This window comes from Streptomyces sp. DT190 (genome assembly GCF_049846985.1).
Lineage (GTDB): Bacteria > Actinomycetota > Actinomycetes > Streptomycetales > Streptomycetaceae > Streptomyces.
On the sequence record NZ_JBNCNM010000006.1, the window covers coordinates 168,606 to 344,737 of the forward strand.

At 72.2% G+C, this 176,132-nt stretch carries 151 protein-coding genes, 2 tRNA genes, 1 rRNA gene and 1 riboswitch (1 of these 155 only partly in view); of the genes, 91 read left to right on the forward strand and 63 right to left on the reverse strand.

Annotated features, from left to right (window positions below; genetic code table 11):
- Positions 1 to 202, forward strand: partial view of a hypothetical protein gene (locus ACPXCS_RS13810; protein ID WP_425946917.1) — the 3' portion only. The gene continues 2 nt to the left of window position 1, outside the view; only the last 202 of its 204 coding nucleotides appear in the window; the start codon is cut by the window's left edge — 1 of its three bases falls inside, at position 1; its stop codon occupies positions 200 to 202.
- A gap of 96 nt (positions 203 to 298) precedes the next feature.
- Here the strand turns inward: ACPXCS_RS13810 and ACPXCS_RS13815 are convergent, their stop codons facing one another.
- A complete protein-coding gene (locus ACPXCS_RS13815; RefSeq protein ID WP_425946916.1) occupies positions 299 to 3,529 on the reverse strand; it encodes a S41 family peptidase in 3,231 nt (1,076 codons plus the stop codon).
- Positions 3,530 to 3,696: 167 nt separating this feature from the next.
- Between ACPXCS_RS13815 and ACPXCS_RS13820 the strand changes: the two genes are divergently transcribed.
- Together ACPXCS_RS13820 and ACPXCS_RS13825 are read left to right on the forward strand one after the other, a co-directional pair.
- Positions 3,697 to 4,299 carry a TetR/AcrR family transcriptional regulator gene (locus ACPXCS_RS13820; protein WP_425946915.1) on the forward strand — a complete coding sequence of 201 codons (603 nt, stop codon included), beginning with the start codon at positions 3,697 to 3,699 and terminating at the stop codon, positions 4,297 to 4,299.
- Positions 4,300 to 4,397: 98 nt separating this feature from the next.
- Positions 4,398 to 6,605 (forward strand): MMPL family transporter, encoded by a 2,208-nt coding sequence (locus ACPXCS_RS13825; protein ID WP_425946914.1) that lies wholly within the window; start codon positions 4,398 to 4,400, stop codon positions 6,603 to 6,605.
- Between the two features lie 87 nt (positions 6,606 to 6,692).
- Here ACPXCS_RS13825 and ACPXCS_RS13830 read toward each other — a convergent pair whose 3' ends face one another.
- Positions 6,693 to 7,832, reverse strand: a complete 1,140-nt coding sequence (locus ACPXCS_RS13830; RefSeq protein WP_425946913.1) for a glutathione-independent formaldehyde dehydrogenase — start codon at positions 7,830 to 7,832, stop codon at positions 6,693 to 6,695.
- Between the two features lie 89 nt (positions 7,833 to 7,921).
- Here ACPXCS_RS13830 and ACPXCS_RS13835 point away from each other — a divergent pair, with 89 nt between their 5' ends.
- From ACPXCS_RS13835 to ACPXCS_RS13850, 4 genes are all read left to right on the forward strand, one after another.
- Positions 7,922 to 8,107, forward strand: coding sequence for a hypothetical protein (locus ACPXCS_RS13835; RefSeq protein WP_425946912.1), 186 nt, complete (start codon positions 7,922 to 7,924; stop codon positions 8,105 to 8,107).
- 43 nt (positions 8,108 to 8,150) lie between these two features.
- Positions 8,151 to 8,666, forward strand: a complete 516-nt coding sequence (locus ACPXCS_RS13840) for a YbaK/EbsC family protein (protein ID WP_425946911.1) — start codon at positions 8,151 to 8,153, stop codon at positions 8,664 to 8,666.
- Complete coding sequence (locus ACPXCS_RS13845; RefSeq protein WP_425946910.1) at positions 8,663 to 9,508, forward strand: EamA family transporter; 846 nt, start codon at positions 8,663 to 8,665, stop codon at positions 9,506 to 9,508. Before ACPXCS_RS13840 ends, ACPXCS_RS13845 begins: the two co-directional genes overlap by 4 nt.
- Before the next feature lie 72 nt (positions 9,509 to 9,580).
- The gene (locus ACPXCS_RS13850; RefSeq protein WP_425946909.1) at positions 9,581 to 9,856 is read left to right on the forward strand and encodes a DUF1876 domain-containing protein; all 276 of its coding nucleotides are present in this window, start codon (positions 9,581 to 9,583) and stop codon (positions 9,854 to 9,856) included.
- An 18-nt stretch (positions 9,857 to 9,874) separates the two neighbouring features.
- Here ACPXCS_RS13850 and ACPXCS_RS13855 read toward each other — a convergent pair whose 3' ends face one another.
- The 6 genes from ACPXCS_RS13855 to ACPXCS_RS13880 form a co-directional block, all read right to left on the reverse strand.
- Positions 9,875 to 11,047, reverse strand: coding sequence for a serine hydrolase domain-containing protein (locus tag ACPXCS_RS13855; protein ID WP_425946908.1), 1,173 nt, complete (start codon positions 11,045 to 11,047; stop codon positions 9,875 to 9,877).
- A gap of 37 nt (positions 11,048 to 11,084) precedes the next feature.
- Complete coding sequence (locus tag ACPXCS_RS13860) at positions 11,085 to 11,540, reverse strand: organic hydroperoxide resistance protein (RefSeq protein WP_425946907.1); 456 nt, start codon at positions 11,538 to 11,540, stop codon at positions 11,085 to 11,087.
- 115 nt (positions 11,541 to 11,655) lie between these two features.
- The gene (locus ACPXCS_RS13865; RefSeq protein WP_425946906.1) at positions 11,656 to 12,117 is read right to left on the reverse strand and encodes a MarR family winged helix-turn-helix transcriptional regulator; all 462 of its coding nucleotides are present in this window, start codon (positions 12,115 to 12,117) and stop codon (positions 11,656 to 11,658) included.
- A gap of 10 nt (positions 12,118 to 12,127) precedes the next feature.
- A complete protein-coding gene (locus ACPXCS_RS13870; protein ID WP_425946905.1) occupies positions 12,128 to 12,895 on the reverse strand; it encodes an energy-coupling factor ABC transporter ATP-binding protein in 768 nt (255 codons plus the stop codon).
- Complete coding sequence (gene cbiQ, locus ACPXCS_RS13875) at positions 12,883 to 13,644, reverse strand: cobalt ECF transporter T component CbiQ (protein WP_425946904.1); 762 nt, start codon at positions 13,642 to 13,644, stop codon at positions 12,883 to 12,885. The genes ACPXCS_RS13870 and cbiQ overlap by 13 nt, the downstream gene beginning before the upstream one ends.
- A 1-nt stretch (position 13,645) precedes the next feature.
- Positions 13,646 to 14,725 (reverse strand): energy-coupling factor ABC transporter permease, encoded by a 1,080-nt coding sequence (locus ACPXCS_RS13880; RefSeq protein ID WP_425946903.1) that lies wholly within the window; start codon positions 14,723 to 14,725, stop codon positions 13,646 to 13,648.
- Between the two features lie 170 nt (positions 14,726 to 14,895).
- Here ACPXCS_RS13880 and ACPXCS_RS13885 point away from each other — a divergent pair, with 170 nt between their 5' ends.
- Entirely contained in the window at positions 14,896 to 15,261 is a 366-nt protein-coding gene (locus tag ACPXCS_RS13885; protein WP_425946902.1) for an SsgA family sporulation/cell division regulator, read from the forward strand.
- A gap of 9 nt (positions 15,262 to 15,270) precedes the next feature.
- Here ACPXCS_RS13885 and ACPXCS_RS13890 read toward each other — a convergent pair whose 3' ends face one another.
- Both ACPXCS_RS13890 and ACPXCS_RS13895 read right to left on the reverse strand, forming a co-directional pair.
- Positions 15,271 to 16,941, reverse strand: coding sequence for a penicillin-binding transpeptidase domain-containing protein (locus tag ACPXCS_RS13890; RefSeq protein ID WP_425946901.1), 1,671 nt, complete (start codon positions 16,939 to 16,941; stop codon positions 15,271 to 15,273).
- A gap of 96 nt (positions 16,942 to 17,037) precedes the next feature.
- Complete coding sequence (locus ACPXCS_RS13895) at positions 17,038 to 18,669, reverse strand: penicillin-binding transpeptidase domain-containing protein (RefSeq protein ID WP_425946900.1); 1,632 nt, start codon at positions 18,667 to 18,669, stop codon at positions 17,038 to 17,040.
- A gap of 349 nt (positions 18,670 to 19,018) precedes the next feature.
- Between ACPXCS_RS13895 and ACPXCS_RS13900 the strand changes: the two genes are divergently transcribed.
- The gene (locus tag ACPXCS_RS13900) at positions 19,019 to 19,765 is read left to right on the forward strand and encodes a dienelactone hydrolase family protein (RefSeq protein WP_425946899.1); all 747 of its coding nucleotides are present in this window, start codon (positions 19,019 to 19,021) and stop codon (positions 19,763 to 19,765) included.
- On the opposite strand, the gene ACPXCS_RS13905 is transcribed toward ACPXCS_RS13900, so the two are convergent.
- On the reverse strand, positions 19,762 to 21,510 hold the full coding sequence (locus ACPXCS_RS13905) for a dolichyl-phosphate-mannose--protein mannosyltransferase (protein WP_425946898.1): 1,749 nt from the start codon (positions 21,508 to 21,510) through the stop codon (positions 19,762 to 19,764). The two genes, ACPXCS_RS13900 and ACPXCS_RS13905, sit on opposite strands and share 4 nt — an antisense overlap.
- Before the next feature lie 133 nt (positions 21,511 to 21,643).
- On the opposite strand from ACPXCS_RS13905, the gene rsmI reads away from it, so the two are divergent.
- The 11 genes from rsmI (at position 21,644) to ACPXCS_RS13960 (ending at position 34,440) form a co-directional block, all read left to right on the forward strand.
- On the forward strand, positions 21,644 to 22,489 hold the full coding sequence (rsmI, locus tag ACPXCS_RS13910) for a 16S rRNA (cytidine(1402)-2'-O)-methyltransferase (RefSeq protein ID WP_425946897.1): 846 nt from the start codon (positions 21,644 to 21,646) through the stop codon (positions 22,487 to 22,489).
- Between the two features lie 196 nt (positions 22,490 to 22,685).
- Positions 22,686 to 23,102, forward strand: coding sequence for a hypothetical protein (locus ACPXCS_RS13915; RefSeq protein ID WP_425946896.1), 417 nt, complete (start codon positions 22,686 to 22,688; stop codon positions 23,100 to 23,102).
- A 99-nt stretch (positions 23,103 to 23,201) separates the two neighbouring features.
- A complete protein-coding gene (locus tag ACPXCS_RS13920; protein WP_425946895.1) occupies positions 23,202 to 24,083 on the forward strand; it encodes a TatD family hydrolase in 882 nt (293 codons plus the stop codon).
- A 151-nt stretch (positions 24,084 to 24,234) separates the two neighbouring features.
- Positions 24,235 to 25,734, forward strand: a complete 1,500-nt coding sequence (locus ACPXCS_RS13925; RefSeq protein WP_425946894.1) for a ubiquitin-like domain-containing protein — start codon at positions 24,235 to 24,237, stop codon at positions 25,732 to 25,734.
- 32 nt (positions 25,735 to 25,766) lie between these two features.
- Positions 25,767 to 26,654, forward strand: coding sequence for a 16S rRNA (adenine(1518)-N(6)/adenine(1519)-N(6))-dimethyltransferase RsmA (rsmA, locus tag ACPXCS_RS13930; RefSeq protein WP_425946893.1), 888 nt, complete (start codon positions 25,767 to 25,769; stop codon positions 26,652 to 26,654).
- Positions 26,651 to 27,550: a 4-(cytidine 5'-diphospho)-2-C-methyl-D-erythritol kinase gene (locus tag ACPXCS_RS13935; RefSeq protein ID WP_425946892.1), complete on the forward strand. Its 900-nt coding sequence runs from the start codon at positions 26,651 to 26,653 to the stop codon at positions 27,548 to 27,550. Before rsmA ends, ACPXCS_RS13935 begins: the two co-directional genes overlap by 4 nt.
- A gap of 4 nt (positions 27,551 to 27,554) precedes the next feature.
- Positions 27,555 to 27,695, forward strand: a complete 141-nt coding sequence (locus tag ACPXCS_RS13940) for a hypothetical protein (RefSeq protein ID WP_425946891.1) — start codon at positions 27,555 to 27,557, stop codon at positions 27,693 to 27,695.
- A 71-nt stretch (positions 27,696 to 27,766) separates the two neighbouring features.
- A complete protein-coding gene (locus ACPXCS_RS13945; RefSeq protein ID WP_425946890.1) occupies positions 27,767 to 29,578 on the forward strand; it encodes an ABC-F family ATP-binding cassette domain-containing protein in 1,812 nt (603 codons plus the stop codon).
- Positions 29,579 to 29,768: 190 nt separating this feature from the next.
- Entirely contained in the window at positions 29,769 to 31,523 is a 1,755-nt protein-coding gene (locus tag ACPXCS_RS13950; RefSeq protein WP_425946889.1) for a PQQ-binding-like beta-propeller repeat protein, read from the forward strand.
- Positions 31,524 to 31,581: 58 nt separating this feature from the next.
- The gene (locus ACPXCS_RS13955) at positions 31,582 to 33,522 is read left to right on the forward strand and encodes a PQQ-binding-like beta-propeller repeat protein (protein ID WP_425946888.1); all 1,941 of its coding nucleotides are present in this window, start codon (positions 31,582 to 31,584) and stop codon (positions 33,520 to 33,522) included.
- A gap of 237 nt (positions 33,523 to 33,759) precedes the next feature.
- Entirely contained in the window at positions 33,760 to 34,440 is a 681-nt protein-coding gene (locus ACPXCS_RS13960; protein WP_383329930.1) for a helix-turn-helix transcriptional regulator, read from the forward strand.
- A gap of 276 nt (positions 34,441 to 34,716) precedes the next feature.
- On the opposite strand, the gene ACPXCS_RS13965 is transcribed toward ACPXCS_RS13960, so the two are convergent.
- Complete coding sequence (locus tag ACPXCS_RS13965; protein ID WP_425946887.1) at positions 34,717 to 35,034, reverse strand: hypothetical protein; 318 nt, start codon at positions 35,032 to 35,034, stop codon at positions 34,717 to 34,719.
- Positions 35,035 to 35,054: 20 nt separating this feature from the next.
- Positions 35,055 to 36,734 carry a sodium:solute symporter family protein gene (locus ACPXCS_RS13970; protein WP_425946886.1) on the reverse strand — a complete coding sequence of 560 codons (1,680 nt, stop codon included), beginning with the start codon at positions 36,732 to 36,734 and terminating at the stop codon, positions 35,055 to 35,057.
- 164 nt (positions 36,735 to 36,898) lie between these two features.
- Here ACPXCS_RS13970 and galT point away from each other — a divergent pair, with 164 nt between their 5' ends.
- From galT to galK, 3 genes are read left to right on the forward strand one after another with little or no spacing between them, the layout of a single operon-like run.
- Complete coding sequence (gene galT / locus ACPXCS_RS13975) at positions 36,899 to 37,960, forward strand: galactose-1-phosphate uridylyltransferase (RefSeq protein ID WP_425946885.1); 1,062 nt, start codon at positions 36,899 to 36,901, stop codon at positions 37,958 to 37,960.
- The gene (gene galE, locus ACPXCS_RS13980) at positions 37,957 to 38,919 is read left to right on the forward strand and encodes a UDP-glucose 4-epimerase GalE (protein WP_425946884.1); all 963 of its coding nucleotides are present in this window, start codon (positions 37,957 to 37,959) and stop codon (positions 38,917 to 38,919) included. Before galT ends, galE begins: the two co-directional genes overlap by 4 nt.
- Before the next feature lie 27 nt (positions 38,920 to 38,946).
- On the forward strand, positions 38,947 to 40,110 hold the full coding sequence (gene galK, locus ACPXCS_RS13985; RefSeq protein WP_425946883.1) for a galactokinase: 1,164 nt from the start codon (positions 38,947 to 38,949) through the stop codon (positions 40,108 to 40,110).
- Between the two features lie 46 nt (positions 40,111 to 40,156).
- Here galK and ACPXCS_RS13990 read toward each other — a convergent pair whose 3' ends face one another.
- From ACPXCS_RS13990 to ACPXCS_RS14000, 3 genes are all read right to left on the reverse strand, one after another.
- Entirely contained in the window at positions 40,157 to 41,182 is a 1,026-nt protein-coding gene (locus ACPXCS_RS13990) for a hypothetical protein (protein WP_425946882.1), read from the reverse strand.
- On the reverse strand, positions 41,170 to 41,826 hold the full coding sequence (locus ACPXCS_RS13995; RefSeq protein WP_425946881.1) for a hypothetical protein: 657 nt from the start codon (positions 41,824 to 41,826) through the stop codon (positions 41,170 to 41,172). The genes ACPXCS_RS13990 and ACPXCS_RS13995 overlap by 13 nt, the downstream gene beginning before the upstream one ends.
- An 81-nt stretch (positions 41,827 to 41,907) precedes the next feature.
- Positions 41,908 to 42,366 (reverse strand): GNAT family N-acetyltransferase, encoded by a 459-nt coding sequence (locus ACPXCS_RS14000; protein WP_425946880.1) that lies wholly within the window; start codon positions 42,364 to 42,366, stop codon positions 41,908 to 41,910.
- A gap of 300 nt (positions 42,367 to 42,666) precedes the next feature.
- On the opposite strand from ACPXCS_RS14000, the gene ACPXCS_RS14005 reads away from it, so the two are divergent.
- A complete protein-coding gene (locus ACPXCS_RS14005) occupies positions 42,667 to 43,434 on the forward strand; it encodes a LuxR C-terminal-related transcriptional regulator (RefSeq protein WP_425946879.1) in 768 nt (255 codons plus the stop codon).
- On the opposite strand, the gene tamR is transcribed toward ACPXCS_RS14005, so the two are convergent.
- Positions 43,393 to 43,890, reverse strand: coding sequence for a MarR family transcriptional regulator TamR (gene tamR / locus ACPXCS_RS14010; RefSeq protein ID WP_309093749.1), 498 nt, complete (start codon positions 43,888 to 43,890; stop codon positions 43,393 to 43,395). The two genes, ACPXCS_RS14005 and tamR, sit on opposite strands and share 42 nt — an antisense overlap.
- Positions 43,891 to 44,033: 143 nt before the next feature.
- On the opposite strand from tamR, the gene ACPXCS_RS14015 reads away from it, so the two are divergent.
- Positions 44,034 to 44,855 (forward strand): trans-aconitate 2-methyltransferase, encoded by an 822-nt coding sequence (locus ACPXCS_RS14015; RefSeq protein ID WP_425946878.1) that lies wholly within the window; start codon positions 44,034 to 44,036, stop codon positions 44,853 to 44,855.
- 242 nt (positions 44,856 to 45,097) lie between these two features.
- Here the strand turns inward: ACPXCS_RS14015 and ACPXCS_RS14020 are convergent, their stop codons facing one another.
- Together ACPXCS_RS14020 and ACPXCS_RS14025 are read right to left on the reverse strand one after the other, a co-directional pair.
- Positions 45,098 to 45,775 carry a TetR family transcriptional regulator gene (locus tag ACPXCS_RS14020; protein ID WP_425946877.1) on the reverse strand — a complete coding sequence of 226 codons (678 nt, stop codon included), beginning with the start codon at positions 45,773 to 45,775 and terminating at the stop codon, positions 45,098 to 45,100.
- Positions 45,772 to 46,791, reverse strand: coding sequence for an acyl-CoA desaturase (locus ACPXCS_RS14025; protein ID WP_425946876.1), 1,020 nt, complete (start codon positions 46,789 to 46,791; stop codon positions 45,772 to 45,774). The genes ACPXCS_RS14020 and ACPXCS_RS14025 overlap by 4 nt, the downstream gene beginning before the upstream one ends.
- Positions 46,792 to 47,085: 294 nt before the next feature.
- On the opposite strand from ACPXCS_RS14025, the gene ppc reads away from it, so the two are divergent.
- A complete protein-coding gene (ppc, locus tag ACPXCS_RS14030; RefSeq protein WP_425946875.1) occupies positions 47,086 to 49,818 on the forward strand; it encodes a phosphoenolpyruvate carboxylase in 2,733 nt (910 codons plus the stop codon).
- A gap of 70 nt (positions 49,819 to 49,888) precedes the next feature.
- Here the strand turns inward: ppc and ACPXCS_RS14035 are convergent, their stop codons facing one another.
- The 8 genes from ACPXCS_RS14035 to ACPXCS_RS14070 all read right to left on the reverse strand — a co-directional run bounded on the left by ACPXCS_RS14035 (position 49,889) and on the right by ACPXCS_RS14070 (position 56,356).
- Positions 49,889 to 50,584: an LPXTG cell wall anchor domain-containing protein gene (locus ACPXCS_RS14035; RefSeq protein ID WP_425946874.1), complete on the reverse strand. Its 696-nt coding sequence runs from the start codon at positions 50,582 to 50,584 to the stop codon at positions 49,889 to 49,891.
- A 136-nt stretch (positions 50,585 to 50,720) separates the two neighbouring features.
- Positions 50,721 to 51,212: a hypothetical protein gene (locus tag ACPXCS_RS14040; protein ID WP_425946873.1), complete on the reverse strand. Its 492-nt coding sequence runs from the start codon at positions 51,210 to 51,212 to the stop codon at positions 50,721 to 50,723.
- Positions 51,213 to 51,266: 54 nt separating this feature from the next.
- Positions 51,267 to 51,869 carry an aminoacyl-tRNA hydrolase gene (pth, locus tag ACPXCS_RS14045; RefSeq protein WP_425946872.1) on the reverse strand — a complete coding sequence of 201 codons (603 nt, stop codon included), beginning with the start codon at positions 51,867 to 51,869 and terminating at the stop codon, positions 51,267 to 51,269.
- A 69-nt stretch (positions 51,870 to 51,938) separates the two neighbouring features.
- Positions 51,939 to 52,529 (reverse strand): 50S ribosomal protein L25/general stress protein Ctc, encoded by a 591-nt coding sequence (locus ACPXCS_RS14050; protein ID WP_425946871.1) that lies wholly within the window; start codon positions 52,527 to 52,529, stop codon positions 51,939 to 51,941.
- Between the two features lie 183 nt (positions 52,530 to 52,712).
- On the reverse strand, positions 52,713 to 53,693 hold the full coding sequence (locus tag ACPXCS_RS14055; protein ID WP_094053509.1) for a ribose-phosphate diphosphokinase: 981 nt from the start codon (positions 53,691 to 53,693) through the stop codon (positions 52,713 to 52,715).
- 135 nt (positions 53,694 to 53,828) lie between these two features.
- Positions 53,829 to 55,277, reverse strand: coding sequence for a bifunctional UDP-N-acetylglucosamine diphosphorylase/glucosamine-1-phosphate N-acetyltransferase GlmU (gene glmU, locus ACPXCS_RS14060; RefSeq protein WP_425946870.1), 1,449 nt, complete (start codon positions 55,275 to 55,277; stop codon positions 53,829 to 53,831).
- 122 nt (positions 55,278 to 55,399) lie between these two features.
- Positions 55,400 to 55,471, reverse strand: a tRNA-Gln gene (locus tag ACPXCS_RS14065).
- A 12-nt stretch (positions 55,472 to 55,483) separates the two neighbouring features.
- On the reverse strand, positions 55,484 to 56,356 hold the full coding sequence (locus ACPXCS_RS14070; protein ID WP_425946869.1) for a hypothetical protein: 873 nt from the start codon (positions 56,354 to 56,356) through the stop codon (positions 55,484 to 55,486).
- Positions 56,357 to 56,523: 167 nt separating this feature from the next.
- Here ACPXCS_RS14070 and ACPXCS_RS14075 point away from each other — a divergent pair, with 167 nt between their 5' ends.
- Positions 56,524 to 57,825, forward strand: coding sequence for a sensor histidine kinase (locus ACPXCS_RS14075; RefSeq protein WP_425946868.1), 1,302 nt, complete (start codon positions 56,524 to 56,526; stop codon positions 57,823 to 57,825).
- A 24-nt stretch (positions 57,826 to 57,849) separates the two neighbouring features.
- Here ACPXCS_RS14075 and ACPXCS_RS14080 read toward each other — a convergent pair whose 3' ends face one another.
- Together ACPXCS_RS14080 and ACPXCS_RS14085 are read right to left on the reverse strand one after the other, a co-directional pair.
- Complete coding sequence (locus ACPXCS_RS14080) at positions 57,850 to 58,344, reverse strand: SUKH-3 domain-containing protein (protein WP_425946867.1); 495 nt, start codon at positions 58,342 to 58,344, stop codon at positions 57,850 to 57,852.
- A 96-nt stretch (positions 58,345 to 58,440) separates the two neighbouring features.
- Complete coding sequence (locus tag ACPXCS_RS14085) at positions 58,441 to 59,028, reverse strand: YwqJ-related putative deaminase (RefSeq protein ID WP_425946866.1); 588 nt, start codon at positions 59,026 to 59,028, stop codon at positions 58,441 to 58,443.
- Positions 59,029 to 59,412: 384 nt separating this feature from the next.
- Between ACPXCS_RS14085 and ACPXCS_RS14090 the strand changes: the two genes are divergently transcribed.
- From ACPXCS_RS14090 to ACPXCS_RS14105, 4 genes are all read left to right on the forward strand, one after another.
- Positions 59,413 to 60,417, forward strand: coding sequence for an SMI1/KNR4 family protein (locus tag ACPXCS_RS14090; protein WP_425946865.1), 1,005 nt, complete (start codon positions 59,413 to 59,415; stop codon positions 60,415 to 60,417).
- An 8-nt stretch (positions 60,418 to 60,425) separates the two neighbouring features.
- On the forward strand, positions 60,426 to 63,302 hold the full coding sequence (locus tag ACPXCS_RS14095; protein WP_425946864.1) for an SUKH-4 family immunity protein: 2,877 nt from the start codon (positions 60,426 to 60,428) through the stop codon (positions 63,300 to 63,302).
- A gap of 200 nt (positions 63,303 to 63,502) precedes the next feature.
- Positions 63,503 to 63,964 (forward strand): carboxymuconolactone decarboxylase family protein, encoded by a 462-nt coding sequence (locus ACPXCS_RS14100; RefSeq protein ID WP_425946863.1) that lies wholly within the window; start codon positions 63,503 to 63,505, stop codon positions 63,962 to 63,964.
- Between the two features lie 148 nt (positions 63,965 to 64,112).
- Positions 64,113 to 64,997, forward strand: a complete 885-nt coding sequence (locus ACPXCS_RS14105; RefSeq protein WP_425946862.1) for a cellulose-binding protein — start codon at positions 64,113 to 64,115, stop codon at positions 64,995 to 64,997.
- 79 nt (positions 64,998 to 65,076) lie between these two features.
- Here the strand turns inward: ACPXCS_RS14105 and ACPXCS_RS14110 are convergent, their stop codons facing one another.
- The 4 genes from ACPXCS_RS14110 to ACPXCS_RS14125 all read right to left on the reverse strand — a co-directional run bounded on the left by ACPXCS_RS14110 (position 65,077) and on the right by ACPXCS_RS14125 (position 69,319).
- Positions 65,077 to 66,690 (reverse strand): cation acetate symporter, encoded by a 1,614-nt coding sequence (locus ACPXCS_RS14110; protein WP_425946861.1) that lies wholly within the window; start codon positions 66,688 to 66,690, stop codon positions 65,077 to 65,079.
- The gene (locus tag ACPXCS_RS14115) at positions 66,687 to 67,121 is read right to left on the reverse strand and encodes a DUF485 domain-containing protein (RefSeq protein WP_425946860.1); all 435 of its coding nucleotides are present in this window, start codon (positions 67,119 to 67,121) and stop codon (positions 66,687 to 66,689) included. Before ACPXCS_RS14115 ends, ACPXCS_RS14110 begins: the two co-directional genes overlap by 4 nt.
- Positions 67,122 to 67,283: 162 nt before the next feature.
- Complete coding sequence (locus ACPXCS_RS14120; protein WP_425946859.1) at positions 67,284 to 67,805, reverse strand: GNAT family N-acetyltransferase; 522 nt, start codon at positions 67,803 to 67,805, stop codon at positions 67,284 to 67,286.
- 20 nt (positions 67,806 to 67,825) lie between these two features.
- Entirely contained in the window at positions 67,826 to 69,319 is a 1,494-nt protein-coding gene (locus ACPXCS_RS14125; protein WP_425946858.1) for an MFS transporter, read from the reverse strand.
- Positions 69,320 to 69,792: 473 nt separating this feature from the next.
- Here ACPXCS_RS14125 and ACPXCS_RS14130 point away from each other — a divergent pair, with 473 nt between their 5' ends.
- From ACPXCS_RS14130 to ACPXCS_RS14155, 6 genes are all read left to right on the forward strand, one after another.
- On the forward strand, positions 69,793 to 70,581 hold the full coding sequence (locus ACPXCS_RS14130) for an ABC transporter ATP-binding protein (protein ID WP_425946857.1): 789 nt from the start codon (positions 69,793 to 69,795) through the stop codon (positions 70,579 to 70,581).
- Positions 70,578 to 73,157: an ABC transporter permease gene (locus ACPXCS_RS14135; protein WP_425946856.1), complete on the forward strand. Its 2,580-nt coding sequence runs from the start codon at positions 70,578 to 70,580 to the stop codon at positions 73,155 to 73,157. The genes ACPXCS_RS14130 and ACPXCS_RS14135 overlap by 4 nt, the downstream gene beginning before the upstream one ends.
- A gap of 273 nt (positions 73,158 to 73,430) precedes the next feature.
- Positions 73,431 to 76,964 (forward strand): transcription-repair coupling factor, encoded by a 3,534-nt coding sequence (gene mfd, locus ACPXCS_RS14140; protein ID WP_425946855.1) that lies wholly within the window; start codon positions 73,431 to 73,433, stop codon positions 76,962 to 76,964.
- Positions 76,965 to 77,180: 216 nt separating this feature from the next.
- Complete coding sequence (locus ACPXCS_RS14145; RefSeq protein ID WP_425946854.1) at positions 77,181 to 77,957, forward strand: HNH endonuclease family protein; 777 nt, start codon at positions 77,181 to 77,183, stop codon at positions 77,955 to 77,957.
- Between the two features lie 128 nt (positions 77,958 to 78,085).
- On the forward strand, positions 78,086 to 78,790 hold the full coding sequence (locus tag ACPXCS_RS14150; RefSeq protein ID WP_425946853.1) for a DNA alkylation repair protein: 705 nt from the start codon (positions 78,086 to 78,088) through the stop codon (positions 78,788 to 78,790).
- A 72-nt stretch (positions 78,791 to 78,862) separates the two neighbouring features.
- Positions 78,863 to 79,606: an N-acetyltransferase gene (locus ACPXCS_RS14155; RefSeq protein ID WP_425946852.1), complete on the forward strand. Its 744-nt coding sequence runs from the start codon at positions 78,863 to 78,865 to the stop codon at positions 79,604 to 79,606.
- Positions 79,607 to 79,778: 172 nt separating this feature from the next.
- Here ACPXCS_RS14155 and ACPXCS_RS14160 read toward each other — a convergent pair whose 3' ends face one another.
- On the reverse strand, positions 79,779 to 80,000 hold the full coding sequence (locus tag ACPXCS_RS14160; RefSeq protein ID WP_425946851.1) for a hypothetical protein: 222 nt from the start codon (positions 79,998 to 80,000) through the stop codon (positions 79,779 to 79,781).
- A gap of 288 nt (positions 80,001 to 80,288) precedes the next feature.
- Here ACPXCS_RS14160 and ACPXCS_RS14165 point away from each other — a divergent pair, with 288 nt between their 5' ends.
- The 13 genes from ACPXCS_RS14165 to ACPXCS_RS14225 all read left to right on the forward strand — a co-directional run bounded on the left by ACPXCS_RS14165 (position 80,289) and on the right by ACPXCS_RS14225 (position 94,499).
- A complete protein-coding gene (locus ACPXCS_RS14165) occupies positions 80,289 to 80,468 on the forward strand; it encodes a hypothetical protein (protein ID WP_425946850.1) in 180 nt (59 codons plus the stop codon).
- Positions 80,469 to 80,506: 38 nt separating this feature from the next.
- Positions 80,507 to 82,006, forward strand: coding sequence for a protein kinase domain-containing protein (locus ACPXCS_RS14170; RefSeq protein WP_425947100.1), 1,500 nt, complete (start codon positions 80,507 to 80,509; stop codon positions 82,004 to 82,006).
- A gap of 142 nt (positions 82,007 to 82,148) precedes the next feature.
- Entirely contained in the window at positions 82,149 to 82,793 is a 645-nt protein-coding gene (locus ACPXCS_RS14175) for a SurA N-terminal domain-containing protein (protein WP_425946849.1), read from the forward strand.
- Positions 82,794 to 82,943: 150 nt separating this feature from the next.
- A complete protein-coding gene (locus tag ACPXCS_RS14180; RefSeq protein ID WP_425946848.1) occupies positions 82,944 to 83,951 on the forward strand; it encodes a nucleoside triphosphate pyrophosphohydrolase in 1,008 nt (335 codons plus the stop codon).
- 46 nt (positions 83,952 to 83,997) lie between these two features.
- A complete protein-coding gene (locus ACPXCS_RS14185; RefSeq protein WP_425946847.1) occupies positions 83,998 to 85,284 on the forward strand; it encodes a cytochrome P450 family protein in 1,287 nt (428 codons plus the stop codon).
- A gap of 144 nt (positions 85,285 to 85,428) precedes the next feature.
- On the forward strand, positions 85,429 to 86,436 hold the full coding sequence (locus ACPXCS_RS14190; RefSeq protein ID WP_425946846.1) for a transglycosylase family protein: 1,008 nt from the start codon (positions 85,429 to 85,431) through the stop codon (positions 86,434 to 86,436).
- A 228-nt stretch (positions 86,437 to 86,664) separates the two neighbouring features.
- A riboswitch (cyclic di-AMP (ydaO/yuaA leader) is annotated at positions 86,665 to 86,831 on the forward strand.
- A 4-nt stretch (positions 86,832 to 86,835) separates the two neighbouring features.
- On the forward strand, positions 86,836 to 87,534 hold the full coding sequence (locus ACPXCS_RS14195; RefSeq protein WP_425946845.1) for a transglycosylase family protein: 699 nt from the start codon (positions 86,836 to 86,838) through the stop codon (positions 87,532 to 87,534).
- A gap of 252 nt (positions 87,535 to 87,786) precedes the next feature.
- Complete coding sequence (eno, locus tag ACPXCS_RS14200) at positions 87,787 to 89,067, forward strand: phosphopyruvate hydratase (protein WP_365092744.1); 1,281 nt, start codon at positions 87,787 to 87,789, stop codon at positions 89,065 to 89,067.
- A 110-nt stretch (positions 89,068 to 89,177) separates the two neighbouring features.
- Complete coding sequence (locus ACPXCS_RS14205; RefSeq protein ID WP_425946844.1) at positions 89,178 to 89,654, forward strand: FtsB family cell division protein; 477 nt, start codon at positions 89,178 to 89,180, stop codon at positions 89,652 to 89,654.
- A 55-nt stretch (positions 89,655 to 89,709) separates the two neighbouring features.
- The gene (locus ACPXCS_RS14210; RefSeq protein WP_425946843.1) at positions 89,710 to 90,240 is read left to right on the forward strand and encodes a DUF501 domain-containing protein; all 531 of its coding nucleotides are present in this window, start codon (positions 89,710 to 89,712) and stop codon (positions 90,238 to 90,240) included.
- Positions 90,237 to 91,178 carry an exopolyphosphatase gene (locus ACPXCS_RS14215; protein WP_425946842.1) on the forward strand — a complete coding sequence of 314 codons (942 nt, stop codon included), beginning with the start codon at positions 90,237 to 90,239 and terminating at the stop codon, positions 91,176 to 91,178. The genes ACPXCS_RS14210 and ACPXCS_RS14215 overlap by 4 nt, the downstream gene beginning before the upstream one ends.
- A gap of 421 nt (positions 91,179 to 91,599) precedes the next feature.
- Positions 91,600 to 92,988 carry an NAD(P)/FAD-dependent oxidoreductase gene (locus tag ACPXCS_RS14220; RefSeq protein WP_425946841.1) on the forward strand — a complete coding sequence of 463 codons (1,389 nt, stop codon included), beginning with the start codon at positions 91,600 to 91,602 and terminating at the stop codon, positions 92,986 to 92,988.
- A gap of 203 nt (positions 92,989 to 93,191) precedes the next feature.
- Entirely contained in the window at positions 93,192 to 94,499 is a 1,308-nt protein-coding gene (locus tag ACPXCS_RS14225) for a class I SAM-dependent methyltransferase (protein ID WP_425946840.1), read from the forward strand.
- A gap of 72 nt (positions 94,500 to 94,571) precedes the next feature.
- On the opposite strand, the gene ACPXCS_RS14230 is transcribed toward ACPXCS_RS14225, so the two are convergent.
- Positions 94,572 to 97,106, reverse strand: coding sequence for an ABC transporter permease (locus ACPXCS_RS14230; protein ID WP_425946839.1), 2,535 nt, complete (start codon positions 97,104 to 97,106; stop codon positions 94,572 to 94,574).
- Positions 97,107 to 97,143: 37 nt separating this feature from the next.
- On the reverse strand, positions 97,144 to 97,914 hold the full coding sequence (locus tag ACPXCS_RS14235; RefSeq protein WP_425946838.1) for an ABC transporter ATP-binding protein: 771 nt from the start codon (positions 97,912 to 97,914) through the stop codon (positions 97,144 to 97,146).
- Positions 97,915 to 98,330: 416 nt separating this feature from the next.
- On the opposite strand from ACPXCS_RS14235, the gene ACPXCS_RS14240 reads away from it, so the two are divergent.
- From ACPXCS_RS14240 to ACPXCS_RS14250, 3 genes are all read left to right on the forward strand, one after another.
- Positions 98,331 to 98,414 (forward strand) — tRNA-Leu (locus ACPXCS_RS14240).
- 157 nt (positions 98,415 to 98,571) lie between these two features.
- A complete protein-coding gene (locus ACPXCS_RS14245; protein WP_425946837.1) occupies positions 98,572 to 99,747 on the forward strand; it encodes a 4-hydroxybenzoate 3-monooxygenase in 1,176 nt (391 codons plus the stop codon).
- 156 nt (positions 99,748 to 99,903) lie between these two features.
- Complete coding sequence (locus ACPXCS_RS14250; protein ID WP_425946836.1) at positions 99,904 to 100,815, forward strand: Bax inhibitor-1/YccA family protein; 912 nt, start codon at positions 99,904 to 99,906, stop codon at positions 100,813 to 100,815.
- Between the two features lie 84 nt (positions 100,816 to 100,899).
- Here ACPXCS_RS14250 and ACPXCS_RS14255 read toward each other — a convergent pair whose 3' ends face one another.
- Entirely contained in the window at positions 100,900 to 101,130 is a 231-nt protein-coding gene (locus tag ACPXCS_RS14255) for a DUF4287 domain-containing protein (RefSeq protein ID WP_059424410.1), read from the reverse strand.
- 101 nt (positions 101,131 to 101,231) lie between these two features.
- Here ACPXCS_RS14255 and ACPXCS_RS14260 point away from each other — a divergent pair, with 101 nt between their 5' ends.
- A complete protein-coding gene (locus ACPXCS_RS14260; protein WP_425946835.1) occupies positions 101,232 to 101,537 on the forward strand; it encodes a hypothetical protein in 306 nt (101 codons plus the stop codon).
- Positions 101,538 to 101,591: 54 nt separating this feature from the next.
- Here the strand turns inward: ACPXCS_RS14260 and ACPXCS_RS14265 are convergent, their stop codons facing one another.
- From ACPXCS_RS14265 to ACPXCS_RS14275, 3 genes are all read right to left on the reverse strand, one after another.
- Positions 101,592 to 102,389, reverse strand: coding sequence for a hypothetical protein (locus tag ACPXCS_RS14265; RefSeq protein WP_425946834.1), 798 nt, complete (start codon positions 102,387 to 102,389; stop codon positions 101,592 to 101,594).
- Between the two features lie 273 nt (positions 102,390 to 102,662).
- Positions 102,663 to 103,880: an acetyl-CoA C-acetyltransferase gene (locus ACPXCS_RS14270; RefSeq protein WP_425946833.1), complete on the reverse strand. Its 1,218-nt coding sequence runs from the start codon at positions 103,878 to 103,880 to the stop codon at positions 102,663 to 102,665.
- A 140-nt stretch (positions 103,881 to 104,020) separates the two neighbouring features.
- Positions 104,021 to 105,049 (reverse strand): SGNH/GDSL hydrolase family protein, encoded by a 1,029-nt coding sequence (locus ACPXCS_RS14275; RefSeq protein WP_425946832.1) that lies wholly within the window; start codon positions 105,047 to 105,049, stop codon positions 104,021 to 104,023.
- Between the two features lie 158 nt (positions 105,050 to 105,207).
- Between ACPXCS_RS14275 and ACPXCS_RS14280 the strand changes: the two genes are divergently transcribed.
- Positions 105,208 to 106,596, forward strand: coding sequence for a cystathionine beta-synthase (locus tag ACPXCS_RS14280; protein ID WP_425946831.1), 1,389 nt, complete (start codon positions 105,208 to 105,210; stop codon positions 106,594 to 106,596).
- Positions 106,597 to 106,988: 392 nt separating this feature from the next.
- Here ACPXCS_RS14280 and ACPXCS_RS14285 read toward each other — a convergent pair whose 3' ends face one another.
- Positions 106,989 to 107,846, reverse strand: a complete 858-nt coding sequence (locus ACPXCS_RS14285) for a helix-turn-helix transcriptional regulator (RefSeq protein WP_425946830.1) — start codon at positions 107,844 to 107,846, stop codon at positions 106,989 to 106,991.
- 144 nt (positions 107,847 to 107,990) lie between these two features.
- Between ACPXCS_RS14285 and ACPXCS_RS14290 the strand changes: the two genes are divergently transcribed.
- On the forward strand, positions 107,991 to 108,752 hold the full coding sequence (locus tag ACPXCS_RS14290; RefSeq protein ID WP_425946829.1) for an SDR family oxidoreductase: 762 nt from the start codon (positions 107,991 to 107,993) through the stop codon (positions 108,750 to 108,752).
- A gap of 16 nt (positions 108,753 to 108,768) precedes the next feature.
- On the opposite strand, the gene ACPXCS_RS14295 is transcribed toward ACPXCS_RS14290, so the two are convergent.
- A complete protein-coding gene (locus ACPXCS_RS14295) occupies positions 108,769 to 109,191 on the reverse strand; it encodes a hypothetical protein (RefSeq protein WP_425947098.1) in 423 nt (140 codons plus the stop codon).
- 153 nt (positions 109,192 to 109,344) lie between these two features.
- On the opposite strand from ACPXCS_RS14295, the gene ACPXCS_RS14300 reads away from it, so the two are divergent.
- Both ACPXCS_RS14300 and ACPXCS_RS14305 read left to right on the forward strand, forming a co-directional pair.
- The gene (locus ACPXCS_RS14300) at positions 109,345 to 110,187 is read left to right on the forward strand and encodes a MurR/RpiR family transcriptional regulator (RefSeq protein WP_425946828.1); all 843 of its coding nucleotides are present in this window, start codon (positions 109,345 to 109,347) and stop codon (positions 110,185 to 110,187) included.
- 105 nt (positions 110,188 to 110,292) lie between these two features.
- Entirely contained in the window at positions 110,293 to 110,904 is a 612-nt protein-coding gene (locus ACPXCS_RS14305; RefSeq protein WP_425946827.1) for a hypothetical protein, read from the forward strand.
- Between the two features lie 374 nt (positions 110,905 to 111,278).
- On the opposite strand, the gene ACPXCS_RS14310 is transcribed toward ACPXCS_RS14305, so the two are convergent.
- Positions 111,279 to 112,631 carry a diaminopimelate decarboxylase gene (locus ACPXCS_RS14310; RefSeq protein ID WP_425946826.1) on the reverse strand — a complete coding sequence of 451 codons (1,353 nt, stop codon included), beginning with the start codon at positions 112,629 to 112,631 and terminating at the stop codon, positions 111,279 to 111,281.
- 127 nt (positions 112,632 to 112,758) lie between these two features.
- Between ACPXCS_RS14310 and hutU the strand changes: the two genes are divergently transcribed.
- From hutU to hutI, 4 genes are read left to right on the forward strand one after another with little or no spacing between them, the layout of a single operon-like run.
- Positions 112,759 to 114,423, forward strand: coding sequence for a urocanate hydratase (gene hutU / locus ACPXCS_RS14315; RefSeq protein ID WP_425946825.1), 1,665 nt, complete (start codon positions 112,759 to 112,761; stop codon positions 114,421 to 114,423).
- Positions 114,420 to 115,643, forward strand: coding sequence for an allantoate amidohydrolase (locus ACPXCS_RS14320; RefSeq protein WP_425946824.1), 1,224 nt, complete (start codon positions 114,420 to 114,422; stop codon positions 115,641 to 115,643). Before hutU ends, ACPXCS_RS14320 begins: the two co-directional genes overlap by 4 nt.
- The gene (locus ACPXCS_RS14325) at positions 115,640 to 116,989 is read left to right on the forward strand and encodes a formimidoylglutamate deiminase (protein ID WP_425946823.1); all 1,350 of its coding nucleotides are present in this window, start codon (positions 115,640 to 115,642) and stop codon (positions 116,987 to 116,989) included. The genes ACPXCS_RS14320 and ACPXCS_RS14325 overlap by 4 nt, the downstream gene beginning before the upstream one ends.
- Positions 116,986 to 118,281 carry an imidazolonepropionase gene (gene hutI, locus ACPXCS_RS14330; protein WP_425946822.1) on the forward strand — a complete coding sequence of 432 codons (1,296 nt, stop codon included), beginning with the start codon at positions 116,986 to 116,988 and terminating at the stop codon, positions 118,279 to 118,281. Before ACPXCS_RS14325 ends, hutI begins: the two co-directional genes overlap by 4 nt.
- Positions 118,282 to 118,381: 100 nt before the next feature.
- On the opposite strand, the gene ACPXCS_RS14335 is transcribed toward hutI, so the two are convergent.
- The gene (locus ACPXCS_RS14335) at positions 118,382 to 119,308 is read right to left on the reverse strand and encodes an RNA polymerase sigma factor SigF (RefSeq protein ID WP_425946821.1); all 927 of its coding nucleotides are present in this window, start codon (positions 119,306 to 119,308) and stop codon (positions 118,382 to 118,384) included.
- A gap of 237 nt (positions 119,309 to 119,545) precedes the next feature.
- Here ACPXCS_RS14335 and ACPXCS_RS14340 point away from each other — a divergent pair, with 237 nt between their 5' ends.
- Together ACPXCS_RS14340 and ACPXCS_RS14345 are read left to right on the forward strand one after the other, a co-directional pair.
- A complete protein-coding gene (locus ACPXCS_RS14340; protein ID WP_425946820.1) occupies positions 119,546 to 119,923 on the forward strand; it encodes an STAS domain-containing protein in 378 nt (125 codons plus the stop codon).
- A gap of 243 nt (positions 119,924 to 120,166) precedes the next feature.
- Positions 120,167 to 120,721, forward strand: coding sequence for an ATP-binding protein (locus ACPXCS_RS14345; protein ID WP_425946819.1), 555 nt, complete (start codon positions 120,167 to 120,169; stop codon positions 120,719 to 120,721).
- A gap of 384 nt (positions 120,722 to 121,105) precedes the next feature.
- On the opposite strand, the gene ACPXCS_RS14350 is transcribed toward ACPXCS_RS14345, so the two are convergent.
- A complete protein-coding gene (locus ACPXCS_RS14350) occupies positions 121,106 to 122,644 on the reverse strand; it encodes a peptide MFS transporter (RefSeq protein ID WP_425946818.1) in 1,539 nt (512 codons plus the stop codon).
- A 515-nt stretch (positions 122,645 to 123,159) separates the two neighbouring features.
- Between ACPXCS_RS14350 and ACPXCS_RS14355 the strand changes: the two genes are divergently transcribed.
- Together ACPXCS_RS14355 and ACPXCS_RS14360 are read left to right on the forward strand one after the other, a co-directional pair.
- Positions 123,160 to 123,837 carry a response regulator transcription factor gene (locus ACPXCS_RS14355; RefSeq protein WP_150481273.1) on the forward strand — a complete coding sequence of 226 codons (678 nt, stop codon included), beginning with the start codon at positions 123,160 to 123,162 and terminating at the stop codon, positions 123,835 to 123,837.
- 43 nt (positions 123,838 to 123,880) lie between these two features.
- A complete protein-coding gene (locus tag ACPXCS_RS14360) occupies positions 123,881 to 125,158 on the forward strand; it encodes an ATP-binding protein (protein ID WP_425946817.1) in 1,278 nt (425 codons plus the stop codon).
- A gap of 30 nt (positions 125,159 to 125,188) precedes the next feature.
- On the opposite strand, the gene ACPXCS_RS14365 is transcribed toward ACPXCS_RS14360, so the two are convergent.
- Complete coding sequence (locus ACPXCS_RS14365) at positions 125,189 to 125,683, reverse strand: GtrA family protein (protein WP_425946816.1); 495 nt, start codon at positions 125,681 to 125,683, stop codon at positions 125,189 to 125,191.
- A gap of 162 nt (positions 125,684 to 125,845) precedes the next feature.
- On the opposite strand from ACPXCS_RS14365, the gene ACPXCS_RS14370 reads away from it, so the two are divergent.
- The 4 genes from ACPXCS_RS14370 (at position 125,846) to ACPXCS_RS14385 (ending at position 130,040) form a co-directional block, all read left to right on the forward strand.
- A complete protein-coding gene (locus ACPXCS_RS14370) occupies positions 125,846 to 126,985 on the forward strand; it encodes a 5-(carboxyamino)imidazole ribonucleotide synthase (RefSeq protein ID WP_425946815.1) in 1,140 nt (379 codons plus the stop codon).
- A complete protein-coding gene (gene purE, locus ACPXCS_RS14375; RefSeq protein ID WP_425946814.1) occupies positions 126,982 to 127,509 on the forward strand; it encodes a 5-(carboxyamino)imidazole ribonucleotide mutase in 528 nt (175 codons plus the stop codon). The genes ACPXCS_RS14370 and purE overlap by 4 nt, the downstream gene beginning before the upstream one ends.
- Positions 127,510 to 127,514: 5 nt before the next feature.
- Positions 127,515 to 128,702, forward strand: coding sequence for a dipeptidase (locus ACPXCS_RS14380; protein ID WP_425946813.1), 1,188 nt, complete (start codon positions 127,515 to 127,517; stop codon positions 128,700 to 128,702).
- Positions 128,703 to 128,906: 204 nt separating this feature from the next.
- On the forward strand, positions 128,907 to 130,040 hold the full coding sequence (locus tag ACPXCS_RS14385) for a dipeptidase (protein ID WP_425946812.1): 1,134 nt from the start codon (positions 128,907 to 128,909) through the stop codon (positions 130,038 to 130,040).
- A 52-nt stretch (positions 130,041 to 130,092) separates the two neighbouring features.
- Here the strand turns inward: ACPXCS_RS14385 and ACPXCS_RS14390 are convergent, their stop codons facing one another.
- On the reverse strand, positions 130,093 to 130,485 hold the full coding sequence (locus ACPXCS_RS14390) for a VOC family protein (protein WP_425946811.1): 393 nt from the start codon (positions 130,483 to 130,485) through the stop codon (positions 130,093 to 130,095).
- Between the two features lie 14 nt (positions 130,486 to 130,499).
- Complete coding sequence (locus tag ACPXCS_RS14395) at positions 130,500 to 130,871, reverse strand: VOC family protein (RefSeq protein WP_425946810.1); 372 nt, start codon at positions 130,869 to 130,871, stop codon at positions 130,500 to 130,502.
- Between the two features lie 117 nt (positions 130,872 to 130,988).
- Here ACPXCS_RS14395 and ACPXCS_RS14400 point away from each other — a divergent pair, with 117 nt between their 5' ends.
- Positions 130,989 to 131,498 carry a CGNR zinc finger domain-containing protein gene (locus tag ACPXCS_RS14400; RefSeq protein ID WP_425946809.1) on the forward strand — a complete coding sequence of 170 codons (510 nt, stop codon included), beginning with the start codon at positions 130,989 to 130,991 and terminating at the stop codon, positions 131,496 to 131,498.
- Positions 131,499 to 131,604: 106 nt separating this feature from the next.
- Here the strand turns inward: ACPXCS_RS14400 and ACPXCS_RS14405 are convergent, their stop codons facing one another.
- A complete protein-coding gene (locus ACPXCS_RS14405) occupies positions 131,605 to 132,948 on the reverse strand; it encodes a UDP-glucose dehydrogenase family protein (protein WP_425946808.1) in 1,344 nt (447 codons plus the stop codon).
- A 187-nt stretch (positions 132,949 to 133,135) separates the two neighbouring features.
- Between ACPXCS_RS14405 and ACPXCS_RS14410 the strand changes: the two genes are divergently transcribed.
- On the forward strand, positions 133,136 to 134,293 hold the full coding sequence (locus ACPXCS_RS14410) for an acyl-CoA dehydrogenase family protein (RefSeq protein WP_425946807.1): 1,158 nt from the start codon (positions 133,136 to 133,138) through the stop codon (positions 134,291 to 134,293).
- Between the two features lie 66 nt (positions 134,294 to 134,359).
- Here ACPXCS_RS14410 and ACPXCS_RS14415 read toward each other — a convergent pair whose 3' ends face one another.
- Positions 134,360 to 135,559 carry a phospholipase D-like domain-containing protein gene (locus ACPXCS_RS14415; protein WP_425946806.1) on the reverse strand — a complete coding sequence of 400 codons (1,200 nt, stop codon included), beginning with the start codon at positions 135,557 to 135,559 and terminating at the stop codon, positions 134,360 to 134,362.
- A gap of 223 nt (positions 135,560 to 135,782) precedes the next feature.
- Between ACPXCS_RS14415 and ACPXCS_RS14420 the strand changes: the two genes are divergently transcribed.
- Positions 135,783 to 136,148 (forward strand): four-helix bundle copper-binding protein, encoded by a 366-nt coding sequence (locus ACPXCS_RS14420; protein WP_425946805.1) that lies wholly within the window; start codon positions 135,783 to 135,785, stop codon positions 136,146 to 136,148.
- Positions 136,149 to 136,215: 67 nt separating this feature from the next.
- Here the strand turns inward: ACPXCS_RS14420 and ACPXCS_RS14425 are convergent, their stop codons facing one another.
- On the reverse strand, positions 136,216 to 137,496 hold the full coding sequence (locus tag ACPXCS_RS14425; RefSeq protein ID WP_425946804.1) for an LCP family protein: 1,281 nt from the start codon (positions 137,494 to 137,496) through the stop codon (positions 136,216 to 136,218).
- A gap of 118 nt (positions 137,497 to 137,614) precedes the next feature.
- Between ACPXCS_RS14425 and ACPXCS_RS14430 the strand changes: the two genes are divergently transcribed.
- Positions 137,615 to 138,172 (forward strand): acyl-CoA thioesterase, encoded by a 558-nt coding sequence (locus ACPXCS_RS14430; RefSeq protein WP_425946803.1) that lies wholly within the window; start codon positions 137,615 to 137,617, stop codon positions 138,170 to 138,172.
- 10 nt (positions 138,173 to 138,182) lie between these two features.
- Here ACPXCS_RS14430 and ACPXCS_RS14435 read toward each other — a convergent pair whose 3' ends face one another.
- Positions 138,183 to 139,667 carry an LCP family protein gene (locus tag ACPXCS_RS14435; protein WP_425946802.1) on the reverse strand — a complete coding sequence of 495 codons (1,485 nt, stop codon included), beginning with the start codon at positions 139,665 to 139,667 and terminating at the stop codon, positions 138,183 to 138,185.
- A 127-nt stretch (positions 139,668 to 139,794) separates the two neighbouring features.
- On the opposite strand from ACPXCS_RS14435, the gene ACPXCS_RS14440 reads away from it, so the two are divergent.
- Positions 139,795 to 140,832: a glycosyltransferase family 2 protein gene (locus tag ACPXCS_RS14440; RefSeq protein ID WP_425946801.1), complete on the forward strand. Its 1,038-nt coding sequence runs from the start codon at positions 139,795 to 139,797 to the stop codon at positions 140,830 to 140,832.
- A 63-nt stretch (positions 140,833 to 140,895) separates the two neighbouring features.
- Here the strand turns inward: ACPXCS_RS14440 and ACPXCS_RS14445 are convergent, their stop codons facing one another.
- The 5 genes from ACPXCS_RS14445 to ACPXCS_RS14465 form a co-directional block, all read right to left on the reverse strand.
- Positions 140,896 to 142,545, reverse strand: coding sequence for an LCP family protein (locus tag ACPXCS_RS14445; RefSeq protein ID WP_425946800.1), 1,650 nt, complete (start codon positions 142,543 to 142,545; stop codon positions 140,896 to 140,898).
- 222 nt (positions 142,546 to 142,767) lie between these two features.
- Positions 142,768 to 144,522, reverse strand: coding sequence for an LCP family protein (locus ACPXCS_RS14450; protein WP_425946799.1), 1,755 nt, complete (start codon positions 144,520 to 144,522; stop codon positions 142,768 to 142,770).
- 232 nt (positions 144,523 to 144,754) lie between these two features.
- Positions 144,755 to 146,518, reverse strand: a complete 1,764-nt coding sequence (locus ACPXCS_RS14455) for an LCP family protein (protein ID WP_425946798.1) — start codon at positions 146,516 to 146,518, stop codon at positions 144,755 to 144,757.
- A gap of 239 nt (positions 146,519 to 146,757) precedes the next feature.
- The gene (locus ACPXCS_RS14460) at positions 146,758 to 147,972 is read right to left on the reverse strand and encodes an LCP family protein (RefSeq protein WP_425946797.1); all 1,215 of its coding nucleotides are present in this window, start codon (positions 147,970 to 147,972) and stop codon (positions 146,758 to 146,760) included.
- A 154-nt stretch (positions 147,973 to 148,126) separates the two neighbouring features.
- Positions 148,127 to 148,882, reverse strand: a complete 756-nt coding sequence (locus ACPXCS_RS14465; protein ID WP_425946796.1) for a TIGR03089 family protein — start codon at positions 148,880 to 148,882, stop codon at positions 148,127 to 148,129.
- Positions 148,883 to 149,030: 148 nt separating this feature from the next.
- On the opposite strand from ACPXCS_RS14465, the gene ACPXCS_RS14470 reads away from it, so the two are divergent.
- Positions 149,031 to 150,494 carry an N-acetylmuramoyl-L-alanine amidase gene (locus ACPXCS_RS14470; protein ID WP_425946795.1) on the forward strand — a complete coding sequence of 488 codons (1,464 nt, stop codon included), beginning with the start codon at positions 149,031 to 149,033 and terminating at the stop codon, positions 150,492 to 150,494.
- Positions 150,495 to 150,639: 145 nt separating this feature from the next.
- Positions 150,640 to 151,722, forward strand: coding sequence for a sugar phosphate nucleotidyltransferase (locus ACPXCS_RS14475; protein ID WP_425946794.1), 1,083 nt, complete (start codon positions 150,640 to 150,642; stop codon positions 151,720 to 151,722).
- 585 nt (positions 151,723 to 152,307) lie between these two features.
- Here ACPXCS_RS14475 and ACPXCS_RS14480 read toward each other — a convergent pair.
- The 4 genes from ACPXCS_RS14480 to ACPXCS_RS14495 form a co-directional block, all read right to left on the reverse strand.
- Complete coding sequence (locus ACPXCS_RS14480) at positions 152,308 to 153,309, reverse strand: DNA-3-methyladenine glycosylase family protein (protein ID WP_425946793.1); 1,002 nt, start codon at positions 153,307 to 153,309, stop codon at positions 152,308 to 152,310.
- 75 nt (positions 153,310 to 153,384) lie between these two features.
- The gene (locus ACPXCS_RS14485) at positions 153,385 to 154,701 is read right to left on the reverse strand and encodes a coenzyme F420-0:L-glutamate ligase (protein ID WP_425946792.1); all 1,317 of its coding nucleotides are present in this window, start codon (positions 154,699 to 154,701) and stop codon (positions 153,385 to 153,387) included.
- Positions 154,698 to 155,657 (reverse strand): 2-phospho-L-lactate transferase, encoded by a 960-nt coding sequence (gene cofD / locus ACPXCS_RS14490; RefSeq protein WP_425946791.1) that lies wholly within the window; start codon positions 155,655 to 155,657, stop codon positions 154,698 to 154,700. The genes ACPXCS_RS14485 and cofD overlap by 4 nt, the downstream gene beginning before the upstream one ends.
- Before the next feature lie 121 nt (positions 155,658 to 155,778).
- A complete protein-coding gene (locus ACPXCS_RS14495; RefSeq protein WP_425946790.1) occupies positions 155,779 to 156,285 on the reverse strand; it encodes a cysteine dioxygenase in 507 nt (168 codons plus the stop codon).
- 659 nt (positions 156,286 to 156,944) lie between these two features.
- Here ACPXCS_RS14495 and ACPXCS_RS14500 point away from each other — a divergent pair.
- The 3 genes from ACPXCS_RS14500 (at position 156,945) to ACPXCS_RS14510 (ending at position 162,564) form a co-directional block, all read left to right on the forward strand.
- A complete protein-coding gene (locus tag ACPXCS_RS14500; RefSeq protein ID WP_425946789.1) occupies positions 156,945 to 157,208 on the forward strand; it encodes a WhiB family transcriptional regulator in 264 nt (87 codons plus the stop codon).
- A gap of 161 nt (positions 157,209 to 157,369) precedes the next feature.
- Positions 157,370 to 161,041 (forward strand): glycosyltransferase, encoded by a 3,672-nt coding sequence (locus ACPXCS_RS14505; protein ID WP_425946788.1) that lies wholly within the window; start codon positions 157,370 to 157,372, stop codon positions 161,039 to 161,041.
- Positions 161,038 to 162,564, forward strand: coding sequence for a DUF5719 family protein (locus ACPXCS_RS14510; protein WP_425946787.1), 1,527 nt, complete (start codon positions 161,038 to 161,040; stop codon positions 162,562 to 162,564). Before ACPXCS_RS14505 ends, ACPXCS_RS14510 begins: the two co-directional genes overlap by 4 nt.
- Before the next feature lie 15 nt (positions 162,565 to 162,579).
- On the opposite strand, the gene ACPXCS_RS14515 is transcribed toward ACPXCS_RS14510, so the two are convergent.
- The gene (locus ACPXCS_RS14515) at positions 162,580 to 163,035 is read right to left on the reverse strand and encodes a metallopeptidase family protein (protein WP_078885356.1); all 456 of its coding nucleotides are present in this window, start codon (positions 163,033 to 163,035) and stop codon (positions 162,580 to 162,582) included.
- 294 nt (positions 163,036 to 163,329) lie between these two features.
- Between ACPXCS_RS14515 and ACPXCS_RS14520 the strand changes: the two genes are divergently transcribed.
- The 9 genes from ACPXCS_RS14520 to ACPXCS_RS14560 all read left to right on the forward strand — a co-directional run bounded on the left by ACPXCS_RS14520 (position 163,330) and on the right by ACPXCS_RS14560 (position 173,291).
- Positions 163,330 to 163,752 carry a DUF3499 domain-containing protein gene (locus ACPXCS_RS14520; RefSeq protein ID WP_010034669.1) on the forward strand — a complete coding sequence of 141 codons (423 nt, stop codon included), beginning with the start codon at positions 163,330 to 163,332 and terminating at the stop codon, positions 163,750 to 163,752.
- A gap of 119 nt (positions 163,753 to 163,871) precedes the next feature.
- The gene (locus tag ACPXCS_RS14525; protein WP_425947096.1) at positions 163,872 to 165,488 is read left to right on the forward strand and encodes an L-lactate permease; all 1,617 of its coding nucleotides are present in this window, start codon (positions 163,872 to 163,874) and stop codon (positions 165,486 to 165,488) included.
- 104 nt (positions 165,489 to 165,592) lie between these two features.
- Positions 165,593 to 166,957, forward strand: coding sequence for a phosphomannomutase/phosphoglucomutase (locus tag ACPXCS_RS14530; protein ID WP_425946786.1), 1,365 nt, complete (start codon positions 165,593 to 165,595; stop codon positions 166,955 to 166,957).
- A gap of 69 nt (positions 166,958 to 167,026) precedes the next feature.
- Positions 167,027 to 167,197 carry a Trm112 family protein gene (locus ACPXCS_RS14535; protein ID WP_425946785.1) on the forward strand — a complete coding sequence of 57 codons (171 nt, stop codon included), beginning with the start codon at positions 167,027 to 167,029 and terminating at the stop codon, positions 167,195 to 167,197.
- A gap of 104 nt (positions 167,198 to 167,301) precedes the next feature.
- Positions 167,302 to 168,429, forward strand: a complete 1,128-nt coding sequence (locus tag ACPXCS_RS14540) for an SIS domain-containing protein (RefSeq protein ID WP_425946784.1) — start codon at positions 167,302 to 167,304, stop codon at positions 168,427 to 168,429.
- Positions 168,430 to 168,484: 55 nt separating this feature from the next.
- Positions 168,485 to 169,636: a mannose-6-phosphate isomerase, class I gene (gene manA / locus ACPXCS_RS14545; RefSeq protein WP_425946783.1), complete on the forward strand. Its 1,152-nt coding sequence runs from the start codon at positions 168,485 to 168,487 to the stop codon at positions 169,634 to 169,636.
- 152 nt (positions 169,637 to 169,788) lie between these two features.
- A complete protein-coding gene (locus tag ACPXCS_RS14550; protein ID WP_425946782.1) occupies positions 169,789 to 170,763 on the forward strand; it encodes a cation diffusion facilitator family transporter in 975 nt (324 codons plus the stop codon).
- 323 nt (positions 170,764 to 171,086) lie between these two features.
- A complete protein-coding gene (gene ahcY / locus ACPXCS_RS14555; RefSeq protein WP_425946781.1) occupies positions 171,087 to 172,544 on the forward strand; it encodes an adenosylhomocysteinase in 1,458 nt (485 codons plus the stop codon).
- A 135-nt stretch (positions 172,545 to 172,679) separates the two neighbouring features.
- Positions 172,680 to 173,291 (forward strand): hypothetical protein, encoded by a 612-nt coding sequence (locus tag ACPXCS_RS14560; protein WP_425946780.1) that lies wholly within the window; start codon positions 172,680 to 172,682, stop codon positions 173,289 to 173,291.
- 31 nt (positions 173,292 to 173,322) lie between these two features.
- Here ACPXCS_RS14560 and ACPXCS_RS14565 read toward each other — a convergent pair whose 3' ends face one another.
- On the reverse strand, positions 173,323 to 174,336 hold the full coding sequence (locus ACPXCS_RS14565; protein WP_425946779.1) for an RDD family protein: 1,014 nt from the start codon (positions 174,334 to 174,336) through the stop codon (positions 173,323 to 173,325).
- Positions 174,337 to 174,465: 129 nt separating this feature from the next.
- Between ACPXCS_RS14565 and ACPXCS_RS14570 the strand changes: the two genes are divergently transcribed.
- Entirely contained in the window at positions 174,466 to 175,473 is a 1,008-nt protein-coding gene (locus ACPXCS_RS14570) for a stage II sporulation protein M (RefSeq protein ID WP_425946778.1), read from the forward strand.
- Between the two features lie 585 nt (positions 175,474 to 176,058).
- Positions 176,059 to 176,132: ribosomal RNA gene (locus tag ACPXCS_RS14575) — 16S ribosomal RNA — on the forward strand; the annotation flags it as partial.

A 176,132-nucleotide genomic window follows, 5' to 3' on the forward strand; every position in this document is an offset into this window, starting at 1 on the left:
GGGTATGAAGGACCAGTTCCAGGAGAAGTCCGAGCAGTGGCAGAACCAGGCCCGTCAGAAGGCGGACCAGGCTCGCGAGCAGATGCAGGGCCGCGGCCGCCGGCGCGAGGAGGACATGGACCCCTCGCAGCCGCAGCGCGACCGTGAGCGGGAGCGGGAGCGCGAGCAGGAGGACCGCTTCGACCAGGACTACGAAGCCTGACGTCGCGCGCTGAACGGACAGGGGCGCCCCCGTGCGGGGCGCCCCTCTCCCCTGTGTGCCTGCGGGGTCTGTCCGGGGGCCGGTCGCCCCCGCGCGTCACGTCCTCGGCGGCAGCTTCGGGCGGGAGCGGTCCGGTACGTCGCTGTAGGTCGGCGGCGTGGCGGGCGGGGCGGTCTCCAGCAGCCCGAGCGCCAGCTCCACCGCGTCGGTCAGCTGCGCGTGCCGCCCCTCGGCCCAGTCCAGCGGGGTGCGCAGGACGTCGATGTCCGGCTCGACGCCCTTGTTCTCCACGGACCAGCCGTAGGCGTCGAACCAGGCGGCGTTCATCGGCACCGTGATCACCGTGCCGTCGCCCAGCTCGTGCCGGCCGGTCATGCCGACCACACCGCCCCAGGTCCGCTGCCCCACCACGGGCCCCAGCTTCAGCAGTTTGAACGCGGCGGTGATCATGTCGCCGTCGGAGGAGGTCGCCTCGTCGGCCAGGGCCACCACCGGGCCCCGCGGAGCGTTCGAGGTGTACGAGACGGGCTGCGCGTCCCGGGTCAGGTCCCAGCCGAGGATCGTGCGGCTCAGCGTCTCGATGACCAGCTCGCTGATGTGCCCGCCGGCGTTGCCGCGCACGTCGACGATGAGCGCGGGCCGGGAGACCTCCATGCGCAGGTCGCGGTTGAACTGCGCCCAGCCGGAGCCGCCCATGTCCGGGATGTGCAGATAGCCGCAGCGGCCTCCGCTCAACTCCCGGACCACCGCCCGGCGTTTGGCCACCCAGTCCTGGTAGCGCAGCGGCCGCTCGTCGACCAGCGGGACGACGGCGACCCGCCGGGGCGGACCCGTGCCCTCGGCGGGGGAGAAGGTCAGCTCGACCGTCGTGCCGCCCGCGCCGGCCAGCAGCGGGTAGGGGCCCGCGCCGGGATCCACCGGGCGGCCGTCGACGTGGGTGAGGACCGCGCCCTCGCGGATGCCCGTGCCGGCCAGCGGGGAGCGGGCCTTGGAGTCGGAGGAGTCGCCGGGCAGGATCCGCCGGACCGTCCAGCCGCCGTCCCTGCGGACGAGGTTGGCGCCCAGCAGGCCCTGGCGGCGTTGGTAGTGCGGCGGGCCCTCGTTGCGCCGGGCGGCCGTGACGTAGGCGTGGGAGGTGCCCAGTTCGCCGAGCACCTCGCGCAGCAGGTCGGCGAACTCGTCGGGGGAGGCGACCCGTTCGACCAGGGGGCGGTACTGCTCCAGGACCCCGTCCCAGTCGATGCCGCACATGCCCGGGTCCCAGAAGTGGGCCCGGATCAGCCGCCCGGCCTCGTCGTACGCCTGCCGCCACTGAGCCGCCGGGTCGACCGTGTGCAGGATGCGGCGGGCGTCGATCCACACCGTGGAGTCGGAGTCGCCCGGCTCGCCCGCCGGGACGGCGCGCAGTTCGCCCTCGTCGACGATCACCAGCCGGCTGCCGTCGCCGCTGACCGCGAACCAGTCGAGGTGCTGGGCGAGTTCGGACTTCTTCGCCTTGGTGATGCCGAAGTGCTCCAGGGTCGGCCGGCCGCTGGTGTCGTCCGGGCTGGCGAACGTCTCGCCGAGCGCGCCCGAGATCGGCCAGCGCAGCCACACCAGCCCGCCGCCCGCCACCGGGTGCAGCGCCGAGTACTTGGAGGCGGCCACCGGGAACGGCGTCACCCGGCTCTCCAGGCCCTCGGCCTCCACGGTGACCGCCCCGCTCTCCCCGTTGTCGTCGTCCTCCACCGGGTCCAGGCCCCCGGCGGCCGGGCGGCCCTCGGGGTTCACCGCGAACGGGGAGGGCGTCGCCGAGGACAGCGGCACCAGATACGGGCGGCAGCCCAGCGGGAAGGACAGGTCGCCGGTGTGCACGTCGTAGACCGGGTCGAAGCCGCGCCAGGACAGGAAGGCCAGGTAGCGGCCGTCGCGCGTGAAGACCGGGTTCTCGTCCTCGAAGCGGCCGTTGGTGACGTCCACGACGAACCGGTCCTTGATGCGGGCCAGCTTGATCTGGCGCAGCGTCCGCCCGATGCCCGGGTGCGACCAGGTCAGCCACGCCCCGTCCGGGGAGAACGCGAGGTCGCGCACGGGGCCGTTGACCGACCGGATCAGCTCGGTGACCTCGCCGCCGGAGTCCTCGGCGACGTCGACCAGCAGCAGCCGTCCGTCGTGCGAGGCGATCGCCAGCCGCTCGCCCTCGGGGTCGGAGACCAGCTCGCGCACCCGGCCGAGCGCGCCCGCCGACAGCCGCCGGGGGGTGCGGTCGCCGCTCGCCCGGGGCAGGAAGGCGATCTCGATCGCGTCCTCGCCCTCCGCGTCCGTCACGTAGGCCACGCGTCCGCTCGCGCCGAGCATCTCCGGCAGGCGCACCCGCACGCCCGGGGTGTCGGTGAGGGTGCGCGCGGGACCGTCCCGGTGCGTGAGCCAGTACAGGCTGCCGCGCACGACGACCACGCTGGCCCGGCCGGTCTCGTCGACCGAGATCCCGTCGACGTGCTGGGCGGCCGCGACCTGGTACGGACGCCGCCCGGCGCGCGGCCCGTCCAGCCGTACCTCCAGCCGGCGCGGCGCGGAGTCCGCGGCCAGGTCCTCCACCAGCCACAGGTCGCCCGCGCACTGGTAGACCACCCTGGTCCCGTCGCTGGCGGCGTGCCGGGCGTAGAAGGCGTCGTGGTCGGTGTGGCGGCGCAGGCCGGAGCCGTCGTGGGCGCAGGAGTAGAGGTTGCCGACGCCCTCGTGGTCGGAGAGGAAGGCGATCCGGTCGCCGACGAACATCGGGGAGTGCAGATGGCCGCCGAGGCCTTCCAGGAGCCGTTCGCCGTGCAGCCACAGCCGGCCCGTGGCCCCGCCCCGGTAGCGCTTCCAGGCGGCCGGTTCGTGCGGGGGCGTGCCGGTGAGGAGCAGGGTCCTGCGCTCTCCGTCCAGGTCGGCCACCTGGATGTCGGAGACCGGCCCCCAGGGCAGCTTGCGGCCCGGGTCGCCGTCGGGGGAGAGCTTGTAGGCCCAGGTGAAGTAGGAGAACGGCTCGCCGTGCGAGGTGACGGCCAGGATCTCGCCGTCCGGGGTCCAGCCGCAGACCCGGGTGTCGGTGCTGCCCCAGTGGCTCACCTGCCGGGCCGGGCCGCCGTCCACCGGGACCAGGTGGACCTCCGGCACCAGGCTGCGCCAGCTCGTGCAGGCGAGGTGGCGGCCGTCGGGCGAGAAGCGGGGGTGGCCCACCTTGGTGCGGTCGACGGTGAGCCGCCAGGCGCGGCCCGGGCCGTCGAGCGGCGCGAGCCAGAGGTCGTCCTCGGCGACGAAGCACAGCAGGTCGTCACGGAGATGCGGCAGACGCAGATAGGTCACGTGACCATGCTTTGCCCGGCCGCGAACCACAGCAAGTCGTGCCGAAGAAGCCACCGTGACCCAGCACACGTACGAAACGGTTTCGTTTCTATCGGGGGTGCGGTACCTTCGTGGTGTACGAAACCGTGTCGTTCCAAGCGGGAATCCGCAGCAGGAAGGTGAGTCAGATGGCCGAGGCCGCCACCGCGCGTCGCAGCCGGATCACCCCCGAGCGCGAGGCCGAACTGTACACGGCCGTGCTCGACCTGCTGCGCGAAGTCGGCTACGACGCCCTCACCATGGACGCCGTGGCCGCCCGCACCCGGTCCAGCAAGGCCACGCTCTACCGCCAGTGGGGCGGCAAGCCCGAGCTGGTGGCCAAGGCGATCCGGCACAACAAGCCGGGCAGCATCGCCGACGTCGACACGGGAACCCTGCGCGGTGACCTGCACGCCCTCACCGCACGTGAGGACGACTGCGCCATGCAGCAGAACGCCGCGCTGATGCGGGGCCTGTTCATGGCGGTGCACGGCAACCCGGAGCTCCTCCAGGCGTTCAAGGAACTGCTCATCGAGCCCGAGATGGAGGAGTTCCGCCGGGTGGTGCAACGGGCCGTCGACCGCGGCGAGGTCCAGGCCGGCCGACCGGCGCTGGACTACATCGTGCACATGCTCGTCGGCGCCTTCGCCACACGCACGCTGATCGACGATCAGCCGCCCACCCAGGCGTTCCTCACCTCGTACATCGACGCCGTGGTCCTCCCCGCCCTCGGCGTCCCCACCACCGGCTAGTCCCCCCAGCTGCCCTCCACCTGACGTCACCGCTCACGTCGTCGGGCTGATCCCCCCTGCCCTGAAGACCCTCACGACCTGACCGGGAGTACGCCCTCGTGGCCACTTTCCTCTACAAGATCGGCCGGCTCTCGTTCCGGCGGCGGCACTTCGTCGCCCTGATATGGGTGGCCCTGCTGACCCTCGCCGGGGTCGGCGCGGCCAGCGCCCCCACCGCGGGCAACAGCTCGTTCTCCATCCCCGGCACCGAGGCCCAGAAGGCCTTCGACCTGCTGGAACAACGCTTCCCCGGCACGAGCGCCGACGGGGCCACCGCACGCGTGGTCTTCAAGGCGCCGAGCGGCGAGAAGATGACCGACCCGGGCAACAAGGCGACCGTGCGCGACACCGTCAAGGAGCTGGCCGACGGCTCCGAGGTCGCCCGCGTCACCGACCCCTACCAGGCGAAGGCCGTCAGCAAGGACGGCACGATCGCCTACGCGCAGGTGTCGTACAAGGTCTCCGGCATGGAGCTCGACGACGCCTCCAAGGACGCCCTGGAGGACTCCGCGCAGGACGCCCGGGAGGCCGGGCTGACCGTCGAGATCGGCGGTGACGCGCTGCAGGCGGTGCCGCACACCGGCTCCAGCGAGATCATCGGCATCGCGGTCGCCGCGGTCGTCCTCGTCATCACCTTCGGCTCGCTGGTCGCGGCCGGGCTGCCGCTGCTGACGGCGCTGATCGGCGTCGGCATCGGCGTCTCCACCATCACCGCCCTGGCGAGCGCGCTGGACCTGGGCTCGACCACCTCCACCCTCGCGATGATGATCGGCCTCGCGGTCGGCATCGACTACGCGCTGTTCATCGTCTCCCGCTACCGCGCCGAGCTGGCCGAGGGCCGCGAGCGCGAGGAGGCCGCCGGCCGGGCCGTGGGCACCGCGGGCTCCGCCGTGGTCTTCGCCGGCCTGACCGTGGTGATCGCCCTGGTGGGCCTGTCCGTCGTCAACATCCCGATGCTGACGAAGATGGGCGTCGCGGCCGCGGGCACCGTGGCCATCGCGGTGCTGATCGCCCTCACCATGATCCCGGCCCTCCTCGGCTACGCCGGCCGCCGGGTCAAGCCCGCGGGCGAGAAGGGCGGGCGCTCCGGCCGGGCCGGGACGCAGGACGCGCCGGCCAGGCCCAACCTGGGCAGCCGCTGGGCGAGCTTCGTGGTGCGCCGCCCGCTCGCGGTGCTGCTGCTCGGCGTCGTCGGCCTCGGCGCGGCCGCCGTCCCGGCCACCGGCCTGGAACTGGGCCTGCCCGACGACGGCTCCCAGCCCACCTCCACCACCCAGCGCCGCGCCTACGACCTGCTGTCCGAGGGCTTCGGACCGGGCTTCAACGGCCCGCTGATGGTCGTGGTCGACGCCAAGGACAGCGCCGACCCGAAGGCGGCCTTCACCGCGGTCGGCGACGAGATCAAGGGCCTGAAGGACGTCGTCACGGTGACGCCGCCCGCGCCCAACAAGGCCGGTGACACCGCCACCATCACCGTCGTCCCCGGCTCCAAGCCGTCCTCGGTCACCACCGAGAACCTGGTGCACGGCATCCGGGACGCGGGCGCCTCGGTCACGGCCGACACCGACGCGAACGTCCTGGTCACCGGCAGCACGGCCATGAACATCGACGTCAGCCAGAAGCTCAACGACGCGCTCGTGCCCTACCTGGTCCTGGTCGTCGGCCTGGCCTTCCTGCTCCTGATCGTGGTCTTCCGCTCGATCCTGGTCCCGCTGAAGGCGGCCCTCGGCTTCCTGCTGTCGGTGATGGCGGCGCTCGGCGCGGTCGTCGCGGTCTTCCAGTGGGGCTGGCTGTCGGGCCTCATGGGCGTCGAGCAGACCGGGCCGGTCATGTCGATGATGCCGATCTTCATGGTCGGCGTGGTCTTCGGACTGGCCATGGACTACGAGGTGTTCCTCGTGACCCGGATGCGGGAGGCCTACGTGCACGGCGAGAAGCCGGCCCAGGCCGTGGTGACCGGCTTCCGGCACGGCGCGCGGGTCGTCAGCGCCGCCGCCGTCATCATGATCGCCGTCTTCGCCGGGTTCATCGGCTCCTCCGAGTCGATGGTGAAGATGATCGGCTTCGGCCTCGCCATCGCGGTCTTCTTCGACGCGTTCGTCGTCCGCATGGCGATCGTCCCGGCCGTCCTGGCCCTCCTCGGCCGCAAGGCCTGGTGGCTGCCCAGGTGGCTCGACCGCGTCCTGCCGAACGTGGACGTCGAGGGCGAGGGCCTGCGCTCCGCCTCCGAGCGCGGCGACGGCGACCGGGAACTGGTCCGCGCCTGACACGGCCCCGAAGAACCGGCCGGTGAGGACTCCGTGGGGACGGGGACCCTCACCGGCCTCCTTTTCGCTCCGCTCCGTCCGCCGCACTCAGCCGTGCGGATGGAGCACGACCTTGGTGTAGCCCTCGATCCGCTTGTCGAACTTCTCGTACGCCGACGGCGCCTGGTCCAGGGGCAGTTCGTGCGAGACGACGAAGCTCGGGGTCGCACGGCCCTCGATGATCATGTCCCGCAGCTGCCGGTTGTACCGCTTGACGTTGCACTGGCCGGTGCCCATGCGCAGGCCCTTCTCGAAGAGGCGCCCGACGGAGACCATGAGCATGCCCTTCCTGGCCTGGTCGTCCGGCCCGCCCGGGTCGCTCGGGACGTACAGGCCGGGCACACCGAGCGCACCCGTCGGCCGGACCGTCTCCACGAGGGAGTTGAGCACGATCGCCGGTTCCTCGCGATCCTCGCCCTGGGCCTGCGCCTGGTAGCCGACGGCGTCGACGCCCTTGTCGGTGCCCTGGCCGTCGGTGTGCTCCTTGATCTGCTCCGCCGGGTTGCCCTGGGTGAAGTCGATCGGCACGGCGCCGATCTCCTCCGCCTTCTGCAGACGCTCCGCCACCCGGTCGACCACGAACACCTTGCTCGCGCCGCGCAGCATCGCGGAGTAGGCGGCCATGAGCCCGACCGGACCGCCGCCGTACACGGCGACGCTCTCACCGGGACGCACGTCGGCCAGTTCGTTGCCGTGGTAGCCGGTCGGGAAGATGTCGGCGAGCAGGACGAAGTCGGTCTCCTGCTCGGTGCCCTCCGGGAGTTTCAGGCAGTTGAAGTCGGCGTACGGGACGCGCACGTACTCCGCCTGCCCTCCCGTGTAGGGCCCCATCGCGACATAGCCGTAGGCGCCGCCGGCGAAGCCCGGGTTCACGGTCAGGCAGAAGCCCGTGAACCCCGCCGTGCAGTTCTTGCAGAAGCCGCAGGCCACGTTGAACGGCATGACCACCCGGTCGCCGCGGCTGAGCGAGGTGACTCCCTCTCCTGTCTCCTCGACGACGCCGAGGTTCTCGTGACCGAACACGATCCCCGGCTCAGCGGCGGTACGGCCCTCGTACATGTGCAGGTCGGAGCCGCATATCGCGGTCGACGTGACCCGGACGATCACGTCGTTGGGGTGCTGTATCCGTGGATCCTCCACTTGCTCTATCGCTACCTCGAAGGGGCCCTTGTACACGACAGCCCTCATCACAAGCACCTCCATCTGTGCCGTGGCTCATATACCAGGCTGGTGCATGATGAGACGATTTGCACCAAGAGGAGAAAGGATTTATGGCCTTGTCACGACGTATCGGCACACTGCTCGTAGCGGTCTCCGGCCTGTCCGGTCAGACCTACCCCGTGGGCACCCGCGTGGCCATCCGCGGCACCGGAGGCTCCGTCGACGGTTTCGTCGACGGCGACTGGCTGCCCCTGTCGTGGTGGGAGTTCGCGGACGTCCCCGTGGAGGACGGCGCCGCCTGAAACCGGCTCGCGTGCCCCCTGCACGCACCGCTAGCGTGCCCGCATGACGACGACAGCCGCCACTGACGCCGACAGCTCCGGAGCGCACCCCCGGTTCGTCGAGGCCCTGCGGGGCCTCGGACTCGACGAGGTCGAGGGGCGGGTGAGGCGCTTCCCCGAGGCCACCCGCACCGCAGCCGAGGCCGCCGCCGCGCTCGGCTGCGAACTGAGCCAGATCTGCAAGTCCCTGATCTTCGCGGCGGACGGGGTCCCCGTGCTCGTCCTCATGGACGGGGCCTCCCGCGTGGACGTCGAGCGCGTGCGCGAGGAGCTCGGGGCGCGGAAGGTCACCCGGGCCGGGGCCGAGGTCGTGCGGGAGACCACCGGGTACGCCATCGGCGGCGTGCCGCCCTTCGGGCACCGCACCAGGACCCGCGTCCTCGCCGACCGCTCGCTGCTCGCCCACGACGTCGTCTGGGCCGCCGCCGGGACGCCCCACACCGTCTTCCCGATGGCGCCGCGGGACCTCGTCGCCCACGCCGGCGGCACCCTCGTGGACGTGCGCGAGCGCACGGCGTGACACCGCTGGTCACCGCCGCCGTCCTGCTCGCCGCCGTGACCCACGCCGGCTGGAACGCCCTCGCCCACCGGATCACCGACAAGCTCGCCGGCTTCGCGCTGATCTCGGGCGGCGGACTGCTGATCGGGCTGGCCCTCGCACCGTTCGCCGCGTTCCCGGCGGCCGCGGCCTGGCCCTACCTGCTGGGCTCGGCCGCCCTCCACATCGCCTACTACGCGCTGCTGATGAAGTCCTTCCGGCTGGGGGACTTCGGCCAGGCGTACCCCATCGCGCGCGGCACCGCGCCCCTGGTCGTGACCGTGCTCGCCGCCCTGCTGGCCGACGAGGTGCCCGACGGCTGGGCCGCCGCCGGCATCGCGGTGTCCTGCGCGGGGCTGACCGGCGTCGCCCTGTGGGGGCTGCGCGGGCACCGGCCCGACTGGGCGGCGATCGGGGCGGCCCTGGCGACCGGGCTGACGATAGCGGCGTACACCGTCGTCGACGGGCTGGGTGTGCGCGCCTCCGGGTCCTCCCTCGGGTACATCGCCTGGCTGATGGCGCTCCAGGGGGCGGTGCTGCCGGCGTACGCCCTGTGGCGGTGGCGCGGGCGGACCGTGGCGGTGCTGCGGCCCTTCGCCGCGCTCGGACTGCTCGGGGCGGCGCTGTCCGTCGCGGCCTACGCGCTCGTGCTGTGGGCCCAGACCCGGGCCGCGCTGGCGCCGGTGGCGGCCCTGCGCGAGTCGTCCATCATCGTGGGCGCGGCGATCGGGGCCGTGTTCTTCAAGGAGCGCTTCGGGGCGCCGAGGATCGCGGCGGCGGGCCTGCTCGTCGTCGGGATCGGGCTGATGCTGCACGCCGGGTAGACCCGGGCGGGACGGGTGCGACCGGCGGGGGACAGGCGCACCCTGGAACTACACGTTCCGGAGGTGATCCGCATGATGCACACGACGACGGGATGGCACGTCGAGCTGGAGTTCATGGAGGACGACCAGCACACGCGCGCGGCCGCGATGGTCCGCCTGCCCGACGGCTCCGAGGTCCGGGCGCACGGACACGCCAGCCGGCACCGGTCCGACGCGAATCAGCCCCGGGTCGGGGAGGAGATCGCCGGGGCCCGGGCGCTCAACGAACTCGCCATGCAGCTGCTGAGCAAGGCGCACGAGGAGATCGACCAGGCGTCCGGGCGGACCTCCCACCCGATCCACGTCTAGCGGCAGGGGTGTGGCGGCTCAGGAGGCCTGCCGGCCCAGTACGTCCCGCACCGCCCGCACCAGCCCCTGCGCCCGCGGGTCCGCCGTCACCGTCTTGCGGAAGCCGTTGGTGACGTAGCCGAAGGCGATCCCCGTCTCCGGGTCGGCGAAGCCGAGGGCACCGCCGCGGCCCGGGTGCCCGAAGGAGCCCGGTGCGAGGAAGGGGGAGGCGGTGCCGTGCAGCATGTAGCCGAGGCCGAAGCGGGTGCCGACCACCAGGACCCGGTCGGGGCCCGCCGACTCCTCGGCCCGGGCCAGCTCCACCGTCTCCGGCGTGAACAGGCGGCCGGCACCGGCGGTGTCGCCGATCAGCGCCGCGTAGAAGCGGGCCAGCCCGTCCGCCGTCGCGACGGCGTTGGTCGCGGGCAGGGCCGCCGCGAGGTAGGAGAGGTCGTTCTGCTCCGGGAACGGGGTGATGGCCGCGAAGGCGCGGCGGGTGAGGGAGTCCGGGTCCCGGTAGGCCTCGGTGACCGAGCGCTTGGGGCGGGCGCGCAGCCCGCCGGCCGGCTCGGGGCCCTCGACGCGGCCCACCCGGCCGACCCGCCCCGTCTGCGTCTCCGGCAGCCCGAGCCAGAGGTCGAGCCCCAGCGGGCCGGTGATCTGCGCGGCGAGCCACTCGCCCGTGCCCTGCCCGGTGACGCGCCGCACCAGCTCGTCGACCAGCCAGCCGCACGTCAGCGCGTGGTAGCCGTGGTCGGTGCCCGGCTCCCAGACCGGGGCCTGCGCGGCGACGGCCTCCGGGCCCCGCAGCGGGTCGAGGGCCTCCTCGGGGGTGAGGGGCCGGTCCAGGACGGGCAGGCCGGCCCGGTGGTTCAGCACGTGCCGGACCAGCACGCCCTCCTTGCCCCGCGCCTTGAACTCGGGCCAGTAGTGCCCCACGGGCGCGTCCAGGTCGAGCAGCCCGCGCTGGTGCAGCAGCAGCAGGACGGCCGCCGCGACGCCCTTCGTCGCCGAGCGCACCACCTGGGCGGTGCCCCGCTCCCAGGGGGCCGTGCCGTCGACGTCCTTGGTGCCGGCCCACAGGTCGACGACGGGACGCCCGTCCCGGAGGACGGCGACGGCCGCGCCCCGCTCCCCGAGGGACTCGAAGTTCCGCACGAACGCCGCCCTGACCGGCTCGAAGCCCTCGGCCACTGTGCCGTGCACGTCCACGTCCGTACTCCTCCTCGTTTCGCCGGTCGGCTCCCCTTCACCCAAGCAGGATGGTCACGTCGATGTTCCCGCGGGTCGCGTTCGAGTACGGGCAGACCTCGTGGGCCGCGTCGACCAGCCGGGTCGCGAGGTCGGGGTCGACGACCGGCAGGGAGACGCTGAGAGCGACCGCGAGGCCGTAGCCGCGCTGCTTGTTGGGGCCGATGCCGACCTTCGCGGAAACCGTGGAGCCGGTGAGGTCGTAGCCCTCGCGGTTGCCGACCAGGATCAGGGCGTTGTGGAAGCAGGAGCTGTAGCCGGCCGCGAAGAGCTGTTCGGGGTTGGTGCCGTGGCCGTCGCCGCCGAGCTGCGGGGGCATCGCGACCTTGAGGTCGAGCTGTCCGTCCTGGCTGGTGACGTAGCCCTCGCGGCCGCCATGGGCGGTGGCCTCGGCGACGTACACGATCTTCGTGGGCCGGGTGTCTTCGGCGGCGGCAGCGGTGGCTTCGGTCATGGTGGGCCTTCCCCAGGAACAGATGCGCGCAAGTACATCGTGCACAAGGTACTGACCAGTAACGTGCGGCCGCTCTCAGGGGGGCGGCAACCGGAGGTAACACCGGAAGCCGGGCTCAGCGGGCCCGGTCCGCCGCCGCGTCCGCCCGCTCCGCCAGCAGACCCAGCTCCGTGCGCAGCCGCGCGACCTGGTCCGCGTCCAGGCCCGTCGCCGCGAGCAGTGCCCCCGGCACCCGCGCCGCGCGCTCCCGCAGCTCCTCCCCGCGCCCGGTCGGTGCCACGCGCACCGACCGCTCGTCCCGCGCGGACCGCTCACGCCGCACCAGACCCGCCGACTCCAGCCGCTTCAGCAGCGGCGAGACGGTGCCGTAGTCGAGGCGCAGGGCCGCGGCCAGTTCCTTGACCGAGGTCTCGCCGCGCTCCCAGAGCACGAGCAGCACCAGGTACTGGGGATAGGTCAGGCCGAGGTCGTCGAGGAGCGGACGGTAGGCGGCCGTCACCGCGCGCTGGGCGGCGTACAGCGCGAAGCACAGCTGCTGGTCCAGCAGCAGCGATCCGTCGCTCTCCTCGTTCGTCACGCGCCCATTGTCACGGACGGGCGGGCGCGGCCGGCACGGAACGCGGATCGAAACCGAACGGCAGCTCCAGGCGGTGGGCCCGCATCAGCTCCTCGTCCGAGAGCAGCTCGCCGGTCGGCCCGTCGGCCGCGATCACCCCGTCGCTGAGGATCAGTGAGCGCGAGCACAGCTCCAGGGCGTAGGGGAGGTCGTGCGTGACCATCAGCACGGTCACGTCCAGGGAGCGCAGGATGTCGGCCAGTTCGCGGCGGGAGGCGGGGTCGAGGTTGGAGGAGGGCTCGTCCAGGACGAGGATCTCCGGCTCCATCGCCAGCACGGTCGCGACGGCCACCCGGCGGCGCTGCCCGAAGGACAGGTGGTGCGGCGGCCGGTCCTTGAACCGGGCCATGCCGACCCGCTCCAGCGCCCGGTCCACACGCTGCTCCAGCTCCGGGCCCTTCAGCCCGGCCGCCGCCGGCCCGAACGCCACGTCCTCGCGCACCGTCGGCATGAACAGCTGGTCGTCCGGGTCCTGGAAGACGATGCCGACCCGGCGCCTGACCTCGGCCATGTTTCGCTTGTCCACGGGCAGCCCGGCCACCCTCACCGTGCCGGCGCCGCCGGTCAGGATGCCGTTCAGGTGCAGCACCAGGGTCGTCTTGCCGGCGCCGTTCGGCCCGAGCAGCGCGACCCGCTCGCCGCGCGCGATCGAGAAGTCGACCCCGAAGAGGGCCTGGTGCCCGTCGGGGTAGGCGAAGGCGAGGCCCGAGACCTCGAGAGAAGCAGTCACAGGGTCCATCCCAGCAGACAGACGGCGAGGGCCGCGCCCGGGAGGGCCAGTGCGTACGACCACTGCGCGCGCGACGCGGTCACCTCGTCGATGACGGGCATGGCACCGGCGTACCCGCGGCTGATCATGGCCAGGTGCACGCGCTCGCCGCGCTCGTAGGAACGGATGAACAGCGCGCCCGCCGACTTGGCGAGCACGCCCCAGTGCCGCACGCCCCCGGCCTCGAAGCCGCGCGACTCCCGGGCGATCCGCATGCGCCGCATCTCGTCGGTGACGACGTCGCCGTAGCGGATCATGAAGGAGGCGATCTGCACGAGGAGCGGCGGGAACCTGAGCCGCTGCAGGCCGAGCAGCAGTTCGCGCAGTTCGGTGGTGGCGGCCAGCAGGACGGAGGCGGCGACGCCGAGCGTGCCCTTGGCGAGCACGTTCCAGGCGCCCCACAGGCCGTTCACGCTCAGGGACAGCCCGAGCACCTCGACCCGTTCGCCCTCCGCCACGAACGGCATCAGCACCGCGAACGCCACGAAGGGCACCTCGATCAGCAGCCGCCTGAGCAGGAAGGCGGCGGGCACGCGCGCGGCGTACGCGACGACCCCCAGCAGGACGGCGTAGAGCCCGAACGCCCACATCGCCTCGCGCGGGGTCGACACCACGACGACCACGAAGGCGAAGACGGCGGCGAGCTTGGTGTGCGGGGGCAGGCCGTGCACGGGCGAGTGCCCGTGCCGGTAGAGCCTGTGCGCGTGCCCGGCGCCCATGTCAGACGCTCTCCCCGGCGGGCTGCTCCGCGGCGGGCTGCTCCACGGCGGTGGGCGAGGCGTCGGCCGTGCGGCGGCGGCGCACCGCCCAGAACACGCCCGTGCCCGCGACCACCGTCACGCCCACGCCGATGACCCCGGCCAGTCCTCCGGACAGGCGCGCGTCGTCGACGTCCTTGACGCCGTAGTCGGCGAGGGGGGAGTCCGAGACGGCGTGCTCCTCGGCTTTCTTGTCGATGCCGTGGTCGGCGGCGACCTTCTCCAGGCCGTCCGGGTCGGCGGAGGCGTAGAAGCTGACGAACCCGGCGAGGACCAGCGAGGCGACCAGGCCGGTGATCCACAGCGTGCGCCGGGAGGTGCGGGCCGCGACCGGCGCGGGCTCGGTGCCGGGTACGTCGACGAGTTCGCCGTTCACCCGCAGCTTCAGCTTCTGCTCCAGCCCCCGCGCCCCGTGCACGAGGTCCGGCCGTACGGCGATGACGGCACCCACCGTCAGCGAGGTGATCACGGCCTCGCCGATGCCGATGAGGACGTGCACGCCGACCATGGCGGTGGCGACCTTGCCGATCGAGACGTCGGTGGTGCCGCCGACGGCGTACATCAAGGTGAAGGCCAGGGCGGCGGCCGGCACGGACACCAGGGCGGCGACGAAGGAGGCGGCGGTGACCGAGCGGCGGGTGCGGGGCAGCACCTTCACCAGGCCGCGGAAGAGGGCGTAGGCCACCACCACGGTGACGATCCCCATGTTGGTGATGTTGACGCCGAGCGCGGTCAGACCGCCGTCCGCGAAGAGGATGCCCTGCATGAGCAGCACGACGGAGACGCACAGGATGCCCGTGTAGGGCCCGACGAGGATCGCGGCCAGCGCACCGCCGAGCAGATGGCCGCTGGTCCCCGCCGCGACGGGGAAGTTCAGCATCTGCACCGCGAAGATGAACGCCGCGACGAGGCCGGCCAGCGGTGCCGTGCGCTCGTCGAGTTCACGCCGTGCGCCGCGCAGGCTCACGGCGACGGCGCCCGCGGCGATCACACCGGTGGCCGCGGAGGTGGGGGCGTTGATGAATCCGTCAGGTACATGCACCGTTCGATGATGTGGCTAGATGCGAACGATATGCAAGAGCGTGTTCCTCGTTTTATCTCATCTGTGATATATGCAGCCCCAGGGGGCGCAATCCGGAAAATATGCGACATTGGAGAAGGGGGTGGACGCATTTTCTCTCCGGAGACGACGCACCGTGAAGGGACTGTCCGATGTCCGTAGTCGAGCAGTACGTGCGAGCCCACATCGTCACGGACGCGGCGGTCCCGTTGAGCGACGAACTGGAGTCGATTCCGGTCACCTTGCGCTACGACCCCGACCACGACCCGCGCCGCGTGCGGGTCGGGCTGCCCGGGGCCGGAGGGCGGGAGTGGACCGTCGACCGCCGGCTGCTGGAGGAAGGGCTGCGGGCCCCCGCGGGCAGCGGCGAGGTGCGGGTGTGGCCGTGCGGCCGGGTGCAGGCCGTCGTGGAGTTCCACTCCGCGCAGGGCGTGTCGGTCGTGCAGTTCGAGCGGCAGGCGCTGCTGCGGTTCCTGCGGCGCACCTACACGGCCGCCGCGGAACCCGTGACGCACTGACCTCCGCGCTCAGCCGCCCGCCTTCAGCAGGGCCGCCACCATCGGGCCTGCCGTGGAGCCGCCGTGCCCGCCCTGCTGGACCACACCGGCCGCCGCCAGGTCGCCCCGGTAGGCCGTGAACCAGCCGTTCGGCTTCTTCTGCCCGTCGACCTCGGCGGACCCGGTCTTCGCGCCGACGTCGCCACCGACCCCGGCCATCGCCTCGGCCGCCGTGCCGGCCGCCGCCGTGTAGGCCATCAGCTCGCGCAGCTGGGACAGGGTCCCCGCGGACATGGTGCGCGAGGCCTTCGCCAGCGCGCGCCCGTCCACGTCCGGGGAGACCAGGTAGGGCTGGCGGAAGGTGCCGGCCTTCACCGTCGCCGACACGGACGCCATGTTCAGCGGGTTCATCCGGACCCCGCCCTGCCCGATCAGCGAGGCGCCCATCTGGGCCGCCGACTGCACCGGCACCGCGCCGTCGAAGGACGGCACCCCGATCGCCCAGTTGTTCAGCCCCAGGCCGAACACCTGCTGGGCCTGCTTGGTCAGGTCGTCGTCCTTCAGCTTGGGCGCCTGGCTGATGAAGGCCGTGTTGCAGGAGCGGGCGAAGCTCGCCTTGAACGTGCCGTCCTTGATCTCGAACTTGTCGTCGTTCTGGAACTTCCAGTGCCCGTACGTGAAGTACTTCGGGCACGGGTGCTTCTTGTCCGCCGAGGCCAGGCCCTTCTCGATCAGCAGCGACGAGGTGACGACCTTCATCGTGGAGCCGGGGGCCAGGGAGCCCTGGAAGGCGGTGTTGAAGCCGGGGGAGGCGTTGGCGGCGGCCAGGATCTCGCCGGTCGACACCCGCACCACGGCCACCGACGACCGCGCCTTCTTCGCGACCTGCTTCTCGGCGGCGGCCTGGAGCGCCGGGTCCAGCGTGGTCCTCACCGTGCCCGGCGTGCCCTCGCTGAGCTCCAGCAGCGTCTTGTCGGACAGGTCCTGCGCCTTGGCGGCCTTCCCGCGCACCACCCGCAGCTCGATACCGGCCTTGCCCCCGGCCTTCTTGCCGTACTTCTCGCGCAGGCCGTCCAGGATCGGCCCGATGGAGGCGTACTTGTCCTTGGTCAGCTCGCCGCCGTCCCGGTCGAGCGCCTTGACCGGGGGCGTGCCCGCCTCGCCGGTGACCAGCGTGTCCCCGTCCCTGAGGTCCGGGTGGACCACCGCTGCGTGCCAGTCGACCAGGGGCTTTCCGTCGCTCGCGCGGCGGACGACGGTGAGCGCGCCGGTGTAGGCCAGCGGTTTCTCGGTCCCCTTGTGGGCCACCGTGCCCTTGACCGAGAACGGCACCTTGTCACCGGTGCGCGCGCCCGGGGTGAGCGTGACGTCCTTGACGCGGGCGTCCTTGGCGTAGCCGGTGAGCAGGGCCCGGGCCGCGGCCGGGTCGTCGGTGGCCGCCGCGGCCTGCGGGAGCCTGCCGGACTGCCAGGCGGTGAGGAAGGCGCGGGCGGTGGTGGTGACCTCGGCCGCCGACAGCGGCCCGGTCTTCACCTCGGGCTTGCCGTCGGAGGACGCGCGGGTCCCGTCGTCGGCCGCGGCACCGCCCGCGTACAGCGCGTAGGCTCCGGCCCCGGCACCCACGACGACCACGGCGATCATCCCGCCGATCACGGCGGGTCTCGTCTTCCGTCGCTCGGCGACGCGCCTTCTGTTGCCCACTGCTGTTCTTTCCTCCGCGAATCCCCAGGGTCCCCGTTGCCCTCAGCCGTCCCAACGACGGCCACCACCCTAGAGTCCCGTCCGGCACAGGTGAGATCAGCCACCCGTTCGTAGCACGGCTGCGACAATCGGCCCGGCCGCGTCGCCGCCGTGCCCGCCCTCCTCGGTCATGGCCGCCGCCGCGAGGTCGCCGCGGAAGCCGGTGAACCAGCTGTTGGACTTCGCGTTGCCGTCGACCTCGGCCGATCCCGTCTTGGCGCCGATGTCGCCGCCGAGCCCGCGCATGGCCTCCTGCGCGGTGCCCTGGGTCGCGGTCAGCCGCATCATCTGCCTCAGCTGGGCGGCGGTACCCGCCTTCAGGCCGCGCGCCTGCGCCAGTTGCCGGCCGTCCAGCTCGGGCGTGACGAGGTAGGGCTGGCGGAAGGTGCCGGTGATGGCGGTGGCGGTCACCGAGGCCATGTTCAGCGGGCTCATCTGGACCTGCCCCTGCCCGATGGCACCGGCCGCCCGGTCCGGGCCGCCGACCGCCGGGACACTGCCGTCGAAGGAGGCGATGCCGGTCTTCCAGTCGTCCCGCCCCAGCCCGAACCGCTGCTCGGCCTCCTCGGCCAGCGAGGCGTCGGTGAGCGGCTTCTCGTCGATGAGCTTGATGAAGGCGGTGTTGCAGGACCGCATGAAGCTGTCGGCGAGCGTGGCGCTCCCGTCGGGCTTCATCCCGGTGAGGTTCTTGAACGTCTGGCTCTGCCACACGGCGGTGTCGGGGCAGGGGGCCGGGCCGTCCATCGAGGTCACACCGTTGTCGATGAGCATGGCGGCGGTGACGATCTTCATCGTCGAGCCGGGGGCCGCCTGGCCCTGGAAGGCCGCGTTGAAGGCGTCCGTGCGGTGGTTGGCGACGGCCAGGACCTCACCGGTGCTGGGCTTGACCGCCACCACCGAGGACTGGGCGAACCGCTTGACCGCCTGCTCGGCCGCCGCCTGGGCGCTCGGGCTGATCGTGGTGGTGAGCTTGCCCGGCTTGCCCTCGGCGAGGGTGAGCAGCGGGGTGTCGGGAGCGTCCCCGGCGGTGTGCCGGACGACCAGTTCGACGCCGGGGGTGCCGCCGGCCTGCTCGCCGTACTTGTCGCGCAGGGTGTCCAGGACCGGGCCGAGGGAGGGGTACTTCTCCTTCGTCAGCTCGGAGCCGTCCCGGCCCACGGCCCGGATGGGCGGGGCGGCCGACTGCTCGGTGACGAGGGTGTCGTCCTTCCTCAGCTCGGGGTGCACGACGGACGGCTGCCAGTCGACCAGGGCCCGCCCGGTGGTGACGCCGCGCACGACGGTCAGCCGGCTGCGGTAGCTCAAGGGCTTGGACTTCCCGTCGTAGGCCACCTTCGCCCTCACCGTGAACGGCACGGTGGTGCCCCGGGTCGCACCCGGCGTGATCTTCACGTCCCGGATGTGCGCCTCGTCCCCGAAGGCGGTCAGCAGCTGCTCGGCGGCCGCGTCGTTGTCGGTGTACGACGCCGCCGTCGCGGCCGCGCCCTGCTCCCAGGCCGCGAAGAACCCGGCGGTCGTCTTCTCGACCTCGTCCTTCCCGGGCGGCCCCGACTTCCTCTCCGCCGCCACCCCGCTGCCGCCCCCGTCACCGCTCAGCGCGCTCACGATGTTGTAGGTGCCGTAGCCGGCCCCGCCCAGCATCACCGCGAACACGCCGCCTATGACGGCGGCCTTGACCCCCTTGCCCATTGGGCCGTCCCCTCCCCGTGGAGCCTCACGCGCTCGATTGAACGCGTTCAGAAAGCTCGGTGCGTGAGCACTCTATGCGCACGGGGTGACACAGGGCGCGCCTGTTTCGATTTTTGACCGAACAACGCTTCTGACCCCGGGCATCCGATGCACGCGCTGCTGGGCGGCCTCGTCGACCTCACGGTGATGCTCTGGCGCGAGAACGCCCTGCCCGGCGGCGTCCGGTGTGCCTGACAGGCTCTGAGCTGAACCGCTGGCGGGGTGGATCCGGGACACGCCAGAGATCTGCCTTCTGCCAGCGGCAGAACACCGGCCCGACCGGGCTCGGCGATCACTACTGTCCAGGCTCATGACGACAGTCACAACGCGCACGATCGAATACGCGGCCGACGGCCTGACGATGATCGGGCACCTCGCGCTCCCGGCCGGTGTCGACCGCCGGCCCGCGGTCCTGGTCGGGCCCGAGGGGGTGGGGCTCAGCGACGTCGAGCGCCGCCGGGCCGATGCGCTCGCCGAGCTGGGATACGTGGCGCTGGCCTTCGACCTCCACGGCGGGCGCTATGTGGGCGACCCAGAGGAGATGCTGGCCCGTTGCATGCCGCTGCTCGCCGACCCCGACCGGATGCGAGGCATCGGCCACGCGGCGCTCGACGTGCTCCGCGCCGAGCCGCGGACCGACCCGGACCGGATCGCCGCCGTCGGCTACGGCACCGGGGGCGCCATCGCGCTGGAGCTCGGGCGCGACGGCGTCGATCTGCGCGCGATCGCGACAGTCAACGGACTGACCACGGGCCGGCCGGGCGAGACGGCGCGCATTCACTGCCCGGTGTGGGCCGGGGTCGGGTCGGAAGACCCGATCATGCCGCCCGCGCAACGGGACGCGTTCACTGCCGAGATGCAGGCTGCGGGCGTCGACTGGCGCCTCGTGGTCTACGGCGGCGCCTTGCACGCCTTCCATCACCCACCGGTCGACCACATCGTGCTTCCCGGGGTCGGTCATCACCCTCAGCACGCGCAGCGGGCCTGGCGGGACGTCGTCGACCTGCTCGCCGAGTGCCTGCCCGTAACGGATTTCGTGGTGTGTCCGCCCAGCTAGACCCAGGTGTCCAGCCACATCCGCGACCGCCAGTCGTCGATCGGCACGGCCTGGCCCGTGTACAGGGGCCAGAAGTAGATGAAGTTCCAGGTGATCAGCAGGACCAGGACGCCCGCCGCCGTGGCGCCCGCGACGCGGCGGGTGTCCGTGGAGCGGGGCGGGCCGATGATCGCGCCGAGGAGCATCGCCACCGCCAGGCACAGGAACGGCAGGAACACGACGGCGTAGAAGAAGAAGATCGTGCGCTCCTGGTACATGAACCAGGGCAGGTAACCGGCCGCGATGCCGCAGGCGATGGCGCCCGCGCGCCAGTCGCGGCGGAAGAACCAGCGCCACAGCACGTACAGCACCGCGAAGCAGGCCACCCACCACAGCAGGGGCGTGCCGAGGGCCAGGACCTCGCGGGCGCACTTCTCGCCGGCGTCGGCGGGGCAGCCGTCCTTGCCGGGCGCCGGGGACTCGTAGAAGTACGACACCGGGCGGCCCAGGACCAGCCAGCTCCACGGGTTGGACTGGTAGGTGTGCGGCGAGGACAGCCCGACGTGGAACTCGTACACCTGGGTCTCGTAGTGCCACAGGCTGCGCAGCCAGTCGGGCAGGAACGTCCAGCTGCCGCCCTTGCCGTCGGTCGCGGCCCAGTTGCGGTAGTAGCCGCCCGAGCCGTTCGTCGCGGAGAGGATCCAGCCGGTCCAGGAGGCGAGGTAGGTGACCAGGGCGACCGGCACCGTGGCGAGGAAGGCCAGGCCCGTGTCACGGCGCAGGACCGCGGTGTACGGGTGGCGCGCACCGGCGACCCGGCGCGAACCGACGTCCCACACCACCGCCATCAGGCAGAACGCCGCCAGGATGTACAGGCCGTTCCACTTCGTGCCGATGGCCAGGCCCAGCATCAGGCCCGCCGCCCAGCGCCAGGGGCGCCAGCCGAGGCGGGCCGTCTCCGCCGCGTACCGGTCGGGGCGGACCCGGCCGTCGGGGTCCACGGGGAGCGCGGCGGCGAGTCTCTCCCGGGCCTTGTCCCGGTCCACCAGCAGACAGCCGAACGCGGCCAGCACGAAGAACATCAGCACGCCGTCGAGCAGTGCCGTGCGGCTCATCACGAAGTGCAGGCCGTCCAGCGCCATCAGCGCGCCCGCCAGGCACCCCAGGAACGTGGAGCGGAACAGCCGCCGGCCGATCCGGCACAGCAACAGCACCGACAGCGTCCCGAGCAGGGCCGTCATGAACCGCCAGCCGAACGGGTCGAACCCGAACATCAGCTCGCCCAGCCCGATGACGTACTTGCCCACCGGCGGGTGCACCACGTACGCCGCGTCGGTGGGGAGCTTCACGTTCCCGCCCGACGACAGGACCAGGTCATTGGCGTTCTTGGCCCAGTTGACCTCGAAGCCGCGGTGGACGAGCGCCCAGGCGTCCTTGGCGTAGTACGTCTCGTCGAATATCACCGCCCTGGGGCTGCCCAGGTTCCAGAACCGCAGCACCCCCGCCAGCAGCGTCACGAGCAGCGGGCCGAGCCAGCCCGACCAGCGCACCAGCCGCCCCGCCAGGGTGTGCGGGACGCCGAGCGCCGCCCACAGGCGCGGCGAGGGCTCGGTGTACGGCGGCACCAGACGGTCACGGACGTCACGGGCGTCGCTTCTGGGCTGCCCCTGGTAGCCGAAGCGGCGCAGCCGCTGCTGCCAGGACGGCCGCTGCTCGTGCGGCGCCTGTCCCTGCCGGGTGTCCGTGGAGGACGCGGTACTGGTCACCGCGCCATCGTAGGGAACCGTTCTGTGTGAGTCCCGTGCATGGCCGGTATGCGTCCGCATCCTCCGCCCCTGGGAGGAGTGCACACCCGGCACCCCGGCGGTCCGCACCCGGTGCCCCTGGGAGGATGGGGGCGTGACCGGAACCCTCGTACTCGCAGGCACCCCCATCGGCGACATCGCGGACGCGCCGCCCCGGCTCGCCGAGGAACTGACCGGGGCCGACGTGATCGCCGCCGAGGACACGCGGCGGCTGCGCCGGCTGACCCAGGCGCTGGGCGTCACGCCCCGGGGCCGGGTGGTGTCGTACTTCGAGGGCAACGAGGCCGCCCGGACGCCGGAGCTGGTCGAGGAGCTGGTGGGCGGCGCGCGGGTGCTGCTCGTCACGGACGCGGGGATGCCGTCCGTGTCCGACCCGGGCTACCGGCTGGTGGCGGCCGCGGTCGAGCGGGACGTGCGGGTGACCGCCGTGCCCGGGCCGTCCGCGGTGCTCACCGCGCTCGCGCTGTCGGGCCTGCCCGTCGACCGGTTCTGCTTCGAGGGGTTCCTGCCGCGCAAGGCCGGGGAGCGGCTCGGACGGCTGCGGGAGGTGGCCGGGGAGCGGCGGACGCTCGTCTACTTCGAGGCGCCCCACCGGCTGGACGACACCCTGGCCGCGATGGCCGAGGTGTTCGGGGCGCAGCGGCGGGCCGCGGTGTGCCGGGAGCTGACCAAGACGTACGAGGAGGTGCGGCGCGGCGGGCTCGGCGAGCTGGCGGCCTGGGCCGCCGAGGGCGTACGCGGCGAGATCACCGTCGTGGTCGAGGGGGCGCCGGAGAAGGGGGCCGAGGACGTCGGGCCCGAGGAACTGGTGCGGCGGGTGCGGGTGCGCGAGGAGGCGGGGGAGCGGCGCAAGGAGGCCATCGCCGCGGTCGCCGTGGAGGCCGGGGTGCCCAAGCGGGTGGTCTTCGACGCCGTGGTCGCCGCGAAGAACTCCGGCTGAGCCCCCCCCTCCTGAGCAGGGCGCTCGTCGTTCGAGCGCGCGCCCCATGGGCGGGCAAAAGCGCCGGGGGTCTGAGGCAAGAGACGCCCAAAACGGGGCCAACAGTCGACAGGTCTGCTGCCTTCGCTCCCGCCGGGGAGTCCACTGGGACACGGGGGCGGAACCGCCCTCACGCCTCAGCGGACCAGGAGCTGGCATGAGTGAGATCGCAGGGCGGACCGGGCTCCGCGCCGGTGCGACCGCCGTCGTCAACGAGTCCTATTCCTTCGCCTGCATGCGGTGCGGGCACGGGTGGGAGCAGTCGTACGAGATAGAGCACCACACGGACGGCGCGGGCCACGAGTTCGTCCTCTACGTCGCGGACGGCAAGGTGGTGCCCTCCCCGCTGAGCAGGCCCGCGTGCCACAACTGCGACGGGCACGTGGTGCGGATCATGCGGCCCGGGCGGGTGGCGTCGGCGCGTGACGCGGCGCACCGGACCGACCGCGTGCCGCCGCCCGCCGGACCCGTGGCGGCGCCCGCCCCGGACGCCGGGGGAGCGGCCGAGGGGCACGAGCGGCACCACTGGCACCTGTCCGACCTGCTGCACCCCTTCCAGCGCAAGGCGAGCTGACCCGTCCGGCTCCCCTTGTCGACGCCCTCCCCGCTCCTCCCCCCTGCCGGGGAGGGCGTCGCCCTTTTCGCGGAGTCGTCCTTTCGTAGGATCGGGGGCATGCCTGCGAACGACTCCGACAAGCACGCCGCGCCCCCGCTGCCCGACCCCCTGCGGGTGCCGGTCGCCGACTCCCACACCCACCTGGACATGCAGTCCGGCACGGTCGAGGAGGCGCTGGCCAAGGCCGCGTCGGTCGGGGTGACGACGGTCGTGCAGGTCGGCTGCGACCTGAAGGGCTCCCGCTGGGCGGCCGAGACGGCGGCGGCGTACGACGCCGTCCACGCGACGGTCGCCCTGCACCCCAACGAGGCACCCCGGATCGTCCACGGCGACCCCGACGGGTGGTCCCGGCAGGGCGCCCGCGCGCCGGGCGGACAGGCCGCCCTGGACGACGCGCTCGCCGAGATCGACCGGCTGGCCGGGCTGGAGCAGGTCAAGGGCGTCGGGGAGACCGGCCTCGACTACTTCCGCACCGGGCCCGAGGGCAAGGACGCCCAGGAGCGGTCCTTCCGCGCCCACATCGAGATCGCCAAGCGGCACGGCAAGGCCCTGGTCATCCACGACCGCGAGGCCCACGCCGACGTCCTGCGCGTGCTGAAGGAGGAGGGCGCCCCCGAGCGGACCGTCTTCCACTGCTACTCCGGCGACGCCGAGATGGCCGAGATCTGCGCGGGCGCGGGCTACTTCATGTCCTTCGCCGGCAACGTCACCTTCAAGAACGCCCGTAACCTGCGGGACGCGGTGGCGGTCGCCCCGCTGGAGCTGCTCCTGGTCGAGACCGACGCGCCCTTCCTCACCCCGGCGCCCTACCGCGGACGGCCCAACGCCCCCTACCTCGTGCCGATCACCGTGCGGGCCATGGCCGAGGTGCGCGGCATCGACGAGGGCACCCTGGCGGCGGCGCTCGGCGCGAACACGGCACGCGCGTTCGGCTACTGACCCCCCGCACCAACCCCACGCGACCCCCGCACCACCCGGCCGTACGACTGTGCGTAGTCGCGTCGCTTTGGAGAGTGACGACCGCTCCGCTAGGTTCTGGGGGCCCGATCAGGGCCCTTTCGGACCCCCTCCGTCCCTGGAGCGTGTCGGCGTGAGCAACTCCCGGTACGAGACGTACGAGACCTACGAGACGTACAAGACCTACGAGACGTACGAGACGTATGGCCCGGCCTGCGCGGATACCGTGTACGGCGGTTTCGGCGCGCCGCCCGCCGATCTGCACACCGCCGACACGCTCGGCTACGGGACACCCGGGACGCCGGGCGTCCACGAGGACACCTACCGGCCCGCCTACGAGACGCGGCCCGCCTACGGGACACCGCCCCTGCCCGGGCTGCCCCGGCAGGGCGCCCACGCCCCGGGCGGGCGGGCGGCTGCCGCGTTCGGCGAGGAGCCGGAGCCCGGCCCGGGCGGGCGCGCCGCCGCACGCGCCGCGGCGCGCGCCGGTTCGCACCGCCGGTCCGCACGCCGGCGGAAGGCCCGCTCCCCCGAGCGCGCGGACAGCTCCGTGCGGCGGCTGCTCCCGCAGGCCCTGGTCGTCGCCTTCCTCGCCGGCGGCACCACGGCCTTCGTCGCCGAGGACAAGGCCGTCGAGCTGAGCGTCGACGGCAGGACGCGCACCCTGCACACCTTCGCCGACGACGTCACCGAGCTGCTCGCCGAGGAGGGCGTCGAGCTCGGCGCCCACGACGTGGTGGCGCCCGGCCCCGGCGCGGAACTCACCAGCGGCGACGAGATCGCCGTCCGGTACGCCCGCCCCGTGCGGCTCACCCTCGACGGGCACCGGCGCCAGGTGTGGACCACCGCCCGCACGGTGGAGGGAGCGCTCCGGCAGCTGGGGGTGCGGCAGGAGGGCGCGTACGTGTCCACCCCGCGCTCGCGGCGCATCGGGCGGGAGGGACTCGCGCTGGACGTGCGCACCGAGCGCACGGTCACGGTCATGGCCGACGGCCGCGCCCGCACCGTCCGCACCAACGCCGCGACCGTCCGGGAGGCCGTCGAGGAGGCCGGCATCACCCTGCGCGGCCAGGACACCACGTCCGTCCCACAGGGGAGCTTCCCGCGTGACGGGCAGACCGTCACGGTGCTGCGGATCACCGGTGGCAGGGAGGTCCGCGAGGAGCTGATCCCCTTCCAGGTGCGGCGGACGGAGGACCCGGAGCTGTTCCGGGGCACGGAGGTCGTGGAGCGCGCGGGCGAGCCGGGCCTGCGCCGGATCACCTACTCCCTGCGCACGGTCAACGGCGTCCGGCAGAAGCCGCGCCGGATCAGGACCGAGGTGGTGCGCGAGCCCCGCCCGCAGGTGGTCAAGGTCGGCACCAGACCGCGCCCCGCGTCCGTGCAGGGCGCCGACCACCTCGACTGGCAGGGCCTCGCCGCCTGCGAGTCCGGCGGGCGCCCCGACGCGGTCGACCCCTCCGGCACCTACGGCGGCCTGTACCAGTTCGACACCCGGACCTGGCAGGCGCTCGGCGGCAGCGGCCGCCCCCAGGACGCCCCCGCGGCGGAACAGACCTACCGGGCCAAGAAGCTGTACGTGAGACGCGGAGCCAGCCCCTGGCCGCACTGCGGGGGCCGGCTGCGCGGCTAGGGGGGCGCGAAACCCTGCGTACCCTTGTCCCCGTGACCAGCCCCGCCCCCGACGCACTCCTCGGCCCCGCCGACGTCCGCGAACTCGCGGCAGCCCTCGGCGTACGCCCCACCAAGCAGCGCGGACAGAACTTCGTGATCGACGCGAACACCGTCCGCCGTATCGTCCGCACCGCGCAGGTCCGGCCCGAGGACGTCGTCGTCGAGGTCGGCCCGGGACTCGGGTCCCTCACCCTCGCGCTGCTGGAGGTCGCCGACCGGGTCACCGCCGTGGAGATCGACGACGTCCTGGCCGGTGCGCTGCCGGCGACCGTCGCGGCCCGCATGCCCGAGCGCGCCGACCGGTTCGCGCTGGTCCACTCCGACGCCATGCACGTCGCCGAGCTGCCGGGCCCCGCCCCGACCGCGCTGGTCGCCAACCTCCCGTACAACGTGGCCGTCCCGGTCCTGCTGCACATGCTCGACACCTTCCCGAGCATCGAGCGCACCCTCGTCATGGTCCAGGCCGAGGTCGCCGACCGCCTCGCCGCGGCCCCCGGCTCGAAGGTGTACGGCGTCCCCTCGGTCAAGGCCAACTGGTACGCCGAGGTCAAGCGCGCCGGAGCCATCGGCCGCACCGTCTTCTGGCCGGCGCCCAACGTGGACAGCGGCCTGGTCTCCCTGGTCCGCCGGGCCGAGCCGATCGACACGACCGCCTCGAAGGCCGAGGTGTTCGCCGTGGTCGACGCGGCCTTCGCGCAGCGCCGCAAGACGCTGCGGGCCGCCCTCGCCGGCTGGGCCGGTTCCGCGGCCGCCGCCGAGGAGGCCCTCGTCGCCGCCGGCGTCTCGCCGCAGGCCCGGGGCGAGTCCCTGACCGTCGAGGAGTTCGCGCGTATCGCCGAGCACAAGGCGAACCGGCAGCAGCAGAAGGAGACAGCGTGAGCGTCACGGTCCGCGTCCCGGCCAAGGTCAACGTCCAGCTGGCGGTCGGCGCCGCCCGCCCCGACGGCTTCCACGACCTGGCCAACGTCTTCCTCGCGGTCGGCCTCTACGACGAGATCACCGTCACCCCGGCCGACGAACTGCGCGTCACCTGCGAGGGCCCCGACGCCGGCCAGGTCCCCCTGGACCGTACGAACCTGGCGGCGCGCGCGGCGCTCGCGCTGGCCGAGCGCTACGGCCGCAGCCCCGCCGTGCACCTGCACATCGTCAAGGACATCCCCGTCGCCGGCGGCATGGCCGGAGGCAGCGCGGACGGCGCCGGCGCGCTGGTCGCCTGCGACGCGCTCTGGGGCACCGGCGCCTCCCGCGAGGAACTCCTCGACATCTGCGCCGAACTGGGCAGCGACGTGCCGTTCAGCCTGGTCGGCGGGGCGGCCCTCGGCGTCGGACGGGGTGAGCGGCTGACGCCCCTGGAGGTCGGCGGCGTCTTCCACTGGGTGTTCGCCATGGCGGAGCGCGGACTGTCCACCCCGGCCGTCTTCCGGGAGTTCGACCGGCTGGGCGAGGGCACGGACATCCCCGAGCCCGTCGCCTCGCCGGAACTCCTCGCCGCCCTCGCCAAGGGCGACGCGGACGCACTCGCCGCGGCCGTGACCAACGACCTGCAGCCCGCCGCCCTGTCCCTCTTCCCGGAACTCGCCGGCACCCTGGCCACCGGCCGTGCCGCGGGCGCCCTCGCGGCCCTGGTCTCGGGCTCCGGCCCGACCACGGCGTTCCTCGTCCGCGACCCCGAGTCCGCGGCGGCGGTGGCGCAGGCGCTGGTCGCCTCCGGCACGTGCCGCACCGTGCGGACGGCGTCGGGCCCGGCGCCCGGGGCGACGGTGGCCGGGCGTTAATCACGTGCCGGCCCACCGCGACGACCCGCGCTGCGTGGCGGCCGAGCACCGGATCGGCCCCCTCGGCCCGGAGCTGCCGTTCGACCCCGCGCTGCCGGACGTGTGGCGGTACCGGCGCCGCCGGGAGGATGCCGCCCTCCGCTGAACACCCCGGCCGGAGCACCCCCCGGCCCGACTACCCTGGAGGGTCGATCCATCCCCCTCGTCAGGAGCGAAATGGCCGTCAACCTGGTCAATGTCGAGAACGTCAGCAAGGTGTACGGCACCCGTGCCCTGCTCGACGGTGTTTCCCTCGGCGTCTCCGAAGGGGACCGCATCGGCGTCGTCGGCCGCAACGGCGACGGCAAGACCACGCTGATCCGGATGCTCGCCCGGCTGGAGGACGCCGACACCGGGCGCGTCACGCACTCCGGCGGCCTGCGGATCGGCGTGCTCACCCAGCACGACTCGCTCGACCCCGAGGCCACCGTCCGCCACGAGGTCATCGGCGACCTGGCCGACCACGAGTGGGCCGGCGTCGCCAAGATCAGGGACGTGCTGACCGGCCTGTTCGGCGGGCTGGACCTGCCGGGGTTCCCCAAGGGCCTGGACACCGTCATCGGCCCGCTGTCCGGCGGTGAGCGCCGCCGCATCGCCCTCGCCAAGCTCCTCATCGAGGAGCAGGACCTGCTCGTCCTGGACGAGCCCACCAACCACCTCGACGTCGAGGGCATCGCCTGGCTCGCCCGGCACCTGCAGAACCGCCGCTCGGCCCTGGTGTGCGTGACCCACGACCGCTGGTTCCTCGACCAGGTCTGCACGCGCATGTGGGACGTCCAGCGCGGCTCCGTCTACGAGTACGAGGGCGGCTACTCCGACTACGTCTTCGCCCGGGCCGAGCGCGAGCGCATCGCCGCCACCGAGGAGGTCAAGCGGCAGAACCTGGTCCGCAAGGAGCTGGCCTGGCTGCGCCGCGGGGCACCGGCCCGGACGTCCAAGCCGCGTTTCCGCGTCGAGGCCGCCAACGAACTCATCAAGGACGTGCCCCCGCCCCGGGACAGCAGCGAGCTGATGCGCTTCGCGTCCTCGCGGCTCGGCAAGACCGTGTTCGACCTGGAGGACATCACCGTCCAGGCGGGCCCCAAGGTCCTGCTCCAGCACGTCACCTGGCAGCTCGGCCCCGGCGACCGGATCGGACTGGTCGGCGTCAACGGCGCGGGCAAGACGTCCCTGCTGCGGGCCATGGCCCAGGCGGCCCGCACCGACGGCGAGGCCCAGCCCGCGGGCGGTCGCGTCCGCGTCGGCAAGACGGTCAAGCTCGCGTACCTCTCCCAGGAGGTCGCCGAACTCGACCCGGCCACGCGGGTGCTGGAGGCCGTGCAGCAGGTGCGCGAGCGCGTCGACCTCGGCAAGGGCCGGGAGATGACCGCCGGGCAGCTGTGCGAGACGTTCGGCTTCACCAAGGAGAAGCAGTGGACGCCGGTCGGCGACCTCTCCGGCGGTGAGCGCCGCAGGCTCCAGCTGCTGCGCCTGCTCATGGACGAGCCCAACGTCCTCTTCCTCGACGAGCCCACCAACGACCTCGACATCGAGACCCTGACCCAGCTGGAGGACGTCCTCGACGGCTGGCCAGGCTCGATGATCGTCATCTCCCACGACCGGTTCTTCATCGAGCGCACCACCGACCGGGTGTTCGCGCTGCTCGGCGACGGCGCCCTGCGGATGCTGCCGCGCGGCATCGACGAGTACCTGGAGCGGCGCCTGCGCATGGAGGAGGCCGCGGCCGCCTCGGCCCCCGCCGCCGCGCCCCAGCAGTCCGCGGGCCCGGAGAGGAGCGCCGCCGACCAGCGCGCCGCCAAGAAGGAGCTGCAGAAGATCGAGCGGCAGCTCGACAAGGTCTCCGAGCGGGAGTCCAAGCTGCACGCCCAGATCGCCGAGAACGCCACGGACTTCGCGAAGGTGGCCGAACTGGACGCGGAGCTGCGCGGGTTGGCCGGTCAGCGCGAGGAGCTGGAGATGCGCTGGCTGGAACTCGCCGAGGACGCGTGAAGGGTGCGTGAAGGCGCATAACGACGGCGTCACGGGCCGGTCCTCCCTTGGGAACAGGGGACGGCACGGCCCGCTCCGCTGTCGGAAGGGGGTGATAGAAAGAGCCGTCTTGGAACTTTGTGAAGCGACTCTGAGCCCATCGCGTACCTCAGGGCGTGGCTAGAAATCAGTGAAACGGGGGGAGCGACTGATGACTCAGCCGCCCAGTCAGCCGCCGCACGGCGGCTTCGGAGCACCGCAGGACCCGCCGCCGCAGGGCGGTGGCTTCGGGGCGCCGACCCCGCCGCCACCCCAGGGCCCGCCGCAGCCCGGCTACGGCTACCCGCAGCAGCCCCCGCAGCAGCCCGGCCCCTACGGCCAGCCCGGACCGTACGCCGCCGGCCCCTACGGCCAGCCGCAGCAGGGCCCGTACGGCCAGCCGCAGCAGCCCGGCCCGTACGGCCAGCCCGGCTACGGCTACCCGTCCCAGCCCCCGTTCCCGGGTGGGCCCGGCACCCCGCCCGGCGGCGGCTCCCGCAACCCCTTCAAGGGCAAGCCGGCGATGATCATCGGTGCGGCGGTCGCCGCGCTGCTCGTCGTCGGCGGCACCGTCTGGGCGGTCACCGGCAGCGACAGCGGCAAGGGCCGCAAGAAGCCCGTCGCCCAGCAGAGCGACGATCCCAAGGGCGACGCCTCCGTCCCGGTCAACCCCGGTGACGGCGACGGCGACGGCGGCGAGGACCCGGAGAACCTCAACGAGGGCCGCCAGGCCGGCGAGGCCAAGGTCCTCTGGTACAAGGAGGCGCCCGACGCGCCCGGTTCCGGCGCCGACGCCCCCGGCATGTGGATCACCGACAAGACGGCGGTGAAGGCGGCGTACAAGCAGCTCCTCGCCTTCGACGTCGGTGACGGCAAGCCCACCTGGGACGTCATCACCTTCCCGCAGAAGATCTGCGCGACGACTCCGCAGAAGACGGCCGACGACAAGATCGTCGTCGCCTACATGAGCGGCAGCAGCGACCGCGCCAAGTGCAACCAGCTGCAGGAGATCGACCTCAACACCGGCGAGAAGGGCTGGACGGAGAAGGTCGCCGAGGGCGCCCTGTTCGACTCCACGCTCTCCGTCGAGCTGTCCATCACCGGCACGACGCTGATGGTGGGCCGCTCCCAGTCCGGCACGGCCTACGACGTCACCGACGGCGACAAGCTCTTCGACAAGAAGCGCTACGGCGACTCCTGCTTCCCGACCGCGTTCGCCGGCGGCGAGAAGCTGATCGCCGTCTCCTCCTGCGGCGCGGGCAGCGCCAAGGAGCACGACGAGGTGCAGGAGCTCGACCCGAAGACCGGCAAGGTCCGCTGGACCCAGCCCTTCGACAAGGGCTGGCGGGTCGCGCGCACCTACTCGGTGAGCCCGCTGGTCGTCTACAGCACCAACGAGGACAAGAAGGCCTGGAACATCTCCACCTTCACCTCCGGCGGCAAGTTCCGCTCCCAGGTCGGCTTCGACGAGGACTTCGCCCCCGAGTGCGGCTGGGCCATCCTGGAGCGCGACCTCCAGGGCTGCCAGGGCGTCGCCGTCGAGGGCGACACGCTCTACCTGCCGACCGAGGCGACCACCGGCGCGAACGAGATCGTCGCGGTCAACCTGGCCGACGGCAAGGAGAAGTGGCGGGTGAAGTCCCCCGCCGACGAATCGATGCTGCCGATGAAGGTCGAGGGCGGCAAGCTCATCGCCTATGTGCAGCCGTCGTACGACGCGGGCGGCCAGGTCGTCGCCATCCCGACCGGCTCCGGCAGCCACAAGCCGGCCACGCTGCTGCAGAACCCGCAGGGCGCGGCGGACATCGAGGACGGTTTCTTCTCGAAGGACATCGACTGGGTCGACGGGCGCTTCTACATCTCGACGACCCGGCTGAGCGGCAACGACGACACGAAGGAGAAGTTGATGCTCGCCTACGGCAAGTGATCCTTCCCCTCCCCGAACGCCCGTCGCCGTCCGTCCCCTTCCCCGAGGTGCCCACACCATGACCCAGCCGCCGCCGCCCCAGCAGCCCCCGCAGGGGGGCGGGTTCGGACCGCCGCAGGACCAGCCGCAGCCCCCGCAGACCCCGCCGCCGGCCGGCGGGCCCGACCTCGGCAAGGCGCCCGAGCCGGGCTACGGCTACCCCCAGGCCCCGCAGCCGCCGCAGCCCGCGCAGCCGCCGCAGCCCGCGCAGGCCCCCCAGCCCCCGCAGACGCCTCCGCCGGCCGCCCCGCCGACGCCGCCCCAGCCGCAGCCGGGCTACGGCTATCCGCAGGGCGCACCGCAGCCGGCCCAGCCCCCGCAGGCCCCGGCCGGTTACGGCTACCCCGGTCAGCAGCCGGGTCCGTACGGGCAGCCGCCGACGGCGCCCTACGGGCAGCCCGGGTACGGACAGCCCGGGTACGGGCAGCAGCCGGGCTACGGGCAGCAGCCCGGGTACGGCTACCCGCAGGCCACCGTGCCGCTCCAGCCGCAGTCCGGACAGCCGGGCGGCGGCGGCAAGTTCAACGCCCAGGTGGCCATCATCGTCGCCGCGGTCGTCGCGATCGCCCTGATCATCGGCGGCGGCGTCTGGTACTCCTCGTCCAAGGACGACGGCAAGAAGGACGACACGGCCAGCTCCGGCGGCGGCACCGGCGGCACGACCGAGGGCAAGGGCGGCTCCGGCTCCGGCTCCGGCGGCAAGGAGAAGGTCCCGTCCGACCCCGGCGCCAAGGTCCTCTTCCAGGTCCCGATGCCCGAGGTGAAGAACGACAGCACCGTCGTCGTCTCCGGCTCGTGGCTCACCGACAAGGCGTACGTCAAGAGCGGCATCGCCGAACTCGTCGGCTACGACCGCACCGAGGGCGGCAAGCTCTGGTCGGTCCCGCTGGAGGGCCCGGTCTGCCAGGCCAGCCGGCACGTCACCGACGACAACCTGACGGCGATCCTCTACCAGCCCGCGATGCCGACCAAGGCCGAGCCCTCGCACGGGTGCAGCCAGATCGCCCTGATCGACCTCGACGCCGGCAAAAAGCTGTGGACGAAGACGGTCAAGGCCGGTGGCGACCCGATCAACTTCGACAACGTCACCATCAGCGGCAAGACCATCGCCGTCGGCAGCACCAGCGGCGGCGCCGCCTACGACGTCTCCGGCAAGCTGCTGTGGAGCCCGAAGCCGAGCGACTCCTGCTACGACGCCGGCTACGGCGGCGGCGAGAAGCTGGTCGCGGTGCGCAAGTGCGGCTCGTACGAGCAGCGGCAGCTGCACATCCAGACCATCGACCCGAAGTCCGGGAAGGTGATCTCGGAGTACAAGATGGCCGAGGGCATCGAGTACGCGAGCGTCGTGTCGACCAACCCGCTCCTGGTGGCCGCCGACGTCGGCGACTCCGCGGGCGACGGCAGCGGCATCTCCGACTTCTTCTCCATCGACAACAAGACCGGCAAGCTGCGCACCCGCATCTCCGCGCCGGGCGAGCAGTTCGCGGCCCGCTGCGAGGGCATCACCCGCATCGAGTACTGCAACCAGCTGGCCGTCGGCAACGACCGGCTCTACCTGCCGACCGAGGAGCACGACGGCACCGGCAAGTACAGCCAGACCAACGAGATCGTCGCCTTCGACCTCGCCACCGGCAAGCAGACCGGGCAGCGGGCCGACGCCGGTGACGGCTACACGCTCTCGCCGCTGCGCATGGACGGCGGCAACGTCATCGCCTACAAGCGCCCGCCGTACGACAAGGGCGGGCAGATCGTGAGCATCGACGGGGGCAGCTTCAAGCAGGCGACCCTGCTGGAGAACCCGGCCACGGACCAGGTGCGGGACGTGGAGACCAGCATGTCGCCGGACTACTCCGAGTTCCTCTACGGCGACGGGCAGCTGTACATGTCCAAGGTGTACGCGAGCAAGCGGTCCGTCGGGCGGGACAAGGAGTACCTCGCGGTCGGCTTCGGTACGAGCTGATCGCCCGGTGACCGGTTCTTGATCGACTGATGGCCGGTGCGGCCCCGTCCCTGTTCAGGGGCGGGGCCGTTCGCGTTTGGCTCAGTCAACCTCGAATGAGAGGAATTTCGGCGATCCGGGGCGATTCTCACGGGTAGGGGAAGCGCAACGTCGAACAAGCGTGTAGCTTCCGGGGGCATGAAGGCGGGGGAGCCGGGGGGCTTCCATGGGGGGACTGGGTGACTGGGGGGTTGCTCGATGGGAGTGCGGCTCATGGTGGTCGACGACCACCGACTGCTGGCGGAGGCGCTGGCCTCGGCGCTGAAGCTGCGGGGGCACCGGGTGCTGGCCGCGGCGGCGCCCGCCGCGGGGGCGGCGGAGCTGGTGATCACGCGGGCGCCCGAGGTGTGCCTGCTGGGCACGGCCACGCCGGCGGAGCCGGGGATCTTCGACCCGGTGGTGAAGATCAAGCGGGAGCGGCCGCAGGTGGCGGTGCTGGTGCTGGGCCCGGTGCCGAGCCCGCGCGGCATCGCGGCGGCGTTCGCGGCGGGGGCCTCCGGGTACGTCCGGCACGACGAGCGCATAGAGGGTGTCGAGCGCGCGATCATGAAGGCGCGGGCGGGGGAGGCGGCGGTGGCGCCGCAACTGCTGCAGGGGGCGTTCAGCGAGCTGCTCAACCCGGCGGCGCAGCCGGACGACGAGGGGCAGCGGCTGCTGTCCATGCTCACGCCGAGGGAGGTCGAGGTGCTGGTCCGTGTCGCGGACGGTGAGGACACGCGGCTGATCGCGGCGGGCATGGGCATCGCACCGTCCACGGCCCGGACGCACGTCCAGCGCGTCCTGATGAAACTGGGCGTCGGCTCCCGCCTGGAGGCAGCGGCCCTGGCGGCCCGGACGGGGTTGCTGGACCGGGCGGGGCCGGTGCGGCGGGAGCCGTGAGCGTCAGCTGCGCGCCCTTCGCCTGCGCGCCGGGTGTGGGTCGGGGCCGCGCCGGGGGGTGTCCGTCCTCGGAATGGCGCCGATGGGGTTGCGTGCCGACTCGCTGTTCGTTGACGCGCCAACCGCTGCGGGCGGACACCCCCCGGCACGGCCCCTTGCGCCGTCCGGCGACCCCCGCTGCGGGCATGCGTGCCGCTGGGGGCGGCACGGGTGGGCGCAGCGGGACCTCGTGGCGCCGAGTTGCGCACCCACCCGGCTCCGGCAGCCACGCGGGGGTTATTCCACCCGCTCGTCACCCTCCGGCTCGACCGCCGGCGGCGGCGGAGCCACCGGCCTCAGCTTCAGCCACACCAGGAAGAACAAGCCCAGCGCCAGCATGCCCAGGCCGGTCCACAGGTTGATGTTCACCCCCTCGGCCTTGTCGATGTCGGCGTCGGACGCCGTCAGCCCCGCGATCGTGACGATCACGCCGTAGACCACGAACAGCCCACCGATGATCCGCCGGATGTCGAACAGCCGCGCGGCGGTCGCCGACTTGCCCTGCAGCTCGGTGACTTCCCGCTGCACGTCCTTCTCGGAGTAGAACTCGGACATGTTCTGTCAGCCTCCCTGGATCAGAACGAGAACGGGATGTAGCAGGCGGCGGCCAGGATGACCGCGCCCCAGCCGAGCAGCGCCGGCTTGCGGTACCAGGCCTCGTCCCCGGGTGCCGGAGGCTCCGCCATACCGGGCGACGTCGTGCCGTAGACCAGTCCCTGGAGCTCCTCCGCCGGCTTCGGCGCGGTGAAGAGCGACACGGCCACCATGACGACCGCGCCCGCGACGAATCCCGCGATCGCCGAGACGAAGTTGGCGCCCTGGTCGGAGGGGATGTCGATGATGTCCTGCTTGTAGAGGACGAAGTAGTTGACCATCGCGGCGGTGGTGCCCGCGAGCAGGCCCCAGAAGCCCGACTTCACCGACGCCCGCTTCCAGAACATGCCGATGATGAAGACGACGAACATCGGCACGTTGAAGAAGGAGAACAGCGTCTGGAGGTAGCTCATGATGTTCGAGAAGGACGACGCCAGGAACGCCGTGCCGATCGAGGCCAGGACACCGATCGCGGTGATGATCCGGCCGAAGCGCACGTAGTACTCGTCCTCCCGGTCCCTGACCACGTACTTGGCCCAGATGTCGGTCGTGAACACGGTGTTGAAGGACGACACGTTGGCCGCCATGCCCGCCATGAACGCCGCGAGGAGACCGGTGACGGCGATGCCGAGCACGCCGTTGGGCAGCAGCTGCTCCATCAGGTAGGGGATCGCGTCGTTGTACTGCAGGTCGGACTCCGGTGTACCGATCTTCGGCACCAGGACCGCGGCGACCAGGCCCGGGATCATCACGAGGAACACGATGAAGATCTTCGGGAACGCGGCGATCAGGGGCGTGCGCTGGGCCGCCGAGAGGTTCTTGGCGGACAGGGCGCGCTGCACCTCGGCGAAGTTCGTCGTCCAGTAGCCGAAGGAGAGCACGAAGCCGAGGCCGAGGACGATGGTGAGCCAGTTCGCGCCCAGCGGGTTGTCGCTGCCGATGCCCGTGCCGCCCCAGGACGTCATGAAGTCGGCGCCGCGCGACTCGGTGAGGGAGTCCGACAGGCCGTCCCAGCCGCCGACGCTCTTCAGGCCGAGCACCGTGATGGGGATGAGCGCGGCGAGGATCACGAAGAACTGGAGGACCTCGTTGTAGATCGCCGAGGAGAGGCCGCCGAGGGTGATGTAGGCGAGCACGAAGAAGCCGGCGACCACGATCGCCACCCACTGCGGCCAGCCCAGCAGCGCCTCGACGACGATGGCCAGGGCGTAGAGGTTGACGCCGGCGATGAGGATGGCGGCGAAGGCGAAGAGGACCGAACTGAGCAGGTGCGCCGCCTTGTCGAAGCGCAGCAGCAGGAACTCGGGGACCGAGCGGACCTTGGAGCCGTAGTAGAACGGCATCATCACCAGGCCCAGGAAGACCATGGCGGGGATGGCGCCGATCCAGTACCAGTGGGTCGTGTAGACGCCGTACTGGGCGCTGTTGGCGGCCATGCCCAGGATCTCGGTCGCGCCCAGGTTGGCGGCGATGAACGCCAGGCCGGTGACCCAGGCGGGCAGGGAGCGGCCGGAGAGGAAGAAGTCGAGGCTCGTCTTCACCGAGCGTCTCGCGGCGAAACCGATGCCGAGGACGACGACGAAGTAGATCCCGAGGAGGGTGTAGTCGAGCCAGTTGGTGGGGAGCCGTAGCTCGGCTGCCAGAAATGTGGGGGTTTGCATGAGCCCTCGCTTTGTCGCGCGAACCGATACCTCGCGGAATCTACGTGTCCGCGTTCAGCAATTGAACACTTCTGGTGATGCTCTTTGTTGGATTGTGATGTTGACGGTTGAGGGGAGTGGTGTTTTGATATGTTCGGTTATGTTTGAAGGATGAGGAGTCCGGCGTGAAGAAGACCTCGACCCGGCTGGCCGACGGTCGCGAGCTCATCTACTACGACCTGCGTGACGACAGCGTGCGCGGTGCGGTCGACCGCCGCCCGCTGGACCGCACCGTCACCTCGTCCGAGATCCGCCGTGACCCCCTGCTCGGCGACGCCGTCGCGATCGCCTCGCACCGCCAGGGCCGCACCTACCACCCCCCGGCCGACGAGTGCCCGCTGTGCCCCTCCGAGGGCGACCGGCTGAGCGAGATCCCCGACTCCTCGTACGACGTCGTGGTCTTCGAGAACCGCTTCCCCTCGCTCGCCGGCGACTCGGGCCGCTGCGAGGTCGTCTGCTTCACCTCCGACCACAACGCCTCCTTCGCCGACCTCTCCGAGGAGCAGGCCCGCCTGGTGCTGGAGGCGTGGACCGACCGGACGTCGGAGCTGTCCCATCTCTCCTCCGTCGAGCAGGTGTTCTGCTTCGAGAACCGGGGTGCCGAGATCGGGGTGACGCTCCAGCATCCGCACGGGCAGATCTACGCCTACCCGTTCACCACCCCGCGCACCGCCCTGATGCTCCGGTCGGTCGCGGCCCACAAGGAGATGACCGGCGGGGAGAACCTCTTCGACGCCGTCCTGGAGCGGGAGCGCGCCGCCGAGCGGGTCGTCCTGGAGGGTGAACACTGGCTGGCCTTCGTGCCCTACGCGGCCCACTGGCCGTACGAGGTCCACCTGTACCCCAAGCGCCGCGTGCCCGACCTGCTCGGGCTGGACGAGGCCGCGCGCACAGAGTTCCCCCAGGTCTATCTGGAACTCTTGAGGCGCTTCGACCGGATTTTCGGTGAGAACGAGCCTGCAACGCCGTACATCGCGGCCTGGCACCAGGCACCGTTCGGCGCGCTGGAGGAGTTCGACGGGGTCGTGCGGGAGGACTTCGCGCTGCACCTCGAGCTTTTCACCGTCCGCCGCACTTCCGGCAAGCTGAAGTTTCTCGCGGGTTCCGAGTCCGGCATGAACGTGTTCATCAACGACGTGCCGCCGGAGCGCGCGGCCGAGCGACTGCGAGAGGTAGCGAGTTCATGAGCGGGAAGTACCTGGTGACGGGCGGCGCGGGATACGTCGGGGGGGTGGTCGCCCAGCACCTGCTGGAGGCCGGTCACGAGGTCGTCGTCCTCGACAACCTCTCCACCGGCTTCCGCGAGGGCGTCCCCGCCGGGGCCGCCTTCGTCGAGGGCGACATCCGCGACGCCGCCAAATGGCTGGACTCCTCCTTCGACGGCGTCCTGCACTTCGCCGCCTTCTCCCAGGTCGGCGAGTCGGTCGTGAAGCCCGAGAAGTACTGGGACAACAACGTCGGCGGCACCATGGCGCTGCTCGCCGCGATGCGCGAGACCGGCGTGCGCAAGCTCGTCTTCTCCTCCACGGCGGCCACGTACGGCGAACCCGAGCAGGTCCCGATCGTCGAGTCCGCCCCGACCCGGCCCACCAACCCCTACGGCGCCTCGAAGCTCGCCGTCGACCACATGATCACGGGGGAGGCGGCGGCGCACGGCCTGGGCGCGGTGTCGCTGCGCTACTTCAACGTGGCCGGCGCCTACGGCGCGTACGGCGAGCGCCACGACCCCGAGTCCCACCTGATCCCGCTGGTGCTGCAGGTCGCGCAGGGCAGGCGGGACGCGATCTCCGTCTACGGCGACGACTACCCGACGCCGGACGGCACCTGCGTGCGCGACTACATCCACGTCGCGGACCTGGCCGAGGCCCACCTGCTGGCCCTGCGGGCCGCCACCCCCGGCGAGCACCTCATCTGCAACCTCGGCAACGGCAACGGCTTCTCCGTGCGCGAGGTCATCGAGACGGTCCGCCGTGTGACGGGGCATCCGATCCCCGAGGTCGTGGCCCCCCGCCGCGGCGGCGACCCGGCGGTCCTGGTGGCGTCGGCCGACACGGCCCGCGAGAAGCTGGGCTGGAACCCGTCCCGCGCGGATCTCGCGGGAATCGTCGCGGACGCGTGGGACTTCGCGCAGCGGCGCGGCAACTAGAACGTACGGAAGGTCAGGGGTCAGGGCATGAGCGAGGCTGTTGCCGGCACGGTCGCCGAACGGTTCAGCGAGCTGTACGGCGCGCAGCCGGAGGGGGTGTGGGCGGCGCCGGGCCGCGTCAACCTCATCGGCGAGCACACCGACTACAACGACGGCTTCGTCATGCCGTTCGCCCTGCCGCACACGGCGGTGGCGGCGGTGTCGCGCCGCGAGGACGGCGTGCTGCGTCTGCACTCGGCGGACGTCGAGGGCGGCGTGGCCGAACTCCGCCTGGATGCCCTCGCTCCCGAGTCGGACAAGAACTGGACGGCCTACCCGGCGGGTGTGGTCTGGGCGCTGCGCGAGGCCGGCCATGCGGTGACGGGCGCGGACATCCACCTCGCCTCCACGGTCCCGTCGGGCGCGGGCCTGTCGTCCTCGGCGGCCCTGGAGGTCGTGGTCGCCCTGGCCCTGAACGACCTGTTCTCCCTCGGCCTGCGCGGCTGGCAGCTGGCCCGCCTGTGCCAGCGCGCGGAGAACGTCTACGTCGGCGCCCCGGTCGGCATCATGGACCAGACGGCCTCGGCGTGCTGCGAGTCCGGGCACGCGCTGTTCCTCGACACCCGCGACCTCTCCCAGCGGCAGATCCCCTTCGACCTGGCGGCCGAGGGCATGCGCCTGCTGGTCGTCGACACGCAGGTCAAGCACTCCCACAGCGAGGGCGAGTACGGCAAGCGCCGCGCGGGCTGCGAGAAGGGCGCGGCCCTGCTGGGCGTGGACGCCCTGCGGGACATCCCCTACGGCGAACTGGACGATGCCCTGGCCCGCCTCGGCGACGAGGAGGAGGTCCGCCGCCTGGTCCGGCACGTCGTCACGGAGAACGAACGCGTCGAACGGGTCGTCTCGCTCCTGGAGTCCGGTGAGACCCGCGCGATCGGCCCGGTCCTGGTGGAGGGCCACGCCTCCCTGCGCGACGACTTCCGCATCTCCTGCCCGGAGCTGGACCTGGTCGTCGACACGGCCCTGACGGCCGGCGCCCCGGGAGCGCGCATGACCGGCGGCGGCTTCGGCGGCTCGGCGATCGTCCTGGCGGAGGAGGCGGACGTGGACGCGATCACCAAGGCGGTGACGGAGGCCTTCGCCGCGGCGGACTTCAAGACCCCCCGCGTCTTCGAGGCCATCCCTTCCCCAGGAGCCCACCGGCTCCCCTGACGCCCTCCCGGCGAGCAGCGCCCTCCCTCCCCGGAGGGCGCCCCCCTCACCGGTTGACGGACTGGATCTCCTGGACCGGCACGTCGGTCGTCGTGGCGAACGTCCCGTCGGGCAGGTCACCACCCGTGCCACCCGCGCCTTCCCAGGTGATCTCCCAGGTGAGAGTCGCCTCGAGGGCGTAGGTGCCGCTCCCGGACGACCGCAGGTACCGCACCCCGCACGGAGGCGTCCGCTCGGCCTTGCCCCTGGCATACGGCTCTCCGATCGAGCCGTCACCGTTGATCAGACACTCGCCGGACGCCGGAAGCGTCTCGGCGTCCTTCGTGCCGGCGTCGATGTGCAGGCTCACCGGCTTGGCGGTCGTGGTCGCCCACAGCCCCGTACCGGGCAGGCTCGCCGTGACGGAGACGGGTTGGAAGGCACCCTTGTCCAGCCAGACCCAGGTGGGGGCGTTCACCGTCGACCGGGCCTGCGGAGCCAGGGAGACCTTGGTCGGCGGCACGACGGTCCGCTGGTGCGCCAGACCGGCGAGCGTCTCGGTGTCGATGGCCTGGGGGACGTCTGGGTTCTGACCGTTGTCGACCCAGAAGGGCTTGCGTCCGCAGGTGCCCGCGTCCGGGTCGTCCTTCATCTTCGGATTTTTCACGGCCACCCACCACATGCCCTCGTCGTTCTTGGCGACGTTGAAGTCCTTGTAGGGGTGGCCCTCCTTGTAGCGGGCCTTGTCATCCGCGATACCCGCGGGCGCGCCGCCCACGGATTCGTAGATCGACCAGTTGGCCTCCGTGTAGGTCTTGAAGTCCTCCGCCTTCCAGTAGGGCTCGTACCAGCAAGCCGGTGGCTCCCAGTCGACCGCGGTGGATGTGACCGGACCGCTTTCCTTCACGGGGGCTTGGCCCTTCACGTGGAAGCTGACACGCGAATCCAGCACAGGCCCCGAGGCCTGGCCGGATGCCTCCTCCGTCTGGGCTCCATTGCTGCCGATCCCGCCGGCGACGGCCGTGTCCACGCCGAGAAGAAGAAGGGCGGCTGTCAGAGCCGCGAGCGCGCAGCGCTGGGTCACGGCTGGCACCTCTGGGAACCGCGGTCCTCGTGCAGACTCCAGATCTGCCAGACGCCCTGCTTGTCCTTCTTCACGGCGGCGTTGTAGTAGACGTAGCTGTCAGGCGAGGTCGCGGTCACCTTCACCTTGTCCGTCTTCAAGTCCTTGACGTTCGCCTTGCTCTCGTCCACGCAGTACGTCAGGGCGCCCGACGCCTTGTCGAACACCGTCACCTGGCGGTCGAAGTAGCGCAGGGTGCCCGCCCAACTGGTGTTCCTGGCGTTGTTGTCCTTGGCGTAGTTGTACACGCCTCTCAGCGCGGAGTCCGTGTAGTAGAAGGCCATGCCTGACTTCTTCAGGTCGCCGTGCGCCACGGCCTGCCACACGGTGCTGACAGCCCGTTGGTTGTCCGCCAGGATCGCGTCCTTCGTCGCGTCACCGGTCCGCCCCCCCTCGAAGACCAGCTTCATGTCACTCGGCAGCTTGATCTCCGGCCGCTCGATCCCGTCCGCCGAAGCAGACACCGAGGGTGAAGCGGACGGCGTCCCGGCCGTATCCGCACCGGCGATCTCGTCGGACGACGACCCGTCACCTCCCCCCGAGCCGCAGGCGGTCAACAGCAGGGCCGCGGATACGGTGAGCGCGGCTGTCACGAGCCGAGCGGGGCGGTTCACGGTGTGCTCCCGTTGATGTGGGGGTAACTCGAGCGAACCCACGCTATCGGGAGGCCCCGTCCCAATGATCACGAGGTGTGTTCAGACCAGCCTCTTCACCAGCGTGTACTCCGTGATCCCCGGCGGATAGTCCGGCACCACGCACACCACCTCGTACCCCTGTTTCTCGTAGAAGCGCGGGGCCTGGAAGTCCCAGGTCTCCAGGCGGGACGAGCGGCAGGCACGGCGGGTCGTGGCGAGGTGTTCCGCCTCGGCGAGCAGCCGGGCGCCCAGGCCCCGGCCCCGGTGGCGTTCGTCCACCCACAGGTACGTCACGTGCAGCCAGGTCGCCCACGTGTGGCCGACCAGGCCGCCGGCCAGGTCGCCGTCCCCGTCGTTCACAGCCCACACGTGCAACGGCACGTCCCGTTCGTCCGGGGTCCCGCGCAGGGCGCGCAGGATCGGAGAGGCGGCCGTGTTCGCATCCCGCAGACGCGTACGGAGCAGATCACGTCGGGCCTTGTCGACTTCTGTCTCAAGACGGAACATGCGGCACACCATAAACGCGCCGGGCAGTCAGTTCTGCAAATAACCTTCCGCTCCGGGCCCCCGCCCGTACCCTGATGAACAGCACCGGTGGGGGCCGGTGCCGCTCAGGGGGCGAGACAGCCGGGTACGACACCCGGAGTGGGGGTAGCGGTTCCTGCACGGCGGCGGCCGTGCGGCCGGCGCCCGGTCAGGCTGCGGCAAGGACGGACGGACAGGCGCAGCGGACGCACACTCCGGGGTCGTACCCGCGCGGTGTCGTCTCCCGACGATGGGGTATCCCCTGCTCTTCAAGAGCTCGGGTAAGGGGGTTTCGTGGTTCGCATCCGAGTCCTGGTCGTCGACGACCATCGCATCTTCGCCGAGTCACTCGCCGCGGCCCTGGCCGCCGAGCCCGACGTCGACGTCTCCGCCGCCGGCAGCGGTCCCGCCGCGCTGCGCAGCCTGGAGCGCGCGGTCGCCGAGGGGCGCCGGTTCGACGTGCTGCTCGTCGACGCCGACCTGGGCGGCAAGGTACCGGGCGCGCGCCCGGCCGTTCCCGTGCAGGAGGGCAACGAGGACGGGCTCGTGGACGGGATCTCCCTGGTCACCGGCGTGCGCGCCGCGCAGCCGCACGTACGGATCGTCGTGCTCGCCGAGAAGGACGACCCGCGCCGGGCCGCGCTGGCCCTGCAGGCCGGCGCCTCCGGATGGGTCGCCAAGGACTGCTCGCTGTCCCGGCTGCTCACCGTCATCCGGGGCGTGCTGCGGGACGAGACGCATCTGCCGCCGGCCCTGCTCACCGGCGTGCTGCGCGAGCTGACCGCCGCCCGCAAGCACCGCACGGAGAGCGAGCGGCTGGTGGAGTCCCTCACTCCGCGTGAGCGGGAGGTGCTGCGGTGCATGGTGGCGGGGCTGGGGCGCAAGGCCGTCGCCGAGCGCCTCTACCTGTCGCCGCACACCGTGCGGACGCACATGCAGAACGTCCTGGGGAAACTGGGCGTGCACTCCACGCTCGCCGCCGTCGCCCTCGCCCGCCGGGCCGGGGTGGGGCCGGTCGACCTAGCCGGGGATGTTGTCGAACGGGGCGGTCAACTGGCGTAGCAGCCCCGCCAGATCACCGCGCTGGGCCCGGGTGAGCTCGGCGAGGATCGCGCGCTCCTGGTCCAGCAGACCCGCCAGGGCCTGGTCCGCGCGGTCCCTGCCCTCGTCCGTCAGCCGGACCAGGACACCGCGCCGGTCGCTGGGGTCGGGCAGGCGTTCCACCAGGCCCTTCTTCGCCAGGCGGTCGATGCGGTTCGTCATCGTGCCCGAGGTGACCAGGGTCTGGGTGAGGAGCTGGCCGGGGGAGAGCTGGTACGGCGTCCCCGCGCGGCGCAGGGCCGTCAGGACGTCGAACTCCCACGGCTCCAGGCCGTGCTCCGAGAAGGCCAGGCGGCGCGCCCGGTCCAGGTGCCGGGCCAGCCTGCTCACACGGCTGAGCACCTCGAGCGGTTCCACGTCGAGGTCCGGGCGCTCCCGGCGCCATGCTGCGACCAGCCGGTCGACCTCGTCCTCCATGACGATCAGTGTAGTGGTTGTGTCGACGTAGAGTCTCTTGATGTCCATTATCTTGACATCGAGATAGTGCGGGAATCACGCTGGGTGTGCGTCCCGTGCCCCACGCGGACGTACGGTCACCCCGAAGGACATCTGGAGGACCCATGCCCGCAGCCGCCCCTCGCTGGGACCCCGCCCAGTACCTGCGCCACGCCCGCCACCGCGCCCGCCCCTTCGCCGACCTCCTCGCCCGCGTGCCCGACTTGCCCGGCGAGCCGCCCCGCATCGCCGACCTCGGCTGCGGGCCCGGCAACGTCACCACGCTGCTCGCGGACCGCTGGCCCACCGCCCTGATCACCGGCTACGACAACTCGCCCGAGATGCTCGACCGCGCCCACGCCGGCCACGAGGGCCCGACCCCCGGCGGCGGGCGACTCGACTTCGCCCCCGCCGACGCCCGCACCTGGACTCCCGGCGAGCCGCACGACCTGATCGTCAGCAACGCGACGCTGCAGTGGGTGCCGGGGCACGTGGACCGCTTCGCCGACTGGGTCGCCGCGCTGAAGCCCGGCGGTGTCCTCGCCTTCCAGGTGCCGGGCAACTTCGACGCCCCCAGCCACCGCCTGATGCGCGAACTCGCCGAGTCACCGCGCTGGCGCGACCGGCTCGCCGGCACCCTGCGCCACACCGACGCCGTGCTCACGCCCGCGGACTACCACGAGCGGCTGACGAACCTCGGCTGCGCGGCCGACGTGTGGGAGACGACGTACCTCCACCTGCTCGAGGGCGAGGACCCCGTGCTCGACTGGGTGAAGGGCACCGGCCTGCGGCCCGTGCTGACCGCGCTCGCCGACGAGCCCGAGGCCCGGGACGACTTCCTCGCCGCGTACCGGTCGGCCCTGCGCGCGGCCTATCCGGCCGGCCCGCACGGCACGCCGTTCCCGTTCCGCCGGGTCTTCGCGGTGGCGCGCAGGGAGAGCCGGTGATCACGGCCGTCGCCCATGCCCGGCTCGCCGCGGCGGAAGCCGCCCGGGCCCGCCCGGCGCGGCGCTTACGCGCTCCGGGCGGGCTCCGCGCGGTCGTGCAGAGGGATCGGTGAGGACTTCCGGGCGGCGGGGAGGGCCCCACCCCGGACCGCGGTGACCGGCACCGGCATCGACGCCGGTGCTGCCCGGCCGGGGTCCGACGGCGCCGGCGTCACCCGGGACGCCGCCCCTGTGCCGGCCCTCTAGGCCTTGCGCCGCCCTATCAGGTGCGGCTTCGCCTCCAGCCCGTCCAGGCCGTGCCATGCCAGGTTCACCAGGTGCGCGGCCACCTCGGCCTTCTTCGGCTTGCGCACGTCCAGCCACCACTGGCCGGTCAGGGCGACCATCCCCACCAGGGCCTGGGCGTACAGCGGGGCCAGCTTGGGATCGAAGCCGCGGCTCTTGAACTCACGGCCCAGGATGTCCTCCACCTGGGTGGCGATGTCCGAGATCAGCGAGGCGAACGACCCGGTGGACTGGGGGATGGGCGAGTCACGGACCAGGATGCGGAAGCCGTCCGTGTACTCCTCGATGTAGTCCAGAAGCGCGAAGGCCGCCTGCTCGCACAGTTCGCGCGGGTGACCGGCCGTGAGAGAGCCGGTCACCATCTCCAGCAGGCGGCGCATCTCGCGGTCCACCACGACCGCGTACAGCCCTTCCTTGCCGCCGAAGTGCTCGTAGACCACCGGCTTGGAGACCCCGGCCTTCGCCGCGATCTCCTCCACCGACGTGCCCTCGAACCCTTTGGCGGCGAAGAGCGTGCGACCGATCTCCAGCAGCTGCTGGCGGCGCTCGGCACCGGTCATGCGGGTACGACGCGCTCGCCGCGGCTTGTCATTGCTGGGGGTGCTGCTCGAGTCGGTCGCCACAGCGACCATCATGCCGCCTCGACGGGCTCCTTCCCGCGCCGGGAGCCGCCTTCCCCGGTGGTACGCCGCGAATCGATACGCGAGCGTGACGGCCACCGGACGTCGTACGCCCAGCCCGCCATCTCGAACCAGCGGATCAGCCGGGCGGAGGAGTCCACCTGGCCGCGCATCACGCCGTGCCGCGCCGAAGTCGGGTCGGCGTGGTGCAGGTTGTGCCAGGACTCGCCGCACGACAGGACCGCCAGCCACCACACGTTGCCCGAACGGTCACGCGACTTGAAGGGGCGCTTGCCCACCGCGTGGCAGATCGAGTTGATCGACCAGGTCACGTGGTGCAGCAGGGCCACCCGGACGAGCGAGCCCCAGAAGAACCCGGTGAACGCGCCCCACCAGGACATCGTGACCAGACCGCCGATCACCGGCGGCAGCGCCAGCGACACCACCGTCCACAGCACGAACTGACGGGAGATGTTGCGCAGCGTCCTGTCCTTGATCAGGTCCGGCGCGTACTTCTCCTGCGGCGTCTGCTCCTCATCGAACATCCATCCGATGTGCGCCCACCACAGGCCCTTCATCAGGGCCGGCAGGGTCTCACCGAACCGCCACGGCGAGTGCGGGTCGCCCTCCGCGTCGGAGAACTTGTGGTGCTTGCGGTGATCGGCCACCCAGCGCACCAGCGGCCCCTCGACCGCCATCGACCCCGCGATCGCCAGCGCGATCTTCAGAGGCCGCTTGGCCTTGAAGGAACCGTGCGTGAAGTGACGGTGGAAACCGATCGTGATGCCGTGGCACCCCAGGAAGTAGAAGAACACCAGCAGACCGAGGTCCAGCCAGCTCACCCCCCAGCCCCACGCCAGCGGTACGGCCGCCAGCAGCGCGAGGAACGGGACGATGATGAAGAGGAGCAGGGCGAGCTGCTCGATGGACCGCTTCTTCTCGCCGCCGAGGGTGGCGGAGGCTGCTGCGGCGTCGCTGGCCTGACCGGGAGCCTTCGCGGCTTCCTCGATCACGTCGGAACTACTGGTCATACGCGTCCCTTGGGGGTATGTGGATGGAGATGGGATAGCCGGGCCACGGGAATCCGCGCCATGCTTCCTACGGTTCCGTAACCTACGGCATCGTAAGTATGTCAGCGCGGCGCTCCGCGGCAAGAGCCCGACAGCCTGCGCGTCCGGGACGACACCTATCCTTGAGTCGGTCGGACAGCGCGGTCCGCTCTGATTTCTTCCCGGACGTCCGGCCCCGTAAGCGGCGCCCGCCGCGCGAGACGCCGTCCGGGTACCCCTCCCAGACGAGCTTCAACACTGCAAGGAGCCGCACCTGTGAGCAGTGCCGACGACCAGACCACGACGACGAGCAGTGAGCTGCGTGCCGACATCCGCCGCCTGGGCGACCTCCTCGGAGAGACCCTCGTCCGGCAGGAGGGCCCCGAGCTCCTGGACCTCGTCGAGAAGGTGCGCCGCCTCACCCGAGAGGACGGCGAGGCCGCCGCCGAGCTGCTGCGCGGCACCGAACTCGACACCGCGGCCAAGCTGGTCCGCGCCTTCTCCACCTACTTCCACCTGGCCAACGTCACCGAGCAGGTGCACCGCGGCCGCGAGCTGCGCGCCCGCCGCGCCGCCGAGGGCGGACTCCTCGCCCGCACGGCCGACCGCCTCAAGGACGCCGACCCCGAACACCTGCGCGAGACGGTCCGCAACCTCAACGTCCGCCCCGTCTTCACGGCCCACCCCACCGAGGCCGCACGCCGCTCGGTCCTCAACAAGCTCCGGCGCATCGCCGCGCTCCTGGAGACCCCGGTCATCGAGTCCGACCGCCGCCGCCTCGACATCCGGTTGGCCGAGAACATCGACCTCGTGTGGCAGACCGACGAACTGCGCGTCGTCCGCCCCGAGCCCGCCGACGAGGCCCGCAACGCCATCTACTACCTCGACGAACTCCACGCCGGCGCCGTCGGCGACGTCCTGGAGGACCTCACCGCCGAACTGGAACGGGCCGGCGTCAAGCTCCCCGATGACACCCGCCCCCTCACCTTCGGCACCTGGATCGGCGGCGACCGCGACGGCAACCCCAACGTCACCCCCCAGGTGACCTGGGACGTCCTGATCCTCCAGCACGAGCACGGCATCAACGACGCCCTGGAGACCATCGACGAGCTCCGCGGCTTCCTGTCCAACTCCATCCGCTACGCCGGCGCCACCGAGGAACTGCTGACCTCCCTCCAGACCGACCTGGAGAACCTCCCCGAGATCAGCCCCCGCTACAAGCGCCTCAACGCCGAGGAGCCCTACCGGCTCAAGGCCACCTGCATCCGGCAGAAGCTGGAGAACACCAAGAAGCGCCTCGCCGAGGGCACCACCCACGTGGACGGCCGCGACTACCTCGGCACCGGCGAACTCCTCGCCGACCTGCGCATCATCCAGGACTCCCTGCGCGAGCACCGCGGCGGCCTGTTCGCCGACGGCCGCCTCGCCCGCACCATCCGCACCCTCGCCGCCTTCGGCCTCCAGCTCGCCACCATGGACGTCCGCGAACACGCCGACGCCCACCACCACGCCCTCGGCCAGCTCTTCGACCGCCTCGGCGAGGAGTCCTGGCGCTACGCCGACATGCCCCGCGAGTACCGCGCCAAGCTCCTCGCCAAGGAACTGCGCTCCCGGCGGCCCCTCGCCCCCACCCCGGCACCCGTCGACGCGCCCGGCGAGAAGACCCTCGGCGTCTTCCAGACCGTGAAGAAGGCCCTGGAGGTCTTCGGACCCGAGGTCATCGAGTCCTACATCATCTCCATGTGCCAGGGCGCCGACGACGTCTTCGCCGCCGCCGTCCTCGCCCGCGAAGCCGGCCTCATCGACCTCCACGCCGGCTGGGCCAAGATCGGCATCGTCCCCCTGCTGGAGACCACCGACGAGCTCAAGGCCGCCGACACCATCCTGGAGGACATGCTCTCCGACCCCTCCTACCGGCGCCTCGTCGCCCTGCGCGGAGACGTCCAGGAGGTCATGCTCGGCTACTCCGACTCCTCCAAGTTCGGCGGCATCACCACCAGCCAGTGGGAGATCCACCGCGCCCAGCGCCGCCTGCGCGACGTCGCCCACCGCTACGGCGTCCGCCTGCGCCTCTTCCACGGCCGCGGCGGCACCGTCGGCCGCGGCGGCGGCCCCACCCACGACGCCATCCTCGCCCAGCCCTGGGGCACCCTGGAGGGCGAGATCAAGGTGACCGAGCAGGGCGAGGTCATCTCCGACAAGTACCTCATCCCCTCCCTGGCCAGGGAGAACCTGGAGCTGACGGTCGCCGCCACCCTCCAGGCCTCCGCCCTGCACACCGCACCCCGCCAGTCCACCGAGGCCCTCGCCCGCTGGGACGCCGCCATGGACGTCGTCTCCGACGCCGCCCACGCCGCCTACCGCCGCCTCGTCGAGGACCCCGACCTGCCGACGTACTTCCTCGCGTCGACACCGGTCGACCAGCTCGCCGACCTGCACCTGGGCTCCCGGCCCTCCCGCCGCCCCGGCTCCGGCGTCTCGCTCGACGGCCTGCGCGCCATCCCCTGGGTGTTCGGCTGGACCCAGTCCCGGCAGATCGTCCCCGGCTGGTTCGGCGTCGGCTCCGGCCTCAAGGCCCTGCGCGAAGCCGGCCTCGACACCGTCCTCGACGAGATGTACGGCCAGTGGCACTTCTTCCGCAACTTCATCTCCAACGTCGAGATGACCCTGGCCAAGACCGACCTGCGGATCGCCCAGCACTACGTCGACACCCTCGTCCCCGACGAGCTCAAGCACGTCTTCGACACCATCAAGGCCGAACACGAACTGACCGTCGCCGAGGTCCTCCGCGTCACCGGCGAGAACGAACTGCTCGACGCCGAACCCGTCCTGAAGCAGACCTTCGCCATCCGCGACGCCTACCTCGACCCCATCTCCTACCTCCAGGTCGCCCTGCTCAAGCGGCAGCGCGACGCGGCGGCCGCCGGCGAGACCCCCGACCCGCTCCTCGCCCGCGCCCTCCTCCTCACCGTCAACGGCGTCGCGGCCGGCCTGCGCAACACCGGCTGACCGCACCCCGGCACGACCGTGCCCCCGAGCCCGTGCCGGCTCGGGGGCACCACACGTGGTGCGGAGGACGTCAGCCGTGCCGCGCCTGACGGCGACGGAACACCAGGAACCCGCCGGCCGCCAGCAGCACCGCCGCCACACCCGACAGCAGACCCACCGGCGCCCCGCTGCCCGTCTCCGCCAGATCGCCGCCCGCGACGCCCTGCGGGGACGGCGACGACGACGCCCCGCCACCGGCCGACGCGCCCCCGGACGCCGACGCGCCCGGCTCACCCGGCTCACCCGACGGAACCCCCGACGCCCCGGACGACGGCGACGCGGACGCCGAACCGGACGGCACCGAACCGCCCGGCTCCTGCTCGTCCTCGCAGTCCGTCCAGAACACCTTGTGCTTCGCCGCGCCCTTCTCGCCGTCGAAGTTCCAGAACAGCTTGTAGTGCCCGTCCGGCAGCGACAGGTCCTCGCTGCGGCCGCGACCCTCGCCGTCCAGCGTCAGCGCACCCGACTCCACCGTCTCCCCCTTGTTCTCGCTCGGGGGGATCGCGTCGATGCGCCAGTCGACCCGCTGACCGCCGTCGAAACCGAAGGCGTCCAGGTAGAACGCGCACACGTGCGGCTCGTTGCGGCGCAGCTCCTCGCCCGTCGCAGCGTCATGGATCTTGACCGTGCCGTTGTCCCCGGGAGGCGACGCGTACGCGCCCGGAGCGAGAACGAGGACCGCGGAAGCGGCGGCGCAGACAGCGCCGACGCGCAGAAGGGTTCGCATCGAGAAGTCCATCTTCGAGAAGTGACCGGGAAGATGTGGAGGGGGCGGCTCAGCTTCCAGCCGAGCCCGGCGCCACGTCAATCACGAACACACAACACTCGGGCCCCTCCACGAACCTGGAGAACGCCCCGACCCCTCAGACAGTCACGAAAGCGGCCGTGAGCAACGCCACACCCGACAACGCCAGCACCCACGCCGCCCGCGTCCGCAGCAACCCGCCCGCCACCACGACCGACGCCAGCAGCAACGCACCACCCAGCGGCACCCACGCGTACAGCACACCCGCCGGACCCGAACGCACCGCCTCACCACCGCCCGGCTTCAGTACCACCGTGTACGTCCGGCCCCGCTCCACCGCGACCGACCGCTCCAGCACCACCCTCGACCGCGGCTGCGCCCCAGCCGACACCGGCGTGAACCGGCCCCAGCAGCTCTCCTCCCCGCACCGCACCACGTCGACCGTGCCGCGCTCCCGGCCCTTCGTCAGCATCACGTGCTGCGCCGTCCCCCACGACGCCCACACCCCCGCGATCAGGATCAGCATCGCGACCGCGCCCATCACCGCGAACCGCCCGAACCGCAGCACGACGACCGAGGCCGGACGGGAAGCGGGGGCATGGGCAGGCATGGCCGGGATCATTGGCCATGCCTCAACGGCCCGTCAACCTCACCGGGCGACAAGTCAGGAGTTGTACGTGCTTTGCGCCCGCTCCAAGCCCTCGATCACCAGACACTCCACCGCGTCCGCCGCCCGGTCCACGAAGTAGTCCAGCTCCTTGCGCTCCGCCGAGGAGAAGTCCTTCAGCACGAAGTCCGCCACCGGCATCCGCCCCGGCGGCCGGCCGATCCCGAACCGCACCCGGTGGTAATCCGCCCCGAACGCCTTCGTCATCGACTTCAGACCGTTGTGCCCGTTGTCCCCGCCCCCCAGCTTCAGCCGCAGCGTCCCGTAATCGATGTCCAACTCGTCGTGCACCGCCACCACATGAGCCACCGGCACCTTGTAGAAGTCCCGCAGCGCGTTCACCGGACCACCCGACAGGTTCATGTACGACATCGGCTTCGCCAGGATCACCCGCCGGTTCGACGGCCCCGGCGGCCCGATCCGCCCCTCGACCACCTGCGCCTGCGCCCGCCCAGCCCGCTTGAACCTGCCCCCGAGCCGGTCCGCCAGCAGATCCGCCACCATGAAACCCACGTTGTGCCGGTTGCCCGCGTACTCCGGCCCCGGATTGCCCAGCCCCACGATCAGCCAGGGAGCGGCGGCATCGGTCGTCACGTCCATGTCTCCTTCATACGCGTCGGCCGCTGCCCCGCACGGGAACAGCGGCCGACGAAACGACGACGGGGAGGATCAGGCCTCGGCGGCCTCTCCACCCTCCTCGCCCTCCGCGGCCTCTTCGGCCTGCGCGGCGAGGACCTGCAGCACGACGGTGTCCTCCTCGACAGCCAGCGTCGTGCCCTTCGGCAGCGGGATGTCCTTGGCCAGGATCGAGTCGCCGGCCGTCAGACCCTCGACGGAGACGGTCACGGACTCGGGGATGTGGGTGGCCTCGGCCGTGACCGGCAGCGCGTTCAGCACGTGCTCCAGCAGGTTGCCGCCCGGGGCCAGCTCACCCTCGGTCTGCACGAAGATCTCGACGTTGACCTGCTCGCCCCGCTGCACCAGCTGCAGGTCCACGTGCTCCAGGAAGCCCTTCAGCGGGTCGCGCTGCACGGACTTCGGAATCGCCAGCTCGTTGGTCTTGCCGTCGATGTCCAGCGCGATCAGCACGTTCGGCGTACGCAGCGCCAGCAGCAGCTCGTGACCCGGCAGGGTCAGGTGGATCGGGTCGGAACCGTGCCCGTACAGGACACCCGGAACCTTGTCCTCACGACGGATACGGCGCGCGGCACCCTTGCCGAACTCGGTGCGCGTCGCGGCGGAGATCTTCACCTCGGACATACTCACTCCTCGAAGTCAGAAACGGACGTGGTCACCCGGCCACGAACGGCCTGCTACGAAGAGCGCGTCGATAACGGACCGCCGCATCCCGCTGAACCAACGGGAACGGCCTCCCTCGCCGAGCAACTGCAGCAGTCTACTCGGACCCGGAGGCCGCACCCAAAACGATCTCTACAGCGAGCTCTACTGCTCGTCGAACAGGCTCGTCACCGAACCGTCCTCGAACACCTCACGCACCGCACTCGCGATCGTCGGCGCGATCGACAGCACCGAGATCTTGTCCAGATCCCGGCCCAGCTCCGACGGCGTCGGCAGCGTGTTCGTGAACACGAACTCACTCACCCGCGAGTTCTTCAGACGGTCCGCCGCCGGACCCGACAGCACACCGTGCGTCGCCGTCACGATCACGTCCTCCGCACCGTGCGCGAACAGCGCGTCCGCCGCGGCACAGATCGTCCCACCCGTGTCGATCATGTCGTCCACCAGGACACACACGCGACCCTTCACCTCACCCACGACCTCGTGGACGGTGACCTGGTTCGCGACGTCCTTGTCCCGCCGCTTGTGCACGATCGCCAGCGGCGCACCCAGCCGGTCGCACCAGCGGTCCGCGACCCGCACCCGGCCCGCGTCCGGCGACACGACCGTCAGCTTCTCCCGGTCCACCTTCCGGCCCACGTAGTCCGCCAGCAGCGGCAGCGCGAACAGGTGGTCCACCGGACCGTCGAAGAAGCCCTGGATCTGGTCCGTGTGCAGATCCACCGTCAGGATCCGGTCCGCACCCGCCGTCTTCATCATGTCCGCGATCAGACGCGCCGAGATCGGTTCACGCCCGCGGTGCTTCTTGTCCTGCCGCGCGTAACCGTAGAACGGCACGATGACCGTGATGGAACGCGCCGACGCGCGCTTCAGCGCGTCGATCATGATCAACTGCTCCATGATCCACTTGTTGATCGGAGCCGTGTGGCTCTGGATCAGGAAGCAGTCGGCACCCCGCGCCGACTCCTGATAACGCACATAGATCTCACCGTTGGCGAAGTCGAAGGCCTTCGTCGGGACGACCCCGACACCCAGCTGTTGGGCGACCTCCTCCGCAAGCTCGGGGTGGGCGCGGCCGGAGAAGAACATCATCTTCTTCTCGCCGGTCGTCTTGATCCCGGTCACAGCACTGTCTCCTCAGAGGTGTCGCAGCTGGGTGTCGAGAGACCTCGCAGCCGGCTTGCCGGAGGCCGTCTCAGCTGGTGGGGGTGCGGGTGTGCACTTATCACCGTACGCCGTGTTTGAGGCACCGGTTTCCGGTCACCCCTCGCCGTCCGGCTCCCGGGACGCCGCCTCCGCCGCCTTCGCGGCAGCACTCCCCGGACGCTTACGAGCCACCCAACCCTCGATATTCCGCTGCTGACCACGGGCCACGGCCAGCGAACCGGGCGGCACGTCCTTCGTGATCACGGACCCGGCGGCGGTGTACGCACCGTCCCCGACCGTGACAGGCGCCACAAACATGTTGTCCGAACCCGTCCGGCAGTGCGACCCGACCGTCGTGTGGTGCTTCTCCTGACCGTCGTAGTTCACGAACACGCTCGCCGCGCCGATGTTCGTGTACTCACCGATCGTCGCATCACCCACGTACGACAGGTGAGGCACCTTCGTCCCCTCACCGATGGAGGCGTTCTTCGTCTCCACGTACGTACCGATCTTGCCCTTCGCACCCAGCCGGGTCCCCGGACGCAGATACGCGTACGGCCCGACCGACGCCCCCGCGCCGACCTCGGCGCCGTCCGCCACCGTGTTGTCCACCCGCGCCCCCGCACCCACCCGGGTGTCCCTCAGGCGCGCGTTCGGACCGACCTCCGCGCCCTCACCCAGATGCGTCGAGCCGTGCAGCTGCGTACCCGGGTGCACGACCGCGTCCTGCTCGAACGTCACGGTCACGTCGACCCACGTCGTCGCCGGATCCACGACCGTCACACCCGCCAGCATCGCCTCGGTCAGCAGCCGGTCGTTCAGGATCCGGCGGGCCTCGGACAACTGCACCCGGTTGTTGATCCCGGCGATCTCACGATGGTCGCCGGCGACGGAGGCCCCGACCCGGTGCCCGGCCTCACGCAGGATCCCGAGCACGTCCGTCAGGTACTCCTCGCCCTGGCTGTTGTCCGTGCGCACCTTCTTCAGCGCGTCGGCGAGCAGCTGGCCGTCGAACGCGAACACACCCGAGTTGATCTCACGGATCGACCGCTCGGCGTCGGTGGCGTCCTTGTGCTCGACGATGGCGGTGACGGCGCCGGTGGCGTCGTCCCGCACGATCCGCCCGTAGCCCGTCGCGTCCGGCACCTCGGCGGTCAGCACGGTGACCGCGTTGCCGTCGGCGGCGTGCGTCTCGGCGAGGGCCCGCAGGGTGGCGCCGGTCAGCAGGGGAGTGTCCCCGCACACGACCACGACGGTCCCGTCGACCGACCCGCCGAGCTCCTCCAGGCCCATCCGGACGGCGTGCCCGGTGCCGTTCTGCTCGGCCTGCACGGCGGTACGGACGCCGGGGGCGATCTCGCCGAGGTGCGCGGTGACCTTCTCCCGCGCGTGGCCGACCACGACGACCAGGTTCTCGGGGTTCAGTTCGCCCGCGGCGGCGAGCACGTGCCCCACGAGACTGCGACCGCAGAGCTCGTGCAGGACCTTGGGTGTGGCCGACTTCATACGGGTGCCCTCACCCGCTGCGAGAACGACGACGGCTGCCGGGCGGTTGGCGCTCACGGGATGCCCTTCGGCTGTGGATGGGGTGGGGGTGACATCCGCAGGATACCGGGGGGTTTTGTGGTCGACATGAGTGTGGGTCCTGCCTGGGCTTGCCAGTCAGGACCCGAACCGAGTGTGTGCTCCCCTGCCAGGACTCGAACCTGGAACAAATCATCCAAAGTGACCCGTGTTGCCAATTACACCACAGGGGATAGCAAACCCGGCTAATCGGACATTTCGCCAATCAGCTGGGTGGCTCCCAACACTATGCCGCACCAGGAGCCTTCGATGCGACGGTACAGGTCGGCGCTCTTCCTCACCTTGATCACGAGACAACCCCGGTACGCGTTGCCGGTGTTCTTACGAACCGTCTTGGGGTTGTGCCTCTTCAATGTCGTCTTGTTGAACGCACAGCGGTCGGCTTCGACGAGGTCGGCCCAGTACTGCTCTGCTCCCGGGATGTCGGCGCTCTCGTGGATCATCACGGCGAATCTGATGCGCTCCCGTTCCACCCCGAGCAGGTCGAGCCAGGCGAGGAAGACCCGGATCATCCCCGGGTCGCTGTTGACGAAGCAGACGTTCTCGCGGCGGTCGTACGGCTTGTCCTTGCCGCCCTCCGCCCAGTAGAGGCCGACGCCCAAGAGGAACAGCTCGCGCGGTGACAGCGCGCCGACCGCCTGCTTCGCCGTCTCCTTGGTGCGCTGCCGTTCCTCGTCGCGCAGGCGCAGCGTGGCCTCCCAGCCGCGCCTCGCGATCGCCGACGCCTCCTCGGGGGTGCGCTTGCGTTCCGGCTTCGGCAGGTCCCGGACCCACAGGGAGATCGAGCTCTTCGAGCAGCCGAGCTCCACCTGGATCCGGTCGTAGGTCCATCCCTGGAGGCGCAGCTCCCTGGCCCGTGCCCGGAGGTCGTCCTTGGCGTTCGGGCGTTTCGTCCAGGCCGGCGGGGGCTCGCCCTCCAGGAGGCGGTTGAGGATGTCGTTGTTGTCGACGTGCAGCCGGTCGCGGATCTGGCGTCGGCTGAGCCCCGCTCGGCGCAGGGTCACTGCTCGTTCCCTCAAGTCCTCGAAGTCGGCGTATGTGCCGTTGGCATGTGTCATACGCATACCGTCCGGGCGGAATGGAGGGTTCCGGGGTCGAACGGTGAGCGGTTCAGCAGTTCGAGGGATATCGGGTGGTTTCGCGGCCGAACGGTCACGGAGTGTGGCGTGGGCCAGTACGGGAAACTCACCGGAAAACCGGCGGTGGGCGCCCGTAGGCTGGAGTCATGACCGCGACGGGGGAAGACCATGTGACGGCCCGGGGAGGGCCGTGGTGGTGGGCCAGGCGGCGCAGTGCCGTGTTCGATGTGAGTCTGGCCGTGGTGTCCGCGCTGGAGTGCGGCCTGGAGGGGATCCCGTTCGCCCGGGACGCGGGGGTCCCGGTCGCGGCGGGGGTGGTGTTCGGCGTGCTCGCCGGTGCCGTGCTGGTCGTGCGCCGCCGCTGGCCGATCGCCGTCGTGCTGGTCTCGATCGCCATCACGCCGGCCCAGATGGGTTTCCTGATGGGCGTGGTCGGCCTGTACACGCTCGCCGCCGCCGAGCTGCCGCGCCGGATCATCGCCTCGCTGGCGGGGATGTCGCTGGTGGGCACGCTCATCGTGACGTTCGTGAAGACGCAGCAGGACATGGTCCGGGGGGATCTGGACCTGGGCGACTGGTTCGTGCCGTTCGCGGCGATCACGATGTCGCTGGGCTTCACCGCGCCTCCGGTGCTGCTCGGGCTGTACGTGGGGGCCCGGCGGCGGCTGATGGAGAGTCTGCGGGAGCGGGCGGACAGCCTGGAGCGGGAGTTGCAGCTGCTGGCCGAGCGGGCGGAGGAGCGGGCCGAGTGGGCCCGGAACGAGGAGCGGACGCGGATCGCCCGGGAGATGCACGACGTGGTGGCGCACCGGGTGAGTCTGATGGTGGTGCACGCGGCGGCGTTGCAGGCGGTGGCCCGGAAGGATCCCGAGAAGGCGGTGCGCAACGCCGCGCTGGTGGGGGACATGGGGCGGCAGGCGCTGACCGAGTTGCGGGAGATGCTCGGGGTGCTGCGCAGCGGTGGGGACGAGCGCCGGGCGCGGGCCGCGTCGGTGCCGCTGGCGGCGGTGGGGGTGGCGGCCGCGGCGGCGGCTTCGCGGGCGGCCGACGACGAGGGGCCGTCTCTGGCGGAGATCGAGGAGCTGGTGGGGCAGTCGGCTGCCGCGGGGATGGTGGTGGACCTGTCGGTGGAGGGGGATGCCCGCTCGTATGCGCCGGAGGTGGAGCAGACGGCGTACCGGGTGGTGCAGGAGGCGTTGACGAACGTCCACAAGCACGCGGCGGGGGCGAAGACGTACGTGCGGCTGGCGCATCGGGTGTCGGAGATCGCGATGCAGGTGGAGAACGAGCCGCCGGGGGAGGAGGCGGCGTCGTCGGCGCGGTTGCCGTCCGGGGGGAACGGGCTGGTGGGGATGAAGGAGCGGGTGGCGGCGCTGGGCGGGGTGTTCGTGTCGGGGCCGACGGACGCGGGGGGTTTCCGGGTGTCGGCGGTGATTCCGGCGTCGTAGTGCGCCGGGGCGGCGGGGTGCGGGTCAGCCGGTGGTGAGGCGGGCGGGTTCGGTGCCGGCGATGAGGGTGGTCAGGGCCTGGTCGATGTCGGCTCCGAGGTACCAGTCGCCGGTGTGGTCGAGGGTGTAGACGCGGCCGTCGGTGTCGATGGCGAGGAGGGCCTGGGTGTCGGTCTCGGCGCCGAGGGGGCAGACCTCGGTGCCGAGGGCGCGGCCGAGGTCGCCGAGGGTGCGGGCCATGTGGAGGCCGTGCAGCGGGTCGAGGTGGAGGGTGGCGGGGGCGACCTGGCGGCCGGGGCCGACGGGGGTGATGTGGAGTCCGCCGAATTCGGCCCAGGCCTCGACGGCCGCGGGGAAGACGGTGTGGCGGTGGCCCGCGGGGGAGGCGTGGTCGCGCAGGGCGTCGGCCCAGACCTCGGCTTGTTTGATGTCCCAGCGTCCGGGTTGCCAGCCGGCGGCGCGCAGGGCGGCGTCGACGGGTACGGCGAAGCGGGTGGAGGAGGTGCGGTCGGTGTGCATCTGCCCTTCGTCTCGTCGAGGTCATGGGGTGGCGCGCGGTGGGCGCGCCGGAGTGTCCGGTCGTGCGGGGTGTGGGGGTGTGGGGGGTGGGGCGCGTCAGCTCCGGGGCGCGGGGTCGACTATGCGGACGCCGAAGTGGGCGCTGAGCGCGGTGCAGGCGCGGCAGGGGGTGGCGAAGCTGCCGTGGAGGGGGTCGCCGTCCTCGCGGATGCGGCGGGCGGTGAGTTTGGCCTGCTTGAGGGCTTTGCGTGCCTCGCCGTTGGTCATGGGTCTGCGGGCGGCGCGTTTGCTGCGTGCGGCGTCGGCGGCGGCGATGTGGCGGGAGATGAGGATGGTCTCGGCGCAGCGGCCGGTGAAGCGGTCGCGTTGGGCGCTGGTGAGGGTGTCGAGGAAGTCCTGCACGAGGGGGTGCAGGGCGGGGGGTGTGTCGCCGCGGGCGGCGGTGCCGGTGAGGGTGGCGCCGCGGACGGAGAGGGCGGCGGCGACGGTGGGGAGGATGCCGTCGCGGCGGTGGAGGAGGGCGGGGGCGTGGGTGGCTTCGGTGGCGCTCCAGCCGATGCGGGGGTCGCCGGTGCGCGGGTCGCCGCTGCGGGGGTCGCCGGTGCGTGGATCGGCGTCGCGCGGGGCGCCGTTGCGTGGGTCGGCGGACCTGCCGGTGTGTGGTCCCGTCTGTGTCGCGTTCATGATCGTCTTCCCCTCCGTGCATCCCCCGGGAGGTCACAGACTGCCAAATGCCGCGGCTCGTGCGGAAGCTGGGGCGGTGCGACACGCCCGTAGTGGGGTGTGCCGTCACGGTGGGGTGACGCCTGGTCACGGAAGCGGAGGGGGTGCGGACCGGTGCCGGTGACCGGTGTCGTCGTACCGCATAGGCTGTCGGCACCGCGGGCGATGCGGTGATCCGTTCGGGGATCGATGCAGTGAACCGGAGGGTGATCCGTGAGGGGCGCGTGCGGTGCTGCGCGCCGCGGCGCGCGGTGGTCAGACAGTGGACGTGACAGTCGATACGGGCCGTAGTGTGCCAGAGGTGGTCAATACGGGTCGTACAGAGTGCCGCAGGGGGCAACCGCCATGACGACAGGTCGGCTCGGGCAGCAAGCCGCGCCGCCGAACGCGGCCTACGCCGGGCAGGTCGTGCATTTCCCGGACCCGGTCCGGGCGGCCCGTCACCCGAGAGGGGTACGGGTGGACGAGCGCGGTTACCCCGACTTCTCGCCCTACGCGCGTGCGGCCGCGGAGATCGCGGAGCCGCCGGAGGGTTTCGGCGTCGACGAGCTGCGGCTGACGGACTACGTGTCGGCGAACACGGCGCTGGCGGCGTCCGGGCACGAACTGTGGGACACGGTGCCGGCGGTGGCGACGCCGCACGGCTGGACGTGGCACCACGTGGTGGGATCGCGGCGGCTGGAGCTGGTCCCGGTCGAGGTGAAGGCGCTGCTGCGGCATCACGGCGGGGTGGCCACCTCGGGCGTCGACCACGCCAAGCGGGGCACGCGGCCGTTGCAGGAGACGCGTCCGGCGCACTTCGGGCTGCCGAAGTCGGGTGTGGCGGTGACGGAGTCGCAGGTGCAGGGCGTCGAGGAGGACCTCGGCTACCGGCTGCCGGGGGCGTACCGGTCGTTTCTGAAGGCGGCGGGCGGCTGCGCGCCGGTGGGCGCCGCGCTCGACGCGGAGCTGGGGCTGCTGGTGGACCAGCCGTTCTTCACGGTGCGCGACGAGGCGGCGGTCAACGACCTGGTGTACGTCAACAAGTGTCTGCGTGACCATCTGACCAAGGACTACCTGGGGATCGCCTTCGTCCAGGGCGGGTTGCTGGCCGTGAAGGTGAAGGGCGAGCGGATCGGTTCGGTGTGGTTCTGCGCGTACGACGACGCGCGGGACGTGGATCCGTCGCTGCCGCCGGCGGAGCGGGTGGAGCGGCTGCTGCTGCCGTGCGGGGACGACTTCGACGTCTTCCTGTCGCGGCTGGCCGGTGAGCCGCCGGAGTTGGAGACGGTGGCGAACCTGATGGTGGACGGCGGGTTCGCGCGTGTGGTGCCGGTGGACGCGGTGTCGTCGTCGGCCGTGGGGGAGTGACGTCAGCGATGGTGACCTTCGCACAGGCGCAGGAGCGCGCTGAAGAGTGGATCAACGGGGACCTGCCGGCGTACCAGCACCGTGAGGTGCGGGTGCGGGAGTTCGACCTCGGGTTCGTGGTGTGGGCCGAGGACCGGGCGGACGGGCCGCGTTCGGACGGGGGCGCGCAGCGGCTGGTGATCGCGCGGGACAGCGGTGAGGCGACGCTGTGGCCGGGGCTGCCGGTGGGTGAGGTGATCCGCCGGTACGAGGAGGAGTACGGCCGTTCCGACGTGGTGGACGAGCCGGCGCCGGCGCCCGCGCGGGTGGATCTGAACCAGACGTCGTTCCTGCTGACTCCGCCGGAGTGGTTGCAGGACGCGGCGGACAAGCTGGGGATTCCGGATCGGCGGGGTGCGGCTTCCGGGGGCGCGGGTGTCCCGGCCGGTGCGGGGGCTGCGAGCGGCTCGGATGCCTCGGGTGCCTCGGTCGGTGACGGCGTACCGGTCGGTGACGGTGTCCCGGCCGCTGATGGTGTCCCGGCCGGTGGGAGTGTCCCGGCCGGTGGGGGTGTGCCGGGCGTTCCAGGCACGCCGAGCAGTGGTACGACGTGGCCGGTCGCCGGGGGGAGTGACGCGGGGGCCGCGTCGGACGCCTCCAGGGTGCCGGAGGCGCCGGGTGCGCCGGGCGCGCCCGCCGGGGCGACTCCCTGGGCCGGGACGGACACCAACGGCGATGCCGGTGACGACCGTTCCGTGCCCCTGCCCGCGACGGTGTTCGCACCGCCGCTGAGCGGGAGCGACGGGGACGCGCCGCCGTCGGCGACGTCCGACGCCAAGACGGCCCTGATGTCGGGTGGCAGCCGGCTTCCGCCGACGGCGCTGTCGCCGGCGATCGACGACCCGGACGACCCGGACGCGCCGGGCGCGTCCGGGCCCGGGGGCCCGGGTACGCCGCCGCCCACGCAGGGCGGACAGCCGTACGGGTATCCGCACGCGGCCGGTGCGCCAAGTGGGCCAGGTGCGCCCGGCGGGCCTGCCGGAGCCGGTTCCACCGGTGCTGCCGGTGCTGCCGGTTCCGCCGGTTCCGCCGGTGTGCCGCAGCCGCCGGCCGGGCCCGGGGTCGCGCCGAACGCCGGTGACATCGCCGACGCCGCGACCAGCAAGGCGACCCCGCCGCCGGGACGCAACCGGGGCACGGGCCCGACCACGCCGCCTCCGCCGGGTGCCCCGGGTACGCCGGGTGCGCGGCCGGGCGAGACGCCTGCGCCGTCGGGTCCCGCAGGGCCCGGAGCGCCGGGTGGGCCGGCCGGCGGTTACGTGCCCACGCAGATGGTGTCGGCGCTCGGTCCGCAGGGGCCGGGAGCCCCCGCGGCCCCGGGTGGCCCCGGTGCGCCGCAGCCTCCGGGAGCCCCCCGGCCGCCCGGTGCGCCTGCCGCCCCCGGCGCCCCCGGCGCCCCGGGTGGTACGCCGCCCGGCGGCGTGCACCACGCCGCCACGATGTTCGCCGACCCCGGCCGGACGGGCCCGGGTGGGCCTCAGCCTCCGCAGCCGCCGGGGCCTCCCGGCGCGCCCGGTGTTCCGGGAGGCCCCGGCGGGGCCGGGGTGCCGCAGGCTCCGGGCGTGCCGTATCCCGGCGCTCCGCAGGCGCCCGGCGCGCCCCATCCGCCCGGGCCGCCCGGTGCGCCGCAGCCCCCCGGTGCCCCCGGTGTGCCCGGTGCGCCGGGGCCCGTGCACCACGCGGAGACCATGCTGGCCGCGCCTCCCGTAGGCGGCCCCGGTGTGCCTCCGCCGCCGCCGGCCCCCGGCGCGCCGCCGATGCCGCACGGGGCGATGCCCCCCGGCGCGATGCCGCCCGGTGCCGTGCCGCCGCCCGGTCAGCCCGTGCCCGGGCAGCCGCCGGCGTACGGCTATCCGCAGCAGCCCACCGGGCAGCCCACGGTCGGCCCCGGCTACCAGGCCGTGCTGCGGTACCGCGCGCAGGACGGTTCCGAGCAGCAGCTGATCCGGCGTTCGGCGCCGGGCACGCCGCACCCGGAGTGGCAGATCTTCCACGAGCTGCGGGCCATGAACGTGCCCCCGGACCAGGTGCTGGAGCTGCACACGGAGCTGGAGTCGTGCGAGCTGCCGGGTGCGTACTGCGCGCGGATGATCCGGGAGCAGTGGCCGCAGGCGCGGATCACGTCCATCGCGCCGTACGGCACTGACCACGCGAGCCGGCAGCAGGGCATGCAGCAACTGCTGGCGCACCAGGGCGAGTTGCACCAGGTGGCGGACGGCCCGGCGCGGCCGGCCCCGGTGCGCGCTCCGCTGCCGCCGGTGCAGGCGGTGCCGCCGGTCCCGCCGGAGGCCATCGCGCAGGAGCTGGCGGCCGCGTTCGGGCCGGGTGTGTTCCGCTTCGAGCAGGCGGCCGTGTCCCGGCAGGGCGTGCCGCCGGTCGTGGCGCACACGCTGGTGGTGGCCGGGCTGCCGATGGACATGGGCCCGTTCTTCTGGGCGCAGGCGCAGCCGGGCCGACCCGTTCCGACGCTGGCGGAGCTGGCGGCCGAGCGCGGGGTGCAGCCGGCCTCGGACGCGGGCTCGTACCTGGTGATGGGCAGTGACTTCGGCAAGGCGATCTGCGTGCAGTACGGCACCGCGAACATCGTCGCCGTGCCGGTGGAGGCGGGGCCGGGCGGGGCGCCCGTACCGCCGCAGTTCGTGAACACCGGGCTGCCGGAGTTCGCGCGCTGCCTGGCGCTGCTCGGCCGGATGTGGCGGCTGAGGTTCGGGCTGAACCAGGAGCAGGCCGGCCGCTGGACGGTCGACTTCCAGGCGCAGCTGGCCGCGCTGGACCCGGCGGCGCTGGGCTCGCCGGAGAGCTGGTGGTCGGTGCTGCTGGAGCAGATGTGGGACGGACTGCTGTGACGCGTCGCCGCGAGGCGCCGTAGCAGGCGGGGCCGGGGTGCTCCGCGGAGCCGGGTCAGGTCGCCCGTACGACCGGACCCGGCTCTTTTCGTGCCCGTACGCCGCTGCGCGGGAAAACCGCCGCGGGGCTGTCACACCCTCCTGCCGCGATCCGTCATGCCGGTGACAGTGACGCACGGCCGACACAGGAGGCAGAGATCATGCAGGCACGGATGAAGAACCCGGCGTTCGTCCTTCCCGGTGCGATGAAGGGCATCGGCACCCTCCTGAAGGCGGTCGCGGAGGGCGGTCTGCGGCAGGACGTGGCGGAACTCGTCGGGCTGCGCGCCAGCCAGATCAACGGCTGCGGCGCCTGCGTCCACGGGCACACCGTCAATCTCCGCGAGGCCGGCGTGAGCGAGGAGCGCGTCGCGGCCGTCGCCGCCTGGCGGCACGCGCCGTTCTTCTCGGACGCCGAACGCGCCGCGCTGCGGCTGGCGGAGGCGATGACACGGCTGCCGGACCTGTCGGGCGAGTCCGTACCGGACGCCCTGTGGGACGAGGTGGCGGACCACTTCGACGAGAGGGAACTCTCGGGTCTGATCCTCACCATCGCCGTGACGAACCTGTTCAACCGCATCAACACGACCATTCAGGAGCCCGCCGGCACGACATGGGGCTGACGGGTCGTACGGCCCGGCCGGGAGCCCGTGACCCCGGTGCGGAGTGTCGCGTGATGGATACTTCCGTCTGATCCATCAAGATGTGCGCGAAATCATCCCATTTCTCGCGTGGTTCGCGTCGCGTCGGTGTGGTGGAGAGGGGTCCAGGATGAGCAGCGCAGCGCTGTCCTCGCACGGCTTTCCGGTCGTGCGGGGGCGCGGTTACCGTCCCGAACAGGTCGACGCCCGGGCCGCGGCGCTCTCCGCGGAGCGCGACGCGGCCTGGGAGCGGGCGGCCCGGCTGACCGTGCTCGCCCGGCAGATGGACGAGGAGCTGGGGCGGCTGCGCCAGGCCGTGGCGTGCCTGGGCCCGCAGACCTACGACACGCTCGGGGAGCGGGCCCGGCGGCTCCTGGAGCTCGGTGAGCTGGAGGCCGCGGCGGTCCGGGAGGGGGCGCACCGTCAGGCGCGTCAACAGGTGGAGCGGGCGCAGGCGCAGGCGGCCGGCGTGCGCGAGTCCGCGCAGGCGCACGCCGATGCCGTACGCGCCGACGCCGACGAGCGTGCCCGGCAGCGGCTGCTCGCGGCGCGTGCCGAGGCCGACGAGGTCCGGGGCGCGGCCGGGCGTGAGGCGGGGGAGCTGCGGGGTGAGGCGCTGGCCGCGCTGCGGGAGATGCGGGAGCGCACCTCGGGGATGCTGGCCGAGCAGGAGAAGGAACGGGCCGAGCGGTGGGAGGCGGCCGAACGGGAGCAGGCCGAGCGGCGGGCCGCCCTGGACGCCCGGCACGCTCAGGAGTCGGCACGCGCCGAGGGGGTGCCGGCCGAGGCGGAGCGAGCCCTCGCCGACGCCGCGGACGCGGCCCGCGGCCTGGAGGAGGAGGCACACGCGCGGGCGGCCGAGCTGCTGGAGGGGGCGCGGGCCCGGGTGGCGGCCGTCGAGCGGGAGACGGACCGGCTGCTGCGCGACCACGCCGGCCAGCGGGACGGCGTACAAGCCCACATCGACCACGTGCACAGCAGCCTGGCGGCATGGGCGGGGCAGGCGGCGGAGTGAACTCCGCTGCGCCGGTGGCGCCGTCAGGGGCCTGCCCGCGCGGTGCGCGGCGCCCCCGACGGCGTGCCCCGCCCCGCTCTCAGTCGTTCTTGCGTACCGCGCCCGCGAGGATCCAGGCCTCCACCGCCTCGTACTGGCGGCGCTGCTCCTCCGACTTGCGGCGGCCCGAGGCGAGCGTGCCCAGCCAGCCGCAGGCGAAGCCGAAGGGGATGGAGAGCAGGCCCGTCGTGGTGAACGGGAACCAGTTGAAGTCGGCCTCGGGGAAGGCGGAGACGGGTGAGCCGGAGACCAGGTTGGTGCCCGGCATCAGCAGCAGCACCGCCAGCGAGCCGCCGATGAGCGTGCTCAGCAGGCCCGTCCGGGTGTAGCGGCGCCAGAAGAGGCTGTAGACCAGCGCGGGGGCGATGGCCGAGGCGCCCAGGCAGAACGAGAGCGTCACCAGGGGCTGCAGGCTGCGGTGCTGGACGAGGGTGGCCAGCAGGATCGCCGGAACGCCCACCGCCAGGGCCGAGATGCGGGCCAGGGTCATCTCGCGGCGCGGGGACATCTCCTGCACCCGGGCCGCGAACACGTCGTGCGCCAGGGAGTTGGCGCAGGCCAGGATCATCCCGGCGACGGAGGCGAGCAGCGTGAGGAAGACGGCGGTGGTGACGGTCGTGAACAGGAACGTCTCCGCCGCCGACACGTCCGCGCCGAACGCCGCCTGCGAGCCCAGCAGATAGGCCGTGTTGCCCTGCGGGTCGACCTGGGCGATCGCGGCCCGCCCGACCAGCGCGGTCGCGCCGAAGCCGACGACGGTGATGACGAGCACGAACAGCGCGACGCCGGACACGGCCCAGGACATCGACCGCCGCACCTGCCGGGCGCTGGAGGCGGTGTACATGCGCATCGTGACGTGGGGCAGGCAGGCGCCGCCGAGGACGATCGTCAGCTGCGCGGTGACCATGTCGAGCTCGGGGCTGGCGCCGCCCGAGAACTGCAGACCGGACGAGAGGAACGCCGAGCCCACGCCGCTGTTCTCGGCGGCCGCGCCGAACAGCGCCCCCGGGTCCCAGTCGAAGCGGTGGAGGATCAGCACGGCGACCACCAGACCGGAGCCGAGCAGCATCACGATCTTCAGGATCTGGATGAGGGCGGTGCCCTTCATACCGCCGATCGCCGCGTAGCTGATCATCAGCGCGCCCACGCCGATGATGCAGCCGGTCTGCAGCGACTCGCCGGAGAAGCCGAGGATGAACGCCATCAGCTGCCCGGTCCCGGCCAGCTGCACCAGCATCAGCGGCAGCAGCGCCGCCAGGGTCACCGCGCAGGCCGCGATCCGCACGGCGCGGCCGGGCGTACGGCGGGTCAGCGCGTCGCCCATGGTGAACCGGCCCGCGTTGCGCAGCGGTTCGGCCAGCAGGAACATCAGCAGCATCAGCGACAGGGCCGTGCTCAGGGCCAGGACGGTCCCGTCGTAACCGAACAGGGCGATCACGCCGCCGGTGCCGAGGACGGTCGCGGCGGAGATGTAGTCGCCGGCGATGGCCAGGCCGTTGCGCATGGGCGACAGGGAGCCGTAGCCGGTGTAGAACTCGTCGAGGTCGTCCCGGTCGGGGCCGGTCATCACGCACAGCAGCAGCGTGATCGTGGCGACGGTGGAGAAGCCGACCAGGGACATCGCCTGGGCGTTTCCGCTGAACTCGGTGGTCACCGGGTCCCCTCCCGCCTGGCGTCCAGCGCGGCCTGCCTGCGGATGCGGTCGGCGATCGGGTCGACGCGGCGGCGGGCCGTCTGCTCGTAGAGGGCGATCGCCAGCCAGGTCACCGGGACCTGGACGAGCGCGAGCAGCAGACCGGTGGGCAGTCCGTCGGTGACCGTGCTCGTCATGAACGACGGCGCGAACGCCGACAGCAGCAGGAACACGACGAAGTAGCCGAGCGCCGTGAGCGTGGCCACGCGCCGCTGCCAGCGGTAGGCGCTGCGCAGCGTCCGCAGGTCGCTGTGGTGCCCGAGCGCGGCGTGGCGCTGGGGGCGCATCCCGGCCGGTTCGGGCTGCTGTCGCGGCACCCAGGGGTAGGTGTCGTACGACGGGGACGAGTCCGGCGGTGGGTACGGCTGGTAGGGCGGCGGGTCGTAGGACATCCCGGTGCTCCTCGCGCGGGTCGGATCCGGTGCGGCGGACCGCAGGGAGGTGGGGGGCGGGCGGCCCCGCACGTTACTGCGGAGTACCGGGACTGCGCGAGGGTTTGGCCAAACTGATTGGTCGGTATGCGCTTACCTTCGTGACCTCGGGTGTTACCCGCGTTAACCCTCGGTTCCGGGTGCCTTGGGCGGGGCGGCGGCCAACTCCCGGCGCACGAAACGGAGTCCGGGCCGGCCGTCCAGGGTCGTCTCCCCGGCGGCTGTGAAGCCGTTGCGGGTCAGGACCTTCAAGGAGGCGGGATTGTCCAGGGTCGTCCGCGCGGTGAGGGACGTCAGCCCGTACTCGGCGGCGGCCAGTCGGCACATCAGCGCGACGGCGGCCGTCGCCACACCCCGGCCCGAGGCCCGCTCGCCGATCCGGTACCCGAGTTCGGCGCTGCCGTCCGTCGCGTCCATCAGGTTCACCCGGCCGACCAGCACCTCGTCCTCCAGGAGGACATGGAAGTGGCACACGCGCGCGTGCTGCTCCTCCAGCAGCGCCCGGTGACGTTCGGCGAACCCGGCCGGGGTGAAGTAGGCGTCCCCGCGGTCCGGGACCGTCCGGGCGAAGTACGCCCGGTTCTCCCGCTCGAAGGCCAGCAGGGCGTCCGCGTGGTCGGCGCGCAGCGGTTCCAGGGTCAGCATGGACCGCACAGTACGGACGGTCAGTCCTTGAGCACCGGGAATTTCCTGGGCGCGAGGAACAGCAGCACCACGAACGCCAGCGCCGCCGCGCACGAGGCGCCCAGGTAGACGGTGTGCACCGCGTCGGCGATGGCCCGCCTGGTCGCCTCCGGCGCGGTGCCCCTGTCGAGCGCGCGGGTCACCGAGTCGAGGTCGCCCGCACCGCCGAGCCGGGCGGCCAGCACCCCGTTGGCGACGGCGCCGAAGACGGCCGCGCCGATCGTTTGGCCGGTCTGGCGGCAGAACAGCACGGACGCGGTCGTCGTGCCGCGTTCCGCCCAGCCCACCGTCGACTGCACCCCGACGATCAGCGGCAGCTGGAACAGGCCCAGCGCGGCGCCCAGCAGCAGCATCAGCAGCGTCGGCTGCCAGGCCCGCCCCGGGTAGGGCAGGAAGGGGAACGCCAGCAGGATCAGCGCGGCCGCCCCGATGCCCAGCATCGCGGTGTTGCGGAAGCCGATCCTGCGGTACACGTGCTGGCTCAGCGCCGCCGACACCGGCCAGCTCAACGTCCACACCGAGAGCACGAACCCGGCGGCCACGGGCGCCAGGCCCAGCACCGACTGGGCGTAGGTGGGCAGGAAGACCGTCGGCGCGACCATCAGCAGACCCAGTGCGCCCAGGGCGAGATTGACCGCGGCGATCGTGCGGCGCCGCCACACCCAGCCCGGGATGATCGGCTCGGCGGCGCGCCGCTCCACCAGCACCACCACCGCCACCAGGGCCAGCCCCGTGCCGAACAGGGCCAGCGAGGGCGCCGACAGCCACGGCCACGCCACACCGCCCTGCACCAGGGCCGTGAGCAGCACCCCGCCGCAGGCGAACACCGCGAGCGCGCCGGCCCAGTCCACCCGTACGCGGGTGCCCTCGGCGCGTTCCGGCTCGTGCAGGTGACGGACGATCAGCCACAGGGCGACCGCGCCGACCGGCAGGTTGACCAGGAAGATCCAGCGCCAGTCCGCGTACGCGGCGAGCACCCCGCCGAGCCCCGGCCCGGCGACCGCGGACACCGCCCACACCGTGGACAGCTTCGCCTGGATCCTGGGCCGCTCCTTCAGCGGGTAGAGGTCGGCGGCCAGGGTCTGCACGGTGCCCTGCAGCGCGCCCCCGCCCAGGCCCTGCACGATGCGGAAGGCGATGAGCGCCCCCATGTTCCAGGCCAGCGCGCACAGCAGGGAGCCGAGGAGGAAGAGCACCGAACCCGCGATCAGCACCGGTTTGCGGCCGAAGGTGTCGGAGAGCTTGCCGTAGACGGGCAGCGTGACGGTCACGGCCAGCAGATAGCCGGAGAACAGCCAGGAGAAGACCGAGAAACCGCCGAGGTCCCCGACGATCTGCGGGACGGCGGTCGAGACGATCGTCGAGTCCAGTGCCGCCAGCGCCATCGAGAGCATCAGCGCGGCGACCACGGCCCCGCGCCGGCCGGTCGCGACGGGACGTGCGGTCTCCTGCGCCGCCGAACTGGTGCTGCCCACCCCGGGTCCCTCCCCCTCGCCCGGCCGCACCCGCGCCGGGGCCGCCGTCACTGTCCCTGCCCCTTGCACCTACTTGCCGCGGACAGCTTCCCACTTGACCCTGACGCCGCGGGAGGGTGGAGCCTTCGATGGGCCGAGGGGCGGAGGCGACCCTGAGACGCTCTCCACCCTTCGGTGGACTGCCCCTAGGGGTACCTCCGTACTACGACCTGGGGAGGGTTCGTACCGGCGGAGGACGAGACGCCGACGGGGCGTTCCTTAACCTGGCTTTACGCCGCCGGGGGGCGGTTTCACCCACCGGCGGGGGTGGGGTTTTCCTCAGCAAAAGACTGCGCTGCGCACCAGGGCGCAGGACCCCTCCCCACCGGAAGACTTGAGGCGCGCCGGACGGTTCCGCGGTCCGGCATCGCACACCGCGGGTGCCGAGCAGGCGACCGCCTTCACCATCTGCTGACCGATATAGGAGACATACCGTGACTTCGGCTGTAACCATTCCCAGGCACGGGGGTACTGGAGGGCGTACGGCCGTTGCCGCACGGGCGCGGCAGGTCGTGAAGGCGTACGGGTCCGGAGAGACCCGGGTCGTCGCCCTCGATCACGTCGACGTGGACATCGCACGCGGCCAGTTCACCGCGATCATGGGCCCCTCGGGCTCCGGCAAGTCCACGCTCATGCACTGCCTCGCCGGCCTCGACACCGTCACCAGCGGGCAGATCTACCTCGACGACACCGAGATCACCGGCCTGAAGGACAAGAAGCTGACGCAGCTGCGCCGGGACCGGATCGGGTTCATCTTCCAGGCGTTCAACCTGCTGCCGACGCTGAACGCCATAGAGAACATCACGCTGCCCATGGACATCGCGGGCCGCAAGCCGGACAAGCAGTGGCTGGCCCGGGTCGTGGAGACCGTCGGGCTCGCCGACCGGCTCAAGCACCGGCCCACCCAGCTCTCCGGCGGCCAGCAGCAGCGCGTCGCCGTGGCCCGGGCGCTCGCGGCCCGGCCCGAGATCATCTTCGGTGACGAGCCGACCGGAAACCTCGACTCGCGCGCGGGCGCCGAGGTCCTCGGCTTCCTGCGCCGCTCGGTGACCGAGCTCGGCCAGACCATCGTCATGGTCACCCACGACCCGGTCGCCGCCAGCTACGCGGACCGGGTGCTGTACCTCGCCGACGGACGCATCGTCGACGAGATGCACAAGCCGACCGCCGAGGCCGTCCTGGACCGCATGAAGGACTTCGACGCCCGGGGGCGCACGTCATGACCGTCATGAAGACCTCGATGCGCAACTTCCTCGCGCACAAGGGACGCATGGCCCTGTCGGCGATCGCCGTCCTGCTGTCCGTCGCCTTCGTCAGCGGCACGCTCGTCTTCACCGACACCATGTCGACCACCTTCGACAAGCTGTTCGCGGCCACCTCCTCCGACGTGACGGTGAGCGCCAAGGGCGCCTCCGACAGCGGTGAGACGACCGCTGACAACGGCAAGCCGCCGGTCATGCCGGCCTCCGTGCTCGGCGAGGTGCGCAGGGCCCAGGGCGTGAAGTCCGCCGAGGGCACCGTGTTCTCCACCTCGGTGACCGTCGTCGACGCCGACAAGGACAGCCTGTCGCCGACCAGCGGCGGCCCGACCATCGTCGGCAGCTGGAACGCCACCGACGCCCGCACCATGAAGATCACCTCGGGTGCGGCCCCCCGGGGCGCCGACCAGATCATGGTCGACGCCGACACCGCCGACAAGCACGGCCTGAAGCTCGGCGACGAGATCGGCGTGCTCACCGCCGTCGGCAACCACACGGCGAAGATCTCCGGCATCGCCGACTTCACCGTCACCAACCCCGGCGCCGCCATCTTCTACCTCGACACCAAGACCGCTCAGCAGGCCCTGGTCGGCGAGACCGGCGTCTACACCAACGTCAACGTCACCGCGGCCGCCGGCGTCAGCGACGCACAGCTGAAGAAGAACGTCACGGCCGAACTCGGCGGCGGCTTCCAGGTCAAGACCGCCAAGGAGACCGCCGACGCCAACCAGAAGGACGTCGAGGGCTTCATGAACGTCATGAAGTACGCGATGCTCGGCTTCGCCGGGATCGCCTTCCTCGTCGGCATCTTCCTGATCATCAACACCTTCTCCATGCTGGTCGCCCAGCGCACCCGCGAGATCGGCCTGATGCGGGCCATCGGCTCCTCCCGCAAGCAGGTCAACCGCTCGGTGCTGGCCGAGGCCCTGCTGCTCGGCCTCGTCGGCTCGGTGCTCGGCGTGGGCGCGGGCGTCGGCCTCGCCGTCGGCCTGATGAAGCTCATGGGCCAGATGGGCATGGAACTGTCCACCGACGACCTCACCGTGGCCTGGACGACCCCCGTGGTCGGTCTCGTCCTCGGCGTGATCGTCACCGTGCTCGCCGCCTACCTGCCCGCCCGCCGCGCCGGCAAGATCTCCCCGATGGCCGCCCTGCGCGACGCCGGCGCCCCGGCCGACGCCAAGGCCGGCTGGATCCGCGGCATCATCGGCACCGTCCTCACCGGCACCGGCTTCTTCGCCCTGTACCTGGCGTCGGCGGCCGACAAGGCCACCGAGGGCTCGCTGTGGCTGGGCCTCGGCGTGGTGCTGTCGCTGATCGGCTTCGTCGTCATCGGCCCGCTGCTCGCCGGTGCGGTGGTCCGCGTCCTCGGCGCCGTCCTGCTGCGGATGTTCGGTCCCGTGGGCCGCATGGCCGAGCGCAACGCCCTGCGCAACCCGCGCCGCACCGGCGCGACGGGCGCCGCGCTGATGATCGGCCTCGCCCTGGTGGCGTGCCTGTCCGTGGTCGGCTCCTCCATGGTGGCCTCCGCCACCGACCAGCTCGACAAGACCGTCGGCACGGACTTCATCGTCCAGTCCGACAGCGGCCAGCTGATCACCCCGCAGGCGGTCGAGGCCATGAAGGCGACGCCGGAGCTGGAGCGGATCACCGAGTACAAGTGGACGAAGGCCGACTTCACCACCCCCGACGGCGAGACCCTGAAGGACACGGCGATCACGGCGGCCGACCCGTCGTACGCGACCGACCTGCGCACCGAGACCGTCGCCGGCAAGCTGCCCGACGCCTACAAGCCCGACTCGATGTCCGTGCACGAGAAGTTCGCCAAGGACCACGGCATCAGCCTCGGCTCGAAGATCAAGGTGGCCTTCAAGGACGGCTCCGCGGCCGACCTCACGGTCCGGGCGATCACCAGCAGTGACGTGGTGATCGACGCGGGCGCGATGTACACCTCCATCGCGACGATGGCCAAGTACGTCCCGGCCGACAAGATGCCGCTGGACTCGCTGGTCTTCGCCAGCGCCAAGGAGGGGCAGCAGGACGCCGCCTACACGTCCCTGAAGTCGGCCCTGCACGACTACCCGCAGTACACCGTGCGCGACCAGACCGACTACAAGGACGCGCTGAAGGACCAGATCGGCCAGCTGCTCAACATGATCTACGGCCTGCTGGCCCTGGCGATCATCGTCGCCATCCTGGGCGTGGTGAACACCCTGGCCCTGTCGGTCGTGGAGCGCACCCGGGAGATCGGCCTGATGCGGGCGATCGGCCTCTCCCGCCGCCAGCTGCGCCGCATGATCCGCATGGAGTCCGTGGTCATCGCCCTCTTCGGCGCCCTGCTGGGCCTCGGCCTGGGCATGGGCTGGGGCGCCACGGCCCAGCAGCTGCTGGAGCTGGAGGGCCTGATGGTCCTGGACATCCCCTGGCCGACGATCATCGGAGTCTTCGTCGGCTCGGCGTTCGTGGGTCTGTTCGCGGCCCTGGTCCCGGCGTTCCGGGCGGGCCGGATGAACGTGCTGAACGCGATCGCGACGGAGTAGTCACGCGGCACCGCGAGGAACCACCGCATACGGGGGTTGCGGGGAACCCGGCGCCGGGAAGTCCACTCCAGGACTTCCCGGCGCCGGGTGCTGTGCGCGGCAGGGGCCCGGCTTCCCGGCCGACCGCTTCGGGTGGGCGCAGGCCTCGCACCCGGGGGCGTCGTCCACAGGCCCCGGCGCCGAGCCGCGCAGCGTCGTACGCTGGAGACCCCCCGGCCGCGGCGCGCGTCGGGCCCGTCGTGTTGCCCACCCCCTGGACGGAAAAAGCCCCCCATGAGCCTGCACGGTCTGCTCGACGCCGTCGTCAAGGACGCCGCCCTCGCGGAAGCGATCAGGGCTGCCGCCGACGGCAACCGCATGCACGTCGACCTGGTCGGCCCCCCTGCGGCCCGCCCCTTCGCGGTGGCCGCCCTGGCCCGGGACAGCGGCCGCCCGGTGCTGGCGGTGACGGCGACGGGCCGCGAGGCGGAGGACCTGGCCGCCGCCCTGCGCTCCCTCCTCCCGCCCGAGGGCGTCGTGGAGTACCCCTCGTGGGAGACGCTCCCGCACGAGCGGCTCAGCCCCCGCAGCGACACCGTCGGCCGCCGCCTGGCCGTGCTGCGCCGTCTGGCCCACCCCCGCCCCGACGACCCCGAGACCGGCCCGGTCTCCGTCGTCGTCGCGCCCGTCAGGTCCGTGCTCCAGCCGCAGGTCAAGGGCCTGGGCGACCTGGAGCCGGTGGCCCTGAGGAGCGGGCAGAGCGCCGACCTGAACGAGGTGGTCGAGGCCCTCGCGGCCGCCGCCTACGCGCGCGTGGAGCTGGTGGAGAAGCGCGGCGAGTTCGCCGTCCGCGGCGGCATCCTCGACGTGTTCCCGCCCACCGAGGAACACCCCCTGCGCGTCGAGTTCTGGGGCGACGACGTGGAGGAGATCCGCTACTTCAAGGTCGCCGACCAGCGCTCCCTGGAGATCGCCGAACACGGCCTGTGGGCGCCGCCGTGCCGCGAGCTGCTCCTCACCGACGACGTCCGCGCCCGCGCGCGTGCCCTGGCCGAGCAGCACCCCGAGCTCGGCGAACTCCTCGGCAAGATCGCCGAGGGCATCGCCGTCGAGGGCATGGAGTCCCTCGCCCCGGTCCTCGTCGACGACATGGAGCTGCTGCTCGACGTGCTGCCCAAGGGGTCCATGGCCGTCGTCTGCGACCCGGAGCGGGTCCGCACGCGCGCCTCGGACCTGGTCGCCACCTCGCAGGAGTTCCTGCAGGCCTCCTGGGCGGCCACCGCCGGCGGCGGCGAGGCCCCCATCGACGTCGGCGCGGCCTCCCTGTGGTCCATCGCGGCCGTCCGGGACCGGGCCCGCGAGCTGGACATGATGTGGTGGTCGGTGTCGCCGTTCGCCGCGGACGAAGAGCTGGACGCGGACACCCTCAAGCTCGGCATGCACGCCCCGGAGACCTACCGCGGGGACACCGCCAAGGCCCTCGCCGACACCAAGGGCTGGCTCGCCGACGGCTGGCGGACGGTGTTCGTCACCGAGGCCCACGGCCCCGCCGCCCGTACGGTCGAGGTGCTCGGCGGCGAGGGCATCGCCGCCCGGCTGGACGGGGACCTCGGCGAGATCTCCCCGTCCGTGGTGCACGTGGCGTGCGGCTCGATCGACCACGGCTTCGTCGACCCGGCGCTCAGACTCGCGGTGCTGACCGAGACCGACCTGTCCGGCCAGAAGGCGTCCGGCCGCGAGGGCGCCCGGATGCCGGCCCGCCGCCGCAAGACCATCGACCCGCTCACCCTGGAGGCGGGCGACTACATCGTCCACGAGCAGCACGGCGTGGGCCGCTACATCGAGATGGTGCAGCGCACCGTGCAGGGCGCGACCCGCGAGTACCTGGTCGTCGAGTACGCCCCCGCCAAGCGCGGCCAGCCCGGGGACCGGCTGTACATCCCCACCGACCAGCTGGAGCAGATCACCAAGTACGTCGGCGGCGAGGCCCCCACCCTGCACCGCCTCGGCGGCGCCGACTGGACGAAGACCAAGGCCCGCGCGAAGAAGGCCGTCAAGGAGATCGCCGCCGACCTCATCAAGCTGTACAGCGCCCGCATGGCCGCCCCCGGGCACGCCTTCGGGCCGGACACGCCCTGGCAGCGCGAGCTGGAGGACGCCTTCCCCTACGCGGAGACGCCCGACCAGCTGACCACCATCGCCGAGGTCAAGGAGGACATGGAGAAGACGGTCCCCATGGACCGCCTGATCTGCGGCGACGTCGGCTACGGCAAGACCGAGATCGCGGTCCGGGCCGCCTTCAAGGCCGTCCAGGACGGCAAGCAGGTCGCCGTCCTGGTGCCCACCACCCTGCTGGTGCAGCAGCACTTCGGCACGTTCAGCGAGCGCTACGCCCAGTTCCCGGTGAGCGTGAAGGCGCTGTCCCGCTTCCAGACCGACACCGAGGCCAAGGCGGTGCTGGAGGGCCTGCGCGAGGGCTCGGTCGACATCGTCATCGGCACGCACCGGCTGTTCTCGTCCGAGACCAAGTTCAAGGACCTGGGCCTGGTCATCGTCGACGAGGAGCAGCGCTTCGGCGTCGAGCACAAGGAGCAGCTGAAGAAGCTCCGCGCCAACGTCGATGTGCTGACCATGTCCGCGACCCCGATCCCGCGGACCCTGGAGATGGCGGTCACCGGCATCCGCGAGATGTCGACCATCACCACCCCGCCGGAGGAGCGCCACCCGGTGCTCACCTTCGTCGGCCCCTACGAGGAGAAGCAGATCGGCGCCGCCATCCGCCGCGAACTGCTGCGCGAGGGCCAGGTCTTCTACATCCACAACCGCGTCGAGTCGATCGACCGGGCCGCCGCCCGGCTGCGCGAGATCGTCCCCGAGGCGCGCATCGCCACCGCCCACGGCCAGATGTCCGAGTCGGCGCTGGAGCAGGTCGTCGTCGACTTCTGGGAGAAGAAGTTCGACGTGCTGGTGTCCACGACGATCGTGGAGTCCGGCATCGACATCTCCAACGCCAACACCCTCATCGTGGAGCGCGGCGACAACTTCGGCCTCAGCCAGCTGCACCAGCTGCGCGGCCGGGTCGGACGCGGCCGCGAGCGCGGCTACGCCTACTTCCTCTACCCGCCGGAGAAGCCGCTGACCGAGACCGCGCACGAGCGGCTCGCGACGATCGCCCAGCACACGGAGATGGGCGCCGGCATGTACGTCGCCATGAAGGACCTGGAGATCCGCGGCGCGGGCAACCTGCTGGGCGGCGAGCAGTCCGGCCACATCGCGGGCGTCGGGTTCGACCTGTACGTGCGCATGGTCGGCGAGGCCGTCGCGGACTACCGGCGCCAGCTGGAGACCGGCGATATCGAGGAGGAGCCGCCGCTCGAGGTCAAGATCGAGCTGCCCGTCGACGCGCACGTCCCGCACGACTACGCGCCCGGCGAGCGCCTCCGCCTCCAGGCGTACCGCGCCATCGCCTCCGCCAACTCGGAGGAGGACATCAAGGCGGTCCGCGAGGAACTCGTCGACCGCTACGGCAAGCTGCCCGAGCCCGTGGAGAACCTGCTGCTCGTGGCGGGCCTGCGCATGTTCGCCCGGGCCTGCGGCGTCGGTGAGGTCGTGCTGCAGGGCACCAACATCCGCTTCGCGCCGGTGGAACTGCGCGAGTCGCAGGAGCTGCGGCTCAAGCGGCTCTACCCCGGGGCCGTCATCAAGCCGGCGGCGCACCAGGTCCTGGTGCCGCGCCCGAAGACGGCGAAGGTGGGCGGGAAGCCGCTGGTCGGGCGGGAACTGCTCGCCTGGGTCGGGGAGTTCCTGACGTCGGTCCTGGGCTCCTGAGAACCGGGACCGGTCCTGGGCTCCTGAGAACCGGGACCGGTCCTGGTGTCCTGGGGTCCTCAGGGCCGGGACCGGCCGGGAACCGGGACGCCCCTCTACGCCCGGGGCGGTGCCCCACCGCGCCCCCGCGTCTCCTCGTGCGTGCCCCGCTACCGTGGGACCAGGCACAGGCCGCTCGCGCCAGGGCGGAACGGACAAGCAGGGGAGGGGCGCACGGTGACGCGTCTGAGGGGCGGGACGGCACTGGCCGTCGCCATGGTGTGCGCCGGTGCGGTGCTGACCGGCTGCGAGGGACTGGCCCCTCCGGCGGACGGCGGCGGAGCCTCCGGATCCGGTGCCCCGGCCGCCGGTGACGGCCGGGCCGTGAACCCGCTCGACAACCCGGACGGCACCAAGCCGGGGCTGGCGCCGATCACCTCGGCCGAGGACAAGGCGAGGGCCCGCGCCCTCATCGAGAGGGTGGCGACGAAGGGCCGCGGCCCCAGGACGGGTTACGACCGGGACGAGTTCGGCTACGCCTGGATGGACTCGGCGCCCCGCGAGGTCCCCTTCGCCCGCAACGGCTGCGACTCGCGCAACGACCTCCTGAAGCGCGACGGCGAGGACCTGCGCTTCCGGTCGGGCTCGAACTGCGTCGTCACGTCCATGACGCTGCACGACCCGTACACGGGCAAGGTCATCGAGTTCACCAAGTCGCGTGCGATGAAGGTGCAGATAGACCACGTGATGCCGCTGTCCTACGACTGGCAGATGGGCGCTTCGCGCTGGACGAAGGACAAGCGGGTGTCCATCGCCAACGACCCGCTCAACCTCGTCCCCGTGGACGGGCCGACCAACAGCGCGAAGCAGGACTCCGGACCGGCGGCCTGGCTGCCCCCCGTCAAACGGATCCGCTGCGCCTACTCGGTGCGCTTCGCCCAGGTGTCCCTGAAGTACGACCTGCCCGTGACGTCCGCCGACAAGGAGATGATGCTGCGGCAGTGCGGCGGCTGAGCGCCCGCCCACCCTGCGCCACCCGCGCACCGCACCCACCCGGCCGCACCCGCGCACCCACCCGGCCGCACCCGCGCACCCACCCGCCGCAAACGCGCACGTGCGCACCTGAGCTAGCGTCCGCCGACATGACGACCCATTCGCTGCAGGCCCTGCGGAGCGCGCTGCGGGACCGGGCCGAGCCGGACATCAGGGTCCAGCAGATCCGGGTGCTGCGGCCGCCGGAAGACGACGAACTGCTCGGGGTGCGGGTGCCCGTGGTGCGCAGGCTGGCCCGGGCGCACCGGGAGCTCGCCTGGAAGGACGTGGACGCGCTGCTGCACAGCCGCGTCCACGAGGAGCGGTTGGCCGGACTTCTGGTGCTGGCCGAGCGGATGCGGACCGCCCGGGGTGCGGAGCGCCGGGTCCTGGTCGACTTCTACCTCGCACGGACCCGGTGGGTGGACAACTGGGACCTGGTGGACGCCTCCGCCCACCTCGTGCTCGGACCGTGGCTCGTCGAAGGGCCCGAGGACGCCCCGGAGGTACTGGACCGACTGGCCGCCTCCTCCTGGCTCTGGGACCGCAGGATCGCCGTCGTCGCCACACTGGCGCTGATCCGCCAGGGGCGTTTCGAGCCGACGTTCCACCTGGTGCGCGCCCTGTGCCATGACCCGGAACCGCTGATCCACAAGGCGCTCGGCTGGATGCTGCGCGAGATCGGCCGCCGGGACGCGCCCCTGCTGGTGGCGTTCCTCGAACAGCACCTGGCCGAACTGCCCCGCGTCACCGTGCGGTACGCGACCGAGCGCATCCCGGCGGAGGAACGCGCGCGCTTCGTGCGTGTGCGGTAGGGGACGCGGGGGACGCTGCGCCCACCCGGATATTCGATTCCCGGTACACGCAGTCCCGCCTACGGTGACCGCATGCAGCTGAAGACATCGAGCCTCGCCGACCGCCCCGAGATGCTGGACCGGGTCGTGGGGATGGCGGACACCTGGCCGGAGTTCGTGATCCAGGACCTCGTGGGCGCCGCCCATTTCCCCCGGATCGCCGCCGAACTCCCCGAGTACGTCCTGTTCGCCGAGGACGAGCGGGGCGAGGTCGTCGCGAACGCCTACAGCGTGCCGTTCGCGCTCGCCGCCGAGGGCCGTGGCGAACTGCCCGCGAACGGCTGGGACACGGTGCTGGTGTGGGCCTTCTCGGATCTGCGCCGCGGGGTGCGCCCCGACACGGTCAGCGCCATCTCCATCTCGGTGGCGCCCCGGGCCCAGGGGCGGGGCCTGTCCGGGATCATGGTCTCGGCGCTGCGCGACAACGCCCGGGCCCGTGGCTTCGGCGAGGTCGTCGCCCCGGTCCGCCCCAACGCCAAGCACCTGGAACCGCACACTCCCATCGAGGAGTACGCCCACCGCGTCCGTCCCGACGGCCTGCCGCAGGACCCGTGGCTGCGCGTGCACGCCCGGGCCGGTGCCACCATCGACTCGGTCGCACCGGCGTCCATGACGGTGGCCGCGCCACTGGCCGACTGGCGCCGCTGGACGGGCCTGCCCTTCGACACCACGGGCGACATCGAGGTGCCCGGCGCCCTGGTGCCGGTGCGCTGCGAGGTGGAGCGCGGATACGCGGTGTACGTCGAGCCCAACGTGTGGATGCGGCACGCCCTCTGAGCGCTCGCGGCCCGTTTCCGTCCGGCCCGGACGAGCCGTCCACAGGGAGTGATCAGCACTCGAAGTGATCAGCACGACAACGGTTCGGTACAACCCGTGACTCGTTGTCCGTGTCGGGCTATACGCTCGGACTCCCAACGGGCTCTGTCACTCGCACATCCGTCCCCATCGGCTACACCGGTCCAGGAGCAGTCATGTACGGCCACGGCGCGGCGCCGCCTCCCCGCAGCGCGGCAACGGTCATCTCCCTGCGCGTGCTGTTCGCCGCCGCCGGTCTCCTCAGCTGCGGCGTGCTGGCCTGCGTGCCGCTGTTCCGGGTGGCCGTCCTGCGCGGGCGCGCCCTGGACTGGGTGCTGGCCTGGGTGTCGCTGCCCCTGGCCATCGCCTGCTTCATCGTGGTCGGCTCCCTGCCGGAGGACGACGTCCGCACCGACGTCGCCCTCGGCCTGATCCTGCTGCTCGGCATCGGTGCCGCCATCTACTTCCTGATCGTGGACATCGGCCACCAAGGGGAGCGGCGGCAGCTCGCCGGCCACCCGGCCTCGCCCCACGCGCCGACCGTCCACTCCCCGTACGGCTATCCGCACCCCGGCGCGTCCTACGCCCAGGCGTCCACGCCGATCCGCAGCAGCCCACGGCGCCGCACACCCCCTTCCCGCACACCTCCGGGCCGCACACCCCGGTGCCCCGTGACGTCACGCCCCAGGGCCCGGCGGCCCCCGTGCAGCCGCCCCCGTCCGCCCAGCGCCCCGCCCCCGCCCGTATCGACCAGGTCCGCGCCGAACTCGACGAACTCAGCGACTACCTGCGCCGCCAGGAAGGCGACGGCCGGCGGGACGGCGATCGCGAGGACGGCAGGTGACCGCGACGGCGGGACGCGTCGTCGCCGGCCGCTACGAGCTGTCCACGCTCCTCGGACAGGGCGGCATGGGCCAGGTCTGGACGGCGTACGACCAGCGCCTCGACCGGCGCGTGGCGGTGAAGCTGCTGCGCCCCGACAAGGTGGCCGGCCAGGACGCGGAGGAGCTGCGCCGCCGTTTCGTGCGCGAGTGCCGGGTGACCGCGCAGGTCGACCACCCCGGCCTGGTCACGGTCCACGACGCGGGCAGTGAGGGCGAGGAGCTGTTCCTCGTCATGCAGTACATCGACGGCTCCGACCTCGCCGGTCACCTCGCGCAGCGCACCCCGTACCCCTGGCCGTGGGCGGTCGCCGTCGCCGCGCAGCTGTGCGCCGTGCTGAGCGCCGTGCACGCCGTGCCGATCGTCCACCGCGACCTCAAGCCGCGGAACGTGATGGTGAAGCAGGACGGCACGGTCACCGTGCTGGACCTCGGTGTCGCCTCCGTCATGGAGGCCGACACCACCCGCCTCACCCACACCGGCACCCCCATCGGCTCGCCCGCGTACATGGCCCCGGAGCAGGCGATGGGCGGCGCGGTCGGCCCGTACACGGACCTGTACGCCCTCGGCGTCGTCCTGCACGAACTGCTCAGCGGCGACGTGCCCTTCTCGGGCTCCACGGCCCTCGGCGTCCTGCACCGGCACCTGTACGAGCCGCCGCTGCCGGTGCGCCGTCTGCGCCCCGAGGTGCCCGAGGCCCTGGAGACCCTCGTCCTGCGGCTGCTCGCCAAGGACCCGCAGCACCGGCCCGCCTCCGCGCAGGAGGTCTACGAGCAGCTGGAGCCGCTGCTGCCCGCGCGCGGCACGCCCACCGGAGCGGCCCTCGACCCCACCCGCCCCTTCCTGCGCCCGCACGCCCCCTGGCCGGACCGGGCCCGCACCCCCGCGCCCCAGCCGGTGCCGCCCGTCGCGCCCGGCGCCGGGACCGCGGGGAAGACGGACATCGCGCGCGCCGTCGACGAGGTCAAGCGGCTCCTGGGCGAGGGCCGCATCACCCAGGCCGTCGACATCCTCGGCGCGACCCTGCCCGCCGCGGCGGAGCAGCACGGTGAGCACTCCCCGGTGGTGCGCACCCTGCGCAAGCAGTACGCGGCCACGCTCCTGGACGACGGCCAGTTCCGGCGCGCCCTGCCCGAGCTGCGCCGCCTCGCCGACGAACGCGCCGCCGAGGCCGGCCAGGCCGATCCGCAGACCCTGCGCTTCCGCTACGAGGCCGCCCAGTGCCTCGAACAGCTGGGCGAACCGGCGGCGGCGCTCGCCGAGTACCGGGCGGTGCTGCCGTACTACGAGAACCAGTACGTCGCCGCCGGCGGCCCGGAGCTCGCGCACGACGTCCGCCGCCGTATCGGGCACCTCCTGCTCGCCCTCGGCGACCGCGGCGCCGCCCACGACACGCTGGCCCGGCTGCTGCACGACGTGGAGCGCACGCACGGCCCCGGCCACCCGCTCGGCGCGGAGATCCGCAGGACACTGCAGTGGCTGGGGCAGGTCCGCGGCTGACCTACGCCCCGGGGCGGGCGCGGCGGTGCCGGAAGTCCCGGTGAATCGTTGGTCGAATGGCTTGGCCAGAGCCTGGCCACTGCCTACCATCGATCACCGCAAGACTTTGTGCACCGTCGCACAATCTCCTCGGGAGGTCTCCTTGCACCGCCGCCGTCGCACCGCGCTCCTCCTCACCGCCGCGATCGCCGCGGCGCCCCTGCTCACCGCCTGCGGCAACGACGCGCATCCCGGCGCGGCGGCCGTGGTCGGCGGGCAGCGGATCACCGTCTCCCAGCTGGAGGAGCGGGTCGGCGAGGTCCGCGCGGCCCAGCGGGCGGCCGTGCAGAACGACGCCCAGTACCAGCAGGCCATCGCCCGGACCGGCACCCTCACCCGGGACACCCTGCAGACCATGGTCCTCGACCGGGTGCTGCACCGCGCCGCCGAGGACGCCGGTGTGACCGTCAGCCGCAAGGAGATCCAGGAGATGCGGTCCGGCCTGGAGGAGCAGGCCGGCGGCGCCGAGGCGCTGGAGACGACCTGGCTGCAGCGGTACGGCATCCCGCCGCAGCGCCTGGAGGAGAACCTCCGCCTCCAGCTGGAGGCCCAGAAGCTCGCCGAGAGGCTCGGCACCGACACCACGCGCCCCGAGTTCTGGAAGGCCCTGTCCGAGGCCTCCAAGGACCTCGACGTCGACCTCAACCCGCGCTACGGCACCTGGGACGTCCAGAAGAGCAGCCGCGCCGACGCCAAGACGCCGTGGCTGCGGGACGTGACGGCGGCGCAGGCCCCGCAGAACATGTAGCCCCGGGCCTCACAGCGGGCCTGTGGACAATCCGGACGGCCCCCTCGGCCGCCCGGAGGGCCTGTGGACAACTCGGACGACCCCCTCGGCCGCCCGGAGGGCCTGTGGACAACTTCGGGCCCGGTCGGCGGCGTGGGATAGCTTCGAACCGTGAACGCCAACAGCCCCGAAGCCACCCCGGGCCCCCGGCCGGCCGCCCCCGACGCGGCCGCCGCCCCCGGCCGTGTCGTCCTGCTCACCACCAGCCACCGCGTCGCCCCCGGCCTGCTGTCCTGGCCCGCCTGGCAGGCCCTGCACGGGGCGGACCGGGTGCTGTGCGCGGACGGCGCGCACCCGCAGCTGCCGTATCTGCGCGAGGCGGGGATCGCGGTCGAGGAGGCGTCCCCGACCGCCCAGGAGCTCGTCGACGCCTGCGCCGGCGGGCGCACGGTGGTCGTCGTGGCGACGGGTGAGGGGGAGCCGGCCCTGACCGACGGACTGGCACGCCTGGCCGGCAGCGGCCGCCTCGCGATGCCGGAGCTGGAGCTGCTGCCCGCCTCCTACGACCTGCCCGGCGCCCGCCTGCTCGACCTGGTGCAGGTCATGGACCGCATCCGGCGCGAGTGCCCCTGGTCGTCCCGGCAGACCCACAAGGGCCTGGCCAAGTACGGCATCGAGGAGGCGTACGAGCTGGTCGAGGCCATCGAGGAGGGCGACCGGGACGAACTGCGCGAGGAGCTCGGCGACGTCCTGCTCCAGGTCGTCTTCCACGCCCGCATCGCCGAGGAGGACCCCGAGGCGCCGTTCTCCGTGGACGACGTGGCCGGCGGGATCGTCGCCAAGCTGATCCACCGCCACCCGCACGTCTTCGGGGACGCGACGGCCACCACCCCCGAGGAGGTCAAGGAGCACTGGCTGCGCACCAAGGCCGTCGAGAAGCGCCGCAGCTCCGTCACCGAGGGCATCCCGCTCGGCCAGCCCGGCCTGGCCCTCGCGGCCAAGCTGGCGTCCCGGGCCCGCACGGCCGGCCTGGACATACCGCTCCCGCCCGTCGAGGGCATCGGCTACGAGCTGCTGGCCCTGGCCGTCCGGGCGGAGTCGGAGGGCGTGGACCCGGAGGCGGCCCTGAGAGCCGCGGCCCGCGCCTACCGGGACGCGATCAGGCAGGCCGAGAGCTGAGCGGACCGGCGCGGGAGAGCGGCGGCGGGCCGGATACCGTCGGGGGGTGACCGACCAGCACCGGCCCAGCCCGCCCGCCTCCGCCCCTGCCCCCGACCTGTTCACCTGGGAGTTCGCGAGCGACCCGTACCCTGCCTACGCCTGGCTCCGCGAGCACAGCCCCGTGCACAGGACACGGCTCCCGAGCGGCGTCGAGGCCTGGCTGGTCACGCGCTACGCCGACGCCAAGCAGACCCTCGCCGACAGCCGGCTCTCCAAGAACCCGGCGCACCACGACGAACCCGCGCACGCCAAGGGCAAGACCGGGATCCCCGGGGAGCGCAAGGCCGAGCTGATGACGCACCTGCTCAACATCGACCCGCCGGACCACACCCGGCTGCGCAGGCTCGTCTCCAAGGCGTTCACGCCCCGCCGGGTCGCCGAGTTCGCGCCGCGGGTGCAGGAACTCACCGACCACCTCATCGACGCCTTCGTGGAGAAGGGGAGCGCCGACCTCATCCACGAGTTCGCCTTCCCGCTGCCCATCTACGCCATCTGCGACCTGCTCGGCGTCCCCCGCGAGGACCAGGACGACTTCCGGGACTGGGCCGGCATGATGATCCGTCACCAGGGCGGGCCGCGGGGCGGGGTGGCGCGCTCCGTGAAGAAGATGCGCGGCTACCTCGCCGACCTCATCCACCGCAAGCGGGAGGCGCTCCCCGCCGAACCCGGACCGGGCGAGGACCTCATCTCCGGCCTCATCCGCGCCTCCGACCACGGCGAGCACCTCACCGAGAACGAAGCGGCGGCCATGGCGTTCATCCTGCTGTTCGCCGGTTTCGAGACGACGGTGAACCTCATCGGCAACGGCACCTACGCCCTGCTCACCCACCCCGAGCAGCGCGCCCGCCTCCAGGCCTCCCTCGCCGCCGGGGAGAGCGGGCTCCTGGAGACCGGCGTCGAGGAACTCCTGCGCTACGACGGCCCCGTCGAGCTCGCCACCTGGCGGTTCGCCACGCAGCCGCTCACCCTCGGCGGGCAGCACATCGACGCGGGTGATCCCGTCCTGGTCGTCCTGGCCGCAGCGGACCGGGACCCGGAGCGGTTCGCCGACCCGGACGTGCTGGACCTGTCCCGCCGCGACAACCAGCACCTCGGGTACGGCCACGGCATCCACTACTGCCTGGGCGCCCCGCTCGCCCGCCTGGAGGGCCAGACCGCCCTCGCCACCCTCCTGACCCGCCTGCCGGACCTCCGCCTCGCGGCGGACCCGGCCGAGCTGCGGTGGCGCGGCGGACTCATCATGCGCGGGCTGCGCACGCTGCCGGTGGAGTTCACCCCGGCCGCAAGGTGACACACCCTCAGCTTTGTGATCTTCACGTGATCTGCGCGGCATGAACTTGTGACAAGTGATCGTCTGCCGATACGTTCACCCATCAACGCGGCCGGGGAACCCCTGCGCCGCGCTGGTCCTTGCTGTCTTGCGAAAGGTTTCCGCATGCTCTCCGGGAACGGTCGGCACCGTCGCCCCCGCCAGGCTCCGGCACTCCTCGTAGCGGCCGGAGTGACCGGCTCCGCCATCGCGATCCCGCTCCTCGGGGCCTCCGGTGCCAGCGCGGCCGACGGCTCGACCTGGGACCGGGTCGCGGACTGCGAGACGGGCGGCGCCTGGAGCCAGAACAGCGGCAACGGCTACTACGGCGGCCTCGCGCTGTCCCAGGAGGACTGGGAGAACCACGGCGGTCTCGAATACGCCGCGAGCGCCGATCTCGCCAGCCGCTCACAGCAGATAACCGTGGCCGAGAGAATCCTCGCCGACCAGGGGGTCGGCGCATGGCGTACCTGCGGACTGCTCTCCGGGCTCCAGCAGGGCAAGGACGCCGACGCGTCCGGCTCGACCGGTGAGTCCGCACCGACCGATTCGCCCGGGCTGCTCGACTCCTCCGAGTCGTCGGAGTCGTCGGAACAGTCCGATTCTTCCGGGGCGTCCTCTTCGCCTTCCTCTTCGTCCTCGCCGTCCGCGTCGGCCTCGCCCGACACGCTGTCGACGCCGGAGGAGGAATCCGCCAAGTCCGACAAGTCGTCTGATTCCGCTTCCGCCGCGCAGGGGGAGGGCCGGGAGTCCGACGGTTCGTCCGAGGCCGCCACCGAGGGGGAGGAGTCCGGCAACTCCCCGCAGGACGAGGGTGCTCCGGCCCTGACCGACACCGGCTCCGGACGCCACCGCGGCCCCAGCGCCGAGGAGAACTCCGAGCCCGTGGACGGCCGTACGGACGAGTCCGCGGGGCGTCACGCCTCGCGCGGCGACGACGCCGCCCGCGACGTCACGGACGGCTCCTACACCGTCCGCACCGGAGACAGCCTCTGGTCCATCGCCGACTCCCTTGACCTCAGCGGCGGATGGCACGCGCTCTACGCCGGGAACAAGGACGCCGTCGGCGCCGACCCGAACCTCATCCGCCCCGGTCAGACGCTTACGACCAGGGTGGAAGCGGACGAGAGGTAGTGGTTCGGGCAGTGCGGAAACGACGGCCGAAGTCACCGCGAATCCGGGTGAGTTCACGTCACGTTTCGTGCTGAATGTCCCGTATGGGTGCGGTGAGAGATAGATCTCAGAAGCCCTGATCGTCTTTGAATTTCGGCGGATCACCTGCCTACGGTCGTGACCGCTCGTCATCGCGAGCCCCGGCTGCCGCAACGCCGAATCCTGCCAGCGGCCGCACGGGAACAGTCGTCGCGTCAAGCGCCGTAGGCAGGAGCGGGGGACCCAAGGTAGGTGCCCGACCGGCCGGTTGTGCCGGAAGGGCTTGGGGTGAAGCCGCGTCCCGTGAGGGGCGTGGCCGGGCAACTCAACCGGCCCGAACCCGACAGCTCACCTCGCAGGCGTCGGTGAGGGGATCTCTCCATGCTGTTTTCCGGCAAGGGCACGCACCGCCGTCCGTCCAAGACCGCTCGCGCCATCGCCATCGCCGGTGTCACCGGTGCCGCCGTCGCCGCCCCGCTGATGGCGGCCGGCAACGCCTCCGCCGCCACCGCCTCCGAGTGGGACGCCGTCGCCCAGTGCGAGTCCGGCGGCAACTGGTCCATCAACACCGGCAACGGTTACTACGGCGGTCTGCAGTTCTCCGCCTCCACCTGGGCCGGCTACGGCGGCACCCAGTACGCCTCCACCGCCGACCAGGCCACCAAGGCCCAGCAGATCGAGATCGCCGAGAAGGTGCTCGCGGGCCAGGGCAAGGGTGCCTGGCCGGTCTGCGGCAAGGGCCTGTCGAGCGCCGGCTACACCGGCGGCGGCTCCACCGACTCCGGCAGCTCCTCGCAGAGCCAGAGCCAGAGCCAGCAGAGCACCGAGACCCGCGAGACCCAGCAGCCGGCCTCCCGCTCCGAGGAGCGCCCGGCCGCCAAGAAGACCGTCACCACCCCGACCGGCAAGAAGGTCAAGAAGGGCGACGGCGAGTACAAGGTCGTCAAGGGCGACACCCTGAGCTCGATCGCGGCCGAGGAGAAGGTCAAGGGCGGCTGGGCGAAGCTCTTCGAGCTGAACAAGGACATCGTCGAGGACGCCAACCTCATCTACCCGGGCCAGCAGCTGCACCTGAAGTAGGCAGCGGCCCGTCCCCGTCCCCACGGGCTCCCCGCCCCGGTGCGTCGTCCCCCGTACGCACCGGGGCGGGGCATTTTCGGGAACCGGCTTTGTTCCGTTCGGAAACAATTTACTCTCGGTTCTGTCCATGGGGTGGGCGACCCGGTGGCCGATCGCCCGGAGCCGGTTAGGCTCATGTCGCGAGCCACCGGCCCGCACCTCGCCGGGTCCACGCGACCCGCGTACCCGCGTCACATCAAGAAGGAGATGCTCGTGCCGTCCATCGACGTCGTCGTAGCCCGGGAAATCCTGGACTCCCGAGGCAACCCCACGGTCGAGGTCGAGGTCGGCCTCGACGACGGCAGCACCGGTCGTGCCGCCGTCCCGTCCGGCGCCTCCACGGGCGCCTTCGAGGCCATCGAGCTCCGCGACGGCGACTCGAACCGCTACCTCGGCAAGGGTGTGGAGAAGGCCGTCCTCGCGGTCATCGAGCAGATCGGCCCGGAGCTGGTCGGCTACGACGCCACCGAGCAGCGTCTGATCGACCAGGCGATGTTCGACCTGGACGCCACCGACAACAAGGGCTCGCTCGGCGCCAACGCCATCCTCGGCGTCTCGCTCGCCGTCGCGCACGCCGCCTCCGAGGCCAGCGACCTGCCGCTGTTCCGCTACCTGGGCGGCCCCAACGCGCACCTGCTGCCGGTGCCGATGATGAACATCCTGAACGGCGGCTCGCACGCCGACTCCAACGTGGACATCCAGGAGTTCATGATCGCCCCGATCGGCGCGGAGTCCTTCTCCGAGGCCCTGCGCTGGGGCGCCGAGGTCTACCACACGCTGAAGAAGGTCCTGAAGAGCAAGGGCCTGGCCACCGGCCTCGGCGACGAGGGCGGCTTCGCCCCGAACCTCGGCTCCAACCGCGAGGCCCTCGACCTCATCCTCGAGGCCGTCAAGGAAGCCGGCTACACCCCCGGCGAGCAGATCGCCCTGGCGCTCGACGTCGCCGCCTCCGAGTTCTACAAGGACGGCGTCTACACCTTCGAGGGCAAGGAGCGCTCGGCGGCCGAGATGACCGAGTACTACGCGGAGCTCGTCGACGCGTACCCGCTCGTCTCCATCGAGGACCCGCTGTTCGAGGACGACTGGGAGGGCTGGAAGACCATCACCGACAAGCTCGGTGACAAGGTCCAGCTCGTCGGCGACGACCTGTTCGTCACCAACCCCGAGCGCCTCGCCCGCGGTATCGAGGAGGGCGCGGCCAACGCGCTGCTGGTGAAGGTCAACCAGATCGGCTCGCTGACCGAGACGCTGGACGCCGTCGAGCTGGCCCAGCGCAACGGCTTCAAGTGCATGATGTCCCACCGCTCCGGCGAGACCGAGGACGTCACCATCGCCGACCTGGCCGTCGCCACCAACTGCGGCCAGATCAAGACCGGCGCCCCGGCCCGCTCCGAGCGCGTCGCCAAGTACAACCAGCTGCTGCGCATCGAGGAGATCCTCGACGACGCGGCGGTGTACGCCGGCCGCAGCGCGTTCCCGCGCTTCAAGGGCTGATCGCCGAAAGGCCCCCAAGAGGCAGCGTCGTACGTACGTCCCCGTACCCGGTCCCGTACCGTGTCCGGGGACGTACGCGCGTAGGACGGTGCAGCGGGAGGCGGACTGACATGGCCGTGAAGGACCGGGACCGGTTCTCCACCGCGACCAGGATCCGGCTGCTCGGTGAGCAGACCGCGGCCCGGGTCTACCGCTCCCAGACCAAGCGGCAGGCCCGCCGCTCCCGGCTGACCGGCCGGGCCGCGCTGCTCGCCCTGGTGATGTGCTCGCTCATCGTGGCCCTGGCCTACCCGATGCGGCAGTACGTCTCCCAGCGTGCCGAGATCGACGACCTGCGGCGCGAGCAGCAGCAGGCCCGCGAGCGGGTCGAACGGCTGCGCGACCTCAAGGCGCGGTGGCAGGACGACGCCTACGCCGAACAGCAGATCCGGCAGCGGTTGCACTACGTCATGCCGGGGGAGACGGGCTTCATCGTGATCGACCCGCGCGCGGCGAGGACGTCGCGCACCGACCTCGGGGCGGCCGACCGCCCCTGGTACGCGAACGTCTGGGACGGGGTCGACAAGGCCGACGCCTCCGACCGGTGACCCGAGCCCGTTCCCCAGTGACCCGAATCCACAGAAAGACAGCCTGAAGACAGTCATGGAAACGCCCCCGCCGACCACCCCGCGCACCGAGCCCACCGACGCGGACGTCGAGGCCTTCAAGCAGCAGCTCGGTCGGCCCCCGCGCGGCCTGCGGGCCATCGCGCACCGCTGCCCCTGCGGACAGCCCGACGTCGTCGAGACGGCCCCGCGGCTGCCGGACGGCACGCCGTTCCCCACGCTGTACTACCTGACGTGCCCGAAGGCGAACTCGGCGATCGGCACGCTGGAGGCGAACGGCGTCATGAAGGAGATGACCGAGCGGCTGGCCTCGGACCCGGAACTGGCGGCGGCCTACCGGGCGGCGCACGAGGACTACGTCCGGCGCCGTGACGAGATCGAGGAGCTGAAGAACTTCCCGAGCGCGGGCGGCATGCCGGACCGCGTGAAGTGCCTGCACGTCCTGGTGGCGCACTCGCTGGCCGCGGGCCCGGGTGTGAACCCGCTGGGCGACGAGGCGCTGGCGATGCTGCCGGAGTGGTGGCGCAAGGGCGCCTGTGTGACGAGTGCCGAGGAGGCCGCCCAGTGACCCGTGTCGCCGCCGTGGACTGCGGTACCAACTCCATCCGGCTCCTGGTCGCCGACGCCGACCCGGCCACCGGCGAGCTGACCGACCTGGACCGCCGGATGACGATCGTCCGGCTCGGGCAGGGCGTCGACCGCACCGGCCGGCTCGCCCCCGAGGCGCTCCAGCGGACCTTCGCGGCGTGCCGCGAGTACGCCGCGGTCATCAAGGAGCACGGGGCGGAGCGGCTGCGGTTCGTCGCCACCTCCGCCTCACGCGACGCCGAGAACCGCGACGAGTTCGTGCGCGGCGTGCTGGACATCCTGGGCGTCGAGCCCGAGGTGATCACCGGCGACCAGGAGGCCGAGTTCTCCTTCACCGGCGCCACCAAGGAGCTGACCGGCAGCGACCACCTGCCCAGGCCCTACCTGGTCGTGGACATCGGCGGCGGCTCGACCGAGTTCGTCGTCGGTGACGACCGGGTCCGGGCGGCCCGCTCGGTGGACGTCGGCTGTGTGCGCATGACCGAGCGCCACCTGGTCCGGGACGGGGCGGTCGGCGACCCGCCGTCGAAGGAGCAGGTCGCCGCGATGCGGGCGGACATCGAGGCGGCTCTCGACCTGGCCGAGGAGACGGTGCCGCTGCGCGAGGCGCGGACGCTGGTCGGCCTGGCCGGTTCGGTGACGACCGTGTCGGCGATCGCCCAGGAGCTGCCCGCGTACGACTCGCGGGCCATCCACCACTCGCGCGTCTCCCGCGAGCAGGTCCGCGAGATCACCGAGTGGCTGCTGCGCTCCACCCACGCCGAGCGCGCGGCCGTGCCCTCCATGCACCCGGGGCGGGTCGACGTGATCGGGGCGGGGGCCCTGGTGCTGCTGTCGATCATGGAGCGGATCGGCGCGGAGGAGGTCGTCGTCAGCGAGCACGACATCCTCGACGGCATCGCGTGGTCGGTGGCCTAGCCCGCTTCTGAGCAGGCATGGATCACGGATGAGCGTCTCCGGGGGGCTCCTGGGAACCCCCCGGGGACGGTCCGCCGGGAAAGTTCGTGAAGTTCTTCACAAGGAATTCGGCCCCTGCGGGCGATCGGAAGGCCCCTGTTGACCCGTCCGGGGGCCGAACGGCCCTTTGAACATGTTCAGAAGCATGGTATGGAGGCCCTCGGAAAGCCCCCCGAATCGGGCCTCCGGGAGTGCCTCACAGAGGTCCGTTCGAGCCAGAGAGGCAGCTCACGCGGCATTGACAACGGTCGTCCGTGCACAAACGAGCCCGGTTGTCACCATGACGTGGATCACGCGGGCGGCGGAGGATAGCACACCCCCTGTGCAACCTTGTGAAGGGGCGCACGAGCCACCCCCCTGAAGCGGGTGGATACTCGATGGCATGAGCACCACGGAGCGTCCCAGGATCCTCGTAGTAGGCGGTGGGTACGTAGGCCTGTACGCAGCTCGGCGCATCCTCAAGAAGATGCGTTACGGCGAGGCGACCGTCACGGTCGTCGACCCCCGGTCGTACATGACCTACCAGCCCTTCCTCCCCGAAGCCGCCGCCGGCAACATCTCCCCTCGCCATGTCGTCGTCCCGCTGCGACGCGTGCTGCCCAAGGCGGAGGTCCTCACCGGCCGGGTCACCACCATCGACCAGGACCGCAAGGTCGCCACGGTCTCCCCGCTGGTCGGCGAGGCCTACGAGCTGCCCTTCGACTACCTGGTGGTCGCGCTCGGCGCGGTCTCCCGCACCTTCCCGATCCCCGGCCTCGCCGAGCAGGGCATCGGCATGAAGGGCATCGAGGAGGCCATCGGCCTGCGCAACCACGTCCTCGAGCAGCTGGACAAGGCCGACTCCACCACCGACGAGGAGATCCGCCGCAAGGCGCTCACCTTCGTCTTCGTGGGCGGCGGGTTCGCCGGTGCCGAGACCGTCGGCGAGGTCGAGGACATGGCTCGGGACGCGGCGAAGTACTACAAGAACGTGTCCCGCGAGGACATGCGCTTCATCCTCGTCGACGCCGCCGACAAGATCCTCCCCGAGGTGGGTCCCAAGCTCGGCAAGTACGGCAAGGAGCACCTCGAGGGCCGCGGCGTCGAGGTCTACCTGTCCACCTCCATGGACTCCTGCGTCGACGGCCACGTGGTGCTGAAGAACGGCCTGGAGGTCGACTCCAACACCATCGTCTGGACCGCCGGCGTCAAGCCCAACCCGGTCCTCTCGCGCTACGGCCTGCCCCTCGGCCCGCGCGGCCACGTCGACTGCGCCCCGACCCTCCAGGTCCAGGGCACCGACTACATCTGGGCCGCCGGCGACAACGCCCAGGTCCCGGACCTCGCCGCCCGCAAGGCGGGCAACGAGAACGCCTGGTGCCCGCCGAACGCCCAGCACGCGCTGCGCCAGGCCCGGGTGCTCGGTGACAACGTGCTCTCCGGCATGCGGGGCTTCCCGCAGAAGGAGTACGCGCACGCCAACAAGGGCGCGGTGGCCGGTCTCGGCCTCCACAAGGGCGTCGCGATGATCGTCATGGGCAAGATGAAGATCAAGCTCAAGGGCCGTCTCGCCTGGTACATGCACCGTGGCTACCACGGTCTGGCGATGCCGACCTGGAACCGCAAGATCCGCGTCTTCGCCGACTGGACCCTCGGCATGTTCCTCAAGCGCGAGGTCGTCTCGCTCGGGGCCATCGAGACGCCGCGCGAGGAGTTCTACGAGGCCGCCAAGCCGGCCCCGGTCGCCGCCGCGCCGAAGGAGAAGACCGAGGAGAAGGCCAAGGCCTCCTGACCTCCGGTCCACCCCAGTCCGACTGAAAGGGCCCCCCGCCGTCCGTGGTGCGGGGGGCCCTTCGGCGTTTCCGCGTGGCACCTCCGGGCGGGCGAACAAGCGGTTTTGCCCAGTCATGACGCGTGCCGGGGACTGCGACGGCGGGCGGCAGGTGTTTACGTGGTGTCGGCATTCCGGGATCGACCGTCACGGAGGTGTACACCATGGCAGACGCCGCGCAGCGGCTGCAGAGCCTCTTCGCACAGGTGCTGGACGCACCGCTCCCCGTGCGCATCCGCGCCTGGGACGGCTCGCAGGCGGGCCCGCCGGGCGCCCCCACCCTGGTCGTACGCAACCGCCGAGCCCTGCGCCGTCTGCTGTGGAAGCCCGGCGAACTGGGCCTGGCCCGGGCCTGGGTGGCCGGCGACCTCGACATCGAGGGCGATCTCTACACCACCCTCGACCTGCTGTCCGGACTGATCTGGGAACGCGACGAGGACGCCCGCACCCTCGCCCAGGCCCTGCGCGAGCCCGAGGTCCGCGCCGCCGTCCGCGGGCTCGTCGCCCTGGCGGGAAACCCGCTGCCCCCCGCCCCGCCGCGCGAGGAGACCCGCAGCCCCCGCCGCCACCTGCACACCAAGCGCACCGACAGACGCGCCATCAGCCACCACTACGACGTCGGCAACGACTTCTACGAGATCGTCCTGGGCCCGTCCATGGTGTACTCCTGCGCCTACTGGCCCGCCCCGGACGGCACCCTCGAACAGGCCCAGCACGACAAGCTCGAACTCGTCTGCCGCAAGCTGGGCCTGAGCCCCGGTCAGCGGCTGCTCGACGTCGGCTGCGGCTGGGGCTCCATGGCCGTGCACGCCGCCCGCGAGTACGGCGTGAGCGTCGTCGGCGTCACGCTCTCCCAGGAGCAGGCCGCGTACGCCCGTAAGCGCGTCGCCGACGAGGGCCTCGCCGACAAGGTCGAGATCCGCGTCCAGGACTACCGCGACGTCCGCGACGGGCCCTACGACGCGATCTCCTCCATCGGCATGGCCGAACACGTCGGCGCCGACCGCTACCTGGAGTACGCCGCCGCCCTGTACGCCCTGCTCGAGCCCGGCGGACGGCTCCTCAACCACCAGATCGCCCGCCGCCCCCGGCGCGACGAGACGACGTACAGCGTCGACGCGTTCATCGACTCCTACGTCTTCCCCGACGGCGAACTGCAACCGCTGGGCAGCACCGTCGCGCTGCTGGAGCGCGCCGGGTTCGAGGTCCGCGACGTCGAATCCATCCGCGAGCACTACGCCCTCACCCTGCGCCGGTGGGTGGCCCGTCTGGAGGCCGACTGGGCCCGGGCCGTCCAGCTCACCAGCCCCGGCCGGGCCCGCGTCTGGCGCCTGTACATGGCCGCCTCCGCCCTGGCCTTCGAGCGCAACCGCATCGGCGTCAACCAGGTCCTGGCCGTGCGGACGCCGGACTCGGGCGCCTCCGGCCTGCCGTTGCGGGCCCGCACCTGGGGTGCGCCCGGCCGCGGCTGATCCGCGCGTGACGCAAGGGCCGGGCTCCCCGTCGCGGGGAACCCGGCCCGTCCGCAGCGCGGGGCGGCGAGGTCACTCGGCCTTGATCGCGTTCAGCATGTTCAGCCGGGCGGCGTTGCGGGCCGGCCACATCGCGGCCAGGACGCCCACCAGACCGGCCAGCACCAGGAAGATCCCGATCCGGTCCCAGGGCAGGACCAGCGCGTACCCCGGGATCTGGTCGGCGAAGGTCTCGCCGATGGCCCAGCCGAGGAACGCCCCGAGGCCGATGCCGACCACCGCGCCGAACACCGAGATGACGACGGCCTCCAGCCGCACCATCCGCTTCACCCGGCGCCGGTCCAGACCGATCGCCCGCAGCATGCCGATCTCCTGCTGCCGTTCGAAGACCGACATCGCGAGGGTGTTGACGACACCCAGCACCGCGATGATCAGGGCCATCGCCAGCAGGCCGTACATCACGTTCAGCAGGGTGTTGATGGCACCGCCGAACTCGTTGCGGATGTCCTGCTTGTCCATCACGGTGATCGCCGGGTTGTCGCCCAGGGCGTCGATGAGGACCTTCTCGTTCGCCGCGGTCTGGCCGCCGTCGATCTTCACGAAGATCTGCATGATGGACGGCTTCGTCTCGTGCCGGTCCACGATCTTCCGGTCGATGAGGACGGGGGAGAGGAACTCGCTGTCCTTGTAGACGGCGCCGACCGTCAGCGTGGCCTTCTTGTCGTCGCCGAAGGTGACGGGGACGGTGTCGCCGGTCTTCCAGCCGCGGCTCTTCGCGGTCTTCTCGGCGACCGCGATCCGGCCCTGGGCGAGCGAGTCCGCGCTGCCGCTGACGACGTCGACGGTCAGGACCTTCTCGATGTCGCCCGGGGTGACGGCCGAGGCGGACACGAAGTCGTCGCCGTCGACCTTGAAGTAGGCGTCCTGCTGCGGCGAGAGGGCGGAGACGCCCTCGGCCTTCGCCAGCGCCGTCAGCGCGGACCGGTCGAGGTCACCGCCGTTGGCCATCGAGACCATGTAGTCGGCCTTGATGTTGTCGGTGGTCATCTTGTCGATGGCCGTGCCGACCGTGACGCCGAGCACCGACAGGCCGGTCACCAGCGTCAGCCCGATCGCCAGCGCCGAGGCGGTGGCTCCGGTGCGGCGCGGGTTGCGGACCGCGTTCTGGCCGGCGAGCTTGCCCGCCACCCCGAACGGGCCGACGAGCAGCGGACGGACGAGGGCGATCACGGGCCGGGACAGCAGCGGGATCAGGATGATCACGCCGATCAGCGCGAGGAACGCGCCCGCCCCGATGTACATCCGGCCGTCGTCGCCGCCGGTGGAGGCACCCGCCACGATCCCCGCCGCGCCCAGGGCGGTGACCACCGCACCGATGGAGTTGCGCAGCACCAGCGACTTGGTGGTGGCCACGGCGTGGACGCTGTTCATGGCCGCCACCGGCGGGATCTTCGCGGCCCTGCGGCCGGGCAGCCAGGCGGCGAACATCGTCAGCAGCACGCCCACCGCGACCGCCGCGAGCACCGGCGTGGCGGACAGGACCAGCGGACCGTCGGGCATCTTCATGTCGAACGCGGCCATGCCGGAGCGCAGCCCGACGGCCAGGCCGATGCCGAGGACGAAGCCGACGACCGAGGCGACCAGGCCCACCAGCGCGGCCTCGGCGAGCACCGAGCGGCTGATCTGCCTGCGGGAGGCGCCGACGGCGCGCATCAGGGCGATCTCCTTGGTGCGCTGGGCGACCAGCATCGTGAAGGTGTTGGAGATCAGGAAGATCCCGACGAAGAGCGCGATGCCGGCGAAGCCGAGCAGGACCTGCTTGAGGTTGCCCAGGCCCTGTTCGATCTGCTCGGCCTGCTCGTCGGCGAGCGCCTGGCCGGTCTGCGCCTCGGCGGTGTCCGGCAGCAGCGGCTTGACCGCGTCCAGGATCCGCGTGTCGTTCGCGCCGGGGGCGGCGGTGACGGTGGCGCTCTCGAAGTAGCCCGGCTTCAGGTACTGCTTCTGGGCGACGGCGGTGTCGAAGAGGACGAGGCTGCCGCCGGCGTTCACGGCGCCGTCCTCGGTGGTGAACACCCCGCTGAGGGTGTACTCCTTCACCGGGCCGTTGGTCGCGACGCGCACCCGCTCGCCGACCTTGTACTCGCCCTTGGCCGCGGAGTCCTCGTCCAGGGCGATCTGGTCGTCCCTCACCGGGCCGGAACCGTCGGTGAACGTGTACGCCGGGTCCTTGCCGTCCTTGCCGGGGGCGAAGTTGGAGCCCTTGTTGGACCAGCCGACGCCGATCAGCTTCCCGTCGGGGTCGGCGACTCCGGCGAAGCCCTCGACGCGGCCGTACACCCCGGCGACGCCGTCCACGGCGGAGATCCTGTCGAGAGCCTTGCCGGTCAGGCCCGGCTCCTCCTCCGGGTTGTCCGGGTCGGCGTACGAGGTGACGGAGACGGCGACGTCGTCGTAGCTCTTGGCCGACTGGTTGCGGAAGGCGTTGGAGAGGGTGTCGGCGAAGACCAGGGTGCCCGAGACGAACGCGACGCCGAGCATCACGGCGAGGACGGTCATCAGCAGCCGGGCCTTGTGCGCAAGCACGTTGCGCAAGGCGGTACGGAACATGGTGGCGGTTCTCAGTCCTGTCGGTCCTGACGGGGAATCAGCTCGTGCGGCCCTTGGCGTCGAACGCCTTCATGCGGTCCAGGACCGAGTCGGCCGTGGGCTGGTGCATCTCGTCGACGATCCGGCCGTCCGCCAGGAAGACGACCCGGTCCGCATAGGCCGCGGCCACCGGGTCGTGGGTCACCATCACCACGGTCTGGCCCATCTGCCGCACCGAGTTGCGCAGGAAGCCCAGCACCTCGGCGCCGGAGCGGGAGTCGAGGTTGCCGGTGGGCTCGTCGCCGAAGATGATCTCGGGCCGGGAGGCCAGCGCCCGGGCCACGGCGACGCGCTGCTGCTGGCCGCCGGACAGCTGGGAGGGCCGGTGGCCGAGCCGGTCCGCGAGACCGACCATGCCGATGACCGAGTCCAGCCACTGCTTGTCCGGCTTGCGGCCCGCGATGTCCATCGGAAGGGTGATGTTCTCCAGGGCCGTCAGGGTCGGCAGCAGGTTGAAGGCCTGGAAGATGAAGCCGATCTTGTCCCGGCGCAGCTTGGTCAGCTGCTTGTCCTTCAGGGAGCCGAGCTCGGTCTCGCCGATGCGCACCGACCCGGAGGAGAAGGTGTCGAGACCGGCCACGCAGTGCATCAGGGTCGACTTGCCGGAGCCGGAGGGGCCCATGATCGCGGTGAACTCGGCCTGCCGGAAGTCGACGGAGACCTGGTCCAGGGCGATCACCTGGGTCTCACCCTGTCCGTAGATCTTCGAGAGATCCGTGGCGCGCGCGGCCACGGTGGTGGCCCGGTCGGCGAGGGATGCGGTGGTCACGGGATGGCGCTCCTGTCGAAACGGCGGTGTTCTGGAGGGACGTGTTCCATCGTCCGGGTCCCATGCCGCCGTGTAGTCACCCGTAGTCCCGGTTCTCGGGGCCGACTCCGGTCTGACGGAGCGGGGCGGTGTCATACCTGGGAATGACGAACGCCCCTGAGGGGCCGCGCTGTCGGGGACCGATGCGTCCGGGTGTCGAGAACAGGTGGAGTGCCCTCGTTCGGGCGGTGAAATTCCGTCATTCCGCATACGCCGCCCACCGGCGCGCGTCAGGCTACTGGCAAGTGCGGATGGCGTGTTCCGTGTGCTGATGCACCCTCAGACGTCAATAAAATAAGACAACATCGGTCCGCCCGTCCGCTGTTCGGGGGATGCGTCCCGATAGTCTCGGAACCTCGTTGCGGAGCCCATGGCCTGCCCGGATGGTGGAATGCAGACACGGCGAGCTTAAACCTCGCTGCCCCTTCGCGGGCGTGCCGGTTCGAGTCCGGCTCCGGGCACCTTCCGACCCCTGCATGGTTCATCGAGTTCTTCACCGCATGCCCGTTGACAGCGGTGGCATGCCACCGGAAACTCATCGGAAAGTAGTGAAATATTTTTCACTACGCGAACAACAACGGGACACGGGCCCTGAGGACCCGAGAGAGAAGGCGCCCGATGCGCACCACCGTCGGCATCATCGGAGCCGGGCCCGCCGGACTCCTCCTCGCCCGGCTGCTCCACAACGCCGGCATCGACGCGGTCGTCCTGGAGAGCCACGACCGCGCCTACGTCGAGAGGCGGCAGCGCGCCGGGATCCTGGAGCAGGGCACGGTGGACGTGCTGCGCGCGGCCGGCGCCGGGGAGCGCATGGACCGCGAGGGACTGCGCCACGACGGCATCGAGCTCCGCTTCGACCGCACCCGGCACCGGGTCGACTTCCCCGGCCTGACCGGCGGCCGGTCCGTGACGGTCTACGCCCAGACCGAGGTCTGCAAGGACCTCATCGCCCTGCAGCGGGAGGAGGGCGGGCCGCTGCTGTTCGAGGCGGAGGCGCTGGCCGTCGAGGACGCGGACACGGACGCCCCGCGCGTCCGCTTCCGCCACCGGGGCCGCGACGACGTCCTGGAGTGCTCCTGGGTCGTCGGCTGCGACGGCTTCTGGGGCGTGTCCCGCCGCGCGATCCCGGCCGGACTCACCCGGGTCTTCGAACGGACGTACCCCTTCGGCTGGCTCGGCATCCTCGCCGACGTGCCGCCCTCGCACGACGAGCTGGTCTACGCCCGCCACGACCGCGGCTTCGCCCTGCTGTCCATGCGCTCGCCGTCCGTCTCCCGCCTCTACCTCCAGGTGCCCGACGGCACCGACGCCGGGGCCTGGAGCGACGAGGAGATCTGGGACGAGCTGGAGCGCCGTTTCGAGACCGCCGACGACTGGCGCCTGGAGCGCGGCCCGATCACCCAGAAGTCGGTCACCCCCATGCGCTCCTACGTCCACGAGCCCATGCGCCACGGCCGCCTCTTCCTCGCCGGCGACGCCGCCCACATCGTCCCGCCCACCGGCGCGAAAGGGCTCAACCTCGCCGTCGGGGACGTCGTGACCTTCGCCCGGGCCCTGATCCACCAGCGCGAGACCGGCTCACCGGAACTGCTCGACGCGTACTCGCGGACCTGCCTGCGCCGTGTCTGGCAGGCCGAGCGGTTCTCCTGCGACATGACGGCCCTGCTGCACCGGGCCCCCGGGGCGACGCCCTTCGAGGACCGGCTCCAGCTCGCCCGGCTGGAACGGATCGCCTCCTCACGCGCCGCCGAGACCGACCTCGCGGAGGCGTACACGGGCTTTCCGCTGGCGTGAGGATGAATGACCCCCTCCGGTGAGGGGAATCACGAAGCGGCGTAGCGTGTTGCGCTGCACGACGAGGGAAAGATCCTCCCCAAGCAGTAGGGTCATTCCTTTGCCTACCTATTACTCTTGAGCCAAGGCCACGTAGTGTGGCCATGGAGGAGTGAAATGAGGAGCAGAAACCCGGTCTTCTCGCGACGGGGGTTCAGCCGCGACAACGGCTACGCGGGCTTCAACACCGCGCCGCAGGCCGGGGGTCCCGCTGTCGCCACGCAGGGCAACCCGTACGCGCAGCAGCCGACGGGCAACCCGTACGCGCAGAACCCTTACGCGCAGAACCCTTACGCCCAGCAGGACCAGCAGTACGGCGCGCCGCCGCAGGCCCCGGCCACCACCGGCCGGATGACCATCGACGACGTCGTCCTGCGCACGGCGAGCACGCTCGGTGTGCTCATCCTCACGGCGGCGCTCTCCTGGGCCCTGCTGCCGGTCGACGACGCCAACATCAGCCGGAGCTACGGCATCGGTATCGGCGCCGCGCTGATCGGCATGGTCCTGGCGTTCGTCCAGTCCTTCAAGCGCAAGGCCTCGCCCGCGCTGATCCTGGCGTACGCCGCGTTCGAGGGTGTCTTCCTCGGCGTGGTGTCCAACATCGTCGACAACCGCATCGCCGACGGCGCCGCGATGCAGGCCGTGATCGGCACCATGGCGGTCTTCGCCGGTGTGCTGATCGCCTACAAGGCCGGCTGGATCCGCGTCAACCGCCGCTTCTACGGCTTCGTGATGGCGGCCGCGCTCGGCTTCATCCTGCTGATGACCGTGAACCTGCTGTTCGCGGTGTTCGGCGGCGGTGACGGCCTCGGCTTCCGCAGCGGTGCCCTCGGTGTCGTCTTCGGCATCATCGGCATCATCCTCGGTGCCTGCTTCCTCGCCCTGGACTTCAAGCAGGTCGAGGACGGCGTGGCCTACGGCGCCCCGCGCGAGGAGGCGTGGCTGGCGGCCTTCGGCCTGACGCTGACGCTGGTGTGGATCTACCTGGAGTTCCTGAGGCTCATCTCGATCCTCAACAGCAACGACTAGTCCCACGACCGTCGTGCGCGAAGGGCCCCGGCTCCGGCCGGGGCCCTTCGGCGTCCAGGCCCGCCGACCCGGAACGGTGCGCGCCTAGAGCAGTTTGCGCGCGGCCCTCCTCAGGTCGTACTCGTGGATGATCGCCTTGGCGTGGCCGTACGCCAGGTTGTGTTCGTGCCGGAGCCAGCTGACCTTTTCCTCGAAGCGGAAGAGTGCCGGGCCTTCTTCGACGGTGCGCAACCAGTCGGAGATCTCACGACCGGTGCAGTGGGGAATGCGGGCGAGCATGTTGCGGTGGGTCTCTTCGGAGAAGACTTGGGACATCGGCGCCTCCGGACGCTGGGATGTAAGCCGGTCCTTCAGGTCACCGTGCCTGAGTGTTCGCCCGTTGGCAACAGTCCCGGTGCGACGCGTACGCTCGCGGCGTGGTTGATACGACGCCTTTGACCCGTGCGGTGGAACACTTCGCCGATCGTCTGAGGGCCGCGCCCCAGAGCCGGCTGCAGCGGGGTGCTGCCGCCGAGGCTCTGGAGCTGGCCAGGGAGTTGGCCCGGAGGGCGCAGGTCCTCGAGGGCGTGGAGCCGCGGGTGATGCCGGACGCGGGGATGTTCGCGGCGGCGGACCAGATCATGGTCGCCGCGCACGATCTGGCCGTGGTGGTGCCGGGCGACGCCGAGGTCGACGAGGCGGTGCTGCTGGTGGGGGAGGCGCAGAAGCGGGCGGGGGTCTGAGCCCCGCGCGCGGATGCGGCCCCGTCGTGGCCGGTCGCGCGGCTCCCCGCGCCCCTAGAGGGACGCGATGACCCGGTCCGCCAGGATGTAGACGTTCTCCTCGCCGCACTCGAACGTCAGCGTGTACGCGCCGGAGATGCCGGAGCCGCCCAGCAGGGTCGGGGCCACCCCGGCCCGGAGTGCGGCGGCCAGGCGCTCCGCCGTCTCGCGGTGGCCCGGGGTCATGCACAGGGTGGTGCCGTCGGCGAAGACGTAGACGTCCAGCGTGCCCAGCGGGCCCGGGCGGACGTCCGTGAGCTCGACGCGGGAGGCGGCCAGCTCCTCCAGGGCGGCGACCGTGCGCTCGTGGTCGTTCACGACCGGCGAGGGGTTCGGCACGAAGTCCGGGTGGGACGGGTGGCGGCGGCGGGCGGCGGCCAGCTCGGCCGACTCGGAGGGCGTGTCCCGCACGCTCGGCTCGTCGGAGTCGGCGCCGGGCTCGGAGACCGGTTCGAGGCCCGCGAAATCGGCCTGCCGGGGCAGGAACAGATCGGTGTCGCCCAGCCCCAGCAGGGACGGCGCGTCCGAGGCGTCACGGGTCTCCTGCGCGGCCCAGAACGCCCGCGCCTCGGCGAGCTCGCGCTCCCGCTCCTCGGCGAGTGCCGCGGCGACGGCGGCCCGTATCTCGTCGGCGTCGGCGTGGGTACGGGCGGCGGGCAGCAGGGCGCGGGTGGTGGCGGCGCGGTTCTCGGCCAGCGCCGTGTGCAGGGCCGCGACCTGACGGCGCAGCTGCAGAACGGTGCGCAGGACGGCGACGCCCACGGCGCCCGTGGCGGCCGTGGTGACCAGCAACGCGATCGGCATGGCGCTCACTGACGTACTCCCGGTTCAAAGTCGACCCCCGACTTCCTACATCAGCTTGAAGGGCGGACTATCCACCTGTCAGTGCGTAACGTCACGAAACGGACAGGGCTTCGGTCGTGGGGGAGGGGGTGGGGCTGCTGTGACCTGGGCTTCTGCCCGCGCGGAGGGAGATAGGTCACATCCTGGGGGAGATTGGATCACAAAACGGCCCAGAACCCAGGAGTTTCCCGGGTTCTGGGCCACGGCCTCACGGTCGGTGCTATGGCGGCTACGGAGTGGTGCTCAGCTGAGGCGCTCGATGACCATGGCCATGCCCTGGCCGCCGCCCACGCACATCGTCTCCAGGCCGAACTGCTTGTCGTGGAACTGCAGCGAGTTGATGAGCGTGGTGGTGATGCGGGCGCCGGTCATGCCGAAGGGGTGGCCGACGGCGATGGCGCCGCCGTTGACGTTCAGCTTCTCCAGCGGGATGTCCAGGTCGCGGTAGGAGGGGATCACCTGGGCGGCGAACGCCTCGTTGATCTCCACCAGGTCGATGTCGCCGATGGTGAGCCCGGCCCGCCGCAGGGCCTGCTTGCTCGCCTCCACCGGGCCGAGGCCCATGATCTCGGGCGAGAGGCCGGAGACGCCGGTCGAGACGATCCGCGCGAGCGGGGTGAGGCCGAGCTCGCGGGCCTTGGTGTCGGACATGATCACGAGCGCGGCGGCGCCGTCGTTCAGCGGGCAGCAGTTGGCGGCGGTGACCATGCCGTCGGGGCGGAAGACCGGCTTGAGGCCCTGCACGCCCTCCAGGGTGACGCCCGCGCGGGGGCCGTCGTCCTTGGAGACGACCGTGCCGTCGGGCAGGGTGACCGGGGTGATCTCGCGCTCCCAGAAGCCGTTCTTGATGGCCTCCTCGGCGAGGTTCTGCGAGCGGACGCCGAACTCGTCCATGTCCTGGCGGGTGACGCCCTTGGCGCGGGCCAGGTTCTCGGCGGTCTGGCCCATCGCGATGTACGGGTCGGGCAGCAGGCCGTCCTCGCGCGGGTCGTGCCAGGTGGAGCCCTCGGACTGGGCGGTCTCGGCGGTGCGGGCCTCGGCCTCGGCGAAGAGCGGGTTGTGGGTGCCCGGCATGTCGGAGCTGCCGTGCGCGTAGCGGGAGACCGTCTCGACGCCGGCCGAGATGAAGACGTCGCCCTCGCCCGCCTTGATGGCGTGCAGGGCCATGCGCGAGGTCTGCAGGGAGGACGAGCAGTACCGGGTGATCGTGCAGCCCGGCAGGTGGTCCATGCCCATCTGCACGGCGACGATGCGTCCGAGGTTGTGGCCCTGCTCGCCGCCGGGCAGGCCGCAGCCGAGCATCAGGTCGTCGATGTCCTTCGGGTCCAGCTCGGGGACCTTGGCCAGGGCGGCCTGGACGATCGTGGCGGCGAGGTCGTCCGGGCGGAGGTCCTTGAGGGAGCCCTTGACGGCGCGGCCGATGGGGGAGCGGGCGGCTGAGACGATCACGGCTTCGGGCATCACGGCTCCATTGACGTACCGGGTGGTCGGGCGGGCTGACTGGGAAGTTACCCGTACGTATGGTCCGGGTCACGGGTGTCGCGGTGTGACCCTGGCCGCAATTGTCTAAGCGCTTGCTTGGCCGACTCACCCGCCCGCCCTCAGACCGAGGGCGTAGCGGGTGCCGGTTCCTGCTCGGGCACCCGCCGGCGGCGCCGGCGCTTCAGCAGGGCCCAGGGGCCGCGCGGACCGGTCGGCATGGCCGCCGCCACCTCCGTACCGGCCTCCGAGGCGGCCTCCGCGGCCGCCCGTGCCACCGGCAGGAAGCCCTCGCGGCGGGAGGCGTCCGGGCGCTCCTCCTCGGCCGGCCAGAGGCCGAGCGCGGCGCAGACGGTCGGCAGGACCGCCATCGCCGCCGTCGCGTAGCCCTCGGCGGACGGGTGGTAGTAGTCCGGGCCGAACAGCTCCCGCGGGTTCGCGGCGAACTCGGGGCCCAGCAGGTCGCCCAGGGACACGGTGCGGCCGCCCTGCTCGACGACGCCGATCGTCTGGGCGGCCGCCAGCTGGCGGGAGGTCCGTCTGGCCAGCCAGCGCAACGGCTGCCGGACCGGCTCGATGGTGCCCAGGTCGGGGCAGGTGCCCACGACGACCTCCGCGCCGGCCGTGCGCAGCCGCCGGACCGCCGAGGCCAGGCAGCGCACCGAGCGGGTCGGGGGCATGCGGTGGGTGACGTCGTTGGCGCCGATCATGATCACGCAGATGTCGGGCACCGGGCCGGGGCCGGCCAGCACCAGGGCGACCTGACGGTCCAGGTCGTCCGACCGGGCCCCCGGCAGCGCGACCGTGCGCAGCTCCACCGGGCGCTCCGCCAGCGCCGCGACCCCCGCGGCGAGCAGCGCGCCCGGTGTCTGCCCGGCCCGGTGCACGCCCTGGCCGGCCGCCGTGGAATCACCCAGCATGGTCAGCCGCAGCGGCGGCAGCTCGGAGGAGACGGCGTACGTGCGGCCGTACAGCCCGTCCGCGTTCGGCACGTGCCCCGACGTGCCGTTGCCCACCCGGCGCCGGGCCAGCTGCACCTCCGCCAGCACCAGCCCCACGGTGGCCGCCCCGGCCAGACCGATCCCGCCGCCGCCGTACGCGGCGCCGGCCGCGATCCGCCGGGCCACCCTCGCCCTCGACATGTTCGACATGCGTCGCCGCCACCTCCTCGAACCCGTACACCCAGTGCTTGCCCCGTACAGGGGGTCGCCGAATCTCAACGGGGAGTGAACGACCGTCACGGGCGACGGCGAAGTCATAGGCTGGCCGCACACTACGACCGAAACTTTTGCGGCATCCGGAGACAACGGTGCGATTTCACGACTCGATGATCAGTCTCGTCGGCAACACCCCGCTGGTGAGGCTCAACAGCGTGACCAAGGGCATCAGGGCGACCGTCCTGGCCAAGGTGGAGTACTTCAACCCCGGCGGTTCGGTGAAGGACCGCATCGCCCTGCGCATGATCGAGGCGGCGGAGGAGAGCGGCGCGCTCAAGCCCGGCGGCACGATCGTCGAGCCGACCAGCGGCAACACCGGTGTCGGGCTGGCCATCGTGGCCCAGCAGAAGGGGTACAAGTGCATCTTCGTGTGCCCCGACAAGGTGAGCACCGACAAGATCAACGTGCTGCGCGCCTACGGCGCCGAGGTCGTGGTGTGCCCCACCGCCGTGGACCCCGAGCACCCGGACTCCTACTACAACGTCTCCGACCGGCTGGTCCGCGAGACGCCCGGGGCCTGGAAGCCCGACCAGTACTCCAACCCGAACAACCCGCTCTCCCACTACCACTCCACCGGCCCCGAGCTGTGGGAGCAGACGGAGGGGAGGATCACCCACTTCGTGGCGGGCGTCGGCACCGGCGGCACCATCTCCGGCACCGGCCGCTACCTGAAGGAGGCCAGCGACGGCAGGGTGAAGGTCATCGGCGCCGACCCGGAGGGCTCGGTCTACTCCGGCGGCTCGGGACGGCCGTACCTCGTCGAGGGCGTCGGTGAGGACTTCTGGCCCACCGCCTACGACCGCACCGTCGCGGACGAGATCGTCGCCGTGTCCGACAAGGACTCCTTCCAGATGACCCGCCGCCTCGCCAAGGAGGAGGGCCTGCTGGTCGGCGGCTCCTGCGGCATGGCGGTCGTGGCCGCGCTGGAGGTCGCCGCGCGGCTCGGCGAGGACGACGTCGTGGTGGTGCTGCTGCCGGACAGCGGGCGCGGCTACCTCAGCAAGATCTTCAACGACGAGTGGATGGCCGACTACGGCTTCCTGGAGGACGCCGGCCCGAGCGCCCGCGTCGGCGACGTGCTCGCCGACAAGGAGGGCGACCGCATGCCCTCCCTCGTCCACATGCACCCCGAGGAGACCGTCGGCCAGGCCATCGACGTGCTGCGCGAGTACGGCGTCTCGCAGATGCCGGTCGTCAAGCCGGGTGCCGGGCACCCCGACGTGATGGCCGCCGAGGTCGTCGGCTCCGTCGTCGAACGCGAGCTGCTGGACGCGCTGTTCAGCAAGAGCGCCTCGCTGGACGACCCGCTGGAGAAGCACATGTCCGCGCCGCTGCCGCAGGTCGGCTCCGGTGAGCCGGTCGCGGACCTGATGGCCGTGCTGGGCAGGGCGGACGCGGCGATCGTCCTGGTGGAGGGCAAGCCCACCGGAGTGGTCAGCCGGCAGGACCTGCTGTCGTTCCTCGCCCGTACCGGGAAGTGACGGCCAACACCCGGTGAACGGCGCGAGTACCGGGTGAACGCGTGCCGTCCGCGATCTTCGTGGACGGCACGCAAGTGGTACGAGGGCGTCACGTCGGCGCAGCACCCGCTTAACACGGGACCTGCACAGTGGTGGTTGTCGGCAGGGCGGGAGCGGCTCCCCGCCCCCGCCGGCGCCGTAGGCGTCACGGACCTCCGGAGCGGCTCCCGGACCTCCACCGACGCCACGGACGCGGGGGCCCGGCCTGACCAGGTCCGCGTCCTTCGCGGGGACCGCCGTCGTCCCGCCCCTCGTTCACGGGGGTGCGGCGGTCCCCGCGCACCTCTTCCGCGCCCCCGGCTGCTGCGGTTTCGGCCCGGGCCGGCCCGTGGACCGGGGCTGTCCGGGCGCGCTCAGCCCGTGTGACTCGTCGCCCAACTGCCCAGCAGCGCCAGGCGTTCCGCTGTCTCCGAACCCGGTTCCGGCGCGTAGGCCACGATCGTCTGGTCCGGCGCCGACGGGACCGTGAGGGTCTCGTAGGGGAGGGTCAGCAGGCCCGCGACCGGGTGCCGCAGGTGCTTCACACCGTGGTCGCAGGGCTTGACCAGGTGGTCGGCCCACAGGCGGCGGAAGTCCGCGCTGGCGCGGGTCAGTTCCGCGACGAGCTCGCCCAGGGCCGCGTCGCCCGGGTGGTGACCCGCGTTCAGGCGCAGGTGCGCGACCGTCTGTTCGGCGACCGCGGTCCAGTGCGGGTAGAGGTCGCGGGAGGCCGGGTCGAGGAAGAACCGGCGCGGCAGGCTGCGGTCCTCGGGGCCGGTGCCGTCGAGGCCGAGCAGGGCGTCGCCGAGGGCGTTCCAGGCGAGGACGGTCATCCGGTGGTCCAGCACGTAGGCCGGGTTGCGGTCCATGCCGTCGAGGATCAGCTGCACACCGGGGCGCACCGAGGACGTCTGCGGCCCGCCCCCGCCCCGCCGGTGCGGCCGGGCCACCGCCCGCAGGTACTCCCGCTCGGCCTCGTCCAGCCGCAGCACCCGGGCGACGGCGTCCAGCACGGCGTCCGAGACGCCACCGGACCGTGTCCGCGCAGGGCCCCCGGGGCCCCTGCCCTGTTCCAGGCGGACGTAGTAGTCGACACTCACCCCGGCCAGCTGCGCCACCTCCTCGCGGCGCAGTCCCGGGACGCGGCGGCGGCCGTAGGAGGGCAGCCCCACCTCCTCCGGGCGGATCCGGGCGCGGCGCGAGCGCAGGAAGTCTCCCAGTTCTCCGTCCATGCCCCTCAGCGTAGGCGGCCCGGAGCCGGCGAACCTGGTACTGCGGGACCCAGGAAAACCGTCGCCCTGGGTGCGGCGGCCCGGGCCGCCGAGGGTGGTGGACGGGACCGGGGAGACGCCCCGGCCACCGACCGAGGAGGACCCATGCCGTACGAGAACCTGGCCGGCCGCACCGCCGTCGTCACCGGAGCCGCGAGCGGCATCGGCGAAGCCGTGGCGGTGCTGCTGGCCGCGCACGGCGCCCGCGTGGCGCTGCTGGCCCGGCGCGAGGAACGCCTGGCAGCGGTCGCCGGGAAGATCCGGGCCGGCGGCGGTCAGGCCCTGGCCGTCACCGCGGACGTCACCGACGAGGCGTCCGTCGCCGGTGCCGTCGACCGGATCCACGCCGAGTACGGGCCCGTCGACCTGGTCGTGAACGCGGCGGGCGTGATGCTGCCGCACCCCGTCGACGCCCGGCGCGCCGACGAGTGGCAGCGGATGCTCGACACCAACGTCGCCGGGGTGCTGCGGGTCACCGGAGCCTTCACGGCCGACCTGGTGGCCGCCGCCGAGGCGGGCCGGACCGCCGACCTGGTGAACATCTCGTCGATCGCCGCGCACGTCAGCTTCCCGAACTACGCGGTGTACGGCGCCACCAAGGCGGCCGTCACCTACCTGTCGGAGTCGCTGCGCGGGGAGTTCGGGCCCCGGGACGTCCGGGTCACCAACATCGAGCCCGGGTTCGTCGAGAGCGAGCTGCGCACGCACATCGCCGACGCGGAGCTGTCCCGCGCGGTGGACGGCATGCTGGAGGCGGTGGGCGCGCTGTCCGCCGAGGAACTGGCCGACGTGGTGGCCTACGCGACGAGCCGGCCGCGCCGGGTCAACCTGCGGCAGATCGTGGCCCTGCCGACACGGCAGGTCTGACCGCCGGGCCGCCCCCTCAGTCCTCCCAGCCGCTGTCCTGGGAGGACTTGCGGCGTCCGAACAGGCCGGGGTTGGTGCGGGCGGCCTGCACCACGTTCACGCCGACGATGCCCGCCCAGGCGGTGAGCAGGCCGGGCAGGTGGGCCACGCCCCCGCCGATCGCGGACAGCGGCACCGCGAGGACGAGGGAGACGATCCCGAAGCCGAAGCGCTCGCCCCAGGAGTCCGTGGCCCGCGGCGTCCGGGAGTCCCGGGCGGTCTGCATCTGCTGCTCGGCGAGCTGCCGGCGCACCCGGCGCTCGACCGCGCCGTCGATCCGCTGGTCGACCTTCTCCAGGAAGGAGTCGACCAGCGCCGACTCGTAGTCCTCGCCCAGTTCCCTGCGGGCGTGCAACGTGGCGTCGAGTTCCTTCTTCAGCTCGGTGTCCCGCGCGTCCATTCCGCTCATGCCGTCCACGGTAGGGAGCCGGGACGGCGGCCGCACTGGGGTTAGCCCCCCTGTCGGAGGGGTGGTTCACCGGGAGGCCGCTTGCCGGTCTGCATATGCTCATGCAGAATCCTCAGCTACTGAATAGGCGAGGGGGAGCACGTCATGAGCGTGACCGACAGCCCTGCCGCGCGGCTGCAGGCGCTCTTCGAGGGCCACCGGCTGACGCCGACCCAGCGGCGCATCGCGCACAGCATGGTGCGCCGCGCCGCCGACGTGCCGTTCCTGTCGAGCGTGGAGCTCGCCGAGCTGGCCGGCGTGAGCCAGCCCTCCGTGACGCGCTTCGCCGTCGCCCTCGGTTTCGACGGCTACCCGGCCCTGCGCCGCCACCTGCGCGAGGTCGCCCCCGCGGAACCGGCGGGGGAGGCCGCCTCGGCCAACGAGTACCAGCAGGCCGTCGAGGCCGAGATCGAGAACCTGCGGCACCTGGCGGACGCGCTCGCCGACACCGGGCCCGTGCAGCGGGCCGGGCGGCTGCTCGCGGCCTCCCGGCCGCTGCCCGTCCTCGGACTGCGGGCGGCGGCCGCCCAGGCCCACGGCTTCGCCTACTTCGCGGCCAAGGTCCACCCCGACGTGCGGCTGCTCAACGAGGGCGGCACGATGCTCGCCGACCGCATCGACGCCGCCGTCCGCGCCGGTGCCTCTGCACTGCTGTGCTTCGCGCTGCCCCGGCACCCCCGCGAGGTCGTCGACGCCCTCACCCACGCCAGGGAGACCGGCCTGACCGTCGTCACGGTCGCCGACTCCGCCTTCGCCCCCGTCGCCAAGGTGTCCGACCTGCTGCTGCCCGCCGCCGTCGGCACCGGCCTCGCCTTCGACACGGCCTGTGCCCCGATGCTGCTCGGCCGGGTCCTGCTGGAGGCCATGTGCGACGACCTGCCCGAAGCCCAGGCCCGCCTGGAGGAGTTCGACGCCAAGGCGGCGGCACGGGGCCTGTTCGTCGACTGACGGGAACGGCTCCCGCTTCTCAGACTCGTCTCACGTTGCGCCGCTAACCTGCGTCTCCTGCAACTCTCTTCAGACGCTTCGGGTACCGGACGGAGGCTGATCGACATGCGCGGAGGACATGGACTGGCCCGGGTGGCCGTCGTCGTACGGGCGGGTGCCGCCCCGCTGTGGTGGCTGGGGGTGCTGGCGGCCGGCGTCGGCCTGCTCCCCGAAGGGCTCACCGGCCGCCGTATCGGCGTGACGGCCGGAGCCGCCCTCTTCCTCGTGGCCGCGGCCACGGTGACCACCGCCCGCCGCAAGCGCTACACCGCCCTGGCCGCCTCGGCCGCCCGGGCCGGCAAGCACGACGTGCTCCAGGACCGCGCGGTCACGGCCTGCAACTGGCGCCGGGCCCACCGCTGGTGGCTCCTGCTGGCCTTCCTGGCCGCCCTGGGCACGTCCTTCGCGCTGCCGGCCGCGGGCGGCATGCTGCTGGCCGGCTGCGCGGTGGGCCTGTGGCTGAAGGCGGCGTGGCTGGGCCGCCGCGAGCGCGCGGGCGAGGTACTGCTGTGGGTCCGCGTGGACTGGCTGCGCGCGGGTGTCGCCCGCCCGACGGGCAAGCGGGTCAAGGCGTTCCGCAGCACGGGCATCGCGGCCGGCGACGCGGCCCCGGGCGGGACGCGCAGGAAGAGCCCGGCCCCCGGCGGAACGCGAAGGAAGACGCCGGCCCTCGTCTGACCGACGGCGGGGACACGCCGCCTCGGGGGCGCGGGGAACTGCGCGATCAGCCCTCACGCCCCCGCAGCACGGGGATCGCGGCCGGCGACGCGGCCCCCGGCGGAACGCGAAGGAAGACGCCGGCCCTCGTCTGACCGACGGCGGGGACACGCCGCCTCGGGGGCGCGGGGAACTGCGCGATCAGCCCCCGCGCCCCCGCAGCACGGGCATCGCGGCCGGCGACGCGGCCCCCGGCGGAACGCGCAGGAAGGCACCGGCCCCGTCTGACCGACGGCAAGGGCACGCCCCTTCGGGGGCGCGGGGAACTGCGCGATCAGCCCCCACGCCCCCGCAGGCGCCCCACCCACGGGACTCCCACGGAACTCCCTCGGCGCTCAGGCCAACGCATCCACGTGCGCCCCGCCGGACTCCGCGACGACCTCCGCCACGGTCTGCGCCGGCCGCACCACCGCGAACCGCCCCCCGGGCCAGAACCCGAACACCCCGGGCCGCACCAGCGAGTTGTACCCGTAGTGGTGCGCGAAGTAGTACGCCCCCGTGTCCAGCGCCGCCGCGTAGTCCCCCTGCTCCAGCAGCGGCATGGACCTCTCCTGAGCCAGCAGGTCACCCGCGAAGCAGGCCGGTCCGGCGACGTCCTGCACCACGACGGGCCCCTCCTTCACCCGCCCCTTCGCGTCGTACGCCGCGATCCGCAACGGCCAGCTCCCCGGCGCGTACACCGTCCGCGCGGCCACCTGGACCCCGGCGTGCGTCACGGCGACCGCCCGGCCGCCCGAGCGCTTGGCGTACTCGACCCGGGCCACCACCGTGCCGTGCTTGGCGAGCAGGGACCGCCCGAACTCCGTGACCAGGCCGTACCGTCCGTCGAACAGCCCGGGCACTTCCCCGGCCAGCATCCGCGCGTACTGGGCGTACGTCGGTGTCGTCGCGTCCGAGGCGAAGTTCACCGGCAGCCCGCCGCCGATGTCCAGCGTGTCGACCTGCCGCCGCCCCGCCCGGCGGTTGATCTCCTCCGCCAGCGCGTACGCCTCCGCCACGCCCCGCGCCATCAGGGACAGCGGGACCCCCTGGGACCCGGTGTGGGTGTGCAGCCGGGTCAGCCACGGCCGGTCCAGAAACGCCCGCACCACCCACTCCCGCGCCCCTTCGTCCCGCAGCGCCACCCCGAACTTGGAGGTGGCCGTCGCCGTCGACAGCGCCTCGATGGCGCCGCCGCCGACCTGCGGATTCACCCGGATCCCCAGCGGGGAGCGGCCGGGGTCCGTGCGCATCAGGGCGTCGATCCGGGCCAGCTCCTGGGGGTTGTCCGCGTTGACCGCGATGCCCAGCTCCAGGGCCTCGCGCAGCTCGGCCGGCGTCTTGGCGGGCGAGTCGAGCACCGTCATCCCCGCCGGCACCCCCGCCGCCCGGGCCAGCGCCAGCTCGCCCGGGCTCGCCACCTCCGCGCCGACGCCCTCCTCGCGCAGCAGCCGCAGCACCGGCACCAGCGGGGTCGCCTTCACCGCGAAGGCGTGCAGCACGGGGGTGCCCGGCGCGGTCACCTCAGCGAACGCCGCCCGCAGCTCGGCCGCCGACTCCCGGATGCCGACGACGTCCAGCAGCCCGGCCAGGGGCCGGTCCGGCCCCAGCAGGCCCTGCTCCACCGCGGCCCGCACCGCCTCGTCCCGCCGCGTCGCCCGCCCGGCCCCGGAGCCGTCCTTCTCTTCCGTCTCCATGTCTGCGCCCATGCCTCCAGCCAAACATCCACGGCACGGCCGCGCCGACCTCCCGCTCTATTGACTAGCTCTATTCATGAGTCCAGGATGTGAATAGAAGCAGCAACATCCGCCGGGAGACCCCACCAGGAGGCAGACCATGTCCGGACCCCGCCCCGTCCGAGCGCCGCGCGGCACGCAACCGAGCGCCCTCGGATGGCAGCAGGAAGCCGCCCTGCGGATGCTGCAGAACAACCTCGACCCGGAGGTCGCCGAACACCCCGACCAGCTCGTCGTCTACGGCGGCACCGGCAAGGCGGCCCGCGACTGGCGCTCCTTCGACGCGATGGTGCGCACCCTGCAGGGCCTGAAGCAGGACGAGACCATGCTCGTCCAGTCCGGCCGGCCGGTCGGCGTCATGCAGACCCACGAGTGGGCCCCGCGCGTGCTCATCGCCAACTCCAACCTCGTCGGCGACTGGGCCACCTGGGAGGAGTTCCGCCGCCTCGAACAGCTCGGCCTGACCATGTACGGCCAGATGACGGCCGGTTCGTGGATCTACATCGGCACCCAGGGCATCCTCCAGGGCACCTACGAGACCTTCGCCGCCGTCGCCGCGAAGAGGTTCGGCGGCACCCTCGCCGGCACCATCACCCTGACCGCCGGCCTCGGCGGCATGGGCGGTGCCCAGCCCCTCGCCGTCACCATGAACGACGGCGTCGCCCTGTGCATCGACTGCGACCCGCGCGCGATCGAGCGCCGCATCGAGCACCGCTACCTGGACGTGCAGGCCGACGATCTCGACCACGCCCTCCGGCTGGCGACCGAAGCCCGCGACGCCCGCCGTCCGCTGTCCATCGGCGTCCTCGGCAACGCCGCCGAACTCGTCCCGCAACTGCTGGCCCTGGGCGCGCCCATCGACATCGTCACCGACCAGACCTCGGCGCACGACCCGCTGGCCTACCTGCCGCTCGGCGTCGACTTCGACGAGATGGCCTCCTACGCCGCCAAGGACCCGGCCGGCTTCACCACCCGCGCCCGTGAGTCCATGGCGAAGCACGTCGAGGCCATGGTCGGCTTCCAGGACGCCGGCGCCGAGGTCTTCGACTACGGCAACTCCATCCGCGGCGAGGCCAGGCTGGCCGGATACGACCGGGCCTTCGCCTTCCCCGGCTTCGTCCCCGCCTACATCCGCCCCCTCTTCTGCGAGGGCAAGGGCCCCTTCCGCTGGGCGGCCCTGTCCGGCGAGGCCTCCGACATCGCCAAGACCGACCAGGCGATCCTCGACCTCTTCCCGGAGAACGAGTCCCTGGCCCGCTGGATCAAACTGGCCGGTGAGCGTGTCCACTTCCAGGGCCTGCCCGCCCGCATCTGCTGGCTCGGCTACGGCGAGCGCGACAAGGCCGGTGAGCGGTTCAACGACATGGTCGCCAGCGGGGAGCTGGCCGCGCCGGTCGTCATCGGCCGCGACCACCTCGACTGCGGCTCCGTCGCCTCCCCCTACCGGGAGACCGAGGCCATGCTCGACGGCTCCGACGCGATCGCCGACTGGCCGCTGCTGAACGCCATGGTCAACGTCGCCTCCGGGGCGTCCTGGGTGTCCCTCCACCACGGCGGCGGCGTCGGCATGGGGCGGTCCCTGCACGCCGGGCAGGTGACCGTGGCCGACGGCACCCGGCTGGCCGGGGAGAAGATCCGCCGCGTCCTGACCAACGACCCCGGCATGGGCGTCATCCGGCACGTCGACGCCGGGTACGACATCGCCGAGTCCGTCGCCGCCGAGCGCGGGGTGCGGGTCCCGATGCGCGAGGGTGACCAGGCGTGACCTTCCACAGCATGTGGGCGGAGCTGCTGCCGATCGGCCGCAGCTCCGCCTCCGGCGGCTACCGCCGCTTCGCCTGGACCGGCGCCGACCTGGACTGCCGGGCATGGTTCAGGGAGCAGGCCGAGGCCCGCGGACTGACCTACGAGACCGACCGCAACGGCAACCAGTGGGCCTGGCTCGGCGACCCGGCCCGCGGCGACGCCGTCGTCACCGGCTCGCACCTCGACTCCGTCCCCGACGGCGGCGCCTTCGACGGGCCCCTGGGCGTCGTGTCGTCCTTCGCCGCCCTCGACGAGCTGCGCGACAGGGGAGCGCACCCCACCAGGCCCCTCGGCATCGTCAACTTCGGGGACGAGGAGGGCGCCCGCTTCGGCCTCGCCTGCGTCGGCTCCCGGCTCACCGCCGGGCAGCTCACCGCCGCCGACGCCCACCGGCTGACCGACGGGGAGGGGACCACCCTGCCCCGGGCCATGGAAGCCGCCGGATACGACCCGGAGGCCATCGGGCCCGACCCCGAACGGCTCGCCCGCATCGGCGCCTTCGTCGAACTCCACGTCGAACAGGGCCGGGCCCTGGACCTGTCCGGCGACCGCGTCGGCGTCGCCGGCGCGATCTGGCCGCACGGCCGCTGGCGGTTCGACTTCGACGGCGAGGCCAACCACGCCGGCACCACCCGCCTCGCCGACCGGCGCGACCCCATGCTCGCCTACGCCGAGACCGTCCTAGCCGCCCGCCGCGAGGCCGAACTGGCCGGCGCCGTCGCCACCTTCGGCAAGATCGCCGTGGAGCCCAACGGCGTCAACGCCATCCCCTCCCTGGTGCGCGGCTGGCTCGACTCGCGTGCCGCCGACCAGGACCGCCTGGACGCCGTGGTCGCCGGGGTGCACAAGGCCGCCGGGGAGTACGCCGCCGCCCACGGGGTCGATCTCGCCGTGGTCCGGGAGTCCTTCACCCCGGTCGTCGAGTTCGACCACGCCCTGCGCGACGAACTCGCCCGGATCCTCGGCCAGGACCGGGACCCGCAGCTCACGGTCCCCGTCCTCGGCACCGGCGCCGGACACGACGCCGGGATCCTCTCCGGGAGCATCCCGACCGCCATGCTGTTCGTGCGCAACCCCACGGGCGTCTCGCACTCCCCGGCCGAGTTCGCCGCCGAGGACGACTGCGTGGCCGGAGTGCTCGCCCTCGCCGACGTACTGGAAGGACTGGCCTGCCCGTGACGCCCGCCCAGCAGAGCCGCACCTACTGGCTGGAACACGCCTGGCTCGGCACCCACGTCGAACCGGGCGTCGCCCTGGAGACGGCGGACGGCCGCATCACCGCCGTCCGGACCGGGGTGGACGCCCCGCCCCCCGGCGCCGAGCCGCTGCGCGGCCTCACCCTCCCCGGCCTGGCCAACGCCCACTCGCACGCCTTCCACCGCGCCCTGCGCGGCACCGCCCAGATCGGCTCCGGCACCTTCTGGACCTGGCGCGAGGTCATGTACTCCGTCGCCGACCGGCTGACCCCGGACACCTACCACGCGCTCGCCCGGGCCGTGTACGCGGAGATGGCCCTCGCCGGCATCACCGCCGTCGGCGAGTTCCACTACGTGCACCACGCCCCCGACGGCACCCCGTACGCCGACCCCAACGCCATGGGCGAGGCCCTCCTCGCGGCCGCCGCCGAGGCCGGCATCCGGGTCACCCTCCTCGACACCGCCTACCTCTCCTCCGGCTTCGGCCGGCCGCCCACCCGCCACCAGCTCCGCTTCTCCGACGGGGACGCCGACGCCTGGGCCGCACGCTGTGCACTTCTCAAGGAACGGGATCACGCGCGGATCGGGGCGGCGATCCACTCCGTGCGGGCCGTGCCCGCCGGCCAGCTGGAGACCGTCGCACGCTGGGCCGAGGAGCGGCGCGCCCCGCTCCATGTGCACCTGTCCGAGCAGACCGCGGAGAACGACGCCTGCCGGGAAGCCCACGGATGCACCCCGACCCAGCTCCTCGCCCTGCACGGGGTGCTCGGACCGCGCACCACCGGCGTCCACAACACCCACCTGACCGCCGAGGACATCTCCCTCATCGGCGCCAGCGGCACCGGCACCTGCATGTGCCCGACGACCGAGCGCGACCTGGCCGACGGCATCGGGCCCGCCGTCGCCCTGCAGAACGAGGGCTCCCCGCTGTCCCTGGGCTCCGACAGCCACGCCGTGATCGACCTGTTCGAGGAGGCGCGGGCGATGGAGCTGAACGAGCGCCTGCGCACCCGCACCCGCGGTCACTGGACGGCGGCGGCCCTCCTGCGGGCCGCCTCGGCCGACGGCCACGCCGCCCTCGGCTGGGACGAGGCGGGCGCCCTGGAGCCGGGCGCGCTCGCCGACTTCACGACGATCGCCCTCGACTCGGTCAGGACGGCAGGGCCGCTTCCGCGGCTCGGGGCCGAGACGGCCGTATTCGCCGCGTCGGCAGCGGACGTGTCGCATACGGTCGTGGCAGGCCGGCACGTCGTACGGGACGGGGTCCACACCCTGGTGCCGGACGTGCCGCGCGCCCTCGCGGACGCCGTCGCAGCCCTGCGCGGATGACCCCGGGCCACCCACCCGCGCGGCCCGGCTCCGCCCCCGTACCCGATCCCACCGCCGACCAGGCCACCAAGGACGCCATGAGCAACGCGACGACCGTCAGCCCCGCCCACTCCGCGAGCACCGCAAGCACGCTCATCACCAACATCGCCGCCCTGGTCACCAACGACCCCTCCCTCGGTGACAATTCCCCCCTCGGACTGATCCACGACGCAGCGGTCGCCATCGAGGGCGACCGCGTCGTGTGGACCGGTGATCACAGCAAAGCACCCGCCACTGACAATCGCGTCGACGCCGGCGGCCGGGCCGTCCTGCCCGGCTTCGTCGACTCCCACTCCCACCTCGTCTTCGCGGGCGACCGCACGCAGGAGTTCAACGCCCGCATGTCGGGCCGCCCTTACCGCGCCGGCGGCATCCGCACCACGGTCGCGGCCACCCGGGCGGCGAGCGACGGGGAACTGGAGGCCAACGTCACCCGTTACCTCGCCGAGGCCCTCCGCCAGGGCACCACCACGTTCGAGACGAAGTCCGGCTACGGCCTGACCGTCGAGGACGAGGCCCGCGCCCTGCGCGTCGCCGCCGCCCACACCGACGAGGTCACCTACCTCGGCGCCCACATCGTCGCGCCGGAGTACGCGGAGGACCCGGCCGGTTACGTGGCCCTGGTCACCGGCGAGATGCTCGACGCCTGCGCGCCGCACGCCCGCTGGATCGACGTCTTCTGCGAGCGGGGCGCCTTCGACGGCGACCAGGCCCGCGCCGTCCTCACCGCGGGCAGGGCCAGGGGGCTGCACCCGCGCATCCACGCCAACCAGCTCTCCCACGGCCCCGGCGTCCAGCTCGCCGTCGAACTCGACGCGGCCAGCGCCGACCACTGCACCCACCTCACCGACGCCGACGTGGACGCCCTGGCCAACAGCCGGACGGTGGCGACGCTGCTACCGGGCGCCGAGTTCTCCACGCGCGCCCCGTGGCCGGACGCGCGGCGGCTGCTGGACGCGGGGGCGACGGTCGCGCTGTCCACGGACTGCAACCCCGGCTCGTCGTTCACCTCGTCCGTGCCGTTCTGCGTCGCGCTCGCCGTGCGGGACATGGGGATGACCCCGGACGAGGCCGTCTGGTCCGCCACCGCGGGCGGCGCCGCGGCCCTGCGCCGCACGGACGTCGGCCGCCTCACCCCGGGCGCCTACGCCGACCTGGTGCTCCTGGACGCGCCGAGCCACGTCCACCTCGCCTACCGGCCGGGCGTGCCGCTGGTCAGCGGCGTGTGGCGGCGGGGCCGGCGCGTGGTGTGAGAAGCGGGGAGGAACGGCCGCACGCGCCTGGGGGCGGGCCCTGAGGCCCGCCCCCGAAGGACACGGAAGGACACGGGAGGACACGATCACCCGGAGGGGATCACTCCTCGACCGTCAGCCCCTTGCGCAGCCGTACCAGCGTCCGCGACAGCAGACGCGAGACGTGCATCTGCGAGATGCCGAGCTCCTCGCCGATCTCCGACTGGGTCATGCCGGCGACGAACCGCAGCGACAGGATCTTCCGGTCGCGCGGCGGGAGTTCCGCTATCAGCGGCTTCAACGACTCGACGTACTCGATGCCTTCGAGCCCGTGGTCCTCGTAGCCGATGCGGTCCGAGAGCGCGCCCTCGGAGTCGTCCTCCTCCGGCTGGGCGTCCAGCGAGGAGGCGGTGTAGGCGTTGGACGCGGCCATGCCCTCGACGACCTCGTCGTTGGAGATGCCGAGCCGCTCGGCCAGTTCGTGCACCGTCGGGGCGCGGTCCAGCTTCTGCGCCAGCTCGTCCCCGGCCTTGGCCAGGTCGAGCCGCAGCTCCTGGAGCCGGCGCGGCACGCGCACGGACCACGAGGTGTCACGGAAGAAGCGCTTGATCTCGCCGATGATGGTCGGCATCGCGAACGTGGGGAACTCGACACCGCGGGACAGCTCGAAGCGGTCGATCGCCTTGATCAGGCCGATGGTGCCGACCTGGATGATGTCCTCCATCGGCTCGCTGCGGGAGCGGAAGCGGGAGGCGGCGAACTTGACCAGCGCCAGGTTCAGTTCGACGAGCGTGTTGCGGACGTACGAGTACTCGGGGGTGCCTTCCTCCAGCGACTCCAGCCGCTCGAAGAGGGTCTTGGACAGGGCCCGTGCGTCGACCGCGTCGACTTCCTCGTACGGGGGGATGTCCGGAAGTCCGGAGAGAAGGTCGTCGGGTGTGACGAGCGTCTCGTCCTGCTCGATGGGTTCCAGATGTTCCGGAGGGGGTGTCGACGTCGCTTTCTGGGTACGCGATGCGTCGAGCCGGGGTGACATGATGTCCTCCATCGTTCTCGGCATATGGCTGCCGGAGCCAGTACGTGCACTGCGGTGTGCGGCGCCTCCAAAGCCGGCCGTGTCGGTTACGTGTCCTTACTAGGCCTACCCGCTTTCCTGAGCCGACCGCAAGTGCGCTCTGTGGGCATATGTCCGTTTGTGTGGGGTTGTTCGGGTGTCGGAGTGTGTGAGGAAGGCGTAGTGTTCGAGGGCGTCAGTACAGCCACGACGTCGGGAGAGAGAGACGGCATGGACCGCGGGACGGTCGGCAGCGCACAGTCTGGCCGGCTTCTGGTGGAGGTGCGGGAAGAGGGCCCCAGTGCCGTCGTGACCCCGGCGGGTGAGTTGGATCACCACACCGCCGATCTGTTGCGCGAGCCACTCGAGGACTGCCTCGCCAAGGGATTCAAGCGCCTGGTCATCGACTGCGCGCGCCTTGAGTTCTGTGACTCCACGGGGCTGAACGTGCTTCTCGGGGCACGCCTGAAGGCCGAGGCCGCCGGTGGCGGCGTGACACTCGCCGGAATGCAGCCGGTGGTGGCACGCGTGTTCGAGATCACCGGCGCGGACGCGGTTTTCCGCGTGCACGACACGCTTGAGGCGGCCCTCGCCGACGAGTCGGGCTGACCGGCGTGCCCCGGCCCGCAGCGCCCCTGACGTATCCCTGTGACCGGTGTCCTACCCCCGTCGCGAGTTTCGTGCGCAATACAGGGGTGTTCCCCCCGTCCGCCCGGGCAGGAGACATCCTGAGCCTGTCGACTACGGGGTGACCCGGGGGTGCTGTGAAACCGACGTGCCGCGCACCGCGTGACTGACTGTGTACTCAATCTTTTGAATCGTGAACTGGTGAATCGGTGAGGTGAAGCGCTGATGAGCACCACCCGGCCTTACTCGCCGGGCGACCGCGGGCCGGAGCCCAGCGGCGCTTCCGGGGCGTCCGAGGGTGGCGTGGCGGCGGCCGGTGCGGCCGGCGAGGGGATGGCCCCGCAGGAGGGAGCCGCGGCGCCGCCGGGGGGCCGGCAGGTGCGCCGGCTGAGCTTCGAGGGGGAGAGCGGGGTCGTCCCGCTCGCGCGCGACTTCACCCGCCAGGCCCTGTACGCGTGGGGCTGGCTGCCCGCCGCCTCCGCCGACCAGCGGGCCGCCGCCGAGGACGTCCTGCTCGTCGTCTCCGAGCTGGTCACCAACGCCTGTCTGCACGCCGAGGGGCCGGACCAGCTCCAGATCACCTGCGACAACAAGGTGATCCGCATAGAGGTGACCGACCGCGGCACCGGCCAGCCCGCGCCCCGCACGCCCCACCGGGCGGGCCGCCCCGGTGGCCACGGCATGTTCATCGTCCAGCGCCTGTGCCTGGACTGGGGCGTCGTGCGCACCCCGGGAGTCGGCGGCAAGACGGTGTGGGCGGAACTGGGCGCACCGGCCTGACCCCGGCCCGTACGCGTCTCGGGCCCGTTTCCGGGCCCGTGTCTCTGCGGGGCTGTGCCCCGTGTCCCCTGACTGCGGCCTGACCGTCCGAGCGGCCGCCTGACCGCGTGTCCGCCTCTCCGCCTGACCGTGCGGCCGCCTCACCGCTTCACCGCTTCACCGCATCGCCGCCGGACCGGCGGACCGGCCGTCCTTCCGGCCCACCCTCGACCGTCCTTCCGGCCCCCCCGCCGACCGTCCTTCCGGCCCATCGTCCGGGCGCCGCTGATACGGCCGAACGGGTGACCCGGCCCGGCCCGGCCACGGCCGCTGCCACTGGAGTCACTACGAAGGGCCGCCGCACCTTCCGGTGCGGCGGCCCCTGTCACGGTCCGGCGAGTGGCGTCAGTGGACGTCGCCCATGAGGGCCTTGACCTTCCGGCGGTACATGTACACCGCGACACCCGCGAGGGCGGCCAGCACCGCCTCGACGGCCACCGCACCGGTGCCGCTCAGGTCCACGCCGCCGACGGCCGGGTTGGAGAGCAGACCCGTCACCGAGTCGCCCGCCGTGACCGCGAGGAACCAGACGCCCATCATCTGGCTGGCGTACTTGGCCGGGGCCATCTTGGTCGTCACGGACAGGCCGACCGGGGAGAGGCACAGCTCACCGACGGTCTGGATCAGGTAGATGCCCACCAGCCACATCGGGCTGACCAGCGTGTCGCCGTCGGCCATGCCCAGCGGCAGCAGGAAGAAGAAGAACGAGACACCGATGAAGAACAGGGCCGCGGCGAACTTGGCGACCGTGCTCGGCTCCTTGCCCTTGCGGTTCAGCCACAGCCAGAACCAGGCGAAGACCGGGGCCAGCGCCATGATGAACACCGGGTTCAGCGACTGGTACCAGGAGGAGGGGAAGTCGAAGCCGAGCAGCGAGCCGGAGGCCTTCGTCTCACCGAACGCCTGGACCGTGGAACCGCCCTGGTCGTAGATCATCCAGAACACGGCGGCCGCGACGAAGAACCAGATGTAGCCGGTCATCTTCGACTGCTCGACGTCGCTGAGTTCCTTGTCCCGCTTGATGCGGATCAGCACGCCGGCCGGGATGATCAGGCCGATCACCGTGAGCGGGATCATCGCCCAGTTGAGCGTGAAGTGGCCGGTGAAGCCGACGAGGCCGTAGAAGACGGTCGCGACGATCAGCCACAGCAGGCCCTTGCGCAGCCAGGCCGAGCGCTCCTCGGCGGCCAGCGGCTTGGGCACGATGTTGCTCTGCGGGCTCAGGTTGCGCGTGCCGAGCAGGAAGGCGATGAGGCCGATGCCCATGCCGACCGCGGCCAGGCCGAAGCCGAGGTGCCAGCTGACCTGCTGGCCGACGGTGCCGATGATCAGCGGCGCGAAGAAGGCACCCATGTTGATGCCCATGTAGAAGATCGTGAAGCCGCCGTCACGGCGCGGGTCGTCCGGCCCGTCGTAGAGGTGGCCGACCATCGTGGAGATGTTGGCCTTCAGCAGACCGGAGCCGAGCGCGACCAGGGCCAGACCGGCGAAGAACGGCGCCTGGCCACCGGGCAGGGCCAGCACCAGGTGACCCGCCATGATCGTGACGGCCGCGATCGCCACCGTCTTGCGCGGACCCCAGACCCGGTCGCCGAGCCAGCCGCCGGGCATGGCGAGCAGGTACACCATCGACAGGTAGACCGAGTAGATCGCCGTCGTCGTGGCGAGGTCCATGCCCAGACCGCCGCCCATGCTGCCCTTCTTGGCGTCGGGGCCGCCGGAGAGCAGGTACACGACGAGCAGGGCCCGCATGCCGTAGAAGCTGAAGCGCTCCCACATCTCGGTCATGAACAGAGTGGCCAGTCCGCGGGGGTGGCCGAAGAAGGTCTTCTCGGAACCGGGGGTGCCCGGTCGGGCCGAGTCCTTCGTCAGGCTGGACGCCATGGTCGTTCCTTGCTGCTCGGGACGCGTACCGCGGCAGCGGTGGCGCGCCCGGTGGGGGCTGCCGGCACCGGTGCGTACGGCCGTCCGCCCGACGCCTTCGGGGGTCCGCTCCGGATCACGGAACGGTGGGCGGTCGCCACCGGGATCCACGCCTTCACGCGCATCGCCGCGCGCGAAGGCCCGGCCACAGGTCGTTCACTTTCGGGGGCCGGCGAGAACCGGCCCGCACACAAAAGAGACCCTCAGGGCAAACGGCCTCTGAAGGTCGCCGCGGTGCTACAGGCGTTGCATCACCATACGGCAGGACACTGCCGTATATGGAAGGGTTTGAGACACGGATCACAGGTGATGGCGGAACCACACACCGTGTTTCCAAGGTCCTTACCAGGATCGCACCCCACAGGCAGAGGTCTGCCCTTCTACACCCGGCCGGTAAGAAGCGGGTGTGCCGGCGGTAAGAATCAAGGCTTCCGGTCACACCCCAGCTCAGGGGGCCGCAGGTCTACCATCACCTCATGACCCGTGTACTGCTCGCCGAGGACGACGCGTCCATCTCGGAGCCGCTGGCCCGTGCTCTGCGCCGGGAGGGCTACGAGGTCGAGGTGCGTGAGGACGGACCCACCGCTCTCGACGCCGGACTGCAGGGCGGCGTCGACCTGGTCGTGCTCGACCTGGGCCTGCCCGGCATGGACGGTCTGGAGGTGGCCCGCCGCCTGCGGGGCGAAGGCCACAGCATCCCGATCCTCATCCTGACCGCGCGCGCCGACGAGGTGGACACCGTCGTCGGGCTCGACGCGGGCGCCGACGACTACGTCACCAAGCCGTTCCGGCTGGCCGAACTGCTCGCCCGCGTCCGGGCCCTGCTGCGGCGCGGCGCCGCCGAGCCGCAGCAGCCGCCCGCCACCCACGGCGTGCGCATCGACGTCGAGTCGCACCGCGCCTGGATGGGCGAGGAGGAACTGCAGCTCACCGCCAAGGAGTTCGACCTGCTGCGGGTGCTGGTGCGCGACGCGGGCCGGGTCGTCACCCGCGACCAGCTGATGCGCGAGGTCTGGGACACCACCTGGTGGTCCTCGACCAAGACCCTCGACATGCACATCTCCTGGCTGCGCAAGAAGCTCGGCGACGACGCGGCCAACCCCCGCTACATCGCCACCGTGCGCGGTGTCGGCTTCCGCTTCGAGAAGAGCTGAGCCGCGGACCAGGCACGGGTGAACGGGTGACGGGTAACAGGACATGCGCCGCCGACTGATCCAGTCCACGCTCGCCGTGGTGCTGGTCGTGATCGCCGTCTTCGGGGTCTCGCTCGTCATCGTCGAGACCCGCACGATCAGCAACAGCGCCCAGGAGCGGGTGGAGTCCGAGGCGGTGCGGCTGGCCAGCATCGTCGACAGCCGGCTCTTCGTCGCCCAGCAGGTCGACGCGGAGGTGCTGCGCAAGCAGGTCACGCAGGACCGCTACCACGCGGTCATCCGCATCCCCGGCGAGGCGCCCATCGAGATCGGCCCCAAGCCGACCGGTGACGTCATCAGCGCGACCGCGCCCGGCGAGGAGGGCGAGACGGTCACCGTCCAGGAGCCGCGCTCCTCGGTGACCCGGGAGGTGGGCCGGACCCTGCTGATCATCGCCCTGGTGGCGCTGCTGGCGGTGGTGGCCGCGGTGCTGCTCGCGGTCCGCCAGGCCAACCGGCTCGCCTCGCCCCTGACCGACCTCGCGGAGACGGCCGAACGGCTCGGCTCGGGCGACCCCCGCCCCCGGCACAAGCGCTACGGCGTGCCCGAGCTGGACCGGGTGGCGGACGTGCTCGACGGCTCCGCCGAGCGCATCGCGCGCATGCTGACCGCCGAGCGGCGGCTCGCCGCGGACGCCTCCCACCAGCTGCGCACACCGCTGACGGCGCTGTCCATGCGGCTGGAGGAGATCACCCTCACCGACGACCCGGACACGGTGAAGGAGGAGGCGACGATCGCGCTGACGCAGGTCGAGCGGCTCACGGACGTCGTGGAACGGCTGCTGACCAACTCACGCGACCCGCGCACCGGCTCCGCCGTCACCTTCGACCTCGACGAGGTCATCCAGCAGCAGCTCGCCGAGTGGCGCCCCGCCTACCGCAGCGCCGGCCGGGCCATCGTCAGCTCCGGCAAGCGGCACCTCGAAGCGGTCGGCACGCCCGGCGCGGTCGCCCAGGTGCTGGCCGCGCTGATCGAGAACTCCCTGATGCACGGGGGCGGCACGGTCGCGCTGCGCACCCGCGTCACCGGCAACCAGGCCGTCATCGAGGTCACCGACGAGGGCCCCGGCATCCCCGCCGACCTGGGTGCCCGCATCTTCGAGCGCGCCATCAGCGGCCGCAACTCCACGGGCATCGGCCTCGCCGTCGCCCGCGACCTGGCGGAAGCCGACGGCGGCCGTCTGGAGATGCTGCAGACCAAGCCCCCGGTCTTCGGCCTGTTCCTGTCCCGCACGGCCCTGCGCAAGCCGGCGGGCGGCGACGGCGAGCCGACGATCCGCTGACGGCCCGGGTGCCGCTGGGGCGGGTCCGCGCTACGGCACCTGCTGCGTGGTGCGCCGCTCCCGCTCCAGGATCGACTCCGCGTCCGCCACCGCCTCGTGCGCCGGCAGCGCGCGGAACACCCAGGTGCGGTACGACCAGAAGCGGAAGAGCGTGGCGACGCCGATGCCGACGAACTTGAACACGTTGTTCTGCAGCGGCGTGTCCCAGCCGAAGCCGTACGTCGCCGTGTACAGCACGCCGTTCTCGATGACCAGGCCGACCGCGCTGAACAGCAGGAACAGCGTCAGCTCCCGCGTCCGGCGGGTCTTGTCGCGGTCACGGTAGGTGAAGTACCGGAAGCCGACGTAGTTGAAGACGATCGCGACGACGGTGGCGATGACGCTCGCGCGGACCACCGGAAGCTCGGTGACGTGCCGTACCAGGTTGAACACGAGGAGGTTGACCAGCACGCCGGCCCCGCCCACCGCGCCGAACTTGGCGACCTCGTGGACGATGCGCCGGAGCCGCGAAGCACCATGTGCCATGGTCGTGCAGGCCCCCGTCCGTGGTTGGCGTCAACCAAGCCATGCTAACCACCCTCCCGCGCGATCTTCCTGTGGATGCCGGTGGACGGCCGGAGATGGTCCGGGCCGGGGCGGGGAGGGAGGGGAAACCGGCCACCCTGGCGCGGCCGATACCCTGGGTGCGTGACGTTCCCGGTAGTCGGCATGGTCGGCGGGGGCCAGCTCGCGCGTATGACGCACGAGGCAGGCATCCCGCTCGGCATCAGGTTCAAGCTCCTCAGTGACACCCCGCAGGACTCCGCCGCGCAGGTCGTGAGTGATGTCGTCGTCGGCGACTATCGCGACCTCGACACGCTGCGTGAGTTCGCGCGCGGGTGCGATGTGATCACCTTCGATCACGAACACGTACCCACCGAGCACCTCCGGGCGCTGGAGGCGGACGGCATCCCCGTGCGCCCCGGCCCGGACGCGCTGGTGCACGCCCAGGACAAGGGTGTGATGCGCGCGAAGCTCGACGCGATCGGCGTGCCCTGCCCACGCCACCGGATCGTGTCCGATCCGCAGGACGTGGCCGCCTTCGCGGCCGAGGGCGACGGCTTCCCCGTCGTCCTGAAGACGGTCCGCGGCGGCTACGACGGCAAGGGCGTGTGGGTCGTCGGCTCCGTCGAGGAGGCCGCCGACCCGTTCAAGGCCGGCGTCCCCGTCCTCGCCGAGGAGAAGGTCGACTTCGTCCGCGAGCTCGCCGCCAACGTGGTCCGCTCCCCGCACGGCCAGGCCGTCGCCTACCCGGTCGTGGAGTCGCAGCAGGTCAACGGCGTCTGCGACACGGTCATCGCCCCGGCGCCCGACCTGGACGAGGCCCTCGCCCTGGAGGCCTCCGAGATGGCGCTGAACATCGCCAAGGAGCTCGGCGTCGTCGGCCACCTCGCGGTCGAGCTGTTCCAGACGCGTGACGGCCGCATCCTCGTCAACGAGCTCGCGATGCGCCCGCACAACTCCGGCCACTGGTCGATGGACGGCGCGGTCACCAGCCAGTTCGCCAACCACGTCCGCGCGGTGCTGGACCTGCCCCTGGGCGACCCGCGCCCGCGCGCCAAGTGGACCGTGATGGTCAACGTCCTCGGCGGCGACTTCCCGGACATGTACTCGGCGTACCTGCACTGCATGGCCCGCGACCCGCAGCTCAAGATCCACATGTACGGCAAGGACGTGAAGCCCGGCCGCAAGGTCGGTCACGTGAACACCTACGGCGACGACCTGGACGACGTGCTGGAGCGCGCCCGTCACGCTGCCGGCTACCTGAGAGGCACCATCACCGAATGAGCCCTGTTGTTGGCATCGTCATGGGGTCGGACTCCGACTGGCCCGTCATGGAGGCCGCCGCCAAGGCCCTCGACGAGTTCGAGATCGCCTACGAGGTCGACGTCGTCTCCGCGCACCGCATGCCGCGCGAGATGGTCGCCTACGGCGAGCAGGCCGACGCCCGCGGGCTCAAGGTGATCATCGCCGGGGCGGGCGGCGCCGCCCACCTGCCCGGCATGCTCGCCTCGGTCACCCCGCTGCCGGTCATCGGTGTGCCCGTGCCGCTGAAGTACCTGGACGGCATGGACAGCCTGCTGTCGATCGTGCAGATGCCGGCCGGCGTCCCGGTCGCCACGGTCTCGGTCGCCGGTGCCCGCAACGCCGGTCTGCTGGCGGCCCGTATCCTCGCCGCGCACGACGAGGAACTGCGCGGCCGGATGCGCGAGTTCCAGCAGGAGCTGAACGTCCAGGCCACCGAGAAGGGCAAGCGCCTGCGCTCCAAGGTCGAGGGCACGGGCGGCTTCGGATTCGGCGCGGGGAAGTGACGGCGGTGACGTCCCGGGAGGCGGCCAGGGAACTCCTGAGCGAGTTCCCGGTCGTCGACGGGCACAACGACCTGCCCTGGGCGCTGCGCGAGCAGGTCCGTTACGACCTCGACGCCCGGGACGTCGCCGTCGACCAGAGCGGCCACCTGCACACCGACATCCCGCGGCTGCGGGCCGGCGGGGTCGGCGCGCAGTACTGGTCGGTGTACGTCCGCACGGACGCGCCCGACCCGGTCGCGGCCACGCTGGAGCAGATCGACTGCGTGCGGCAGCTGCTGGCCCGCCACCCTGCGGACCTGCGGCCCGCGCTGACGGCCGCCGACATGGAGAGCGCGCGCCGCGAGGGCCGGATCGCCTCGCTCATGGGCGCGGAGGGCGGCCACTCCATCGCCAACTCCCTGGGCACCCTGCGCGGCCTGTACGGGCTGGGCGTGCGCTACCTGACGCTCACCCACAACGACAACGTCGACTGGGCGGACTCCGCGACCGACGAGCCGAGGGCCGGCGGCCTGACCGCCTTCGGCCGCGAGGTCGTGCGGGAGATGAACCGCCTCGGCATGCTCGTCGACCTCTCCCACGTGGCCGCGACGACCATGCGGGACGCGCTCGACGCCGGCTCGGCCCCGGTGATCTTCTCGCACTCCTCCGCGCGGGCCGTGTGCGACCACCCGCGCAACATCCCGGACGACGTCCTGGAGCGGCTGCCCGCCAACGGCGGCATGGCGATGGTGACGTTCGTGCCGAAGTTCGTGCTCCAGGCGGCCGTGGACTGGACGGCCGAGGCCGACGAGAACATGCGCGCCCACGGCTTCCACCACCTCGACACCACCGCGGAGGCCATGAAGGTCCACCGCGCCTTCGAGGAGCGGCACCCGCGCCCGGTCGCCACCGTCTCCACGGTCGCCGACCACCTGGACCACATGCGCGAGGTGGCGGGCGTCGACCACCTCGGCATCGGCGGCGACTACGACGGCACGGCGTTCACCCCGGACGGCCTGGACGACGTCTCCGGCTACCCGAACCTGATCGCCGAACTGCTCGACCGCGGCTGGTCCAAGGCCGACCTGGCCAAGCTGACCTGGAAGAACGCGGTCCGGGTGCTGGACGCGGCCGAGGACGTGGCCCGGGGGCTTCAGCAGACCCGGCCACCGTCCAACGCCACGATCGAGTCGCTGGACGCGCCCGCTTCCTGAGCGGCGAGGGCGGGGTGGTCGGTGCAGCCGGTCACCCCGCCGCTCCCGGCCGGCCGGGCCCTCGGCGGGCACCGGGAGCACCCGGGGAAGACCCTGAGCGCGCGACCGTACCGGGCCGTACCCCGAACGCCGCTCCCACCAGGAACCGCCCCCCGCGCCGTGCGACGGTGACCGTACCTCACGAACGACCGTACGGGAGCCGCCATGGCAGATCTCCAGGACGACCTGCGCCCCACCGTCGCGGCCGGCGACCTCGACGACCTGGCCGACCCGTACCCCGAGGACGCGCTGGTCACGGCGGAGTCGTACGAGCCCGTCTCCGACCCGGACGACGCGCCGATGACCCGCGCGCACGCCGTGCTCGCCGCGCACCCCGTCGCCGACGGTTACAACGGACTGCCCTGGGCCCTCAAGCGCCTGTCGTACTACGACCTGGAGCTCGGCGAGAGCACCGTCGACACGGACGTGCCCCGGCTGCGCGACGGCCATGTGGGCGCCCTGTTCTGGTCGTTGCACCTGCCGGAGGGCATGGACGGGGACCGCGCCGTCGGCGCCACCCTGGAGCAGCTGGACCTGGCCAAGACCGTCGCGCGCGGCTGTGCGGAGGGCCTGCGCCCCGCCGGTACCGCGGGGGAGGTCGTGGACGCGCGCAGCCGCGGCCGGGTCGCCGTGCTCTTCGGCCCCGCCGGAGCCTCGGCGGTGGGCGACTCCGTGGGCATCCTGCGCCAGCTGCACCTGCTCGGCCTGCGCGTGCTGACCTTGACCGGGGTGTCCTGGGCGAGTGAGGCGGGGCTGACCCGGTTCGGCGAGGAGGTCGTGCGCGAGATGAACCGGCTGGGGGTCATCGCGGACCTCTCCGGAGCCTCGCCGCAGACCCTGCGCCGCGCCCTCAGCCTCTCCCGGGCCCCCGTGCTGTGCAGCCGCTCCGCCGCCCGGGCCGTCCGCCCCCACCCGGCCAACCTCCCCGACGACCTGCTGGCGGAGCTGGGCGCCGCCAAGGGGCTGTGTCTGGTGCCGCTGACCGCCGAGCAGACCGGCCCGACCGTCCGCGACGTGGCCGACCACCTGGACCACATCCGGGCCGTGGCCGGACCCCACAGCGTCGGCCTGTCCGGCACGTACGACACCGGCTCCGCCCACCCGCAGGAGCTCGGCGACACCTCCTGCTACCCGCGGCTGATCGCGGAACTGCTGCGCCGCGGCTGGGAGGAGGCCGATGTGGCCCTGCTGACCTGGGGCAACGTCCAGCGTGTGCTGCGCGGCGCCGACTTCACGGCCCGTGCCGCCCAGCAGCGCCGCGCCCCGTCCACGGCGACCATCTCGGAGCTGGACGGCTGACGGGCCCGTCCTCCCGGACGGGCCCGTGGGGTCGCTCGTGCTCGGTCCGGTGTCAGTCGTGCTCGATCCGGCACAGGCAGAACGGATGCCCCACCGGATCGGCGTACACCCGGAAGTCCTTCTTCTCGGCGTCCTCCCGGTCCAGCACCCGCGCGCCCAGCGCCAGCACCCGCTCCTCGGCCGCGTCCATCTCCTCCCAGGTCGACCCGCCGTCGAAGTCCAGGTGGAACTGCTGGGCGTTGCGGTCGGCCCGCGGCCACTCCGGCGGCGTGTAGCCGGGGGAGCGCTGGAAGGCGAGCCGGGGCCCGTCCGGGACGCGCAGCACCACCCAGTCGGGGTCGTCGTCCTCCGGTGTGCCGCCGCCGACCTGCGCGTAGAAGCGGGCCAGGGCACTCGGGTCGGGGCAGTCGAGGACCACGGAACGGAAACGTGCCACAGCGGACATGGGGCCTCCCGGTCTCAGCAGGCGCAGAGGCAGAACGGGTGCCCGGCCGGGTCGGCGTAAACCCGGAAACTGCGTGCCCGGTCCTCGGCGTCCAGCGGCTTCGCGCCGAGCGCCAGCACGCCCTTCTCGGCCGTGTCCAGGTCCTCCACCACCAGGTCGAGGTGGAACTGCTGCGAGTGCTCGGGCGAGGGCCACCGCGGCGGCACGTGGTCGGGGGCGGCCTGGAACGCCAGCGCCGGTCCGCCCGGCACCTTCAGGTCCACCCACTCGTCCTGGCCGTCCGTCTGCACCGTCGGCGTGCCGCCGAGCACCTCCGCGTAGAAGCCCGCGAGGGCGCGCGGGTCGGGACAGTCCAGGACGACGACACCCATCGTGGCGAGAGCCATGACTTCCTCCTCGAAGTCGCTGTTACCCACAAGGAGCGGGTAACCGGTAACCGTTACCTCATGCTCCCGTATCGGCGGTAACCTCGCAAGGGAATTGCTGAGAGGTACGGTCCAGCCATGACGGAGAGATCGCCCGCACCCGGCGGCCTGGCCCTGGTCGAGGCCCTGGTGAACACGCTGGACATCGAGTCGGGCGCCGACGCGCTGGACACGCCGGAGGGCCGGGCGCGCTTCGGGATCACCGACGACGACGCCGCCGAGACGGCCCGCGCCCTGCGCGAGTCGCTGCGCGCCGTCCTCCTCGCCCACGCCGGCCACCCGCCGCACCGCGAGGTGCCCCCGCTCGGCGCGCTCCTCGCCGACGCCCCCCTCGTCGTCACGGTCGACCCGGCGGACGGCACGGCCGCCCTCGTCCCGGCCGGCGGCCCCCCGCTGCACGCGCGCGTGGCGGCCGCCGTCGCCGAGGCGCTGGTCGCGGGCACCTGGACGCGCCTGAAGGCCTGCGAGGCCGCCGACTGCCACTGGGCGTACTACGACCGCAGCCCGGCCGGCCGCGGACGCTGGTGCTCGATGCAGGTCTGCGGGGCCCGGGCCAAGATGCGCCGCTACCGGGCCAAGGGGGCGTGACCCGCCCCCGCGTCCGGGCCGGGTGGGGCAGAATGCAACAAGACGCCGGTTCGGCCGACTGAGCCTCGGCCGAACCGGCGTCGCCTGTTCCCGTGTCCCCCGGCGCCTACGCCCTGGGACGTCCCATCGCCCGGTAGGTCCAGCCGGCCTTGCGCCAGCGCTCCGGGTCCAGGGCGTTGCGGCCGTCCAGGACGACCCGGGCCGCCGCGACCTCGCCGAGGGCCTCCTCGTCCAGCTCGCGGAACTCCCGCCACTCCGTCAGGTGCAGCACGATGTCGGCGCCCCGCACGGCCTCCAGCGCCGAGTCCGCGTAACCGAGGGTCGGGAAGACGCGGCGGGCGTTGTCCATGCCCTTCGGGTCGTACACCGTGACCTGGCCGCCCTGGAGGTGGATCTGCCCGGCCACGTTCAGCGCGGGGGAGTCCCGCACGTCGTCGGAGTCGGGCTTGAAGGTCGCGCCCAGCACCGCCACGCGCTTGCCGAGGAACGGCCCGCCGCCCAGCGCCTGCCGGGCCAGCTCCACCATCTGCCCGCGCTGGCGCATGTTGATCGAGTCGATCTCCCGCAGGAACGTCAGCGCCTGGTCCGCGCCCAGCTCACCGGCGCGCGCCATGAACGCCCGGATGTCCTTCGGCAGGCAGCCGCCGCCGAAGCCGATACCGGCCCGCAGGAACTTCTTGCCGATCCGGTCGTCGTAGCCGATCGCCTCGGCGAGCTTGGCCACGTCGCCGCCGGCGGCCTCGCACACCTCCGCCATGGCGTTGATGAAGGAGATCTTGGTCGCGAGGAAGGAGTTCGCCGAGGTCTTCACCAGCTCCGCGGTCGGGAAGTCCGTCACCACGAACGGCGAGCCCTCGGCGATCGGGGTCGCGTACACCTCCCGCAGCAGCTTCTCGGCCCGCTCGCTGCGCACGCCCACCACGATCCGGTCCGGGTGCAGCGTGTCGTCGACGGCGAAGCCCTCGCGCAGGAACTCCGGGTTCCAGGCCAGCTCGGCGTCCTCCCCGGCCGGCGCGTGCGCGCTCAGGTACGCCGCGAGCCGGTCCGCCGAGCCCACCGGCACCGTCGACTTGCCGACCACCAGCGCGGGCCCGTGCAGATGGGGCGCGAGCGAGGCGAACGCGGAGTCGACGTACGACATGTCGCAGGCGTACTCGCCGTGCCGCTGCGGGGTGTTCACGCAGACGAAGTGCACATCGCCGAAGGCGCCGATCTCGACCCAGTCCTGGGTGAAGCGCAGCCGGCCGCTGGTGCCCTCGAACCCGGCGACGTGCTTGCGCAGCAGCTCGTCCAGACCCGGCTCGTACATCGGGGCCTCGCCCCGCTCCAGCATCTCGATCTTCTCGCGGACGACGTCGAGAGCGAGCACCTCGAAGCCCAGCTCGGCCATGGCCGCGGCGTGTGTCGCGCCGAGATAACCGGTGCCGATCACGGTGATCTTCAGGGCCATGGGTGCTCCAGGGGTCTACGGCATGTGGTGCGCGCCCGAGCATAGCCGGGGCATGGCGGCGTGCTTCACCGGGCAACTTCTCGCTGTCGTCTAGCTCACGTATCCCTCCCGTGGGCGACCCCATAAACTTTTGATTACTTAACGGTAGTTAGCGCCACCATCGCAGCGTTTTGGAGCGTGAGAGACCTTGGCCGGATCGGCTGACTTCGACCTGTACCGCCCGTCCGAGGAGCACGACATGCTCCGTGACGCCGTCCGCTCGCTGGCCGAGGCGAAGATCGCGCCGCACGCCGCCGCGGTGGACGAGGAGGCCCGCTTCCCGCGCGAGGCCCACCAGGCGCTGGTCGCGAACGACCTGCACGCGGTGCACGTGCCCGAGGAGTACGGCGGCGCCGGGGCCGACGCCCTGGCGACCGTCATCGTGATCGAGGAGGTCGCCCGCGTGTGCGCCTCGTCGTCCCTGATCCCGGCCGTGAACAAACTGGGCTCGCTGCCGGTGATCCTGTCCGGCTCCGAGGAGCTGAAGAAGAAGTACATGACCCCGCTGGCCAAGGGCGACGGCATGTTCTCCTACTGCCTGTCCGAGCCGGACGCCGGTTCCGACGCGGCCGGCATGAAGACCCGCGCGGTCCGCGACGGCGACTTCTGGGTCCTCAACGGCGTCAAGCGCTGGATCACCAACGCCGGCGAGTCCGAGTACTACACGGTCATGGCCGTCACCGACCCCGCCAAGCGCTCCAAGGGCATCTCCGCCTTCGTCGTGGAGAAGTCCGACGAGGGCGTCTCCTTCGGCGCGCCGGAGAAGAAGCTCGGCATCAAGGGCTCCCCGACCCGCGAGGTCTACCTCGACAACGTCCGCATCCCCGCCGACCGCATGATCGGCGAGGAGGGCACCGGCTTCGCCACCGCGATGAAGACGCTGGACCACACCCGCATCACCATCGCCGCCCAGGCCCTCGGCATCGCCCAGGGCGCCCTCGACTACGCCAAGGGCTACGTCAAGGAGCGCAAGCAGTTCGGCAAGCCGATCGCCGACTTCCAGGGCGTCCAGTTCATGCTCGCCGACATGGCCATGAAGATCTCGGCCGCGCGCGCCCTGACCTACCAGGCCGCCGCCGCCTCCCAGCGCGTCGACAGCGACCTCACCTACCTGGGCGCCGCCGCCAAGTGCTTCGCCTCGGACGTGGCGATGGAGGTCACCACGGACGCCGTCCAGCTCCTCGGCGGCTACGGCTACACCCGCGACTACCCGGTCGAGCGCATGATGCGCGACGCCAAGATCACCCAGATCTACGAGGGCACCAACCAGGTGCAGCGCATCGTCATGGCCCGCAACCTGCCGTAACGCCTTCCTCGGCGCCCCCTGCCCCGGCCCCCGGCTCACCCCCGGGGGCCGGGGCGTCCCACCGGATCACAGGAAGCGGCGGATGGGGGTGACCGCGGCCTCGGCCAGCCGCCACGGCAGCGGACGCCGCCGCCAGCGGACCGGATCGATCGGCTCGCTCAGTTTCCGGTCGGCGTCGAAGTCGGCGTCGAGCGTCGCGGTGAAGTCCTCGTCGAGGACGGCCAGGACGACCTCCTCGTCGTGCTCCATGGAGCGGCGGTTGAAGTTGGTCGACCCGATGAGCGAGCAGACCCCGTCCACGGTGACGATCTTCGTGTGCAGCATGGTCGGCTGGTACTCCCGCACGTCCACCCCGGCGTCGACCAGCGTCTGGTAGTGCTGCCGCCCGGCCAGCAGACAGGCCCGCTGGTCGGTGTGCGGCCCGGGCAGCAGGATCTCCACCCGCACCCCGCGCCGGGCCGCCGCGGCCAGCAGGTCGATGAAGTACGTGTCGGGGGCGAAGTAGGCCGTGGCCAGCCGCAGCCGCTCCTGCGCCGAGGTGATCAGCACCCGCAGCACCGTCTGCATGTCCTGCCAGCCGAAGGAGGCCGAGCCCCGCACGACCTGGACGGTGGACCGCCCGGGCTGGTGCTGCGCGGTGAACCGGTCGTGCTCGTCGTAGAGGTCGTCGTGGCACTCGGCCCAGTTCTGCGCGAAGGCCGCGGCGATGCCGTCCACGGCCGGGCCGCGGACCTGTACGTGGGTGTCGCGCCACTCGTCGGGGTTGCGGGCGTTGCCGCACCACTCCTGCGCTATGCCGACGCCCCCGGTGAACGCGGTCTGCTCGTCGGTGACCAGCACCTTGCGGTGGCAGCGGTGGTTCTGCCGCATCGGCGACAGTCGCGCGGGCGGCCGGAACCAGGCCACCTGGACCCCGGCCTCGTCCATGGCCTTCAGCAGGTCCGGCTCGATCTCCTTGGCCCCGAAGCCGTCCAGCAGCAGCCGCACCCGCACGCCCGCCCGGGCCCGGTCGGCCAGGGCCTCGGCGAACTCGTGGGCGATCTCACCGCGCCAGTACACGAACGTCATCATGTCGACGGTGTGCTCGGCGGCCCGGATCGCGGCCAGCATCGCGGGGAAGATCTCGTCCCCGTTGCGCAACGGCACGAGCTCGTTGCCCTCGGTCGCGGCGATGCCGATCAGCCGTTCCAGCCGTCTGCGCAGCCGCTGCTTGCGTTCCTCCGGCTCCTGCGGCGTCCGCCGCTCCTCGTACGTCTGCTGTGTCATGCGTGCTCTCCCCTGCCCCGGGCCGCTGGCCGCCCCCTGCCCCGCGCGCCGCCGACCTCGGGGACGCGCCTTCACCCTCCTTGCCGCTGCCCGCGGTTTCACGCAGGGCCGTGGTGAGCCGCACACGGGCCGGCCCGCCCTGTGGTGCTCATGGGGCCGCAGGCGTAGGACGGAAGGCACGGGGGCCGACCCCCGGCCCTCGCCGTCCCCCCGGGAGGAAGCCATGACCCAGCAGCCCGCCACCGCGACCCCGCTCAGCAAGGAGATGCAGGACTGCGTCCAGGCGTGCATGACCTGCCACGGCGTGTGCGAGGAGACCATGAGCTCCTGCCTGCAGAGGGGCGGCCCGGCCCAGATGCAGATCATGCGCGCCGTGATGGACTGCGCCGAGATGACGCGCATGTGCGCCGACATGATGATGCGCCGCTCGCCCCTCGCGGCCGACATGTGCGCGATGTGCGCCCGGGCCTGCGACATGTGCGCCGAGGCGTGTATGTCCATGCCGGACGACGCCCAGATGATGCGCTGCGCCGAGTCCTGCCGCAGCTGCGCGGAGATGTGCCGCGCGATGTCGGCGACCGCGATGTGAGCACCGCGTCACGACACACGCAGGGGGCACCCGCCCGGATGCCCCCTGCGTGCCGTACGTCTCGTGCTCAGTTGCCCGAGACGGTCACCGTCTCGTCGTTCTTCAACTGGTTCACCAGCGTCTTCACCTTCGCGGTGTCCCACTGGAGGTTGCCGTTCGGGGCGCTGCCCGAGATCGGCATGTTCATCGACTTGCCCTCGCCGCCGCTGACGCCCTTCATCGCCCAGAACATCGACGCCAGGTCGAACAGGCCCATGTCCTTGTCGACGACCAGGGAGTCCAGGCCCGCGCCCATGGTCGGGTACAGCTTGAACGGGTTCAGGATCGTGCTCGGGGTGGCGACCTGGTTGGCCAGGGCCGAGAGGAACTTCTGCTGGTTCTTCGTACGGTCCAGGTCGGAGCCCGCGAGGGCGTAGCGGGTGCGGACGAAGGCCAGGGCCTGCTCGCCGTCGAGGGTCTGCCTGCCCTTCTTCAGGTCGGCGCCGGACTTGGTGTCCTTGATGTCCTGCGGGATGTCCATCTCGACCCCGCCGACCGCGTCCACGATGTTCGCGAAGCCGCCGAAGCCGATCTCCACGTAGTGGTCGATGTGCAGGCCCGTGTTGGCCTCGACGGTGCGCACCAGCAGCTCCGGGCCGTCCTCCGCGTAGGCCGCGTTCAGCTTCGTCTGGCGGCCCGTGGCCTGGTAGAGCTTGCCGGAGTCGGAGCCCTTGTAGGAGGGGATCGTGACGTTGGAGTCACGCGGCAGCGAGATCAGCGTCGGGCCGTTGCTCCCGGTGTGCAGGATCATCATCGAGTCCGTGCGCTTGCCCTCGGCGGACCCGGTGTGCAGCTTCTTCTTCTCCTCGGCCGACATGCCGGCACGGCTGTCGGAGCCGACGATCAGGTAGTTGGTGCCCTCGCCCGCCTCCGGCCGGTCGATGACCTTCGACAGGTCGACGTCGCGGTTGAGCTTGGAGTCGGCCCAGAAGTAGGTGGCGACGCTCGTCACGACCAGCAGCGTCACCACGGTGACGGCCGTCACCTTGATACGGCGGCGCCAGTTCGGCGCGGGACGCGGGTCGTACCCGCCGCCGCCCGGGCCGCCGGGGCCGCGCCCGCCGGGGGAGCCGTAGACCTGACCGGTGTTGTAGCCGCTGTCGTACCCCGGCTGCGGCTCGGCGTAGCCGCCGTCCACGTACGACGGCTGCTGCGGGACGCCACCGTGGGCGCCCTGCCCGGGCGGCGCCGCCGGACCGCGGCGCACCTGCCGCATGACACGGGCGCTCTCCGGCTGTGCGCTGGAGCTGCCCCGTCCGTACCGGCTGCCGCGGTTGTCGCCGGAGAACCCCTCGGGCCAATCATTCATGCCGACAGTGTGCAGGTCCCGGTGGTGGGCCATACAAGAGTCGTCGGAAAATCAGAGCACGGCTGTGGCGAAGCTGACACAAATCCCCCGCACCACGCCTCGGCATAAGGTGGGGGCCATGACAGACCAGGTCCCAGCTGCGGATTCCGGCAGTCCGGAGATCCCGGGCAAGCCGACTTCGGCGTCCCGCACCACCCTCAGCCACATCATGACCCACAACGACACGAACCTGCTGGGCACGGTGCACGGCGGGGTGATCATGAAGCTGGTCGACGACGCGGCCGGTGCGGTGGCCGGGCGGCACTCGGGCGGGCCGGCCGTCACCGCCTCGATGGACGAGATGGCGTTCCTGGAGCCGGTCCGCGTCGGCGATCTCGTCCACGTCAAGGCACAGGTCAACTGGACCGGCCGCACCTCCATGGAGGTCGGCGTGCGGGTCCTGGCCGAACGCTGGAACGAGTCCGCGCCGCCCACCCAGGTCGGCTCCGCCTACCTCGTCTTCGCGGCGGTCGACGCCGACGGCAAGCCCCGCCGGGTCCCGCCTGTCCTCCCGGAGACCGAGCGCGACAAGCGCCGCTACCAGGAGGCGCAGATCCGCCGCACGCACCGCCTGGCCCGCCGCCGGGCGATCATGGAGCTCCGCGAGAAGCGGGTCGCGGAGGGCTTCGAGGACTGAGGCGGCCCTCCTACGAGCACGCCACCTCGTCCCCGCGGACCACGCCGAACTCACCCTGGCCCGGGTCCTCGGCCCGGACCTTGCGCACCCGCTCGAAGTCCGCGCCCGCGATCACCTTCAGGGTCGCGCCCAGGCCCTTGACCGGCCGCAGCTCACTGCCCGGCAGCGCCGTCGCCAGGGACTTGGCCGAGCGGTCCCAGCGGGGGTCGTAGGCGACGATCGTGCGCTTGACGTCGCGGGCCGCGGCGTTGACCGGGGCCTTGGTCGTGCGGAAGCCGGTCGAGGCGAGCGCCGCGTCCACGCGGCGGCCCAGCCCGGGCGTGCCCGTGCCGTTCTCCACCTGGACCCGGATCTGCTGCGGGGCGACCGAGACGATCCGGGCGGCCGCCCGCGAGCGGTGCGCGGACAGCGGCTGGTCCTGGCGCAGGGCGTGGAAGAGCCGCTCCGACTTCACCGGGTCCCACTTCAGCGTCGAGCCGACGCCCTTCACGGCGTACCCCATGCGCCCGATCGGGACGGTGGTGAACTCCGAGGAGGAGGGGGAGAAGTTCCGCATGGCCCGGCCCAGGTCCAGCATCTCGTCCGTGCCGAAGCCCTTGTCGGCCCGCACCGAACCGAGCACGGCCCGGGTGACGTCCCGGAACTTCATGGGGTTGAGGAGGATCCCGGAGGAGGTGACGCGTTCCACGAGCGCGGCCATGAAGCGCTGCTGCCGTTTCATCCGGCCCAGGTCGGAGGCGCCGTCGACATGGCGGGCGCGCACGTACTGCAGCGCCTGCCCGCCGGCCAGGGTGTGCCGGCCCGCCGGGAGGTTCAGGCCGGTGTAGCTGTCCTTCAGCGGGTCCGCGGTGCAGATCTGCACGCCGCCGACCACGTCGACCGTCTTCATGAAGCTGGTGAAGTCGACCTCCACGTAGTGGTCGATCTTCACCTTGGTCATGCTCTCGACCGTCCGCACGGTCAGCTGCGGCCCGCCCTCCGCGTACGCCGCGTTCAGCTTGAGGGGGTGCCCGCCGTGCCGCTTGCCGGAGGTGCGGTCGGTGTGCGGGGGCGTCACGGCGTACGAGTCGCGCGGGAGGCTCACCACGCTCGCGCGCTCCCGGTCCTCCGAGATGTGCACGATCATCATCGTGTCGGTGCAGTGGCAGGGCGCGCCGCCCAGCCGGTACTTGTGCCGCTCCGCCCTGCTGATCTTCTCGCGGCCGTCGGTGCCGACGAGCAGGACGTTCATGCCGTGGCCCGCCCGGGGCCGGTTCTTCATGTCCTTGAAGGCGTCGACGCGGGAGATGTCGGCGTCCAGGCTGGTCACCACCGCGTGCCCGATCCCGGCCGAGGCGAGCACCACCACGGACAGCGTGGTGACGGCCCGCATGCCCCAGCGCGGCCTGCGGCGCCGGGCGGGCGGCGCGGGCCGGCGCGGGGCGGGGCGGGGCGAGGGCTGCGGACGGCGCCGGACAGCGGCGGTGGGCCGAGGGGACCGCGGCGGCGTGGGCATGGGGACACCTCCGGACGACGGCCGTACGTGGGATCCGTGAAACCGTAGGCCGATACGATCTGCGGCCCGCGCCACCGCCCCCGCGGCGCGCACCGGTGTCCCCCGTTCGCGGTAACGTGAGCCCCCTATGAACGCCAATCCCGACGTGCGGCTCCCCGCCGTTTCCGTGATCATGCCCGTCCTCAACGAGGAGCGGCATCTGCGGGGAGCAGTCCAAGCGATCCTCGCGCAGGAGTACGCCGGCGAGATGGAGGTCGTGATCGCCCTCGGTCCGTCCACGGACCGCACGGACGAGATCGCCGCCGAGCTCGTGGCCGAAGACCCGCGTGTGCACACCGTCCCCAACCCCACCGGCCGTACGCCCGCCGCGCTGAACGCCGCGATCAACGCCTCCCGGCATCCGATCGTGGTCCGCGTCGACGGCCACGGCATGCTCTCGCCGAACTACATCGCCACCGCCGTACGGCTCCTGGAGGAGACCGGCGCGCAGAACGTCGGCGGCATCATGCACGCCGAGGGCGAGAACGACTGGGAGCACGCGGTCGCCGCCGCGATGACCTCGAAGATCGGGGTCGGCAACGCCGCGTTCCACACCGGCGGCCAGGCCGGTCCGGCCGAGACCGTCTACCTGGGGGTGTTCCGGCGCGAGGCGCTGGAGCAGCAGGGCGGCTACAACGTGGAGTTCATCCGCGCCCAGGACTGGGAGCTGAACTTCCGCATCCGGGAGGCCGGCGGGCTGATCTGGTTCTCGCCCGAGCTGAAGGTGTCGTACCGGCCGCGGCCGAGCGTGCGGGCGCTCGCCAAGCAGTACAAGGACTACGGCCGCTGGCGGCACGTCGTCGCCCGCTACCACGAGGGCTCGATCAACCTGCGCTACCTCGCCCCGCCGACCGCGGTGTGCGCGATCGCGGCCGGGATCCTGGTGGGCGCGGCGCTGACCCCGTGGGGCTTCGTGGTGCCCGGCGGCTACCTCGCGGCGATCCTGCTGGGCTCGGTGCCCGCGGGCAGGGGGCTGCCGCTGAAGGCGCGGCTGCAGATCCCCGTGGCGCTGGCCACGATGCACATGTCGTGGGGCTGGGGCTTTCTGACCAGCCCGCGTTCGCTGGCGAAGAAGGTCATCGCGTCCCGGCGCCCGGCCGTCCGCGCGGACGCGGCGGCGAGCTGACCGACGCACCGGGGCCCGCCGTCCGTCCGGACGGCGGGCCCCGTTCTCATGCCGTGGCCGTGCTCACCACCGGTAGGGGCGGTAGACGTCCATGCACTCCTTCTTGTCCGCGGTCAGCGCGTCCGCGCTGTCGGGCAGGTCGCCCGCCTTCACCGGCTCCTGCTCGGGGTAGGTGGTGCCCTCCCGCCAGTCGGAGCCGATGGTCAGCGTGGTGGTGACACCGTCGGTGGCCCGCACCCGGCTGCTCGGGATGCCGACCGCCTCGGCGACCGACAGCGCGTTGGCCCGGCCCTGCGCCCCGGTGCTCTCCGGGTACGTCACCTGCGTCCGGTTCCGCGGGTCCTGCTGTCCCGAGGCGACCGCCCGCACGAACCCCTCCTGCTGCAGCGCGGCCACGATCGCGGCGGCCCGGTTCGGCACCGCCGCCCCCTGCTCGCCCGCCGTGCCGTTGACGACCGTCACCGACAGCCCTTCCGCGGGCGCGGCGGCGGGGCCGGTGGCCCGGACCGAGGCCGGCGACGGGCCCGCCCCGGCAGCGGCCTTCCCGCCCTTGTCGAAGGAGACGTCGTCGCGGAGCATCGCCCACATCTTGTCCGCGTCCGCGGGCTTGGGCAGCAGGTGGTTGCGGTCCAGCGGGTCCTCGATCCACGGCATCGTCGTCATCGTGATCCGGCTGGTCGGGACCGACTTCAGCTGCATGCCCAGGTCGTACAGCTCCTTGACCGTGCCGATCTCCTCGGACACCTTCAGCGCCTTGGTGCCCGCCTCGGCCAGGCCCATCAGCCGGCCCGTGTCGGTGAAGACGTTCTGGTCCTTCAGCGTGCGGATCATCGCGTTCATGTACATGTGCTGCGCCTTGGCCCGCAGCGGGTCGCTGCCCCAGGCGTGCCGGGTGCGCAGCCACTGCAGCGCCTGCTTGCCCCGCACGTTGTGCGTGCCGGCCGTGAGCTTCAGCCCGGAACCGCCGCGCTGGCCGGACAGCGGCCGGTCCCAGACGTTCTGGTTGACGCAGACGGGCACACCGCCGATCGCGTCCGCCATGTCCACCACTCCGGCGAAGTCGACCATCATCCAGTGGTCGATGTACACGCCGGTCAGTTCCTGCCAGGTCGCCAGGGTGCAGCCCGGCCCGCCGCGCTGGAGCGACTCGTTGATGATCGTGTTCTTCGCCGGGTAGGTCTCGCCGGTGTCGGGGTCGGTGCACTTGGGGATGTCCACCCGGGTGTCCCGCGGGATGCTCACCACGGCCGCGCTCTCGCGGTCCGCCGAGACGTGCAGCAGCATCTGCACATCGGCCAGGGGCTTGCTGCCGACGTTGTCCCGGCTGCCGCCGAGCTTGACGTTCTCCGCCGAGTTCCGGCTGTCGGAGCCGATCAGCAGGATGTTCAGCGGGGTCTGGCCGGCCGCGTTGGGCTCGGTCCTGCTGACGTCGGAGTCGCCGGCGTTGCGCTTGCCCTTGTCGATGTTGGCGTTCAGATGGCGGTAGTAGAGGTAACCGGCGCCGGCCGTCCCGAGTATCAGGACCGACAGCACGAGCGCGGACCAGCGCAGTATCCGGCGTCCGCCACCGCGGCGCCTGCCGCGCGGCCGGTCCGGGCCGCCCCCGTCACCGTCGCCCTCCGCGGCGGCCGCCTCCGTCCCCGGCCGCTCGTCCTGGGCCAGCCCGCCCGCGTCCCGCCGCCTGCCGCCTCCGCGCACGTCACTCTGCGCCATACCCTGCCTCCCCACCCCTACGGCCGGCCCACGGGCCCGCTCCGCGTCGTGTTCGATCGCGGGCGAACCGTGTCCGTCCAGGCCGGGGGTTTCCCGGCCCCCGCCGGACACGGCGGTTCCCGCTCCTGGTTGGACACCTGACATGCCCGCTCGGATGTACACCCGGCCCGTATGTCCGGGCATGTCCTGCCCACCTGTCAGACGCGGGAAAGGACGCTCAGGTCACTTCGCGCACTCGACCTTGTCGGCCGTGGACTTCCGCACGTCGTCCGGAACCTTCGAGGGAGTGGTCAGGGGGACGCCCGCGCCCTTGAAGTCCTTGCCGAGGGTCAGCGTCATCGCGGGCAGCCCCTGGGAGTTGTCCACACTCTCGCCCGGCTTCATCGCGGACCCGGACAGACCCATGATCGCGGCCAGCCTGCGCGCCTGGGCGGCCTGGTCGGGCGCGTACTCCAGGGTCGTCTTCGCCAGCTCCGCGGGGGCGTTGCCGGCGTTCTCCGACTTGGTGACGCCCTCCTCGACCTGCAGCCAGCTCAGGGTCTCCTGGGCGCTGCCGCCGACGGCACCGCCGTTGAGGATGCGCACCCGCACCTCGGAGGCCGGGGCCTTGCTGCCCTTGAGCCGGGCGGCCTCGGCGTCCTTCTCCTTCTTCTTCTGCTGCTTCACCTCGGTCAGCGACACGTCGTCACGGACCATCGCGAAGAGCTGCTGGGCCTGCGGCTGCTTGAGGACCACCGTCGCCTTGACCGTCTCCGAGGGGTTGTCGACGACGGGCACGGTCGCGAAGGTGAGGTTCTTCGTGTCGAACTTGCCCAGCTCCGCCCCGAGATCGGCCAGCTTCTTGATCGTGCTGATCTGCGAGTCGACGGTCAGCGCCTTGGTGCCCGCCTCCGCCAGCTTGATCATCTTGGCGGGGCTGGTGAGGGTGTCGTTGGACTTCAGCTTGCGCATCAGCGAGCCCAGGAACTGCTGCTGCAGCTCGATGCGGCTCAGGTCGCCGCCGAAGCCCACGGAGTGCCGCGTGCGGACGAAGGCCAGGGCCTCCTCGCCCTCGATCGTGTGCTCGCCCTTGGGCAGGTCGAGCTTGGAGTCCTTGTCCTTGATGTCCTTGGCCAGGCACACGTCGACCCCGCCGACCGCGCTGGTCAGCGTCTTGACCGCGTTGAAGTCGGCCACCATGAAGTGGTCCATCTTCAGCCCGGTGAGCTCGGTGATCGTGCGCATGGTGCAGCTCGGCGTCCGCTCCTCCTGCCCGAGGCTGTTGTTGAAACGTGTGCGCTGCTGTCCCGGGATGACCTTCTCGGTGCCGTCCTCCTGGGTCGTCGGACAGTCCGGGATGTCGGTGATCAGGTCCCGCGGGATGCTCAGCACCGTCGCGTTCGAGCGGTCCCGGGAGACGTGCAGCACCAGCGTGGTGTCCGCGTGCCCGGCGCTGTCCTTGTCGCCGTAGCCCTCGTTGCCCGCTCCGGTGCGCTTGTCGGTGCCGATCAGCAGGATGTTGATCGCGCGGTCCTTGCTGAAGCCGCCGGTGCCGGCGCCGTCGTCGGAGACGGACGTGATGTTGTTGTTGAGGTGCTCGTAGTAGAGGTACGCGGCCGCGCTCACACCGACCAGCACGAAGGCCAGCGAGCCGCCGGTCCACACGAGGACCTTCCTGCCCTTCGACTGCTGCGGCGCGGGACGGCGTCCGCGTCGCCCGGCGGCCGGTTCGGCCGGGGCGCCGGTGCGTCTGCGCGGGGCAGCCGCCTCGTCGGCCGGAGCCTTGCCTGTGGGCCCGGCGGGGGCGGCGGTCCGGCGGGCGCGTGCCGTGCCGCCCGCTCCGCTCGCGCCGCGGGCGCCGGAACCGCGGGGGCCGGGAACGGGCGACTGCGGTGCGGAAGGAGCCAGTCGCAGTTCGTATTCACCGGTGTCCGGGTTGAGCACCCACTGGTCTGCGGGGTCGATGTCGTCCGCCCGCCCACGGCCTTGCGCGTCCACGGTTGCCTGATTCCTCCGTCGGGCCACGCGGCGCCCTCCCCGGAAGGCGCACGGTGTCGGTCAAGCAGTGCCCGTCCCCGGGACGGACCTCGTGGGTGAGAGCACTGGATCGCACACACTATCCGCACACTTCGGCGTCAAGCGACGTGGGTGACGGATTCCACGTCCTCACAACTGGGCAATCCCGCCCAATTGTTTGCCGGCAGCTCGGTCAACACCCGTCAATGCAGGCTCACTTGGCGCACTCCACCTTGTCGGCCGTGGACTTCTGCACGCCCTCGGGCGCCTTCGAGGGAGTGGTCAGCGGGACGCCCGCGCCCTTGAAGTCCTTGCCGAGGGTCAGCGTCATCGCGGGCAGCCCCTGGGAGTTGTCCACGCTCTCGCCCGGCTTCATCGCGGACCCGGACAGACCCAGCAGATCGGCGAGGCGACGGGCCTGGGGGGCCTGGTCGGGCGCGTACTCCAGGGTCGTCTTCGCCAGCTCCGCGGGGGCGTTGCCGGCGTTCTCCGACTTGGTGACGCCCTCCTCGACCTGCAGCCAGCTCAGGGTCTCCTGGGCGCTGCCGCCGACGGCACCGCCGTTGAGGATGCGCACCCGCACCTCGGAGGCCGGCGCCCTGCTGCCCTTGAGCCGGGCGGCCACGGCGGCGGCCTCCTTCTTCTTCCGCTCCTTGACGGCCGTGAAGGACACGTCGTTCCTGATCATGTCGAAGACCTGCGGAGCGGTCGACTCGTTGAGGACGACCGTGCTCTTGACCTTCTCCGCCGGGTTGTCGACCACCGGGACCGTGGTGAAGGTCAGGTTCTTGACGTTGAGCTTGCCCAGTTCCAGGCCCAGGTCCTTCAGCTTGCCGATGCTGTCCAGCTGCGAGTCGACGGTCAGCGCCTTGGTGCCCGCCTCCGCCAGCTCGAGCATCTTGGAGGGGCTGGTGAGGGTGTCGTTGGACTTCAGCTTGCGCATCAGCGCGCTCAGGAACTGCTGCTGCAGCCCGATCCGGCTCAGGTCGCCGCCGAAGCCCACGGAGTGCCGGGTCCGCACGAACGCCAGCGCCTGCTCGCCCTCGATGGTGTGCGTGCCCTTGGACAGCTTCAGCTTCGAGTCCGGGTCGTCGATGTCCTTGGCCAGGCAGACCTCGACCCCGCCGACCGCACTGGTCAGCGTCTTGACGGCGTTGAAGTCGGCCACCATGAAGTTGTCCGGCTTGACCCCGGTCAGCTCGGTCACCGTCCGCATGGTGCAGCTGGGGGTGCGGCCGTCCTGGCCGAGGCTGGTGTTGAAGCGGGCGTTCTGCGTGCCGGGGATGATCTTTTGGGTGCCGTCCTCCTGCGTGGTCGGGCAGTCCGGGATGTCGGTGACGAGGTCGCGCGGGATGCTCAGCGCGGTCGCGTTCGAGCGGTCCTTGGAGACGTGCAGCAGGATCGTGGTGTCGGCGTGGCCGGGGCTGCCGGCGTCGCCGTACTTGTCGTTGCCCGCCCCGGTGCGCTTGTCGGTGCCGATCAGCAGGATGTTGATCGCCTTGTCCTTGCTGAAGCCACCGGTGCTGGCACCGTCGTCGGAGACGGAGGCGATGTTGTCGTTGAGGTGCTCGATGTAGAAGTAGGCCGCACCGGCACCGGCGACCAGCACGAACGCCATCGTGCCGCCGGTCCACAGCAGGGCCTTCTTCCCCTTCGAGGCCTTGGCCGGGCGCCGTCCGCGCCGTCCCGGCGGCGGCTCCTCCGGCGCCCCGCGCCGCCTGCGCGGCGGCGGCACCGCGCGGCCGGGTGCCCCGGGCTCGGAGCGGCCGGGCGCCGCGGTGGCGGAGCGCGCGGGTGCCTGCGTGCGGGAGCGGGTCCGCGGCCGCGCGTCGGACGCGGACGGCCTGCGGGGCGAGGGAACACCCGACTGCGGTGCGGAAGCGGACAGTCGCAGTTCGTATTCACCGGTGTTCGGGTTGAGCACCCACTGGTCTGCGGGGTCGATGTCGTCCGCCCGCCCACGGCCTTGCGCGTCCACGGTTTTCTGTTTCCTCCGTCGGGGCACGCGGCGCCTCCCCCACCAAGGCGCCCGGGTCTCGGTCACACAGTGCGCGACCTCAGGACCGTCCTCAGAGCCGGGCGCACCGGATCGCTCACACTAACCGCCCACTTCAGTGCAGAGCGACGGCGGTGACAAATTCCACGTCCCTACACCTGGGCAATTCGCCCATTTCCCGGGTGAAGAGTTCGTTACATGGAAGTGCCTTGGGGGCCGCTTTACTCACACGTGTCCTCGGCCGCGGTGTTCCCCCGGAACGTCGGCGGCGGGGAGACGGTGACGACCGGCGCGGAGAACGGCCCCGGATGCGAATCCCCGTACGACCCCTCACGCGCCCGAGTGGGCCGCAGAGGCGCGGAACCGCGCGGCACGTCGCGGGCGATCACCACCGGGGTGTCCGTGCGCAGCCGCTCGAACAGCCGGTCCGCCTCGGGCTCCACGAGCTGGTCGCGATTGGCGTCGTACGTATACGACTCCCGGGGGACGGTCAGGAATTGCACTTGTTCCATGGGGATGTCGCGCAGACCGCGCACGAGTTCGTACAAGCCGCGCAGACTCGCCAGATCCGGGTCGGTGGTGAGAGAGGACGTGGCCGCGTCGAGCACGGGATACAGCTTCGCCGGATTCAGCAGGACGTCATTGCTGCGCACCTTGTTGACGAGCGCTCCGAGAAATCGCTGCTGCCGTTCCATACGCTCGGTGTCGCTGCCGTCGCCCAGCGTCTTGCGGGCCCGGACGTAGCCGAGGGCCTGCTCGCCGTCGAGCTTCACGCGCCCGGCGGGCAGCCGCAGCCGGGCGGCCCGGTCGTCGATCGGCTCGCGCAGGCACACCTCGACGCCGTCGACGGCGTCGACCATCTCCTTGAAGCCGTGGAAGTCGACGACGACGTGGTGGTCGACGCGGATGTCGGTGAGCTTCTCGACGGTGCGGATGGTGCAGGCCGAGCCGCCCACCTGGAACGCCTGGTTGAACATGGCGAACCGCGGCGCGCTGCGCGACCCGTCCCGGCGCCGGCAGGCGGGCAGGTCCACCATCAGGTCCCGGGGCAGGGAGACGGCCGTGGCGCTGCGCCGCCCCGCCGACAGGTGCAGCAGGATCGCGGTGTCCGAGCGCTCGGTGCCCGAGTCGCGTCCGTAGCGGGCGTTGCCGTCGCCGTGGCGGGAGTCCGAGCCGATCAGCAGGATGTTGCGCGCGTCCTTGACCAGCGAGGTGGGCCGTTCCTTCTCGTACCGCCTGAGCTCGGCGGCGGCCGCCTCGTCGGGGGTGATGTTCCCGCTGAGCTTCGCGTAGACGGCCCAGCCGGCGGCCACGCCCGCCACGAGGAGCCCGGCCGCCACGAGCGCCGCGACGCGCACCCGCCGCGCCCGGCGCCGCCGCACGCGCCCCCGCTCGCTGGCGGACGCCCCCAGGCCCGGACCGACCCTGTAGCCCACGGCAGCAACCACCCCTCCTGACGCCGGAACGTCCCACGCGCAGTGCTCCTACGACGATGGCGCGGATGAGGGGCGGGGGCCGGGTCGGGATGGGCCGGACGGGGGAGGGCGCCGTCCCGGGCCCGGTGACGGACCCGCCCGGCGCCGACGGCGCCTACCGGGCGATGACCGTCACCCGCTCGCTCTCCACCCGCTTGTCCAGCACCCCGTCACCCGCCTGCGCCAGGTTCCGGCACAGCACCACCGAGCCCCCGGTGGCCAGGGGCGCGTACAGCCCGGCGTTCAGCCCCTCCCAGGTGTCGTACGGCAGCCCCGACAGGATCCGGGAGCCGGGCCCGGTCAGCCCCAGCCCCGTCGCCTCGGCCCGCGCCCGCTCCACGACCTCGGCCCCGCTGAACTCCCGCCCGGCCACGATCAGCGCGGGCTCGTCCGGGTCCACCGGCGCGTACGGCACGAAGCGGTCCCCCTGCCCCGGCACCTCCACCGCGTAGTCGGCGAACCCCTCGGGCGGCTGCGGGAACCGGCCCCCGAGCGGGCGCAGCGCGAGCGCGATCCGGGACCCGGAGCAGGCCCGGGCCGCCTCCAGCCCGTCCGGCCCGCTCACCACCACGTCGGCGGCGCGCACGTCCCCCGTCACGTCGGCGACGACCCCCACCGACGCACAGGCCAGCAGCCACACGGCCGTCTGCCAGTGCGCCGGCAGCAGCAGCGCCACCCGGTCCCCGGGCTCGACGGACAACTCGTCCTGGAGCAGGTTCGAGGTCTTGGCCACCCAATTGGCGAAGGTGGCCACGGACAGTTCGACGCGTTCGCCCGTGGCGTCGTCGTAGAAGGTCACCAGGGGGCGTCCCGGATCCGCGGCGAGCGCGGAAGCCAGCAGGTCGGCAGGGGTGCGATCGGTGGCGTTCACCCGCGCAAGCGTACGCGGCGCCTTCCCCGCCACCCAACGGCCGGCCAGCGCACCGCCCCGAATCCGCCACCGGTTCGGCCGAACGCGGCCGACGGCCCGTCAACTCCCAAATGGACAGACTTATACGACTATGTCCAAGATCAGGGGCATGCGTGGATTCCTTGCTTCCTCGATCGGTGTCACCTGTGCGGCCGCTCTGGCCCTTCCCCTCACCCCACCCGCCCTCGCGGCGACCCCGAGACCGGTGCCGACCGCGGAGGCCGCGACGAGCACGAGACCCGTGCTCCCCGCGGGGACCCCGGCCGCCGCCACGACCCCCCGGCGCGCCGCCGCAGCGGCCGTCCCCGGCAGCACCCAGTCGCTCCCCCTCGAACCCCTCACCCGCAACCGCGCCACCCCCTCCGCCCCCGCCCCCGAACAGGGCCTGCAACGCCGCGCCGTACGCCACTTCTCCCTCGTCGGCGTGGTCTGGGACGACCCCGAGGCCGAACTGCACGGCCGCGTCCAGGTCCGCACCCGCGCCGCCGGCACCGGCACCTGGTCCGGCTGGCAGGACGTGGAGACGCACAACGCCGAGCACGGCGCCGACCGGGACACCGCCGAGAGCGACTCGGGCCGCGTCCGCGGCGCCACCGCCCCGCTGTGGGTGGGCGACTCCGACGGCGTGGAACTGCGGGTCCGCTCCGAGACCGCGAGCGCGGGATCCGGCTCCGCCCACCCCGGCGCCCGCAACCTGCCCCCCGCGCCCCCGCTCCCGTCCGGTCTCCGGCTCGAACTCGTCGACCCGGGCGAGGACGCCCCGCGGCCCGGCGCCCCGGCGGACGGCCCCCGTACCGCCGCCCTCGCCGGCGAGAGCGCCGCCGCCGCCGAGGCCTCCGCGGTCAACGCCGACCTCGCCCCCCTGGGCGCCACCGAGATCTCCGCCCTGAACCGGGCGGAGACCGAGCGGGAGTTCCTCGCGTTCCAGGACGGCGGGGCGACGGAGCAGCAGCAGCGGGCCAGGCCGTACATCGGCCCGCGCCCGGGTATCGTCACGCGGCGCGGCTGGGGCGCGGACGAGGGGTTGCGGGAGCCGGGCTTCCGGTACACCAAGAAGGTCCGGGCGGCCTTCGTGCACCACACCGCCAGCGGCAACAACTACCGCTGCTCGCAGGTGCCTTCACTCATCCGCAGTATCTACCGCTACCACGTCGGGAGCATGGGGTGGCGGGACATCGGCTACAACTTCGTCATCGACAAGTGCGGAAAGATCTACGAGGGCCGGGCCGGAGGCGTGGCGAGACCGGTCCTCGGCGCGCACACCCTTGGTTTCAACAGCAACAGCATGGGGATCGCCGTCCTCGGGTCGTACGACACGAAGAAGCCGACGAAGGCCGCGGTCAAGGCCGTCGCCCGGCTGACCGCGTGGAAGCTGGGGCTGTACCGGGTGAATCCGAAGGGGAAGACGTACCTGAAGTCGGCTGGCAGCAACCTGCACCGGAAGGGTAAGAAGGTCCGACTGAACGTGATCTCCGGGCACCGGGACGGCTTCATCACGGAGTGCCCGGGGCGGAAGCTCTACGGCAAGCTCGGCTCGGCCCGCTCCAAGGCGGCCCGGTACCAGGGCCGCTGAGCACCGCGTTCGACCGCCGTCGGGGGGCATGCGGGGGCACGGGACGGAATGCCGCACGGCCAGCGAAGGCGCCACGGAACGGTCTGCATACACTGACCGGCCGAAAGACAGTTCGGCCGGTCCCGGCAGGAAGCAGAGACGACACGTGACAGAAGCGATCCTCCTGGTCGGCGGCAAGGGCACCCGGCTGCGCCCGCTCACGGTGCACACGCCCAAGCCCATGGTCCCGGCGGCCGGGGTGCCCTTCCTCACGCACCAGCTGGCGAGAGCGAGAGCGGCGGGTGTCGAGCACATCGTCCTGGCCACGTCCTACCTGGCCGAGGTCTTCGAACCGTACTTCGGCGACGGCTCCGCGCTGGGGCTCCACCTGGAGTACGTGACGGAGGAGGAGCCGCTCGGCACGGGCGGCGCCATCCGCAACGTCGCCTCCCGGCTGCACTCGGGCCCGGACGACCCGGTCCTGATCTTCAACGGCGACATCCTGACGGGCCTGGACATCCGGGCTCTGGTGGCCACCCACGAGTCGACCGGCGCGGACGTCTCCCTGCACCTGACGAAGGTGACGGACCCGCGGGCCTACGGCCTGGTCCCCACCGACGACACGGGCCGGGTGCTGGCGTTCCTGGAGAAGCCGCAGACCCCGGAGGAGATCGTCACCGACCAGATCAACGCGGGGGCCTACGTCTTCCGCCGCTCGGTCATCGACACGATCCCGCCGGGCCGGCCGGTGTCGGTGGAGCGGGAGACCTTCCCCGACCTGCTGTCCGCCGGGGCCCACCTGCAGGGCATGGTCGACTCGACGTACTGGCTGGACCTCGGCACCCCGGCCGCGTTCGTGCGCGGCTCGGCGGACCTCGTCCTGGGCCGGGCTCCCTCGCCCGCGGTCCCCGGCCGCTGCGGTGACCGCCTGGTCCTGCCGACGGCGATGGTCGCGGCGGACGCGAAGCTGTCGGGCGGCACGGTGGTGGGGGAGGGCGCGTTCGTCGCCGAGGGCGCCCGCGTCTTCGGCAGCACGATCCTGCCGGGCGCGGTCATCGAACCCGGCGCGGTCATCACCGACTCCCTCATCGGCAGCCGGGCCCGCGTCGGCGAACGCTCGGTCCTCACGGGCACGGTCATCGGCGACGGCGCGGTGGTCGGCCCCGACAACGAACTCCGCGAGGGCGCCCGCATATGGTGCGACGCCCGCATCCCCGCGGGAGCGGTCCGCTTCTCGTCCGACCAGTAGCGACCCGCCACTGCGTGCCGGTCGCCCCACCGGGGGCGGCACGGGCGGGCGAATGGGGGTCCCCCTGCTCCGAGCGCGGCCGGGAGCCCGGGGGAGGCACCCCGCGCTCCGCCGGGCCGCGCGGCATCCCGCCCTCGGCACCGGCACCGGCCGTTATGGCGCCGGGCGCCGGGGGTCGGGCAGTGCGCGCGGCATCCTGCCCTCGGCACCGGACCGGCCGTTACCGGCGCCGGGCGCCGGGCGCCGGGGGTCGGGGGTCGGGCAGTGCGCGCGGCGTCCGGCCCGCGGGACCAGCACCGGCACCGGTGGCAGTTCGCGCGGCGTTCGGCCCTCGGCACCGGACCGGCCGTTACCGGCGCCGGGCGCCAGGGGTCGGGCAGTGCGCGCGGCGTCCGGCCCGCGGGACCAGCACCGGCACCGGTGGCAGTTCGCGCGGCGTCCGGCCCTCGGCACCGGACCGGCCGTTACCGGCGCCGGGCGCCAGGGGTCGGGCAGTGCGCGCGGCATCCTGCCCTCGGCACCGGCACCGGCACCGTTACGGGCGCCGGGCGCCAGGCGCTGGGCACTGGGACATCGGGCAGATCCTCAGATCTGCCCGATGTCCCACCGCGGCATCTTCGGCGCCCTCCGCGCCGGCACCCGCTCGCTCAGCAGGATCAGCCGGGCCGCCCGGTGCCGCTGACCCGCGTACGGCTCCAGCAGCTCCAGCATCACGGAGTCGTCCGCGTCCCGGTCCCCGGCCAGCGCCCACCCCACGATCCCCGGCAGATGCAGATCGCCGACGGTCACCTCGTCCGCCGCACCATGACTGCGCTGCACCGTCTCCGCCGACGTCCACGGCCCCACCCCGGGCACGACCTCCAGCCGCGCACGGGCCGCCCCCGGTTCCATCCCCACGGCCTCCTCCAGCCGCGCGGCGACCCGGACGGCACGCAGGATCGTCGACGCCCGCTTGTCGTCCACCCCGGCCCGGTGCCACTCCCAGGACGGGATCAGCGCCCAGGTCCGCGGCGCCGGCATCACACACATCCGCCCGGGCGCGGGCCCCGGCGCCGGCTCGCCGTACTTGCGCACCAGCAGCCGCCACGCCCGGTAGGCCTCGTCCGTGGTGACCTTCTGCTCCAGGATCGACGGGATCAGCGACTCCAGCACCAGCCCGGTCCGCGTCAGCCGGAGCCCCGGCCGCCGGTGCCGCGTGATCGCCAGCAGCCGGTGCCGCGGCACGAACGCCGACGGATCGTCGGCCGCGCCGCACAGCTCCGGCAACCGCTCCAGCAGCCACGCCGCCCCGGGGCCCCAGGCCTCCCCGCGGACCCGGCCGCCGGCCGCGGACACCCGCAGCGTCCCGGGCCCGGCCGGTGTCAGAGCGGCCCGCCACACGGACCCGTCCGGCATCGCCCGGAACGTCGGATCGCCCGGGCCACGCCGCAACGGCCCGAGCACCAGACCGAGATCCAGCGGCCCGTCCGGCACCCACTCCCGCACCCGCCCGGGCCCCGCCGCCTGCCGCGGCACGCCCGGGCCCACGGCGACATGCCCACCGCGCACCGTCGTGCGCGTGGGTCTGGGGGCGAAGCGTCCTGCCATGAGTGAACGTCCCTGGACGGCGGGGTGGGGCCCTACGAGGGTAGGCCCCGGCCGGTCCTTCTCACCCCACCTGCCTCACCGCACCTCGATGAACGCCCCCGCGTCCCGCTCCGCCCGCGGCCGCGGCTCCTCCGCCGGATGCCCGACCGCCACCGCGCCCATGGGGTCCCACTCGGCCGGCAGCCCCAGCACCTCGCGCACCACGTCCCGGCAGAACATCGTCGAGGACACCCACGCCGACCCCAGCCGCTCCCCGGCCAGCGCGACGAGGAAGTTCTGCACACCGGCGCCGGCGGCGACGACGAACATCTCCCGCTCGGCGGTGTCCCGCCGCGCGTCGCCGTAGGTGTGCGAGCCGTCCATGACGAGACAGGGGACGACGAGGTAGGGCGCGTTGCGCAGGACGTCCCCGCGCCGCACCCGCCTGGCGATCGACTCCTCGGTCCTGCCGTCCCGCCGCAGATCGGCGATCCAGGCCTCCCGCATGGCGTCCAGCAGCCGCGTCCGCGACTGTGGCGACTCCAGCAGCACGAACCGCCACGGCGTGGTGTGGTGCGGCGCCGGCGCGGTCACGGCCGCGGCCACGGCCCGCCGTACGGCGCCCGGGTCGACGGGCTCGTCCGTGAAGGCCCGGACCGTGCGCCGCTGGGTCACCGCCAGGCGCACCGCCTCCGACGTGCCGAGCCGGAACATGTCGTCGCGGGCGCCGCGCACCAGGGCGCGCGCCCCCTCCGGGCCGTCGTCCTCCGTCACCACGTGGGGCAGTCCGCGCACCACCGCGACGGGCAGCCCGGCGGCCTTGCCCTTGACGAGGTCGCCCGCCGCGGCGAGTTCGTCGGCCGTGGCGACGACGGTGGCGCTGAGCGGGTTGCCGTGGGCGTCCGTGCCGCCACGCAGGTCGTCGAGCACACGCACCCCGGCGGCGCCGATCGCCACGTCCGTGAGCCCCGCGCGCCAGGGCCGCCCGGAGGTGTCGGTCACGACGACCCCGACGTCGACACCGAGGGCGTCCCGCAGTCCCGCGCGGATGGCGCGGGCGGACGCGTCCGGGTCCTCGGGCAGCAACAGCACCGTGCCGGAGGGGGTGTTGGAGGCGTCGACCCCGGCCGCCGCCATGACCAGGCCCTGCCGGTTCTCGACGATCCGCAGCCCGCCCCGGCGGGCGACCACCCGGACCGTCTCCGCGTCGATCGCGGCCTCACGGTCCGCCGCCCGGACGATCCGGCCCTCCGCCTTGGACACGATCTTCGACGTGACCAGCAGGACGTCGCCGTCGGCCAGTCCCGGCTCGGCGTCCGCTATCAGCTTGGCCAGATCGTCCCCGGCGGTGACCTCGGGCAACCCGCCCACGGCCCACACCCGGTACCCGCCGGCGTGCTCCGCGCCGCTCACGCGCCGCGCACCTCCTCCGCCAGGGCCAGCGCCTCCCGGGCCATCCGCGCGGTCGCGTCGGCGTCGGTCATCATCAGCGGCACGGCCCGGCAGCGGATCCCGGCCGCCTCGACCCGCTCCACCGCGCCCGCGTCGACCGTGTCGACGAGCCAGCCGTCGAGCAGGCCCGAGCCGTAGTGCTCGGCCACCGCCGTCGCGGTCGACTCCACGCCCACCGCGGCCAGCACCTTGTCGGCCATGCCCCGCACGGGCGCGTCGCCGACGATGGGGGAGAGGCCGATCACCGGCACTCCGGCGTCGGCGATCGCCTCCCGGATGCCGGGCACCGCGAGGATCGTGCCGATCGACACGACCGGGTTGGACGGCGGGAACAGGATCACGTCCGCGTCGGCGATGGCCTCCAGGACACCCGGCGCGGGCTTGGCCTGGTCGGCACCGACCGGCACGACCGCCTGCGCGGGCACCGAGGCGCGCAGCCGCACCCAGTACTCCTGGAAGTGGATCGCCTTGCGCTCGCCGTCGAGCTCGACCGCCACATGCGTCTCGACCCGGTCGTCGGTCATGGGGATGAGCCGCACGCCCGGCTGCCACCGGTCGCACAGCGCCTGCGTCACCGCGCTCAGCGGGTACCCGGCGCCGATCATCTGCGTCCGCACGATGTGCGTGGCGAAGTCCCGGTCGCCCAGACCGAACCACTCGGGCCCGACGCCGTACGCCCCGAGCTCCTCCTTCAGGTGGAAGGTCTCGTCGGCACGGCCCCAGCCCTGCTCCTCGTTGATGCCGCCGCCGAGCGTGTACATCACCGTGTCGAGGTCCGGGCAGACCTTGAGCCCGAAGAGGTGGATGTCGTCCCCGGTGTTGCCGATGACCGTGATGTCCGCGTCCGGCACGGCCCGCTTCAGACCACGCAGGAACCGGGCACCACCGATGCCGCCTGCCAGAACCACAATGCGCATGGGAGCCAGTCTCGCAGGCGCCCGCGACAACCGGTGAGCGGCTGTGGACAACCGGCCGGCGCCACGGCCACCGGCTGTGGACAACGGCCCGGTGCCACGGCGACCCGCCCGTGGTCCGGGGTCAGGCGCCGACCGCGTCCGGCTCGGTCAGGGCCTCGCAGTGCGGCGCCGTGTGCATCGGCATCTCCGTCAGGCCCGGGTAGTACACGTGCAGACTCACCGCCGGTTCGAGTGCGTCGTTCACCACCTCGTGCACGTACCCCGGCGCGAACACGCGCTGCGCGCCCGCCCGCAAGGCGCGCGTGCCCCGCTCCGTGCGCTCGGTCAGCGTGCCGTCCAGCACGGTCAGCACCCCGGAGGAGCGGCCGTGGTCGTGCAGCCCGCTGCCCTGCCCGGGCACCCAGGACAGCAGCCACACCTCGTAGCCCGGGCCGCTGCGCAGCCGGTGGTACCAGCGGCTGGTCGCGTCGTAGCGGACGAGATGCTCCCACTGGGAGCGGTCGGCGGCGAGGGTGCGGGCGAGTCCGACGAACTCGGCGACGGTGGAGGGGTGCTCCCGCGGGGTCTGGAGCAGGTGCGTGACCTCGAGGATGTCGCCGGCGATCTGGAGGTCGCTGTCGCTGTTCATGGGTGTGGTGGTTCCTCAGTGAAAAGAAGGTCAGAGGGAACGGCGGCCGAGGAACGGGTGGCTCGGCCTTCAGCTGGAGCGGGTGGGGCTCAACAGCTGGAACAGCGACAGCTACAGCGAGCGCGGGCAGCACCGAAGGACCCGGCGGTGCGGGTCGAGGTGAGTGCCAAGTTCGCGAGCATGCCCACAAGGACACCGGTTCACACCCGCACTGTCAACTCGGCACCCGGTATGTGGGATGAGGTTCACCTCATCCGGTCGATCGCTCAGATGAAAGGTTTGTTCATGGTCCGCCCGGGACACATGGCGTCCATCCGGGCGGACAAACCCCGTTGCGTACTCGTGATCCGACTGTGATGCGGTTCGCTTCGAGGGGCGTGTCGGAACGGGATCGAACTCCTGGGCGTCCTTCTTCGTAGAGGTCTGCGAGGGGTCCGGCGGATGACGTGAGCCCTTCGGGGCTCTGTCTGTGTGTCAGGTTTTATGGTGATTTGAACACTTTCCGCATGGGCTTGGTTCCGCAGAGTGAATAAGGGGCTCAATAGCAGATCTCGGCTTGACTCGCCCGGAGCAGCACACTTGTAATTTCACTCGTGTCGTTCAGCCGGAATCGGTAACGGCTAGATCACGGGGACGCGAAAGACAGACGAGGGGCGCACATGACCGAGACGGTGCAGCAACTGCTGGTCGACGACGCGGACGAGGAACTCGGCTGGCAGGAGCACGCACTGTGCGCCCAGACCGACCCCGAGTCCTTCTTCCCCGAGAAGGGCGGCTCGACCCGGGAGGCCAAGAAGGTCTGCCTCGCCTGCGAGGTCCGCTCCGAGTGCCTCGAGTACGCCCTCGCCAACGACGAGCGCTTCGGCATCTGGGGCGGCCTGTCCGAGCGGGAGCGCCGCCGGCTGAAGAAGGCGGCCGTCTGACCCGGCCCTCATCGTGAACGGCCCGTCGCCGGTGGGTTGTCCACAGGCGGCGGGCCCCCTTGTTGCACAGCCGATAGTGTGGTCGCTCGTCCGAGACGCCACGCTGCCCCCACCGGTCGCGGGCGTCCACCGCAGTCCACCGAACCGGGGCCCGTACCTCGATGTCCGTGCACAGCCACTCGGCAGCTCATCACGACAGCGCTGCCACACCTGAGTTCCCGCGTCATGTGGTGACCGCGGTCCTCGTCTCCCACGACGGCGCCCGCTGGCTGCCCGACGCGCTCGCCGGGCTGCTCGGCCAGGAGCGGCCCGTCCAGTACGCGATGGGAGCCGACACCGGCAGCGCGGACGACTCCGCGCAACTGGTCACCGACGCCCTCGGCGCCGACCGTGTGCTGCACCTGGCCCGCCGCACGGGCTTCGGCCAGGCCGTCGAGGAGTGCGACCGAACGGCCCCGCACCTCACGCCGGAGGAGCTGCCCTACCTGAAGCGGCCCAGCGGCTGGGACCCGGTCACGCGCTCGTGGCGCGACGACGCCTACGACCTGCCCGAGCTCCCGCACGGCGAGCCGGTCCAGTGGCTGTGGCTGCTGCACGACGACTGCGCCCCCGAGCCCGACGCCCTGGCCCAGCTGCTGCGCGTCGTGGACAACGAGTACGAACTGGGCCGCGAGGACGTCGCCGTGGTCGGCCCCAAGCTGCGCGGCTGGTACGACCGGCGCCAGCTGCTGGAGGTCGGCGTCTCCATCGCCCACTCCGGCCGCCGCTGGACCGGCCTGGACCGTCGTGAGCAGGACCAGGGCCAGCACGACCACGTCCGGCCCGTGCTGTCGGTCTCCACCGCCGGCATGCTGATCCGCCGGGACGTCTTCGAGGAGCTCGGCGGCTTCGACCGGCACCTGCCCCTCATGCGCGACGACGTCGACCTGTGCTGGCGGGCCCACGCGGCCGGCTACCGCGTCCTCGTCGCCCCGGAGGCGGTCGTCCGGCACGCCGAGGCGGCCTCCCGCGAGCGCCGCACGGTCGACTGCGTGGGGCGCACCGCCGCCTCCCCGCACAAGGTCGACAAGGCCGGCGCCGTCTACGCCCTGCTCGTCAACTCCCGTACCGCGGTGCTGCCCTGGGTGCTGCTGCGGATCGTGCTCGGCACCCTGCTGCGGACCCTCGCCTACCTCGTCGGCAAGGTCCCCGGCCAGGCCGTCGACGAGATCCGCGGGCTGATGGGCACGCTGCTCAGGCCCGAGCGGATCCTCGCCGGGCGGCGCCGCCGGGGCGCCCCGCAGATCGACAAGGGCGAGCTGCGGCAGCTGTTCCCGCCGCCCGGCGCGACCGTCCGGGCCACCGTCGAGCAGGTCGCCGGCAATCTGGTGGGCAGCTCCGACCCGGAGGTCACCTCCGGCGCCGGGCGGCACGGCGGAGCCGTCGAGTCGGGCCCCGGCGGCGACGACGCCGACTTCCTGGAGATCGAGCAGTTCGCCCGGCTCAAGCGCATCGCCCGCAAGCCCGGCCCGGTGCTCTTCCTGGTGCTGCTGCTCGTCTCCCTGACCGCCTGCCGCGCGCTGCTGGGCGGCGGTGCCCTGGCGGGCGGCGCGCTGCTGCCCGCCCCGGCCGACTCCGCCGAGCTGTGGGCGCGTTACCTGGACGCCTGGCATCCGGTCGGCGCCGGCGGGACCTCCGCCGCGCCCCCGTACGTGGCCGTCGTGGCGATGCTGGCGTCCCTGCTGTTCGGCTCGACCGGCCTCGCCGTCACACTCCTGCTCGTCTGCTCGGTGCCGCTGGCCGGCCTCACCGCGTACTTCGCCTCCCGGCCCCTGGTGGAGTCCCGGCTGCTGCGCGCCTGGGCCGCCGTCGTCTACGCCTTCCTGCCCGCCGCCACCGGCGCCCTCGCCGGCGGCCGCATCGGCACGGCCGTGCTGGCCGTCCTGCTGCCGCTCGTCGCCCGCGCGGGCATCGCCGCGAGCGGCCTGGCCAACCCGGCAGGCACGCGCGGCAGCTGGCGCGCCACCTGGGCCTACGCACTGCTGCTGACCATCACCACGGCCTTCACGCCCCTGGTGTGGCCCATCGCGCTGCTGCTGGGCATCGGGCTGCTGGCCCTGCGCCGGTCCGAGCTGCCGGCCTACGGGCTGCGGTTCCTCGCCCAGCTCGGCACGCCCCTGCTGATCCTCGCGCCCTGGTCGCTGACGCTGCTCCCGTTCGGGTTCTTCCGGGAAGCCGGCCTGGAGTACGGCCCCTCGGCTGCCTCCGCCCTGGACCTGCTCGGCGCCAGCCCGGGCGGCCCCGGCACCGTCAGCGGCCTGATGCTCATCGGCATCGTGCTGGCCGCGCTCGCCGCCCTGCTGCGCTCGGAACGCCAGACGGGCATCCGGACGGCCTGGACGGTCGCCCTGACCGGCTTCGTCTTCGCGGTCCTGGCCAACGGCTCCACCTGGGCCGGCCCCGCGACCCTCGTCTACGGCATCGCCCTCCTCGCGGCCGCCGCGCTCGGCGCCGACGGGGCACGCGCGCGGGTGGCCGAGCAGAGCTTCGGCTGGCGCCAGCCGGTCGCGGCCCTGATCGCCTTCGCCTCGGCCGCGGGCCCGCTGCTGATCGCCGCCGGGTGGATGATCCGCGGCGCCGACGGACCGCTGGAGCGGCGCGACCCCGTCCAGGTCCCGGCGTTCGTCGCCGAGGAGAGCGGCACCCGCGACCAGGCCCGCACCCTCGTCCTCGACAGCGACTCCGGCGCCCACGTCGGCTACATGCTGGTGCGCGGCTCCGGCGCCCGCCTCGGCGACGGCGAGATCGCCGCCGCCGACGGTGAGAACACCCGGCTCGACAAGGTCGTCGCGAACCTGGTCGCGGGCTCCGGTGCCGACCAGGCCGACCAGCTCGGCGGCTTCGCCGTGCGCTACGTCCTCGTCCACCAGGGCACGCCCCGCGAGATCACCCGCGTCCTGGACGCCACACCGGGCCTGACCCGGCTCAGCCAGCAGAGCGGCGGCGCGCTGTGGCGGGTCGACCGCGAGGTCGCGCGCGCCACGATCGTCCCGGCCTCCGGTTCCGGCACGCCCCAGCCGGTCGCGGCGGGCCCCGTCGAGATCCACACCACGCTTCCGTCCGGCGCCGGCGGGCGCGTGCTGCGCCTGGCCGACACCGCCTCCGACGCCTGGACCGCCACCCTCGACGGCAAGCCGCTCACCCCGACCACGGTCGACGGCTGGGCCCAGGGCTTCGAACTCCCCGCCGGCGGCGGCCGGCTGGACGTCACCTACGACGACCCGATCGGCCACACCGCCTGGCTGTGGACCCAGGGCGCGCTCGCCCTCGTCCTGGTGGTGCTCGCCCTGCCCGGCCGGCGCCGCGACATCGACGACGACCTGCCCGAGGAGCCGGCCGTGCCCGCCCAGGCCGTCGCCGGCGAGGGCCGGCGCGCCCGGCGCCTGCGCGCCCAGGCGGAAGCGGAGGCGGAAGGCGCACCCGGCGGTCCCGAGGAGTTCCCGGACTTCCCGCCCCCGCAGCCCGAGCAGCCCCCGGCGAGCGTCCCGCAGCAGAACCACGGCCAGTGGGACGGCTACCAGGGCGGCGAGTACACCGGCTACGGCGACCAGTACGGGAACGACCAGCCCACCCCGTACCCGGCCGACGCCTACGGGCAGCAGTACCAGGCGGATCCGTACCAGGGCGGCCAGTACGACCCGTACGCCTACGGCGGCGACCCCCAGGCCCCGTCGTACGACCAGCAGGGCTACGACCAGGCCTACACCCAGGGCTACGGCACGCCGTACGACCCGGCGCAGCAGCACCACCCCCACGGCACGGGCAGTGAGCGTCCCGACGGGAGCCAGCAGTGAACCGCACCACCTTGTCCCTGATCGCCGGCACGACCGCGCTCGCCGCCGTCACCGGCTTCGCCGTGCTGTCCCAGCCGGACGCCCCGGGCGGGGCGGCGACCGCCGGTGCGGCCGCCCAGCTGCCCGTGGAGCGCACCAGCCTGCTGTGCCCCGCGCCCAGCACGTCCGAGATCGCGGACACGTCGTACACCTCCTTCACGCCCGTCACCAAGGGCACCGGCAGCGGCGGCAAGGCCGAACTGCGCGCGGCGGCGCGGCAGTCGGCGGACGGACCGGCCGCGGGCACGGAGGACGGCGAGTCCGGCGGGAAGCAGACCGGGAAGCAGAGCGAGAAGCCGGTGCTGACCCCCGAGGAGCCCGGCAAGCCGGTCACCGGCGACAGCTCCGGCTCCGAGCCGCCCGCCCTGGTCGGCACCGCCGACGGCCGTTTCGCGCCGGGCTGGACGGTCCAGGAGACCACCGAGGTCGCCGCCGGGACCGGGCGCGGCCTGCAGGGCGTCAACTGCACGGCTCCCGACACGGACTTCTGGTTCCCGGGGGTGAGCACCGCGGCCGACCGCACCGACTACGTCCACCTGACCAACCCCGACGACTCGGCGGCGGTGGTCGACATCGAGCTGTACGGCAAGGACGGCGCCCTGAAGTCGGCGGTGGGGGAGGACCTGACGGTCCAGCCGCACTCCAGTGAGCCGGTCCTGCTGTCCACCCTCACCGACGAGGAGCAGTCCGGCCTCACCGTGCACGTCAACGTGCGCAGCGGACGGGTCGGCGCCGCCGTGCAGGCCCTCGACGACAAGATCGGCGGCGACTGGCTGCAGGCGTCCGCCGACCCCGCGGGCAGCCTGGTGCTGCCCGGCATCCCCAAGGACGCCACCTCGGTGCGGCTGGTCGCCTTCGCGCCCGGCGACGCCGACGCGGACCTCAAGGTGCGCCTCGCCTCGCCCTCCGGCCTGATCACCCCGGCCGGCCACGAGACCGTGCACGTCAAGGGTGGCATGACGACCTCCGTCGACCTCGGCGACGTCACCCGCGGCGAGGCCGGTTCCCTGGTGCTGACGCCGACGGAGCGGTCCGTGCCGGTGGTGGCCGCCGTGCAGGTGGTGCGCGGCAAGGGCGACAGGCAGGAGTCGGCGTTCATCCCGGCCGCGCGTCCCGTCGGCACGCGCGCGACGTCCGCCGACAACAGCGCGAAGGGCAGCACCCTGTCCCTGACCGCTCCCGACGGCGCGGCCACCGTCAAGGTCACCGCCTCGGCGGGCAGCGAGGGCGGCACGCCGGTGTCGAAGACGTACACGATCAAGGCGGGCACGACCCAGGACGTCGAGTTCCCGGTCCCGGCCGGCCTGAAGGGCACGTTCGCGCTCACGGTCGAGCCGGTCTCCGGCGGCCCGGTCCACGGCGCGCGCACCCTGACGGCGGCGGAGGGCGGCGTCCCGGCGTTCACCGTGCAGACGCTGCCCGACGACCGGGGGACGGTCGCCGTGCCGGAGGCGGACGAGGACCTGTCGGTGCTGCAGAAGTAGGCGCGAGGGGCCTGCTCAGCCCTGGTCCTCGCCGTACCGCGGGTCGACGGTCTCCGGGGTGAGGCCCAGCAGCTCGGCGACCTGCTCGACGACGACCTCGTGCACCAGCGCGGCCCGCTCGTCGCGGCCCTTGGTGCGGATCTCCACCGGTCGCCGGTAGACGACCACGCGCGCGGGGCGCCCCTCGCGCGCGCTGATCGTGCCGCCGAGCGGGACCGCCTCGTCGTTCCAGGCCTGGCCCGGCCCGTCGAGCCGCGGCACCTCCAGCACCAGGAAGTCGATGTCGGCGAGCTGCGGCCACCGCCGCTCCAGGCGTTCCACGGAGTCCTGCACCAGATCCGCGAACGCCTCCGCGCGGCTCGCGGCGAGCGGCACCTGCGGGGGTGCGATCGGGCCGCGCATGCCGCGGCCGTGGCGATCACGGCGGCGGGGCCCGGGGGCGGCGGCGCGGGGCGTTACGGGCTTGTCCATCACTGGTGAAGGGTAGTCCCCGCCGCGTCGGTGCGCCCGGCACCGCACGGGCGCACGGACGGCTTCCGGCCGACCCGCTCGGCATGTCGTTACATGCCCATTCAAGCCAAGGTTGGGCTCGATTCCGTATCCCGCCGAGACCGGTGACCTCACGGCAATTGACGGTTTTGTGGCGACTCTTGACCGCTTGGGGGACGGTCCGACAGCGTGGGCGAGACTGTCCGGGCAGGTCAGAAAGGTGCCCTCGAAAGAGGGTGTGGGGTGTCTCACAGCACGACACGGTGGAGTGACCTGGTGGAGAGTCGTCGCGGCCCGCTCAAGAGTGCGGTACCGTCCAACGTCGTGAGCCCTGTACGTCGCTGTTCGCGCACCGCCTGCGGCCGTCCCGCCGTTGCGACGCTGACGTACGTCTACGCCGACTCGACCGCGGTCCTCGGCCCGCTCGCCACCTACGCCGAACCCCACTGCTACGACCTGTGCGCCGAGCACTCCGAGCGCCTCACCGCACCGCGCGGCTGGGAGGTGGTCCGGCTCCTCGACGGCTCGGCCCCGGCCCGTCCGAGCGGCGACGACCTGGAAGCGCTTGCGAACGCCGTGCGGGAGGCGGCCCGTCCCCAGGAGCGGGCGGCCGGTGCCGGCGGCGGCGGCCGTGCGGCCGACCCGATGGAGGTCGCGCGCCGCGGGCACCTGCGGGTCCTGCGGTCGCCCGACAACTGACCCGGCTCCTCGCTTTCTCCCCACGCGCACCCATTGACGCCACCTTGGCGCGGACATGACCATTCCGTTCCGAGGGTGTGGGAAATCGCTTTCGCATGGCGGAAACCGGGGAGGCGCCCGTGTACGTCCAGGAACTGGAACCCGTCGCCGGCTCGCTCGGCCTGTCCGCCCTGGTGGCTGCCTTACCCCTGGTGATCGTCCTGGTCCTGCTCGGCGGCGTCCGCATGAAGGCGCACCTGGCGGGCCTGACCGGCCTCCTCGGGGCCGTCCTGGTCGCCTGGCTCGCCTACGGCATGCCGCTCGGCCAGACCCTCTCCAGCGGCGCCCAGGGCGCCGTCTTCGGGCTCTTCCCCATCCTGTGGATCGTCGTCAACGCCCTGTGGGTGTACCGGATGACGGTCCGCACCCGGCACTTCGACATCCTGCGCCGTTCCTTCGGGCGGCTCTCCGACGACCCGCGCATCCAGGCGCTCGTCGTCGCCTTCTGCTTCGGGGCCCTGCTGGAGGCGCTCGCCGGCTTCGGCGCGCCCGTCGCGATCAGCGCGGTCATGCTGGTCGCCCTCGGCTTCGAACCGGTGCGCGCCGCCGTCGTCGCGCTGGTCGCCAACACCGCTCCCGTGGCCTTCGGCGCCATGGGCACCCCGGTCGTCACCCTCGCCCAGGTGACGGGGCTTCCGCTCGACTCCGTGGCGTCCGTGGTGGGCCGTCAGACGCCGCTGCTGGCCCTCGTGGTGCCCCTCGTGCTCGTCTGGCTGGTCGACGGCCGGCGCGGGCTGCGCGAGACCTGGGTGCCCGCCCTGGCGTGCGGAGCGGCCTTCGCGGTCGCCCAGTTCGCCGCCGCCAACTACGTCTCCGCCCAACTCGCCGACATCGGCGCCGCCCTGGCCGGAGCGGGCGCCCTGGCCGCCGTCCCGCACGCGCGCGTGCCAGCCGCCGAGTCCGTACGCGCCTCCGTGCTGACCGGCGTCCGCAGCGACGAACTGGACGAGCAGGACCCGCCCCGCGAGGTGCTGCGCGCGTACGCCCCCTACGCGCTGATCGTCGTGATCTTCTCCGTCGCCCAGATCCCGGCCGTCGAGGACTGGCTCGCCGGGGCCACCCGGACCTTCGACTGGCCCTGGCTCGACGTGGCGGGACCCGACGGCGAACCGGTCTCCGGCAACGTCTTCACCTGGCCCGTCGTCTCCACCGGCGGCACGCTCGTGCTGCTCGCCGGGATCGGCACGGCCGCCGTCATCGGCGTCCACGCGCGCGTGGCGGTACGCGAATGGCTCGCGACCGTCCACGAACTGCGCTTCGCGATCCTGACGGTGACGTCCGTCCTGGCCCTCGCCTACGTCATGAACCTCTCCGGGCAGGCGGCCACGATCGGCCACTGCGTGGCGGCGGCCGGAGCCGGACTGGCCTTCCTGTCGCCCGTCCTCGGCTGGTTCGGCGTCGCCGTGACCGGCTCGGACACCTCCGCCAACGCCCTCTTCGGCGCCCTCCAGGTGACCGCCGCCCGCGAGTCCGGACTCTCGCCCGAGTTGCTGGCCGCCGCCAACAGCTCCGGCGGCGTCCTCGGCAAGATGATCTCCCCGCAGAACCTCACCATCGCCTGCGCGGCCGTCGGCCTGGCGGGCCGCGAGGGCGACCTGCTGCGCAAGGTGCTGCCCTGGAGCCTGGGCCTGCTGCTGGTGATGTGCCTGATCGTGGTCGGCCAGAGCACCCCGGTCCTGGGCTGGATGCTGCCCTGACCTGAGGTTACGGCCGTGGGTCCACTCGGCGACCGCCCGGCGCACCGCCGTCGGGTGCGGGTAGTTTGGACCGACCGATAGGACTTTCCAGGAAGAGGCTCGGCGTGGCTGCTGATCTGTCGCAGGTCGTCAAGGCGTACGACGTACGCGGGGTCGTCCCCGACCAGTGGGACGAGTCCCTGGCCGAGCTCTTCGGGGCGGCCTTCGTACAGGTCACCGGCGCGAGCGCGATCGCCACCGGGCACGACATGCGCCCCTCCTCGCCCGGCCTGTCCCGGGCCTTCGCACGCGGGGCCGCCGCACAGGGCGCCGACGTGACGGAGATCGGCCTGTGCTCGACGGACCAGCTGTACTACGCCTCGGGCGCGCTGAACCTGCCGGGCGCCATGTTCACGGCCTCCCACAACCCGGCCCAGTACAACGGCATCAAGATGTGCCGCACCGGCGCCGCCCCCGTCGGCCAGGACACCGGCCTGGCGGAGATCCGCGAACTGGTCGAGCGGTGGAGCGAGTCGGGCGCCCCGGAGCCCGCCGCGCGGACGGGCACGATCGGCGCCCGCGACACGTTGCCGGACTACGCGACCCACCTGCGCTCCCTGGTCGACCTGACCTCCATCCGCCCCCTGAAGGTCGTCGTCGACGCGGGCAACGGCATGGGCGGGCACACCGTCCCCGAGGTCCTCGCCGGCCTGCCCCTGACCCTGGTGCCGATGTACTTCGAGCTGGACGGCACGTTCCCCAACCACGAGGCCAACCCCCTCGACCCGGCCAACCTCGTCGACCTGCAGAAGCGGGTCCGCGAGGAGGGCGCCGACCTGGGTCTCGCCTTCGACGGCGACGCCGACCGCTGCTTCGTCGTCGACGAGCGCGGCGAGCCGGTCTCCCCGTCGGCGATCACCGCCCTGGTCGCCGCCCGCGAACTGGCCCGGCACGGCGGCAAGGGCCTGATCATCCACAACCTGATCACGTCCTGGTCGGTCCCCGAGGTCGTGAAGGAGCACGGCGGCACCCCGGTCCGCACCCGCGTCGGACACTCCTTCATCAAGGCCGAGATGGCCCGCAGCGGCGCGATCTTCGGCGGCGAGCACTCCGCCCACTACTACTTCCGCGACTTCTGGAACGCCGACACGGGCATGCTGGCCGCCCTGCACGTCCTGGCGGCCCTCGGCGGCCAGCAGGGCACCCTTTCCGCCCTGGTCGCCTCCTACGACCGCTACAGCGGCTCCGGCGAGATCAACTCCACGGTCGCCGACCAGCAGGCCAGCCTCGCCGCGATCCGCACGGCGTACGAGGGCCGCGACGGCATCACCCTCGACGAGCTCGACGGCCTCACCGTCTCCGCCGCCGACTGGTGGTTCAACGTCCGCCCCTCGAACACCGAGCCGCTGCTGCGCCTGAACGCGGAGGCGAGGGACGCGGCCACGATGGCACGCGTGCGGGACGAGGTGCTGGGGATCATCAGGGGCTGAGGCCCCCGTCCCACCGGCGGTAACCTGACCAGGCACAACCCAAGCGCCCGCACCTCGAAGGAACCCCACATGCCCCTGGAATCCGGCCTCCTCGAGATCCTCGCCTGCCCGGCCTGCCACGCCCCCCTCAAGGAGCAGGACGCCGAGCTGATCTGCACCGACGCCCAGTGCGGCCTGGCCTACCCGGTGCGCGACGGCATCCCCGTCCTGCTCGTCGACGAAGCCCGCCGCCCCGCGTAGCCGGCACGTCGCACCGCCCGGGCGCACATACCTCCCGGGCCCCGCGGGCACCGACGTAGCACGACATCCGCACAACGGACCCCGGCCACCGGAGGCTGCCGCTCATGCTCGACGAATCGCTGCTCGACTCCCCGGAGGGCCTCGCCGAGGCCGACCACCGCGGTCTGCTCCGCGGCGCCGCGGAGGCCGGTGCCCGCGTCCGCACGGCCGCCCGCCACTCGGCCGAGGCCGGCATCAACGACCTCAAGCCCGACGGCCGCCCCCGCGCCGTGCTCATCGCCGGGCCCGGCGCCGCCGCCACCCACGCGGCCGACCTCCTCGGCACGCTCGCCGGCGCCGGCAGCCCCGTCACCCGCCTCGCCCCCACCGGCGTCGCCCCCGCGGCGGGCGCCCTGCGCTGGGAACTGCCCGGCTGGGTCGGTTCGGTCGACCTCCTGCTGATCACCACCCCCGACGGCACCGAACCGGGTCTGTCGCTCCTCGCCGAGCAGGCCTACCGCCGCGGCTGCAGCGTCGTCGCCGTGGCCCCCGGCCGCTCCCCGCTGGCCGACGCCGTCAACGGCTCGCACGGCCTGTTCGTCCCCATGGCGACCGCGCCGTACGACCAGGAGGAGCCCTTCGCCGCGTCCGCGCCCGGTGTGCTGTGGGCGCTGCTCACCCCGCTCCTCGCGCTGCTGGACCGCACCGGAGTGCTCGCCGCCCCACCGGACGCCCTCGGCAAGGTCGCCGACCGCCTCGACCGCGTCGCCGAACGCTGCGGCCCCGCCATCGCCACCTACAGCAACCCCGCCAAGACTCTGGCCTCCGAACTCGCCGACGCGCTCCCGATCGTGTGGACCGAGGGCATCTCGGCCGGCCCGGCGGGCCGCCGCTTCGCCGCCGCGCTCGCCGAACTGTCCGGCACCCCCGCGGTCGTCGCCGAACTCCCCGAAGCCCTCGCCGCCCACAGCGCCCTGCTCGCCGGCCCGCTGGCCGCCAGCGCCGACCCCGACGACTTCTTCCGAGACCGGGTCGACGAGCCGCCCGCCCTGCACGCGCGCGTGGTGCTCCTGCGCGACCGCCCCATCGGCGGCCTCACCGCCGCCCCCGGCGCCCGCGACCTCGCCCTCAGCCACGACACCCCGATCAGCGAACTGGAACCGGAGGAGGGCGGCGAGCTGGAGACCCTCGCGGAACTGATCGCCATCACGGATTTCGCCGCGGTTTACCTGGCGCTCGCCTCAAGGGTCTGATCTTGCCCGGGACACCCTGACGCGCCTGTCCGCCCGCACACGCAGAGAGAACCCCATGGACCGCCTCGACAACACCATCCGCCCCTACGCCTGGGGTTCCCCGACCGCCATCCCGCAGCTGCTCGGGGTCGAACCGACCGGGGAGCCGCAGGCGGAGATGTGGATGGGCGCCCACCCCGGCGCCCCCTCGCGCACCGGGCGGGGCACGCTCGTCGAGGTCATCGGCGCCGACCCGGAAAAGGAACTCGGACCGGCCGCGGTCGCCCGCTTCGGCCCCCGCCTGCCCTTTCTCCTCAAGATCCTCGCCGCCGGGGCCCCGCTCTCCCTCCAGGTCCACCCCGACCTCGCGCAGGCCCAGGAGGGCTACGCGGACGAGGAGCGCCGCGGCATCCCCGTGGACGCCCCGCACCGCAACTACAAGGACGCCAACCACAAGCCCGAACTGATCTGCGCGCTCACCGCGTTCGACGGCCTGTGCGGCTTCCGCGCCCCGCTGGAGGCCGCCGGGCTGCTCGACGACCTCGGCGTCGACTCCCTCAAGCCCTACGTCGACCTGCTCCACGCCCACCCCGAGGACGCCGCCCTGCGCGAGGTCCTCACGGCGATCCTCACCGCCGACCGCGAGGAGATGACCCGCACGGTCGAGGAGGCGGCCGCCGCCTGCACCCGCCTCGGCGGCGCCTACGCCCCCTACGCCGACATCGCCCACCACTACCCGGGCGACCCCGGCGTCATCGCCGCGATGCTCCTCAACCACGTCCGTCTCCAGCCCGGCGAGGCCCTCTACCTCGGCGCCGGCGTCCCGCACGCCTACCTCAACGGCCTCGGCGTGGAGATCATGGCCAACTCCGACAACGTCCTGCGCTGCGGCCTGACCCCCAAGCACGTCGACGTCCCCGAACTCCTGCGCATCGTCCGCTTCCACGCCGCCGACCCGGGCGTCCTGCGCCCCGAGGCCGCCCCCGACGGCGAGGAGGTCTACGAGACGCCCATCGACGAGTTCCGCCTCTCCCGCTACGTCCTGCCCGAGGCCGGCACCACCCACGACCTCACCCGGGCGACCCCGCAGATCCTGCTCTGCACGGCCGGCACCGTCCGCGCCGGCGAGCACGACCTGACCCCCGGGACGTCCGTCTTCGTCCCGGCCGGCGAAACGGCCGAAGTGTCCGGAACGGGAACGCTTTTCCGGGCCACCGTCGTCGCCTGACCGTTTCGACACCCCCCGTGCTGGTGACCTGAGACACCGCGGCCCGAACGGGCTGCAACAATGGCCCACCGTCAAGCACGGGCAAAGCCACGGGCGCCGCGCACGGCGGCGTCCCGGCCCTGGAACGGCGTACGAAGGGACAACGCGAACACATGAGCGCGTCAGGCGGCACCAAGGCGATCGTGGCGGCACTGGTCGCCAACCTCGCGATCGCGGTAGCGAAGTTCGTGGCGTTCCTCTTCAGCGGCTCGTCGTCGATGCTCGCGGAGTCCGTCCACTCGCTCGCCGACTCCGGCAACCAGGCACTGCTCCTGGTCGGCGGCAAGAAGGCCAAGCGCGAGGCCACCCCGCAACACCCCTTCGGCTACGGCCGCGAGCGCTACATCTACGCCTTCCTCGTCTCCATCGTCCTCTTCTCGGTCGGCGGCATGTTCGCCCTCTACGAGGGCTACGAGAAGATCAAGCACCCGCACGAGCTGACCCACTGGTACTGGCCGGTCGGCGTCCTGGTCTTCGCGATCATCGCCGAGACCTTCTCCTTCCGCACGGCCATCAAGGAGTCCAACCTCCTGCGCGGCAAGCGCTCCTGGAAGGAGTTCGTCCGCCACGCCAAGGCCCCCGAGCTCCCGGTCGTCCTCCTGGAGGACCTCGGCGCCCTCGTCGGCCTGATCCTCGCCCTCGGCGGCGTCGGCCTCGCCCTGCTCACCGGCGACGCCGTCTGGGACGGCATCGGCACCCTCTGCATCGGCATCCTGCTCATCCTGATCGCCCTGGTCCTCGCCGCCGAGACCAAGTCGCTCCTGCTCGGCGAGTCCGCCGGCGTCGAAGAGGCCCAGAAGATCGAGGCCGCCGTCGTCGACGGCGACACCGTCACCCGCGTCATCCACATGCGCACGCTCCACCTCGGCCCCGAGGAACTCCTCGTCGCCGCCAAGATCGCCGTCCGGCACGACGACACCGCCACCGAGATCGCCTCCGCCATCGACTCCGCCGAGGCCCGCATCCGCGAGGCCGTCCCGATCGCCCGCGTGATCTACCTGGAACCGGACATCTACAGCGAGACCGAAGCCGCCAAGGGCCCCGACCCCGAGGCCTCCCCGGGCGGCCCGGCCCCCGCGGCCCACTGACCCCTCACCACGCGACCACGGGGCCCGCCGGACCACCCGGCGGGCCCCGTCGCCGTCCCCGGCCGCGGCCCATGATCGGCTCGATGTGTTCGCGGACGGGCTGGGGTTCGCCCCCGCCCCCGGTGTAGCTTGGGACGGAGCCAGACGTCGCTGCTGATGGCGGTCGGGCGGTCCCCCGGGGACCGGCCGAGGGAGAGAGGGCCTCCGACGGACTGCGCTGCGCATACGCGGGCATGCCTGTGTCCTCTTCCGGGCACCCCGGTGTCCGCCGCCGCGCAGACCAGCCGTACCCACCTCGACCCAACCCCGAGGAGCAGCTCGCAATGACGACTGTCGACAACCGACAGGACTTCAAGGTCGCCGACCTCTCCCTGGCCGAGTTCGGCCGCAAGGAGATCACCCTCGCCGAGCACGAGATGCCGGGCCTGATGGCGATCCGCAAGGAGTACGCCGAGGCGCAGCCCCTCGCCGGCGCCCGCGTCACCGGCTCCCTGCACATGACCGTGCAGACCGCCGTCCTCATCGAGACCCTGGTCGCCCTCGGCGCCCAGGTCCGCTGGGCCTCCTGCAACATCTTCTCCACCCAGGACCACGCCGCCGCGGCCATCGCCGTCGGTCCGAACGGCACCCCGGACAACCCGCAGGGCGTCCCCGTCTTCGCCTGGAAGGGCGAGACGCTGGAGGAGTACTGGTGGTGCACCGAGCAGGCGCTGACCTGGCCGGACAGCCCCACCGGCGGCCCGAACATGATCCTGGACGACGGCGGTGACGCCACCCTCCTCGTCCACAAGGGCGTCGAGTACGAGAAGGACGGCAAGGTCCCCTCGCCCGACACCGCCGAGTCCGACGAGCACCGCGTCATCCTGGAGCTGCTGACCCGCACCCTGGGCGAGAACCCCCAGAAGTGGACCCAGCTGTCCTCCGAGATCCGCGGTGTCACCGAGGAGACCACGACCGGCGTCCACCGCCTGTACGAGATGCAGCGCGACGGCGTCCTGCTCTTCCCGGCGATCAACGTGAACGACGCCGTCACCAAGTCGAAGTTCGACAACAAGTACGGCTGCCGCCACTCGCTCATCGACGGCATCAACCGCGCCACCGACGTCCTCATCGGCGGCAAGACCGCGGTCGTCTGCGGCTACGGCGACGTGGGCAAGGGCTGCGCGGAGTCCCTGCGCGGTCAGGGCGCCCGCGTGATCGTCACCGAGATCGACCCGATCTGCGCGCTCCAGGCCGCGATGGACGGCTACCAGGTCACGACCCTCGACGAGGTCGTCGACAAGGCGGACATCTTCATCACCACGACCGGCAACAAGGACATCATCATGGCCTCGGACATGGCCAAGATGAAGCACCAGGCCATCGTCGGCAACATCGGCCACTTCGACAACGAGATCGACATGGCCGGCCTCGCCAAGATCCCCGGCATCGTCAAGGACGAGGTCAAGCCGCAGGTCCACACCTGGACCTTCCCCGACGGCAAGGTGATCATCGTCCTGTCCGAGGGCCGCCTGCTGAACCTGGGCAACGCCACCGGCCACCCGTCGTTCGTGATGTCCAACTCCTTCGCGGACCAGACCCTGGCCCAGATCGAGCTGTTCACCAAGCCCGACGAGTACCCGACCGGCGTCTACGTGCTGCCCAAGCACCTTGACGAGAAGGTCGCCCGCCTCCACCTCGACGCGCTCGGCGTGAAGCTGACCACGCTCCGCCCCGAGCAGGCCGAGTACATCGGCGTCCAGGTAGAGGGCCCGTACAAGCCGGACCACTACCGCTACTGAGCCCGGCAGCACCGCTGCCGCTCGCTCAGGCAACCGGCCGGAACTCCGAGGCAGGCCCCCGCACCCCCGTGCCGGGGGCCTGTCCCGTTCCCGCCGGCCGATGCCCGGCCCAGCCCGTCAGGACCCAGGACCCCCATGCCCCGCGGCCGTTATTCGCTCCACGATCCGCACGATCACACCCCCCTCGCGGAAGAACACTTCCAGTGCGCCCCCGGCCCCTCCGGCTGGCGCTACGTCTCCCAGCTGACCACCCCCTCGGGCGATCACCACGGCTCCGTCGACCTCACCCTCGACGAACTCGGCCGACCCATCCGCCTGGAACTCCACGCCGCGGCCTGGCAGGTCCGCGGTGCCGCCCTCGACGGCGTCACCTGGGTCCGCACCGACCCCACCGGAACCGACGCCACCGAAGGCAACGTGCGCGCCCACGCCTTCACCGGCACCTCCCCGGCGTTCCTCGTCGCCACCGCCCGTCTGCTGCGCCTCACCCCCTCCGCCGCCACCCGCGTACGCCTCGTCGCCTTCACGGATCCGGTCCTCGCCCCGCGCACCGTGGACCAGTCGTGGACCTTGCTGAAAAGCGAAGCACACGCCACTGACAACGGACCCCTGAACGTGGACGAATACCAGGTCACAGCCCTGGACACGGGGGAACAGCACACCGTCCACATCGCCGGCGACGTCGTGCTCGCGGCCCCCGGCATCGAGCTCGAGGACCTCGAATCACCACCGTCGCAGTTCGGCTGAGCGTCAGGCTCCGCGAAGGCCCCGCCCCGCGCTAGGACGGCGGCACGAACCCGGTGCCGCGCCGCTCATCGGCCGGCACCTCCGGCGACGCCGCAGGCCGCGCATCCCGAGGCTCTGACCCGGCACCGGTCGGCACGACCGGAGGCACAACCGCACCCGCGGCGGGAGCAGCGGGCCCGGCCGGACCAGCCGCCGAGGCGGACACACCCCACTCGGCGGCGGACGCGACCGGCCTCTCGGCCGCAGCCCGCCCACCGGACGCGTCGGGGACCGCAACCCCGGAGGCAGCACCCGGACCGCCCCCGAAGGCCCGGCGGGCCTCCCGCGCCTGCCGCTCCTGCACCACGGCCGCCAGATAGGCCGCCGGCGGAACTCCCTGCGGCACCGGAGCCCCGGTACGTTCCGAGAGATCGGACGCCAGCCGCGCCGCCATCGACCAGCCCACCTGCGGATCCAGCTGCTGCATCCGCGTCAGGTACTGCCGCACGGCCAGCCACAACCCGTCCGGCACCGCCGACAGATCCAGCTGCGAGAACCGCCCCGCCAGCCACGGCGGAGGAGGCGGCACGAAACCGGTCCGCGTGACCGGGACCCGCTCCCGCACGACGAGAGTCCCCGCGAAGACATCCCCCAGTCGCCGCCCGCGCGCGGACACGAAGGAGGCGATGCAGGCGACGATCCCGAAGGTCATCAGGATCTCGATCACTCCGATCAGACCCCGCACCAGCGCGTGCCGGAACCGGATCGGTCCCCCGTCGTCACGCACCACACGAAGACCGCACGCCATCTTCCCGAGCGACCGCCCATGGCTGAGCGTCTCCACCGCGATCGGCACACCCACCAGCACCAGGACGAACGACGCGATCGACAGCGCCGTCTGCGCCGCCTCGTCCAGTGAAGCGGTGGAAGCGACCAGGGCGATGGTCACGGCGACGTAGACCGCCATGGCCGCCACCAGGTCGAGCAGCACGGCCAGCGCCCTGCTGGGCAACCTCGCGGGGCGCAGCTCCAACGCCACAGCCTCGCCCGTCACCAGCTCACTCACGCCCGCCGTCCTTCCCCTGCCCTGCCCCCGACAGGGCCAGTCTGCCAAGCTGAGGGCGCATCGCGCCGCAGTACGACAAGCTGATCCACGACGAGCCCGCCGACGAACAGCCGAGGAGCAGGCACACCGATGGACCTCGACGTCTTCGTCTCCGCCCACCGAGCGGAGTGGGACCGCCTCGAAGCCCTGCTCAGGCGCCAGCGCCGCCTCAGCGGCGCGGAAGCCGACGAACTCGTCACCCTCTACCAGCGCGCCGCCACCCATCTCTCCCTGATCCAGTCCAGCGCCCCGGACCCTCAGCTGACCGGCCGGCTCAGCCAGCTCGTGGCACGCGCGCGTAGTGCCGTGACGGGAAACCGACGCGCCTCCTGGCGCGACGTCACCCGCTTCCTCGCCCACGGCTTCCCCGCCGCCGTCTACAAGTCCCGCCACTGGTGGGTCCCGACGGCGCTCCTCTCCACGGCCGTCGCGGCCCTGCTCGGGTGGTGGATCGGCACCCACCCGGAGGTACAGGCCTCGATCGCGGCCCCAAGCGAGCTCCGCGAGCTGACCCGCCCGGGCGGCCAGTACGAGACGTACTACTCCAGCCACCCGGCAGCGAGCTTCGCCGCCCAGGTGTGGACGAACAACGCCTGGGCCGCCGCCCTCTGCCTGATCCTGGGCGTCTTCCTGGGCCTGCCGGTCATCTGGATCCTCTTCCAGAACATGCTCAACCTCGGGATCGGCGTCGGCCTCATGTCCTCGGCCGGCCGCCTCGATACCTTCCTGGGCCTGGTCCTCCCGCACGGCCTGCTCGAACTGACCGCGGTCTTCGTCGCCGCCGGCACCGGCCTACGGCTCGGCTGGACCCTCATCGACCCCGGCCCGCGTACCCGGCGCATCGCTCTCGCAGAGGAGGGCCGGGCCGCCATCGGCATGGCCATCGGCCTCGCCCTGGTCCTCTTCGTCTCGGGCGCCATCGAAGGCTTCGTCACTCCCTCGGGCCTCCCGACCTGGGCCCGCATCGCCATCGGAGTCGCCGCCGAACTGGCCTTCCTCGCCTACGTCTGGATCCTGGGCGGACGCGCCGCCCGCGCGGGAGAGACCGGTGACGTCGAGGCTGCGGAGCGCAGCGCCACGGTCCCCACGGCTGCCTGATCGTCCGCCCGACCGGCGGATGTGCGACCACGTCCGTTCAGCTGCTAGTCTCCTCTTCGCCCCACAGGAGCCGTTGACACGGTGAGTGTGGGGAGGTAGATTCGAACAGTTGCCTGTAGAGGGGCTCAGACCCCCGGATCGGCGACAGTGAGCATCTGTCTGCTTATTGAATCGCTGATGCTGATTCCAATGAAGCGCCTCCCGATAAATCGGAAATGAGTGGCCGGTCAGACCGGTTCAGAACTTCTGATAAAGTCGGAACCGCCGGAAAGGGAAACGCGAAAGCGGAAACCTGGAAAGCGCCGAGGAAATCGGATCGGAAAAGGATCTGATAGAGTCGGAAACGCAAGACCGAAGGGAAGCGCCCGGAGGAAAGCCCGAGAGGGTGAGTACAAAGGAAGCGACCGTTCCTTGAGAACTCAACAGCGTGCCAAAAGTCAACGCCAGATATGTTGATACCCCGTCCATCGGGCATCCGATGGTCGAGGTTCCTTTGAAAAAACACAGCGAGGACGCTGTGAACGGTCGGGCTTATTCCGCCTGACTGTTCCGCTCTCGTGGTGTCGACCGGATTACCGGTACACATTCACGGAGAGTTTGATCCTGGCTCAGGACGAACGCTGGCGGCGTGCTTAACACATGCAAGTCGAACGATGAAC

Excerpts from the sequence above, each read along its gene's own strand:
- ACPXCS_RS13820 (WP_425946915.1), top strand. The coding sequence starts at position 3,697 with ATGGCCGAGGCCGCCACCGCGCGTCGCAGCCGGATCACCCCCGAGCGC.
- ACPXCS_RS13830 (WP_425946913.1), bottom strand. The coding sequence starts at position 7,832 with ATGAGGGCTGTCGTGTACAAGGGCCCCTTCGAGGTAGCGATAGAGCAA.
- ACPXCS_RS13840 (WP_425946911.1), top strand. The coding sequence starts at position 8,151 with ATGACGACGACAGCCGCCACTGACGCCGACAGCTCCGGAGCGCACCCC.
- ACPXCS_RS13850 (WP_425946909.1), top strand. The coding sequence starts at position 9,581 with ATGATGCACACGACGACGGGATGGCACGTCGAGCTGGAGTTCATGGAG.
- ACPXCS_RS13860 (WP_425946907.1), bottom strand. The coding sequence starts at position 11,540 with ATGACCGAAGCCACCGCTGCCGCCGCCGAAGACACCCGGCCCACGAAG.
- ACPXCS_RS13870 (WP_425946905.1), bottom strand. The coding sequence starts at position 12,895 with ATGGACCCTGTGACTGCTTCTCTCGAGGTCTCGGGCCTCGCCTTCGCC.
- cbiQ (WP_425946904.1), bottom strand. The coding sequence starts at position 13,644 with ATGGGCGCCGGGCACGCGCACAGGCTCTACCGGCACGGGCACTCGCCC.
- ACPXCS_RS13885 (WP_425946902.1), top strand. The coding sequence starts at position 14,896 with ATGTCCGTAGTCGAGCAGTACGTGCGAGCCCACATCGTCACGGACGCG.
- ACPXCS_RS13895 (WP_425946900.1), bottom strand. The coding sequence starts at position 18,669 with ATGGGCAAGGGGGTCAAGGCCGCCGTCATAGGCGGCGTGTTCGCGGTG.
- ACPXCS_RS13900 (WP_425946899.1), top strand. The coding sequence starts at position 19,019 with ATGACGACAGTCACAACGCGCACGATCGAATACGCGGCCGACGGCCTG.
- ACPXCS_RS13915 (WP_425946896.1), top strand. The coding sequence starts at position 22,686 with ATGAGTGAGATCGCAGGGCGGACCGGGCTCCGCGCCGGTGCGACCGCC.
- ACPXCS_RS13920 (WP_425946895.1), top strand. The coding sequence starts at position 23,202 with ATGCCTGCGAACGACTCCGACAAGCACGCCGCGCCCCCGCTGCCCGAC.
- ACPXCS_RS13945 (WP_425946890.1), top strand. The coding sequence starts at position 27,767 with ATGGCCGTCAACCTGGTCAATGTCGAGAACGTCAGCAAGGTGTACGGC.
- ACPXCS_RS13950 (WP_425946889.1), top strand. The coding sequence starts at position 29,769 with ATGACTCAGCCGCCCAGTCAGCCGCCGCACGGCGGCTTCGGAGCACCG.
- ACPXCS_RS13955 (WP_425946888.1), top strand. The coding sequence starts at position 31,582 with ATGACCCAGCCGCCGCCGCCCCAGCAGCCCCCGCAGGGGGGCGGGTTC.
- ACPXCS_RS13960 (WP_383329930.1), top strand. The coding sequence starts at position 33,760 with ATGGGAGTGCGGCTCATGGTGGTCGACGACCACCGACTGCTGGCGGAG.
- ACPXCS_RS13965 (WP_425946887.1), bottom strand. The coding sequence starts at position 35,034 with ATGTCCGAGTTCTACTCCGAGAAGGACGTGCAGCGGGAAGTCACCGAG.
- ACPXCS_RS13970 (WP_425946886.1), bottom strand. The coding sequence starts at position 36,734 with ATGCAAACCCCCACATTTCTGGCAGCCGAGCTACGGCTCCCCACCAAC.
- galE (WP_425946884.1), top strand. The coding sequence starts at position 37,957 with ATGAGCGGGAAGTACCTGGTGACGGGCGGCGCGGGATACGTCGGGGGG.
- galK (WP_425946883.1), top strand. The coding sequence starts at position 38,947 with ATGAGCGAGGCTGTTGCCGGCACGGTCGCCGAACGGTTCAGCGAGCTG.
- ACPXCS_RS14000 (WP_425946880.1), bottom strand. The coding sequence starts at position 42,366 with ATGGTGTGCCGCATGTTCCGTCTTGAGACAGAAGTCGACAAGGCCCGA.
- tamR (WP_309093749.1), bottom strand. The coding sequence starts at position 43,890 with ATGGAGGACGAGGTCGACCGGCTGGTCGCAGCATGGCGCCGGGAGCGC.
- ACPXCS_RS14015 (WP_425946878.1), top strand. The coding sequence starts at position 44,034 with ATGCCCGCAGCCGCCCCTCGCTGGGACCCCGCCCAGTACCTGCGCCAC.
- ACPXCS_RS14020 (WP_425946877.1), bottom strand. The coding sequence starts at position 45,775 with ATGATGGTCGCTGTGGCGACCGACTCGAGCAGCACCCCCAGCAATGAC.
- ACPXCS_RS14025 (WP_425946876.1), bottom strand. The coding sequence starts at position 46,791 with ATGACCAGTAGTTCCGACGTGATCGAGGAAGCCGCGAAGGCTCCCGGT.
- ACPXCS_RS14035 (WP_425946874.1), bottom strand. The coding sequence starts at position 50,584 with ATGCGAACCCTTCTGCGCGTCGGCGCTGTCTGCGCCGCCGCTTCCGCG.
- ACPXCS_RS14040 (WP_425946873.1), bottom strand. The coding sequence starts at position 51,212 with ATGCCTGCCCATGCCCCCGCTTCCCGTCCGGCCTCGGTCGTCGTGCTG.
- pth (WP_425946872.1), bottom strand. The coding sequence starts at position 51,869 with ATGGACGTGACGACCGATGCCGCCGCTCCCTGGCTGATCGTGGGGCTG.
- ACPXCS_RS14050 (WP_425946871.1), bottom strand. The coding sequence starts at position 52,529 with ATGTCCGAGGTGAAGATCTCCGCCGCGACGCGCACCGAGTTCGGCAAG.
- ACPXCS_RS14070 (WP_425946869.1), bottom strand. The coding sequence starts at position 56,356 with ATGACACATGCCAACGGCACATACGCCGACTTCGAGGACTTGAGGGAA.
- ACPXCS_RS14075 (WP_425946868.1), top strand. The coding sequence starts at position 56,524 with ATGACCGCGACGGGGGAAGACCATGTGACGGCCCGGGGAGGGCCGTGG.
- ACPXCS_RS14080 (WP_425946867.1), bottom strand. The coding sequence starts at position 58,344 with ATGCACACCGACCGCACCTCCTCCACCCGCTTCGCCGTACCCGTCGAC.
- ACPXCS_RS14085 (WP_425946866.1), bottom strand. The coding sequence starts at position 59,028 with ATGAACGCGACACAGACGGGACCACACACCGGCAGGTCCGCCGACCCA.
- ACPXCS_RS14090 (WP_425946865.1), top strand. The coding sequence starts at position 59,413 with ATGACGACAGGTCGGCTCGGGCAGCAAGCCGCGCCGCCGAACGCGGCC.
- ACPXCS_RS14095 (WP_425946864.1), top strand. The coding sequence starts at position 60,426 with ATGGTGACCTTCGCACAGGCGCAGGAGCGCGCTGAAGAGTGGATCAAC.
- ACPXCS_RS14100 (WP_425946863.1), top strand. The coding sequence starts at position 63,503 with ATGCAGGCACGGATGAAGAACCCGGCGTTCGTCCTTCCCGGTGCGATG.
- ACPXCS_RS14105 (WP_425946862.1), top strand. The coding sequence starts at position 64,113 with ATGAGCAGCGCAGCGCTGTCCTCGCACGGCTTTCCGGTCGTGCGGGGG.
- ACPXCS_RS14115 (WP_425946860.1), bottom strand. The coding sequence starts at position 67,121 with ATGTCCTACGACCCGCCGCCCTACCAGCCGTACCCACCGCCGGACTCG.
- ACPXCS_RS14120 (WP_425946859.1), bottom strand. The coding sequence starts at position 67,805 with ATGCTGACCCTGGAACCGCTGCGCGCCGACCACGCGGACGCCCTGCTG.
- ACPXCS_RS14135 (WP_425946856.1), top strand. The coding sequence starts at position 70,578 with ATGACCGTCATGAAGACCTCGATGCGCAACTTCCTCGCGCACAAGGGA.
- mfd (WP_425946855.1), top strand. The coding sequence starts at position 73,431 with ATGAGCCTGCACGGTCTGCTCGACGCCGTCGTCAAGGACGCCGCCCTC.
- ACPXCS_RS14150 (WP_425946853.1), top strand. The coding sequence starts at position 78,086 with ATGACGACCCATTCGCTGCAGGCCCTGCGGAGCGCGCTGCGGGACCGG.
- ACPXCS_RS14155 (WP_425946852.1), top strand. The coding sequence starts at position 78,863 with ATGCAGCTGAAGACATCGAGCCTCGCCGACCGCCCCGAGATGCTGGAC.
- ACPXCS_RS14160 (WP_425946851.1), bottom strand. The coding sequence starts at position 80,000 with ATGAAGCAGGCGATGGCCAGGGGCAGCGACACCCAGGCCAGCACCCAG.
- ACPXCS_RS14190 (WP_425946846.1), top strand. The coding sequence starts at position 85,429 with ATGCTCTCCGGGAACGGTCGGCACCGTCGCCCCCGCCAGGCTCCGGCA.
- ACPXCS_RS14195 (WP_425946845.1), top strand. The coding sequence starts at position 86,836 with ATGCTGTTTTCCGGCAAGGGCACGCACCGCCGTCCGTCCAAGACCGCT.
- ACPXCS_RS14205 (WP_425946844.1), top strand. The coding sequence starts at position 89,178 with ATGGCCGTGAAGGACCGGGACCGGTTCTCCACCGCGACCAGGATCCGG.
- ACPXCS_RS14210 (WP_425946843.1), top strand. The coding sequence starts at position 89,710 with ATGGAAACGCCCCCGCCGACCACCCCGCGCACCGAGCCCACCGACGCG.
- ACPXCS_RS14220 (WP_425946841.1), top strand. The coding sequence starts at position 91,600 with ATGAGCACCACGGAGCGTCCCAGGATCCTCGTAGTAGGCGGTGGGTAC.
- ACPXCS_RS14225 (WP_425946840.1), top strand. The coding sequence starts at position 93,192 with ATGGCAGACGCCGCGCAGCGGCTGCAGAGCCTCTTCGCACAGGTGCTG.
- ACPXCS_RS14230 (WP_425946839.1), bottom strand. The coding sequence starts at position 97,106 with ATGTTCCGTACCGCCTTGCGCAACGTGCTTGCGCACAAGGCCCGGCTG.
- ACPXCS_RS14245 (WP_425946837.1), top strand. The coding sequence starts at position 98,572 with ATGCGCACCACCGTCGGCATCATCGGAGCCGGGCCCGCCGGACTCCTC.
- ACPXCS_RS14250 (WP_425946836.1), top strand. The coding sequence starts at position 99,904 with ATGAGGAGCAGAAACCCGGTCTTCTCGCGACGGGGGTTCAGCCGCGAC.
- ACPXCS_RS14255 (WP_059424410.1), bottom strand. The coding sequence starts at position 101,130 with ATGTCCCAAGTCTTCTCCGAAGAGACCCACCGCAACATGCTCGCCCGC.
- ACPXCS_RS14270 (WP_425946833.1), bottom strand. The coding sequence starts at position 103,880 with ATGCCCGAAGCCGTGATCGTCTCAGCCGCCCGCTCCCCCATCGGCCGC.
- ACPXCS_RS14275 (WP_425946832.1), bottom strand. The coding sequence starts at position 105,049 with ATGTCGAACATGTCGAGGGCGAGGGTGGCCCGGCGGATCGCGGCCGGC.
- ACPXCS_RS14285 (WP_425946830.1), bottom strand. The coding sequence starts at position 107,846 with ATGGACGGAGAACTGGGAGACTTCCTGCGCTCGCGCCGCGCCCGGATC.
- ACPXCS_RS14290 (WP_425946829.1), top strand. The coding sequence starts at position 107,991 with ATGCCGTACGAGAACCTGGCCGGCCGCACCGCCGTCGTCACCGGAGCC.
- ACPXCS_RS14295 (WP_425947098.1), bottom strand. The coding sequence starts at position 109,191 with ATGGACGCGCGGGACACCGAGCTGAAGAAGGAACTCGACGCCACGTTG.
- ACPXCS_RS14300 (WP_425946828.1), top strand. The coding sequence starts at position 109,345 with ATGAGCGTGACCGACAGCCCTGCCGCGCGGCTGCAGGCGCTCTTCGAG.
- ACPXCS_RS14305 (WP_425946827.1), top strand. The coding sequence starts at position 110,293 with ATGCGCGGAGGACATGGACTGGCCCGGGTGGCCGTCGTCGTACGGGCG.
- ACPXCS_RS14310 (WP_425946826.1), bottom strand. The coding sequence starts at position 112,631 with ATGGGCGCAGACATGGAGACGGAAGAGAAGGACGGCTCCGGGGCCGGG.
- hutU (WP_425946825.1), top strand. The coding sequence starts at position 112,759 with ATGTCCGGACCCCGCCCCGTCCGAGCGCCGCGCGGCACGCAACCGAGC.
- hutI (WP_425946822.1), top strand. The coding sequence starts at position 116,986 with ATGACCCCGGGCCACCCACCCGCGCGGCCCGGCTCCGCCCCCGTACCC.
- ACPXCS_RS14335 (WP_425946821.1), bottom strand. The coding sequence starts at position 119,308 with ATGGAGGACATCATGTCACCCCGGCTCGACGCATCGCGTACCCAGAAA.
- ACPXCS_RS14340 (WP_425946820.1), top strand. The coding sequence starts at position 119,546 with ATGGACCGCGGGACGGTCGGCAGCGCACAGTCTGGCCGGCTTCTGGTG.
- ACPXCS_RS14345 (WP_425946819.1), top strand. The coding sequence starts at position 120,167 with ATGAGCACCACCCGGCCTTACTCGCCGGGCGACCGCGGGCCGGAGCCC.
- ACPXCS_RS14350 (WP_425946818.1), bottom strand. The coding sequence starts at position 122,644 with ATGGCGTCCAGCCTGACGAAGGACTCGGCCCGACCGGGCACCCCCGGT.
- ACPXCS_RS14355 (WP_150481273.1), top strand. The coding sequence starts at position 123,160 with ATGACCCGTGTACTGCTCGCCGAGGACGACGCGTCCATCTCGGAGCCG.
- ACPXCS_RS14360 (WP_425946817.1), top strand. The coding sequence starts at position 123,881 with ATGCGCCGCCGACTGATCCAGTCCACGCTCGCCGTGGTGCTGGTCGTG.
- ACPXCS_RS14365 (WP_425946816.1), bottom strand. The coding sequence starts at position 125,683 with ATGGCACATGGTGCTTCGCGGCTCCGGCGCATCGTCCACGAGGTCGCC.
- purE (WP_425946814.1), top strand. The coding sequence starts at position 126,982 with ATGAGCCCTGTTGTTGGCATCGTCATGGGGTCGGACTCCGACTGGCCC.
- ACPXCS_RS14385 (WP_425946812.1), top strand. The coding sequence starts at position 128,907 with ATGGCAGATCTCCAGGACGACCTGCGCCCCACCGTCGCGGCCGGCGAC.
- ACPXCS_RS14390 (WP_425946811.1), bottom strand. The coding sequence starts at position 130,485 with ATGTCCGCTGTGGCACGTTTCCGTTCCGTGGTCCTCGACTGCCCCGAC.
- ACPXCS_RS14395 (WP_425946810.1), bottom strand. The coding sequence starts at position 130,871 with ATGGCTCTCGCCACGATGGGTGTCGTCGTCCTGGACTGTCCCGACCCG.
- ACPXCS_RS14400 (WP_425946809.1), top strand. The coding sequence starts at position 130,989 with ATGACGGAGAGATCGCCCGCACCCGGCGGCCTGGCCCTGGTCGAGGCC.
- ACPXCS_RS14405 (WP_425946808.1), bottom strand. The coding sequence starts at position 132,948 with ATGGCCCTGAAGATCACCGTGATCGGCACCGGTTATCTCGGCGCGACA.
- ACPXCS_RS14415 (WP_425946806.1), bottom strand. The coding sequence starts at position 135,559 with ATGACACAGCAGACGTACGAGGAGCGGCGGACGCCGCAGGAGCCGGAG.
- ACPXCS_RS14420 (WP_425946805.1), top strand. The coding sequence starts at position 135,783 with ATGACCCAGCAGCCCGCCACCGCGACCCCGCTCAGCAAGGAGATGCAG.
- ACPXCS_RS14425 (WP_425946804.1), bottom strand. The coding sequence starts at position 137,496 with ATGAATGATTGGCCCGAGGGGTTCTCCGGCGACAACCGCGGCAGCCGG.
- ACPXCS_RS14430 (WP_425946803.1), top strand. The coding sequence starts at position 137,615 with ATGACAGACCAGGTCCCAGCTGCGGATTCCGGCAGTCCGGAGATCCCG.
- ACPXCS_RS14435 (WP_425946802.1), bottom strand. The coding sequence starts at position 139,667 with ATGCCCACGCCGCCGCGGTCCCCTCGGCCCACCGCCGCTGTCCGGCGC.
- ACPXCS_RS14440 (WP_425946801.1), top strand. The coding sequence starts at position 139,795 with ATGAACGCCAATCCCGACGTGCGGCTCCCCGCCGTTTCCGTGATCATG.
- ACPXCS_RS14445 (WP_425946800.1), bottom strand. The coding sequence starts at position 142,545 with ATGGCGCAGAGTGACGTGCGCGGAGGCGGCAGGCGGCGGGACGCGGGC.
- ACPXCS_RS14470 (WP_425946795.1), top strand. The coding sequence starts at position 149,031 with ATGCGTGGATTCCTTGCTTCCTCGATCGGTGTCACCTGTGCGGCCGCT.
- ACPXCS_RS14480 (WP_425946793.1), bottom strand. The coding sequence starts at position 153,309 with ATGGCAGGACGCTTCGCCCCCAGACCCACGCGCACGACGGTGCGCGGT.
- cofD (WP_425946791.1), bottom strand. The coding sequence starts at position 155,657 with ATGCGCATTGTGGTTCTGGCAGGCGGCATCGGTGGTGCCCGGTTCCTG.
- ACPXCS_RS14495 (WP_425946790.1), bottom strand. The coding sequence starts at position 156,285 with ATGAACAGCGACAGCGACCTCCAGATCGCCGGCGACATCCTCGAGGTC.
- ACPXCS_RS14500 (WP_425946789.1), top strand. The coding sequence starts at position 156,945 with ATGACCGAGACGGTGCAGCAACTGCTGGTCGACGACGCGGACGAGGAA.
- ACPXCS_RS14505 (WP_425946788.1), top strand. The coding sequence starts at position 157,370 with ATGTCCGTGCACAGCCACTCGGCAGCTCATCACGACAGCGCTGCCACA.
- ACPXCS_RS14515 (WP_078885356.1), bottom strand. The coding sequence starts at position 163,035 with ATGGACAAGCCCGTAACGCCCCGCGCCGCCGCCCCCGGGCCCCGCCGC.
- ACPXCS_RS14535 (WP_425946785.1), top strand. The coding sequence starts at position 167,027 with ATGCCCCTGGAATCCGGCCTCCTCGAGATCCTCGCCTGCCCGGCCTGC.
- ACPXCS_RS14540 (WP_425946784.1), top strand. The coding sequence starts at position 167,302 with ATGCTCGACGAATCGCTGCTCGACTCCCCGGAGGGCCTCGCCGAGGCC.
- manA (WP_425946783.1), top strand. The coding sequence starts at position 168,485 with ATGGACCGCCTCGACAACACCATCCGCCCCTACGCCTGGGGTTCCCCG.
- ACPXCS_RS14550 (WP_425946782.1), top strand. The coding sequence starts at position 169,789 with ATGAGCGCGTCAGGCGGCACCAAGGCGATCGTGGCGGCACTGGTCGCC.
- ahcY (WP_425946781.1), top strand. The coding sequence starts at position 171,087 with ATGACGACTGTCGACAACCGACAGGACTTCAAGGTCGCCGACCTCTCC.
- ACPXCS_RS14560 (WP_425946780.1), top strand. The coding sequence starts at position 172,680 with ATGCCCCGCGGCCGTTATTCGCTCCACGATCCGCACGATCACACCCCC.
- ACPXCS_RS14570 (WP_425946778.1), top strand. The coding sequence starts at position 174,466 with ATGGACCTCGACGTCTTCGTCTCCGCCCACCGAGCGGAGTGGGACCGC.